Annotated in this window: 202 protein-coding genes, 16 tRNA genes, 3 rRNA genes and 1 pseudogene (1 of these 222 only partly in view); 100 read left to right on the top strand and 122 right to left on the bottom strand. The window is 33.7% G+C overall.

Going from position 1 to position 226,037, the window contains the following annotated elements; translation table 11 throughout:
* Positions 1-324: 324 nt before the first annotated feature.
* The gene (gene metG, locus ACM39_RS13035) at positions 325-2,361 is read right to left on the bottom strand and encodes a methionine--tRNA ligase (RefSeq protein ID WP_048511466.1); all 2,037 of its coding nucleotides are present in this window, start codon (positions 2,359-2,361) and stop codon (positions 325-327) included.
* Between the two features lie 334 nt (positions 2,362-2,695).
* Here metG and ACM39_RS13030 point away from each other — a divergent pair, with 334 nt between their 5' ends.
* The 17 genes from ACM39_RS13030 (at position 2,696) to ACM39_RS12950 (ending at position 27,074) form a co-directional block, all read left to right on the top strand.
* Positions 2,696-5,494: a SusC/RagA family TonB-linked outer membrane protein gene (locus ACM39_RS13030; protein ID WP_053073328.1), complete on the top strand. Its 2,799-nt coding sequence runs from the start codon at positions 2,696-2,698 to the stop codon at positions 5,492-5,494.
* A 10-nt stretch (positions 5,495-5,504) separates the two neighbouring features.
* Positions 5,505-7,097 (top strand): RagB/SusD family nutrient uptake outer membrane protein, encoded by a 1,593-nt coding sequence (locus ACM39_RS13025; protein ID WP_048511488.1) that lies wholly within the window; start codon positions 5,505-5,507, stop codon positions 7,095-7,097.
* 10 nt (positions 7,098-7,107) lie between these two features.
* The gene (locus tag ACM39_RS13020) at positions 7,108-8,217 is read left to right on the top strand and encodes a SusE domain-containing protein (RefSeq protein ID WP_048511465.1); all 1,110 of its coding nucleotides are present in this window, start codon (positions 7,108-7,110) and stop codon (positions 8,215-8,217) included.
* A gap of 77 nt (positions 8,218-8,294) precedes the next feature.
* Positions 8,295-10,454: a glycoside hydrolase family 97 protein gene (locus ACM39_RS13015; protein ID WP_048511464.1), complete on the top strand. Its 2,160-nt coding sequence runs from the start codon at positions 8,295-8,297 to the stop codon at positions 10,452-10,454.
* A gap of 247 nt (positions 10,455-10,701) precedes the next feature.
* Positions 10,702-12,561 (top strand): glycoside hydrolase family 13 protein, encoded by a 1,860-nt coding sequence (locus ACM39_RS13010; protein WP_048511463.1) that lies wholly within the window; start codon positions 10,702-10,704, stop codon positions 12,559-12,561.
* Positions 12,562-12,577: 16 nt separating this feature from the next.
* Positions 12,578-13,093, top strand: a complete 516-nt coding sequence (locus tag ACM39_RS13005) for a nuclear transport factor 2 family protein (RefSeq protein ID WP_048511487.1) — start codon at positions 12,578-12,580, stop codon at positions 13,091-13,093.
* Positions 13,094-13,097: 4 nt separating this feature from the next.
* Entirely contained in the window at positions 13,098-14,480 is a 1,383-nt protein-coding gene (locus ACM39_RS13000; protein ID WP_048511462.1) for an MFS transporter, read from the top strand.
* A gap of 134 nt (positions 14,481-14,614) precedes the next feature.
* Positions 14,615-16,147 (top strand): GMC oxidoreductase, encoded by a 1,533-nt coding sequence (locus ACM39_RS12995; RefSeq protein ID WP_048511461.1) that lies wholly within the window; start codon positions 14,615-14,617, stop codon positions 16,145-16,147.
* Positions 16,144-17,310 carry an MFS transporter gene (locus ACM39_RS12990; protein WP_048511460.1) on the top strand — a complete coding sequence of 389 codons (1,167 nt, stop codon included), beginning with the start codon at positions 16,144-16,146 and terminating at the stop codon, positions 17,308-17,310. The genes ACM39_RS12995 and ACM39_RS12990 overlap by 4 nt, the downstream gene beginning before the upstream one ends.
* A gap of 329 nt (positions 17,311-17,639) precedes the next feature.
* On the top strand, positions 17,640-18,368 hold the full coding sequence (locus tag ACM39_RS12985; RefSeq protein WP_048511459.1) for a pirin family protein: 729 nt from the start codon (positions 17,640-17,642) through the stop codon (positions 18,366-18,368).
* A gap of 40 nt (positions 18,369-18,408) precedes the next feature.
* Positions 18,409-18,960: an NADPH-dependent FMN reductase gene (locus tag ACM39_RS12980; protein WP_048511458.1), complete on the top strand. Its 552-nt coding sequence runs from the start codon at positions 18,409-18,411 to the stop codon at positions 18,958-18,960.
* A 208-nt stretch (positions 18,961-19,168) separates the two neighbouring features.
* Complete coding sequence (gene purM / locus ACM39_RS12975; protein ID WP_048511457.1) at positions 19,169-20,161, top strand: phosphoribosylformylglycinamidine cyclo-ligase; 993 nt, start codon at positions 19,169-19,171, stop codon at positions 20,159-20,161.
* A 77-nt stretch (positions 20,162-20,238) separates the two neighbouring features.
* Entirely contained in the window at positions 20,239-20,802 is a 564-nt protein-coding gene (gene purN, locus ACM39_RS12970; RefSeq protein WP_048511456.1) for a phosphoribosylglycinamide formyltransferase, read from the top strand.
* Between the two features lie 136 nt (positions 20,803-20,938).
* Entirely contained in the window at positions 20,939-22,456 is a 1,518-nt protein-coding gene (purH, locus tag ACM39_RS12965; RefSeq protein WP_048511455.1) for a bifunctional phosphoribosylaminoimidazolecarboxamide formyltransferase/IMP cyclohydrolase, read from the top strand.
* 90 nt (positions 22,457-22,546) lie between these two features.
* On the top strand, positions 22,547-23,785 hold the full coding sequence (purD, locus tag ACM39_RS12960) for a phosphoribosylamine--glycine ligase (RefSeq protein WP_048511454.1): 1,239 nt from the start codon (positions 22,547-22,549) through the stop codon (positions 23,783-23,785).
* A 96-nt stretch (positions 23,786-23,881) separates the two neighbouring features.
* On the top strand, positions 23,882-25,411 hold the full coding sequence (gene guaA, locus ACM39_RS12955) for a glutamine-hydrolyzing GMP synthase (protein WP_048511453.1): 1,530 nt from the start codon (positions 23,882-23,884) through the stop codon (positions 25,409-25,411).
* Positions 25,412-25,571: 160 nt separating this feature from the next.
* Positions 25,572-27,074, top strand: coding sequence for a carbon-nitrogen hydrolase family protein (locus ACM39_RS12950; protein WP_048511452.1), 1,503 nt, complete (start codon positions 25,572-25,574; stop codon positions 27,072-27,074).
* 52 nt (positions 27,075-27,126) lie between these two features.
* Here the strand turns inward: ACM39_RS12950 and ACM39_RS12945 are convergent, their stop codons facing one another.
* The 17 genes and pseudogenes from ACM39_RS12945 to ACM39_RS12870 all read right to left on the bottom strand — a co-directional run bounded on the left by ACM39_RS12945 (position 27,127) and on the right by ACM39_RS12870 (position 43,846).
* On the bottom strand, positions 27,127-27,330 hold the full coding sequence (locus ACM39_RS12945) for a hypothetical protein (protein WP_048511451.1): 204 nt from the start codon (positions 27,328-27,330) through the stop codon (positions 27,127-27,129).
* A 110-nt stretch (positions 27,331-27,440) separates the two neighbouring features.
* On the bottom strand, positions 27,441-28,004 hold the full coding sequence (locus ACM39_RS12940; RefSeq protein ID WP_048511450.1) for a hypothetical protein: 564 nt from the start codon (positions 28,002-28,004) through the stop codon (positions 27,441-27,443).
* Between the two features lie 5 nt (positions 28,005-28,009).
* Complete coding sequence (locus tag ACM39_RS12935) at positions 28,010-28,669, bottom strand: hypothetical protein (protein ID WP_048511449.1); 660 nt, start codon at positions 28,667-28,669, stop codon at positions 28,010-28,012.
* A 32-nt stretch (positions 28,670-28,701) separates the two neighbouring features.
* Positions 28,702-29,175 (bottom strand): RHS repeat-associated core domain-containing protein, encoded by a 474-nt coding sequence (locus ACM39_RS12930; protein ID WP_048511448.1) that lies wholly within the window; start codon positions 29,173-29,175, stop codon positions 28,702-28,704.
* 64 nt (positions 29,176-29,239) lie between these two features.
* Positions 29,240-29,500, bottom strand: a complete 261-nt coding sequence (locus ACM39_RS12925) for a hypothetical protein (protein ID WP_048511447.1) — start codon at positions 29,498-29,500, stop codon at positions 29,240-29,242.
* A 33-nt stretch (positions 29,501-29,533) separates the two neighbouring features.
* Positions 29,534-29,596 (bottom strand): annotated as a pseudogene (locus ACM39_RS19630) (hypothetical protein); the annotation flags it as partial.
* A gap of 56 nt (positions 29,597-29,652) precedes the next feature.
* Positions 29,653-30,072, bottom strand: coding sequence for a hypothetical protein (locus ACM39_RS12920; protein WP_048511446.1), 420 nt, complete (start codon positions 30,070-30,072; stop codon positions 29,653-29,655).
* Positions 30,073-30,076: 4 nt separating this feature from the next.
* A complete protein-coding gene (locus ACM39_RS12915) occupies positions 30,077-30,463 on the bottom strand; it encodes a hypothetical protein (RefSeq protein ID WP_228377112.1) in 387 nt (128 codons plus the stop codon).
* A gap of 41 nt (positions 30,464-30,504) precedes the next feature.
* The gene (locus ACM39_RS12910) at positions 30,505-31,056 is read right to left on the bottom strand and encodes a hypothetical protein (protein WP_048511444.1); all 552 of its coding nucleotides are present in this window, start codon (positions 31,054-31,056) and stop codon (positions 30,505-30,507) included.
* A gap of 18 nt (positions 31,057-31,074) precedes the next feature.
* Positions 31,075-31,509, bottom strand: a complete 435-nt coding sequence (locus tag ACM39_RS19365; protein ID WP_082140592.1) for a hypothetical protein — start codon at positions 31,507-31,509, stop codon at positions 31,075-31,077.
* A gap of 40 nt (positions 31,510-31,549) precedes the next feature.
* A complete protein-coding gene (locus ACM39_RS12900) occupies positions 31,550-31,849 on the bottom strand; it encodes a hypothetical protein (RefSeq protein ID WP_048511442.1) in 300 nt (99 codons plus the stop codon).
* Positions 31,839-32,159, bottom strand: a complete 321-nt coding sequence (locus tag ACM39_RS12895) for a hypothetical protein (RefSeq protein WP_048511441.1) — start codon at positions 32,157-32,159, stop codon at positions 31,839-31,841. The genes ACM39_RS12900 and ACM39_RS12895 overlap by 11 nt, the downstream gene beginning before the upstream one ends.
* 2 nt (positions 32,160-32,161) lie before the next feature.
* Positions 32,162-36,385: an RHS repeat/hint domain-containing protein gene (locus tag ACM39_RS12890; protein WP_053073327.1), complete on the bottom strand. Its 4,224-nt coding sequence runs from the start codon at positions 36,383-36,385 to the stop codon at positions 32,162-32,164.
* Between the two features lie 24 nt (positions 36,386-36,409).
* Positions 36,410-39,280, bottom strand: a complete 2,871-nt coding sequence (locus ACM39_RS12885) for a hypothetical protein (RefSeq protein WP_048511440.1) — start codon at positions 39,278-39,280, stop codon at positions 36,410-36,412.
* Between the two features lie 12 nt (positions 39,281-39,292).
* Positions 39,293-40,834, bottom strand: coding sequence for a T9SS type A sorting domain-containing protein (locus tag ACM39_RS12880; RefSeq protein ID WP_048511439.1), 1,542 nt, complete (start codon positions 40,832-40,834; stop codon positions 39,293-39,295).
* A gap of 240 nt (positions 40,835-41,074) precedes the next feature.
* Entirely contained in the window at positions 41,075-42,580 is a 1,506-nt protein-coding gene (gene mqo, locus ACM39_RS12875; RefSeq protein WP_048511438.1) for a malate dehydrogenase (quinone), read from the bottom strand.
* Positions 42,581-42,805: 225 nt separating this feature from the next.
* Positions 42,806-43,846: an NAD(P)H-dependent glycerol-3-phosphate dehydrogenase gene (locus ACM39_RS12870; RefSeq protein WP_048511437.1), complete on the bottom strand. Its 1,041-nt coding sequence runs from the start codon at positions 43,844-43,846 to the stop codon at positions 42,806-42,808.
* A gap of 225 nt (positions 43,847-44,071) precedes the next feature.
* On the opposite strand from ACM39_RS12870, the gene ACM39_RS12865 reads away from it, so the two are divergent.
* The 5 genes from ACM39_RS12865 (at position 44,072) to ACM39_RS12845 (ending at position 48,512) form a co-directional block, all read left to right on the top strand.
* Complete coding sequence (locus tag ACM39_RS12865; RefSeq protein WP_048511436.1) at positions 44,072-45,106, top strand: M23 family metallopeptidase; 1,035 nt, start codon at positions 44,072-44,074, stop codon at positions 45,104-45,106.
* A 573-nt stretch (positions 45,107-45,679) separates the two neighbouring features.
* Positions 45,680-47,002 (top strand): hypothetical protein, encoded by a 1,323-nt coding sequence (locus ACM39_RS19240; RefSeq protein WP_048511435.1) that lies wholly within the window; start codon positions 45,680-45,682, stop codon positions 47,000-47,002.
* 39 nt (positions 47,003-47,041) lie between these two features.
* Positions 47,042-47,329 (top strand): hypothetical protein, encoded by a 288-nt coding sequence (locus ACM39_RS12855; protein WP_048511434.1) that lies wholly within the window; start codon positions 47,042-47,044, stop codon positions 47,327-47,329.
* A gap of 17 nt (positions 47,330-47,346) precedes the next feature.
* Entirely contained in the window at positions 47,347-47,928 is a 582-nt protein-coding gene (locus tag ACM39_RS12850) for a DUF6705 family protein (RefSeq protein ID WP_131701455.1), read from the top strand.
* Positions 47,928-48,512: a DUF6705 family protein gene (locus ACM39_RS12845; protein WP_048511432.1), complete on the top strand. Its 585-nt coding sequence runs from the start codon at positions 47,928-47,930 to the stop codon at positions 48,510-48,512. Before ACM39_RS12850 ends, ACM39_RS12845 begins: the two co-directional genes overlap by 1 nt.
* Before the next feature lie 627 nt (positions 48,513-49,139).
* Here the strand turns inward: ACM39_RS12845 and ACM39_RS12840 are convergent.
* From ACM39_RS12840 to ACM39_RS12820, 5 genes are all read right to left on the bottom strand, one after another.
* Positions 49,140-50,318, bottom strand: a complete 1,179-nt coding sequence (locus ACM39_RS12840; protein WP_048511431.1) for an MBL fold metallo-hydrolase — start codon at positions 50,316-50,318, stop codon at positions 49,140-49,142.
* A 14-nt stretch (positions 50,319-50,332) separates the two neighbouring features.
* Positions 50,333-50,983, bottom strand: coding sequence for an NAD(P)-dependent oxidoreductase (locus ACM39_RS12835; RefSeq protein ID WP_048511430.1), 651 nt, complete (start codon positions 50,981-50,983; stop codon positions 50,333-50,335).
* Positions 50,984-51,041: 58 nt separating this feature from the next.
* Positions 51,042-51,452, bottom strand: a complete 411-nt coding sequence (locus ACM39_RS12830; protein ID WP_048511429.1) for an Rrf2 family transcriptional regulator — start codon at positions 51,450-51,452, stop codon at positions 51,042-51,044.
* A 66-nt stretch (positions 51,453-51,518) separates the two neighbouring features.
* Entirely contained in the window at positions 51,519-52,469 is a 951-nt protein-coding gene (locus ACM39_RS12825) for a hypothetical protein (protein WP_048511428.1), read from the bottom strand.
* A gap of 126 nt (positions 52,470-52,595) precedes the next feature.
* Positions 52,596-53,030 (bottom strand): FKBP-type peptidyl-prolyl cis-trans isomerase, encoded by a 435-nt coding sequence (locus ACM39_RS12820; RefSeq protein WP_082140597.1) that lies wholly within the window; start codon positions 53,028-53,030, stop codon positions 52,596-52,598.
* Between the two features lie 209 nt (positions 53,031-53,239).
* Between ACM39_RS12820 and ACM39_RS12815 the strand changes: the two genes are divergently transcribed.
* A complete protein-coding gene (locus tag ACM39_RS12815) occupies positions 53,240-54,238 on the top strand; it encodes a catalase (RefSeq protein WP_048511427.1) in 999 nt (332 codons plus the stop codon).
* Between the two features lie 39 nt (positions 54,239-54,277).
* Here ACM39_RS12815 and ACM39_RS12810 read toward each other — a convergent pair whose 3' ends face one another.
* Positions 54,278-55,312, bottom strand: a complete 1,035-nt coding sequence (locus ACM39_RS12810; protein WP_048511426.1) for a TerC/Alx family metal homeostasis membrane protein — start codon at positions 55,310-55,312, stop codon at positions 54,278-54,280.
* A gap of 519 nt (positions 55,313-55,831) precedes the next feature.
* Between ACM39_RS12810 and ACM39_RS19470 the strand changes: the two genes are divergently transcribed.
* Complete coding sequence (locus tag ACM39_RS19470; protein WP_262483801.1) at positions 55,832-57,418, top strand: elongation factor G; 1,587 nt, start codon at positions 55,832-55,834, stop codon at positions 57,416-57,418.
* Positions 57,378-57,908: a hypothetical protein gene (locus tag ACM39_RS19560; protein ID WP_262483800.1), complete on the top strand. Its 531-nt coding sequence runs from the start codon at positions 57,378-57,380 to the stop codon at positions 57,906-57,908. Before ACM39_RS19470 ends, ACM39_RS19560 begins: the two co-directional genes overlap by 41 nt.
* A 160-nt stretch (positions 57,909-58,068) precedes the next feature.
* On the opposite strand, the gene ACM39_RS12800 is transcribed toward ACM39_RS19560, so the two are convergent.
* A complete protein-coding gene (locus ACM39_RS12800; RefSeq protein ID WP_048511425.1) occupies positions 58,069-59,595 on the bottom strand; it encodes a SulP family inorganic anion transporter in 1,527 nt (508 codons plus the stop codon).
* A 569-nt stretch (positions 59,596-60,164) separates the two neighbouring features.
* On the opposite strand from ACM39_RS12800, the gene ACM39_RS12795 reads away from it, so the two are divergent.
* From ACM39_RS12795 to ACM39_RS12785, 3 genes are all read left to right on the top strand, one after another.
* Complete coding sequence (locus tag ACM39_RS12795; RefSeq protein ID WP_048511424.1) at positions 60,165-60,590, top strand: helix-turn-helix domain-containing protein; 426 nt, start codon at positions 60,165-60,167, stop codon at positions 60,588-60,590.
* 10 nt (positions 60,591-60,600) lie between these two features.
* A complete protein-coding gene (locus ACM39_RS12790) occupies positions 60,601-60,948 on the top strand; it encodes a hypothetical protein (protein WP_048511484.1) in 348 nt (115 codons plus the stop codon).
* 164 nt (positions 60,949-61,112) lie between these two features.
* Positions 61,113-61,559 carry a VOC family protein gene (locus ACM39_RS12785; protein ID WP_048511423.1) on the top strand — a complete coding sequence of 149 codons (447 nt, stop codon included), beginning with the start codon at positions 61,113-61,115 and terminating at the stop codon, positions 61,557-61,559.
* Between the two features lie 49 nt (positions 61,560-61,608).
* Here ACM39_RS12785 and ACM39_RS12780 read toward each other — a convergent pair whose 3' ends face one another.
* From ACM39_RS12780 to ACM39_RS12695, 21 genes are all read right to left on the bottom strand, one after another.
* On the bottom strand, positions 61,609-62,160 hold the full coding sequence (locus ACM39_RS12780) for a 3'-5' exonuclease (RefSeq protein ID WP_048511422.1): 552 nt from the start codon (positions 62,158-62,160) through the stop codon (positions 61,609-61,611).
* 18 nt (positions 62,161-62,178) lie between these two features.
* A complete protein-coding gene (locus ACM39_RS12775) occupies positions 62,179-62,664 on the bottom strand; it encodes a ribonuclease H-like YkuK family protein (protein ID WP_048511421.1) in 486 nt (161 codons plus the stop codon).
* Between the two features lie 133 nt (positions 62,665-62,797).
* Positions 62,798-62,870 (bottom strand) — tRNA-Phe (locus ACM39_RS12770).
* A gap of 76 nt (positions 62,871-62,946) precedes the next feature.
* Positions 62,947-63,020: transfer RNA gene (locus ACM39_RS12765), tRNA-Leu, on the bottom strand.
* Between the two features lie 204 nt (positions 63,021-63,224).
* A tRNA-Glu gene (locus tag ACM39_RS12760) sits at positions 63,225-63,297 on the bottom strand.
* Positions 63,298-63,379: 82 nt separating this feature from the next.
* Positions 63,380-63,463, bottom strand: a tRNA-Tyr gene (locus ACM39_RS12755).
* Positions 63,464-63,626: 163 nt separating this feature from the next.
* Positions 63,627-63,708, bottom strand: a tRNA-Cys gene (locus tag ACM39_RS19235).
* Between the two features lie 311 nt (positions 63,709-64,019).
* Positions 64,020-64,091, bottom strand: a tRNA-Asn gene (locus ACM39_RS12750).
* 86 nt (positions 64,092-64,177) lie between these two features.
* A tRNA-Glu gene (locus ACM39_RS12745) sits at positions 64,178-64,249 on the bottom strand.
* Positions 64,250-64,252: 3 nt separating this feature from the next.
* Positions 64,253-64,327 (bottom strand) — tRNA-Pro (locus ACM39_RS12740).
* 71 nt (positions 64,328-64,398) lie between these two features.
* A tRNA-Asp gene (locus ACM39_RS19230) sits at positions 64,399-64,470 on the bottom strand.
* A gap of 97 nt (positions 64,471-64,567) precedes the next feature.
* Positions 64,568-64,633 (bottom strand) — tRNA-Arg (locus tag ACM39_RS19225).
* 5 nt (positions 64,634-64,638) lie between these two features.
* Positions 64,639-64,712 (bottom strand) — tRNA-Lys (locus ACM39_RS12735).
* Positions 64,713-64,719: 7 nt separating this feature from the next.
* Positions 64,720-64,793: transfer RNA gene (locus ACM39_RS12730), tRNA-Ile, on the bottom strand.
* Between the two features lie 9 nt (positions 64,794-64,802).
* Positions 64,803-64,870: transfer RNA gene (locus ACM39_RS12725), tRNA-His, on the bottom strand.
* A 750-nt stretch (positions 64,871-65,620) separates the two neighbouring features.
* Positions 65,621-66,649, bottom strand: coding sequence for a tetratricopeptide repeat protein (locus tag ACM39_RS12720; RefSeq protein WP_048511420.1), 1,029 nt, complete (start codon positions 66,647-66,649; stop codon positions 65,621-65,623).
* Positions 66,642-68,381, bottom strand: a complete 1,740-nt coding sequence (locus ACM39_RS12715) for a hypothetical protein (RefSeq protein WP_048511419.1) — start codon at positions 68,379-68,381, stop codon at positions 66,642-66,644. Before ACM39_RS12715 ends, ACM39_RS12720 begins: the two co-directional genes overlap by 8 nt.
* On the bottom strand, positions 68,365-70,758 hold the full coding sequence (locus ACM39_RS12710) for a hypothetical protein (protein WP_048511418.1): 2,394 nt from the start codon (positions 70,756-70,758) through the stop codon (positions 68,365-68,367). Before ACM39_RS12710 ends, ACM39_RS12715 begins: the two co-directional genes overlap by 17 nt.
* The gene (locus ACM39_RS12705; RefSeq protein WP_048511417.1) at positions 70,749-71,492 is read right to left on the bottom strand and encodes a hypothetical protein; all 744 of its coding nucleotides are present in this window, start codon (positions 71,490-71,492) and stop codon (positions 70,749-70,751) included. The genes ACM39_RS12710 and ACM39_RS12705 overlap by 10 nt, the downstream gene beginning before the upstream one ends.
* Positions 71,465-72,598 carry an AAA family ATPase gene (locus tag ACM39_RS12700; RefSeq protein ID WP_048511416.1) on the bottom strand — a complete coding sequence of 378 codons (1,134 nt, stop codon included), beginning with the start codon at positions 72,596-72,598 and terminating at the stop codon, positions 71,465-71,467. The genes ACM39_RS12705 and ACM39_RS12700 overlap by 28 nt, the downstream gene beginning before the upstream one ends.
* On the bottom strand, positions 72,582-73,241 hold the full coding sequence (locus tag ACM39_RS12695; RefSeq protein WP_048511483.1) for a hypothetical protein: 660 nt from the start codon (positions 73,239-73,241) through the stop codon (positions 72,582-72,584). The genes ACM39_RS12700 and ACM39_RS12695 overlap by 17 nt, the downstream gene beginning before the upstream one ends.
* 373 nt (positions 73,242-73,614) lie before the next feature.
* On the opposite strand from ACM39_RS12695, the gene deoD reads away from it, so the two are divergent.
* Complete coding sequence (gene deoD, locus ACM39_RS12690) at positions 73,615-74,325, top strand: purine-nucleoside phosphorylase (RefSeq protein ID WP_048511415.1); 711 nt, start codon at positions 73,615-73,617, stop codon at positions 74,323-74,325.
* 249 nt (positions 74,326-74,574) lie between these two features.
* Here the strand turns inward: deoD and ACM39_RS12685 are convergent, their stop codons facing one another.
* Positions 74,575-75,225, bottom strand: coding sequence for a hypothetical protein (locus ACM39_RS12685; RefSeq protein WP_048511414.1), 651 nt, complete (start codon positions 75,223-75,225; stop codon positions 74,575-74,577).
* Between the two features lie 455 nt (positions 75,226-75,680).
* Here ACM39_RS12685 and ACM39_RS12680 point away from each other — a divergent pair, with 455 nt between their 5' ends.
* From ACM39_RS12680 to ACM39_RS12625, 12 genes are all read left to right on the top strand, one after another.
* Positions 75,681-76,838, top strand: a complete 1,158-nt coding sequence (locus ACM39_RS12680) for a hypothetical protein (protein WP_048511413.1) — start codon at positions 75,681-75,683, stop codon at positions 76,836-76,838.
* 6 nt (positions 76,839-76,844) lie between these two features.
* On the top strand, positions 76,845-77,666 hold the full coding sequence (locus ACM39_RS12675) for a GLPGLI family protein (RefSeq protein WP_048511412.1): 822 nt from the start codon (positions 76,845-76,847) through the stop codon (positions 77,664-77,666).
* A 46-nt stretch (positions 77,667-77,712) separates the two neighbouring features.
* Positions 77,713-77,937, top strand: a complete 225-nt coding sequence (locus tag ACM39_RS12670; protein WP_048511411.1) for a hypothetical protein — start codon at positions 77,713-77,715, stop codon at positions 77,935-77,937.
* A 66-nt stretch (positions 77,938-78,003) separates the two neighbouring features.
* Complete coding sequence (locus tag ACM39_RS12665; RefSeq protein ID WP_048511410.1) at positions 78,004-78,225, top strand: class I lanthipeptide; 222 nt, start codon at positions 78,004-78,006, stop codon at positions 78,223-78,225.
* 52 nt (positions 78,226-78,277) lie between these two features.
* Positions 78,278-78,499, top strand: a complete 222-nt coding sequence (locus ACM39_RS12660) for a class I lanthipeptide (protein WP_048511409.1) — start codon at positions 78,278-78,280, stop codon at positions 78,497-78,499.
* A gap of 29 nt (positions 78,500-78,528) precedes the next feature.
* A complete protein-coding gene (locus ACM39_RS12655) occupies positions 78,529-78,711 on the top strand; it encodes a class I lanthipeptide (RefSeq protein WP_048511408.1) in 183 nt (60 codons plus the stop codon).
* A gap of 21 nt (positions 78,712-78,732) precedes the next feature.
* Entirely contained in the window at positions 78,733-78,960 is a 228-nt protein-coding gene (locus ACM39_RS12650; protein WP_048511407.1) for a class I lanthipeptide, read from the top strand.
* Between the two features lie 32 nt (positions 78,961-78,992).
* Positions 78,993-79,223, top strand: coding sequence for a class I lanthipeptide (locus ACM39_RS12645; RefSeq protein WP_048511406.1), 231 nt, complete (start codon positions 78,993-78,995; stop codon positions 79,221-79,223).
* Positions 79,211-79,438: a class I lanthipeptide gene (locus tag ACM39_RS12640; protein ID WP_048511405.1), complete on the top strand. Its 228-nt coding sequence runs from the start codon at positions 79,211-79,213 to the stop codon at positions 79,436-79,438. Before ACM39_RS12645 ends, ACM39_RS12640 begins: the two co-directional genes overlap by 13 nt.
* Positions 79,439-79,512: 74 nt before the next feature.
* A complete protein-coding gene (locus ACM39_RS12635; RefSeq protein ID WP_048511404.1) occupies positions 79,513-80,757 on the top strand; it encodes a lanthionine synthetase LanC family protein in 1,245 nt (414 codons plus the stop codon).
* Positions 80,758-80,776: 19 nt separating this feature from the next.
* Entirely contained in the window at positions 80,777-83,011 is a 2,235-nt protein-coding gene (locus tag ACM39_RS12630) for a lantibiotic dehydratase family protein (protein WP_048511403.1), read from the top strand.
* Between the two features lie 2 nt (positions 83,012-83,013).
* The gene (locus ACM39_RS12625; protein ID WP_048511402.1) at positions 83,014-83,898 is read left to right on the top strand and encodes a thiopeptide-type bacteriocin biosynthesis protein; all 885 of its coding nucleotides are present in this window, start codon (positions 83,014-83,016) and stop codon (positions 83,896-83,898) included.
* Positions 83,899-84,139: 241 nt separating this feature from the next.
* Here the strand turns inward: ACM39_RS12625 and ACM39_RS12620 are convergent, their stop codons facing one another.
* The 16 genes from ACM39_RS12620 to ACM39_RS12545 form a co-directional block, all read right to left on the bottom strand.
* Complete coding sequence (locus ACM39_RS12620; protein ID WP_053073329.1) at positions 84,140-85,330, bottom strand: DUF4861 family protein; 1,191 nt, start codon at positions 85,328-85,330, stop codon at positions 84,140-84,142.
* A 689-nt stretch (positions 85,331-86,019) separates the two neighbouring features.
* Positions 86,020-88,389, bottom strand: a complete 2,370-nt coding sequence (locus ACM39_RS12615) for a restriction endonuclease (protein WP_048511401.1) — start codon at positions 88,387-88,389, stop codon at positions 86,020-86,022.
* 709 nt (positions 88,390-89,098) lie between these two features.
* On the bottom strand, positions 89,099-90,964 hold the full coding sequence (locus ACM39_RS12610) for an Eco57I restriction-modification methylase domain-containing protein (RefSeq protein ID WP_165585118.1): 1,866 nt from the start codon (positions 90,962-90,964) through the stop codon (positions 89,099-89,101).
* A complete protein-coding gene (locus ACM39_RS12605; RefSeq protein ID WP_048511400.1) occupies positions 90,964-91,755 on the bottom strand; it encodes a hypothetical protein in 792 nt (263 codons plus the stop codon). Before ACM39_RS12605 ends, ACM39_RS12610 begins: the two co-directional genes overlap by 1 nt.
* Positions 91,745-92,869, bottom strand: coding sequence for a hypothetical protein (locus tag ACM39_RS12600; protein WP_048511399.1), 1,125 nt, complete (start codon positions 92,867-92,869; stop codon positions 91,745-91,747). The genes ACM39_RS12605 and ACM39_RS12600 overlap by 11 nt, the downstream gene beginning before the upstream one ends.
* On the bottom strand, positions 92,856-95,168 hold the full coding sequence (locus tag ACM39_RS12595; RefSeq protein ID WP_048511398.1) for an ATP-binding protein: 2,313 nt from the start codon (positions 95,166-95,168) through the stop codon (positions 92,856-92,858). The genes ACM39_RS12600 and ACM39_RS12595 overlap by 14 nt, the downstream gene beginning before the upstream one ends.
* Before the next feature lie 193 nt (positions 95,169-95,361).
* On the bottom strand, positions 95,362-96,009 hold the full coding sequence (locus ACM39_RS12590; RefSeq protein ID WP_131701454.1) for a hypothetical protein: 648 nt from the start codon (positions 96,007-96,009) through the stop codon (positions 95,362-95,364).
* A 552-nt stretch (positions 96,010-96,561) separates the two neighbouring features.
* Positions 96,562-97,182, bottom strand: coding sequence for a helix-turn-helix domain-containing protein (locus tag ACM39_RS12585; protein WP_048511396.1), 621 nt, complete (start codon positions 97,180-97,182; stop codon positions 96,562-96,564).
* A gap of 881 nt (positions 97,183-98,063) precedes the next feature.
* On the bottom strand, positions 98,064-98,360 hold the full coding sequence (locus ACM39_RS12580) for a hypothetical protein (RefSeq protein WP_048511395.1): 297 nt from the start codon (positions 98,358-98,360) through the stop codon (positions 98,064-98,066).
* 101 nt (positions 98,361-98,461) lie between these two features.
* The gene (locus tag ACM39_RS12575; protein WP_048511394.1) at positions 98,462-99,709 is read right to left on the bottom strand and encodes a site-specific integrase; all 1,248 of its coding nucleotides are present in this window, start codon (positions 99,707-99,709) and stop codon (positions 98,462-98,464) included.
* A 124-nt stretch (positions 99,710-99,833) separates the two neighbouring features.
* Positions 99,834-100,844: a hypothetical protein gene (locus ACM39_RS12570; RefSeq protein ID WP_048511393.1), complete on the bottom strand. Its 1,011-nt coding sequence runs from the start codon at positions 100,842-100,844 to the stop codon at positions 99,834-99,836.
* A gap of 31 nt (positions 100,845-100,875) precedes the next feature.
* The gene (locus ACM39_RS12565; RefSeq protein WP_048511392.1) at positions 100,876-102,147 is read right to left on the bottom strand and encodes a DNA polymerase; all 1,272 of its coding nucleotides are present in this window, start codon (positions 102,145-102,147) and stop codon (positions 100,876-100,878) included.
* The gene (locus ACM39_RS12560) at positions 102,131-102,658 is read right to left on the bottom strand and encodes a ribonuclease H-like domain-containing protein (RefSeq protein ID WP_048511391.1); all 528 of its coding nucleotides are present in this window, start codon (positions 102,656-102,658) and stop codon (positions 102,131-102,133) included. Before ACM39_RS12560 ends, ACM39_RS12565 begins: the two co-directional genes overlap by 17 nt.
* 16 nt (positions 102,659-102,674) lie before the next feature.
* Entirely contained in the window at positions 102,675-104,234 is a 1,560-nt protein-coding gene (locus ACM39_RS12555; RefSeq protein WP_048511390.1) for a hypothetical protein, read from the bottom strand.
* 1 nt (position 104,235) lies between these two features.
* Complete coding sequence (locus ACM39_RS12550; RefSeq protein ID WP_048511389.1) at positions 104,236-104,544, bottom strand: helix-turn-helix domain-containing protein; 309 nt, start codon at positions 104,542-104,544, stop codon at positions 104,236-104,238.
* A 109-nt stretch (positions 104,545-104,653) separates the two neighbouring features.
* On the bottom strand, positions 104,654-105,709 hold the full coding sequence (locus tag ACM39_RS12545) for a hypothetical protein (RefSeq protein ID WP_048511388.1): 1,056 nt from the start codon (positions 105,707-105,709) through the stop codon (positions 104,654-104,656).
* A gap of 542 nt (positions 105,710-106,251) precedes the next feature.
* Here ACM39_RS12545 and ACM39_RS12540 point away from each other — a divergent pair.
* The 4 genes from ACM39_RS12540 to ACM39_RS12525 are packed head-to-tail and all read left to right on the top strand — an operon-like array spanning position 106,252 to position 111,173.
* Positions 106,252-107,316: a nucleoid-associated protein gene (locus ACM39_RS12540; RefSeq protein WP_048511387.1), complete on the top strand. Its 1,065-nt coding sequence runs from the start codon at positions 106,252-106,254 to the stop codon at positions 107,314-107,316.
* Entirely contained in the window at positions 107,309-108,505 is a 1,197-nt protein-coding gene (locus tag ACM39_RS12535; RefSeq protein WP_048511386.1) for a hypothetical protein, read from the top strand. The genes ACM39_RS12540 and ACM39_RS12535 overlap by 8 nt, the downstream gene beginning before the upstream one ends.
* A 4-nt stretch (positions 108,506-108,509) precedes the next feature.
* A complete protein-coding gene (locus ACM39_RS12530; RefSeq protein WP_048511385.1) occupies positions 108,510-110,213 on the top strand; it encodes a hypothetical protein in 1,704 nt (567 codons plus the stop codon).
* 51 nt (positions 110,214-110,264) lie between these two features.
* Entirely contained in the window at positions 110,265-111,173 is a 909-nt protein-coding gene (locus tag ACM39_RS12525; protein ID WP_048511384.1) for a phage exclusion protein Lit family protein, read from the top strand.
* A 456-nt stretch (positions 111,174-111,629) separates the two neighbouring features.
* Here the strand turns inward: ACM39_RS12525 and ACM39_RS12520 are convergent, their stop codons facing one another.
* From ACM39_RS12520 to mce, 8 genes are all read right to left on the bottom strand, one after another.
* On the bottom strand, positions 111,630-112,712 hold the full coding sequence (locus ACM39_RS12520; protein ID WP_048511383.1) for a hypothetical protein: 1,083 nt from the start codon (positions 112,710-112,712) through the stop codon (positions 111,630-111,632).
* A gap of 2 nt (positions 112,713-112,714) precedes the next feature.
* Complete coding sequence (locus ACM39_RS12515) at positions 112,715-112,972, bottom strand: helix-turn-helix domain-containing protein (RefSeq protein WP_048511382.1); 258 nt, start codon at positions 112,970-112,972, stop codon at positions 112,715-112,717.
* 232 nt (positions 112,973-113,204) lie between these two features.
* Positions 113,205-116,186: a TrlF family AAA-like ATPase gene (locus tag ACM39_RS12510; protein ID WP_131701453.1), complete on the bottom strand. Its 2,982-nt coding sequence runs from the start codon at positions 116,184-116,186 to the stop codon at positions 113,205-113,207.
* 199 nt (positions 116,187-116,385) lie between these two features.
* The gene (locus tag ACM39_RS12505) at positions 116,386-116,994 is read right to left on the bottom strand and encodes a hypothetical protein (protein ID WP_048511380.1); all 609 of its coding nucleotides are present in this window, start codon (positions 116,992-116,994) and stop codon (positions 116,386-116,388) included.
* A 2-nt stretch (positions 116,995-116,996) separates the two neighbouring features.
* Positions 116,997-117,965 carry a TM2 domain-containing protein gene (locus ACM39_RS19360; RefSeq protein WP_185097460.1) on the bottom strand — a complete coding sequence of 323 codons (969 nt, stop codon included), beginning with the start codon at positions 117,963-117,965 and terminating at the stop codon, positions 116,997-116,999.
* Between the two features lie 241 nt (positions 117,966-118,206).
* Entirely contained in the window at positions 118,207-119,364 is a 1,158-nt protein-coding gene (locus ACM39_RS12495; protein WP_048511379.1) for a site-specific integrase, read from the bottom strand.
* 359 nt (positions 119,365-119,723) lie between these two features.
* Positions 119,724-119,797: transfer RNA gene (locus ACM39_RS12490), tRNA-Ile, on the bottom strand.
* 62 nt (positions 119,798-119,859) lie between these two features.
* The gene (mce, locus tag ACM39_RS12485; RefSeq protein WP_048511378.1) at positions 119,860-120,258 is read right to left on the bottom strand and encodes a methylmalonyl-CoA epimerase; all 399 of its coding nucleotides are present in this window, start codon (positions 120,256-120,258) and stop codon (positions 119,860-119,862) included.
* A gap of 90 nt (positions 120,259-120,348) precedes the next feature.
* Between mce and rbfA the strand changes: the two genes are divergently transcribed.
* The 8 genes from rbfA to ACM39_RS12450 all read left to right on the top strand — a co-directional run bounded on the left by rbfA (position 120,349) and on the right by ACM39_RS12450 (position 128,553).
* Complete coding sequence (gene rbfA, locus ACM39_RS12480; protein WP_048511377.1) at positions 120,349-120,708, top strand: 30S ribosome-binding factor RbfA; 360 nt, start codon at positions 120,349-120,351, stop codon at positions 120,706-120,708.
* Between the two features lie 3 nt (positions 120,709-120,711).
* Positions 120,712-121,926: an ABC transporter permease gene (locus ACM39_RS12475; RefSeq protein ID WP_048511376.1), complete on the top strand. Its 1,215-nt coding sequence runs from the start codon at positions 120,712-120,714 to the stop codon at positions 121,924-121,926.
* Positions 121,927-121,975: 49 nt separating this feature from the next.
* Positions 121,976-123,802, top strand: a complete 1,827-nt coding sequence (locus ACM39_RS12470; protein ID WP_053073326.1) for an endonuclease — start codon at positions 121,976-121,978, stop codon at positions 123,800-123,802.
* Between the two features lie 63 nt (positions 123,803-123,865).
* Positions 123,866-124,603, top strand: a complete 738-nt coding sequence (locus ACM39_RS12465; RefSeq protein WP_048511374.1) for a shikimate dehydrogenase family protein — start codon at positions 123,866-123,868, stop codon at positions 124,601-124,603.
* A gap of 75 nt (positions 124,604-124,678) precedes the next feature.
* Entirely contained in the window at positions 124,679-126,487 is a 1,809-nt protein-coding gene (locus tag ACM39_RS12460) for a DUF349 domain-containing protein (protein WP_048511373.1), read from the top strand.
* Between the two features lie 64 nt (positions 126,488-126,551).
* Positions 126,552-127,580, top strand: a complete 1,029-nt coding sequence (gene ribD / locus ACM39_RS12455; protein WP_048511372.1) for a bifunctional diaminohydroxyphosphoribosylaminopyrimidine deaminase/5-amino-6-(5-phosphoribosylamino)uracil reductase RibD — start codon at positions 126,552-126,554, stop codon at positions 127,578-127,580.
* Between the two features lie 101 nt (positions 127,581-127,681).
* On the top strand, positions 127,682-127,807 hold the full coding sequence (locus tag ACM39_RS19625) for a bacteriocin-like protein (protein ID WP_410470249.1): 126 nt from the start codon (positions 127,682-127,684) through the stop codon (positions 127,805-127,807).
* Between the two features lie 143 nt (positions 127,808-127,950).
* Entirely contained in the window at positions 127,951-128,553 is a 603-nt protein-coding gene (locus tag ACM39_RS12450; protein ID WP_048511371.1) for an IMPACT family protein, read from the top strand.
* Here ACM39_RS12450 and ACM39_RS12445 read toward each other — a convergent pair.
* Complete coding sequence (locus ACM39_RS12445; RefSeq protein ID WP_185097459.1) at positions 128,550-129,260, bottom strand: zinc metallopeptidase; 711 nt, start codon at positions 129,258-129,260, stop codon at positions 128,550-128,552. The genes ACM39_RS12450 and ACM39_RS12445 overlap by 4 nt on opposite strands.
* A gap of 106 nt (positions 129,261-129,366) precedes the next feature.
* On the opposite strand from ACM39_RS12445, the gene ACM39_RS12440 reads away from it, so the two are divergent.
* The 17 genes from ACM39_RS12440 to ACM39_RS12360 all read left to right on the top strand — a co-directional run bounded on the left by ACM39_RS12440 (position 129,367) and on the right by ACM39_RS12360 (position 147,471).
* Positions 129,367-130,494, top strand: coding sequence for a GNAT family N-acetyltransferase (locus ACM39_RS12440; RefSeq protein ID WP_048511370.1), 1,128 nt, complete (start codon positions 129,367-129,369; stop codon positions 130,492-130,494).
* A gap of 398 nt (positions 130,495-130,892) precedes the next feature.
* Positions 130,893-131,264 carry an NADH-quinone oxidoreductase subunit A gene (locus ACM39_RS12435; RefSeq protein WP_048511369.1) on the top strand — a complete coding sequence of 124 codons (372 nt, stop codon included), beginning with the start codon at positions 130,893-130,895 and terminating at the stop codon, positions 131,262-131,264.
* A 101-nt stretch (positions 131,265-131,365) separates the two neighbouring features.
* The gene (locus tag ACM39_RS12430; protein ID WP_047397471.1) at positions 131,366-131,926 is read left to right on the top strand and encodes an NADH-quinone oxidoreductase subunit B; all 561 of its coding nucleotides are present in this window, start codon (positions 131,366-131,368) and stop codon (positions 131,924-131,926) included.
* A gap of 5 nt (positions 131,927-131,931) precedes the next feature.
* Positions 131,932-132,426 carry an NADH-quinone oxidoreductase subunit C gene (locus ACM39_RS12425; RefSeq protein ID WP_048511368.1) on the top strand — a complete coding sequence of 165 codons (495 nt, stop codon included), beginning with the start codon at positions 131,932-131,934 and terminating at the stop codon, positions 132,424-132,426.
* Between the two features lie 74 nt (positions 132,427-132,500).
* Complete coding sequence (nuoD, locus tag ACM39_RS12420; RefSeq protein ID WP_048511367.1) at positions 132,501-133,724, top strand: NADH dehydrogenase (quinone) subunit D; 1,224 nt, start codon at positions 132,501-132,503, stop codon at positions 133,722-133,724.
* 112 nt (positions 133,725-133,836) lie between these two features.
* Complete coding sequence (nuoE, locus tag ACM39_RS12415) at positions 133,837-134,346, top strand: complex I 24 kDa subunit family protein (RefSeq protein WP_048511366.1); 510 nt, start codon at positions 133,837-133,839, stop codon at positions 134,344-134,346.
* 12 nt (positions 134,347-134,358) lie between these two features.
* Positions 134,359-135,717: an NADH-quinone oxidoreductase subunit NuoF gene (nuoF, locus tag ACM39_RS12410; protein WP_048511365.1), complete on the top strand. Its 1,359-nt coding sequence runs from the start codon at positions 134,359-134,361 to the stop codon at positions 135,715-135,717.
* Between the two features lies 1 nt (position 135,718).
* Positions 135,719-136,645: a hypothetical protein gene (locus tag ACM39_RS12405; protein ID WP_053073325.1), complete on the top strand. Its 927-nt coding sequence runs from the start codon at positions 135,719-135,721 to the stop codon at positions 136,643-136,645.
* Positions 136,646-136,690: 45 nt separating this feature from the next.
* Positions 136,691-137,692, top strand: coding sequence for a 2Fe-2S iron-sulfur cluster-binding protein (locus ACM39_RS12400; RefSeq protein WP_048511364.1), 1,002 nt, complete (start codon positions 136,691-136,693; stop codon positions 137,690-137,692).
* Positions 137,693-137,769: 77 nt separating this feature from the next.
* Positions 137,770-138,834 carry an NADH-quinone oxidoreductase subunit NuoH gene (gene nuoH / locus ACM39_RS12395; RefSeq protein WP_048511363.1) on the top strand — a complete coding sequence of 355 codons (1,065 nt, stop codon included), beginning with the start codon at positions 137,770-137,772 and terminating at the stop codon, positions 138,832-138,834.
* A 57-nt stretch (positions 138,835-138,891) separates the two neighbouring features.
* Positions 138,892-139,449, top strand: coding sequence for a NuoI/complex I 23 kDa subunit family protein (locus ACM39_RS12390; protein WP_048511362.1), 558 nt, complete (start codon positions 138,892-138,894; stop codon positions 139,447-139,449).
* On the top strand, positions 139,449-139,946 hold the full coding sequence (locus ACM39_RS12385) for an NADH-quinone oxidoreductase subunit J (RefSeq protein WP_048511361.1): 498 nt from the start codon (positions 139,449-139,451) through the stop codon (positions 139,944-139,946). The genes ACM39_RS12390 and ACM39_RS12385 overlap by 1 nt, the downstream gene beginning before the upstream one ends.
* A 4-nt stretch (positions 139,947-139,950) precedes the next feature.
* A complete protein-coding gene (nuoK, locus tag ACM39_RS12380; RefSeq protein ID WP_034686496.1) occupies positions 139,951-140,280 on the top strand; it encodes an NADH-quinone oxidoreductase subunit NuoK in 330 nt (109 codons plus the stop codon).
* Between the two features lie 2 nt (positions 140,281-140,282).
* Positions 140,283-142,196 carry an NADH-quinone oxidoreductase subunit L gene (gene nuoL, locus ACM39_RS12375; protein WP_048511360.1) on the top strand — a complete coding sequence of 638 codons (1,914 nt, stop codon included), beginning with the start codon at positions 140,283-140,285 and terminating at the stop codon, positions 142,194-142,196.
* Positions 142,196-143,689, top strand: coding sequence for a NuoM family protein (locus ACM39_RS12370; protein ID WP_048511359.1), 1,494 nt, complete (start codon positions 142,196-142,198; stop codon positions 143,687-143,689). The genes nuoL and ACM39_RS12370 overlap by 1 nt, the downstream gene beginning before the upstream one ends.
* A gap of 16 nt (positions 143,690-143,705) precedes the next feature.
* Positions 143,706-145,091, top strand: coding sequence for an NADH-quinone oxidoreductase subunit N (locus tag ACM39_RS12365; protein WP_048511358.1), 1,386 nt, complete (start codon positions 143,706-143,708; stop codon positions 145,089-145,091).
* 79 nt (positions 145,092-145,170) lie between these two features.
* Entirely contained in the window at positions 145,171-147,471 is a 2,301-nt protein-coding gene (locus ACM39_RS12360) for a GAF domain-containing protein (RefSeq protein WP_048511357.1), read from the top strand.
* Between the two features lie 2 nt (positions 147,472-147,473).
* On the opposite strand, the gene ACM39_RS12355 is transcribed toward ACM39_RS12360, so the two are convergent.
* Positions 147,474-148,388 carry a bestrophin family protein gene (locus ACM39_RS12355; RefSeq protein ID WP_048511356.1) on the bottom strand — a complete coding sequence of 305 codons (915 nt, stop codon included), beginning with the start codon at positions 148,386-148,388 and terminating at the stop codon, positions 147,474-147,476.
* A gap of 31 nt (positions 148,389-148,419) precedes the next feature.
* The gene (locus tag ACM39_RS12350) at positions 148,420-149,586 is read right to left on the bottom strand and encodes a Pycsar system effector family protein (protein WP_048511355.1); all 1,167 of its coding nucleotides are present in this window, start codon (positions 149,584-149,586) and stop codon (positions 148,420-148,422) included.
* Positions 149,587-149,612: 26 nt separating this feature from the next.
* On the opposite strand from ACM39_RS12350, the gene ACM39_RS12345 reads away from it, so the two are divergent.
* Positions 149,613-153,329: a metallophosphoesterase gene (locus tag ACM39_RS12345; RefSeq protein ID WP_048511354.1), complete on the top strand. Its 3,717-nt coding sequence runs from the start codon at positions 149,613-149,615 to the stop codon at positions 153,327-153,329.
* Positions 153,330-153,385: 56 nt separating this feature from the next.
* Here the strand turns inward: ACM39_RS12345 and ACM39_RS12340 are convergent, their stop codons facing one another.
* The 5 genes from ACM39_RS12340 to ruvX all read right to left on the bottom strand — a co-directional run bounded on the left by ACM39_RS12340 (position 153,386) and on the right by ruvX (position 157,093).
* The gene (locus tag ACM39_RS12340) at positions 153,386-154,258 is read right to left on the bottom strand and encodes a hypothetical protein (RefSeq protein ID WP_048511353.1); all 873 of its coding nucleotides are present in this window, start codon (positions 154,256-154,258) and stop codon (positions 153,386-153,388) included.
* A gap of 142 nt (positions 154,259-154,400) precedes the next feature.
* On the bottom strand, positions 154,401-155,180 hold the full coding sequence (gene mazG, locus ACM39_RS12335; RefSeq protein WP_048511352.1) for a nucleoside triphosphate pyrophosphohydrolase: 780 nt from the start codon (positions 155,178-155,180) through the stop codon (positions 154,401-154,403).
* A gap of 285 nt (positions 155,181-155,465) precedes the next feature.
* Positions 155,466-156,029, bottom strand: a complete 564-nt coding sequence (locus ACM39_RS12330) for a DUF5606 domain-containing protein (protein ID WP_048511351.1) — start codon at positions 156,027-156,029, stop codon at positions 155,466-155,468.
* A gap of 78 nt (positions 156,030-156,107) precedes the next feature.
* The gene (def, locus tag ACM39_RS12325; RefSeq protein WP_048511350.1) at positions 156,108-156,680 is read right to left on the bottom strand and encodes a peptide deformylase; all 573 of its coding nucleotides are present in this window, start codon (positions 156,678-156,680) and stop codon (positions 156,108-156,110) included.
* Entirely contained in the window at positions 156,677-157,093 is a 417-nt protein-coding gene (gene ruvX, locus ACM39_RS12320) for a Holliday junction resolvase RuvX (protein WP_048511349.1), read from the bottom strand. Before ruvX ends, def begins: the two co-directional genes overlap by 4 nt.
* A gap of 114 nt (positions 157,094-157,207) precedes the next feature.
* On the opposite strand from ruvX, the gene ACM39_RS12315 reads away from it, so the two are divergent.
* Complete coding sequence (locus tag ACM39_RS12315) at positions 157,208-157,684, top strand: SixA phosphatase family protein (protein ID WP_048511348.1); 477 nt, start codon at positions 157,208-157,210, stop codon at positions 157,682-157,684.
* 60 nt (positions 157,685-157,744) lie between these two features.
* Here ACM39_RS12315 and ACM39_RS12310 read toward each other — a convergent pair whose 3' ends face one another.
* Entirely contained in the window at positions 157,745-159,286 is a 1,542-nt protein-coding gene (locus tag ACM39_RS12310) for a serine hydrolase (RefSeq protein ID WP_048511347.1), read from the bottom strand.
* 80 nt (positions 159,287-159,366) lie between these two features.
* On the opposite strand from ACM39_RS12310, the gene ACM39_RS12305 reads away from it, so the two are divergent.
* The 5 genes from ACM39_RS12305 (at position 159,367) to ACM39_RS12285 (ending at position 162,200) form a co-directional block, all read left to right on the top strand.
* Positions 159,367-159,819, top strand: a complete 453-nt coding sequence (locus ACM39_RS12305) for a hypothetical protein (RefSeq protein ID WP_048511346.1) — start codon at positions 159,367-159,369, stop codon at positions 159,817-159,819.
* Positions 159,816-160,313, top strand: coding sequence for a metallophosphoesterase family protein (locus ACM39_RS12300; protein WP_048511345.1), 498 nt, complete (start codon positions 159,816-159,818; stop codon positions 160,311-160,313). Before ACM39_RS12305 ends, ACM39_RS12300 begins: the two co-directional genes overlap by 4 nt.
* 2 nt (positions 160,314-160,315) lie before the next feature.
* Positions 160,316-160,810 (top strand): Smr/MutS family protein, encoded by a 495-nt coding sequence (locus ACM39_RS12295; RefSeq protein WP_048511344.1) that lies wholly within the window; start codon positions 160,316-160,318, stop codon positions 160,808-160,810.
* Positions 160,811-160,828: 18 nt separating this feature from the next.
* Complete coding sequence (locus ACM39_RS12290; RefSeq protein ID WP_048511343.1) at positions 160,829-161,545, top strand: DUF3822 family protein; 717 nt, start codon at positions 160,829-160,831, stop codon at positions 161,543-161,545.
* A gap of 76 nt (positions 161,546-161,621) precedes the next feature.
* Positions 161,622-162,200, top strand: a complete 579-nt coding sequence (locus ACM39_RS12285; protein WP_048511342.1) for an RsmD family RNA methyltransferase — start codon at positions 161,622-161,624, stop codon at positions 162,198-162,200.
* On the opposite strand, the gene ACM39_RS12280 is transcribed toward ACM39_RS12285, so the two are convergent.
* Positions 162,201-162,557 (bottom strand): winged helix-turn-helix transcriptional regulator, encoded by a 357-nt coding sequence (locus ACM39_RS12280; RefSeq protein WP_048511341.1) that lies wholly within the window; start codon positions 162,555-162,557, stop codon positions 162,201-162,203.
* Positions 162,558-162,641: 84 nt separating this feature from the next.
* Here ACM39_RS12280 and ACM39_RS12275 point away from each other — a divergent pair, with 84 nt between their 5' ends.
* A complete protein-coding gene (locus ACM39_RS12275) occupies positions 162,642-163,241 on the top strand; it encodes a nitroreductase family protein (protein WP_048511340.1) in 600 nt (199 codons plus the stop codon).
* A 34-nt stretch (positions 163,242-163,275) separates the two neighbouring features.
* Here the strand turns inward: ACM39_RS12275 and murI are convergent, their stop codons facing one another.
* The 5 genes from murI to ACM39_RS12250 all read right to left on the bottom strand — a co-directional run bounded on the left by murI (position 163,276) and on the right by ACM39_RS12250 (position 168,551).
* Complete coding sequence (gene murI, locus ACM39_RS12270; RefSeq protein ID WP_048511339.1) at positions 163,276-164,106, bottom strand: glutamate racemase; 831 nt, start codon at positions 164,104-164,106, stop codon at positions 163,276-163,278.
* A gap of 63 nt (positions 164,107-164,169) precedes the next feature.
* Entirely contained in the window at positions 164,170-165,294 is a 1,125-nt protein-coding gene (hemW, locus tag ACM39_RS12265) for a radical SAM family heme chaperone HemW (protein ID WP_082140587.1), read from the bottom strand.
* A 50-nt stretch (positions 165,295-165,344) separates the two neighbouring features.
* Positions 165,345-166,295: a PorP/SprF family type IX secretion system membrane protein gene (locus tag ACM39_RS12260; protein WP_048511337.1), complete on the bottom strand. Its 951-nt coding sequence runs from the start codon at positions 166,293-166,295 to the stop codon at positions 165,345-165,347.
* Positions 166,296-166,346: 51 nt separating this feature from the next.
* Positions 166,347-167,420, bottom strand: coding sequence for an RluA family pseudouridine synthase (locus tag ACM39_RS12255; RefSeq protein WP_185097458.1), 1,074 nt, complete (start codon positions 167,418-167,420; stop codon positions 166,347-166,349).
* Between the two features lie 72 nt (positions 167,421-167,492).
* Positions 167,493-168,551: a PASTA domain-containing protein gene (locus ACM39_RS12250; RefSeq protein WP_048511336.1), complete on the bottom strand. Its 1,059-nt coding sequence runs from the start codon at positions 168,549-168,551 to the stop codon at positions 167,493-167,495.
* Between the two features lie 156 nt (positions 168,552-168,707).
* On the opposite strand from ACM39_RS12250, the gene ACM39_RS12245 reads away from it, so the two are divergent.
* The 4 genes from ACM39_RS12245 (at position 168,708) to ACM39_RS12230 (ending at position 171,891) form a co-directional block, all read left to right on the top strand.
* Positions 168,708-169,694 (top strand): D-alanine--D-alanine ligase, encoded by a 987-nt coding sequence (locus ACM39_RS12245; protein WP_048511335.1) that lies wholly within the window; start codon positions 168,708-168,710, stop codon positions 169,692-169,694.
* Positions 169,695-169,781: 87 nt separating this feature from the next.
* Positions 169,782-170,255, top strand: a complete 474-nt coding sequence (gene coaD, locus ACM39_RS12240; RefSeq protein WP_048511334.1) for a pantetheine-phosphate adenylyltransferase — start codon at positions 169,782-169,784, stop codon at positions 170,253-170,255.
* Positions 170,256-170,346: 91 nt separating this feature from the next.
* Positions 170,347-170,979, top strand: coding sequence for a trimeric intracellular cation channel family protein (locus tag ACM39_RS12235; protein ID WP_048511333.1), 633 nt, complete (start codon positions 170,347-170,349; stop codon positions 170,977-170,979).
* Between the two features lie 66 nt (positions 170,980-171,045).
* Complete coding sequence (locus ACM39_RS12230; RefSeq protein WP_082140586.1) at positions 171,046-171,891, top strand: T9SS type A sorting domain-containing protein; 846 nt, start codon at positions 171,046-171,048, stop codon at positions 171,889-171,891.
* A 61-nt stretch (positions 171,892-171,952) separates the two neighbouring features.
* Here the strand turns inward: ACM39_RS12230 and ACM39_RS12225 are convergent, their stop codons facing one another.
* Together ACM39_RS12225 and ACM39_RS12220 are read right to left on the bottom strand one after the other, a co-directional pair.
* Positions 171,953-172,519, bottom strand: a complete 567-nt coding sequence (locus ACM39_RS12225; RefSeq protein ID WP_048511331.1) for a tetratricopeptide repeat protein — start codon at positions 172,517-172,519, stop codon at positions 171,953-171,955.
* Positions 172,520-172,622: 103 nt separating this feature from the next.
* Positions 172,623-173,117: a dihydrofolate reductase gene (locus ACM39_RS12220; RefSeq protein WP_048511330.1), complete on the bottom strand. Its 495-nt coding sequence runs from the start codon at positions 173,115-173,117 to the stop codon at positions 172,623-172,625.
* A gap of 76 nt (positions 173,118-173,193) precedes the next feature.
* Here ACM39_RS12220 and ACM39_RS12215 point away from each other — a divergent pair, with 76 nt between their 5' ends.
* From ACM39_RS12215 to ACM39_RS12195, 5 genes are all read left to right on the top strand, one after another.
* Entirely contained in the window at positions 173,194-173,802 is a 609-nt protein-coding gene (locus ACM39_RS12215) for a LemA family protein (protein ID WP_048511329.1), read from the top strand.
* Positions 173,802-174,233, top strand: coding sequence for a TPM domain-containing protein (locus tag ACM39_RS12210; RefSeq protein WP_048511328.1), 432 nt, complete (start codon positions 173,802-173,804; stop codon positions 174,231-174,233). Before ACM39_RS12215 ends, ACM39_RS12210 begins: the two co-directional genes overlap by 1 nt.
* On the top strand, positions 174,214-175,020 hold the full coding sequence (locus ACM39_RS12205) for a TPM domain-containing protein (protein ID WP_048511327.1): 807 nt from the start codon (positions 174,214-174,216) through the stop codon (positions 175,018-175,020). Before ACM39_RS12210 ends, ACM39_RS12205 begins: the two co-directional genes overlap by 20 nt.
* A 193-nt stretch (positions 175,021-175,213) precedes the next feature.
* On the top strand, positions 175,214-175,735 hold the full coding sequence (locus ACM39_RS12200) for an NAD(P)H-dependent oxidoreductase (protein ID WP_048511326.1): 522 nt from the start codon (positions 175,214-175,216) through the stop codon (positions 175,733-175,735).
* A 3-nt stretch (positions 175,736-175,738) separates the two neighbouring features.
* A complete protein-coding gene (locus ACM39_RS12195; protein WP_048511325.1) occupies positions 175,739-177,622 on the top strand; it encodes a monovalent cation:proton antiporter-2 (CPA2) family protein in 1,884 nt (627 codons plus the stop codon).
* 2 nt (positions 177,623-177,624) lie between these two features.
* Here ACM39_RS12195 and ACM39_RS12190 read toward each other — a convergent pair whose 3' ends face one another.
* The gene (locus tag ACM39_RS12190) at positions 177,625-178,446 is read right to left on the bottom strand and encodes a head GIN domain-containing protein (RefSeq protein WP_048511324.1); all 822 of its coding nucleotides are present in this window, start codon (positions 178,444-178,446) and stop codon (positions 177,625-177,627) included.
* 47 nt (positions 178,447-178,493) lie between these two features.
* On the opposite strand from ACM39_RS12190, the gene ACM39_RS12185 reads away from it, so the two are divergent.
* Both ACM39_RS12185 and ACM39_RS12180 read left to right on the top strand, forming a co-directional pair.
* A complete protein-coding gene (locus ACM39_RS12185) occupies positions 178,494-180,635 on the top strand; it encodes a M3 family metallopeptidase (protein ID WP_048511323.1) in 2,142 nt (713 codons plus the stop codon).
* Positions 180,636-180,731: 96 nt separating this feature from the next.
* Complete coding sequence (locus tag ACM39_RS12180; RefSeq protein WP_048511322.1) at positions 180,732-181,109, top strand: YchJ family protein; 378 nt, start codon at positions 180,732-180,734, stop codon at positions 181,107-181,109.
* A gap of 52 nt (positions 181,110-181,161) precedes the next feature.
* Here the strand turns inward: ACM39_RS12180 and ACM39_RS12175 are convergent, their stop codons facing one another.
* The 5 genes from ACM39_RS12175 to ACM39_RS12155 form a co-directional block, all read right to left on the bottom strand.
* Positions 181,162-181,704: a peptidylprolyl isomerase gene (locus tag ACM39_RS12175; RefSeq protein ID WP_228377110.1), complete on the bottom strand. Its 543-nt coding sequence runs from the start codon at positions 181,702-181,704 to the stop codon at positions 181,162-181,164.
* Between the two features lie 74 nt (positions 181,705-181,778).
* A complete protein-coding gene (locus ACM39_RS12170) occupies positions 181,779-182,030 on the bottom strand; it encodes a VF530 family DNA-binding protein (protein ID WP_048511321.1) in 252 nt (83 codons plus the stop codon).
* Between the two features lie 286 nt (positions 182,031-182,316).
* Positions 182,317-183,342, bottom strand: a complete 1,026-nt coding sequence (locus ACM39_RS12165) for an LLM class flavin-dependent oxidoreductase (protein ID WP_048511320.1) — start codon at positions 183,340-183,342, stop codon at positions 182,317-182,319.
* Positions 183,343-183,432: 90 nt separating this feature from the next.
* The gene (locus tag ACM39_RS12160; protein ID WP_048511319.1) at positions 183,433-184,503 is read right to left on the bottom strand and encodes an acyltransferase family protein; all 1,071 of its coding nucleotides are present in this window, start codon (positions 184,501-184,503) and stop codon (positions 183,433-183,435) included.
* A 9-nt stretch (positions 184,504-184,512) separates the two neighbouring features.
* Complete coding sequence (locus ACM39_RS12155) at positions 184,513-186,660, bottom strand: S9 family peptidase (RefSeq protein WP_048511318.1); 2,148 nt, start codon at positions 186,658-186,660, stop codon at positions 184,513-184,515.
* A 253-nt stretch (positions 186,661-186,913) separates the two neighbouring features.
* Here ACM39_RS12155 and ACM39_RS12150 point away from each other — a divergent pair, with 253 nt between their 5' ends.
* Positions 186,914-187,426, top strand: coding sequence for a YceI family protein (locus ACM39_RS12150; protein WP_048511317.1), 513 nt, complete (start codon positions 186,914-186,916; stop codon positions 187,424-187,426).
* A 76-nt stretch (positions 187,427-187,502) separates the two neighbouring features.
* Positions 187,503-188,330, top strand: a complete 828-nt coding sequence (gene ygiD / locus ACM39_RS12145; RefSeq protein WP_048511316.1) for a 4,5-DOPA dioxygenase extradiol — start codon at positions 187,503-187,505, stop codon at positions 188,328-188,330.
* A 51-nt stretch (positions 188,331-188,381) separates the two neighbouring features.
* Here ygiD and ACM39_RS12140 read toward each other — a convergent pair whose 3' ends face one another.
* From ACM39_RS12140 to hutH, 4 genes are all read right to left on the bottom strand, one after another.
* Positions 188,382-188,651: a hypothetical protein gene (locus ACM39_RS12140; protein WP_048511315.1), complete on the bottom strand. Its 270-nt coding sequence runs from the start codon at positions 188,649-188,651 to the stop codon at positions 188,382-188,384.
* A 271-nt stretch (positions 188,652-188,922) separates the two neighbouring features.
* Positions 188,923-190,419, bottom strand: coding sequence for a S8 family peptidase (locus ACM39_RS12135; protein WP_048511314.1), 1,497 nt, complete (start codon positions 190,417-190,419; stop codon positions 188,923-188,925).
* Positions 190,420-190,544: 125 nt separating this feature from the next.
* Positions 190,545-190,991 (bottom strand): GNAT family N-acetyltransferase, encoded by a 447-nt coding sequence (locus tag ACM39_RS12130; RefSeq protein WP_048511313.1) that lies wholly within the window; start codon positions 190,989-190,991, stop codon positions 190,545-190,547.
* A 67-nt stretch (positions 190,992-191,058) separates the two neighbouring features.
* A complete protein-coding gene (gene hutH / locus ACM39_RS12125; RefSeq protein WP_048511312.1) occupies positions 191,059-192,546 on the bottom strand; it encodes a histidine ammonia-lyase in 1,488 nt (495 codons plus the stop codon).
* A gap of 132 nt (positions 192,547-192,678) precedes the next feature.
* On the opposite strand from hutH, the gene ACM39_RS12120 reads away from it, so the two are divergent.
* Both ACM39_RS12120 and uvrC read left to right on the top strand, forming a co-directional pair.
* Positions 192,679-193,443 carry a hypothetical protein gene (locus ACM39_RS12120; RefSeq protein ID WP_117590746.1) on the top strand — a complete coding sequence of 255 codons (765 nt, stop codon included), beginning with the start codon at positions 192,679-192,681 and terminating at the stop codon, positions 193,441-193,443.
* 80 nt (positions 193,444-193,523) lie between these two features.
* Positions 193,524-195,317: an excinuclease ABC subunit UvrC gene (gene uvrC / locus ACM39_RS12115; RefSeq protein WP_048511311.1), complete on the top strand. Its 1,794-nt coding sequence runs from the start codon at positions 193,524-193,526 to the stop codon at positions 195,315-195,317.
* A gap of 77 nt (positions 195,318-195,394) precedes the next feature.
* Here uvrC and ACM39_RS12110 read toward each other — a convergent pair whose 3' ends face one another.
* From ACM39_RS12110 to ACM39_RS12095, 4 genes are all read right to left on the bottom strand, one after another.
* On the bottom strand, positions 195,395-196,201 hold the full coding sequence (locus tag ACM39_RS12110; protein ID WP_048511310.1) for a GLPGLI family protein: 807 nt from the start codon (positions 196,199-196,201) through the stop codon (positions 195,395-195,397).
* 47 nt (positions 196,202-196,248) lie between these two features.
* On the bottom strand, positions 196,249-196,473 hold the full coding sequence (locus ACM39_RS12105; protein ID WP_048511309.1) for a hypothetical protein: 225 nt from the start codon (positions 196,471-196,473) through the stop codon (positions 196,249-196,251).
* 464 nt (positions 196,474-196,937) lie between these two features.
* On the bottom strand, positions 196,938-197,744 hold the full coding sequence (locus ACM39_RS12100) for a GLPGLI family protein (RefSeq protein WP_048511308.1): 807 nt from the start codon (positions 197,742-197,744) through the stop codon (positions 196,938-196,940).
* Positions 197,745-197,756: 12 nt separating this feature from the next.
* Positions 197,757-198,014: a hypothetical protein gene (locus ACM39_RS12095; protein ID WP_048511307.1), complete on the bottom strand. Its 258-nt coding sequence runs from the start codon at positions 198,012-198,014 to the stop codon at positions 197,757-197,759.
* A 153-nt stretch (positions 198,015-198,167) separates the two neighbouring features.
* On the opposite strand from ACM39_RS12095, the gene ACM39_RS12090 reads away from it, so the two are divergent.
* Complete coding sequence (locus ACM39_RS12090; RefSeq protein WP_228377109.1) at positions 198,168-198,581, top strand: helix-turn-helix domain-containing protein; 414 nt, start codon at positions 198,168-198,170, stop codon at positions 198,579-198,581.
* Between the two features lie 46 nt (positions 198,582-198,627).
* Here ACM39_RS12090 and ACM39_RS12085 read toward each other — a convergent pair whose 3' ends face one another.
* From ACM39_RS12085 to ACM39_RS12075, 3 genes are read right to left on the bottom strand one after another with little or no spacing between them, the layout of a single operon-like run.
* Positions 198,628-199,386 (bottom strand): hypothetical protein, encoded by a 759-nt coding sequence (locus ACM39_RS12085; RefSeq protein ID WP_048511305.1) that lies wholly within the window; start codon positions 199,384-199,386, stop codon positions 198,628-198,630.
* A 27-nt stretch (positions 199,387-199,413) separates the two neighbouring features.
* Positions 199,414-200,496, bottom strand: coding sequence for a PorV/PorQ family protein (locus ACM39_RS12080; protein ID WP_048511304.1), 1,083 nt, complete (start codon positions 200,494-200,496; stop codon positions 199,414-199,416).
* Positions 200,497-200,508: 12 nt separating this feature from the next.
* Positions 200,509-201,387, bottom strand: coding sequence for a DMT family transporter (locus tag ACM39_RS12075; RefSeq protein WP_048511303.1), 879 nt, complete (start codon positions 201,385-201,387; stop codon positions 200,509-200,511).
* A gap of 94 nt (positions 201,388-201,481) precedes the next feature.
* Between ACM39_RS12075 and ACM39_RS12070 the strand changes: the two genes are divergently transcribed.
* The 3 genes from ACM39_RS12070 to ACM39_RS12060 all read left to right on the top strand — a co-directional run bounded on the left by ACM39_RS12070 (position 201,482) and on the right by ACM39_RS12060 (position 204,831).
* Positions 201,482-202,276, top strand: coding sequence for a TerC family protein (locus tag ACM39_RS12070; RefSeq protein ID WP_048511302.1), 795 nt, complete (start codon positions 201,482-201,484; stop codon positions 202,274-202,276).
* A gap of 280 nt (positions 202,277-202,556) precedes the next feature.
* Positions 202,557-204,185 carry an acyl-CoA carboxylase subunit beta gene (locus tag ACM39_RS12065; RefSeq protein ID WP_048511301.1) on the top strand — a complete coding sequence of 543 codons (1,629 nt, stop codon included), beginning with the start codon at positions 202,557-202,559 and terminating at the stop codon, positions 204,183-204,185.
* Positions 204,186-204,363: 178 nt separating this feature from the next.
* Positions 204,364-204,831 carry a VanZ family protein gene (locus tag ACM39_RS12060; RefSeq protein ID WP_082140585.1) on the top strand — a complete coding sequence of 156 codons (468 nt, stop codon included), beginning with the start codon at positions 204,364-204,366 and terminating at the stop codon, positions 204,829-204,831.
* Positions 204,832-205,267: 436 nt separating this feature from the next.
* Here the strand turns inward: ACM39_RS12060 and rrf are convergent.
* From rrf to ACM39_RS19220, 6 genes are all read right to left on the bottom strand, one after another.
* A 5S ribosomal RNA gene (rrf, locus tag ACM39_RS12055) occupies positions 205,268-205,375 on the bottom strand.
* Positions 205,376-205,531: 156 nt separating this feature from the next.
* A 23S ribosomal RNA gene (locus ACM39_RS12050) occupies positions 205,532-208,284 on the bottom strand.
* 158 nt (positions 208,285-208,442) lie between these two features.
* Positions 208,443-208,516: transfer RNA gene (locus ACM39_RS12045), tRNA-Ala, on the bottom strand.
* A 100-nt stretch (positions 208,517-208,616) separates the two neighbouring features.
* Positions 208,617-208,690: transfer RNA gene (locus ACM39_RS12040), tRNA-Ile, on the bottom strand.
* Positions 208,691-208,911: 221 nt separating this feature from the next.
* Positions 208,912-210,428 (bottom strand): 16S ribosomal RNA (locus ACM39_RS12035).
* The 16S, 23S and 5S rRNA genes sit together here with 2 tRNA genes alongside, the layout of an rRNA operon.
* Positions 210,429-211,309: 881 nt before the next feature.
* Positions 211,310-211,459, bottom strand: coding sequence for a hypothetical protein (locus ACM39_RS19220; protein ID WP_165585117.1), 150 nt, complete (start codon positions 211,457-211,459; stop codon positions 211,310-211,312).
* 117 nt (positions 211,460-211,576) lie between these two features.
* Between ACM39_RS19220 and ACM39_RS12030 the strand changes: the two genes are divergently transcribed.
* On the top strand, positions 211,577-212,560 hold the full coding sequence (locus ACM39_RS12030) for a PLP-dependent cysteine synthase family protein (RefSeq protein WP_048511474.1): 984 nt from the start codon (positions 211,577-211,579) through the stop codon (positions 212,558-212,560).
* Positions 212,561-212,610: 50 nt separating this feature from the next.
* Here the strand turns inward: ACM39_RS12030 and ACM39_RS12025 are convergent, their stop codons facing one another.
* From ACM39_RS12025 to ACM39_RS12015, 3 genes are read right to left on the bottom strand one after another with little or no spacing between them, the layout of a single operon-like run.
* Positions 212,611-213,138 carry a YcxB family protein gene (locus tag ACM39_RS12025; protein WP_048511299.1) on the bottom strand — a complete coding sequence of 176 codons (528 nt, stop codon included), beginning with the start codon at positions 213,136-213,138 and terminating at the stop codon, positions 212,611-212,613.
* A 33-nt stretch (positions 213,139-213,171) separates the two neighbouring features.
* Positions 213,172-213,474, bottom strand: a complete 303-nt coding sequence (locus ACM39_RS12020; protein ID WP_048511298.1) for a chaperone modulator CbpM — start codon at positions 213,472-213,474, stop codon at positions 213,172-213,174.
* A 3-nt stretch (positions 213,475-213,477) separates the two neighbouring features.
* Entirely contained in the window at positions 213,478-214,395 is a 918-nt protein-coding gene (locus tag ACM39_RS12015) for a DnaJ C-terminal domain-containing protein (RefSeq protein WP_048511297.1), read from the bottom strand.
* Positions 214,396-214,490: 95 nt separating this feature from the next.
* Between ACM39_RS12015 and ACM39_RS12010 the strand changes: the two genes are divergently transcribed.
* Positions 214,491-215,690, top strand: coding sequence for a dicarboxylate/amino acid:cation symporter (locus ACM39_RS12010; RefSeq protein WP_048511296.1), 1,200 nt, complete (start codon positions 214,491-214,493; stop codon positions 215,688-215,690).
* An 80-nt stretch (positions 215,691-215,770) separates the two neighbouring features.
* On the opposite strand, the gene ACM39_RS12005 is transcribed toward ACM39_RS12010, so the two are convergent.
* From ACM39_RS12005 to ACM39_RS11995, 3 genes are all read right to left on the bottom strand, one after another.
* Positions 215,771-216,154, bottom strand: a complete 384-nt coding sequence (locus tag ACM39_RS12005; protein ID WP_048511295.1) for a DUF779 domain-containing protein — start codon at positions 216,152-216,154, stop codon at positions 215,771-215,773.
* A 142-nt stretch (positions 216,155-216,296) separates the two neighbouring features.
* Positions 216,297-217,334 (bottom strand): alcohol dehydrogenase AdhP, encoded by a 1,038-nt coding sequence (gene adhP, locus ACM39_RS12000; RefSeq protein WP_048511294.1) that lies wholly within the window; start codon positions 217,332-217,334, stop codon positions 216,297-216,299.
* A gap of 214 nt (positions 217,335-217,548) precedes the next feature.
* Complete coding sequence (locus ACM39_RS11995) at positions 217,549-219,078, bottom strand: aldehyde dehydrogenase family protein (protein WP_048511293.1); 1,530 nt, start codon at positions 219,076-219,078, stop codon at positions 217,549-217,551.
* A gap of 181 nt (positions 219,079-219,259) precedes the next feature.
* Between ACM39_RS11995 and ACM39_RS11990 the strand changes: the two genes are divergently transcribed.
* Complete coding sequence (locus tag ACM39_RS11990; RefSeq protein WP_048511292.1) at positions 219,260-220,183, top strand: AraC family transcriptional regulator; 924 nt, start codon at positions 219,260-219,262, stop codon at positions 220,181-220,183.
* 45 nt (positions 220,184-220,228) lie between these two features.
* Here ACM39_RS11990 and ACM39_RS11985 read toward each other — a convergent pair whose 3' ends face one another.
* The 5 genes from ACM39_RS11985 to ACM39_RS11965 form a co-directional block, all read right to left on the bottom strand.
* A complete protein-coding gene (locus ACM39_RS11985; RefSeq protein WP_048511291.1) occupies positions 220,229-221,557 on the bottom strand; it encodes a hydroxymethylglutaryl-CoA synthase family protein in 1,329 nt (442 codons plus the stop codon).
* A gap of 135 nt (positions 221,558-221,692) precedes the next feature.
* Positions 221,693-224,206 carry a M1 family metallopeptidase gene (locus ACM39_RS11980; protein ID WP_048511290.1) on the bottom strand — a complete coding sequence of 838 codons (2,514 nt, stop codon included), beginning with the start codon at positions 224,204-224,206 and terminating at the stop codon, positions 221,693-221,695.
* On the bottom strand, positions 224,206-224,436 hold the full coding sequence (locus ACM39_RS11975) for a hypothetical protein (protein WP_048511289.1): 231 nt from the start codon (positions 224,434-224,436) through the stop codon (positions 224,206-224,208). Before ACM39_RS11975 ends, ACM39_RS11980 begins: the two co-directional genes overlap by 1 nt.
* A gap of 95 nt (positions 224,437-224,531) precedes the next feature.
* On the bottom strand, positions 224,532-225,326 hold the full coding sequence (locus ACM39_RS11970) for a thymidylate synthase (RefSeq protein WP_048511288.1): 795 nt from the start codon (positions 225,324-225,326) through the stop codon (positions 224,532-224,534).
* Between the two features lie 281 nt (positions 225,327-225,607).
* Positions 225,608-226,037 carry the 3' portion of a GreA/GreB family elongation factor gene (locus ACM39_RS11965; RefSeq protein ID WP_048511287.1) on the bottom strand. Its footprint extends 11 nt past the window's final position, so 430 of the gene's 441 nt are visible here — the last part of the coding sequence; the start codon falls outside the window, past its right edge; the stop codon is at positions 225,608-225,610.

Genomic DNA, 226,037 nt, shown 5'->3' with positions numbered 1-226,037 from the left:
GGTTAATGCACTAAAGTAGAGCTTTTTCATCTATTTTGTGTATTTAAAGGTTAATATTAGTTTTTATTATCACAATGCTGCAAATTTAACGAATTTTAATAATTACTCCCTCACCTGAATGAGATTTAATGTCAAATTTGTTATAGGTTAATGGTTTATTGCAACCTTAGCAAAAATAAAACGGCACAGCGACAGAACTTGACGTGTGTTTTTTTATGTAATAAATTAAGATACTTAAATATTAAGCATTCTTATTCTTCTGTTTGAAAAAATGAAAAGACGCATAAATTTATGCGTCTTTTTCTTATTTAGAACATTGAAATATTATCCAATCTCAACACCATTTTCTACATTGCTGTCATCAGGAGTGACAAAAGATAATTTTCCGTCTGGTTTTGTCGTCAATAATAACATTCCCTGAGATTCAATTCCTCTGATTTTTCTTGGAGCAAGATTTAATAAAATCATCACCTGCTTTCCAACCACTTCTTCCGGAGTGAAACTTTCTGCAATTCCTGAAACAACGGTTCTTACATCGACACCCGTATCAACAGTAAGTTTCAATAGTTTGTCAGCTTTTTCTACTTTTTCAGCTTCTGTAATGGTTGCTGTTCTCAAGTCGATTTTAGTAAAATCATCAAAAGTGATTTCGTCTTTCATAGGGTTTGCGTTAGGGTTTGTCTTTTTATTGTTTTGTTTGGTATTTTCCAGCTTTTGGATTTGAGTTTCGATGACATCGTCTTCAATTTTTGAGAAAAGAAGAGAAGGTTCATTGATTGTATGGCCCGTTTCAATTAAAACAGATTTTGTTTCAACATCATTCCAGTCTGCTTTTTCAATATTAAACATATTCAATAATTTTTCAGAACTGAAAGGCAGAAATGGCTCACACAATTGAGCTAATGCAACAGCAATCTGAGCTCCGGCAAATAATGAATGTGCAGCTTTTTCCGGATTATCTTTAATTGTTTTCCAAGGCTCTTCTGTCTGAAGGTACTGGTTTCCGAAACGGGCTAAATTCATTAAAGCTGTTAAAGAATTTCTGAATTCATAATTTTCTAAGAAACCTGAGATTTCTTTTGCTGCTTTATTAATTTCGGCTAATTCAGGAGCATTTACATCACCTTGAGGAACAATTCCATCATAATATTTATGAATTAAAACAGCAACTCTATTGATGAAGTTTCCAAAAATTCCAACCAATTCAGAATTATTTTTAGTCTGAAAATCCTTCCATGTAAAATTATTATCCTTTGTTTCAGGAGCAGATGAAAGAAGCGCATATCTCAAAACATCTTGTTGGCCAGGGAAATCTTCAACATATTCATGTGCCCAAACTGCCCAGTTTCTTGAAGTCGAAATTTTATCGTTTTCAAGATTAAGGAATTCAAATGCAGGAACATTTTTCGGCATGATATAATTTCCGTGAGCCTTCATCATCGCAGGGAAAATAATACAGTGAAATACAATATTATCTTTTCCGATAAAATGAACTAAATCACTTTCTTCACTTTGCCAGTAATCTTTCCAGTTTTTTCCGTTTTTCTCTGCCCATTCTTTCGTGAAAGAAATATAGCCAATCGGTGCATCAAACCATACATAAAGTACCTTTCCTTCTGCATTTGGAAGCGGAACGGGAACTCCCCAATTCAAATCTCTGGTCATTGCGCGAGGTTTTAAACCATCATTTAACCAAGATTTCACTTGTCCGTAAACGTTTGGTTTCCAGTCATCTTTGTGACCTTCGATAATCCATTCATTGAGAAAGCCTTCGTATTCATTTAATGGTAAATACCAGTTTTTTGTTTCCTTTAAAATAGGAACATTTCCGCTTAGCATTGATTTTGGATTAATCAATTCAGAGGGTGAAAGGGTAGAACCACACTTTTCACACTGATCTCCGTAAGCGTTTTCATTTCCACAATTCGGGCAAGTTCCAACGATGTATCGGTCGGCTAAAAATTCATTAGCCTGCTCATCAAAATATTGTTCTGAAACTTCTTCTGTAAATTTTCCTTTTTCATAAAGAACTTTAAAGAAATCCTGGCTTGTTTCATAATGATTTTTAGAAGTTGTTCTGGAATATTCATCAAACGAAATTCCTAAATCTGAAAAAGATTTTTTGATAATTTCGTGGTATTTATCAACAATATCCTGAGGGGTAACTCCCTCTTTCTTTGCTCTTATGGTAATAGGAATTCCGTGCTCATCTGACCCACAGATAAAAGCTACGTCTTTTCCTAATCTTCTCTGAAATCTTGCATAAACATCCGCAGGAATATAAACACCTGCTAAATGCCCTATATGAACCGGTCCGTTTGCATAAGGCAAAGCTGCCGTAATCATCTTTCTGTTTGACATTTATAGTTAAATTTTATCTACAAAGATAAGGATTATCCTTGAAAAGTAATGGAATTGCTGTTTTTTAAAGGTTTTAGAAGTTAGAGAGAGTTGAAATATTATATTTAGTTAAACAAATGTTTAACTTATTGTTAAGGATTACATCCTGTTATGTATAGCATAATTTATTATAAAAGTATGAAAAACAAATGTTTAATTTAAAATCATCAGGTAATTTACATAAAATTATCTAAATTTTAAATAATTTTATGATAATTCTAATTTTTTTATAAATTGCAAAGCTGGCTCTTTGCCAAATTATTATAAAAATAAAACTATATAAAAAAACGATATTGTGAAAAATTTTACAACGGTATTAAAAATTGCGCCTGCATTTTTATTGGCTAGTACAATAATTCATGCGCAAACGAAAGACTCTATAACAAAAGAGAAAAAGATAGAGGAGGTTGTACTGATTGGGTATGGTAGTAAAAAGAAATCTGATTTAACAGGTTCTGTCACTGCTGTTTCGGAAAAAGACTTCAATAAAGGTGCAATCGTTTCTGCTGATCAGCTTATTAATGGTAAAGCACCTGGTGTGAGAATTACAAACAACGGAGGACAACCCGATTCTGCGCCTAATATTCGGATTAGAGGGGGAGCTTCATTAAGTGCAAATAATAATCCTTTGATTGTTATAGATGGTGTTCCTATCGATAATACAAACCCGGCTGGACTATCAAATCCTTTATCATTAATTAATCCTAACGATATTGAATCTTTTTCAATATTAAAGGATGCTTCAGCAGCGGCTATTTATGGTTCTAGAGCATCAAATGGAGTCATTATTATTACAACAAAAAAAGGAGTTTCTGGAAAACTCAGGTTAAATTATTCCGGAAATGTTTCTTTTGGAAATGTCACAAAGAAAGTCAACGTGATGGATGGTTCTCAATTTGAGACATTTATGAAGGAATATAATCCACTATACTTAAATTTATTAGGTGTTACAGAAAATGGTTCACAAACAATTTACAATACAGATTGGCAGAATGAAATTTATAGAAAAACTGTTTCAACTGATCAAAATGTAAGTTTAAGAGCTAATCTTTTTAAAACTATCCCATCAAGATTCTCGTTTGGATATAATAATACTGAAGGTCTTGTTAAAACAAGTGATTATGAAAGATATACGGCATCAGTAAAATTAACTCCGACTTTATTTGATAAACATTTGAAGATTGATATTAATGCAAAAGGTTTGATGTCAGATAAAAATGCTATTGATGAAGGAGGTGCAATTGGAGGCGCAATAGCAGCAGATCCGACAAAACCAGTGTATGGTTCGGATGGAGCTTTGTATCAGTCATTTAATAATTATGTTTTAACGGGTAGTACTAATCCTTTAGCAATACTTATGCAAAGGGATAGACCTGAAAAAATTAAAAAATTACTTGGTAATGTTGAATTTGATTACAAAATGCATTTTCTTCCTGAATTAAGAGCTGTTCTAAATTTAGGTTTAGAAACATCAAAATCTACTATTCGAGAAGTTTATGGCGATAATGCTTTTGCCACATATCGAACAATATATGAAAATAATTTACCTGTAAGTGGAATATACAATCCTGGTTTGAATTATGCTGAAGATCAAAAAATTAATAATAAATTATTGGATGCATATCTGGTATATTCAAAAGAAAGAAAAGGTAAAATAATTTCTAATTTTGATATTCAAGGTGGTTATTCATATCAGGATTTTGTAAATGATGGTACCAAAGACTTATATGATTACAATCAAACTACAGGCATAAGATTTCAAAAACCGTTAGGTATTGACAATTTTTATTATAATCATTTAAACCTTCAGTCATTTTTTGGGAGATCTAACTTTAGCATTATGGATAAATACTTATTTACTTTGTCGTATCGTGCTGATGGATCATCTTTATTTAGAAAAGATAAGAGATGGGGGCATTTTCCTTCAGTGGCTTTTGCATGGAAAGCAATAGAAGAAGATTGGCTTAAAGACTCCAAGGCATTCTCTGATTTAAAGGTGAGACTAGGATGGGGGAGAACAGGACAACAAGACATCACTCCTGTTGCTGGTTTTTATCCTTATACCCCATTGTTCAAGCCAGGCTCTATCCAGTATTTTTATTTCCCTAATACTGGACTTTATACAGCTCTTCCTTATAATGATAATTTAACTTGGGAAAAAACTACGACTTATAATGCCGGAATTGACTTTTCATCAAAAAGCAGACGAATCAACGGAAGTGTAGAATATTATCATAGGTATACAACAGATTTATTAGCAAAAGTTGATTTGCCTCCAGGTCAATCCTTAACAAATGAATTTGTTGATAATGTGGGTACTTTAACAAATAATGGTTTTGAATTTACATTAAACTTAGTTCCTGTCAAAACAAACTCTATTATATGGGAAATAAATGGAAACATCGGTTATAATAAAGGAAAGGTTAATGATCTTGAAGGTGTAGAAAGAGTTAGAGCTGATGAATCTGGTTTACCTGGGACTGGACAAAAATTAGCTTATCATGCTGTAGGACAACAGCCGTATTCAGCTTGGGTTTTTCAACAAGTCTATGATAATAATGGCAGAGTGTTACCAAATGTTTTTGTTGATAGAAATGGAGATGGGCTAATTACTGATGCTGATAAATATTACGTTCCGCTACGCCCGAATTGGACATATGGATTTAGTACAACTATAAATATTTATAAATTCGATATATCTGCAAGTTTCAGAGGGCAAATAGGAGGAAAGGTTTATAATGCAATATTACCACAAAGAGGATATACAGAAGCTTCTAATCCAGCTAATACACCTGCTGTTTATAATGTACTTAACTTTTATGATGGAAGTGCAGATCCTCGATTTACTGGTAAAACAGAATTACTTTCTGACTATTATTTGTCAGATGCTACATTCTTAAGATGTGATAATATTACAGTAGGATATACTTTTGATAAATTATTAAAAGCTAGAATTAAAGTTTATGGAGCAGTTAATAATGCCTTTTTAGTGACAAATTATAAGGGGCAAGACCCAGAAAACTTTAATGCAATTGATAATAATTTTTATCCAAGACCAAGAATATATTCAGTAGGAGTAAATGTTGATTTTTAAAAATACTAAAATGAAATTAAATAAATTTAAAATAATTGTTTTATCTGCCGCAGTTCTATCATTTACATCATGTATTAATGACTTAGATACGGCTCCTAAATATGAGCAATCTCTTGAAAATATTTTAAGAGATGACCCGAATGCTGTGGAAGGGTTGGTGGCAAAAATTTACGCATCTCTTTCAATGTCTAGTGCTAATGGAGCCGGAGAGGCGGATATTTCAGGACCGGATAAAGGAGAAACTGTTTTTTTAAGAGGTATTTGGAATCTTGAAGATTTTACTGCTGATGGTATGAAAAATAGATGGGGAGATGACGGTTTAGATCAGTTGACTACTACTTCAAACTGGACAAGTAATAATAAATTCTTTGCATATTTATATAATAGAGTATATTATACGGTTCCGCAGGCAAATAATTTGATTGCCGCTTTGAGAAATGTTAACCACCCTCAAAAAGATCAATTCATTAGTGAACTAAGATTTATCCGTGCATTATCATATTATTATATGATAGATTGCTTTGGAAAAGGAGTTTTAGTTACAGAAAATGATTTAGGTACCACTACTCCTAAACCACAAGCTTCAAGACAAGAGTTATTCAACTATGTTGAAAATGAATTGAAAGAAATAGAATCGACGATATCCTCAAATGCAGGATATGGACATGCTAATCAAGCAACAGTTCAAATGTTGCTTGCAAAACTTTATTTAAATGCACAAGTTTATACGGGTACTGCAAGATATAATGATGCAGTAACCTATATTAATAAAGTTCTTGCAGGAGGATATAGTTTGGATTCTAATTTTGTTAGACTTTTCTCTGCAGATAATAATGCATCTCCGGAGATTATTTTTCCATTAATTGCAGATCCTGTTGGTACTGAAAGTTATGGAAATTCTACCTATATAATAAATGGAGGCACAGGAGGCACCCCGCCTACGATTAAAGCATCAGATCTTGGTTTGACAGGAGATGGTTGGGGAGGTCATAGAGCTTCAAAAGCTTGGTATGGGTTATTCGGGAATAGTTTAACGGATTATAATGCTGGAACATCTACCAGCCTGGCGGCGTCTACTGATGACAGAGCAAAGTTGTTTTATTCTAATGGTCACAATTATGAGATGAATGACTATAAAAATTGGTTAGATGGATATCCTTCAATTAAATTTAGAAATTTAAATTCCAATGGATCCGGTAACACAACTTCAAATTTTTCTGGTGCTGATTTTCCAATGTTTAGATTAGCGGATGTTTATCTAATGTATGCAGAATGTGCTGTTAGAGGAGCTTCTGGTGCGACTTTAAGCCAAGCTCTCACGTATGTTAACCAAATAAGAATGAGATCGCATGCAATGTCTGTTTCTTTAAACGATTTGACATTAGATTTTATCTTAGCAGAAAGAGCTAGAGAACTAAATTTAGAAGGACATAGAAGAACGGATCTTATTAGATTTGGTAAGTTTACAGGAGCGACTTACATTTGGCCTTGGAAAGGGGGAGTTAAAAATGGAATCTCTATTCCTTCTACATATAACTTATTCCCTATTCCGTCATCTGCATTAAATGCTAATCCTAATTTAACACAAAACCCAGGATATTAATCTTACTAAAATGAAAAAACTATTTAATATTTTATATATAACATTATTTGGCTTTGTATTATTATCTTGCTCTGATGATGACAAAGTATTGTTAAATAATGTATCGAATGCAAAACTTAGTTCGGATAAAACATCGGTTGTTTTAGATGAATTGATTGCAGATCAAAATGCCATTTCTTTTACATTTACAAATCCGGTATTTTCTCCAAATGTTGGTTTTACAAATGCTTTGGAATTTGGTGTTGAAGGAACTAACTTTTCTCCATCTGTAGTTCAGGGGTTAGAAGTTGGTCAAACCTCTTACTCTTTGACTCATTTGCAGTTGAATAATATTTTAGCAATGTTGAATGTTGCACCAAATGTTGCAAAACCTATTCAAATTAGGCTAAAATCAACTTTAAATATGGCAACAGTTTATTATTCGGATGTTGTAAGTGTAAATATGACTGCATATACCCCAAATCCAGACTTAATCTATCCAAAAATAAATGTTCCTGGTGGATATGCTGGGGCAGCAGGATATGCGGATTGGGAACCTACTAATTCTCCAAATTTATTTTCCCCTGGTAAAAATGATCAATACAGAGGATTTATATATGTAACTAATCCTAATAGTGAATATAAATTTACAATAAATCAGGATTGGAATGGTGATAAAGGTGATGATGGAACATTTACTGGAAAATTACTAGAAACTGGTGAAGTTAATATTAAAGCAGTAGCTGCAGGAACATATTATATAAATGTAGATTGGGCCGGAAATACTTATTCATCTATACTTGCTAACTTTGGAGTTATAGGGGACGCTACGCCTACAGGGTGGAATTCTGATACAGATTTTGTTTATAATCCTACTACAAAAACTTTTATAATTAATTCAATTGCTTTAAATAATACAGGAGTATTCAAATTTAGAGCAAATGATGATTGGGCAATAAAATTCCAGCCTGAAAGTGCAGATCAAACACTTATATCAGGCACAGGCGTGCAATCATATCTAAGTGCGGAGGGTACGGTAACTGGCGATCCTGGTTATAAAGTTACTGAAGCAGGTAATTATAAAATAGAATTAGATTTACATAATTCTGCGTACTACAAATTAACTGTTACAAAATTGTAGATGTAACGAATTTACATAGCAAAGTGTTGCTTTTGGGCAACACTTTCTTTATTTTTAAAGTTTTATAAATAGTCATTATGAAGAAAATTACAGTTGGAGCTCTTTTGCTCTCAATGATGTTTGTGGGTGTTAATGCACAATCTTTAAAATCGCCGGATGGGAAATTTGAAATGGATTTTCAGTTAAAAGGTGGTGTTCCTTATTACAACCTTAAATACAATGGTAAAACGGTAGTTGAAGATTCCAAATTGGGATTGAGGCTATTTAAAGATACTTCTATAAAATTTGCGTCAGAAATTGCAAAGCCGGAAGATGCTAAGTTTGATTTAAACAGTGGTTTTACAAAAACAGAGGAAAAAAGAGATTCCAAAAATGAAACCTGGCAACCTGTTTTAGGTGAAAAGAAGAATTATATCAACAATTACAATGAATTGGCTGTTACGCTTAACCAGGCAACGACAGACAGAAGCATTGTAGTAAAATTCAGATTGTTTAATGATGGATTGGGATTCAGATATGAATTTCCTCAACAGAAAAATCTGAACTATTTTGTAATCAGGGAAGAAGACTCTGAAATCGACTTTCCTACAGACATGAAATCCTGGTGGATTGTTGCAGATTACGACTCTCAGGAATATCAATATCAGGAAACAAAACTTTCCGAAATTCCGACAAGGTGGGATAAAGCTTTCGACGCGAACGCTTCTCAGACTTTGATCAAAAATGCAGTTCAATCGCCTTTAATGCTTAAAAAAGAAGGGAAAGAACCATTATATATCAACGTTGCTGAGGCGGCAGTTTTAGATTATCCAGCTTCCCATCTTGAAGTTGATGCCCAAAATTTTAAGCTTAAAACTCACCTTACAGCAGACAGACAGGGTGCAAAAGGATATATTCAAACACCTTCTGTAACACCTTGGAGAACAATTATTGTTGCCCCAAAAGCAGAGGAAGTGATGGATTCAAAAATGATTTTTAATCTTAATGAACCTACTAAATATACCGATACTTCTTATATCCATCCGACAAAATATATGGGAGTTTGGTGGGAAATGATTATTGGAAAATCTCAATGGGCTTACGGGCAACCGGAATCAAATGTACGTATCGGAGTGACAGATTTTTCAAAGCTGACTCCAACAGGAAAGCATGCTGCAAATAATACAAAAGTTAAAGAATATATAGATTTTGCAGCTGAAAACGGTTTTCAAGGTTTGTTAATTGAAGGTTGGAATGTAGGTTGGGAAGACTGGTTCGGTCACTCAAAAGAATTCGTTTTCGATTTTATTACACCCTATCCTGATTTTGATATTAAAATGTTAAATGAATATGCTCATTCAAAAGGAATTAAGCTTATCATGCACCACGAAACTTCAGGTTCTGCGACAAACTACGAAAGATGGGCAGATAAAGCTTTCCAGTTGATGAACAAATATGGCTATGATGCCGTAAAAACAGGATATGTCGGAGATATTATTCCAAGAGGGGAGCATCATTATTCTCAATGGACAATCAACCATTTTTACAGAATCGCAGAGAAAGCAAATGAGTATAAAATCATGGTAAACTCTCACGAATCTGTACGCCCTACGGGAGAAAGCCGTACCTACCCAAACTACATTTCCGCAGAAGCAGCCCGTGGAACAGAATATGAAGCTTTTGGAGGAAATAATCCTGACCACCAGACAATTCTTCCATTTACAAGATGGATGGGAGGTTCTATGGATTATACACCGGGAATTTTCCAGACAAAATTAGATTATTATTTTCCCGGAGATACTCGTTTTGTGAAAACTACGCTGGCTAAACAATTAGCATTGTATGTTACAATGTATATGCCTCTTCAGATGGCTGCAGATTTACCTGAAAATTACAAAAAGCATATGGATGCTTTTCAGTTTATCAAAGATGTGGCAGCAGATTGGGATGATACAAAAATTTTATCGGCAGAACCGGGAGATTATGTAATTACAGCAAGAAAAGCAAAGGGGACAAACAACTGGTTTGTTGGAGGTATTACCGATGAAAACAAACGCGATTATACCGTAGATTTTTCTTTCTTGGATAAAGGCCAAAAATATGAAGCAACAATCTATGAAGATGGAAAAGATGCGGATTACATCAATAATCCTCAAAGCTATAACATCTATAAGAAAGAAATTACAAATAAATCAAAAATCAATTTTAAAATGGTAAGAAGCGGAGGTTTTGCTATCTCTATCAAGCCGGTAAAATAAATATTTCCTAACTTCATAATCCTTAAAGGTTTTTTGCCTTTAAGGATTTTTTATTTACAAATAATTTATCTTTTTTAACGACGTTGATGACAAAATTTAACAAACAGAATTTTCTCTTATTAAAATTGATCTTTTTTCATAAATGTCATGTATTTCAATCTCCAGTTTTCTAGATTGAAAAATTGCAGTGAACTAGGCATATAATACAGAAGATTATGTTATATTCAATAAAACATTAAATAAAAAAATGAAGAAATTATATACAATTATTGCGCTCTCAACAGTGGTGATAGCTTTTTCCCAAAAGCCCTTAGATAAGGTAGAACCTGCTTTCTGGTGGAAAGGAATGAAAAATCCTGAGCTCCAGATTTTGGTGTATGGAAAGAATGTTGCCAACAATGAAATCGAGCTTTCAGATGGTGTTCAAATTAAAAATATTCAGAAAGTTGAAAACCCGAACTATGTTTTTGTAACAGTTAACACAAACGAAATTAACGTTCCGAAATTTAAGATAAATATTAAAAACGGTAAAAAAAGTATTGGTTCTTACACCTATGAATTAAAACAAAGGGAACCGAATTCTGCAAACAGGGAATCCTTTACGTCGAAAGATGTGATGTATCTGATCATGCCTGACCGTTTTGCTAATGGCGACGAAAAAAATGATTCAAATCCGAATTTAACGGAAAAAGCAAACCGAAACTTACCAAATGGTCGACACGGCGGAGATTTACGAGGAATCATCAACAATCTTGATTATATCCAAAATCTTGGTGCAACATCAGTTTGGTTAACACCAGTGAATGAAGACAACGAAAAAGTATATTCCTATCACGGGTATGCTCAGACCGATTTATATAAAATTGATGCCCGTTACGGAACGAACGAAGAATACAGAGAACTTTCCCAAAAGCTGAACAAAAGAAACATGAAGCTGGTGATGGATTATGTGACTAATCATTGGGGAATTTCACACTGGATGATCAAAGATTTACCTACAAAAGACTGGATTCATTTGTTTAGTGATGGCGAAAATGGTTTTAAACGTTCCAATTACAAAACAACAACTCAATTTGATACAAACGCTTCCGAAATTGACAAAAAAGTTGCGCTTGACGGATGGTTTGATACAACAATGCCAGACATCAATCAAAAAAATCCATTGGTTTTAAAATATTTAACACAAAACGCAATCTGGTGGATAGAATATGCTGAATTAGGAGGTTTTCGTGTAGATACATATCCTTATAATGATAAAGAAGCCATGTCAAAATGGGCAAAAGCCATTACTGATGAATATCCGAAATTTAATATTGTTGGAGAAACCTGGCTGAATACAGCCGGACATATTTCAGCATGGCAAAAAGATTCAAAAACGGGTGAAGCGGCAAATTATAATTCAAATCTTCCTTCTGTTATGGATTTTATGCTCTATGGAGATATGCCGAAAGCTTTAAAAGAAAAGGAGGGCTGGGATAGCGGAATGAACCGTATTTATAATAGTCTGTCAAGCGATTTTCTATATCCTGATATTAATAATGTGATGGTTTTCTTTGAAAATCATGACACGGAACGATGGAATGAGATTTTTAATGATGATCCGAAAGCGTATAAATTAGGCCTGACTTTAATATCAACGGTTCGTGGAATTCCACAAATTTACTATGGTTCCGAAGTAGGAATGCGGGGTGATAAAAATAAAGGTGGTGATGCAGACATCCGAAGAGATTTTCCGGGTGGCTGGAAATCGGATCAGCAAAACGCATTAAATCCTTCCACTCAAACGCCCGAACAAAAGGAATTTTATCAGTTTACTCAAAAATTACTGAACTGGAGAAAAGGAAAAGAAGTCATTCATACCGGGAAAACTAAAAATTTCGTTCCTCAGAATAATGTTTTTGTGTATTTTAGATATAATGAAAAGGAAAGTGTGATGGTAGTTCTGAATAATAATGAAAAGGAAGAAACATTGGATTTAAAACATTTTGCAGAATCTTTAGACGGAGTTTCAAAAGGTAGAGAAGTGATTTCTGATAAAGAAATTCCTTTGCAAAGCAGTTTAGCTGTGCCCGCAAAAACTTCGATGGTTATTGAATTACAGAAATAAAAAGTTAACTATAAATATGAAAAAAATATCAATTGTTTTTACATTAATTCTTTTTCTCATTAGCTCTAAGGATATTTCTGCTCAGGCTAAATTTGAAAAGGAAAAAACTGAAATCGGGATAATGCTTGATGGTTTTAATGCAGCTGCAGCAAAAGCTGATTTCAATACTTATTTTAGTTACTTTGCTGATGAATCCACTTTTATAGGTACGGATGCAACCGAAGTTTGGGATAAAAAAGCATTTATGACTTGGGCAAAACCTTATTTTGACAAAAATAAAACCTGGAATTTTACTTCATTAAAAAGAAACATCTTTTTCAGCAAAGACGGAAAATTTGCATGGTTTGACGAATTATTGGATACCCAAATGAAAATCTGTCGTGGATCCGGTGTGGTCGAAAATATTAGCGGACAATGGAAAGTCAGACAATATGTACTTTCTGTAACAGTCCCAAATGATATCGTAGATAAAGTGGTTGTAGAAAAAGCCCCGATTGAAGATATATTAATCCAACAATTAAAAACAAAATAATACGATGTCAAAAAAAATAAAACCCAATTTATCCATGCTTCAAATCATCAATATGAGCATGGGATTTTTGGGAATCCAGATGGCGTTTGGTTTGCAAAACGGGAATGCAAGCAGGATTTTGGCCAACTTCGGTGCAGATGTGCACGAATTGTCGTGGTTTTGGCTGGTTGCGCCTATTACAGGGCTTATTGTTCAGCCCATCATAGGACATATGGGAGATAATACATGGAGTCCGCTTGGTAGGAGAAAACCATATTTCTTAATCGGGGCGGTTTTATGTGCGATCGGTTTGGTTATGCTTCCAAATGCAGCGTCTGCAACCCAAATGATGGCTGCAAATGTTTTATTAATGGCAGTAATTTTCCTCGCCATGATGGACGCTTCAATTAATGTGGCAATGGAGCCTTTCCGGGCATTGGTAGGGGATATGCTTCCCAAACATCAGGCAACAATCGGGTTTTCTGTTCAGACCATTTTAATTGGAGTCGGGGCGGTTATCGGCTCTGATTTGCCTGGCTGGTTGACAAAATTGGGTATATCTAACGAAGCTCCAAAAGGTTTTGTGGCAGATAATGTTATTTATGCTTTTTATATTGGTGCAGCAGTTTTGATTTTATCAATTTTGTATACAATTATTACCACCAAAGAATATTCCCCAGAAGAATTTGCATCATTTGAAGGCGGAAAGCCAATTGTAAAAAATGAATCGAAATTTTCAGATATTTTTAAAGATTTTAAAAATGCACCTTCTCAAATGAAAAAATTGGGAATCGTCCAGTTTTTCTCTTGGTTTGCATTATTTACCATGTGGGTTTTTACAACGAGTGCACTGGCTACACATCATTTCGGGCTTTCTCCCGATGATACACATTCTGCAGAGTTTAATAAAGCTGGAGATTTGACGGGGAGCTTATTCGGAAGTTATAATTTCTACGCGATTTTCTTTGCATTTGCTCTGACTCCTATTGCCAAATTTATTGGTAAAAAACAAACTCATGCTTTGGCTTTGGCCTGCGGCGGAGCAGGTTTGATTTCAATGTATTTTATTAAAGATATTCATAGTCTTTGGATTTCAATGATTGGGTTAGGTTTTGCCTGGGCAAGTATTTTGGCAATGCCTTACGCCATGTTGATTGATTCTATTCCGCAAAAGAAGATGGGAGTTTATATGGGAATTTTCAATTTCTTTATTGTAATTCCTCAAATTATCAATGGTGTTTTCGGAGGACCGATTGTAAGCAGTGTCTTTGGAAAACAGGCTATTGATTATATCGTTGTAGGTGGAGTTTGTATGTTGTTGGGAGCTGTTTTGACATTATTTTTTGTCAAGTCGGAAGATGAAACACCGAAGGAGATTGAAGAGGAAATTCAGCAGGTACATTTTTGATCATCTTATTATAGTTATATCAAAACCATCCGTTATCGGGTGGTTTTTTATTTATATAATCAATTGAAATTTAATTTTTTATTAAGCTAGCCGTGGCTTTTAATTTTTAAATTAGATAAATAAAGTTTTAAAAAATGTACGATATTATTATCATAGGAAGCGGAGCAGGAGGAGCAACCATGGCTTACCGATTGGCAGACAGCGGAAAAAAAATTCTTATTATTGAAAGAGGTGACTATGTACCTGTAGAAAAAGAAAATTGGGATTCTGTAGAAGTTTTCCAAAAAAACAGATATACAACCACAGAATTGTGGCTTGATAAACATGATAAGCCGTTCCGTCCAGGGATGCATTATAATGTTGGCGGAAATACCAAGTTTTACGGTGCTGCTTTATTCCGTTTAAGAGAAGAGGATTTTAAAGAAATACAACATTATGGAGGGATTTCACCGGCTTGGCCTATTCAATATCAAGATTTAAAGGGTTATTATCTCGAAGCTGAAAAGCTTTTTCATGTTCATGGCAAAAGAGGTTCAGATCCGACGGAGCCTTTTGATGAAGAGCCATATCCTCATCCGCCTTTACAGCATGAACCAAGAATTCAGGAAGTGGTTGATGAATTGATTAATTATGGATGGTACCCGTTTGAACTGCCCATCGGAGTGAATTTTAAACCTCATGAAACAGCAAATGCACCCTACACATTAGACCGGTTTGATGGTTTTCCTGATGCTGCGGAAAGAAAAGGAGATGCTCACCTTTGTGCGCTCGCAAAAGCATTGGAATATTCAAATGTAGAACTAATGACCAATACAAAAGTTTTACGGCTTAATACAAATGAGCAGGGAAACAGAATCTCCGAAATTGTTGTAGAACAAAACGGGGAAAACAAAACGCTGACTTCTGATCTGGTTATTCTTTCTGCAGGTGCCATCAATTCTGCTGCAATTCTTTTGGAAAGTAAAAGTAAAAAATTTCCAGAGGGTCTTGCCAATTCATCCGATCAGGTCGGCAGGAATTATATGTTTCATCAAAATTCTGCATTAGTGGCGCTGTATACAGAACCCAACCATACAAAATTTGGAAAAACATTCGGGATTAATGATTTTTACCATGCTAATAAGGGATACGAATTTCCGCTAGGCCATATTCAAATGTTAGGAAAATCAGACGAACATCAGATTAAAGCCGACAGCCCGATTGCTGCACCAGGTTTCACTTTTGAATTAATGGCTGAACATGCAGTAGATTTTTGGCTGACTTCAGAAGATTTACCAGACCCGAAAAATAGAGTCACTGTAGAAAAAGGACAGATTAAAATTAGTTATACTTCTAATAACCAAAAAGGGCATGAATTTCTAAAATCAGAACTTATTAAGGCATTAAAAGCTTCCGGAAAATTCAAGTCATTTTTATTTAAAGGAATTTATTTCAGCAAAGGAATGGATATCGCATCACCGGCTCATCAAAACGGAACTACAAAAATGGGTATTGATCCTAAAACATCGGTAGTTGATACCAATTGCAAAGCCCATGATTTAGAAAATTTATATATTGTTGATGGCGGATTTTTTGTATCCAGCGGAGCCGTAAATCCTGCGTTGACAATTATCGCAATGGCTTTGAGAGTGGGAGATTATCTTAAAAAACATGTTTTAACATCATGAATTCCAGAATAGCCCAGATCATTATCATCTTTTTATTGGCTTTTTTTACAGGAGTTAATTTTGTTGTGTTTCCTGCTTTGGGAACGGCTTTTACAGATTCTTCACTCTTTGGGCTTTCATCATCGCAGTTTGGGAATTTATTTATTCCCCAGGTGCTATGTATCATTATTGCATGTTTAGGAGCTCCGTTTTTAGTCAATAAATCAGGTCCCAAAATAGTTTTAATTGTCGGATTATTATTAATGATTGTATCTACGGGAATTTTATGGATGCTTCAATATGTTATGAATGATAAATCTTTATTATTTCCTGTGTTATTGGTTTTGGTGGCGTTTACAGGTTCAGGTTTTGGGTTTTCTATCACCACTTTAAACCCCTTAGCAGCCAGTCTATTTGAAAATAATAAATCTTCCGCGATTTTGATATTACAGTTTTTGGTAGGATTAGGAACCTCAACTTCTCCGATGATGATGAATTTAATAGGGAACGTTAACAACTGGATGTGTGTTCCAGGGTGTATATTTATCTTGGTGACAATAATTTTTGTATTGTTTTTATTTTTAAAGCTAGAAAAGGGGACATTTTTTGAGCTTCCTGATCATTTTAAAATTCCTTCAAAATTGTGGATATTTTTTATTGCTATTGTTTTGTATGGGTTTATTGAAGGAACTTTTGGCAGTTTTGGAGCAATAATTCTCAAAAATCAAGGGCTTGACAATAATAAAGCCAGTTTAGGGCTGTCATTATTTTGGGGTGGGATTGCCCTAAACCGTTTACTTTTCGGAATTTTCTCAAAAAATAATGACTTGTCTTACCTTTTTCTTTTTTCTCCTTTGCTTGTTGCCGGATTACTTTTATTATTATTAATATTCCCAAATGTCAATATCATCGTATTGATGATGTTTTTAATAGGTTTTTTTATGGGAAGTATATTTCCGGGATCTATTGGTTGGGGAACGGTGGAATTTCCTACGCTGTCAGTCCTGGTTTCCGGATTTCTGATGGCGGCCAACCAAATCGGGACAGGGATTATTACTAATGTTCTGGGAAGCTTTTCGAATCAGACTAATATCATTTTGCGGTTTTTAATGATTTGTATGATTGTTATCTGCGTTTTACTTTTTTACTTGAAGAGAAATTCGAAAATAAAAGAGGCCTTCTAATTAATTCGCTTTTGAATAGAAAACCTGATAGTTTTAATGGCTAAATTTCTTAATTTGGAAAGATAAAGCTATGTATGCAAATACCATTTCAATCTCTACGTTGTTTTGGATAAATTTTCTTCTTTAAGCTGAGAAATCGTTGTTCACTGAAATGCAAAAAATTCGATACATAAATCACCGTATACATATTTCGGAGCCCGAAAAAAATAAATAAAATTTAAAGTAAATAAAACTTTATCAGCCCTGCCTTAGATGAAAATCCTTTCTTACCTTACATCAATATTTCTGAATAATCCACTCCGTACATTTGTATCATAAATAATCACAATATGAAAACAGTATATCATAAAGCAGATACAAGAGGCCATGCCAATCACGGCTGGCTAAACAGTTATCATACATTTAGTTTTGCGAATTACCAAAACTCTGAGAGAACCCATTTTGGAGCATTGAGAGTATTAAACGATGATACTGTTTCCCAGGGAATGGGGTTTGGTACACATCCTCACAAAAATATGGAAATCATTTCCATTCCTTTGGAAGGTGATTTGGAACACAAAGACTCAATGGGAACGACAGCTGTTATCAAAAAAGGAGAGATTCAGGTGATGAGCGCAGGAACAGGCGTGATGCACAGCGAATACAACAAAAATAAAGATGAAGCTGTAAAATTCCTGCAGATCTGGATTTTCCCGAGAGAAGTGGATGTTGAACCACGATACGATCAGAAAAGCATTAAAGAAGGCAAAAAAATCAATGGTTTTCAGCAGATTTTATCTCCAAATAAAAATGACGAAGGAGTTTGGATTTACCAGGATGCATGGTTTAACTTAGCCAATTTTACGAAAGGAAACGGCAAAAACTATATGCTCAACAAAAAAGGAAACGGAGTTTATGCTTTTGTTTTAAAAGGAAGTGCAAAAATAGGCGACAGAGTTTTAAACGAAAGAGACGGTTTGGGAATTTGGGACACCCAAAGTTTTAATATCGAAGCGGTTGATGATACAGAAATTCTTTTAATGGAAGTTCCTATGGAATTACCTTCTTACCTTAAATAATAATTAAATTTGTACAATTTTAAAATCAAGATAATATATAATGAAAATTTTAGCAATAGCAGGAACGAATTCCGAGAATTCAATGAATAAGCAATTGGTAGCTTATGCATCAGCAATCTTTGAAAATGCAGAAGTAGAAGTAGTAGATCTAAACCCTTTTGAAATGCCGATTTACAAACACGAAAGAGAGTTAGCGAATGGAGTTCCGCAGGAAGCAAAAGATTTTGCTGCAAAAATTGACGGGGCAAACTTATTACTGGTTTCGTTGCCGGAACACAATGGAACGTACTCAACAGCATTCAAAAACGTGTTTGACTGGGTGTCAAGAATCAAAGACAGAACGGTTTGGAATGAGGTTCCAATGTTACTCATGTCTGCTGCTCCGGGAGCAAGAGGCGGGGCTGGAGTTTTGGAAGCCGCCACAAAGCGTTTTCCTTTTCACGGCGGAAATATTGTAGAAACTTTTTCGCTTCCTTTCTTTAATGATAATTTTGATAAAACAGCTCAGAAGATTTCCAATGAAGAGAAAGACAGCGAATTAAGAGAAAAAATCCAGAAGATTTCGGCTATAGAATCTATCCTTGAAAAATAGGTTTGAATATTAATTTAAAATTAATATCTTTGCAAAAAGAAAGAAGATGAAAATTCAGACCTCCCATAAAGAATGCTTTTCCAAGAAAGGGAAAATTGTGGGCTCTGAAATTCTGAGATAAAATACTGGCCGATAATCTACTAAGATTGTCGGCTTTTTTGTTTTCTAAATTTGAATAAAAGTTTGAAATAAATTTCTAAAAGTAGACATGAGCAACACATACAAATCAGCAGGAGTAGACAAAGAAGAAGGATACAAAACCGTTGACAAAATCAAGAAAGCGGTTGGAGAAACTCACAATTCCAATGTATTGAATCATTTGGGGAGTTTTGGGGCTTTCTACGAGATCGGAGGGTATAAAAATCCTGTTTTGGTTTCAGGAACCGATGGAGTGGGAACGAAGCTGAAAGTAGCTTTAGATTCTAAAAAATACGATTCTATCGGAGTAGATTGTTTTGCGATGTGTGCCAATGATATTCTTTGTCATGGTGCAAAGCCTTTGTTCTTTTTAGATTATCTGGCTTGCGGAAAATTAGATTCTGAAATTGCGGCCGAAATCGTTTTAGGTATGGTTGAGGCATGCAAAGATAATCACTGTGCACTGATTGGCGGTGAAACTGCTGAAATGCCGGGGATGTACCAGCCTGGGGATTATGATGTTGCAGGATTCTGTGTAGGAATTGTAGAAAAAGACCAGATTATTGACGGTTCTAATATCAAACCAGGAAATAAAATTATTGCTCTTCCAAGTTCGGGTTTTCATTCAAACGGATTCTCTTTGGTAAGAAAAGTGTTTCCTGATTTTGAAGAAGAATTTGAAGGAAAACCTTTGTATGAGACACTTTTAGTTCCGACAAGATTATATTATAAAGATATTCATAAAATTCTTGAAGAAGTTAAAGTTTCAGGAATCGCTCATATCACAGGAGGCGGATTATATGAAAACATTCCAAGAATTATCGGTGACGGATTATGTGCTTCGATTGATGCTTCAAAAATCAAAATTCCAAGCATCATGCTCGAATTGGAAAAAAGAGGTGGCGTAGCTCGTGAAGAAATGTTCGGAACATTCAATATGGGTGTGGGAATGATTGTGGTAGTTGATGCTGAACATGCTGAAAAAGTATTACATCTTCTGGATGATGCTTACGAAATCGGAGAAATCACAGAAGGAAGCGAAAAGATAAATCTTTCAATATAATAATTTATCAATGTACCGGTGTGCCAATTAAAATTATTGTTACATTGATAGACTGATACATTGTTACATTCATAAACATGAAAAATATCGTTGTACTCGTTTCAGGTTCAGGAACTAACCTTCAAAGGATTATCGATACCATTGATAACGGAGAAATCCGCAATGCAAAAATATCTTTGGTGGTTGCAGACAGAGAATGTTTCGGACTTGAAAGAGCAAGAAATCATAGCATAGAAAATATTCTGATTCCGAGAGGGAAAAACTTCAGCAGCGAATTGAGTAAAATTATCCCTGAGAATACAGATTTGATTGTATTAGCCGGATTTTTATCAATTTTAAAACCCGAGTTTTGCGAAAACTGGATCGGAAAAATAATCAATATACATCCTGCTTTGCTTCCAAAATACGGAGGAAAGGGAATGTGGGGACATCATGTTCATAATGCTGTGATTGAAGCTAAAGAAAAAGAAAGCGGAGCTACAGTACATTTTGTAACTTCAGGAATTGACGAAGGGGAAGCAATTCTTCAAAAATCATTCGAAGTCACAGAAAATGATACTCCCGAAACCTTAGCGGAAAAAGTTCATTTAATTGAATATGAAATTTTCCCAAAAGCCATCAATAAAATTCTTGGTAATTAAGAAGAAAACACATTAGATTTTGGATGAGAAAATATTTCGAAAAATTTGAAAAATCTAAGTAAAATAATAAAACCGGAGGTGAAAGAACCGGTTTACAGTTTGAAATAGCTGTAAAAAGTAAAAAATCGAAAGTAAAATGAGCAAAAAAAGAGTTTTAATCAGTGTTTCTGACAAGAGCGGATTAATAGAATTTGCGCAGTTTTTGGAAGCCCAAAACTATGAATTGATTTCTACGGGAGGGACATTCAAACACTTGAAAGATGCTGGTTTAAATCCAATTCAGATTGATGAGGTTACCAATTTCCCTGAAATGTTAGACGGAAGAGTAAAAACATTGCACCCGAAAGTTCACGGTGGATTGTTGGCAGTCCGTTCAAATGAAGAGCACATGAAAACGGTTCAGGAGCACGGAATTGGTCTGATTGACATGGTTATCGTGAACCTTTATCCCTTTTTCGAAAATGTAAACAAAGATATTTCTTTACATGAGAAGGTAGAGTTCATCGATATCGGCGGCCCTTCAATGCTTCGTTCTGCGGCTAAAAACTTTGATTCTGTTACGGTCATTACTGATGTTGAAGATTATACAACAGTAAAAATAGAAATGGAACAAAACGGCGATACATATATTGAAACACGTAAAAAGCTGGCAGGAAAAGTATTCAATCTTACCTCTGCTTATGATGCAGCTATTTCAAGAATGCTTTTAGATGAAGAATATCCTAAGTATCTCAATGCATCTTACAAAAAAGTTTCTGATCTTCGATACGGTGAAAACCCACATCAGACGGCAGCTTATTATGTTTCTACTTTCGAAAACGGTGCCATGAAAGATTTTGAACAATTGGGGGGTAAAGAATTGTCTTTCAATAACCTTCGTGATATGGACCTTTGCTGGAAAGTAGTTACTGAATTTAAGGAAGAAATGGCCTGTTGTGCAGTAAAACACTCTACACCCTGCGGAGTTGCTATCGGAACTTCGGCTTTGGAAACATATCAAAAAACTTTCGAATGTGATCCGGTTTCTATCTTTGGCGGAATTGTTGCAATGAACTACAAAATTGACGCTGCAACAGCTGAAGAATTAAATAAAACATTTCTTGAAATCGTAATGGCTCCTGGATTTGACGACGAAGCTTTAGAAATTCTAAGAAAAAAGAAAAATTTAAGAATTATAAAAATTGTTAATCCGGTTTCTGACAAACAGGCTTGGGTGAAAATCGACGGAGGAATTTTAGTTCAGGACAACGACAGTATCTTCTCTGATGATATTAAAGTGGTAACTGAAACTCAACCGACAGAAGAGCAGAAAAAAGCATTGCTTTTCTCTCAGAGAGTAGTAAAATATGTAAAATCTAATGCCATTGTTGTTTCAAACGGAATTCAGGCTTTCGGAATCGGAGGGGGCCAGGTAAACAGAATCTGGGCAACTCAGCAGGCCATTGAAAGGGCTAAAGAAAAATTTTCAGGAGATCTAGTATTGGCTTCTGATGCGTTTTTCCCTTTCCGTGATGTGGTAGATTTCTGCGCTCAGGAAGGAATTACAGCGATTATTCAGCCGGGAGGAAGTGTAAAAGATCAGGACAGCATCGAAGCGGCAAATGAGCATAAAATTCCGATGATGTTCACTGGGATTAGACATTTTTTACATTAATTAAAATAGAATTAAAAAATAATTTTGAGATTGTATTTATAGCATTCAAAATTATATATTTGTAAAATTAGACTAGATAATAAATAAAGTATGAGAATATTAATCATAGGTGAAGGTGGAAGGGAATCTGCTTTGGCAGCGAAACTTCAGAATGACTCCAGAGTTACTAAAATGTTTTTTGCCAACGGAAACGCAACTACCGATGTAATAGGAAAAAATGTGCATTTATCAGAGATTAAAGAACTTAGAGATTTTGCTATCAAAGAAAAGGTAGATTTAACTATCGTGGGTCCTGAAGCACCGCTTGTAGCTGGTTTGAGGGATGAATTCAAGAAGCATGACCTTAAAGTTTTTGGTCCGAATCAAAAAGTAGCCAGCTTAGAAGGAAGCAAGGCTTTCTCTAAGAAATTTATGCAGACCTATGATATCAAAACAGCAAAAGCTGTGGTATTTGATTCATATAACGAAGCTAAGGAATATGTTCAGACGCAGGAATTTCCTTTAGTAATTAAAGCTAGTGGTTTGGCTGGCGGAAAAGGTGTTGTCATTTGCGATACTTTGGAAGAAGCGGAAGCTACCATCCATGATTTTATGATTAGAAGAATTTATGGAGATGCGGGAATTCGTTTAGTTATCGAAGAATTTTTACAAGGTTTTGAGGCTTCAATCATTGCTTTCTCAAACGGTGAAAAGATTTTCCCTTGTATTGCTGCTAAAGATTATAAAAAAGCAGGAAACGGTGATACGGGACCAAATACAGGAGGTATGGGTTCAGTAGCTCCAAGCCCTGAGTTTACCCCTGAACATTATGCGGATTTCGAGAAAAATATTTTAGAACCAACCGTAGCAGGACTTAAAGGTGAGGGTTTCAGCTTTAAAGGAATTATTTTCTTCGGATTAATGGTTACAAAAAACGGAACTTACCTTTTGGAATACAATATGAGATTCGGAGATCCTGAAACTCAGGTATTGATGGCTTTAATGGAAAACAACCTGTTAGATGTTATCAATGACTGTATGGAAGGAAGAGACATCGAGCTTAAGTTTAAAGACGAAAAAGCAGTTTGCCTTGTTATGTGTTCAGGAGGTTACCCGAGAAATATTGAGACAGGTTTTGAAATCGTGGGCGAAGATAAATTAAAGCACAGCAAACTTTTATACGCAGGAGCTGTCAGAAAAGGCGATAAAGTAGTTTCAAACGGGGGTAGAGTTCTAAACATCGTAGCTACGGGAGCGACTTATGAAGATGCCCGCAAGAAAGTTTACGAAGATGCAAGCCATGTACATTTCGACTACGGCTTCTATAGAGAAGACATCGGAAAGTTTTAATAAAAATCATGAAAAAAGATTTGGAGCAGTTCCAAGTCTTTTTTTGTAAAACGTTTAAATGAGCAGTAAGCTTAAGTATTAATAATAATTCAAAAAATGAACAACGGTATCATCATATTAGACTTCGGATCACAATACAATCAGCTTATCGGAAGAAGAATCCGTGAGATGGGTGTATATTCTGAAATTTTACCATTCAATACACCATTAAAAACTATTTTAGAAAAACAGCCAAGAGGAATTATCCTTTCAGGCGGACCAAGTTCTGTAAATGCAGAAAATGCTCACTTAGTTGAGAGAGAGTTATATGAGCAGGGAGTTCCTGTGTTGGGAATTTGCTATGGAATGCAGCTGACAGCGCACCTTTTGGGCGGAAAAGTTCACAAAGGAGTAAAAGGGGAGTATGGAAAAGCCCATTTAGATATTATTAAAGAAAGTTCTTTATTACGAGGAGTTACTCAGAATTCTATTGTTTGGATGAGCCATTTTGATGAGGTTGGAGAATTACCTGCAGGTTTTGAATTAAATGCAAAATCCGGTGTAATAGCTTCAATTTCAAATGAAGATAAAAAAATCTATTGTGTACAGTTTCATCCGGAAGTTTCCCATACGGAAGAAGGAGGAAAAATGCTGGAAAATTTCGTTTTCGGAATCTGTAATGCAGAGAAAAACTGGAAACTGGCTAATTATATAGACAAAACAATCGCAGAAATCCGTGAAAGGGTAGGAGATCAAAAAGTCATCCTTGGACTTTCAGGAGGGGTTGATTCTTCTGTAGCAGCAGTTTTAATCCACAGAGCAATTGGTGATCAATTGACTTGTATCTTTGTAGACACAGGTTTATTAAGAAAAAATGAAGGTCAGAAAGTAATGGATAATTATGGAGAACATTTCCATATGAACATTAAATTGGTTGATGCTTCTGAAAGATTTTTATCAAAATTAGCAGGCGTTGATGATCCTGAACAAAAAAGAAAAATCATCGGAAACGAATTTATTCATGTTTTTGATGAAGAATCTCATAAAATTGAAGGAGCTAAATTTTTAGCCCAGGGAACAATTTATCCTGATGTAATTGAAAGCCAGTCTGTAAACGGACCTTCTGCGGTTATCAAATCTCATCACAACGTTGGTGGGCTTCCGGAAGAAATGGAGTTTGAATTGCTTGAGCCTTTGAGAGAATTGTTCAAAGACGAAGTAAGAAAAGTAGGGGAAGAATTGGGGATTCCTCATCATTTGGTACACAGGCATCCTTTCCCCGGCCCGGGATTAGGAATCAGAGTATTGGGAGCTGTTGATGCTGAAAAAGTGAGAATTTTACAGGAAGCTGATGACATTTTCATTGAAGAATTATATAAAAATGATTTATACGAAAAAGTTTCCCAAGCTTTTGTAGTGCTTCTTCCTGTAAAATCTGTCGGAGTAATGGGAGATGAAAGGACTTATGAATACACGGCTGTAGTTCGTTCCGCCAATACCATCGACTTTATGACGGCAACCTGGAGCAGACTTCCTTACGAATTTTTAGATACCGTTTCCAGCAGAATCATTAATGAGGTAAGAGGTATCAACAGAGTAGCTTACGATATTTCAAGTAAACCGCCGGCAACTATTGAATGGGAGTAATTTATTTTTATGATTATACTCATAGCATATTATTGTATTTGCATGTATATTTGTAATTCGAAATAATTTTTTTTTCATCATTTGTGTTTTTAGCCTCCCGAAAGGGAGGTTTTGTTTTTTTTCTGCATTTTTTTATTACATTTAAGTAAAATTACATTAAATGCAAATAGAAACCAGAACCCTGACAGTTCAGGATTATGAAGAATTGGTAGTGACGATGAAGCGTGCTTATCCCCAAATGTCTGAATCAATATGGTCTAGGAAAAGTATTGAAAAACTGACAAGAATATTTCCGAAAGGCCAGATTTGTATCACTGTAGACGGAAAATTGGCGGCTGTTGCGCTTTCAATTATTGTTAATTATAATGAATTTGGAGATGATCATACCTACAGCGATATTACCGGGAATTATACATTTAATACGCATCTCTCAACCGGGGATGTCCTGTATGGGATCGAGATTTTTGTAGACCCGGAATACCGAGAATTACGGCTTGGAAGAAGATTATATGATGCAAGGAAAGAATTGTGCGAATTATTAAATTTAAAATCAATCGTTTTAGGAGGTAGAATTCCGAATTATCATAAATACAGCCACGAACTTTCACCCAGGGAATATATCAGAAGGGTAAGGGATAAGGAAATTTATGATCCTGTGTTATCTTTTCAACTATCCAATAACTTTCTACCAATAAGAGTTCTTAAAAAGTATCTTCCTGAAGATGAATCTTCAAGAGAAAACGCGGTTTTGCTACAATGGAATAACATCTATTACAGCAAAAAGCCAAATACCATGCAGGACAGTATCATCCGGCTGGGATTGGTACAATGGCAAATGAGGCATTTTAAAGATATTAATGCCTTCTATGAGCAGGTAGAGTTTTTTGTAGATGTAATGGGGGATTATAAATCAGATTTTGTATTATTTCCGGAATTATTCAATACACCTTTACTGGCACCATATAACAAACTTTCTGAAAGGGACAGTATGATAGAGCTCGCCAAATTGTCTGAAGAGATTAAAAATAAAATTTCCGAATTGGCTATCAGCTACAATGTGAATATTATTTCGGGAAGCATGCCTGTTTTTGAGAATAATGACCTTTATAATGTAAGCTATCTTCTTCACCGAGACGGTAGGATAGATGAATATAGGAAAATTCATATTACACCCAACGAAAGAAAGTATTATGGAATGAAGGGAGGAAATGAAATCAAGGTTTTTGATACAGATTGCGGAAAAATAGGACTTGTTATCTGCTATGATGTTGAGTTTCCTGAGTTACCTAGAATTTTAGCAGATCAGGGAATGAAAATTTTATTTGTTCCTTACCTCACAGACACACAAAATGCATACATGAGAGTGAGACACTGCGCGGCAGCCAGAGCGATTGAAAATGAATGTTATGTTGCGATTGCAGGGTGTGTGGGAAATCTTCCGGGTGTTAACAATATGGATATCCAGTTTGGCCAGGCGGCCGTTTTTACGCCTTCTGATTTTGCCTTTCCATCCAACGCGGTAAAAGGAGAGGCAACTCCAAATACCGAAATGACATTAATTGTGGATGTAGATTTGAATCTGCTTAAAGATTTACATTATAATGGTTCAGTTCAGGTGATGAAAGACAGACGGAAAGATTTGTATGAAACCTATCTTAAGTAAAAAAAAGGCCCGGAATGTTTTACATTCCGGGCCTTTTTAATTTATCATAATACTATTTATGATGAATAACCTTATTAAATTCCATAAAATCTTTTTCATTCAAATGGTATTTGTCTTTGTACAAATTTATATATTCAAATATTGAAATCAAGAAATCTCCGTATTGTTCAAGAGTCAACTGATATAAATTTTCCGGATTAAATTCAATATACAATTTTTCTAAAATTTTTCTTATAATAACATCTTTTTCTTCCATATAATTATTATTTTACAGGTTGCCAAGCTGGACCAATACTGTAAATTAATGTTCTAAATGTTCCCACATTCATAGGAACTGCAGGGCGTATTTGTCCATAATTTGGAACATTACCAAATCAATGGAAATTTGGTTTTAAGATAATTTAGTTTGTTAAAACTATACTTACTTTCAATAAAATCACTAATATCATAAATTAAAGTTTTATCTTCAAAAGAGTTATTCTTATTATATATGTATAGTAATTTCTCTATAAAAGCGAATGTACTTTCATCAGTGATTGAATTAGTAATCATTATAAATAATATATGTAAAACTTTATAAAGCTTTCCATTTTCAGACGATTTTTCCACAACTAAATTTAAATCAGAAGTTATATCAAATTCTAAGTTTTTATTTTTTAAATATTCATTTATTAAGTCAAATCTTAAAAAACTATTTAAATATATATTTTTAAATTCTAAATTAAAATTCAATGGAATATAAATTTTATTATCTATTAAACTCAAAATTTCTGATTTCAACCACTTATCTTTATCTTGAACAGTATCATAAATTGATATAGCTTCTTTTTTTAATATATCATAGATTGAATGACTATTCATTATTAAATTAATATCTGTACATTCTCCAGATAATATTTTTTGATATTGTATATAATTAGATTCAAACATAATTTTTATTTTATATTCTTATAAATTCTTGGAGGAGTAATTAGAGCACTATTAAATAATATCGTTGAATTTCCGGGAAAACCAATTGATACACCTTTTTCATACTTTAAATAATTTAATCCTGTAGCTCGCGCAACATTAAAAATTGTCCCTCCAGATCCAGTTCCTGGAACATATTGATAGGGGGTTAAATAAAAACTTCTTGTGCTCGATTGCAACATTCTGTATTCAACAATTACATTATATGGAGAATTTGCTTTATTTATAAATGATGCTGAAAGCAAATATCCTATATCTGCACGCACATGCGGTCCTTCACCAGAGCTATTTCTATCTTGTAAGTATCCTAAAGTAGAAGAATATTCTGCATTAGACATTGCTCTATAAAAATGGGTAATCTGTTCTCCATTTGTGTCAGTCGTTGTAGCAGGTACATCTACAGATGTTGTAAGAGGTATATTATAAGCAGGAGCATGAGCACTATCTCCGTTTAACATTAGTGGCAAAGACCATAAACCGGCTCTTAGTCCTCCTGCTAATTCTCCTAATATACCTCTAATTGCAGTCCAGGTTCCTGCTGAAGCTCCGCCACCCGTAGGTAAAGACATCACTCCGGTAACTCCCATTGCGACATTTGCTCCCCAATTATTATTGAGATTATTCATGTAAGAGTTAAAATAATTCTGTACCGGCTGTCCTATCTGGAACTACTTCCCGAAAGCACCAGCGGCGGTAATGTATAAACTCCATCTCCCATTGTAAAGATACCGCTGTAACTTACTGTAGAGCCATACGCCAAACTTCCGCCCCCGGCATGGCCTCCTTTGTCACCACCATCGTAGCTCGTAAATCCTCCATTTCCATTATTGTACCAGTAAGAGTTACTTCCATCAGGAGTAACTTCTGTCATGGTTGCGGAAATAGCCGCCATTGTCACTCTGCCATCCGGATCAAAAAAGCTTATTGGATTATTCACTACATAGGCATACGGGCTTGCGGATAAATAATTTTCCGCCAATTGGTCTATCCCGTTCCATCTTCCAATATCCGGCATATATTCTCTCCAGCCGTAGCTGTACATTCCCGTTTCCTGCAATTCTTTTCCGTTGTACTTATAGCTTTTATAGCTTCCCTGGGCAAAATAAGCGGTTCCTGTTTTCAGATGATTCATCCCGAAGGGGTAGTAATCATTATTATCGGTGATTTCAAGAGCGCCTGCGCTGTTTTTGCAAAACTTATTTAAAATCAGGTATTGAAATCAACACCTGAATATTATAACATTCTCCCGGCTCAGAGAGTATAAAAAGGATAAACTTTTGTCTCAAAAAAAATAGAAACTCTAAAATATCTCTGGCAACATTTTTAGTACTAATACCTGGATTCATATTTCCTCTTTCTAAATTCATTATTAAATTTTCTGCTTCTTTTGCAATAGCCTTATTGCTTTTAAATGTTTCACGAGCTAATTTAACAATTCTTGAATCTTGACTTATCATTCTGCTAATTAACTCTTCTGTACAATTATTATGCACCAAAATCCCTTTCTCAGAAACATAATAATTATGGTCACCTTCTACTTCAAAGTTATAGATTTTTGAATAAGGCTATAGATATTCCTTCACTTTTTTGTGAAAGAATAATTTACAGTTTAATATTTATCAAAGTTCTTATCAATAGAAATATTTAGATGCGTTAAGTGTTTTAATATTTCTATTATTATTATCCAAGATTTTTCCTCAAGTTTTAATGGTAATATTTTTTCATTGTAGTAAATGTTTATACAACTTTCATTAAGAGTTTTAATGTCTTTGAATATTTCAATTTTTGAAATGTTACTTAAAAGTATTTTATCTAAGTAATTATTATAATTATAAATTGTTTGATCTGTTATTAACCACCATTCAACATTATTTATAAAAGATGTGACAATAGGCGTTTCATTTATGGATAAATTAATAGTTTGCAAAATAATATTTTGTTTAGAAATATTTAAAGTCTTCCATAATTCAGTATAATTCAGTTCAAGTTTGCTTCTTCTGAATTTCGCTTCTAAAATTGATATTTTCATTTTGTTAAGGAATTGGGGCTGTAAGTCTTATTGATGATTCACTTAATTTCTCAAAAGTGAAACCTAATCTTCGAGCAACGGCTTCATTAAATAATTTATTATTCATTATATCTGTTCCTCTTAATTCAAGCATTGTTGCTCCATGACTTTTTGCTTCATTAAACATTGTTTTTAGTAATAAATTAAGGTCTGTCGATTCTTGTGCTTTAGCTAATAATGAAATGGACTTTGTATATGTATTTCCAGAAATATAGTTTTTTGAATATACAAAATATTGTCCTTCCGCATACAAGTCATCTGTTAAGCCTAAAAATCTTTCACAATTGTTATGTACCAAAATCCCTTTCTCAGAAACATAATAATTATGGTTGCCTTCTACTTCAAAGTCAATAAATGAAAGAGTTATTCTAAATGTAAATAACTCTTTCCTAATTATTTATAAAATCCAGAAATTATATTTTCTTCTGTTTTTAGAGATTGAAGCTTATCTATTATATCATTTTTGGTAATATTTTTCAAAAGTAAAAATCTGTTTAAAACGAAAGCAATTTCATGAGGATAATAATCAAAATATATATCTTCAGATCTTTTATTTGTTGTTGCAATTAAATAATCCATTGTTGAATATGTCCAGTAATATTTATTATTGCTCTCTTTCGCAATAGCTTCGATCATTATAATATCCAGATCTTCTTTATCAATTTGAAAGTTGGTAAAGAACTGGAACTTCTCATTTTCTGTTAATAAAAATTTATTTTTTATTTCAAAAAAAAATATCCCATTTTCATTAATTTCTGTAGGGCTATAGAAATTAATATTTTCGTCTTCATAGTCATAATAATTTCCTTCCTCCTTGTATAACATTATATCACATATGAATTTATCCATATATTTATATCCACGTATTAAAGAAATCCCACCCAAAAAGCTATCAAATTCATAGGGTTGAAATCCAAAAAGTTCTCTATTTGTTTCTATTTTCATTATAAGATTATTAAATTGTTACTGTAGAAGATAAGGATGCAAACTTCCAATGTTTGTTCCAGTTTTATCCATCCATATCCGTACTTGAGTTGTGGTTCCCGATTCGTTTATCATTCTTCCAAAATCCAATATTATTTCCTTTGCTCCTTTTGTAGAAGTCCCAAATGTGCCTTCACCTCTTCCAATACGTATGGTTGCCTCTTCTAATACATCTTTATATGACAATCCTTTTTGAAACATTTGCGATAAAGGTCTGCCTCCTATATTAAATTCACCAGCAAAGAAATGTTCAGAAAGATGACTTGTAAAACGTGATGACTGGTTTTCTAATGTCTTTGCTATCGCACTTGTCCATTCACAGTTATTATGCACCAAAATCCCTTTCTCGGAAACATAATAATTATGGTTGCCTTCTACTTCAAAGTTATAGACTTTTACTTTCTTGAAGAAAATATTCCCTTACTGAAATCGTAAAGGAATATTTATTAATATTTTATTTTTCTTTATTAAATAAATGATATTCTCTAAAAAATACATCTACAGCATCTAAATTTTCTTTATAGCTTATTTCATTTATAATAGTTAGCCAACCAAATTCTAATTTATAATTGAACTTATTTTTTAACCATTCTCCAAAATCATATCTGAAATCATATTTAGCTCTTTCTCCTAATCGTATTGCGTCATTACATAAATAACCATCCAAAAATGCGGAAATTAAAGGAAGATTTTTCTCTCCAACATAAACTTGTGGTCTTTTTTCTATGTGTAACATTAATTCATTAAATTCCATAATAATTATTTGTTTCTTTTTGAAATATATGAAACTCTCTAAAAAACAAGTCAACAGCATTTAAGCTTTCATATTTGCTCAGGCTATTAAGATATTCCGCCCAAGAAAGTTCTTGCTCAAAATTGTATTTTTCTTTTAGCCATTCACTGAAACTTGATCTAAAATCATAATTCGGTCTTTTATTATTTCTGAAAATATCGTTTAATAAATATCCAGTAATAAAGGCATTTAATAAGCTTATGTCTTTTTTGTTTATAAATAACAAAGGTTGTTTTTCTAAATCTGATAATAGTTTTATAAAATCATTCATAATTAAAAAGGTGTTACTGTTGGAGGTGGAAGCAAATGTGAACCTACTTCTAAATCTTGCAACCATTTAGAATATTGAATCCCTTTTGGAAATAGATTATCATAAACCATATTTCCAACCTTCACAGCTACATGGTCCCCATTTCTAGTAATTGATTGATTAAATGTATTTGACCAAATATATGGTGTTTCCGATTTTAGCACTAATAATTCACCATTAATGCCCTCTCCCATCATTTTTTTCATAAGATAATTCGCAAATTCCTTACACTGAAACATTTCAGTATATTTGTTTGGAATTGCCTCGATTATTTTGCTAAGTCCGCAATCATTATGTACCAAAATCCCTTTCTCGGAAACATAATAATTATGGTTGCCTTCTACTTCAAAGTTATAGACTTTTACTTTCTCATCCAAGAAATTAATAGATTCTACGGGAGAAGTTTTTCCGTCTAAAGTGGTTAGAAGTGTACCTTTTGTCAGGTTTTTGGCTTCTACCCAGTTTCCGTTTACAAAGAATGGGTGTTCCGGGGTGCAGGTAATTTCCGTACCGTTTACAGAGATTTTTACTAATGAAGAAGACGTATTGCGGGATAGCTCTACTACTTTTTTCAGTTCTTTTTTGCCTGTTTCTTCGTTGTAGCTCCATACCAAGTCACCTTCCTTAATGTCTTCAATCTTTTTGCTGCCTTCTTCTGTAGCTACTAAAGTTCCTTCTGTGAAGCAGATTTTTAATAGTCCGTTGCTTAATCTTCCCAAAGGCTGACATACATATCTTGTAAGACCTGCCGCTCTCCATCCTACACTTACGAGTTCTCCACCTGCAAATGATGCAGGAAGTTCAAGGAAAAGAAAATTTTCAAATTCTGCTACTTCTCTCGATGCTTTAGAGTGGGCGATCCCCCAACCCAAATTAGTACTATTGACATCGTAGTTCCAGCTATTTAATGCTCCGGTAATTTTGCTCATCATCAGATAGCTGTTGTAGCCAAAGTTTGCAGAATTGTCCCAGGTAGAAATGTTTCCTTTACCATTGATGATTACCGGCGGTAAAGTATAAACTCCATCACCCATGGTAAAGATACCGCTGTAACTTACTGTAGAGCCATACGCCAAACTTCCGCCTCCTGCATGGCCTCCTTTGTCACCACCATCGTAGCTCGTAAATCCTCCATTTCCATTATTGTACCAGTAAGAGTTGCTTCCATCAGGAGTAACTTCTGTCATGGTTGCGGAAATAGCCGCCATTGTCACTCTGCCATCCGGATCAAAAAAGCTTATTGGATTATTCACTACATAGGCATACGGGCTTGCGGATAAATAATTTTCCGCCAATTGGTCTATCCCGTTCCATCTTCCGATATCGGGCATGTATTCTCTCCAGCCGTAGCTGTACATTCCGGTTTCCTGCAATTCTTTTCCGCTGTACTTATAGCTTTTATAGCTTCCCTGGGCAAAATAAGCGGTTCCTGTTTTCAGATGATTCATCCCGAAAGGGTAGTAATCATTATTATCGGTGATTTCAAGAGCGCCTGCGCTGTTTCTGGCATAAGAAATCCTTACATTTCCCAACTGGTCTACGTATTGGTAAATATACTGATCTTTTGTATAATCATAAAAACCTTCTGCGGTAGGGAAGAATTGCAGGTCGGGGGTTTTGGCGTCAGCCACCATTCTTGCTTCATCAGGGGAGAAAGCCTGTGGCTGCATGGCCCGTGTTGAAAGCATTTCAAACCCTCCGCCTGGAGGGAGCAGATTGCCTGAATGCAGATACTGGAAACCATCGAGATAGTCTGTCACATTTACCATAGTTGTGCTTCCGTTAAACCCTGTTGTAGTAACGCTACTTTCTTTTCTCAGCTTTGCTCCGTCTGCACTGTATTGATTTTTAACAGAAACATATTCGTTACCGTTTCTGCTCAGCTCCAAATCACTGGGAAGATTCAGATAATTATATTTGATTGTACTGATACCTTTATCGGGCATGCTTATCATGTTTCCGTTGGCATCATATCCTATTGTGCCACCGCCTCCTTCGTAGCCTGCAAAGTTTTGGGAAATATCGGTAATGCCTGTCACCCGGTTTCCTGCATAGGTATAATTCAGGTTATCGATTACCGTAGCGGTGTTGGTTCCACCTTCCATAACAGAAGTCCTGTAGAGGTTGCTGATATTTCCGTTCAGGTCATATTCCATCGATTCCGTATTCTCCTTGCTGTAAGGGTTATTCGGGTTTTGATAATATCCAGCCAAAAGGCGGTTGGTCCCGTCATATGAATATCCGTATCTTTTGGGAGTCAGGGAAGGGTTTACCCCCAGTGTTTCCACCGCTCTCCAGTCTGTCTCTGTAATGCTGCCGTCATATCTCGGCGTTACGTTTTTTCCGGGGAACAGTGCCGGATCGGGATTATCGATACCTTCTTTTTGGAAGTATTTGATTTTATAGGAGAATAATTTTCCTCCCAAATCTTGCAAATTCATCTGGTTTTTATTGATATCCGTTAGCCAGCCTCTGATGTTATAGGTATAATCAATGCTCTGAAGATTGTTTCCTACTTTTTTATTAATGAGCTGAGAAAGCTCGTCATAGGTATTTTCTGTCAATAATTCCTCGGGTCTGCTGTCTACCTGATGGTAATGCTGTTTTAACCTTTTTTGTGAATCATATATAAAACGTTCTTTGATGGTGATTCCCGGCTCATCGGCTTTTCTGGCATGATAGGTAAAGGTTTTTTGTGGCACACCTGAAAAGTCAAGCTCAGTTTCCGTTTTGGTATATCCTCCCAAATGATTTCTGCTGTCGGTTCCAATTATCCTTCCTAAAGTATCATACCAGATAAATGCAGATGACCAGCTGTCATTTTCAATATTCTTGATATAGCTTGCTGTGGGAAGTGTCTTGGTACTTCTCACAGAAGTCAGTCCGTTAGAAACAATCGTTGCAGGAACAGCCGTTAATGTTTTCTGACTTCGTATTTGTGTTGGCTGAGAGGGAGAGCCTGTGGGATATTCATCATAATAATTAACACTCAAAATAGTCATGCTTCCTGTCGGGAAAGCTGTTTTTGTATAGTAGACGTCAATTCCGTTCAGAGTAAATGGGGTTGTACTCGGAGTTTCGTTATTGTCGGCATTGGCAGACATATTATTAAGTGCGGTCTGCATTGTTTGTCTTTCTGCGGTATTGGCAAAGAATCCTGTATAAACAACTCTTCCGAATTTGTCATATTTATTGAACATCCAGCCTCTTTTTGCAAAGTTGTTGGCCGTCGTTCTCAGATTAGCGTCCTGTGAAAGTACCGCACGCCCTTGTTTATCATAGACTATATATTCCCAACCTTTTCCGGGAATTTTCTTTTCTGCGATTCTGTTGTATTTATCATATTTATACTGATAGCATAAATTGTTTATTATTTCTGTGGTCAGAGCAGAAACAGAAGCTTTAGGCGGAATGACATGAGTGAGGTTTCCAAATTCATCATATACATAATAGGTATCCAGATTTTCTATAGCTCCGTTTGATTTTTTATTGATTTTTCTTACCAGTAATGTCTGTTTTTTAGAATTAATAAATGTTTGGGTTTCGTTGTCGTTTTCATCCTTAGTGACCATTTTATACAGGGTATTGGCGTTGTAGTAGCCATTCGTTGTATAAGAATCGTCGGATGAAACAGAAACAGACACATCATTAATCTGTGTAGAAGTATTCCAGCTTATTGTAGGTTTGTATTTTTTAACTTCCCCTGCATCATTGGACAGGTATTCCATTTTTTGGGTGTGAGCACCGGTCATTTGCCATTCCGTTCCCGGAGCAGCCGATTTTACCACTCTTGCCAATGGTGATTTTTCATATAAAATCTCCGAATAGGCATTGGAAACTCCATAATAGGAATTTACTGAACTTTCTCCGATACCCGGAATATAGGCTCCGTTCTGTGTATCTATCGGCTGAGGTAAAAAGTCTTTTGTTTTTCTTCCTGATTGGTCATACAGGGAAGGAACTACGATGTCTTTACCATTGGGAGATGCTTTAATGGCAATTGTCTGCGTTGTTTTTCCCAATCCGTCAAGATATTGAACTCCTTGAATCTGTGCAGCATTCGGCTGCTCTGATGTTACAGATTCTAAATAGGTCCTGCTGTATATATAATTTTCTGTATTGGTCAGGCTTTGTGCATGAAATAAAGCCACCATAAGAAAAGATATGATAAATATATTTTTTTTCATAACTGTCTGATTTAGTATAAACTACTAGGGTTGTGGTTTTATGTTGTACTTATAATCCTTAATAATATTTCCGTTAACGTCAGCTACTGAAGTCAGCTTTCCGTTGTTATCATATTTGTATATTTCTCTTATCCCGTCCGCAGGAGTCACGGTGGTAACACCAACCAGGGGATCATAAGTGTATGTTGTGACAACGAAGTTCTTCAATGCAGATAAATTTCTGAAATTATCCAACGCATTGATAAGTGTAGTTTCTGACGAAATATCCACATCCGCATTGGATTTTAGAATAATATCATCCGCCAGACTTCCAATGTCTGAAAGTTTTGCGCCTTCTATTTTTGCTATCGGAAAGCTTTGATTATATCCCCAAATAATTACCGTTGAAATTCCGGCATCCGTTGTTGTATCCTGATTTGAAGTAAATTGTCTTACATTTCCTTTAGAATCATAATCGTCATATTTAATGGTAACTTTACTGGTATTATCGTTAGCATTAATATTGACTACCGATGAAGGATATAGATTGCCTTGATTTTCATATTTCACCATGCTGCTTGAAATCAGTTTCCCATTGTTTTTAATTTCAGTCTTTACAGGAAGTCCGTTCATGTAAGCATTTTCTAAATTCTGATATTCTGTGGAACCTGCGGAATAAGTAACAGCTCTTTCCATAACATTTCCGTCTGATGAAGTTTCTTTTACTGATGCTGCTTTAAAATTAACAGGATTAAACTCTGTTTCTACCTTACTTTCAACAAACCTGTTGGCTCCGGTATAATCTCTTGTGATAACCTTTGTGTTTTTTATAAAGGCTTTCTTCGTAACTCCGCCATCAACAGAAACTTCTGGCATCTGATCTAAAGTTTCAAAAGTAAAATCATAATTAACGGCAGCTACCAATTGATTCTGATTATTAAAAACTTCCTTTTTCTCCATTACTCCCGACTTGGTAATATTATAATATGGCCAAAACTTTGTTTCATTTCCATTGTAAGTGTAGGGGGTTTTTGGATAGTCATTAGGATTTTTGAAATAGTAATTGACATATCCGTTATCACTATCATTAGTTACTTTTACATTTCGATAAAGAATCACCGGAGCATAATCTGACGATGTACTTTCCATTTCCGGGTAAAATCCGTAGCCACTGGAGCTGTTTGGATCATTGAAAACACTGTAATCATAAGAAACCGTTTTCTTAGCAACAAAATCCAAAGCAGAATTATAGTATTTAATATCTTTAATTCTGATTCCTGCTTTTTTATCATTGCTCACTGCATTTTTATAGGGAGTTGGTATACTTGCAATATGTGAAAATCCGGCAGTACCATGTCCTCCGGTACCATATATTTTGATCGAGTGAATTCCTGGTGTCAGATACAAAGTTTTAAATGACCAAGCGCTGCCTTCTAATGCTTCATCATTAAAGCTATAACAAATATTGGTAAGGTTGGGATCATTATCTATTACATAATCAACATTAGAATAAGGTTCACTAAGTCCATAACTAGGGTAATATTTAGTGGCCTGAAAATCTACATATATTGGCTTAAATTTATTCGGCTCTCCCGGTACTTGAAAAGTATATGTTTTTGTTTGGCCATTTGGAACATCGAAATCTACATTCACAAAAGACTGAATAAACTGAACTTCCGGATCTGAAAAACTTTCTGGGGTCACATAATCAGGAACGTTTTTATTTTTATAATATTGGTTCGCTTCAAAATTATATTCAACCATTCCTCCTGTCGGCAGAATGACTTTGTATAATGTCCCGACAGGAGTGGTATTGGGGTTTGTAGGATTGGCCGAACAAGCTCTGTCTTCCCCTAAATTACTGTTAAAATAATACTCTGTATATAACAACTTTGTGGTTTCTAGTGGAGTTCCGGTAGGATTGGATAAATTAATCTTGTTAATTCTGGTCAGTGTCCGCTTATTTTCTACCTGCATAGAATATTCAAAACCGTACTGTGAAATGATTCCCATATTATTATTTTTAAGGGAGACCTTTGTAATGCTATAAGGGTCATTCATTGTACCTTCCAAAGGCGTATCATAATTGTAATCGATAACAATAGAGCCTATTCCCGGAGAGGTAATGGTCTTTAGTTTACAAAACTGATAAAGTAATTCACCGGTACCGGGCTTGTTTTTATTGTCTTTTTGATAGGTAAAATTTAAAAGCTCTACATTATTTGCATTTTTAATTTGTGTCAGATAAAAAGCAGATTTAAACAATGTCCCGGATAAAAGCGGATGGTTATAGCTCCTGTTTTGGCTAAAATCATCAAAGATATATTTATACCCATTATCATCAGTTATGGTAAACGAAGTGGTAATCAGAGTAGCAGTATTATTGTCTCTTGTATATTCTATTTTAATATGATTAGGTGTAAGATTTACTACCTGGAAAGTATTGGTATCTGTATTTCTTTCAAACTTAAATTTCCCTGATATACCAGGCAGGTTATAATAGTATATATCATTAAATTTATTTTTTTTGTATCCACTGAAACCTGTGTCGTCATATCTTTCATCTAATTCATCTACAATTTCTCTTGATATAACGCCTCCTGCAAACATTGACCAGCCAATCCCAACTTCACTTCCTGCTTCTGTCGTGTCCATGTTTAGAGGGTGATACTGTAAAGATAAATTAGCGGCAATATTTTTATCATTGGAAGATAGTCCCAATAAAGGAAAATTAACATCCGGAACACCTGTGGCAAGTGATACCGGAGCATCTGTATAAGTAGCCAACGATGAAACTGAAGGCACAGGTTTGGATAAGTCTCCAAAATTAATATCTGAAATTGGTTGCTGCTGTGAAAAAATATGTACCGGTGCAACCGCTGCTATTATGCTTAATAGCTTAAGGATTTTTTTCATTATTTGTAATTTTTATTTCTTAATCACTTTGGCATTTGCTGTTTTATTCTCCTCCGTTTTAATGGTCACCAGGTAAGCCCCCTGAATCAAAGCCTGCGTATTAATCTTGGTCACCTTGTTTCTGGTTTTCAGGCTCTGCAACTGTCTTCCGCTCATGTCAAACACATTAATCTCCGCTTCCTTGAAATCAAAACCTATCTCCACATAGGCATAGTCCGAAACAGGATTCGGGTAAATCTTAATATTTTGCTTTTCAATCAACTGGTCGATTTGCTTGTCGCCCAGCTTTACAATCTTCCAGTTTTCTTTTCCAAGCTCCTGTGCACTGGTTCCGGCCAAAATTATAGAACCGTCCCGGTTCAGTTTTATATCAGAAAGCCTTTCCTCACGTTTTCTCGATTCGCCTTTTACATATTTTCTCCATTCTTCATTGCCGTCCTGGTTCAGATACAGCATCCAGAACGTTTCATCATCACTCTCCATTCTGCCTTCTGCCTGGGTATATCCACCCAGTAAAATCCCTTTAGACTTACCTTCGGAAGAATTCAACACACTCATTCCCATCAAAACATCCCTGTTTTTGAAATTGTAGGACTTTTGCCAGATTTCTTCACCTTTTTCATCCAGGGAAATCAGCCATACATCCGTTCCTTCTTCGATTCCCATCGATTTGTTCCCGGACCTTGCAGAACGGCTTTCTCCCCCGATAATATATCCGTTTGAAGTCATTGAAAGGGTCCTCAAATGGTCGTCTCCTTTACCTCCGAAGTTCTTTTCCCATTCCACTTTCCCGTCTTTATTCAGCTTTACAATCCAATAATCGCCTTCACCAAAGTTTTCCGTCTTTTTGGAACCGCTTGCACTGCTTCTCGAATATATTCCTAATAAAGCGCCGCCGTCTTTCGTTGGAATCATCTTTTCAACCTCATCCAGCCCTTTTCCGCCCAGTATAATTTGAGAGGCTATGCCTCCGTTTTTATCTAATTTAATGATTAAAACATCCTTAGAACCGTATCCTTTAGCCGAATTTTGAACATTTCCCGCCACCACAAATCCTAAATCCGTTGTCTGAATCACTGCCCTGGATTCTTCATCTGAAGCGCCGCCGATGGTTTTTTGCCACATTTCATCCCCAAATTCATTGATTCTGACAAGCCAGATGTCTGAACCGCCCTTAGCATCCTCTTTTTTGTCTAAACTTTTTCCAGAATAAGAGGTTCCTGCCAGTAGAAATCCACCTTCCTGAGTGGCAACGGTGGCCGAAAGAAAATCATGGTTCGAACCTGAAAAATACTTCTCCCAGACCTGTTCTCCCTGCTGATTGAGTTTGACCAGGTGAAAATCGTAGCCATTGTTCTGCTTGTTTTCGGTAGATTGCTGTTTTGAAGCCCGGATAGAGCTTCCTGAGATTAAGTACTGACCGTCAATGGTGGTGGTTACCTGGCTCAGAAAATCCTGTGTCGAGGATTTAATATCCTTTTGCCAGACTACTTCCTGAGAATACAGTACGGAAACTGTGCATAAGGTTAATGCACTAAAGTAGAGCTTTTTCATCTATTTTGTGTATTTAAAGGTTAATATTAGTTTTTATTATCACAATGATGCAAATTTAACGAATTTTAATAATTACTCTCTCACCTGAATGAGATTTAATGTCAAATTATAGGTTAATGGTTTATTGCAACCTTAGGCAAAAATAGAACGGTAAAGCGACAGAAATTGACGTGTTTCAGTTAAATAAAAATGGCTTCACTTAATCAGTGAAGCCATTCATTTTTTACAATAAAGTTTATTTTAGTATTCTAATTCTAACTTTTCTTTTGAGTAATTTCTTACTTTTTGTGTAAGCTCAGGATTATCTGCCAATTTCTGTCCGTAAGAAGGAACCATTTCAAGCAATTTATCTTTCCACTCTCCCTGAATTTTTTCCGGGAAACATTTTTCAAGTACATTCAGCATTGCATACACTGCAGTAGACGCTCCAGGTGAGGCTCCCAGCAATGAAGCAATTGTTCCGGCTTTATTGACTACAACCTCAGTTCCAAACTCTAATTTTCCTCCGTCCTTTTCATCTTTTTTAATGACCTGTACTCTCTGTCCGGCAACTTTCAGTTCCCAATCCTCTTCTTTCGCATCTTTTATAAACTCTCTCAAATGCTGCATTCTTTGTGCCTTGGTCATCGCAACCTGCTGAATCAGGTACTTTGTCAAAGGAATATTATGCCACCAAGCTCCGAATAAAGATCGTAAGTTCTTGGTATTAACACTTTCAGGCAAATCAAGATAACTTCCTTCTTTTAAAAATTTAGTTGAAAATCCGGCAAAAGGCCCAAAAAGAAGTGCTTTTTTACCATCAATAATTCTTAAATCCAAGTGCGGAACAGACATTGGCGGCGCATCTACAGTTGCCTGAGTATATACTTTAGCCTGATGTTTTTCTACCAATTCCTGATTATGACTTACTAACCACTGGCCGGAAACCGGGAACCCTCCATATCCTTCGCTCTCTTTGATATCTGAACTATCCAATAATGGCAACGCATAACCTCCGGCTCCGATAAAGACAAAATCTGCAACTACTTCCTGCTTATGATTATGAATTCGGTCTTTTATCTTCATTTCCCATGCTCCGTCTTCTCTTGGATCAATATCTTTTACTTCATGATACAAGAAAACCTCAACATTAGAATCCTCAAGCAAATGTCTGCCCATTTTTCTCGTCAAACTTCCGAAGTTGACATCTGTCCCCAAATCCATTTTGGTAGCGGCCATCACCTCAGATTTATTTCTCTTGCTCATTATCAAAGGAAGCCATTCTCTCAGTTGTTCATGTTCAGAGGAAAATTCCATTCCTTTAAACAAAACAGATTCAGACATTTTTTCATAACGTTTTCTCAGGTATTCAGCATCTTTTTCACCGAATACCAAACTCATATGAGAACATGAATTAATGAAATCTTTAGGTTCACTAACATATCCTTTCGTTATAAGATAAGACCAAAACTGTTTTGAAATCTCAAATTGTTCTGCAATAGTCTCAGCTTTTGAAATATCTATTGTTCCATCTGGTTTTTCAGGAGTATAATTGAGTTCACAAAAAGCGGAATGCCCTGTTCCTGCATTATTCCAGGCTGCTGTACTCTCTTTTGCAAACCTGCCCAATCTTTCAAAAATTGCGATCTCCAGATTGGGATCAAACTCGTGAAGTAAGGTTGCTAAAGTGGCACTCATGATTCCGCCACCTATCAGTACAACATCATATTTTGGTTTTGGTGTTCTGCTTATAAGCGAATGTGACATAATTCTAAATTTTACATCAAATTTCGGGAAAACTTCTTAAAATCGGTTATCGTTTTATAATTTTTAACACGACAATTTTCAGCCTGAATGGAAATTTTAATTAAGTTAAAAAAATATGATGGAAATTATCAATTTGTTTGAATTAAAATGATTAATCAAACCTATAAAAAACTCTGGTTAATTCATTACATTAAACAGAGTCAGTTTTTTATATTTAAATATAATTTAGTTCAGTTTCGCAGTTAGTTTCCTGAATTGTTTTTCAGCATTTTTTCCTTCGTATAAAATAGCATAAATAGTATCTACAATCGGCAATGCAAGACCTTTTTGCTTTGAAGTTTTATAAATAGAATCGGCAGCGTAATAGCCTTCCGCTACCATGTTCATTGACTGAATTGCAGATTTTACAGTATATCCTTTCCCGATAAGATTTCCTAAGTTCCTGTTTCTTGAGAACAAAGAATATGCTGTAACCAATAAATCTCCTAAATAAGCACTTTCATTGACATCTCTTGGCGCTTCATAAATAGCTTCAAGGAATGTTTCCATTTCCCGGATGGCATTGGAAACAAAAACGGCAGTAAAGTTATCTCCATAGCCTAAACCACTCGCAATTCCTGCTCCGATGGCAAAAATATTTTTAAGAATTGCACTGTATTCGTTTCCTAGAATATCTTTACTTGAATTTACTTTAATGAAATCAGAATTAAAAATATCAAACAATTTATCAGAAACCTCATCTTCTACCGTAGCGATTGTAAGATAGGAAAGTCTTTCCATCGCTACTTCTTCTGCATGACAAGGGCCTGCAATCACGGCCTGGTTTCTGAACCCTATTTTAAATTCGTCTCGTAAATAATGAGCAACCACATCATTCACTTTAGGAATAATCCCTTTTATCGCCGAAACAAAAATTTTGTCTTTATACTCACAATTCATCTTCTCCAATGTATCAGAAAGGTAGATGGAAGGCGTTGCTAAAACCACAATATCGCATGCAGAAACCAGTTCGTTAATATCTGTTGTCAGCTTTAGGTTTTTCAAATTAAAATTAACTGCTGTAAGGTAAGTCGGGTTATGCCCCCGAAGCTCAATCGCTCCTTTCACAAACTCGTTTCTTACACACCAGTGCACCACTTTGCAATTTTCCACAAGCATTTTTACAATTGCTGTAGCAAAACTTCCGCTTCCTACTACTCCTACGGAAATATCCTTTTTATTTTTTTTTGAACTTGAAGATTCCGAAATTGTTTTCTTTTTCGCCATAATTGAAATGTGAATTGCAAATATATTAAATCGTAGTCTTAACAGTGCTTTTCAATATATGATAAAAGCCATTTTTAGATAAAATTAACACTTCAACACAATTAAATATGTAAATCACCGTTATTCACAGATAAAAATAAAAGTATGCTAAGAATAACATCAAAATATTATTTTTAATTAAATTTGCAGGCTTAAAACCGTTTTTTTAATCTAAGAGCAAGAAATATGAAGAAATTTCTAAGCAGCAAGAAGAATGTCAATATCCTAATTGGTGGGCTTTTATTGATAGTTTTTGCGCAAGGCATTTTTATTGCTAAATTATTTTCTGAGAGAGATGACAAAACTTATGAAGTGAATCTCGTAAAAATAAATACACAAAAAGATAGTGTAGATTACTTGAAGATGAAAACAGATTTGAGCCTCGTAGATCAATCTGTTGCTCAACTTAATTCGTTTTTAAAATCAAAAGACGTTCCCAACGAAAAAATAATGATGCTGAGCAAAGACAGTATTTCAAATTCTGTTTATTTGGCAAAACAGGCGAACAGATACAGCCAATATCTAATTGATTTACAAAAAAAATTATTACAGGTTCCTTTAGGAATGCCAACTGACGGATATATTTCATCAAATTTCGGAATCCGAAAAAATCCTATTCCTTTTAAAACCGTATATGCTTCGGTAAAAACAAACCCTGCTACAGAATCAAAGCCTGCTGCCCTTACTGCCGCTCCAAAACCGGAAGTAAAAGCAGAGCCTGTGGAAAAAACAATCGAGCTTACAGACAGCTACGGAAATAAAAGAGAGGTAAAAGTAATGGTAACACCAAAAGCTACCCCTCCTGCCCCTTCACCAACAGCAGCAGCTTCCACTACAAAAGCTATTGCGACAACTTCAAACTCCAAAGCGATGACCGAAAAAAACAATCCACCTGCGGAAGCTGATCAAATGCAGTTTCATAAAGGACTGGATATCGCCGTTGCTTACGGTTCTAATGTCATTGCCACTGCTGCAGGAACGGTAATTTTTTCAGGTCAAAAAGGAGGTTACGGAAATTGCGTTATTGTTTCTCACGGAAATGGCCTGGCAACACTTTATGGTCACTTATCACAACTTATTGCAAAAGCAAATGATAAAGTAAAAGTAGGTCAGGTAATCGCAAAATCAGGGAACTCTGGCCGCTCTACGGGCCCTCACCTACATTATGAAGTACACAAAAATAATACTCCGGTAAACCCGAAATTATTTTTGAATTTATAAAGATTTTGATATCAAACAGTATTGGTGGCACCAAAGGTGCCGCCATTAAGAATCGTAATCAGCCTATTAATGGTAGATTGCGATTTTTTTGTTTGGAAAAATTCCAACATTTTACCGACATTCAAATTTCAAACCCTTCTCAAAGAACTCTGCCACAAAGATACAAATGCTATGCCCGAAACTACAAAAATATTCATATAGATTAATTATAGCGCAAAGAATTTACCCGCTCAAAAGACCTCTTTTTCCTTTCCTTTTTCATACATAAAGTACCATTTTAAACATATAGAGTTTTAAAGGAACTATGTTTCTAATCTTACTTAAAATGGTAACTTTTCAGCTACTTTTAGATGTGTCGATAGTGAGAATTATATTTTCTTTGAGTGGTCTACACTTCTATTGAGAGACATTTTAAAAAGATTTCCAACCAATAGAAATATTTAAGCATCATAAATATAATACGACGCGTTTTGTCGTGTCGCAATTTTATCTTTGAAAAACAACTTTTTTTAAGAAAATTTCAATAATTAATAAAAAGAATTATTTTTACAACATTCAAATAAAAACAATTAAATGAGAAACAAATTTATTTTGTGGTTATCATTATTGATAGCCTTTAGCGTCACTTTTCACTCCTGTAGAACTGATTTAGAAGCAACAGGAAGACACAATGAAGAAAAATTAGGAGAACACATTCATCAAAAAATCAGTACAGGTACTTTTCAGAAAGAAACTTTTTTGAGCGGAGTTAATGAGTTTAAAAGGTCGGCTAGTTCTTTATCTGGTAAAAGCAGCACAAATTCTGATTATCTGAAGAGATTTTTTATTGACGAAACTTCCATTTACAAAATGGATGTCAACAATATTCAAACTTATGCTTTAAGAGCATACAATATTTTTGAAAGTCCTGAAATAGTTTACAATCTTGTTTACAGAAAAAAAGGGAATGATGTAGCATTTTCAATTATTAAGATTCTAGATAACGAAATTATTCCTGTGTATGACTCTCAAAAAGGTATCGTAACAAAAATTGACAATCCATCAACTGCAAGGATATGTACAGATTTTTATTCCGTAGAAATATGGCATTGTAAAGAAGGTGTATCTTGGTCACAATGTGACAAATGCTCCAACTGTCTTTTCACAAGCTCTGGCTACACTTCTTACGAATGTGGGGGCGGAGGCGGTGGAAGTACTGGCGGAGGCGGAAGTTTTCCAGGCGGTGGAGACGGTGGTGGCGGTGGCGGTTCAGGATTATATGACCCAAGTGGTTACATCGTTGACCCTAACATCCCTCCTTCAATAGACCCGTCTTATGTGAGAGCTGCAAGAGCGAGTAGCTTTTTCTACTCACAAACCGACCAAACAAAATCTTGGGCTGTAGAACACGCAGATATTTATTGTAATATTTTAGAGTATTATCTTGACCATATCCCGCCTTCATCTCCACCACCAAACAGTTATTATCAGGATTTTGCAAATTTTGCAATACAGCTTTTTATGGAAAATCCTAATTTAACTTGGGAACAATTTTATAATCAATATATTAATACTCCTTGTGAAAAAGTAAAAACTATTACTTCTGATAGTAAATTTAAAAATAAAAAAAACTATCTTGTTACAAAAACTCACGAAGACCATGAATTTGGTTTTAGCTATGAACTACCTTACAATGGAACAGGAGGAGACTACAGAACCTTAGAATTATATCCTAATAGTGCTTTTATTAATTTTAATGCTATACCAACTTCCGTAACATTTATGCATTCACACATTGACAAAATGTATCCTATTTTTTCTCCAGAAGACGTTAAGAGATTTAACGAATGGGTACAGTTTGTGAAGAATAATAAAAGCATGTCAAACCCTAATAACATCCCACTTCCTGATGACTGAGAAATTTCCTACACAGTGGTAACTTCAAATGGAAGTTATATGCTTACATTTGATGGGGCTTTAAGTTTTAATAACTTTCCAAGCCTTACTGACCAGCAGATAGATGATTTAAATAATGAATATATTAAAGCAATAAACAATGGGATAACAGGAACAGATTCAAATGGTAATTATACTTATAATATGATAGATGTAGAAGAACAATTCTTGAAATTCCTTGATAAAAAACTCAAAATGAACGGTCTCAGAGTTTTCAGAATAAACAATAATGAACGTACTGAATTAAAACTTGAAAATAACGAAAGAAAAGAATCTCCTTGTCCATAATCAACAAAATCTATCTTATGAAAAATATAATATTATTAATACTTTTTATGACGACAATATCTTGCAAAGCACAAATTTATCCATTAAACACCTCAACTTTAGATGTTCCTAACGGTTCCTACATTAAGGACATCAATAATGAGCTTGACCAATATATTGGTTTGTGGAAAGCCAATTGGCAAGGGAAAACAATTTATTTAGATTTAAAAAAAGTCAAAAAAAAATATTCTCATTTAGACGGTGCAAATATTTATATGGATGAAATATTTGGAGAAAGAAAAATTATTAACGCCAATGGAATTGTAGAAATAGACCGTATCTCCAATTTTGACAATGAAAATGCCGAATTCAGAGGAGTTACAAAAAGTCTTTTATCATCTCAATATGTAACGATCACATTTTTTCCAAAAAATATGTGTAATAAAATGGCAAGTTTGGATATAAAATTTCTTAATCCAGAGAAGACACAGATGCAAATGAAATTTCGATATGTGCCAAGCCTTTTGAATGAAAATTGCCAATACGCAAATTTGATTAAAAGCGGTGGAGATTTACCAATCAATTTTCCTAAAGAAGACATTATATTTATTAAACAATAATGAAAAATATAATATTATTAATGTTTTTAATAACTACAATATCTTGCAAAGCACAGATTTATCCTTTAAGCACATCGGCAGGTGATGTACCCAGTGGGGCATATATAAAAGATATTAATAATGAACTTGACCAATATGTCGGTTTATGGAAAGCCAATTGGCAAGGGAAAACAATTTACTTAGATTTAAGGAAAATAAAATTGAAATCTGAGTCCTTAATGAGCTCATTTTACTATTATAGTGATCAAATTTTAGGAGAACGCAAAATAATTGATGCTAATGGAACTGTAGAAATAGACCGTATCTCCAATTTTGATAATGAAAATGCTGAATTTTGGGGAGTTACAAAAAGTCTATTATCATCTCAATATGTAACTATCACATTTTTCCCTAAAAATATGTGCAATAAAATGGCAAGTTTGGATATAAAATTTCTTAATCCTGAAAAAACACAGATGCAGATGAAATTTCGATATGTGCCAAGTCTTTTGGATGAAAATTGCCAGTATGCAAATTTGATTAAAAGTGGTGGAGATTTGCCAATCAATTTTCCTAAAGAAGATATTATATTTATTAAACAATAACAAAATATAGCTACAAGTTCAATCTAATTGTAAATAAATCTGAGAAGAAATCAAATGAATTAGATTTTGAAAATAGATAAAAACAGGCTCAAAACGAGCCTGTTTTTTAATGTTATTAACAAGGTCTGGCGCATTTATTAATTTCGAGGAAAACTCGTTAAATCAGCCTTGTATGGGCTTAATTCAGCTACATTGTAAGCATAGTAATTCTATTATTTAATTCAAATAAATATACTCCATTAAGTCAAACGCTCTTCCGTTTGTTACTCTTATATAAATAGGTGTTACGCCTTCGCCAGACGTTTTTCTGACAAAAAATTTTGTCTTTAGCATAATTTATATGGTTTTTAGGTTAGTGTTAACCCGTGTTTTGAGGGGTGCAAAGATACGAATAACATACGAGCCAATGTTTAAATTAAGGTGTTGGATTTTGTATCGACAATGTTCCAACATTTAAGAAATTCAGTGAGAAATTTGAAATTTCGAGCTGTAAATATGATATCCTACAAAACAGAAAACCCCTGAAAGAGCCGTTGTTACACAAAACTCCTTTCAAGGTTTTCATTTAATTTCAAGCGTAACAGTACCTTTGGTGCCGCCAATACTGTTTCTTAATCGTAAAACTAATTATTTTAAAATAGTAAGTCTACCTTTAACATGGGTAAAAGAACCGTCTTTAGTTGCTATATTTGAGTAAACTATATTTTTATTATAATCCTGAACATGAGTAACATTATCCCCATGTTTGGATTCGTACCAATATACCATAAAAACATTTTTTGCAACTTCCACAGCGGTGTATTGAACTGTATCTGTAATTCCTTTGACAGAACCTTCAGTTCCAATCAATGACATGGTTTTATTATCCTTAAAGTTTAAAACAAACTTAGTCCCGTTAAAATTAACCTCAACTTTTCTTCCGATTGCGGGATAAGGTGATTTTAAATCCCAAACCATTTCACCCAGAAAAATTTTTACGCCCATTTCCAGCTCCTCTTTTCCTGAAAGATTAGGATATTGTGTTACCATAAAATTTACAATCGCTTCGGAAGTTTTATTTTCGTTCACCGCTTTTTTGTAATTTTTAAGGTAGCTTTTAACAAAATCTAATGAGCCTGGCGAAAGATCTTGTTTTGCATAATGTGAAGGAACCACCCATTGCGGGTTCAGAGCCTTCATCACATCGATCTGGAAAATCCATCGATCAATCGCATCTTTATTTGGGGTATCCGCCATCCAGATGTGAGAATCGACTGTTACAGAAATTCCACCCACAATGGTTTTTATCGACGGAATCCAAAGAAAGCTATGCGCAGAATCGTCCAGGTTTTGTTTAATCTCAATTTTATTCCCTTCCAAATCAGGAATTGAATCAACAGCTTCCGGAACAATAATTTCTGAAGGTACATCACTTTTTAATTTTGCCTCCCAAACAGCTAACTTATCATCTTTTGAAGCTGAAATAAGATAAGCAGTCTGAGCTGTCGAAATGATTTTGGCATCAGGGAAATTCTTTTTAATAACATCTAAACCAAAATAAAAATCAGGATCGCTGTGGGAAATAAAAACAATTTTCAGATCTTTACCTGTTGATTTTATCTCTTTTACAAGCTCCTCTGCATATTGCTTTTGAAATTGGGCATCAATCAGCATTGCATCTTTGTCACCATACACAATCGTTGACGTAATGGGAAAAATTGCTTTAGAACCGGGATTATAGACTTTAATTTTTAAACCTCCGGCAAATACAGAGCTTATAAAACCGAATATAAGAAGTAATGAAAATAATTTCTCTTTAATCATCATTTCAATAATTTTGATTAATAAGCAGCCGTAAAACGTTCACGGATATGGTTATTTTGCTCCAATTCATCTACCAATGCTACCGCAACATCCTCCACAGAAAGTATACTTCTTCCGTTTTCATCAAATACCGGGTTTTCCAAAGCTGTTCGGTATTTTCCAACTCTCACACCGGCAGTTCCCTGATGCATTTCAATTGCGGGACTAAAAAATGTCCAATCCAACGTTGTATTTTCCTTGATTTTATTTAAATAATCTCTTGCCGCAGTTGCTCCGGCCTTATAATCTTCAGGAAAATCCGGCCCGTCAACCAATTGATTACCATCAATGTAAAGGCTCCCTGCTCCGCCAACTGTAATAAATCTTTTTACCCCGGAATTTTCAACTGCTTTTTCAATATTCATCGAACCATTCAGAAAATCGTTATATAAATCAGGATTCGTCCAACCTGCATTGAAAGCGCTGATGACTGCGTCGTTTCCTTTCAAAGCATCTGCCAATTCATCAATATTGTTTACATCAACGCTTTTTGCTGTTACCTTTTCATTCTGCTGAACTTTTGAAGCATCTCTCACTACTGCTTCTACTTCATATCCTCTGTTTACTAATTCTTTTACTACTTGTGTTCCCACAAATCCTGTCGCACCGATTACCGCTACTTTTTTCATAATATTTTATTTTAATTAAACTGTAATAAAATCTGTTACATTTATAGATAAAAAAAATTTATCCGAACTGATCAGTGAATTCTTTCAATGATTTATCTCCTAAAAAATTGACAACCAATTTATCTGTCTCTACAAATAAATCGTTCAAATGATTATTAATTTCCCTCCCGACACTGCAAGCCGGATTGGGATTTTGATTTTTCTTTCCCAAAACTTCAGTATTTTTCACTGCTGAATAGATTTGAGAGATTGTAATAGAATCTGAATGTCTTGCAAGCTGACTGCCACCATCTTTTCCCTGCCTGCTAATAATCAAACCCGCTCCTCTCAAAACACTGATTTCTTTACGTACAACTGCAGGATTTATATTAATGCTGCCCGCCATCCACTCAGAAGTTAGCCAATCCTGAGGGCTTTTTGCCAAAAGTGTCATGATGTGTATCGCCGTAGCAAATCTTGTATTGTTCATCGTAATTACATGGCAAAGATAAGCAAATTTATAAATGTAACAAATTTTATTACACTTAAATTATCCTTACAATATCAATTTATCCAAATCTAACAATAAATAATTGATATTCTGATTGATAGTTCTTGTCGCTGATTGCATTTGATTGAGCATTGCTGCTCTGTTATGTAGATCATCCGCTCTGTAATACCCTCCGTCACTGAAAATAACTGACCGATTTGCCGCATCTTTGTCATCATCAAACTGATAATGCAGCCATCTTTCCTTCATATTTCCAATAATAGAATGCTTTTCTTTATTTGAAAATTTTTTTTCAGTATACATATACCAAATGAATGGTGGAAAATTTGGCGATTCTAATTTTTCATTCCAAATATCTCTTAAAAGGTTTCTCTGATGAATAAATTCTACCTTTTTCCCCTTTGGATTTAAGGTGGCTAAACCGAAACCTGCACCTAAAGCTCCTCCGCTGATATCAACTGCATTACTCCAGGCATCATCTTTTATAATTCCGCCGGCAATAGAAGCAGCTGCCCCTGTAACAATCGAATATAAAATCAATTTATTGTTTCTGGAATCATTCAGATTGTCAACATAATTTCCAATTTGAGCCACTCTTTCACCTTCACAGTCAAATTCAGCGGCTACAGCATCTAACTCCGTCAATGCAATGGTGATTTTACTGTTAATTTTAGTTTTGAGCTGCAGAACTTTTACCTGTGATGCCAAAGATGAATCTTTCTTTAAACCAATAATTTGATGCACTTCATCAAGGTTATCTAATGCATTCAAAATCAAAATACTTTGATCTGAAAACGTTCCCTTTAAGTCTTTATTTGCATTTAAAATAGAATCAGAGTTATATGACGGAATTCTGTTTGTATAATTATATTGAAAGGGTGCCTTGCAATAGCTGTCACGAAGCGTAAGGATATTCTGCTTTATTGCCTGATTTTTTTTGGAAACACAGGAAGTTATTAAGCTAAAAATAGCAAAGAGGTAAAACAGTTTTTTCATATCAATGTATTTTTTGTGTAAAAACTACAAAGAGGTAAAATTTGAAATTAAAATAAGCACGAATATAATACAAATAAAAAATTTACCCGAATCCGGGTAAATTTTTAAGCTATTTTTAAAGTAAAATTATTTTATCCCCAACAATTCCACTTCAAAAACAAGCGTACTGTTTGGGCCTATCTCTTTACTGATTTGTTGTTCTCCATAAGCCAAATGCGGAGGAATAATCAGTCTCCACTTGCTTCCAACAGGCATTAATTGTAAAGCCTCTGTCCATCCTGCAATTACTTTGTTTAGTGGAAAAGATGCCGGTGTGCCTCTTTTTACAGAGCTGTCAAAGATTTTACCTGCAATCGTAGTTCCGTGGTAGTGGCATTTTACCATAGATTTAGGACCCGGTTTTTCCCCGTCGCCTTCAGTAATGACTTCATATTGCAAACCGCTTGGTAACTGTACCACACTTTCTCTTTTGCCGTACTCTTCCATGTAAGCTTTACCTTCATTAAGGTTTTTTTCGGCCTGTTCTTTCTTACGTTTAAATAACAAATCTGCTACTCCCATTGTTAATTTTTTTACAAAGATAAGACTTTGGAAACGTAAGTCAGAAATTGTAACCATTCATAATTAAAAATAAAACAATTAATAAATACGATTTATATTTGTCACATTTACAAACATTTAGCCCGTACACTGAGATAAATTCAAAAACACTTAATATTATGTTAACTCATATTCCAAAACTTGGCGTTATAATTGAATTTAAAAACTAAATGCCAGTTCCATTAAAATATAATAAGAAATACGATCAGCTGACTGACGAGGAAAATGAACTCCTTGAAATCAATAAAAAAAGTATCGCTGATTTTGTTGAACAATCATCAAGGGTAAGTGACGTAAACTACGCTACAAGAAATGCGCATGCAAAAACATATGCTCTTGCTACAGGTAAATTTTTAATTGAAAAGAAAATCCCGATCGAGTTACAACAATTTTTTGATAAAGAAAAATATGATTTAATCATAAGATTTTCGAATGCCAATTTGAAAATTCAGAAGAGTAAAAAGGATATTCCGGCCTATGGCTTTGCCGTAAAAATAAAAGATGAAAATGGTGATCTAATAGCCAATTATCCTTTGGTAAATTTCCCGTTGTTCCCGATAAATTCTGTAAGTATATTTTTAAAATTATTTACCTCAGTTAATCGTTTTTATCTAAAAAAATGGAGTTTACTCTCATTAATACTTCAAATATTGAAAGTTACTCCATCAATTTTCACAGTCTCTTTTTTTAAAAATATTTTAAAGCTCATCAGTAAAAAAAATGATTTTCTTTTGTCATTTGATTATTATTCTGTCGGGGCTTACAGATTAGGTGAAAATATGATTAAAATAAAACTTAGCCCCCGAAATATCAATAAAAACTTTGGAAAAAAGCTGACTACAAAAGACGCTCTTGAAAATTATCTTAAAACAAATGATTTTACCGCCGATGTTTTGATTCAAATTTGTTATGATTCAAAAGACCAGCCTATCAACAAGCTCAATGTAGAATGGAAAAATTCACCTTTCATTAAAATAGGAGAAGTAAAAATTGAGAAAGATTCTCTTTTAAATTCCGCTGCTTGTGAAAATGAGCTTCTTTCATTTAATCCTTTTGAAAGTAAACTATTCTTTCAACCTGTCGGAAAAATACAGAAACTAAGGAATGAAGCTTATAAGGTTTCATTACAAACCCGTCAGAAAATCAATAAACTTTTGAAATACAAATAAAAAGGCTTTACAAAATTGCAAAGCCCTTATATTCTGGTTTTATTCTAATTTCTTTTTTATTTTCTTATCGGGAAACAGTAATGACACTAAAACAGAAACTACAAGAACACCTCCAACAATTCCTAAAGAAACGGGTGATGGAATATGTATCCAAGGAGCAATCAACATCTTTACTCCAATGAAAGATAAAATTATGGCCAGACCGTATGAAAGTTTGCTGAACATATAAATAAAATTTGCCAGTAAAAAATACAATGATCTTAATCCCAAAATTGCGAAAATATTTGAAGTATAAAGAATAAACGGGTCGTTTGAAATTGCAAAAATTGCAGGAATAGAGTCTACTGCAAAAAGTACGTCTGTAAACTCAATGACAGCAACCACCACCAAAAGTGGAGTCGCCATTTTGATACCGTTTTGTACTGTGAAAAACTTATCTCCATCATAGGTCGAAGAAACTTTCCAAAAGCTTTTTACCAATTTTGCACCTGCAGAATCATTATAGTCTTCATCATCACCATCATCATGACCTCCCCAGGACTTAATTCCGGCATACACCAAAAATAAGCCGAAAAGCGTCATTACAACATTGATCTTAACAGGATTTCCGAAAATTTCCATCTCAGGTAAATAGGTCAGATTGATAATTCCTATCCCTGCAAAAATAAATATGGCTCTGAAAATCAGCGCTCCTATTATTCCCCAAAACAAAACTTTATGATGAAGATATTTCGGTACTTTAAAGAATCCGAAAACAAGGATAAAAACAAAAAGATTATCTACAGAAAGTGCCTTTTCAATCCAATATGCAGCCTGATATTGTGTAAATTTCTCTATCGCAAGCGAGTGGCTTTCCGGGCTTCCGTCTGTATTAAAAGCCCAATATACAACACCTGAAAAAATCATAGACAGTGAGATCCATACTACCGACCAGATTGTAGCTTCTTTCGAAGAAACCTCATGACTTTTCTTATTAAAAATCCCTAAATCCAGCAATAACATGATAACAACCGTTATCCCGAATCCCCACACCAAACCAGGGTGTAAGTCTAAAATACTTTGATGTTTTTCCACTTTAACTTTGTATTAATTTGCTATAAACACAATAGCATCAAAGATAATATATAAAAACAAGCGAACCTACTCCATTATTATTTTTAGAGGAAATTTCAGAAGGTCAAACTTCTCTTTAAAATTATTCAATCAAATGATCTTATTAAAAAATTATTTTCAAAAATTTTTGAGATTTGAAAAATTTTTCTAATTTCGCAACCGATTAAAAACCAACAATGTCAACAAAAATGATAAATATTATGACTTTAAACAATCCTATCAGAGCTGTGTACTTTGGTAGCACTAAATATTTATCTGAATAACGATCGACCTTTATAAAACAAAACATATTGAAGGCCTATCTATTCAGATAGGCCTTTTTTGCTACCCAAATTTCAGCTTTTTACACATTCGAAAAGGTTGTCCAGTTTTTTAAATGAAGAGAAAATATTCTTGCCGTACAAATAGCAAGATTATAAGTCTTTATGCTTAAAAATATAAAAACACAGCCTTAAAAATCAACAATTTAAATTAAACAAAATGAAATACAACACACGAAATATTGGGATAATAGCACACGTAGATGCCGGAAAAACGACTCTCACCGAGAGACTGCTTTATTACACGGGAATGATTCATAAAATAGGGAACGTAGATGAAGGAAATACTATGATGGATAAAGATATTCAGGAGAAAAAAAGAGGAATTACCATTTCTTCTGCTGCCATTTCTACCCAGTGGAAAAAAGATAATACTATTTTTAATATAAATATTATTGATACTCCCGGGCACATTGATTTTGCGGTAGAAGTTGAGCGTTCTTTAAGAGTTTTAGACAGTGTTGTTGCAGTTTTTTGTGCTGCTTCGGGAGTTCAGCCTCAAACAGAAAACGTTTGGTTTCAAGCTGAAAAGCATGGGATTTCAAAAATCTGTTTTATCAATAAAATGGATAGAACCGGAGCTGATTTCTTTGCTGTTTTAAATGAAATTAAAACCAAGCTAAATGCAATTCCATTGGCTTTGCAAATTCCAATCGGCTCTGAAGATAATTTTGTAGGAATCATTGATTTAATTAAACAGAAAGCTTTGTATTGGATCGATGAAAATGGCGAAATGTTTATTGAAAAAGAAATTCCTGAGAATTATAAAACCGAAGCAAGTGAATTCAGATTAAAATTAATGGAAAATTTAGCTGAATATGACGAAATTTTCTTTGAAACGTTCATAAACTATGAAAATAAAATTTCTGAAGAAATGATTCTTGAAGCGATACAAAGGACTTGTCAATCAAGAGCAATTGTTCCGGTTTTATGCGGTTCTGCTTTTAAAAACAAAGGAGTCCAGCCATTGCTTGATGCGATTGTAAGCTATCTTCCGGCTCCCGATCAACTGTCTTCTGTTCAAGGCAAAAATCCTAAAACTGAAGAAACGATTGTACTGCAAAGAAATGAAAAAGAAACTTTTTCAGGGCTTATTTTCAAAGTGATGATTGATAAGCATATGGGTAAATTAGCAATGCTTAGAATGTATTCCGGAATGATAAAATCCGGAGATACTGTTCTGAATGTGAGAACTGGCGAAAGCTTTAGAATTTCGAGAATTTTACAGATGCAGTCGGATAAAACACTAACAATTGAAGAAGGAAAAGCGGGGGATATCGTTGCTTTAACAGGTATAAAAGATGCGAAAACAGGAGATTCACTATCAAGTTTGAAAAGGCCTGTATTATTAGAATCAATAACGATCCCTGCTCCGGTTATCAGAGTTTCGATTGAACCAAAAACGAATGCTGATGAAAAATCTTTCGGATTGGTTTTATCTAAAATTCAGGAAGAAGATCCCTCTTTGGTTGTTGAAAGAGACAGACAAACAGGTGAAACTTTGCTGAGCGGTCTTGGTGAATTGCATTTGGAAGTTACTTTAGAAAAAATCCGATTGAATCACGGAATCGAAATCAATCAGGGTAAACCTAAGGTTTCTTACAAGGAAATTCTAACCGAAACAAAAATTCATAGAGAAAAACTCGTGAAACAAAATGGTGGAAATGGGCAATTTGCGGATATAACTTTTGAAATAGGGCCTAGAAATGATAATGAAATTGGGTTGGAATTTATTGGAATTTATTAATCAAATTAAAGGCGGGGCGATTCCTAGTGAATTTATTCCTTCCGTTGAAAAAGGTTTCAGAGAAGCAATGGAAAACGGAGTATTAAGCGGATACCCATTGGAAGGCATGAAAATTACGCTTCTTGATGGTGCCGCTCATTCTGAAGATTCTGGGGCTTACGATTTTGAAATTGCGGCAAGAGATGGCTTCAGAGCCATCGCAAAAAGTTGTAAACCAAAATTTTTGGAACCCATCATGCGAGTTGAGATTCAAAGCATTGATGAATATACAGGCATCGTAACTGCAGATATTAACAAACGAAGAGGAATTATCACTTCAATTGATGAAAAATCGGGAAGAAAGACCTTCACAGCAGAAGTACCTTTGGCTTCTACTTTTGGATATATTTCTGATTTGAGAACATTGACGAGCGGTAGAGCTTCTATCAGCATGAAATTATTACATTATGCTTTAGTACCCGATTTCATCGCAAATACATTAGTAACCTAAAAAATGAGGGCTGTAAATATTATTTTGCAGTCCTTGTTTGGGTTAACAGGTAAAGTTTCTTTCTGTACTTTTTCGTCAATCTTCGAGATTGATTCGTCGCTTCACTTCTCGCAATGGCAAACATAATACTCTCTAAAAACGCTCAAACACTACAACTCAATTACTTTTCCGGCATTACTTTGTACGTCGGATCTTCCTGGACATTTACTTCGATTACCGCTTCAGCGTTCCTAAGCATTTTTATACAATCTTCACTTAAATGACGTAAATGCAGTTGTTTATTCAGCTGGCTGTATTTTTTTGATAGTTTATCTAAAGCATTGATAGCACTCATATCTACAATCCGGCTTTCTTTGAAATCAATGACAACTTCGTCAGGATCATTGATGGGATCAAATTTATCTGTAAACGTTGTCACAGAACCAAAAAACAATGGCCCGAAAATTTCGTAATATTTAATACCATTTTCATCAATGTGCTTCCTGGCACGAATTCTTTTTGCATTATCCCAAGCAAAAACTAAGGCTGAAATTACAACTCCAATTAAAACTGCTAAAGCCAGGTTGTGAAGAATAATTGTAATTAAAGCAACAGTGATCCCTACAAAAATATCAGATTTTGGCATTTTATTAACAATTCTAATCGAAACCCACTGAAAAGTACTGACTGAAACCATCATCATAACACCAACCAACGCAGCCATCGGAATTTTTTCAATAAATGGAGCACCAACTAAAATGATAATTAAAATGGTAACAGATGCAATAATTCCCGAAAGCCGGGCTCTGGATCCGGCATTAATATTAACCAAAGTCTGTGCAACCATCGCACAGCCTCCCATTCCACCGAAAAACCCGTTGGTAACATTAGCTAATCCCTGTGCTACGGATTCTTTATTGGTATTTCCTTTAGAATTGGTAATTTCATCAACCATTGATAAAGTTAAAAGAGATTCTATTAAACCAACTCCTGCCATTATCAGGGCATAAGGAAAAATAATCTGCAATGTTTCCAAAGAAAAAGGAATATTCGGAATATGAAAATTTGGAAGACTTCCGCTGACGTGGGCAATATCTGAAACTGTTTTAGTGTTGATGTTACATCCTAAAACTAAGGCAAAAATAGTGATAATAGCAACCAAAGAAGCAGGGATAGCTTTAGTGATTTTTGGAAAAAAATAAACAATTGCAACAGTCAATACCGTCAAACCCGTCATTATATATAAAGGAGTACCTTGAAGCCAACTTACAGCGCCATTTGCATCTGTAATTTTAAACTGTTTAACTTGCGCCATAAAAATGATGACAGCCAAACCGTTCAAAAAACCGTACATTACAGGTTGAGGAATGAGACGAACAAATTTTCCCAATTTAAAAAAACCAACCAACATTTGAAAAATTCCTGCAAGAATTACCGTGGCAAGCAGATATTCAATTCCATGAGACTGTATCAAGGCTATTAAAACTACAATTGTAGCTCCTGCTCCGCCAGAAACCATTCCCGGACGCCCTCCAAAAACAGCAGTTACCAAACCCATCATAAAAGCTGCATACAAACCTGTAAGTGGCGAAAGTCCCGCCAAAATTGCAAAAGAAAGAGATTCCGGAATCATAGTCATCGCAACGGTAAGGCCGGCTAATAACTCATTTTTATAATTTATTTCCTGAGAAAAATTGAATAATCGCATGTATTAAACTAAGGTCGCAAAGGTATAGACTTTAAAATAATTTCAAAGAATGAAACTTCGTTTTTCATCACAACAACTGTATTTTATTTTACACAAATAGTTATTTATTGTATATTTTTTAGTATAAATTAATTTTTAACGATAATTTTTAAGTTATTTTTCGTTTGGATTAATTTCTATTTTTTATATTTGAAAAAGAAAATATTGATTTTTTCATTTGATTCTATAAAGAAAATTCCGTCTTTAAAGGCGAATAAGAAAATCAACTATTAAAAATTATATAAGAGAATACATGAAAGAACTTAATAGGTAAGATATTATTCAGGCTTAACCGGAAAAGGTTTGGAAATATGAATTTTTATAAAATTACAATGAAAGGATGATCGCTCACAATACGGACAGGATCTAATGATATTATGTAAGGGGAAGTTCTTTGGATATAATTATATAATAGGATATAAATCATAATTCTGATTTTTTTTAAGACAGTAACATCCTGTCTGCTGAATAAAACAATCGCCTATTTTTCTTTGAATGTATAAGTTTAATCATTAAAGATTATTTGATCAATGTTATACAAAGATATACATATAGGACATTTTATAAAAGAAAGAGTCAATGAAAAAGAAATTACAATGGATAGAATTTGTAATTTTTTGGGTAAAAACGAAGAATTCGTTGAAAATACTTACACAAGTAAATCTATAGATACAGATATTCTTCTCAGATGGTGTAAGCTTTTGGAATATGATTTCTTCAGGCTTTACAGTTCTCACCTTATTTTATATTCACCTCCTTCTGCCGTCAATAAAAACACTCAAAAATCTGAAAAAATCCCTTATTTCAGAAAAAATATTTATACTCAGGAAATTAAAGAATTTATCATGAACAGAATTATTTCCGGGGAAATGAGCCAAAGTGATGTTGTCAGAGAATACTCTATTCCTAAAAGTACACTTCACAGATGGCTGCAAAAGAGAGATGACGTTGAATAAAAAAACAGCTATGAAACCAAATTATCGTAAAATTTATCAGGATATGCTAAAATTGGAACATCCTGAGAAATTAAAAGATCCAAAAATCAAAGAACTGCTCAAAAAATTAAATACAACAGAAGATGTATTAAATTTTAATGAAAAAATTTTCAAGCAGTCTAAAGAAAGTGAAAAGAACAATCAAAAGCTAAAGACATACGATAAAAAAACAATGCTTAAGCTTTTAGAATATCAGCAAAAACACGGTTTCTCAACAAGTTATATGTCTAAAAAATACAAAATAAGCAGAACTACAATCGCCAAGTGGAAAAAAACATTTGAAGAAGAATTTGAAAAAATAAAAGCCGATAAAAATTAATTATCGGCTGTTATATTAATACAAGGTAACTGCTAAACCAGCTACAAACGACACCAATCAAAATATATAAAATCTATCTATCATTCATTTCATATAAAGGAAATCAAGAGTTTAAAGTTTTTGAAAATCTCTTTTCTAGCTTTGTTTTATTTAAGATCAAAACTATGATTAAAGGATTATATGAAACTCATGTTCAGGTAGGCAATCTGGAAAATGCAATAGAATTTTATACTAAAGTTTTAGGATTGAAATTCGCTCACAAAGACGAAAACCGCCCGATTGCATTTTTATGGATCGGAAAAAATAAAGAATCAATGTTGGGTTTGTGGGAACAGAAAGAAAATTTACAAACGAGACATTTTGCTTTTACGGCTGATAAAGAAGATATTTTAAATTATTCCGTTGCTTTTTTAAAAAATAAAAATTTAAAACCTTATAATTTCCTGAGAGACGGAATTGACAAACCCATGGTTTTTGCCTGGATGCCCGCTTTAGCAATATATTTTAATGACCCGGATGGAAATCAACTTGAGTTTATCTCGATTTTAGAAGGAGATGGGAAGCCCAAATTGGGGGTACTTTCTTATGAGGAATGGTTAATGAAAAAATAAATAAACTCCCTTTTTGAAAGGGAGCCATCATTGTGCTTTTAAATTACTATTAATATTGTTGCAGACACCAATACAGAATTTTCGCAATATTCTTTGCGTCATCCACACCCCTATGATGAGTGCCTTCAAGTCTAAGATTTAATTCTTCTAAAGCCCTTGCCATCCCTACACTTTTCCTAACTGCGGGATGCAGTTCTCCAAATAAAGTTTTTACATTAATATGGTCATGACTCAATGGATAATCTATATTGAATCTTTTTGCCTGATTCTGAAGCATGTTCAGGTCATAATTTCCATAACTTGCCCAAGTCAAATCTTCAGAATCATATTCTGCTCTCAGAATATCTAAAGCGTCTTCAAGAAAAACACCCTCATCATCAAGCATCTGTTGGGTAATAGAAGTCAATTCCGTACAAAACGGGCTTACTTTTGAATATTGAGGTTTCACTAAAATCCCTTCATTTTGTGAAATCTTACCGGTTTCTGGATCCATGATGCAAACTCCGATTTCTATGATTTCACTCTCCTGACCTCTCGGCGGGCGATCATTCCAACATGTGGCTTCGAGGTCTATAATTAATATTTTATCTGTTGTTTTCATTTTTTTTATTTTTTAAGATTAAACCATCATATCAGCACAATTAGAACTGGCAAACGCATAAGGCTTTGCTTTAAACACATATCCCATTCCCAGAATATATCCCATCGCGTCTTTCAAAGCGACATTGGATTTGAAATCCGGATCGGTGTTAATGTCTGCGTGCACCTCCATTTCCACATCATAAGTTTCCAGAATAGAGCAAATTGCATAGGCGATTTCTACAGATTTGTTGACTTCGTTTAACATTCGCTCTTTGATACTGATACTCTGTATTTCTCTCTCTTTTCTGATAAAGGCAAACGCTCCTTTTCCCTCACGAATAAAGACAACTGCTGTAGCATAATTGATGGCATGACCATACACGTGGGAATCTGAACCCACACAAACTTTCAGTCGGTGTCCATTTGCCTGTTCGCGGATGATGGCTTCTTCTACCAGCTCTGTGATAGAGTGTTGGAAAATTTTTCCCGTCATATTCTGCCATTTTTGTTGTTGCGTTTCCATTGTTTCTACATGTTTTAAATTTGCTTTGTTTAACTATTAATTTGTTTATTTTTGTTAATTCATCAGAACTTGAACCCGAAGAACAAGAGTCAAAGTCTTGCGTGCTGGCCAATTACACTATGAATCAATTTTGCGGAACAGACAGGAATCGAACCTGTACCTTTAGTTTTTCAGACTAACGTGCAGACCTGCTACACCACTCTTCCATTTTTTTATATGGGAATTAAAAAATTCGTACTTAATAATTTATACTCACAATAATTACTCGCCACATAGATTTTGTACGGAAAGAGGGATTCGAACCCTCAAAACCTTGAGCCTAAATCAAGTGTGTCTACCATTTCCACCATTCCCGCAAGTTGATGAGCAATAAGTATAGTTAATAATCTCTTTAAATTTTACTATTCACAATTTCAGCATTGGCAGGATTACTCATTATCCATTATTTATTACTCATCTTCAAGGTCTGAGAAAAGCTTGTCGATATTTATAAACTATGCCTGTAATATTTGTAAAGAACTTCTGCGCCTGACAAACTTTTCTCTTTCCATTTAACCTAGTACTCTATAAGGGAATCGAACCCATATTTTCTGCTCGAAAGGCAGGCGTCCTGAACCGTTAGACGAATAGAGCAATTAACCAACTGACTAGGAATCGAACCTAAACAACAAGAGTACATTTCCTGCATGCTGCCATTACATTACCAGCGGTTTTGTGGAAATAGCAGGATTCGAACCTGCTCAGCAATAAAGCAACAGATTTACAGTCTGTCCCGACTCTCCAACTTCGGCGTATTTCCTTTTTTCAGGATAGAGACTAAAAATATTTTAAACTAAATTCTAACCTCTAATTACTTTTTGAAGAAAACAAAGCCTGTCATTATTTATTTGTTTGATATAAGAACTTCTACGCTCGACAAACTTTTATTTTTTCTTCGAAACTAATCTCATTTTAGTTATTTGAGATGGTTATGGGATTCAAACCCACTCAGTTTTCACAACGGTTTTGCAGACCGCCCCGACTCTTCCACTTCGGCGAACCATCATTTTTATGTGTAATCATCAAATTAATAATGAGTAATTTTAACTATATTCTAAAAAATAAAGCCTGTCTTAATTTTTTTGTTTGATATAAGAACTTCTGCGCTTCGACAAACTTTATTTACCTAAAATTTATATGATATTTAATTTCCTTTCATCCCCTCCTCTTCATCCAACTTCCAACCTTTAAATATCAATTCTTTTTTTGAGTTAAGAAAAAGCCTGTCTATATTATATCGTGTTTTTGGCGTAAGACCTTCTACTCTCGACAGACCTCTTCTTTTTCTCCTTAAACAATTAACATTTAATTATTTGCGATTCCGGAAAGACTCGAACTTTCAACTTCTGGTTTAACAGACCAGCGCTCTACCATTGAGCTACGGAATCTCTTTTTGTACTTTCGGAAGTATCCGAACCTTCAACCTTCGTGTATCAGATCGATGCTCCAATCAAGTGAACTACGAAACCTGTTGTACTCCATAAGGGAATCGAACCCTTGTCGTCCGGTAGAAAACCGAATGCACTAACCTCTATGCTAATGGAGCAAATGGTCTGGAAAGCAAGATTCGAACTTGCGACCTCCCGCGTCCAAGGCGGGTAAACAACCACCGTTATCTTTACAGTTTTGCAGATTCACTTTAAAAACCGTCTCCGAGAGACAGTCGGATTTGAAGTTTTTTTCAGTGAATCTTTGCGGTCTATGCGAGAATCGAACTCGCAGTGCCCGAGAGACAGTCGGGCAGGTTAGCCATTACCTCAATAGACCTTTTTTGCGGAGAGCAAAGGAATCGAACCTTCACTACTGTCGTAGAACTCATTAGCAGTAAGCCGCAACAAACCAATATTTGCCTGCTCTCCTTTTGTGGCCTCGACAGGAGTTGAACCTGTAACCCTGGGTTTAGAAAACCCATCCAATTGAGCTACGAGACTGGTGTAATCCCAGAAAGACTTGAACTTTCAACCCCTAGTTTAAAAGACTAGTGCTCTAACCAATTGAGCTATGAGATTATTTTTGTAATCGCAGAAGGACTCGAACCTTCAACCTTCGACGTATCAGGTCGATGCTCCAACCAATTGAGCTATGCGATTTTATAGCTTTGGGTATCTCCGGGAATCGAACCCTGTTCTCCGGTGCCACAAACCGGCGCTTTACCAAATAAGCTAAAGAAACCATAAAAAAAGCGCCTCTTTTGGGGAGGCGCTTTATATTTGATGTATCAGTTCATTAGCTGATCCCTATATATGGGCACCTCTTATCCACAAATTTACTGTCAAGAATACATGTATATCCTTTCGGCTCCTGTCCGTATACTCTTGAAAACTGATTAGATATGTTATGTAATTGTTTCATTATATTCTTGTTATTTAAAAATTATTTTTTGTTGATAGGTTGCAAACTTGTTGCTTTTAATTTTCGGTTGCAAAGTAAATATGATTTTTTTTAACTCGCAAATTTATTTTTCAATTAAACATTTGAAAATCAAATAATTATGATTTAAATTTAGAATAGAGAATTTCTGTCCGTAATACTTTACAGATAGTTTAATTACCTAAATGACTGTCTCTCATCGGTTTACTTATCACTCTTTATTTACTTATTAATTGTCCATTATTAATTAAATAATTTTCACTTTTATGGTTATTTTTTTTCATTCTAAATAATTTCTACGCTAAAAACACAAAAAACGCCCCGACAATCGAAGCGTTTTTGCAGTATTTTGATTAAATTTTTACGAGTTTACAGTAAATAATTTCCAAAGCAAGCACATTTCGCCTCATTCCATATTATCCATTCATATCCAAACGATCCCTTTAGTACAGGGTGATCGCATAGATTTAAACTGATATGTGCTCTTTGTATTGTCATAATTATATTGCCGCAAAGATAAATCTTTTTCTATATTACTTGACCAATTTTAATATCCAAACATTTTATTTCTGCCCATTTTATATCTCGATATATCTTTTAAAATCACCTCATCTTCGGGGTTGAAGTGTTTTAATTCATTTACAATTTCAGAATGAGCTTTCATATTTTCTGAAATAATTTCGTAGGCAATATTTCTGGTTGTAGACTGAAGTTCCGGAGTTTTTTTAAATTCATATTTCATTGCTTCCAGGTAGATTAATTTTTTATCGGAAGGAGCCTTTGCATATAAATCCAGAATTTCGTCATCCAGTTTTTTTACATCAAAAATATTATTGAAGTAATTATTAAGGCAATTGAATGCATCTTTATTTTCATTCCAGCCTTTTAATAAAATCTTTTGAGCTTCTTCAGGTTTTTCCATTTTTTTACGGTAAATTAAAGATGCTTTTACCATTTGATTATATTTCACATACTCATCTGCAACTATCTGATAATAAGAATCTGAATTTTTAATGTCATTAATCTCTCTATATAAATCCCCTACTTTTTCATTATATCTAAGTTCTTTGCAAAGATCAATTGCTTTTTTGTACTGTTTGGCTTTTTCATAGCAAGACGCAGCTTCCGATTTATTGTGTAATTTTTTTAAATAAATTACAGCCGCTTCATTATATAATTCCCCTTGTTCCAGAGTTTTCGCACCACGATAATTATCCCTTAAAAGATTTATATAAACTTTGGCTGCATTTCTGTAATCTTTTTCATCAATATATTTCTGAGCCCTATCTTCATACATATTATGAATCCTATCAAAAACTGAGGTTTCGATATAGAAGCTATTTCCGCCCATCAACCTTCCTGCTCTTCCTGAATGATTATCTCCATTTTTCTCTTTATCTGACTGAAAAATAACAACAATAAGGATGATAACTGCCACTACAGCGAAAACGATGAGCGTACCGACAACTTCCCAAAAACTTTTGTGAAAAAGCTCAGCCAAAATGCCTAATATTTTAATAAATATCAGAATACAAAGCGCTGCAATGAATTTATCTGTAAACTTTTGCTTATCCATTTTTATCAGATTTTAGGATGGTTTTATCTTTACTGAATAAACGGTAAAGTACAACTACCACACACACAATGAGCAACCACACAAACCAGTTGTATCCAAACATGTTGATTAACGGATAGAAAATATAAATCAGCATTCCCAAGAGAATTACTACTAATAAAACTTTCACTCCTACCGGAAGATCACCGCCCCCGAGATCAAAATAATTTCTTCTTACCAAATAGTTATAAATTCCCACTGCACCTATCATAAAAGCAATCAGCCAAATGATTTCCATAAAGGAAGTGTTATTTTTAGGCGAAGAATTTTCCAATGCCTTCAAATTGTCTTTTCCGTCATGAATTACGGGCAAATCCGGCTCTTCTTTCGTTCCGTAATAATGTCCAAGAGAGTCAATCATTAAGATTTGCTTTTTATTCCAGACACTTCTTACAATCCCTTTATCTGCAGGTCTTCCGTTATTGGCCTTTTTGATGGAATCTGCAATTTTCCGTTGATAATTTTCAGCATTACTTTCTACCTGCTTCGCTATCTTTTTTTTATAAATCCTTTTCAGAGAGTCTTTAGATCTCCTCATTTTATTTTTCGTGATTGCGATATCGTTTTCCACTGTTTCCAGACTTCTTCCGCCTTTTGCTTTATGATCCTCAATGATCGACTCATCATTGGCAGAATAGACATGCTGTGCTCTCGATAATTCTCTTGAAAGATCATCCCGTTTCTCTCTATATATAGAATCAATTTTTATATCAATTTCAGTTACACCGGATTCGAACATCAAAGGATCTGAAGGTATTTTTGAAATTTTACCTGAATTATTTCCTGTTGAATTTGTAACAGCTTCACTTTCCTGTGGAGAAGAATTCATTTTGTCCCACTTTAAAGCAAATCGAATGATCGAAGCAATAATCAAAATAACCCAGAAAATCCAGAAATAACTTCTTTTTTCTGAACCGTTTTGTCCATTCGAAAAACCTCCTGTATCTCTTCCATTTTGACCTCCACCGAAAAGATCTTTAAGCCAACCATTATCAAAGGTAAATTTTCCAAAACCATCGCCTCTGGAAGTTCCCATTACGTCTAAGGGAACGCCCAAATCAACAATTCTGTCAGGATGCTGTTCAATATATTTTAAATATTTCTCAATTTCTTTTTTATTTCCCGCCATCACTTTTTTCATGTCAAAGGGCAGGTCTTTCATCCATTCTTCGTCAGTTTTTGGTTTTTGAAGTGCTTCTAAAACCCTTTCATCATCCATCTCTACCGTGTAATTCTCAATTTTCTGAGGAATTTTCACGCCATTTGAAGGTTTTCTTACGGTAGAATTATCTTCAACAGGATTTTCAATCACATCAAGCCAGTCAATTTCTGCGGATAATTTTACCAGGCCAAAATCAGGATGCATGATAAGATATTCAGCATCCATTTCTCTCCATTCTTCGGGAATGATCTGAGGGTAAAAAATAGTATTTTCCGGAATGAACAGTTTATCCTGTACACTTTGGAAATAAGCGTTTTTTCCAATTTCGTCTGGAGCAAGATGATTAAAAATCAAAAAACATCCGTATAAAACATTCGGTTCGTTTGAAGGAATGGCAAATGATTTTATCTGATTCAGATTAATGCCCAAAAATTCCATTTCCCGAAGCCATACTAAAGGTGAAGAGCTTTTGATTAAAAGTCCTTTCTTAGGATAAATATTTTTCGGAAAAGGTTTAATTCTTAGTTCCATAATCCAAAATATGTTTAATAAAAACTTTCATATAATCAGAATACATTTCATCCATTTCTTTTACTTTCAGCCTGCTATTTTTTGGCAAATAATATTCTGAACCTCCAAAATCTTTTTCTGTAGCCAAAGCCAGATAACCATAGTGTGTAGAAGGCATATAAAATGTAGGAATATGCTTATTGCTGCTCATGAATGTAAGCATTCCGCGAGGGTCTGTTATGATTTCGCTTCCATCTTCAAAAGTGAATTTATTTTTGTCCTGGCTGGCCAAAACTTCAATATCTATATAATTTTTATGAAAATTATATACATTATCAAATTGTCGTATTAATGCCAGTTTTGAAACAACCAATTCCTGAGCTTCATTAATTCCTATTTTACCAAAATTGCTTAAAATATTTGTCCCGCCATTTGATAATCTCGCCAATTCCGTTATATTTCTCACATCACGTCTATCTATATCTTCATTCATTTCCATCTGCTCTATTGAAATGTGTCCTTCAATATTTATTTTAAAAATTGTTGGAAAACCATCCTGATAGAGATAAAAACTTCTGTTAAAATAAATCAGCCTGAAATTCAGTGGTATATTTTGCCCTGTTACATTCAGTTCAGAATATTCTTTTGTGTTTAAATTTAGCTTTGAAAGCAACTTTTTATCCGGTTGGTATTGGCAAAGCACATATCTTCCGGCTTTATCTTTAGCTAAAGCAAATTGTCCTTTCGGTTTTACGGAAATATTTTCAACTAAAACTTCAGAACCACGATGAATACTTGAGTTTAAATAAATATTTTTGTTATAATAATTATCCGACAGATAGGTCTTTAGCAGCTGTTTTTTATTGGTTAAAATATAAAATTCCCCTTCATACAAAAATGTTGCAATTCTTTGTTTCGGAGTTGGAAACAATAACGGATAATTCAGCGGAACCGGAGTTTTGCTTCCATTTACAGAAACATTATTTTTAATTTTTCTCTTTGGAGGATTTGCCCACAATTCCTGCAGCGGAAGTAAAATTTTCTGTATATGCTTTTTCGTTCCCTTATGATGTTTATAAAAATTCAGTTCACCATCAGAAGAGGTTGTCACCACAAATTTCAGTCGGTTTCTGTTTTCATGGATAACTTTTTGAAGATTTTCATTGTCTAAATTTTCTTCATTGGTAATAAAAAACACTTCTAAATCCTTTTCCGTTCTTTCTTTCTGGAAAAATTCCTCCAATACAGGAGAGACATCCAGTATCCCGCTAACTTGGTTCAGGTTTTCTACAACGTCTTCGATATTATCCAGTGAAATAGGGATAATCCTTTTGCCCAAAGCAAAAACTTTGCATTCAGAATGAGCTTTCGGATGTTTTATAATCGCAATCGTAGAAGCAAAAGCTAATACTTTTGGTGTCCCCCAGTTTTTAAGTGAAGTATCAATTAAAATTATTCTTTCAAAAATATTTTCTTCAGGCGGAATTTCGCGCTGGATAAAAAGCGCTTCATTATTGGCAATTCTACTGATAAAAATCTCATCTTCGTTGGCAAATTCAGACAAAAGCATTCTGTGAAGTTCACCTTTATTGGTCATATCCGAAATCCCTCCAATTGGCTGTTCACCAGGAGAAAGATGCTTCATCGGAATTTTCAGACCGCTCCAGATTCTTTTGATCAGACTTCCAACCTGAAAAGTTTTCGGTTCTTCGATAAGCTCCTGGATGAAGTCTCTATTTCCACTCTCGACGGTTGCATCATCTTCTACAATTTCTTCTTCTAAATTAAGATCTTCAATTTCATCTTTTAAAATATCAATAACAGATTCAGCCGTTGGAAATCTTCTGTTTAAATAGATAAATATTCCTAAATCATTAACAACAAATGATGGTGTTGCATATTTTTTAACTGCACATTCTGAAATTTTATGCGGTCTTTTTCTGTATCTTCCTAGAATAAGCTCAGAATTTCCTGAAGATATCCTTATTCCAGAAGTATTAAGAAACAAAGAATGTAAAAGAATAATTCTATTTTGTCCTTGTTTATAAGCCTTTGGTAAAACTTTTATTTTTTCAAGAAATTCAGTGGTTTCATCAATAACTTTACGAACATCTTCTCCAGAGCCGTAAAAATTCTTGACGGGAGCCAAAATCTCATTAAAATCTATACAGCCATCTTGTGTTGCATATAAGGTCAAAAGTAATGAGCTGAAACTTGGAAAACCTATTTTCAACGCTTTCAAAACCTCAATAACATATGCTCTGTACGCTATTGCTCCTACCTTCGGAATTGAAATAAGATTATTTTCATTATAACCCGAAGCATCCGGAACGTCTTCATCAGTCGTCCATTCCCAGAAATAATTTTCATACGATTGGAAATATTGGTTTAAATCCATTCTTGTGATTTTTCAGTGAGACGAAATGAGCTTACCGATAATTTTCGGAAATCATTTTTATCGATAGCCAAATAACTTCCGTTTTCGTCCCATAAAAGCCATTTGTTCTGTCCTTCATTATATTTTTTTTGTAATAATAAGCTTAGATTTTTAAACTCAAAATCTAAGCCTGCCGGTAAAAAATGATTGTCTTTCATCCAAAAAGTTTTCCCGGGAAGACCCAGCAAAGGTGTTCCCAAAAACAAAGCTTTATCATTAATAACGACCCAGTCTATTTTTTCGAGTTTAAACTTTGGTAAAGCAATGATATTATCTTTAATTTCATGCATTGAGCTTAACAAAGCGATTGCGGGTTGCTCTTCCTCACTGAATATTAATTTGGCCCGGACTTTTCCATCAATTCCAAAAAAATTCTGATTTGAAACTGGAAAAGTAAGCGGTAAAGCCTTGTGAATCGACATCCAAAGTAAAGCAGTTCTCATTTTTTTACTCGGAACCAATGCATCTTTCCTGAATAAAAGCCCGTCACGCAATTCATAAAGCAAGAAATTCGGCAACTGCTGAATTTCCGAAGAAACAGCCTGTTCTTCGGTAAAGCCTCTGAGCCAGATTACATCATCATCCACCGCAATCTGCAGATTTTTCCAATCACGGATTGAGCCTAAAAAATCTTCATCAGCACGAGGAAATTCTGCCCAAAATTCTATCATACGCTTTGAAGAATCTTCTGCCATAGACTTTCGATTTCTTTTTGAATATATTGTTTCTGTTCAGGATTTTTTATCCAGTCACAACGGGTTTGCAGGTATCTCAGTTTATCTTTAATCACATTTTGCTCTTCAAAATTCAATGTTTCCCCTTCCCATTTTTCGATTAAAATTTTCACATCTTTCATTACCTCTTCCGGATTAGGTGTTTTATTTTGTAAAGCTTGTGGATGAGACTGCGGATTTTCATCTTTTTCAATCGTTCTGTTGATAATTCCTTCCAGTATTTCAATCTGTTCTTCTGTATCCCAGATATGTTTCAACACCCACAAATCAGAAAGAACAGCTTCATTTCTTCCACAAATCAAAGCACTTGCCGCGATAAGATTCTGCAGCTTCACCGCTCTACGGTCGGAAATTGCAATTCCAGTGTTTCGAAGGCTTATGATTGTATTCAGATACACTTCATAAATCGGTTTCAAATCAATTGTTTTACAAAGGTTTTGAAGTTCTTTTATTTCATGCGAAAGAATTTCCGGCGTCTCCGTTTCAATGTCATTTTCCAGCTTTCTTCCTGCTAAAAGTACCTGCTGAAGAAGATCCGGATTTACATAATCAACATTGATTCTAATTAAAAAACGGTCGAACAAAGCATTTAGTGCTTCATCTTCCGGAAGAACGTTACTCGCTCCCACAAACATCAGAGCCGGGAGATGCTTAGTTTCTTTCCCTCGTTTGAAAATCTTTTCGTTCAAAGCCATCAAAAGCGAGTTCAAAATTGCAGAATTTGCATTGAAAATTTCATCCAGAAAAACCATTGAAGCCTCCGGCATCATTCCTTCCGTATTGGTTAATAATTCACCTTCCTTTAATTTTCTGATATCAAAAGGGCCAAAAATTTCATTCGGTTCTGTAAAACGTGTTAAAAGATATTCGAAATTTTTACCGTCTTTTACTGTTTTTGCCAAAGTTCTTACAATGGCGGATTTTGCTGTTCCCGGAGGTCCGTACAAAAAGGCATTTTCTCTGGCTAACAGACAGATTCCCAATAAATCAACCACATCATTTTTTCCTACGAAAGTTTGTTTGACGTAATTGAGAACTGTGTTTAACTTTTCAATATTTTGAGTCATTATCTTCGTTATTAATTGTTTTTAATTCTCTCCAAAAAATATCTTTGTATAAGCCAAATTCTGCTATCAACAACTGATTGATATAAGGAATTTCAGCCAGCTTATAAGCTTTCTTTTCCACAATTCTTTCAAGATATAATTTTCGGTATGTTTTATCTTTTAATTCTTCTTCCCAATTGATTTTTTCCAAATCTAAATCATAGCCAATTCCTGAATAATGAAATGGCAGCAAAATTTCTTCCAACATTTTTACTAAAACATCTTCAGGATCTGCAATGGTAAGCACTTCAATTATTTGCGGTAAAAACCTCAGTGATAAATCCGCAGATAATATTGAAGAAATATCTCTTATTCCTTTAAAAGCGGGAATTAATTTGTTCAGATCTTTTCCCGTTCCTTTTCTTATCAGGTGCATCTGCACACTGTGATACAAAACTTTTGCCGCCCAAACTGCCGTTTCGCGGTTACAACCTGTTGTATCCGATAAAAATTCCAGTTTTTCTTTTTCAAACTCGGATTCTAAATAATCACCGGCATCCTGCTCTTCTTTTTTTGTAATTTCCTGGATATCTGTGAAAATTGTAATGCATTCATCCTTTCGAAGCAGAAATAAAGTATCTAAAAATGGGGATTTGGTTTCCATCATCTAACAAAAATAAAAATATTATTTGTGAATTGTAATCTTTAAATGAATGATTGATAATTAAATAATATTTTTTCTTTTGTTTTAAAATATAATCAAAAACAATTTTATATAATGCTACTCCAGATTCCTACGGAATGACAAGCTTGATTACTATTGTCAGGTTTCTAAAATAATGACAGAAACTCTAGCCCCGATTGTAGTGGAAATCCTTTTTTGAAAAAAAAGATTGCAACGGAAAGCGGGATATAGCTCCTGAAAATAAGTAATCAATGACAAGGCGATGAGTAATTGAACTCGCTTCATAGCTCTGCTTTCCACAGTGACGTTATGAGTCAAAAAGTTATTATCTTTGCACATTCAAATAAAAATTATGAGTATTCACATCAGTGCAAAAAAAGGAGAAATTGCTAAAGTTTTGTTGCAACCGGGAGATCCGCTTCGTGCACAATATATTGCCGAAAACTTTTTGGAAAATATAAAATTGGTAAGCAAAACAAGAGGAATTTTCTATTATACAGGTCTTTATAAAGGAAAAGAAATTTCTGTAGGAGCGAGTGGAATGGGTTTTCCAAGTATCGGAATTTATTCTTTCGAACTGTTTACAGAATATGAAGTGGAAACGATTATCAGAATCGGAACTTGTGGTGCTTATAATACGGATTTACAGCTTTTCGATATTTTAAATGTTGAAAATGCTGCAAGTGAAAGTACTTATGCAAAATATGCATGGGAAATTGAGGATGAAATTCTTTCTCATCAAGGAAATATCTTCAATACCATCAGCCAAACTGCAGCCGAATTATCTTTAAAAACTAAAGCAATCAACGTTCACAGCAGTGATATTTTCTACAGAAAAGATCCGGCAGTTCCTGCCATTGCTACAAAATATAACTGTCCGGCTGTAGAAATGGAGGCGTTTGGATTATTTGCCAATGCTCAATATTTAGGAAAAAATGCCGCGACAATTCTTACTGTAACAGATATTATTCCCACTCACGAAAAAATTTCAGCTGACGAAAGAGAAAAAGCATTGAAACCAATGATGGAACTGGCTTTGGAATCAGCCTTGAAAAGTCTATAAGCCGAGAAGCGAATAAACTAATCAAAAAAAATAAATTTTGCAGATTTGCATAAAAAAAGAGCTTTATATTATTTGTAAAGCTCTTTTTTATATTCCGAAAAAACTCCATAGCTCGATTGATTATTTCATCGTGTTCATCGTTAAATTGTTTATTGGCCAAATTGATCCCAATATCAATAAATGTATTCATTTTAAAATATTAATCCACAAAAATGAAAAACAAGTACGCAATCTTTTTACGTTACTATTTTATCCATTAATAAAATCCTCAAGAAAGCCTATCAATTGCTTTCCCCCGTGATTCCAGCGAATCCCGTGGCCATTTTTTTCCCGAACTTCAAAAACAAGCTCATGTTTATAGTGAAAGAAAACATTCCACCATGTTTTATTTTCCAAAATGTAACTGATTTTCTTCATTACCTCCTGCTGTTTCTGTTTATTATTTCCTTTTAGTTCACCCCAAAATTGATCATCTATTCTTCCAACATGCTTTTCCCAAGCTCTTTGCGCGACGGTTATTTCTTCATTAAAAGATTTCTCACAAGCCTCAATTAAAATATGTTGCAAAGGCGGGATTGCCCTTTCATCACGAATACTTGCTGCCGTTAATCTTTGTCCTAAAATATCCAGCCAATGCTCAAACGGAATTTCTTCTAATCTCTGAGCTTTAATTATTTCTGATTCTTCACTTTGAAAAACAGAAATGAACCCATTAAAACTTTTAATTCTGTCGATTTTTATCTCTTCATTAAAATAAGGCAACTCCCAATCTGAAATTTTATTCCGGAAATTTTGAAGATTTTCACTAATATGTTCTAAATGTTCTTTCGTCAACGCTGCATGATATTTCTCTTTCCAGGCGTCAGAAAATAATGGGATATATCTTTCTAACAAATTCATTTTTAAAATATTTTACAAGATTAATAGAAAACTTTTCGTCAACAATTAAATTACCAAATAAGATTAAGAAGCTTCTTCTGCATTCAATATTCTATATACTGAACTTTTAGTTTTAATTTTTCGGCCTGTTTTTACTCCAAACAAAGAATCATCTCTTGTATTTTCTATGATTACTATTCAAAAATAAAGAATTTAAAAATTATTTCCTGCTGAAATATTTCTTTTTATTAGAACTCCAAACAAATATTTTCTCATTTTAAAGTGATTAAAAATCAAAAGCAAAAAACAAACATAACAATTTATAATTCAGATAATTAAATAATATAAATTTATAAATTTATAGATTATTTTTATATATCTATACTTCTTTTGCTTTTTTCTAACGAAGCACTCTTGTAAGTTTGTTTCAGGAAACTAATTCTTTCTCCTAAAGCATATTTATAAAATGTAAAAAAATGAAGTTGTATACAGTTTTGTTCTTTCTTTTCTTTCAAATTTTATCATCTCAATCACTACAAAAAATAAAGATTGTAGACGCTCAAGATAAATCACCTATCCCAAATGCAAGATTAATATTAGCTAATGAAGTTTTATATACTAATGAAGACGGAATGGTATTGATTCCCAACCAGATATCTGCTATTGAAATTTTCAATTCCGGATATGAAAGTAAAAAAATAACTCATATTGATCCTGTAATAGAATTAAAACCATTATATAAAGAGATTGAAGAAGTGAAAATTATTAATGTCAATATAAAAAATATAGTCATTGATGTTTTTAAAAATTACAGGAAAAGATACTTTGACAAACCATCTCTTTATAATATCATTTACAGGCAAAAAAATACTAGTGATGGAAATCTTTCATTATTGATGTTGGCAGAAGCAAAACTTTGGTCAAAATCAAATATGTACAACTACAAAAACACTCTGCAGGAAAATTATGATGAATTTGTACAGATTGAGCTTAATAATATTAGATATTTTAAATCAAAAGAAGCAGAAAATAATATAATACAAGGTTCTTCATTAGACCAATCAAAAGATTTTGTAGGTAATATTTTTTTCAATTATGAATTGAGAAGGTTTACAAGCTATCTTGAAAGCAAAGACATCAAGTATTCTGCAAATGTGATTAGTGAAAATGGAGATGAGCAAACAATACAATTTAAAGCATCATCACCCAGTGGAATCAATGTCTCGGGAATAATAATCTACAATACCTTAGACAAAGTCATCCTTCATTATGAGCTTAATTATGAACAAAGTAAATGGCCTTCTTATAAAAAACAGACAAAAGATGGCCTTGAATATGATTTCAAGCCCGGAGATGGTGTTGTCGTTTTTGATTTTTACAAAAAAAATAAAAAATATATTCCTTCACAGGCTAATATGAAGGGAGATTGCTATATCACCTATGACAATATAAAAAGCGTTAAAACATTTGAACGAGAAATTATTTTTCAAACATTCGACGAAACAGATAGCAAAGGTTTTGAAAACAAAATAGATTTCAAAAAAAGCTTATGGGAAAACATCCCCAACCAAGAGCAAAAAGACAGCAAAATACTTTTATCAAAAGAAGAACAGGATTTTATCGATCAAAAATAATTTATAATGAAATATATAATCATAGCTTTTGTTTTTTTTAGTACATATATTAATTCTCAGGTTCATAGATTCATTTATGATGTAGAATATAAGAAGGACTCTTTATCTGATGTTTTAACTAAAGAAAATTATCATCTGGATATCTCACCAAATGAAGTTGAATATTATACCCGAGATTTCTTTGTTGCAGATTCCCTTATCATCAATGATATTCCTTTTCCAAAGAATACAAAGCTGAATACCTCCACTATTGTTTCTCATAAAACAGGAAGCAATGATTATAGCGAATATGATTTAATTGAAAATACCGTACTCAAATTACAAACTACAGATTCCCAGATATGGAAGCTTACAGATGAGAAGAAAAAAATTAAAGATTTAACCTTACAGAAAGCAACAACCCATTGGGGAGGACGAAATTGGACAGTTTGGTTTACTACTGAAATTCCTTTTCAGGAAGGTCCTTATAAATTTCATGGGCTACCTGGGTTAATAATTGAGGTTTTTGATGATAAAGGAAATTATAAAATCCAGCTTGTAAAATCTGAAAAGAAAGAAAAAAAAGTACAGAATCAATTTATTCAAATGTCTAAACAAATGTCTGCTTCTGTTACTTGGGAAAAATATAAAAATACAAAACTCAAATACTATGATTCCCCTGTAAGTTTTATAAAAAATAGTGTTGGGTCTTCAAATAATGATCAATTTTTTCTTAATGACGGTACAAAAGTAAACCCATCAAATATGCGAGAAATAAATGAGCGATTACGAAACAATATAAAGAAATATAACAATCCTATTGATCTTACTAAAGCTATTCAGTATTAAAAATAACTTATAACCCACAAAATTTAAAAACTCTAAAATTTATACTATGAAAAAGAAAAAACTATCATTAAACAAAGAGAAGATTGTAAGTCTGTCCGGTAAAAAGGCATTAGAGATACAAGGCGGTAAAATACTTCCCGGTGTTGGTTCTCAAGGAAGCACTAATCATGACTTTACATGTTGCTTTTGTACCGCACCTAATTCCAAGGAAGAAAGATGCTTTGATCCTAGCCCTTCAGTAGATACAATTTGTACTTCAATCTGGTGCTAATTTTTCATTAAAAAGATTTTACAACTGACTTACGGTATATAAATATTAATCTCAAAAATTAATCTCATGAAAAAGAAAAAATTATCATTAAACAAACAGAAGATTACAAAACTATCGGCTGAGCAATCTGGTTCGATTCAAGGTGGTTTGGCTGCAGCAGGAACTGGAGCGAGCACCAACAATGGTTTTACTTGCTGCTGGTGTACTGGCGGAAACTCGAACTCAGATAAATGCTTAGATCCAGAACCTGTATCAATCGCTAGTAATTGCACTTTAACACAACGCTAGTAATCAGTTAATAATCAAATATTATAAACAAACATAACCTCAAATTAAACTTATGAAAAAGAAAAAATTAACATTAAACAAACAGAAAATTGTAAATCTTTCTAACGAACAAGCATCACAAATCCAAGGTGGTAAGCTAGAACTTGCTGGTTCTGTTAACAGTTCAAATAATGATTTTACTTGCTGCTGGTGTACAGGTGGAGGCGGCGGAACTAAAGATTCTTGGAATACTTGTAGACAATCCGAATGTTTTAGATGTGACGGTCTAGAATAAAAACATTTTTTTACCACAAATAAATCATTATGACAAAGAAAAAGTTATCATTAAACAAAGAGAAAATTACAAAATTGACAAAAGAGCAATCTGCCGGAATACAAGGTGCGGGTTCTCAAAATAGCAGTAATCATGATTTTACATGTTGCCTGTGTACCGCTGGACAATCAAAAACAAAAGTTTGCATGGAGCCTTGGGAAGGGCTTGATTAATAATAAATATTTATTACAACTATGAAAAAGAAAAAATTAACATTAAACAAACAAAAAATCACAAAACTTACTTCAGATCAATCAGCTTCTATCCAAGGAGGTTTAGCTGGTGGCTCTGCCAGTAGTTCTTGGAATAACTTTACATGTTGCGTATGTACTAATGGTGGTGACGGACCTTCCAAAAGTGCAAATAAATGTGAAGATACTATGCCGGCTTCAGCACCATCTGAGGTTTTATGGAACTGCTAAAATAATATAAATAAAAAATAAAACTGTTTACTATGAAAAAGAAAAAACTAACACTAAACAAGCAAAAAATCACAAAATTAACAGCAGATCAATCAGCTTCTGTACAAGGAGGTTTAATAGCCGGAGGTTCAGGTAGCAGCTCATGGAATGACTTTACATGTTGCTTGTGTACAAACGGAGGGGATGGACCTTCAAAAAGTACAAACAAATGCCCAGATCCTATGCCAGGTTCTGCACCTTCTGAAGTACTATGGAACTGCTAATAAAAAATATTATGAAGAAGAAAAAATTATCATTAAACAAACAAAAAATCACTCAGCTAACAAAAGAACAATCCGCAGGTATCCAGGGAGGAGGCTCTGACAGTAGCTCATGGAATGATTTCACTTGTTGCTGGTGTACTAACGGAGGCGATGGACCTTCGAAAACAAATAATAAATGTGTTGATCCCCTAGAAGGATTATACCCTAATCCTTAAAAGTTTTCACACTTTATTTTTTAAATTATAAGCTCTATGTAATATAGAGCTTATATACTTAAATAATTTTATATATGACCATAGAAAAGAAAATACTAGATATTGAAAATACAATAAATGAAATATGGGATAAAAAACCTTTTGTTTCAGATCTATCCTTGTTTACAGGAATAGGTGGCATACCTATATTTTATTATATGCTTTATAAATATAAAAATCAGCCGGAATATTTACAAAAAATAGAAGAGGTAATCAATTTTATATTTGAACGGCTAAATGATGATGATGTAAATATAGGACCTACTTACTGTCTTGGAATTGCTGGAATAGGTTTCATGCTGAATTATCTAGAAAATACAAACGAAATTCAAAATATTGACTTTTCTGAAGGTCTTGAAGTTATAGATGATATACTTATTGATTCTGTTGACCATTTTCTTTCCTATATTGATGAGATAAATGATTCCCATAAACTTGATCAAATTGATTTTTTACATGGCATAACCGGGATTTCATATTATCTTTTAGAAAGAATAAACAAAGGAATTGACATTGAAAAATTAACAACAGTCTTTGAAAAAGTATCTGAAATAGCACAGTGGGATTATTCGGAGGCATTAAAAGTAAAAGATATTGATACCATCCAGGAAGGACTTCACAAAACAAATGTTGGTCTGGCTCATGGTCATACTTCTTTTATAATTTTATTTTCAAAGTTTCTTGAAATCTATCCTTCGAATAATAAAATTAAGCAAGGTTTAGAAGCAAGTGTTAAAACTGTTTTATTATTCAAAAATGATGATAAAGATGGCTTTTGTATGTTTCCTAGTATAGCTATTAGTAAGAAAACAGCTTTTTACAATATACATTTAGGATGGTGTTATGGAGACCAGTCAGTTGCTTATGGTCTTTATAAGGCAGGAAAAACTTTAAATAATGAAGATTTGATTGAAGAATCAAAAAATATAGCATATTCCACTTTAAAAAGAGAAACCATGCACTCAGCTTTGTTAAATGGTGAAGATTGTGATGCCGGATTCTGTCATGGAACTATTAGTGTCGCTTATTATCATAAAAAATGGTATTCAGTAACTAATGATGAGAGGTTTTTACACCTATACAATAAATTTTCAAATGATACCCTTTTACTTGCTAACAAACCTGAAGGATTAGCTGGTTACATAAAACATTTGGGGGATAATGAGACTTCAAATGCTATCGGTTTATTAGATGGTATTGCAGGCATTGGAACTTTTTTAATTGATAAACAGCTTAACGACCCTTCTCTTACATGGGATTCTATTTTCCTATTAAACTAAGATAATATTATAATCAATTATGAAGAAAGTAAAATATAGCCCGTTTGAAAAATTTGTTTTAAGAACCCCTATTCTTCCATTAGATTTTTTTAAAGAATTAACAACCTCTTCAGAAATAATTTCTGATGAAAGAATAATGGAAATATGTCAGGATTCTACAGTACGTGAGGCAATATTTTTAGCATCTCCTTCCCTATCTACACAAATTGACAGATGGATAAATAATGAAATTACTGATGTTCAAAAGAAATCAAAATTAAAATACAGCATTCTAAAATATCTTTCCCGAATGAGTTCCAGATGTACGCCTTATGGCTTATTTGCAGGATGTGCAGTGGGTGAATTTGCAGATGAGACAGACATTTTATTGGATAATATTAGCAATTATAATCGTCATACGAGATTAGATATGAATTATGTTGTTTCCTTATCTTATGAGCTGTTGAAAGATGAGGAAATAAAAAATAAATTAAAATTTTATCCAAATTCAAGCATCTACAAAATTCGAGACAAAGTAAGATATATAGAATATCATTACAAAAACAACAATAGATTCCATGATATTGTAGCAGTAGATGCTTCAGAATATCTTGATGATATAATTTCAATGTCTAAAAATGGAGTATATATCCATGAAATTGTAGATATGCTCGTTGCAGACGAAATTGATAAAGAAGATGCTGAAGAATTTGTAAATGAATTAATAGAAAACCAGATATTAATCAGTGAACTGGAACCTTCTGTTTCTGGTCCTGAGTTTTCAAATCAAATTACTAAAGTTTTAAAATCAAAATTTGGTGCTGATAATGAAAATATTGCTTTTATTGAATTATTAGATAAAAAATTGAAAATATTGGACTCTAATATCGGCAACAAAATTGAAAAGTATATCGATATTAGTGATATTGTAAGCAAAAAAAATATTCCTTTTGATTTAAAATTTTTATTTCAATGTGATTTAGTGATTACTACTAAGTCCAACAAAATTGACAGGAAATTTGTAAAAGAAATTGAAGCTGTAATCAACCTACTCAATAAAATAAGAAAACTAAAACCAAAAACTTACTTAGACCAATTCAGAGAAGCATTTTATGAAAGATATGAAGAACATGAAATGCCTATTTCCAAAGTTTTAGATCCTGAAATTGGAATTGGATACGGAAGAAATATGGAATCTAATGATGAAAACCCATTATTAGATGGCTTATTTATCACCCAACCTAACAGGGATATAAAAGAAGCAAGGGAAATCAAGTGGACAATCGTAGATGATATCATTCAACAAAAAATAATCAAGGCTAAAGAAAAAAATCTCTCTGTAATAAAAATAGAAGATAAAGACTTCTCCTTTTTACCGGAAACTACATTGGAAAGTTTACCGGATACATTATCTTTTTTTGTAGAAATGGTAAAGGAAAACGGGCAGACAAAATTAAAATTCAATGGCGGCGGCGGTGGAAGTGGTGCTAATTTATTAGCTAGATTTAGTCATAGTGATCATAATATTGATAATCTTGTAAATGAAATAATTGATTTTGAATATAAAAGCAATCCTAATAAAATAATTGCAGAAATTATTCACCTCCCTGAAGCCAGAGTCGGAAATATCCTGTCAAGACCTGATTTTAGAAAATATGAAATTCCTTATTTAGCTCGCTCAATAAAATCATCGGAACACCAAATAAATATCGAAGATATTATGATTTCGGTAAGAGGTAACAAAATATTTTTACGCTCGAAAAAGCATAATAAAGAAATTATTCCAAGGCTTACCAATGCTCATAATTATTCTAACAACAATGCCCTGCCAATCTATCACTTCTTAAGTGACATGCAGAGTAACAATGTAATTCCCGGAGTTTATTTAGATGTAAGCAATTTCGATAACCTATACAAAGCAATTCCAAGAATTGAATATAAAAACATCATTTTATCCTACGCAACCTGGAATCTTAACGCGAATGATGTAAAGCCGTTAATTGACGGAAAAGACAAAAACAATTTACAAGAAGGAATAAATACTTTTAGACAAAATCACTCTTTGCCGGATCTATTTCTTTTAAGTGATGGAGATAATGAGTTATTAATAAATTTACAAAACCTTACCTCGGTTGAAATGTTTGTTGAGACTATCAGAAAAAGACAAAATATGAAGTTAACTGAATTTATTTTTACTGATGACAATCAGCTTGTAAAAGATGAATCCGGTAAAAATTATTCTAACGAAGCTATCATTTCATTTTATAAGAATTAAAGATGACAAAAAATATTAAAACATATAATATAATTGGAGGTGAGTGGATTTATTATAAAATATATCTGGGGACAAAATCTGCAGATGAAGTGCTTACTGAATATATAAAACCTTTTACTGAGAAATTAATTCTGAATAATATAATATCTGAATGGTTTTTTATTCGCTACAATGATCCTAAATTCCATATTAGAGTCAGATTCAAATGCACAGATATTTCTATGATAGGAGCTGTAATTGTTGGAATGCACGAAATTCTAGAACCATTAGCGGAAGATGCTATTGTCTGGAAAGTCCAATTAGACACTTACAATAGAGAAGTTGAAAGATATGGTTATAATACCATGGAAATTTCCGAGAAAATTTTCTTCCAGGATAGTATTATGATAACTAATTATCTTACCTATTTTAAAGATGAAAATTTAAGATGGCTTTTTGGTTTAAAAGCAATGGATTCTTTTTTAGATTTGTTTAATTATAATTTATCTGAAAAAAAATCATTCATGGAAAATCTAAGCAATGGTTTTAAAAATGAATTTGGCAAGTCAAAAACATTTAACAATAGTTTAAGTGATAAATTCAGATTCCACAGGCAAGAAATTTCTGATATCTTTGAAGAAAAAAATCCAGATAATATATATAGTCTGATTGAGAAAAAAAGCGATTCTATAACTGATTTAGCAAAAGAGATTATAGACTTATATCAATCTGATTCTTTGACTGTTGATATCAATAGTTTTTTAGCCAGCCATATCCATATGCTTATGAATAGGTTATTTAAATCTAAAAACCGTGCCCACGAAATGGTATGTTATGATTTTTTATTTAGATACTATAAATCTAGGATAGCAATTGAAAATCAAGCTAGAATACCAGCCAACTCTTAGTTTAATCTTTTTTATAAAAATCTTTGAAAGATTGATCTTTATGATCAAAACAACAACAATACCATTGAAAATAGAGTAGAGAATATATCTGCTTTTCAATGGTATTGTTGTTGTTTTCCATAAACGCAATCGATCGTCCGGAATTTTCCACTTTGCTTACATTTTCATTTAAGCAAATTTTAATCTAAATTTTAAAATTGTTACATGATTAACGTTGCATGATTTTTAAACCCATCATTGTTTATTTAACAATAGTAAGAACCAATGGATTGGCTATAATTTGCGACTGCTTTTCCAACATCTTTTCCCAATCATCCTGAGTCTGAATCTGCCCGCTTTTTTGCCATGCAAATCCTGCATAATAAGTCAGTTTAGTTTGTGGTTTCGTAATAATTAATAAATTACTCTGGTCAGGAGTTTCCGTTCTGTGGGAAATAGATTTTTCAACAACATTCGGATTTATAACCACACCTTCCCCTACAAAAGCATCATCGATCTTTTCCCAATGAAGATAATAGCCCTTTCTGTCATTAAGTTTTGTCAATCCTTCATTTTTATGCAAACTGATTCCGATGGTAAAATTGGGAGCCGGGCTGTGTGATGTGAAATTAGATTCAAATTTCGAGAAATTGGAACCAATATCCAGAGAGACTCTTTTTATTTCCTGTACCTTAAAATCACTCCAGGGAAAATACGTTAATTCAAAAATCGTTCTCAAAGGACCTTCTGCAATAGTTTTAGAACTAATAAAATTCTTTGAAACCTGGAGTTTCTCATTTACCCAAATTCCAGTTCCTCCAGTTCCACGGCTATCTCCGACGTGATAAGGATCATAGCCTTCTCCTCTCGTATCTTTGTGGTAAAACATCGGATCCGTAAGATAACCTTTATACCATTTATTAATAACAGGCTGATCGGTTCTTTTCAGCCAAATATCAACTCCGCTGGAGAGTGTACTGCTTTTAATACCTTCCTGAGCTTCCTTCTGACCTTTCGGACCATAAACACGGAATGCAACTTTATCATTTTCCCAAGCATAATCATCTACTCTTTCAGGAACTAACCTTGAATAGGTTGAAACTTTAGCCTCAGGGATCGGCGTTTTTCCGTCTGCAATTATTTTGTAAGTATTTGTTTTTTTTGCCTCAATATTTACCTGAAAAAGCAATTCATCTCCTTTTCCGTCACCATCATAATCTATCCATTGAATGGTAATGAATTTATTATTTTCATCTTTTATTCGAAAATCTGATTCTTTATTTTTCTTTAGAAATAATTTTAAATCCGAAACGGGAACAGAAACTATTTCACTTCTTGAAAAATCCAATTTATTTTGAACCTGAATTGAGTTCTGTGCTTTTAAAGAATTAATACCGATAATGCATTCGACTGTACCCATCAATCCTAATAGTAAATTTTTATTATTAAACATAGCAGTGCTGTTTTTCCAAATTAAAAAAGTAATTAAGGTATTAACTATTTGTTTTCGTTTATTAAATATAATCATTTTCATTATCCAAATCATAGCAATATTATCTTTTACTTATATTTCTTATAGTAAAGGGGACCTTCGTATAATTTTTCGGGACTCGTTTGAATATGTTGTCTATATCAAATATGATGAATTATGTACTTTTATGAGATAAAAATATCATTCATTGTTCAAAAAATAATAAAATGTTGCAGTATTGCTGTAGTCAACAATAAAAAAACACTTACATTACTGTAAGTGCTTGATAGTAAAGGTGGTCCCACCTATAATGTCCCCCCGTGTATTTGTGTAGCATCAGATAGAGTTATATTTACTTTATATCAGCTCTTTAAAAAATATTGGAATTGCATGGAGTGCTATGGATGTAGATGGTTTTAAGCGTGTTAAGGCAAATTGTGCTTCTTAATCACAACATGTAAAATTTTGCATATTGAGGTTATATCAAACCACAAGTAGTTTATATAACTTTATTAAAAATACTTTAAATTATAATAAATAAGATATAAAAGAATATCTTTTGTTGGATTTTTATTCTATCTGTTAATTTTACCACCACAGCAGAAATCAAAATTACAGGCTGATTATTATGTATTTACTAACGAAGAATGTTAAATAAATAGTATTTAAAATTATTCTCGTAAGCTGTTGAACAGGTCGGTTATCATCATTTCGTCTTTAATTTCTTGTTTTATTTTTATTTCTTCTTCTTGAATTCTTTCTATTTCTTCCTCAATATCAACATCATCTTCATTGTAATGTATTTCTGAAGAATAAATATTATCAAGCGTGCTATTTACTTTTTCTAGGTATTCTTCTAAATTTATTGAAAACTTTTTTGTAATATATTCTAACTTAATCTTATAATCCCGAACTTTATTAACAAATATCACGCCACCAACATAAATTCTCAACGCTTCTGTTACTTTTTTATTAATTACATTTGAAAAACGGTTTGATTTAATAAATTGCTGATATTTATATGGAAAGATTAATTCAAATTTTTCAAACGAACTTAAATTTAGATCAGTAACGTCAAAGCTGTGATTTAGAAAATTGTCAAATATTTTATCTTCATTGACTTTAAAACGTGTCAAATCAAGTTTTCCTAATAAATCTATATAAGCAGAACTATAAACACCTTCTCCCACCCTTAATTCAGTCCTAAAATTTCTATAGATAAATCCTTCTATATCTTTATTATGACTAGAAAAATGATTATATAAATAATTCAGAAATATATAAAAAGGCTTATTATTCTGGTATGTATGCTGTATGTGATCAATATTTATCATATTTACCTTACAGGAGTTTAAATTGATTTCTATTTGCAATAGTCTCGCTGCTATCTTATTAATAAGTATTTGGTTCAAACCAATTTTTCCATTGGTCTTTTGGCCTGAAAATGAAGTATAAAATTGTTCAATAAAAATTAAAGAATTTACTAAATACCCTATGAGTTTTTCTTTGTTGAATAAATAATTAAAGAGAAAATCATAAATAGAGGGATTTTGATATTTAATAAAAATTTTTCCTTCTATATCTATATTGGGATCTCTTGTATCCCATCCCTCTATTCCATTTTGTTCTCTTAGCACATTAGGCCTTGATTCTAAACCCATTACCACATTTATAAATGTATTTTCTAATTCCCTGATGGATTTTAAAAATTGAATAGGGTCATAATTTATTCCTAATATTAGATTATTCAAGAAAAAAGATTCTGTTGCTGTCTCAAGATCATCAATTAATACAGGGCTTGGGAGAGTAAATAATATCAAAAGTGTGTATTGAGAAAACCTGTTTATAGTATTTTCAAAGCTGTGTAACCAAACACTTTGAGGATTGTCGAAAAAGCTTTTGGTAACTTTAAAAAAATTACTAGGTGGACAACTATTCCATATTTTTTGCTTGATAATTGTTTCTATGATTCTGGGATTATAATTAACATGATTAATCAATACCTCATAATTTTCATTTTCAATAAGGTTATTAAGGTACTCCTGATGTACCCCTCCATGAAATAGATGGTTATATAAAATTTTTGCCCTAATTAATCTTGTGTAAATGGATATATCAATTATACTCTTCGCTGCTTCAATATTTTCTATCTTGAATATTTCATGAATTTCCTTAGCTTGGTTTAGTACATTTTCTCTCGTTGTTAAAATTAAAAGCTTATTTGGAGCCTTTCTGATTTCTTTGATAAATTTGATGATGATTTCAACATCTCTCACTCCGTTTTTATTATCAAAAAAATTTTTCCCTAAAAAATCATCGAACCAAAATATTTGTTTTTTGTTATCATTTAGATAAAGATATTCGTCACTTATACCACCATTTAGATAGACTGGTTCATAGTCAAAAGAAAGATAATGGTAAATCAAAACTTCTGCTAATGTTGTTTTCCCAATTCCAGGTATCCCAGAAATAATAATGTACTGATGTTCTCTTAGTATCTTTAAAGATATAAAGAAACTCTCATTTTGAACATATAGTTTTATTTTACTATGTAAATCTTTTAACTCAAAAGATGAATAATAAGGTTTACTCTGTAGTACTTTTTTTAATATTCTCGTACTTCCAATCCACAGTTTATAATATTTTTCTTCAATCTTCTCATTTTGCGCAAGAATATTTAACAAATCATCCTTACCATATATATCTTCTGTAGATTTAATATATGGAGTAAAGAGGTCTTTTATTACTTTTTTATTTTTAGGGGTTAATCCAACGCTTGTTGTTATTATATAGGATTGAGGAGCTAACTTTTCAATCTTAGGCACTTCTTTTTTTAGATTTCTCAACAACAAACTAAAATTTTTATTTCGTTTTGACTGAATGATAACGTCTCCTTTTTCCGCCGAAAATTTAAAATCAATCCCTTCATCTTTGCCTGCTGTAAAAGACTCGATAAATACTCCCAACTTTGCCTGCAAAAGATCTCTACTGAATTCTTCGAATTCTTTTGGAGAAAAAATATTTAAATCATATTGCAACATTGCCTATTTATTTAGAGTATGTTAATTTACAAATAATTATTTCATTCAATTATAGTATATGTATACCAATGATTTCAATAAGAGATTCGGCGTAAAAATATCTAATGCAAAATTTAAAATAGATCATAATATATCAGTTAAAGGGACAATGTCTTGTTGTAAATATTTTAGCTACAAATGCAATTAATCCTGATGTTGCTGCTCATCATTACTTTTCGATACAGAAAGTATACTACTTCTTGTTTTATGCAGGTTTACAGAAAAGTAGTATCACAACCAGTGAACTCTTAATTATAAATAAATCTCTATTTAAGTCTACTCAAATTAGCAAAACATTTTCTACATAATCTGTCCCTCCTTTTTATTATACAAAGCTTTTCTAAAATTCCATAATAACCACTTACACCAATACTTAACTACTTAAAATCATCAATTTTTTATAATTAAGACAATATTACAATATCCTGAAATAGAGAATAAAGCACAAAAAAAGCACCAACATTTCTGTAAGTGCTTGATTTAAAAAGTGGTCCCACCTGTAATGTCCCCCGTGTATTTATGTGGTATTAGATGGAGTTATATTTACTTTATATCAACTATCAATAAAAATATTGGAGTTGTATGGAGCGCTGTGGATGTAGATGGGTTTAAGCGTTATTAGCAATTTGATAAAATTAAAACTTATAGCTTTTTCATTTTTTCACATCAGTTAAAGGTAAAAATCATATTTCTTTTCTAAGAAGGAATTTATTGCTTTTTTAGATTTTAACTTTATTAGTTTCTTTCTTTCCTTCTCATTAAAAAAAGGAATTCCAAAATTTTTAACATAATTCTTAGCTAAAGAGAAATAATCATTTGAATACGGCTTACTAGTATTTTTAATATAATACCAAAATATATCTGAAGACAATATTTTTTTTAGAAACATTAAGTCCTCAAATGAATCTGAAATAATTGCATAACCATTATAAAACATTAAGTCTTCGTCATCTGTATAAACAAAGTATGGCATATTAGAAATATAAGGAAACAATAATTTCTTACCTCTTATATTTAAAGCTTGTGTTCTTCCAAATGAAAACCATTCTGGATAATTTCTTTGCCCTTTATCTCTTAAATCTAATTCTAATTTGTAATTAGACAAATAGAAATATGTGTTGGGATATTTTTCTTCGAATTCAGATTTTGGGATAACACTAACAGTATTAAATTCAGAATCAATTTTATACGGAAAAATAATCTTCTCTCTTAAAATAGGTATTTCTTCTTCTTTTTTTAACACATTCGGTTTTATTGCATCTCTACACACAGCCTTTTCAACAACATACTCAACTTCATCTTTAACAAAGCTATAATGCGTTTCGTTTTCGCCTATTGGTTTAAATAAAAATACATCATTTTTTAAAGTAGCGAAGCCATTCCTGATATTAAATAAATTCCCTAAACTATCACCAATATTTTCAATCTTTCGAATGTTTGCCTGAGTAACATAGTTGTCCAATAACCAACCATCTTTATCATTTAATTGTTCATAATTAATTGAATAAAAACTGTTATCAGACAGTTTAGATAAATTATCTAATTTAGACTTAGTATATAAAATCTCTCCTTTTTTTTTCTCGATTAAACAAATACAAGTATATGTTAATCTGTTATTAAATATTTGCTCTGAGCCAAAATCTATAATCTTAAAAGAATATTTCTTTGCAGAAAAATAGTTTCTCAAAGCTCTTCCATTTAAGCTTTTATAAAATGTATTTACTGTAATATATCCTAAAGAACCGTTTTCATTCAACCATTTCAATCCTAATTCAAAAAAAGGTATATATAAATCTGCTTTGCCAGTAGATGCAACGGACCAGTTCTTCAATAATGCTTTAGAATCCTCATCAATATTTACTGAACCTACATATGGTGGATTACTAAAGATATAATCAAATCCCCCTATTCTTCTAAAAACATCTGAGGATTCTTGCCAATTAAACGATAAAGAGTTCCCAACATAAAAGTTAAAACTAAACTCATCTTCATCTTCTCCATTTGCTATTGCTAATAAACAAAGTAAGATTTTAGTCCTATAGATACTATACTTCTCCACATCTATACCAAACAAATTCTTTTCGTAGATACTTTTGAATTTTATACCTGAGCTATACAGTATTTTAGCAACATCAAATAAAAAACCTCCACAGCCACAAGCTACATCACAAAAAGTTTTTTTTGATAAATCCTCATTCTTTAACGATGAGTTTATTATAAATTGTCTAATATTTGATGGAGTGTATATAGCTCCATTAACAATTTTATCTGATGGAGATATTACAAATTCAAATAATGTTATTAATAGTTCGAAATCACAGTGTTGATCTTCACCATTAAATAAGTCTATTAAATCTAAAAGTTTCTGATATTCTTCAGCATCTCTCTCATCGATTAGTAAACTTTTAATTAAAATATTATTCTTAACAGAGATTAAGTTTAATTGACAAAAAGTTGATACTATTAATCTATTAACCAATGACTCATTGAATGAATATTTACCTATAAAATTTAGAATTTCTTTATAAAGTTTCACTATGAATTAATTATTAATTGAGGACATAAAAAAGATGGAGTCCAATGATTCCCAATATTTAAAGAATTATGATCATAGTTCCAAGTACTTGATATTGTATGATAATATGGTTTAAGGATTCGAGCTTGATATTTTTCTATAAGATTTACATACTCTTGTTCGCTTTTCAAAATGGCAATTCTCTTATCTGGGAAGAAATGAGATAGAATATAATCAATGCCTAATATAAGTTCCATAGGGTAATGAGCAATTCTAGGGGACTCAAAAATTATTAATTTGCCAGAGTCTACAGTTTTATTATCATCTAAAATATGTTTTCCTCCATATTGAAAATGATAAAAAGGATGTGGCTCTACTGGCATCATATCTCCAGCTTTATATAAATGTCTATCTAAGTGATAAGAAGTGAAGAAATCTTTTTTATCATAAATCCCTTTAATTTTTATGTCAAAAATTAACCACAAAAATGGATCTTTTAAAGAGTCAATATCATCACAATTCCCAACTAATTCAAAATCTAGAATCAATTCTAAGTTTTCAATATCCTTTGGATGCCTTTTTTCTGGGAATTTATCTAACTTAAAGCAAACTTCTTTGACATTATATCCCCAATATTCAGCACGAGCAACTTTATCAAGCACAACAGCTCTATTTGAAGATAAAAAGGTTATTGCTGCTTCTAAATTTCCTAATGACGCTGTAGGGAAATAGCTATATAAAACGTTTGATAGTGTCCTTATATCCTTAGCCAATTCTTTTCGTATTTTAATATGCTTCTCATCAATTTCCATATGACTCAGACTGATATTTTTTTTTCAACTCATTAAATCTATCTTTTTCTATCGGATGTAACTTTAATCCTAGTTTCGGAAAGTCACTTTCCAAAATTCCTTTAATTGAAGCATAAGATTTATCTTGCCAATTTTGTAAATTATTCAAAATCAACAAACCATCTCTTGTATCCATTGGCTTTTTCAAAATTTGACATATAGTCCAAAACTTACTACTCATCCAATCATCTATTGGTTTGGCAACTGCAGCATCTTTAAGATCAAATTTTTCTTTAATTATACTTAACCGTTCTTCAGCATTTAAGATAATTAAACTCTTAGCTTCTGGAAATGTATCCTCCCACCAATAAATAACTTTTTGAGCCCACCATCTTTCATTACTATCACTGAAAATACCATCATACTTACAAGATTCATCTATACTTTTAAATAATACATCTAAGCCTCCTGAATCATTAATATCAATTCCTAATCGAGCAAAAAGAGTTTCTTTGCAAATTAAAATTCCATCTTTTCCTATAATTTCATTGTAGATATATTGAGATATAATTGAAATCAAATTATCATCAAAATTATGGTAAAAATTAAGTGTTTTGAATTCCTCTTTTTCAATATTTAGAAGTTCATAGACTTTTTTAGATTTTTCAATTTCTTTATAAGCAGAAGTAATTGAAAAGATCATTTTCTCATAATACTTCCCCTTATAGGCTAAATCGTTTTTAGAAATAAAAAAATCAAATAAATCATGAGATGAAATATCCGTATCATAGAAATCTTTCTTTTTTTCATCAGAAGAAATCAAAATTATTGGAAATTCTTTGAATTTTGCATCTTTTCCACTTTGATAAGTTCTTATTGCAGCAGCTAAAACTTGTGCCGGATATGAAGCATAATTATCTCTTCCTTTTAAATTTTCATTTAGTCTTAAATCAATAAGACAAGCATCTATATCTGGAAAATCTGTTTTTATTTTTTCAACGTACCCCTCTAATACTTCGGGATAACTTAATTCAATCTCAATAAGAGCTTGAGAAGTTAAAGACTCAACAATAGGATCTATCTTAAGTTTTTCATCTTTATCGTCATCTATATATAAAATTTTAAAAGTAGTCATTTGGTATATCTTCTTTTTTTGCTGTTGGTATTTCTATTCTTATATTAGTAGAGTAATCTTCTTCTGGGTTTTCAACTATTATTTCTCCTTGATAGCTTTCAATAATATCTTTAACGATTTTTAGTCCTAATCCCGTACCGCTTAGTTCATTTGCCATATTTGATTTACTTCTAGGACTCGATGTTGTGAAAAAAGCGTCAAAAATTTTCTCTCTATTTTCGACTGGAATTCCATCACCATTATCTAAAAATTCAATAAAAAGCTTATTTTCTTCTAATTTACCAGCATTTATTTTAATTTTCTTATTAATAACTCTACCCCTGCTCATTGCTTTTTTTGAATTACTATAAAGATTAAATAGAATTGATGCCCACTCAGAAGCATGCATTTTACATGTATACAATTCTATATCTAAATAATTTATATCTACTATGATATTATTACGCAATAAATCATTTTCTAAAGTTTTAAAAAACGGATTGATAACACTTCTTAATTCTATAACTTTAAGCTCCCGATTAACATTTTGTGAAATTGTTTCATCAAAATAAGATGCATAGACTCTAAATGATTGAAATCTTTCTTTTAAGTTTTTTGCCTTTTGATACTCTATACTGTCGATGGGTAAATTATTAAGTAAAAACTGAGTATCTATCTCAAAAGGTGTCAAATATTGAAATATTTCATGAGTAAATTCACCAATTACCACTCCTAAACCAGCAAGAACCCTTAACATATTTATTTCATCGATAAACTCTAGAGCATGACGTAACTCTTCAGCTTTTTCCCTTGCTTTATTAGCTTTTTCTCTATTCTTCTCTTTTGTCTCGTCATCATTGAATGTAAAACCATCAGAATTTTCTTTTTCAAATTCATTAGCAAAATCCTCAAGTATTTCAACTGCTTCTTCAACTGCTTGTTTTGCAGTCCTAGAATATTTTCTATCCCAATCTTTTTGATCAGTAGTTTCTTTAATCCCTCTTTCTGATGCTATTCTTCTAACTGCTGAAGTAAGACATTTATATGTAAAATCTACTAATTCTTGATATGCTTCATTATTCAAAAATCCTTCACGACTTGATAACTCAATAAAATTTGGGTTATCTCCTTTAATTTCAACAAATCCAAAAAAATTATGGTTACCATGTACAAATAAATATCTTCTAGTTCTTACGGATTCATCCAGTGTTACCCAATCATTATCCTCTTCACCGTACGGCAAAACTCTAAAGCCATTTCTGTAAATCTTTATCCCTCCTTTTTTACTATCAATATATGTCTCAACTTGTTTTGGAATTAAGCCAACATTGTATATATAATAGTAAGCTTTCAGGTTTACTCCTTTTAAAAATTTATATGGAACATTATCAATATTATCATCCTTACTAATAAATTGATTTGAAGATGTAGTAACTTCTGATATTTTACTATCAATAATCTTCCAATATCCCATATTGTATTCATCCACTCCTCCTATGATTTCTGCTGTAGCATGGTCATAGAACATGGATTGTGTATCAGCAATTACATTTGAGTCTTTAAAACAACTAATAGTAAAACCTGGATCCTTAACTGTTTCATTATCACTTTCAGAATTTAAACTTTCAATATTTGAAATCGGAAAGGGTTGAATAATATCAAGAGTGTATCTATATACTCTTTTAATCATCGCTTCTGACCACCAATCTCTTAAATCATCAATTATTAAAGTGGTTCCTTTTGTTTTTGTTTTTTCAATAAATTCCAAAGAATTTGAGATAGACATAAGATCTTTATCTATACTATAATTATCCCATTCAATTTTTAATTTTATTGCTCTAGGAGAATCAACTGTTTGAGTAATTATAGTTAAAGTACTTCCAAGTCGCTGTGTAGCAAATCTTCCGATTCCCTTTCTACCAGCACGACTCCTGTTATAAATTGGAGATAAAGGCTCATGAATCTTCTCAGTAGATGAAATTCTCATAAAACCATTTAATAGTTGTTCTCTGGACATACCATTACCGTCATCGTCTATGATTAATTGCCCTCCATAATCATCAACATCATTAAAATATATTCTAGAAAATGTAGAATCAGCATCAAATGAGTTTTTTACAAGCTCAGAAACTGCGGTTTCGTGTCTAGCTACTAATTCTTTTCCTAATCTATCTATAACACCCGCATCTACCAAAAAACGAGCATTATTTTCATCTAATAACGCTAAGTCTCTTGATAGACTGAGAATTAAATCTATATTATCAGGATCATTAATAATTACATCTTGTAATTTTTTTTGAATTTCTATTTTTTCAGACATTACATATCTTTGTACACAAATGTAAGTTAAAAAAAGTATTTTTAATTACAAAAGTAAGTTCCAAGTTAGAGAACATAATGTGAAAAAATCTCTTTTTTATTAGTAATAATTGAAATCCTATTTCAGAAACTAATATTTAAGTAAATATCAATCTCACTGAATATATAATTATTTACTATGTTGTACTAAAAGATTATTTATTTTCCATATATTTTGAAATATCAAATGAATAATTAGTACAGTCCGAAACATCTTTCTTAACTTTTTCCTTTGCTTTTAACCATCGGTCTGTTACATCTCTTTGAGACACTAATATTTTTTCGGAGGTATTATTGATTTGATCTTCTGTATTGATATAGTATTGAGTAAATACCTGTTTCACTGGATAACTGAAATATTCCACAGGAATAGTACATGATTTCAACTCATCTATTATCCAATTTTCATTCGGTTTCCAGTTATACTTAGTTTTGGAGTTTGCAATCGAACTCAAAACTGGATCAAAAGAATCAGATGTACTTCTGCAATTAAGTTCACTCCCATTATTAAGAACAAGAATAACTTCTCCTTCAATAGTAGCAGTTTTGTAAATATTTTTGGTATTATTTTTTAGAATGCCTTTGAATGCATAAAGTGTAGATACCGGATTGTTATTTCTTCCTATTGAACTGCTTAACACAATGAAATTACTGAACTTATTATTTTTGACTAAAAATTTTTCTGTTCCATCTTCATTGAGGTATGAAGTATCTAATTCATTATTAGTTGACTGTTTATTGCAACTGATTAGTGCTAATGAAGTAAACAGGATAAGTAGTAATGTAGAAAATTTCGTTTTCATTTTATTATTTATTAGGTTTTCAATCTTATAGACTTTTATCTGATATTCCTTACTGAAACCCGTAATGATATATGAAAACAAAAAACAGGCTTGAGACATTATCTCTACCTGTCTTTGAGGGGGTCGAAGCCCTGTACAACAAAGTAAAGCAATGCCCAAGCCCAAGCCTGAACATTTTGCTAAACTTATCCTGTTGTACTTTTGAATTTTCGACCTTTCAAAGACAGACGTCAGTTTGCTAAATGTAATATCTTATTATTTAATTTTTAAATATTTCTATTCTTATATATTTTTTTATTTGTTCATTTACTGCTGTAAAGCTATTAATTTTAATAATTTCAAACAACATTTTCACTTTTAGACTTAAATATTAACGTAACATTCTTTATTTAAATTAAGATAAAACTTAATTTGAACTGTATTCTCCATTCAAAAATCGTTTATCATTTCAATTTGGATTTAGATATCTAAAAGTGATTTAAAAACTATCTACTTTGTTTAAAACTGTATTATACAAAAGTATACCTCAAAGCACCAGTTTTGGACTTCAATTTATTTTTTATCAAAATGACAGGTGATGATCTTTCTTTGATGAGTGTAATATCCTGTAACAACTTCATATTTTTTAAACAGTCCTTTTTCGTTGAGAGATTTCGTCCAATTGGTGACGCTTTCAACACTTACATTCAGGCGGTTTGCTGTATATTCCCTCGATGCAAAATACTCCTTCACTCCTTTACTGATTGAGTTGTACTCTCCCCAAAGTAGCTTTTCTCCTGTTTTTAGCGCTTTATTCGAGTAAAGCTCAAAAGGAATTTTGATATTTCTTCGGTCCTTATTTTCCTGAATTTCTTCAGATTTTTCAGCTGTTTTATAGTGGTCGGTCAGAAAATATTTTCGCCCTTCTTTGGTTAAATACCTCTTTTTCAAAAGGCTCTTCCTGTAATCTCCAACAATATTGGGGTGTAAGTTAAAAAGTACTCCTACATCTTTACTCGTTATCTGGTTAAATCCGAGCTTACTTTTCAGGGAAAAATCCAATCCAAATATTAATTTTTCGTTGAGAGATAGCTCCGAACTGGATAAGATTTCAAAGGGAATTTCTACAGTTAATTTATTTAAAACTCCTTCGATTAAAGGGTTTGTTGAATTATTATTGGTATATTTTTTCATTGTACTGCTTTCTAATTTTTCACTACTACTTTTTCGGACCACTCCTTAGTTCTTCTCCCCATGTTTCCTGCCTTTACCTCTACCACGGACTACGGAAAAGTAGTCGACTACTTTTTGTCCTCTTTACACTTTCGTACTACTAGATTCCTCTGTTGAAATCTGGAGGTATCCTCTACCACCTTCCAAGAAAACTACTACCACGACTACGTTTTTCAGGGAGTAACAGTACTTTTTTATCACCAAAAGTGCATTTCAATTCACCTAATTTTGCATTTCAATCTAACCATTTTTGCACTTCTATCTCACCAATTTTGCACTTATATTTAAAGACATAATTAAAGACTTCAATTAAAAAACCTTAATTAAAGAGATAACCAGAAGCGGTAAACCGCTTCGCTTTCAAAAAAAATTATATTTTATTAAATACTCTGAGTACTATAAATTTTCCTTTGAAGCCAAAATAATAATTCTCATTTATCCCTTTGGATTAATGAAAATTAAAGTAAATAAATATTGTGAACGATTTTCAGCAATGATCTCCACTTGAAAATTTTCAATTGGGATTCTGTGTCAGTTTTTATAATTGAATTTGTTAAACATCTTTGAAAATATGTAGTACAAAGAATTTATTCACTTTTTATCTACTTACATTTTATTCATTTGCAAAAATTATAATCAATCTATGTTGCATAATCGAAAAATATGCGTGGACTTCACCGTGTTAAATAACCCAATGTTTGCAAACCTATATTTAACAGGAGGTTATGTCGTATTTCTTTTTAAGTTTATATCTTTTGTGCTTTTAGCCAAACAGATGAACCCATGTTTCTTTGAGTGCCTTCCTCTCTAATAAAAAGACACTGAAAGAAACTTTAATTTTATTATTCCACAGGGATGTAAGATTTCAAAATGCCAATTAATTCATCATAAGCACTCAAAATTAACCTTTTCACTTCTTCATCTCTTAACTCTCCGCTTTGTCCATCATATGGTTCTCTAAGTGATTTTATCATTGTTTTAAGTTGATCGAATCGGTGCCAGTTATCAGTGTCCTTTATAACTATTAATTGCTCTAAAATATTCAAAATTTTACTTTGTAAATATCTATTTGGCAAATTGTTTTTAGTAGCTTCGAGTTGTGAAATAAAACTTTCAATTTGGGTGATTTTTAGATTCATAATAATACCGTTAATATTTTAAACAAGAAATATACTAATGTTTGGGAAAATTAGAAAATAAACCTGCTAAAAGGCAGGTTTATAATTTTTAGCTTTAAAAATTAAGCCGATTTACTAAAATATTCTTTCAATAGTTCCGCATTCTCATCCTGTGATATTTTGATATAGCTGTTAAATGCTTTTTCAGTTCTGTGTCCTGTGATATTCATAATTACCCTTGTAGGAACACCTCTCTTGAACATATTAGTAGCAAACGATCTTCTTGCAGTATGGGTACAAATCATTTCATATTTTAAAAGATTTTCTTCAATCCTTTCTTTACCTTTATTTCTAATTTTAAGAATCTTGTCACTAATTTTTGCCAAGTCACCTAACACTTTCAAATTTCTATTCATTGTTTGATTAGATACGGACTTCGGAAGATTGTTCGGATTATCTTTGTACTTATCCATGATTTCCCTCACTGCTGGAAGAATCGGAATATTTACCCATTCACTCGTCTTTATAGTTTTGATTCTAAGAATATCACCAACAATATGTTCCTGCTTTACTTGGCTAAAATCACTAAACCTCAACCCCGTATAACAACCGAAGACAAATAAATCCCTCGTTCTTTCCATTGTTTTATCACTACTTAAATCCAATTTTAAAAGCTTAGAAATCTCTTCTTCGCTTAGATAAATATTATTGACATCTTCTCTTACAGTCTTAAAATTTTTATGCTGGTAGCCTGTGAAAGTGTTATAACCGTCCTCAGTTGCTGAGTTTAAAATCGCTTTAAGATTTTTAATGATTTTACCAAAACCGTTATTAGTCAGCCCTTCAATTCCTGTATAAAAATCCATGAAGTCATAATAAAAATCAATATCAAAGCTCATCCAGTCTAATTTGTTTCTGCTATAGTCCTGATAATCTTCAAGCTTATGTAAAGCAGTACGATAGCTTTTAATCGTACTTGCTGTAAGACGGTTCTTACTATTTTCTAAATATTTTTCAGCATATTCAAAGAACGTATATTGCTTCTTTTTCTCCGTTCCATTCTTATCAGCATTGTAAACAGACTTTACATAATCTATGGTAGGATCATTGCCCTCGATTAGCATACCATTAACAATATCTTCCACTTTCTGACGGATTCCCTTAATGTAGATGTTAAACCTATCAGAACCAGGATAACTTCTCTTTACCATTTGTGTTCTTTCATCCCAGTATTTTTCGTCAATATTCTTATGAGTTGAAAAATGCGTTGTCTTCTTTTTATGAGTATACCTCAGCATTAGAAGGGATTCAGGACTTTTCTTTTTCTTCTGATAATCAAGCTTACTCAGGATAAATTTAAATGTTGCCATTATTTTAATTTTTTAGATTGCTAACTGTAAATTTTGCGACATAGTTTTGTTGTAGCAACTTTAGCCCTAAATCCTAATGTGCTACAACGGTTAGGGCTAAAGTTTTAAAATTTTCAATCAAATGCTAAAACCTTTGATTGTACTGATCTTCTAAGAGATTGATGGCTTTTCGGCGTTTACTCTTTTGTGACGGAGTTAGCCCAGAATTTTCAATCAAATTAAACAGTGATTTGACAACATTTTTAGAAGCAACACCGCTCTCATATTGTTTAAGCCCTGCGTAGAGGATATGAGTCAAGTCTGTATCATAGAGTAATACAGGATTTTCATTCTTTAGAATTAATGATTTTCGGGAACTGATTAATTCTTTCTCTAATATCCCTCGATATTCAGATAATGGTTCAGATAAGTCATTATAATAAAGACTATCAAAATAAGGCTGAGTACTAGTTAGCTTTATTTCATGTTTGACCAGGCCCATTTCAGGATAATTCCCAAGCGTAAATGTCTTTTTGGCTTTAGCATTGGCGACAGCATCATATACTTTGTAATGGAAATTTCTTTTTCTATCTCCGAACATTTTAAACCCGTCTGTCGATTTTTCCAGTTCATAGTTTTTGATTCCTACAATAGAGCTGATATAATCCTTACTATCACTATCAATATTCTCATACGCTCCGAATTCAAGTTCCTTTATTTTAGCAAATTTAATTTCTAAGCCCAATTCTTTAGACATAAAATCCCTAACCGCCAAAAGATCCTGTGTATCAAGCTCACAAAAATTATGTCCATAAATGAAATAAGGAAGGCTAAATTTTATTATTGCTTTCTTTTCAGTGAAATACACACTGAAATTTTTGTGATGTTCCCAAATTTCAGGCTTTAGAATATATTGATTTTTAATAGTGGGATGCTCAACCAGGTTTTCAAAATTAATATCATAATAATTGTATAGAATCTCCAGTTTTACAAAGTCAATATGAAAATTAAATAATCTTGGGGGCTTCATATTCCCCACTATGTTTTGGAAAGTTAAAATTCGTTTTCTCATTGTTCTGAAATTTTTGTGATTAATAACTGTTTTGCTGTCTTTCAAGTCACCTATATTGCCTACTAATTCTGCTTTTGTTGTCATGTTATATATTTTAAAAAATTATTTTTCCCGTTTAGTGGGCTTCTGCCCAATTAGCACCTTTGCCGAGTTCTACTATAAGAGGTATAGAAAGTCTTACAACGTTCTCCATTTCATGTTTTATAAGCTCTTCCATGATCTCCACTTCACTTTCAGGAACCTCAAAAAGCAATTCATCGTGGATTTGGAGTATGATTTTTGACTGCAAACCCTTCTCTGTAATAGCTTTATCACAATTTACCATTGCCATTTTGATAATATCGGCTGCACTTCCCTGTACAGGAGAATTCATTGCAAGACGTTTCCCTTTTTCACGAATTGCCATGTCGTTAGAAGCAAGTTCAGGAATTGGTCTGGTTCTTCCGAACAATGTTTTTGAATATCCGTGATGATCGGCATAATTTATTAAACCCTCCAAGCAAGATTTTACACCATTGAATTCAGCAAAATAATCTGACATCATTTTTTCGGCATCTTCCTTAGAATGATGTTTCTTTGTAATTATTGTAAGGGATTCCGCTAATCCTACTGCTGACATTCCGTAAATCAAACCGAAATTGATCGTCTTAGCAATATTTCTTTGCTCTTTCGTTACTTCTGAAATCCTGCAATTGAACACTTTAGAAGCTGTTAGTTCGTGAATATCTATACCCTTATTATACGCATCGAGTAAAAAACTGTCCTGACTCATTTCAGCCATAACCCTAAGCTCAATCTGCGAATAATCTGCACCAATCAACAAATAGCCTTTTTCAGCAATAAAAACCTCTCTGAACTTGGAAGCTATAATTTTAAGTTCATCACTATCTTCTTCGTTTAATTTCACATTGGGAATATTCTGTAAATTCGGCTTACTACAACTAAATCGTCCTGTCGCTGTTCCTATCTGATTTAAATTGCAATGAAGCCTTTTTGTTTTCGGGTGAACTTCTTTCAATTGATTACAGAAACTTAACAAGGTGTTGGTTTTCCTGTAATCCAAGAGGAGCGGAACAATTTTGTGGTCGTCTTTAAGTTTCTCCAAATGCGATTTATTAACCGAAATCAATCCCGATTTACCTTTGGAAGTAACTTTCGGTTGAAGTCCCAACGTTTCAAAAAGCAGAGTACTCAGCTGTTCATTACTGTTAAGGTTGATTTCTGTTCCTGCAATCTCCATTATTTTTTCGGTGGTCGTTTGTAGTCGATTCAATAACTGATATTCTACACTTTCTAATTTCTTCGTGTCTATTTTCGCACCATTGAGTTCTATTTTAAGGAGAACACGGATTAAATTATGTTCTAACGTATTAATTGCTTTGTCCATAATCCTGATTTAATTTATGAGTTAAAAAATGATACAATTGTAGGGTTAGGTCTGCATCTTCACAGGCATATTTTGTAAGCTCTTCTTTCGGAACTTCGGTAATATCCCTGCCTTTTCTCATTTCTTCAAAGGAAATCTGGTGATAATGAAGATGGAGTTTTGAAATTTCTTTCAATCCGTGAGTTTTACGGTTGGGATCAGACAGATAGTCCATAATCATAGTGTCTTTAATTTCACCTTTAATCTCAATCCCATATTGATGAAAGAATTTTAAATCAAACTTCGCATTATGAAAGACTTTGATAATCGTTTCATCTTCGAGTATCGGTAAAATTGGCTGTAAGAATTCTTTCACTTTGGCTTTATTTTTATAAAAAGGGAGAACAATGTTAAATCCCTTTCCTTTTTCAACAGATATAGCAACACTCACTATATGGTCTGTAAATGGGTCTAACCCCGCAGTCTCCAAGTCTATGACGAGGATCTTTTCTTTTATTATTACTTCTGTCATTATTTAATTTTAATTGTTAATTTTCTGTGTTATTTTCAGGATTGAAAAATTTCTGTAACTGATTGACTAATCGTGTCATTTTATTAGCAGTATCTACGGTTTTGTAGTCGGTCTTAACATCATTGATTGTTAAAATCAAGTGTTCATCAGGCTTTGCGGTAATGACTTCAATAAAAACCTTAGTATTACTCGGAGTTTCTACATAGCCTATACCTTTATATTCCAGATATTTTTTAAGTCTTATTGTGAATCCTCTCAAACTCAGCTGATACCGTGATCCTATTGATTCTTTTCTGAATTCAGCAAACAACTCTTTTTTATGAAGCTTGGTTTTGGTCAGTAATATTTGATCTAAGAATTCCATCAGTTCCAATCCTACCTCACTAATGAGTTTTCTTAACTCTAAGTTGATAGGAGGGGCTTTTACCAATCCTTTTTCAAGATATAACTTAACACAGTGTAGCATGTAGTGGTCAAACCCTAACCATTGATCTTCTTTCCAATCATCAAAGAAGTGATGTCCAAAATCATCATAAACCGTTAAATCTTTACCGTAGTGGGTTGATAATTCAATTTCATGTTTCCTTCTTTCTGTACTGTTTCCTGACGGAGATTTTACATAATAGTTGCTTGTGATAATCATTTTCGGACCATAAGCAAATGCGATGAAAATATCATGTTTGTACTTCCTGCTTATTGTAAACCCGTCTGTTATTCTGCCAAAGAAACCTTCGAAGTTCTGATTTTCTTTAATATCATTAATAGCGACAATACTAGTGAAAGGTGTTACTCTTTGGAATGCAAAACCGGAACTACTGGAAAAATCTTTTCCGGAAATATTACACAGGAATCTCATATAGCTCAATCCTCTCACTAGGAGTGATTTTCCTGTTCCTCCTTCTATCAGTCCAATTTCATTAACAATACTATCAAGTAAGATGATTGCTTTTGCCAAGGCAGGATTCTGAAATGTATGAAGCATATAGCCAATCATTACCTCAAATGGTAAGATCCTCTCCTCAATATTTCCTGCAACATTGTGTATGAATTGTCTGAATGGAATGAATTCGCCTAAACAAGATTCATCATAGCTAAAACCTCTCTGGATGATCTGATCGTAAAAAACATGATGTTCTAAATCCCGATAATCTACAGTTTCGATAGTCTTTGCCTGTACTTTTACCACTGTGTTTTGATAACAGAAATAGCTTATTTCCTGCGTATCCCTAAGCGGGTTAAGTTCTTCATATCGCAAAAATGATAATGTCGCATCTTCTGAAATCTGCCGTGCTTTATTGATCCATGCATTTTTAATTTCATATTTGGTAGCTCCATACTCAAGTTCTGATTTCTGATCGAAATTTTCATCAAGATATTCCAAAGCTACATGTATGATATCCGACTTATTAACAATTTTTACAATATTATTCTGTATTCTAACAAGATGCTCAACTCCAAATATTTTGGTTCTTCTGAATCCCAAATCTTCGGTATATCCTATATAACCGTACGTATCAAACCGTACTTTACCCTTATCAGTAACCTCAAATGGAATATCTATTTTTTTGTTCTCCATTTTATTTCTTTACTTTTTTTTGGTTAAACTTTAGAAATTCTTCCACCTCAGAGAGCTTAAACCGCACATTCTTGCCGATCGGAAGAGAAGGAAAATCGGGATTAGCTTTTCTAAAGTTGGAGAGATGTGAAGTTGAGATTTGGAGGAGTTCGCATAACTGTTTATCAGTCAAAAGCTTTTCCTGACCCACAGGCGTCCCTGCCAGTCCAAAGCCTTGCTCTTTCAGCTGAGAAATCACTTCATCAGCTATTCCAGCCTTCAGCTCTGAAAAAACTTTTGATAAATGATATGTTAGTGCGTTGTTATCCATGACCTTGTCTCAATTTGACAGGTCAAAAGTAGAATAGCGAAGATTTTTTTGTAGTACGATGTGCAGAATCAGAACGATATTTGCACGTTTTACATACGATGTATGTCTTTTAGTTTCTTATTGATTCAGTAGAAACCTTTTTAAGATATTGTTCCAGAGATAATTCAGGGTTTTCAATAGTATCTTCAACATATCCCTCACGGATATGAACAAATGAATTGTATAAGATTTTTGCGAAATCTTCTTTGGTAATTTCAGGAAGACGAAATAACTTGAGTTCCTTTATAAACCTCTGCTTATCCTCTTTGTCTTTGATTTTTGGATAGAAATGACTTCGTGGTTCTGTCAGTTCAATAAATTCCCCTGTATCAACCAATAAACCTTCAGAATTCAATACAGTTTTCTTGATTTTTTTATTCTTTATCTGCTCCGCTAAGTCCGAATGATACTCAATATAATAGTTCTCATACTGGCTTTTCCCACGTAGATAATAATTGGAATAGCTTGTATAAAGTTGTAGCATCTTTTTCTTAAATTCTGTTTTCTTATTAATAGTGAGATACAATAGTATTATTGGATACGGATTGGTCGAATAGGCAAAAGAATTATCAAAGAACAATTGAATATCCTCTTCCTGTAAAATATCTCCAAGAATTGTATATACCTCTTGTTTGAAATCTGATTTTGTTTTTAATTTGTTTCCTAACCTTTTTTCAAAATCTCGAGCATCTTCAACAGCAAAATACAGCGGTAGTCTAAAATCAATCGGCTCCTCTATGAATCCATCAGGAAGTTTGAAAGTGGTAAAATCTCCGTATTTCCGTTTATGATTCTTTGCTAATTTTTTTAAGGATTCTCTCATCCCTTCAACCCCTTTAATAAAGTTATCAGCATTTTCTTCTATGAATCTTATCTGAAAGTCTTCATAACCATTAAAAGATCGAGATTTCAAAAGAGAGTTAATTTTCTGTTTTGAATAATAGATTGAACCGTATTCACAGATAAAATACTGCTCTAAGAGTGAGTATTTCTGCAATTCTGTTTCAAAAGTATCTATTTCTAAAAGATAATCTTTAAGAACATTTTCTAAAAAATTAAAAACTTTGGCTACTGATTCCAAAGATAATTCTGTTAATTCTAATATAGTTCTATCATTTCTACTCATAAAAAAGACTTTTGGAAGGACTAAGGTAAAAATATTTGATGGGTTCTGAAGAAATACTGGAGATTGACGAAAATGGAAATTTTCTCAATCTCTTTAGGCAAAGGTAATACAGATATAAAATAGGAGAATAACTTCTGTAATTTTATAATCACAAAATCATTTTAATTTTTATTTTAAAATAGAACCACATCTATGCGAAGTCAATCCAGCAAAGCTTTTCCGAGGAAGTTTAAGCGTATATTTCAGCGTTGTGGTTTTGGGAAATAAAAAAGCCCCATAAATAGGGGCTTGTCGAGTTTTTGTAGTGGTCCCACCTGGGCTCGAATATTTTTTATTTTTCCCTTTATTTATGGGACTTTCAGACAATTGTATTTACAAAGGGGAAAATATAGGGGAAACTTTTCTTTAAATAATGTAAAATACATTTAGAGTTTTTATAATTATTTTCTAAGACTAAAGACTAAATTATGGTAAACCGTAAATGCTACATTGACTAATGTTTGTATATTTGAAAAAACTAATCGAATGTAAACAATTTAAATATGGCGAAAAAATTCGAAAAAATTGGAGAAAATTTAGAAGTCAAAAACATAGTAATCCATCAGCTATTAAAAGATGCTGGAAATAGACTTGTTAATCCTAAGGCTGCTGATAACTTATTAACAATTGGAGAAAAGGAAAAAACATTTCTTGGAAATCTTGATAAGTCTTATCATAAAAAATCTAGTCCAATTTATGGGATTTTTGCTGAAGAAAACCCCAAGTTTAGAGATTGTTTAATTGATTACATTAATGGTGACTGCCAATTTTATGATTTTTCCATTAATGTGATGAATCATTATAAAATTGTATTAGAAAATACCGTAGCTGCAACTGGCGGTTATATGATTATATGCGAATATAGAAATATAATAACATCCAATGATCTACTTTTAATTTTAATGATTAACAACAAGGAAGGATTTGTTATTGATGAAAAAAGCTTAACATTAGATAATATTAAAAACTTAGATTTAAGTAAAGTTGATGTTGCTTGCTTAATCAATCTAACAGAATGGGTAAATATTGAAAATAATCTTCCTTCAGAGAGAAAGACATATCTATCCTTCGTTAAAGGAATGAAAGAAGTCAGTTATTATTTTATGTCATTTATTGATGTTGATAATAAAAATACAAGTACAGAATCTACAAAACGGTTAATTACTGCCATTGAAGCATACGCTGATATCGAACAGTGGGATAGAAATACAAAAATTAATAAAAAAAATAAAGTATTTACTTATTGCCACGATTGTATAGATAATAAAAAAGAAATTCTTTTATCGACAATTTCAAGTATTCTAAATCCTGATAATCCTGAGCATTTTCAAGATTTTGCTACTGAAGAAGCTTATAGAGTTAGTGAAATCATAAGTGGAGATAAAGTACGTATGAAGTTCCTGAAGACAATTACTTATTCTGATAAGGAATTTAAAATTGAGTTTGATACCAAACTAATTTTAGATAATACAATTGTCTTAGATGGTAGTGGGAACAAATTAACTATCAAAAATATTTCTCCTATATTAAGAGATAAAATTAAAGAATTGAGCAACAAAAATGCTTAATCAAATAGTTGATATAATTAATACTTCATCCTCAAAAAGCGTTGAGGATAATGTTTTATTTTGCCAAAATGTAATTGACGATAAATCATTTTTAGATACACTATACAATTCAGAATTAATTGAAAATTCTGATATTGATGATTATTCAGTAGGAGATTCGATAACTTTAGAATTTTCTCTCCCAAGACTTTCTAGTATTGGTTTTTTTGAAACTAGAGAATCATTTTTAAGAAAAAATTATTACAATATTCCTGGGAATGAAATTTATATTTTTGAAAGAAGCTCATATTTATCGGATGATTTACCTTTTCAGCAAAACTATTCACTAATTGTTAATTTAATATCCGAAATATCCAATTTTTCAAAACATACTTATGAAGATGCAGAAGTTTTGAACGCAATTATTTTAAGAGAGGAAATTTCTTTATATCTACCATTAAAATATTCCTATGAAGATTTAGAATCCTTGAATGTTGATGTAACAAACAGAATAGAACAGTTTGTTTCACTTCTCCAAACTAATGCTTTTGCAGATAAGAAAAATGTTTATTTGAACTTTTTAGTTGAGTATCTAATTCCAATAGAAGAAAATACCCGTTTTTCATATTTAATCCAGAATTATTATGATTACGACGATAAAGCGGAATCTAGTTATAACTATTATTTACGAAATTTCTCATATAACAAACTGAAGGTTGAACTTGATTCAAAAGCTTTGGAATTTAATCAAAAATTACAGTCTGTTATAAATGATTCGCAAACAAAACTAATTGCGATTCCAACCGCCTTAGTATTCACTTTATCTACTTTGGACTATGAAAATATAAATGCTTTTAAAAATTATTTGCTAATAATAGGATTGATAATATTTTGTGTATTCATTCAAATCTTTATTAATAACCAAAAATCCTCTATTGGCTTCATTAGTGACAATATTCTTCAATATAAATCAACTTTTGAACAGAATAAAATTATAGAACTAGAAAAATCGTTTAGTAAAGTTGAAAAGGAAAAAATAAAACAAAGCAATAGAATATTATTGATGCAGCTTTTCTTATGGTTATCCCCAATATTAGCTATGGGAACAGTTTTATTTCTAAACACTTTTAAATTAATGGGAATAATTATGGTATTTCTCTATATTATATTCTCCTTAATCATTTACATTATTTTCACGTTAAAAACATAAAACTATGACTCAAATGATATTAAGATTAAACTATCAAACTTTTTTTGATGGTAAGGAAACTCTAATAGAGCTTTTAAAGCCTTTAGATAAAGATGACCTATTAAGAGCAGTTAGCTACTTCGTTAATCGTTCTAAAACTGAAAAAAATGCTATTACAACAATAAATAATTGGTTTTCAGATAACGATGTTAAATCAGAATTAATTTCTCGAATACGAAGTAATGGATCTATTTTAAATATTTTTAGTAGTTTAAAACTTCTAAACTATATTTTAGAGAGAGATGAAAATACTACTGAAGCAATAGATAAAAATGAATTTGAATTACGGTTATTTAAAGCCTATCTCTTATTAAATTCCGAACAAGATACTACTGAAGAATCAGGTCAAAAAAAACTTCCTAAAGATGATGATGAAAGGATTATTGCTTCTCTTTTAACGTTATCATACCATGATTATGATATTCAAAATTATATTTTACATGAGGTTTTTCTTAGCCAATTAATAAAATCTATAGAATATTTTCAATTTATTGAGCAACATTCCATTTTAAAAAATCACCTCATTCTATTTTTAGATAAATATAAATGTTCGAATTGGCAGGAATGGATCTATAAGTTACTCAATATAATAATTCCTGTATTAGGACATAACAATGATACATACTCAGAAATTCGCTTAGAAGCAGATGATAGTCTTGAAACAAATACATTATTTTTAAGCCTTTTTTCAGTTCCAATTGAATATACTGAATTACCCGATTTCACTACAATAAGAAGTAACCCTCTACAAAAAGTTAACGATCATACTTTTTTAGTTATTAATAAATTATTTTTAATTGAAAGGATTTTTAAAAGTGTAATCTTTGAATTCAGTTTAAAAATTAATAAAGAGGTTAGTGAAGAATTTAGAATTAGGGATTTCCGATCAATATATTGTGATTTTTTTTCAGAACAAGTTTTATTATATCAAACAATTTGGAAGTGTTTTCCTAGCAATTCAAAATATCAAAAGTTTAAAGGAGAGGATTTCAAATCACAAGGATATTCTTCTGAACCTGATTTTTATATTCGATTTAAAAATAAAATTTTACTTTTTGAAAGTAAAGATGTAATATTAAAAGGTGAAGAAAAAATTTCACGAGATTATTCCATTTTGTCAAAGGGTTTAAAAGACAAATTTTTAAAGGTAGAAAAGGATGGTAAAACAAGCAAAAAAGCTATTCTTCAAATAATTGAAAATATTAAGCGAGTATTCGATGAATACTATAAAAAAATCGATGTAAGTTACAATACTGATTACGTCAAAGTGTATCCTGTTTTAGTTATACATGATAGACAGTTTGATACTCCTGAATTGAATAGATTATTAAATAAATGGTTTAGAGAGGAATTGGATTCTACGTTTGATACGAATCAAAAAAAGCAAATAAAAAACCTTACAATAATTAATATTGATACACTAATCATATATCAAGAACATTTTTTTAAAAGGGGGGAATATGGGCTGGAAATATTAATTGACAAATATCAAGCATTTGCTAAGCCAACGTTTAGTACCAATTATGAAAAGAATATAGAAAATTACATGAACACTTCTATCTCATTTTCTGCTTTTGTAGGGAATATTTTTGATAAAACGGATTTTAAAGAAACACCTAGCTTTATTGAATCATACATAAAAAAATTAAATATTCCAACAGTGGATTAATCACAAAATGACATATATAAATATTACAAAATAGTGAAGACAAGTAAATTAATGTCTACACACGTAGGAGACCAACCAATTAGGGTATTAAAACATAACTTGATAGCAAGACTTGAAGAACGAAACAAAAAACTCATCACAACCCTTCAATTAGATCTTAGGTTAGATAAAAAAATAGCTTATCACGCTAGAAATGCGTCTTTGAATGAAAATCAACTACCCTTTATATCTGCTTATGGTACAATTAACATACATGAAACGTTTTTATCATATATTTGGATCATTTGCTACTACTTTTTTGTAGTTCATGAAGAAGGAGTTGTAATTCCTGAGCATGAAAAAAGACAAATACTTATCTTTATACCACAAAACGTAAAAATACTAAATGATGCAGAAGATCTTTTCCAATATGCTAAAAGAATAACAAGAGCATTTGAATCTTGGGATATAACAAATCTTCCTAACCCAGAATACTATGACAGTTTTGCGCTAGAAGGTTATTATATTGAAAAAACTAATGACATTTTTGTAGAAAGCGTTAATTTCATTCTTTATCATGAAATCGCTCATGCTGAATTTGAGCATATAAAAAAAATTTCAACAGAAAATCTCTCACAAGTAGAAATTAAAGCGTTGGAAATTGATGCTGATACTAGAGCTATGGAATTAATTTTAAAAGATTGTCGTAATATAACTGCTACAAGCATATCCATAATTTTCGGTATCGCTGCAATACTTTTTCGTAAAAACAACCTTAATGGAGGGAGCAAACATCCTGACATCAATGACAGGTTAGAAAATGCCCTAAGAATTATTAATCCTACAGAGGACAGTCCAGTTTGGGCTATGCTTGCATTATTTATAAAAGCATGGGACAAACAATTTAACTTAGGTTTAAAAGAAAAACCATTTTATAGTACTTACAAAGAGCTATTTTATGACTTGATAAATCAAGTTTAAAAATACTTTCATTTTGTTATCAATAACTCTGAATTACAATCGAATATTATGATTCAGAATTAATTAAATTACTAATAAATAAAAAATGTCATAATCAGGAAAACTAATTATGACACATATATTTATTAGCACCATTTTAAAGGGCGAAAATTCTTTTTTAAGTACCTTCATAGGAAAATTAAAAGAACATCGAAATTTGCCTTATTAATAGTTTTCCTACTTGCTATCGGAAGTAAGTATAGTTCAAAAGGTGATTTAATCACTGAAGCTCGGCAGTACCAATCTACTTATTTCCTTACTCGTTTCTATTTATATTATTTACTTGATTATACTTGACAGCTTACTTGCTTCCCTATATGCTTTTACTTGTATTATATTAGCCTAATAATAGTAGTATATTACTCTTTATATTACTACTCAGTTAATCTACCAGATTTTGGTTGTAAATGACCACAACTAGATTTTGTTTTTAAGTTTATCAATTTTTTTTAATAAAATTTTATCTAAAATTTGGCCATAACCCTTTTTACTTTTTTCTACATAACCTTCGTAAAAATTTTTATAATGACCTCTAAAAAAGCTCTGTTTATTTTTATTTAGCATAGGTATAAACTGAGTAAAAAATTCTTTCTCTCCAACAGTTTTAATTCCTGTAAAAATCATGAGTTTGTCTAATTCTCCATAAGATTTCCCTTTTATATCTACTTCTATTTGGGGAGATAAAAAATCTACAAATTCAACATTTCCGTACATTTTGTAAAGCATGTCGCCTAAAGCGTTCCAATTATCTAGAATTTTCTTCAATGTACTCATAGAGTCTTTATAGTTTCCGAAATTAAATCCACTTACCTTTTCTATTTTAATTTCGTAACGTAACCAAAAATTATTTTTACGCACCATAGGTTCATGAATAGCTCTTCGTTTTTGATTTTTCATCATAGCCCTACTATCTAATATTCTTTTAAGTTTATCATAAAAACTAACAGAATAATTCCCTCCGATAAATGTAACGCCCGTATTTCCGTACATAACCTTTTCTGGTAAATTCTCACAACTTACAAAGCATGGAATAATTGCTTCCATATCTGATTTAAGTCTTAATGTAACTCCAAACTCTACTTTTGTTACTCTAGCTTTCAACATTCTACTTTCATCAATTTGAAACTTTGCTGCATATCTACAGATTACTTCCTTAAATTTTTTATAATCCAAATCTTCAATTCGAGCTTCTCCATAAAATTCTTTTCGGAAATTACGATGAACTATTAATTGATTTCCAATCTTGGCACTTTGGTTGCTTGCAAGCCCTCTAGGTTTATCGTAAACATAATATTTTATATAAAAATTTTTCTTGTACTTAGAATCATAATCATTGTATGTGATTAGTTTATTTTCGTCATCTTCCTCATCAACATTTTGGTTATTTTTATAATAATATATTTTTACTCCTTTACTATTTATTGGTCCAAAAAAATGTTCATTAAGAACTATGTGCGAGAGATTAGCATTGTCAACAATAAATTTTATTCTATCAACCATCTTTATTTATTTAAGAATTTTTCAATATCAATTTTTTTAACAAAAACTTTTGTATTACGACCTTTCTGAATTACCTTCAATCCCATATCCTTATATCGATAAAAGGTTTTTTCGCTAAACCCATAATAATCACAAGCTTCTTTGACGGTCAATAATTCTTTAAAATTACAATTTTCGTTGAATAGTTTTTTGAGTTCTTTAATTTCTCTTTTAAATTTTCGATTTTGTTTTAATACATACAATGTTAATTTTTTATCCATTACTTTAATTTTATTTGTTACACAATATTTATTTTAAGTAACTATAGTAACAATAAAAACGTTGGTATTTTATTGAGTCATTTGACACCAAAAACAGAAAACATTGATTTTCAGCAACAAAAATTCCATATAAAAAAAGCAACCTAATGATTGCTTTGTCATATTATACCTAAATTAGGTTTATTGGTTTCTATAAAGTTATTTATCACAAATATTCAAAATAACTATTTCATCAAAATCCATATTTTTCCTCTCTTTTTTTGAATGCTTCCATACCTCCCTCTACTATTTCCGCAATGTGTTGTCTAACACCCATACTTTTTAGTAAATCTTTACAACCCTCATTGTTAAATGAATCTTCTAAAGCTCCGTTTATATAATCAAATTTATATGGGCTCTCACTATCAGTATCATTTTGCCCATTTTGATTAGCCACAATAACATTTTCTGCATCTGCATTTACTACAATATTAGGGTTGTGGGTAACTAAAATAATTTGTCTCTCTCTTTTTCTTAATTTTAAATATTCTACTAATTCTTTAGAAACGGAACGATTATCCAAATTATCTTCTGGTTGGTCAATCAATATCGGTCCATCATCTTTACTAAGTTTAATAATTAATTTTAATAATACAAAACTAGCTTTACCAGTGGACATTTTATGAATATCATCATCATCAGACTTTACATCCCAATGATCAAAAAAATAATCTGTTAACACTTTTTTACAAGCATCTCTTTCAGTATTATTTCCCTTCAATATAGTAGGACTATTTTCAATTTTTTCAAATAAATTTTTTAAGTCATTTTTTATAGAATTAAAATCAATTTCTGAAAGCGCAGACTTTACATTATTGTCCTTTTCATATTGATATAAATATTTACAATCTTCATTATTAAATTTCTTTTGATTAATGATAGATTCAATCATTTCTCTGAATTTTGGGAAATTATATTTAATAGAGCCTATAATATCAATTTTATCATCCTCATTTTCGATAGAAGATATTCTTGGCTCTAATTCTTCTAAAATCTTTGTATAAAGCTCAAAGTTTTTTTCAAACTCATCAAAAATTTTTTGTTTTTGTACTTTGAGGTTAGCTAAGCTATCATCAATTTCTTTTCTGAATTGCTGGATTTCACTTAGTTTTTTTTGGTCTTCAGAAATATTTTTTTGGATAGACTCTATTTGCTTTTGATTAGCAAACTTTTCGATAAAAGGTTTTAACTTATTCTCTATATCAATTTGTTCTTGTTTAATTCTCAACAAGTTTATTTTAAATATATTTTCTTGAATAAAGTTTCCTTCTTCACTTTTCCTTATTTCATTTTCTATATCATTAACATCTCTGAGAGCATCTTCTATAAAATTATATTTAGGTAAGAAAGTAGTTTTAATAGCATCAACTTCTAGTGAATCACTTAAAATGCGTTTACGATTTACAAATTCGCCAAGGAATCTTTTTACTTCATCATTGAAATTTTTAATCTTATCAAAATCAGAATTTATTTTGCTTTCTTCAATCTTTAACAAGTTCATTCTTTCATTTAATCTATTATATTCTTGAGATTCCTCAGAGGTAAAACTAGCACTCAACTGCTTTAATTTATCTCTATTAGAAGTTATTCCCTCTTCGAGAGCTTTAATCGCTCCTCTCGTTAGTAATTCTTCCTCTTTCTTTTTAATAGTTTCTTTTAACGAAAAATAGTAGTCTACATCTTGCTCTCTTTGACGGTCATTTCTAATTGCGTTGTCAACAAAATCATTATACTTCTTTCTAAAATCCGGTTCTTCCAGTATTAAATCTCTTATCAACTTTTTTAAAGTATTTCCACTCTTTCTACTTTTATCCACCAGATTAGATAGGTGATTCTGAGGAATATATTTTATGCTAGGTAAAATACTAGATTGTGAAGGTCTATCGATGATAAATTGTTCGCTACCCGAGAATAATTTTACTTTGAAATTAAAAGTACTATCTTCCTCAGATAGATCATACAAGTCCTTAAATTTATTATCATCTGTATCTTTATATTTTAGAATATTATTTTTCAATAAATTTTCGTCAGCATTATTTAATAAAACTTCGGCATTTAAGGTTTTAGCGATTTTATATAGTAGTATTGATTTCCCTGATGATTTCCCTCCAATAATCACATTTAAATTTTTATTAAATCTTATAATTTCTGGGGTAAATTTATTATCGGCTGATTGAAAACTCACTTCCCTAATCATTAGATTATCTAGTTTTTCAGATTCAGGTTCAGCTATTTGAATTCTTACTCTTTCGTGGGGTTCATATATTATTTGTTTTAAACCCTCAAATGTGGGTTCTGCCTTTATCCAAGTGAAGCAATGCCCTAACTCTTTCGGTTTTGTGTTATTTTCATCCGCAGGAAAACCATGAGAATCGCTACAATGCAATAATCTATCATTTACTCCTTGCGTTTTAAGAGATTCTTTGCCTTTATTAGCTTTTTCAACAGATGGAGAAGCAGAAAAAATAAAATGTGCTCTATTAGCAACCGTTTTCTTTTCTAATGGAGAACTATCCCATCTAAAATCTTCCCATTCAGCTTTACCTATTGCTTTAAAGTATTTTCCTTTTAAAAAAGTATTTGGTTCTGCTCCTTCACCTAATAAATCCTCAATTTTTGTTAATTCAAAATTGAGATTATTAAAACCCACATCTAAAGGGCTCATAGCCCCTCTTTTATCTTCAGGAGTATTATCAATTATATGTTTCCCAAGATCAATTAGACTATCTCTTGTTATAACTCCTCCCCAACTTCGATAATCAGGAGTAGTAGCATCCAAATTAGCTTTTGCCCTTAACCCACTTAAAAAATGTGATTCAATCAAATCAACTTTTAAAACGCTTTCATCTGCAAATAAAATATGATAATTTAGTCGTCCAAGCTCCCTGCTTCCAACAAACTCTTTTAGTCTGAATTCTATGACGGGTAAAATTAAATCTACACTTTTAAGACCACCACTATTTTTATATTCAAGAACCTTTTTATATCCATCAATGAATAAATAATCATTGATCCCAAAAACTTTGATGTTTTTATCTTTAGCAAGTCTTTCCAAATCAGTAAAATATCTTTCCCAGACTTCTTCTGTATCTCCGCCATAATCTGAACATAAAGTTTTAGGAGTATGAACATGTAAATCCCATTTTCTCCATTCTGAACCTCTTGTAATTCCCATAGTTAAAGTTTTAGTTTTAAAAAAGTAAAAATTAAAAAAAAGTATTGAAATATTAATACGGTTTTCCATAAAATATTTCAATACTTTCTAAATTTCTTGTTTATTGATTTAAATATACCTTCTTAAATGACATCATTTTTTAGAAGGTGGGGGTGGTCGTAGCATTGGAGGATCGACTTGTTTTATTTTTCCTAGAATTTTATTTGTAGTATTTGATTTTCTCAGCCTTCATAAATCCTTCCAAATTTCTGAAGGTAATTTTATCAGTTCTTTCAGCATTTTCTAATGCCTCCTTTTTACTTTTTTTACAATTGGGAGAATCTAAATCGATCTCTTTATCGTTTTCGTTGTAAAATTTATCAACCCTATATAATTTCAACTTTCCATAATTTTTATAAATGCCACGGTATCTGATCTGCCATGCGCATTTGTTATCTAAAAACCAGTCCTCCTTTTTTACAGCTCCGAGCAAAACTCCTTTTTCATCAAAATAAAAATCCTGCGAACTATTCCAGTCTCCCATTCCCCAGAAGCTATCAGATTTGCTGATGTATATTATCTTATTATTTTTTTTTATGATTCTGTATGACATCATGATCTCACTATCATCGTCCTCATAATCACTATCAGGGTTTATCTTTTTGATAGTACCATTATTCAGCTTATAATAATGTAAAATCTTATCGGGATTATTTTCTATTATTTTATTTGCAAACTTTTCAACTTCTGCGAGTTCCTTATCGATATTTTTCTGACTAAAAGTCAGAACATAATTAAAGAATAAAATGAATGTTATTAATTTTTTCATGATTAATTTATTTGTATTGAATCTCCCTGCTTATTAGGAACATTAGTTTCAGCTTCAGAATTCTGGAATACTTTATTTTCTTCTCTAGTTTTAGATTGTTCTTCATAATAATTATATCCAGTGCCAGGTTTATAGATTTCATCCTTTGTAATATTAACTTTTTGGGTATTGTGATCTTTAATATTTCCACCTTGATTATTGTCAGTATCATCTTCTTTTAAGTCTTCATCATTGAAAAAGACTTTTGTAAAACCTAAAAATCCGTAGGCTGTAATAAGATTTTCTTTGGACTCTTCATTGCGATAATCCAGTTTTCTTACCAATACAAAATCTTCCTCATAAATACCTAGATTGGAATAACCTTTTTTAGAAAGAGTATTAGCAATGAGATTTTGAGCGTACTCTTCGGTAATTTCTTCTCCTAAGAAAAGGTTTTTTATTGTTTTAAAAATCTGAGGTTTCTGTAGTAAGATTTTATCAACAATTGCATTCTGCATTTTAGCCCGATCAGGCTTTAAGAAAAAAGCAGAAACACTAAACACGATGATTATACCAACTATGATATAAAATGAATAACTTTCTCCTGATTGCATTTTTTGAGTGATGTAAAGGTCGTTTACAGCCTTTTTATTAACATCTTTATCACCTGAATCCTGAACCTCATCAGGAAACATGATTGAAATATCCCGTAATATCTCTAAAGCAAGATCATTATTGTATTGTTCAACTATTTTAGGAATTCTGAAGAGATCAATGATTGCCCACATAAAAAATCCTCCCACGGTAAGAATATACAATATCAGCCAACCCCATTTTTTAAGATAGGCGTAATGCCATCCTAAAAGAAACCAGAGAAGGTAAGATATTCCTACAGATTTCTTTCGTCTTTCAAATTCGTTGATAAAGATTCGTTGTTGTTCTGAGTTCAGGTCTCGAAATTTTTTCTGAATCAGATAAGAAAAGTTTCCCATGATTAATAGTCAACCGCCCAGTTCCAAAACGGCAATTTAATGCATAGAAAAAGCGTGGAACTAAACCTTTGTCTATTAAGGGGAGGCTCTGGTAAGCCTATACACTATAAACAAGGATAGCCCACGCCGTAGCGTGAGCATCAACTCATTTATTCTGTAGTGTATTGAATTTACCAGATTCCCCCTAACAGAATAAAAGCGACGCTTTTATCTTAAAATTATATTTTTATCTTCCGCTAAATTACGATTTTTTACCGTAACTAAAGTTTTTCATAGCATCTCTAAGGATGGAAAAATTAGAATTAGTATATATTAAAGTATTGGAAATATTTTTATGACCTAATAATTTACTAACTAGAGGTAAAGGAATATTGTACGAATTCACTAAGCTACTCCCAAACGTATGTCTGGCGAGATGAAAATGAACTCTTTTATTAATCTTAGCTAAATCAGCCAAATCCTTTAATTTATTATTAATAGTCTGATTAGTAATACTGGGGAAAATCTTCTCATCTTTCTTTTTACCGATTATATATTTGCATAAGACCTTTTTGGCTTGTGCGCTAAAAGGAACTTTTAAAATATCATCCGTTTTCTTTTGAACAATTGAGATTATTGAATTATTTAAATCAACGTTTTTAACTAATAATTGATCACAATCACTAAATCTCAATCCAGTATAACAAGAGAATAGAAACATATCTTTTGTTAATTTATATTTTTTAATTTGTTCTTCATCCAATTCTAGATTTCTTAAACGCACTACCTCTTCCTCGTGTAAAAACTCATCATTCACTTTTGGACCTTTAAACTTAAAGTTATTATACGGAGAAAAACTAATTTTCTCCATTAAGTAAATTTGATGAATAATAGATTTCAGGCATTTGTGCATATTGTAAACAGCACCTCCCTCTTTTAATTCCAGTTTTTTCAAATATGAGTCAAAGCCTTTCACAAAATTATAGTCAATATCTGAAGTATAAATATTCGACTTATAACTTTTAAGTCTTTTTCTTAACAACGAATACTTATAAGCCGTAGCTTCTTTAAGCCCTTTAGCTTCAACAATTTCATCAAAAAGTTGATAGAAATCATTGTCACTTTTTCCTTTCAAATACCGATCAATTAAATCAAAAGTAATAGATACTCCTCCAGCTTCTTTTAAGCTACAATGCGCTTCTAAGTCTGATTTTATTTTATTCAACTTAACATTTAAACTTTTAAAGCCTTTACCTATAGCTTTAGAGTTTTTATCGTCCCAAAACTTAGGATCAATAGATTCTTTTAGACTTATCTTCTTTGAACGAGAATTAATGATGATTTGTAAAATCAGTGGATTTTCTCCTTTAGCATTTTGTTTATCAGTTCTTCTGACAATTTTGATTGAATAGTTATTCATAACGAAAATATTTGTTTGTTTATATTCTCAATAACTATAGTAGAGAATTTGAAGAGAAAAAAATCAGCTAATTTAGGTATAATATTTTAAATATAAAAATACAAATAGCTGACAACCAATATTTTATATTATATCATTAATTTCTCATGCTAAATTTACCCTAGGTCATATCGTACCAGAATTAGGTAATAAAGTTTTTTTTGAAAAAACTGCTGTTTAATCTACGGGGGAAACAAGAGGGGAAAGTTATTTTGGGAACGATGACTATTTTTGTCTATAAATAGCAACTATAAAACATAAAAAAACCCCTATTTTAGGGGTTTTTAAAATTTTCGAAGAATTGTCTATCTTCAAAACCGTGGTCCCACCTGGGCTCGAACCAGGGACCACCTGATTATGAGTCAGGTGCTCTAACCAACTGAGCTATAGGACCTCAAAACTTGGTTAAATTTTGTGATTGCAAAAATAGCAAAAAATATTTCATTACAAAATTTTTTATTGCTTTTCTTGACAAAGTTCAACCAGTACTCCATTGGTGGATTTCGGGTGAAGAAAGACAACTAATTTATTATCAGCACCTTCTTTCGGTTCTTCAGAAATAAATTGAAATCCCTCTTTTTTTAATCTTTCTACCTCTTTAATGATATTTTCTACTCCAAAAGCCAGATGATGAATACCCTCTCCCTTTTTATCAATGAATTTTGAAATCGGACTTTCATCTTTATTTGCTTCCAAAAGCTCTATTTTACTATCACCCGTTTCATAAAAAGAAGTTACTACTCCCTCTCTTTCCACTGTTTCTTTTTTATAAGATTCTTTCCCTAAAAGTTTTGTAAAAAGCTCATCTGAAACACCTAAAGATTTTACAGCAATGCCGATATGTTCTAATTTCATAAATAATTAAATAGATTAAGTCGTAAATTTGATACTGAGACTAAATTTCAAAGTATCAATTCAAACAAAAGTACTAAATTTGCACAAATTATGGAAAGTAACAGACAAAGAAAAGTAGCACAGATTATACAGGAAGATTTCGCAGAACTTTTCCGAAAGCAGGCTGCAGATAGCAAACAAAGCTTTTTAGTATCAGTTTCAGATGTAAAAGTAACTGCCGATCTAGGTATTGCAAAAATTTATTTAAGTATATTTCCTCAGGAGTTGCGTAGTTCTATTATGAAAGAAATTGAGGAGAATAAAACCCAGTACAGAAACTTTATCGGTCAGAAAATGGCTAAACAAGTCCGTATCATTCCTCAACTTAATTTTTATCTTGATACAACTCTTGATGATGTGGAAAAATTGGAAAGAGAATTACGAGGTGAAGGCGACAATCCTGTTTTATAAAAAATGCCGAGGAACATTGCATTTTATATAGCTTCAAGATACCTTTTAGCAAAAAAAGGTAGTACTGCTGTTACGTTTATTACGTGGCTGGCTGTGGGAGCTATGACTGTCGCTGTCGCTGCAATGTTCGTAATTATTTCTGTTTTTTCAGGATTGGAAGATTTAAATAAAGATTTAATTTCTAACCTTCATGCAGATTTAACAATCAAAAGCACTTCAGGAAAAACAATCAAAGATTTAAGCAATATAACTAATGTTTTAAAGAATAATAAAGAAATAAGCAGCTTTTCCAGAGTTATAGAAGAGAAAGTTTATATCAACTATAATGGTAAAGGTGACATTGCTTATTTGAGGGGTGTAGATTCTGCCTATATTAAGGTTAATCCTATTGATAAAAACGTTTTCTATGGAGTATACCCTAGTTTCAATTACTCTAATGAGGTATTGATGGAAAACTCCTTAGACAATAGATTATCGATCCCGGTTGCTTCTTCGACTGATTATGCAACGGTTTTTATGCCAAAACCGGGAACCGGAATCATTAATAAGGAGGAAGATATTTATAACAAAAAAGACATCCTCGTAACGGGAGTTTTCCCGGGAAATGATCAATTAGATAATTATATCATCGCTCCTATTGAGCTTACTGAAGAATTACTTAATCTTACAAAAGGTTCTGCTTATCAAATTGTTATTAAACTAAAAAACCCTGAACATACAGATACAGATTCCTTAAAAGAAAAACTGCTATCTTCTTTGGGTAAAAATATTGAGATCAAAACAAAAGAAGAGGAAAATGCAGCTTTCTGGAAAATGATTAATACTGAAAAACTCTTTATTTATCTAATTTTTGCATTGGTAATCTTCATCACAACCTTCAATTTAGCCGGAGCAATTATTATTTTGCAACTTGATAAAAAAGAACAGGCTAAATCCCTTATATCATTAGGCTTTCCATTAAGTCATTTAAGAAAAACATACTTCTATACGGGTGTTTTAATTGTAATTTCGGGAATCATTACAGGCCTAATTGTCGGAACCGCGCTTTGCTATTTCCAACTCTATACTGAATTCTTTAGAGCCAATGAAACTTTACCATTCCCTGTAAAAATAGTTGGGAAAAATTATTTTATCGTTGCGATTACCGCATCAATATTTGGCTTCGCTATTTCTTGGTTCTTTTCAAAAATAAGTAAAGAGTATATTATTAAAAATTAATATACGAATTTTTTATTTTTTAGGTACCTTTACCGCCCAATTTTTAATAATGAAACGAAATCTACTCCCCTTTCTAATGATTTTTGCATTTATTAATGCATTTTCACAAACTGCTCCTGCGACTTATTATGATGGTACAGCCGGTTTATCTGGTATTGCTTTAAAAAATAAGTTAAACGAAATTATCACTAATGGTCACCAAGCTAAAACATACAATGGCTTATGGACTGCTTATCAGACAACTGACCGTGATTATTTTTACGAGAATGACGGAACCATTTTAGATATTTATTCTGAAAAACCAAATGGTCCTGATCCCTACAATTATACTATTGTCGTTAATCAATGTGGTAACTATACCACTGAAGGAAACTGTTATAATAGAGAACATATCGTTCCCCAAAGTCTATTTGCGGAAGCTTCGCCTATGGTTGCTGATGTAAACTTTATCAGAGCAACTGACGGAAAAGTAAACGGAATGAGATCCAACTATCCTTTTGGAAAAGTAGGAACCACTTCATTTACATCTCTAAATGGTTCAAAATTAGGAACATCTATTTCTCCGGGATATTCAGGGATAGTATTTGAACCTATCGATGAATTCAAAGGGGATGTTGCCAGAATGATATTGTATTTTGTAACAAGATATCAAAACCAACTTGGAAATTTCACATCAGCAAACGGAACCGGAGATATGCTTGGAACATCAGCATTTCCCGGATTACAAACTTGGGAGCTTAACCAGTTGCTTACCTGGCATGCACAAGATCCTGTTTCAGCAGCTGAAATATCAAGAAACGCCGCTACTTATGCATATCAGCAAAATAAAAATCCTTTTATTGACCACCCTGAATTTGTTGAGCTAATTTGGGGAGCACCAGTTGTAGATAATCAGGCTCCAACAGCTGCAACAAACTTAGCAGCAAATAATCCAACTTCAAATTCAATTGCTTTAAGCTGGAGTGCCGCTACAGATAACATTGGGGTAGCATCTTATGATATTTATGCAAACGGGACTTTAAAAACCACTGTTGCAGGAACTTTAACCTCTACAATCGTTACAAATTTATCTTCTTCTACAACGTATAATTTCTATATTATTGCTAAAGATGCTGCAGGTAACTCTTCTCCAATAAGCAATACTGCTACGGAAACTACTCTTGCGGGACAACCTGGAGGAAATACAAGTTGTGGAACAGAAGATTTTAGCGGAATTTCAACAGCTTCAGGAACAGGTTACGCAACTCAAACCTGGACAAATAATAATATTACCTGGACTGCAACTGACGCAAGAACAGATGAAACAATTAATGGAAAAGCAATTACCCTTAGGATTGGTAATTTAACGAGCTCAACTATATCTGGAGGAATTCAAAGTTTAACATTAAAAACTCAATTAAAGTATGGTTCGGCAGCCGGTGTTCTGAATGTTCAGATTAACGGAGTCCAAGTAGGAACAATTCCCTACACGTCTGATAAAAATACATCTACCACAACCACCATCGATAATATTAATGTGAGTGGTGATATAGTTATTAAAATCATAAACCCGATAACTTCTACTAGTGGAAGCAGAGTGGCAATTGACGATCTTTCCTGGACCTGTTTTAATAACACTTTAGGAGCAATTGAAACATCAAAAGATAAACCTAATTTTACAATTTATCCAAACCCTGTAAAGAACAATGAGCTATTTATAAAGGGCGAAAACGTAAGTAAGATTTCTAAGGCTCAGATTTACGATATGTCAGGAAAATTGATTGAAACTATTACCAATCCTTTCAAAATTTCTAATAAGATTAACTTAAAAGGATTAGCAAAAGGAAATTACATCTTAAAAACCGACAACTTTTCTACAAAATTCATCGTAGACTAATTGTTAAAAATATTTCATATTAAAGGAGACCGATTTTTTCGGTCTTTTTTTTTATTTTTGAATATGGATTCCAATAAAAAATTAGGCTTAATCGGGAGAAATATTTCATATTCTTTTTCCAAAAAATTCTTTGAAGACAAATTTCAAAAACTGATGTTAAAAGGTTATTCTTATAACATTTTTGATTTAAACGAAATTCACGAAGTTGAAAATTTATTCTCCACACCTGAGCTTTTAGGTTTCAATGTCACCATACCCTATAAAGAAAAAATTATCAGCTATTTGGATGAATTAAGTGATGAAGCTGAAAAAATAGGCGCTGTCAACTGTGTTCTGATTCAAAACGGCAAGAAAACCGGTTACAATACAGATGCCTTCGGATTTGAAAAAACATTATTTCTTCATAAAAAACCACATCAAAATTCGGCTATAATTTTAGGAAGCGGAGGCGCTGCAAAAGCAGTAAAATATGTTTTAGACAAACATGGAATTTCCTCAGTAACGATATCAAGAAACTCCGAAATCAATTTTGAAAATTTAGATAAAAAAACGGTTGAAGATCACAAAATCATCATTCAATGCACGCCTGTCGGCACTTTCCCAAATGTAGAAGATTGTTTGCATTTTCCCTTTGAAGGTTTGTCTAAAGATCATTTAATTATCGATTTAATTTACAACCCAAATTATACAAAATTTATTATCAATGCTTCTGAAAAAGGAGCAAAAACAGTGAACGGCTATTACATGCTGGAGCAGCAAGCAGAAAAAGCTTGGGAAATTTGGAATTTTCAAAAAAAATAACATAAATTAGTGCTTTATTTGGCTTTTAGCTATTAGATAAGAGTATATTAACGCCACTCACATAAAAGATTTGCTATGACTACAGAAAACAACCTTTCTGAAAACGAAGAAAAGAAAAATTCTACCGAAGAAGTATCTCAAGAAGAAACATCTGAAAATACTACATCTCAGTCTGATAACACTCCAGAAGATGAAGCTGAGCACCATGAAGAACATGTAGATACAGATATCACTTTAGCTGATGCTTTGAAAGAAATGGAAAAAATCATCAACTCACCTAATGCTGGAGAAGATTTCAGGAAATTTAATCAATTAAAAGAAAAAGCAAGTCATTTTATCCACGATGAAGTGGAAGATAAAAAGCATGAATATGTAGATGGGGGAAATGCTCCTGAAAACTTCAGTTACGAGCATCCTTCCCAGGCTAAGTTTTCGGCTTTGGTAAATATTTTCAGAGAAAAGCACGATACTTACCAAAAATCTCAGGAAGAAGAGCAAAAGAAAAATCTCGAGCATCGCCAAAGCATTATCGAAAGACTCAAAAATCTTTATACAAATTCTGAACCGGGAACTAATCTTTTTAAATCTATTCGCGAGATAAAAGAAGATTGGTCAAATGCAGGACAGGTTGCTAAGTCTGAATTCAAAATTCTTAATAATAACTATTTCCATCACTTGAATCAGTTTTATCAAATGCTGGATTTAAACAAAGAATTCTTGGAGCAGGAATACAGCCACAACCTTGAAAAAAGACAGCATATCATTGAGCGTGCAAAAGAATTGGAAAACGAACCCGTAATTCAAAAAGCATTAAATGAATTACAATATCTTCATAAACTTTGGAAAGAAGAAGCTGAGCCTGTAGCAGAAGAATTCCGTGAAAAAACATGGGAAGAGTTTAAAGAAATTTCAAACAAAATCCACGAAAGAAAATCTGAACTTTCAGCAGCAATTGAAACTGAACAAAACGCTAATCTTGAGAAGAAAAACCAGATTATCGCTGAAATCAAAAAACTTTCTGAGCCTGCCGAAACTCCAAGTCATAGTTATTGGCAGAATTCTATCAGAAGAGTTGAAGATCTACGTTCTGAATTCTTGAAAACAGGAAGTGTTCCCAGAAAACTTTCTAACCAAAATTGGAATGAGTTTAAAACAATATTAAGAAGTTTTAATACAACTAAAAATACATACTACAAATCATTAAAAGGTTCTCAGCAGGCTAATTTGGACGAAAAATTAAAGCTGATCCAAACTGCAAAAGATAATATGAACAATGAGGAGTGGGATATTGCTGTTCCATTGTTCAAAAAACTTCAGGATGATTGGAAAAAAATCGGGCATGTTCCGAAAAGCATGACGAATAAAATCTGGGACGAATTTCGTGATGCCTGTAATAGTTTCTTCAACAATTACAGGGAAAAAAGCAATGCTTCTACTGATAACTGGAAAGAAAACTACAAGAATAAAAAAGCTCTTCTTGATGATCTGAAAACCGTTACTAACGAAGAAGGTAGCATCGAAAGAATTGAATCCATAAAAACTGCTTGGAATAATATCGGAAAGGTTCCAAGAGATAAAATTTCAATCAACTCTGAATTCAACAAAACATTAAGAGAAAAATTGAAATTAAACAAAATCAATGAGCTGGATCTTAAAGAAGAAGGCTTATCTGAAAATCAACTGACAGATAAAGCAAGAAAAATTAAGAGCCAAATCTCTGATTTGGAAGCTGAAATCGTAAAACTGGAGAACAATTTAGCATTTTTCAAAAACCCATCGAGAGAAAATCTTCTATTGAAAGAAACTTTTGATTCGATTGATGAGAAAAAAGCTCATTTGGAAACGTTAAAGCAAAATCTTCACAACATTATTGCTGGAGAATAAATAAAAGTAAAAAACTAAAAAAGGCGAAGCAAAGAAATTTGTCTTCGCCTTTTTCTTTCATATTATGCAGAACGAATTATACATAAAAAGATGTATTGAATTAGCTCAAAAGGCACTGGGTAAAACATATCCGAATCCTTTGGTCGGAAGTGTAATTGTTCACCATAATAAAATTATTGGTGAAGGCTATCATCATAAAGCCGGAGAAAATCATGCTGAAATCAATGCTATTAATTCTGTTAAAGATAAAAACCTTATTTCTGAATCCACCATTTATGTTTCTCTGGAACCATGTGCTCATTATGGAAAAACTCCGCCTTGTGCATTAAAAATCAAAGAGGTTGGCTTTAAAAAAGTTGTAATTGGCGCCATGGATTCTCATGATAAAGTGAGCGGAAAAGGCAAAAAAATCATTCAAGATGCAGGAATTGAAGTAGTTTCAGGTATTCTGGAAAAAGAATGTATTGAATTAAACAAGCGATTCTTCACTTATCACGAAAAGAAAAGACCTTATATTATTTTAAAATGGGCAGAATCCGGAAATGGATTCCTAGATAAAGAGTTTAAACCCTACTCCATATCAAATTCTTTGGTAAATCAATTTGTTCATCAGCTGAGAGCTGATGAACATGCTATTTTAGTAGGAACACAAACAGCATTAAATGACAACCCGAGTTTGACAGTAAGAAATGTTGAAGGAGAAAATCCCGTAAGAATTTTAATTGATTTTGATTTAAAAGTTCCGGGTGATTTTAAAATATACAATAAAGAAGCTAAAACTCTAGTTTTTAATTCAATTAAAGATGGAGCCGAAAATAATATTCAATTTATTAAGATTGAAAAAGAAAATTTTCTGTCAGATTTAATGGATACATTATACAAAGAACAAATACAATCGATAATTATTGAAGGTGGAAGTTTTACCTTACAACAATTTATTGATGCTAATCTTTGGGATGAAGCAATTATTATTAGAAATGAAAGTTTGGAGCTGGAGAATGGAACAAAAGCTCCGAAGTTTGATTTCACGCCTAATAAAATCGAAAAATTCAGAGATAATTCCGTCTCTTTCTTTGAGTTAAAAAATTCATAAATATTATTTTTTATCACTTTTATTTGAAATAATTCATTAATTTGGTTATTACTAAACTAAGCCGAAAAAGTTCGGATTAAAGCTCAAATACCAAAACAATTATGAAAAATCTAAGAAAAATTTCTAGAGAAAGCCTAAAAAAATTATCCGGGGAATCAGACCACAGTGTTGTACTTATTACCCGCCAACTTTACAGGCTCAATGTTGTCCCAACCCATCAAGTATGAGTTGCCCTCCTGCTTGGGTAGAAGGAAGTTTCCCTATATCTTGTTAATAATTTTATACAGTATTTCAATTATAAGAGCGGAAACGCTCTTTTTTCTTTATTATTAAATGTAATTTTGTAGAGTCTTAAAACTGTAGCAGGTAAATGTTCGAATACAAAACCATAGAAAAACCCATAGAAAATACTTTATTAAAAGAAAAAGGCAGCAAGTTCATCGGATTTGCTTTTCCTGTGAATAATGAAGATGAACTCAAGAGTGCTCTAGAAAAAATCCGGACAGAACATCCTAAAGCAACACATCATTGTTATGCATTCAGGATAGGTTTGAATGGAGAAAACTATCGAGCAAATGATGATGGTGAACCGTCAGGAAGCGCAGGACTTCCAATTTACAATCAACTTTTAGCTAATGAAGTTACAAACATTTTGGTTATTGTAGTTCGATATTATGGAGGAACAAAGCTAGGCGTTTCCGGCTTGGTAAAAACATATAAAGAATCTGCAAAAATCACTTTAGAAGAAGCCAATATTATAACCAGAGAATTAGAAACGGAAATTGAAATTCAATTCAATTTTAATCAACAAAACATAATATTCACGCTGCTCTCGAAATTTGATGCAAAAGTTTTAAATTTTGATGCAAATGAAAACTGCACATTAACAGCATCATTAAAATTGGCACAAAAAGAAAGCATCTCAGACAAATTGTCCGAGACGCAATATATTTCCTTTGAATTTAAAAACTAATTTCTCCTTCCCCCCATCAATAGAGATGCCCAGTAAAGAAGCTGAGCAAGCGAGCCGATAGCAGCCACAACATAAGTTCTCGCCGCCCATTTTAAACTGTCCTGTACTCCTACATATTCTTCAGGAGTTACAGTACCTGTATCCTTCAGCCATTTCATAGCTCTGTTACTTGCATCATATTCTACCGGAAGCGTTACAAAAGCAAAAACAGTAGTGAACGCAAACATAATAACACCAATTGCTAAAACTAATGTATTTCCGTTTGGATTATCAATAGTTCTTGTAGCTGCCATGATACCGATACCCGCAATAAGAACAAACTGCATCAGATTTGAGCTGATATTGACAATCGGGACTAATTTAGAACGTAATTGTAACATCGAATACCCTACTGCATGCTGCACGGCATGTCCACACTCATGGGCTGCAACAGCTGCTGCCGCCGCGTTTCTCTGCATATAAACCCCCTCTGAAAGATTTACTGTTTTATCTGCCGGATTATAGTGATCAGTTAACTGTCCAGGAACGGAGATTACCTGAACATCATTAATACCGTTATCCCTCAACATCTTTTCAGCCACTTCCTTACCAGACAACCCGTTTCGAAGATGCACCTTAGAATAATATTCAAATTTAGATTTCAATCTTGACGAGACAAACCAGCTCACCAGCATTGAAATACCGATAATAATGTAATAACCAATCATTTTAATAAACTTTAATATATATTTTCAACCTGTATGATGTAAAAATTGTGCCAAAGTATTACAATTTTATTATTTATATTTGTCCCATAATTACCCTTTTAAAGTTATGTCTAAAGTCTCAGTTATTGAAGTAAGAACGCCTGGCGAACTAAAACAATTTGTAAAATTTCCTATGGATTTATACAAAAATAATCCCTATTATGTTCCTTCTTTCATTAAAGATGAGTTTAAAATCTGGAATACTAAAGAAAACCCTGCGTTAAATTATTCAAAATCCAAACAGTTTTTAGCACTGAAAGACAATAAAGTAGTTGGAAGAATTGCGGTAATCATTAATCACAAAGAAGAAAAGGAATTAGGGATAAAAAAGGTTCGTTTTGGATGGATTGATTTTATTGACGATAAAGAAGTTTCTAAAGCATTGATCCAAAAAGCAATTGATTATGCTAAAGAAAACAATATAGACAAAATTGAAGGCCCAATGGGTTTCACTAATCTTGACAAAGCAGGAATGCTTACAATGGGGTTTGACAAATTGGCAACAATGATAGGAATTTACAATCACGCATATTATCCTAAACACCTCGAAGAGCTTGGCTTAACCAAAGAAAAAGAATGGGTAGAGTTTGAAATGAATTTCCCTAAAGTTTTGCCGGAAAAAGTTGAAAAATTCAGTGGGTTGATTGCCCAGAAATACAAACTTAAAGTCTTACATTTTAAATCAAAAGAGGAGATTTTACCTTTCGTAGAACCAATGTTTAAATTACTGGATGAAACTTATAAACACCTTTCAACGTATACTCCTATTTCAGACGAGCAAATAAAGACTTATAAAGAAAAATATTTCCCGTTTATTGATAAAAATTATGTCATTTGTGTAGTTGATGAGAACAATGAATTAATTTCCTTTGCAATCACAATGCCTTCGTATTCAAAAGCTTTACAAAAATCTAAAGGAAAACTATTTCCTTTCGGATGGTGGCATTTTTTACAGGCAAGCAAGAAAAATGACCGGGCTAATTTCTACCTTATCGGAATTCATCCCGAATACCAAAGACGTGGAGTAACAGCAATCATCTTTAAAGAAATTTTTGTACGATTTACAAGTATGGGAATAGATTTTGCCGAAACCAATCCTGAGTTGGAAGAAAATAAAAGCGTGCAGGTTCTTTGGCAGGATTACAACCCCGTAAATCATAAACGAAGAAGAACGTACTCTTTAACTATAAAATGATAATCAAGTTATGAATATATGTTTTGAACCATGAATGAAATCATTTGCAAATCAAAATATTCACAACTTAATTCATAACGAACACCTATAATTTTTTCTTATGAAGCCACACCTGATTATTTTTGCAATTTTAATTGCAGGATATATTGTTTATAATCTTTTTTTCCAAACTGAAGATGATAAAACGAACACTGCATTTAATATAATTTATGCCAGTATTATTTTTGCTTACATTTCATTTATGGGATACTCTCTCCTTAAAAAAATGCGAAAATAAGTGTTATTTTTATTAATTCTAAATTACCGGTTTTCCTCATTTTAATCCCACTTTTAAGCTTATTAATTTCATGCTTTCTTGTTTATTCGCTAAATTTGCAAATTGAGATAATAATGCAAAAATGAATTTACCTGAAAGTTATATTCCAATCCTAATACAAGCAGGTGTTGCGATAGCATTCGTAGCGGTTTCTTTGCTTGGAGCGCATTTTTTAGGTCCAAAACAGAAAAAAGGAAATTCTGTGAAAAACCAAAGCTGGGAATGTGGAGTCCCGGTAGAAGGAAATGCAAGAACACCGTTTTCCATTAAGTACTTTTTGACTGCGGTATTATTCGTATTATTCGATATCGAAATCGTATTTTTTTATCCTTATGCTGTAAACTTCAGAGAATTTGGAATGGAAGGATTCTTGGCAGTACTTATGTTCGTGGCGATTTTCTTCATGGCATTTTTTTATGTATGGAAGCGCGGTGCGTTAGATTGGGATAAATAAAAATTTTAAATTAAAAATTATAAATTTTAGATGATGATTTTAAAGGGAAGTTAACATTAACAACAATTTAGAATCTAATTTAAAATCTAAAATCTACTAAAATGTCAGATAACAAACCAGTAATAAGAACAGATGCACCTGCTCCGGAAGGATTTGAAGGAGAAGGGTTTTTCGCAACGAAACTGAGCAGTGTAATCGGGATGGCTAGAAAGTTCTCACTTTGGCCATTGCCTTTTGCAACCTCTTGTTGTGGTATCGAGTTTATGGCTACCCTGAACCCGACGTATGATGCTTCGAGATTTGGTATGGAAAGAAACTCTTTCTCACCAAGACAGGCAGATATGTTGATGGTTTGCGGAACTATATCTAAAAAATTAGGACCAGTCCTGAAAGAAGTTTACACCCAGATGGCTGAGCCGAAATGGGTGGTTGCTGTTGGAGCTTGTGCTTCCAGCGGTGGTATTTTTGATACCTATTCCGTATTACAGGGAATCGATAAAATTATCCCTGTTGACGTTTACGTTCCGGGATGCCCTCCAAGACCGGAGCAGATTATCGAAGGCGTAATGCAGGTTCAGGCTTTAGCAGAAAGCGAAAGCATCCGAAGAAGGGATATGCCTGAATATCAAAAATTATTAGATTCTTACAACATAAGCAACTAACGGAAATGACAAACGAATTTGTATTAGAAGCAATCACAAGAGAATTTCCGGAGTCTGTAATCGCAAGTTCAGAGCCTTATGGAATGTTGACGATCGAAGTGAAGAAAGAAGATATCAAAAAGATTATTCATTATCTTAAAGATTCATCACTGGAAATCAATTTCCTTACAGACGTTTGTGGAATCCATTACCCGGAATTTCCCGATAAAGAAATTGGAGTAGTTTATCACTTACATAATATGATGACAAACTTCAGGTTACGTCTGAAAATCTTTATGTCCAGAGAAAATATTGAAGTTGATTCTCTTGTGGATTTATACGCAGGAGCCAACTGGATGGAAAGAGAAACTTATGATTTCTTCGGAATTAAATTTAAAGGACATCCTGACTTGAGGCCTATTTTAAATATGGAAGATTTAGGATACCACCCAATGTTGAAGGAATACCGTTTGGAAGATGGCACTAGAACAGACAAGAACGACAGCATGTTCGGAAGATAAAAATAATGCAATAAGCAATAAGTGATAAGCAATGAGCTTAAAGCCTAAAGCCTAGAGCCTAAAGCATTTAAATTATGAAAGATAACTCATTATCTAATATACTTAACCAGTACGAAAGTAAGGAGCAAATTGACGGTCAGCTTTATACCCTCAATCTAGGACCCACTCACCCTGCTACCCACGGGATTTTCCAGAATATCTTGACGATGGATGGAGAAAGAATCCTTCACGCTGAGCAAACAGTGGGATATATCCACAGAGCATTTGAAAAGATTTCCGAAAGAAGGAATTACTCTCAAATCACTACCCTTACAGACCGTATGAATTATTGTTCTGCACCCATCAATAATTTAGGCTGGCACATGACAGTTGAGAAGCTAATTGGAGTTGAAGTTCCCAAGCGTGTAGATTATATGCGTGTAATTTTGATGGAATTAGCAAGAATCGGGGACCACCTTATTTGCAATGGTGTAACCGGAATGGACTCCGGAGCGATTACTGGCCTTACCTATATGTTCATCGAAAGAGAGCGCATTTATGATATGTATGAACAGATTTGTGGAGCGAGAATGACTACAAATATGGGAAGAATCGGAGGTTTTGAAAGAGATTTCACTCCAAAATTCCATGAGCTGATTAAGGATTTTCTAAAAACCTTCCCACCAAGATTTAAAGAATTCTGTACTTTATTGGAGAGAAACAGAATTTTCATGGACAGAACCATCGGAGCAGGAGCAATTTCTGCAGAGAGAGCTTTAAGCTATGGCTTCACAGGTCCAAACTTACGTGCAGCAGGTGTAGATTATGACGTGAGAGTTGCACAGCCTTATTCTTCTTACCAAGATTTCGACTTTATCATTCCTGTAGGAACTGCAGGTGATACTTACGACCGTTTCATGGTTCGCCAGCAGGAAATCTGGGAATCAATCAAAATCATCAAACAAGCATACGAAAATCTTCCTGAAGGGCCATTTCATGCAGATGTTCCTGATTTTTATCTTCCTGAAAAGGCTGATGTTTATCAAAAAATGGAAGCGTTGATTTACCATTTCAAAATTGTAATGGGAGAAACTGATGTGCCAAAAGGTGAAGTTTATCACGCTGTAGAAGGTGGAAACGGAGAATTAGGCTTCTATTTGGTGAGTGATGGCGGAAGAAGCCCTTACCGACTACACTTTAGAAGACCATGTTTTATCTATTATCAAGCATATCCTGAGATGATTACAGGTTCTGTAATTTCTGATGCGATTGTAACGATGTGTAGTATGAATATTATTGCGGGAGAACTAGACGCATAAAAGAAATTATAGATTTTGGATTATAAATTTTAGATTAATCCAGACTACATAAATAAAAATTGAAATTTTTTAGAATTTAAAATCTAAAATTCAAAATTTAAAATTTAAAAAAGTGAGCGAAACAATAGCTTTTAAACCGGAAAGTTTAGCACAGGTACACAAAATTATCGCAAGATATCCTGAAGGAAGACAAAAATCGGCTCTTCTTCCTGTACTTCATTTGGCACAGAAAGAATTCGGAGGATGGTTAGATGTTCCAGTGATGGATTATGTTGCGGAATTATTGAGTATTAAGCCAATTGAAGTATATGAAGTGGCAACTTTCTATACCATGTTCAATATGAAACCGGTGGGTAAATATGTTTTGGAAGTTTGCAGAACGGGGCCTTGTATGGTTTGCGGAAGCGAAAAAATCCTTGATCATATCAGGACTAAGCTGAACATTAAGGATGGAGAAACTACTGAAGATGGTATGTTCACATTAAAGCCGGCTGAATGCCTTGGTGCTTGTGGATATGCGCCGATGATGCAATTAGGGAAATTCTTTCATGAAAATTTAACGATAGAAAAAGTAGACGAAATCCTAGATCTTTGCAGAGAAGGACAAGTTGCTTTGGATTAATTAAAATATACGATGAGTAAAAAACTTTTACTTAAAGATGCACATATAGAAGGTATACGTTACTTCGAAACCTACCGTAAGCAAGGTGGTTACGGAGCTGCTGAAAAAGCCTTAAAAATGACACCTGACGAAATTCTTGAAGAAGTAAAAGCTTCTGGACTTCGTGGACGTGGTGGAGCAGGATTCCCGACCGGGATGAAATGGAGCTTTTTGGCAAAACCGGAAGGTGTTCCAAGACACTTGGTAGTCAATGCTGATGAATCTGAACCTGGGACTTTCAAAGACAGGTATTTGATGGAGTTTCTTCCTCATTTATTGATTGAAGGAATGTTAATTTCATCTTACTGTTTGGGCTCAAATACTTCTTATATCTATATCCGTGGAGAATATTCCTGGATTCCTGATATTTTGGAAGAAGCGATTGAAGAAGCTAAAGCGGCAGGATTTTTAGGTAAAAACATCTTAGGAACCGGTTTCGATTTGGAAATTTATGTTCAGAGAGGCGGCGGAGCCTATATCTGCGGTGAAGAAACAGCATTGCTTGAATCTCTTGAAGGTAAAAGAGGAAATCCAAGATTAAAACCGCCATTCCCTGCTGTAAAAGGGCTTTGGGAAAGACCAACGGTTGTAAATAACGTTGAGTCTATCGCAGCAATAGTTCCAATTATTGATATTACAGGTACTGAATATGCTAAAATCGGAGTTGGGAGATCTACCGGTACAAAATTAATTTCTGCTTGTGGAAACATCAATAAACCGGGAGTATATGAAATTGACATGACAATTACCGTTGAAGAATTCATTTATTCTGACGAATATTGTGGCGGTATTAAAGACGGGAAAAAACTAAAGGCCTGTATTCCTGGAGGTAGCTCTGTTCCGATTGTCCCTGCAAATTTATTATTGAGAACAGTCAACGGAGAACCAAGATATATGAATTACGAATCATTAGCTGATGGTGGTTTTGCTACCGGAACCATGATGGGTTCAGGAGGTTTCATTGTTTTGGATGAAGACCAATGTATTGTAGAACACACCATGACTTTGGCAAGATTTTATAATCACGAAAGTTGTGGACAATGTACTCCTTGCCGTGAAGGAACGGGATGGATGTACAAAATTTTGAAAAAAATTGAGAAAGGAGAAGGTAAAATGGAAGACATTGATCTACTTTGGGATATCCAGAGAAAAATTGAAGGAAATACCATTTGTCCATTGGGTGATGCAGCGGCTTGGCCAGTTGCAGCGGCTATTCGTCACTTCAGAGATGAATTCGAGTGGCACATTAAAAACCCAGAATTGTCTCAGACACAAAATTACGGATTGGCACATTACGCAGATCCAATTCCTGCAGTTGAAAATAATGCTTAGAATGAAAAAGTTATTGGTAATCGGCTTAGTGATGTCGAATTTCGTATTTGCACAAAAAGCTAAAAATGATACCGTACATACTGTATCTATTGAGGAAATTGCAACTCCTGAATACGGACAGAAAAAGATTAAGATAGAGACAACTCCTTCTGGGGAAACCTATCAAAAAGAAGTTAATCCTTTTAAAAAAGGGTCAGTGATGGCGTTTTGGGGATGGAATTTTTCAACATATTCAAACTCGGATATTCACTTTAAAGGTGATGGGTATGATTTTCAGTTGAATAATGTAGTGGCTCACGACAGGCAATCGGCATTTAGATGGAACTTATATTTTAATCCTTCAAAGGTGACGATTCCTCAGGTAAATTATAGAATTACTTATTTCATTAAAGATAATTTAGGAATCACTTTGGGAATGGATCACATGAAATATGTGATGGATCAAAACCAGACAGTAGATTTCCAGGGATATATCAACAATCCTGAATATGCATCTTTAGTGAATAATGGAAAAGTAGACCTAAGTGATTCAAAATTATTGACATTTGAACATACAGACGGGCTTAATTATGTAAATATTGGTGCCCAGAAGTATATAAATATTTATGACAAGAAAAATTTAGATATTTTTTGGAGCTATGGAGGCGGTATCGGAGCATTAATCCCAAAATCTAATGTACAACTGATGGGAAATGAAAGGAGTGACAGATTCCATTTGGCAGGTTTCGGAGCAGATGTGAGAACAGCATTAAGTATAGTAGCATTAAAACATATTGTAGTACAGGTAGAAGGAAAATTCGGGTACATCAATATGCCTGATATCAAAACAACTCTTAACAATAAACCTGATAAAGCTTCACAGGACTTTGTTTATGGAGAAGTAGATTTCGGAATAGGATATACATTTAATACAAGGAAGTATAATTAAAATATAGCTTAAAAGCTTTTAACAGCATAAGCGAAAGCATAGAATATGAGCGAAGAGGTTAAAAAATTCAAAATAACTATAGACGGACAGACTACTGAAGTTTTGCCTGGAACTTCTATTTTGGAAGCTGCCAGACAAATCGGTGGAAAATCTGTACCTCCTGCAATGTGCTATTACAGCAAATTGGAAACCAGTGGAGGTAGATGTAGAACTTGCCTAGTGGAAGTTTCTAAAGGGTCTGAAGCAGATCCTCGTCCTATGCCAAAATTGGTTGCTAGCTGCAGAACAAATGTGATGGATGGTATGGAAGTAAAAAATCTTACTTCTGAAAAAGCTCAGGAAGGTAGAAAAGCTGTCACTGAGTTTTTATTGGTAAATCACCCGCTGGATTGTCCTGTTTGTGATCAGGCCGGAGAATGTCATCTTCAGGATTTGGGTTATGAGCACGGAAATCTTCAGACAAGAACAGAATTCGAAAGAAATACTTACGAAGCAGACGATCTTGGCCCGCATATTAAATTGAATATGAACCGTTGTATTCTGTGTGCAAGATGTGTATTGACAGCAAATCAGTTGACTGAATCCAGAGAACATGGAATTCTTTTCAGAGGAGATCACGCTGAAATTTCTACATATTTAAATAAAGCTTTGGATAATGACTTTATCGGAAATGTAATTGATGTTTGTCCCGTTGGAGCATTAACAGACAGAACAGCTCGTTTTGCAAGCAGAGTTTGGTTTACAAAACCAATGAACGCTACTTGCAAATGTGATAAATGTTCTGGAAAAGCTACGGTTTGGATGAAAGGTGACGAAATCGTAAGAGTTACCGCAAGAAAAGATCAGTGGGGTGAAGTCGAAGAATTCATCTGTGATACTTGTCGTTTCGAAAGAAAAGAACTTTCTAACTGGAATATCGAAGGTCCTAGACATATCGACAGACATTCAGTTATTTCATTGAATCACTATGAAAAGCCTAAAGATGAGCTAAGAGTGTTAGACAATCCGATGGCTAAAGAAATCAGTGAAAAAGACGAAAAATTATAATAAATTATAAATTTTAAATTATAGATTTTAAATGAATTCACAATCTATAATTTAAAATCTAAAATCTAAAATTCAGAATGGATTTACTTACATTTAAACTTATACTTGTACTAGCACTTTTCCTGCTTTCGTTGACGATTGCAGCCTACTCTACCTGGGCAGAAAGAAAAGTTGCCTCTATTATGCAGGATAGAATTGGACCCAACAGAGCCGGGCCTTTCGGATTGCTGCAACCTCTTGCTGACGGTGGAAAGTTCTTCTTTAAAGAAGATTTTACGCCTGCCAATGCAGAAAAATTCCTTTTCGTATTGGGACCGGCTTTGGTAATGTTTATTTCCTTAATCACAGGAGCGGTTATTCCTTGGGGTAAAAGTTTAAATATTGCAGGTACTTCTTTTGATTTACAGGTTGCCAACATTGATGTTGGGGTACTTTTCATCATCGGAATGGCTTCAATTGGTGTTTATGGAATCATGATCGGAGGTTGGGCTTCGAACAACAAATATTCATTATTAGGTGCCATTCGTGCTTCTTCTCAGATGATTTCTTATGAATTGGCAATGGGATTGGCATTACTTTCCATCATTATGATGACGGGAAGTTTAGACTTAAAAGAAATCACTGAAAGTCAAACAGGTGGAAAATTATGGGGAGTTATTCCTTGGGTTTCTGGTATGAACTGGAACATTTTCTATCAACCAATCGCTTTCCTTGTTTTCATTGTAGCTGCTTTAGCAGAAACAAACAGACACCCTTTCGATTTACCTGAGTGTGAGTCTGAACTGGTAACAGGATATTCTACAGAATATTCATCAATGAAGTTAGGTTTGTATATGTTTGGTGAATACGTAAATATGTTTATTTCAAATGCTTTCATGGTTGTTCTTTTCTTCGGTGGTTACAACTACCCTGGAATCGAATGGGTGACTCAACACTGGGGTGAAAATACCGCAGGAATTTTGAGTATTGTAGCATTCTTAACTAAAACGGTAATCGGAATTTTAATCTTCATGTGGATCAGATGGACACTGCCAAGATTTAGATATGATCAATTAATGCACCTGGGATGGAAAACCTTAATCCCGATGGCATTAGTAAACTTATTAATTACAGGAGCTGTAATTTTAGCGTTTGCAAACTAAGAGATAGGAATATTTTTAAATGCTGAATAAAATTTCAGCCTAAAAAAATTAAAATAAATGAAACTTACGAACAGATCAAAAGTTGTTTCTAATAAAGAAATGACCCTTGCTGAAAAAATCTACTTACCTGCGATTTTTACAGGAATGGGGATTACATTTAAGCATGCTGTAAGAACCGTGATGAAAGGTGCTCCCGCAGTATATTCGTATCCGGAGGTACAGAAACCAAGAGCTACAATATGGAGAGGTCAGCACGTTCTGAAAAGAGATGAAGAAGGTAGAGAAAGATGTACAGCTTGCGGACTTTGTGCGGTTGCATGCCCTGCAGAAGCAATTACCATGACTGCTGCTGAAAGAACTAAAGAGGAAAAAGACCTTTACAGAGAAGAAAAATACGCTTCAGTATATGAAATCAATATGCTAAGATGTATTTTCTGCGGCATGTGTGAAGAAGCCTGTCCGAAATCTGCCATTTATCTTACAGACAGATTGGTGGATGTGGAAACTAACAGAGGTTCTTTCATCTATGGAAAAGATAAGTTGGTTGAAAAAATAAATGAAAGGATTGATATCACGACAAGACAATCCGAGAAACAAAAAAATGCGGTAAAATAATGGATCAGTTTTTATTTTTCTTGGTGGCGTTTTTAGCAGTGGCTAGTGCAGTTTATTTTGTATTTGCAAGAAATCCTTTATATGCTATTTTGTCATTAATTGTTACAATGTTTTCAATTGCGGGCATGTACATTCTTCTGAATGCACAATTCCTTGCGATTATCCAGATTATAGTTTACGCCGGCGCTATCATGGTGTTATTCCTTTATATCCTGATGATGCTTAACCTTAATAAACAAGACGAAAGTAAGAAGAACAATACTTTAAAATTTGTCGGAGTTTTTACGGCAGGTCTTTTATTAATTGGAGTTTTAGGCGTATTCAGAGGTGTTCAGCAAAACCAAATCGTTGTTGAAAATGTAGACAAAGGAGTTGGTCTTACGAAAAATCTGGGTAGACTTTTGTTTAATGAATATGTTTTACCGTTTGAGCTTGCATCCATCCTTATTTTGGCAGGTATTGTAGGTGCGGTATTAATCGGTAAAAAAGATTTATAAAATTATGGGAGAAGTAAATACATTTATACAAAGCGTCCCTCTGAATTATTTCATTATTCTTTCTTCAGTATTGTTCTGTTTGGGAGTGTTGGGAGTATTGCTGAGAAAAAACGCTATTGTTATTTTGGGTTGTGTAGAGCTTATGCTAAATTCTGTAAACCTTTTATTGGCTGCTTTTTCAGCGTACAAAGGTAACAGCGACGGACAACTTTTAGTTTTCTTCATTATGGTGGTTGCTGCTGCGGAAGTAGCGGTAGGTTTAGCAATTATTGCTATGCTGTATAGAAATACCCGTTCTGTTGATGTAAGTATATTTAATAAATTAAGAGGATAAGAATGGAAAATTTAATATATGCAATAGTACTTTTACCACTTTTAGGTTTTCTTATTAACGGTTTATTCGGGAAAAATCTTCCAAAAATTGTTGTAGGTAGTTTGGCTACTGCAATGGTTTTTGCGTCATTCTGCATAGCTGTAGGCATTTTCATGAATTTCGACTCTGAAAGCCAACCCATAGTTGTAAGAGCTTTCGAATGGTTTAGGATAAATGGAGTTCAGATTAATTTTGGGTTTCAGATTGATCAGTTATCATTAATGATGGTAATGATTATCACAGGAATCGGTTCTTTGATCCATCTATACTCAATCGGATATATGAGCCATGATAAAGGTTTCTATAAGTTTTTTACTTATTTAAATTTATTTATCTTCTCAATGTTATTATTAGTAATGGGAAGCAATTACCTTATCTTATTCATAGGATGGGAAGGTGTAGGTCTTTGTTCCTATCTACTAATCGGATTCTGGTATACAAACGAAGAATACGGTAAAGCAGCAAGAAAAGCTTTTATTATGAACAGAATCGGTGACCTTGCGTTGCTAATCGGTATCTTCATGATTGCAGCTCAGACCAATGCTTTAGATTATATTTCTGTAGCACAAAATGCTTCAAAATTTGAATTAGACGGGACAGTAATTATATTTATTACAGCGAGTTTATTTATCGGGGCAACTGGTAAATCTGCTCAGGTTCCTTTATATACCTGGTTACCGGATGCAATGGCCGGTCCGACTCCTGTTTCTGCGTTAATTCACGCAGCAACGATGGTAACTGCAGGTATTTATCTGGTAGTAAGATCGAACTTCTTATTTACTTTGGCACCTACAGTTCAGGGGGGAATTTTATTAATAGGATTCCTGACTGCTGCTTTGGCAGGATTCTACGCACTACGCCAGAACGACATCAAAAAAGTATTGGCATATTCTACAGTTTCACAACTTGGATTTATGTTCATCGCTTTAGGATTGGGAGCATATACAACGGCTATGTTCCACGTAATGACACATGCATTCTTTAAAGCTTTATTATTCTTGGGTGCAGGTTCTGTAATCCACGCGATGAGTAATGAGCAGGATATGCGTTTTATGGGAGGTTTGAAAAAATACATCCCTGTTACACATGCTACTTTCCTAATCGGGACATTAGCAATCTCAGGATTCCCTTTACTTTCAGGGATGATTTCTAAAGATGAAATTTTAGTAGCAGCTTTCGCTAAAAATCCAATGTACTGGGTAATGTTATTCATTTTAGCTGCTATTACTGCAACATATATGTTCAGGTTGTATTATTTGACTTTCCATGGAGAGTTCAGAGGTACGGAAGAACAGAAACACCACTTACACGAAAGCCCTTCTAATATGACATTACCATTGATCGTATTGGCTATTCTTTCTGTATTAGGTGGATTGATTAACCTTCCTCACTTCATCGGTCATGGCCATTACGCAAAATTAATGGAGTGGTTGAAACCTGTTCTTACTGAGGAAAGCTTTAAACAAATGGAAGCTACTCTTTCGGGAGTTCCGTTTGGTACTGAAATGATACTTTTAGGAGCAACTGTTGTGATGTTCTTCTGTGTTTGGTTTATTGTTAAAAACACTTATGTTAATAAGAAAAAGCAGGCACTTCCAGAAGAGCAATATACAGGATGGGAAAAACTGTCTGCTAAAAAATTATATGTTGACGAACTTTACAATGCATTAATTGTAAAAACTGTTGAAGGATTAGGACGTGGAGGAAAGATGTTTGATAAAGGTATTCTTGATCGTTTCGTGGACTTTGTGGGTGAAGGAGCTGAAGATAGCGGAAAAGCTATGAAACGCATCCAGAACGGAAATGTTGAGAATTACATTCTTATCATGTCTTTAGCTGTGGGAATTATACTGATTGTTAACTTTATATTACAATAATGTCTGGTTTATTATTAACATTATTACTATTACCTCTAGTAGGTTCGGGATTAGTTTTTGCTTGGAAAAACAATTCCAGCAAATATTTGGCACTAGGAATTGCATTGATTCAAATGCTTGTAACCTTTTATGTTGCATCGGATTTTAATTTTAATCCCACTGTGGATAGCGTGTTGCAACATGAAATCAATTACCCTTGGTCACAATTTATAAAGAGCTCTCTTCACTTCGGTATCGATGGGATGAGTTTACTTCTTTTATTATTGACTAATATTTTAGCACCAATTATTATTTTATCTTCTTTTAATGAAAATGTAAGCTACAGAAATACATTCTATGGTTTGATTTTGCTGATGCAGTTCGGGCTTATAGGAGTATTCACTTCGCTTGACGGGCTATTATTCTACATTTTCTGGGAAGTAACTTTGATTCCGATCTGGTTTATTGCCGGACTTTGGGGTCAGGAAAATAAAAGATTGGAATTTACTACGAAATTCTTTGTCTATACATTCGTTGGGTCTTTATTCATGTTAGCAGGATTGATTTATGTTTACAATCACTCTGCATCATTTGCATTGACTGATTTATATAATGCTCAACTAAACGAAACACAGCAGACAGTGGTATTCTGGTTTATTTTCTTTGCTTTTGCAGTGAAATTACCGGTTTTTCCTTTCCATACCTGGCAACCCGATACGTATACTTATTCACCAACTCAGGGCTCGATGCTTCTATCAGGTATCATGCTTAAAATGGCAGTGTATGGAGTTTTACGTTATTTATTACCAATCACTCCGATTCCGATTGCAGGAATTTCAGGACAGATTGTAATCATCCTTGCAATTGTTGGGATTGTTCACGGTGCGTTAATCGCTATTATTCAAACTGATATGAAGAGAATCATTGCGTATTCTTCCTTCTCGCACGTTGGATTAATGGTTGCGGGTATCTTCGCTTCAGCAGTGATTACCTTAAGAGGGACTTTCAATATTGAAGGTGCTGAAGGTGCTTTGGTACAAACTTTTGCTCACGGTATCAATGTAGTAGGTCTATTCTACTGTTGTGATATTTTATACAAGAGATTTAAATCAAGAGACATCAGACAAATGGGAGGTCTGGCGAAAGTAGCTCCTAAATTTGCGGTATTGTTTCTGATTATTATACTGGGTTCAATGGGAGTTCCTTTGACTAATGGATTTATCGGAGAATTTATCCTGTTAAAATCAGTCTATGATTTCAACGGATTGGCAGCGGTAATCGCTGGTCTTACGGTAATACTTTGTGCTGTATACTTATTGAGATTTTACGGAAAAGCGATGTTTGGCCAGGGCGATGAAGCGGTTTTGAGTACGGCAAAAGATTTATCTGCAGTAGAATTCTCTGTATTGGCAAGTTTAGCGGTTTTTGTGATTGTACTTGGTATTTTCCCACAACCGATAATCGAAATGGTGAATAGTTCGTTAAAGTTTATCTACCAATCAATGGTAAGCTAATTTGATATTTTAAAAAATGAGTGTTTTAATTATTGTTTTCCTAACGGCAGTTGTTGCGTTATTTTCAGGAGTTTTTGAACAAGGGAAATTCGCAAGATACATTGGGATTTTGGGATTAATCATCGCATTATATGTAAGTTTCATGCCGGAATGTGCTTTCTTCGAAAAGTACAGACACATGTATGATTATACTGCAAATACTGCTTTATTTACTAAAATATCAATCGTAACGACATTATTATTATTCTTTTTGGGAGGCTTTGCATTCAGCAACCATAGAAGCCACCAGTCAGAATTATACGCATTGATGCTTTTTGCATTGTGCGGTGGAATTATTCTTTTTGGATACCAAAACTTAGTAACGCTATTTTTAGGAGTTGAAATCCTTTCTATTCCTTTATATGTAATGGCGGGAGCTAATAAAACGGATTTAAGGTCGAACGAAGCTTCAATTAAATATTTCTTAATGGGTGCATTTGCGACAGGTTTTTTGCTTTTCGGTATTGCATTTATCTACGGAAGTGTTGGAAGTTTCGATTTATATAAAATCCAGGATTTTGGAATTTCAAATCCTAAAGACGGAATGTTCATTTTAGGAGTTTTATTAATCTTTTGTGCATTGGCATTCAAAGTGGCATTGGCACCTTTCCATATGTGGAGTCCTGATGTTTATTATGGAGCCCCTTCATTAATCACTGCTTTCATGGCAAGTGTTGTAAAAATTTCAGGATTTTTCGCATTATTCAGATTAATGACAATTGGCTTCGGAGGAGTTACGGCAGAATGGATTAATGTTTTAGGGGTATTCTTAATCATTACATTACTTTTGGCAAACGTTATGGGTCTTGCGCAGACAAACGCAAAAAGAATGCTGGCATACTCTTCTGTTTCTCATGCAGGATACATCGGGCTGGTTTTCTACGGAATGACAATTCTTTCTACATATAATTTAGCATTTTATTTATTTGCCTATGCTTTATCAACTGTAGGAGTTTTCATGTGCTTGATTTATGTAGAAAAACTGAAAAGAGAAACTTCTTTTGGAGCTTTCAAAGGATTGGCAAAGTCAGAACCTTTATTGGCGACAGTAGCAGCCATTTCCATGCTTTCAATGGCGGGAGTTCCGTTAACAGCTGGCTTCATGGGGAAATTTGCTTTATTCTCTCAGGCAATGAATTCAAAACACGGAGTATTTCTGGTTTTAGTTGCTGTTTTAGGTTCTGCAGTTTCAATTGCATATTACCTGAGATTGATTATTGCAATGTTCTTCTTCAAAGAAAGTACTTTCAAATCTTCAGAGAAAGTAACACTGACTTATAATATTGTTGCAGTATTTGTCATTGTTTCCATCATTGCTTTAGGTGTTTTTCCTGATTTATTTGCAAGACAATTCGGGTTGTAAAACCAATCTTAAAAGATAAAAATCAAAAGCACAGCAGCAATGTTGTGCTTTTTTTATAACTTTACTTTAAATTTCAGCTTTGGCAAATCTTTACAAGAAAGACGCTCCATTTCAGGTTTACATTTCGTTCAAAAAATATTTGGATGTGTTGGAACATATCCGTTACAATGACAGGCTTGAATATCGTGTCAATTACGCTGAATCGTTGATTGAAAAAACAAAAAATTTTCAGGAACTGAGAGATGGATTTCAGGATTTAAGCTTACTTGAAAAAAATGAAGATCTCATCAAACTCCTTTTGGCAGACCTCTTTCCGACCGGTCTCACCAATAATGAAATAAAAGCGGCAAGCATTCCTCTTTCCAATATTACCTTCAATTACACTGAAAGATTCAAAAATATTTTAAAAGATGCCGGAAAAGATTTCGAAATAGAATTGAGGAATATCAATGACGACGAATTTTATGTTTTTTGCTGCTGTCTGATTTTACAGGTTTATTTCAAACGTGATATAAAATCTACCCTACCCTTTTACTATGACATCCCGAATAAGCAAGGGATTATGAAACATTATAAAATCACGGTAAATTCAGATTTTAGCGAAATTTATCCTACGGAATATGCAAAAGTACCAAGTGAAAGTGTGATTGATATGCTGCTTGAGAATTTGGACGACATCAAGCTGTGGAAAAAATATTTCCCTTCAAAGTCATGGATTTTAAGTGGCTTTACTATTATTTCTCTCGTTGACTGCACTTCAGAAGTAGCTTTATCAGATTTGAAATCAAGTATGATAAAAATTGATCCGGAAAACCTGATTCCCGATGAGAATTTGACCGAGATTTTCAAATCCTATTTTGATATTTCCGAACTGAATTTTGGATTAATGCTTTTCAATAAAAAGGAAAAAAGGCTTGAAAAAGTTCCGATTTATGAAAACGTTTTTACCAATCATATTCTTGATTTCTGGATTAATACTTTTGACGAAGAAATAAGAAAAACAGCTTTTGAGAATTTTAATTATAATTCAAAACCGATCGTTGTTTCCAATGTTGACAATCTAGATCATCAAATCAAGAAAATGCCTTCCTTCAGTATTTTAAAGGAAAATAATATCAATAGTTTTATGGTAATTCCGATAATGAAAGACAACGAACTGTTAGCTATCATGGAATTTACATCACCTCAACCCAACAGCTTAAATGGTTTAAAGCTTAAAAAACTGGAATTTTTCGTTGATATGATTTTGTTTTCACTGACAAGATTCAGTTTTGAAAGAAACAATCAGATTGAAGCAATTATCCAAAGAGAATATACGACCATCCACGACAGTGTGGTCTGGAAGTTCAGAAACGAAGCTGAAAAATATTTCAATGCCTCTTTAGCAAAGAAAATGTACACTTTAAAACAGATTTCTTTTAAAAATCTTACGCCGCTTTTTGGTTTTTCAGATATTCGTTCGTCTTCGGAAAAGAGGTTTAATTTGATGCTTGAAGATTTAAATGACCAGATAGAATGTCTTCATGAAATTTTTGCACTGGTTAATTCAGATTCAGAGAAATATTTACTCGCTTTAGATATTTTTGAAAATGAATTAAATAACGAAATAAAAGCAGATACAGAGCAACGCCTCCAAAGGTTATTGAGAGATGAGATTCACCCTTATTTACAGGGAAAACTTGAAGTAAAAAGCACAAAAGAGGTTAAAACAAAAATTAAAGATTATTTTGCTAAAGTTTTTCCTCAAAACCACTTATTCTACAGTCACAGAAGAAGTTTAGACGAATCAATAACATTGGTTAACAGAAAATTAGCGGATATACTGGATGAAAGCCAGGTAAATGCTCAGCAGATTTTCCCGCATTATTATGAAAGATTTAAATCTGATGGCATAGAGCATAATTTGTACATTGGGCATAATATCGCGCCGGATTTACATTATACCTCTAAAATTGTTCATAAACTGAGATATTGGCAGTTAAAAACTATTTGCAATATAGAACAGGAGTTTCAGAGCTTCAAAAAAGATTTACCTATTTCTTTAGATATTGCTTCACTGATTTTTGTTTATAATGAGAAAATAGATATCCGTTTTCGAATGGATGAAAAGCGCTTTGACATCGACGGAGCCTTCAATTCTTATTATGAAATCATTAAAAAGCGCCTTGATAAAGCACATGTAAAAGATTCCCAGGAAAGAATTACCTGCCCCGGAAAAATTACGATTGTTTACTTTGGTATGGAAAATCAGAAAGAATACTTAGACTACATCAGCAAACTTCAGAAAAAAGGGATTCTTCAGAATGATGTGGAGTTTTTACGAGTCGAGGATTTACAGGGAATTACGGGATTGCTGGCATTGAGGGTTTCTTTGGTATAAAATTAATCCACAAAATAAGAATCCGGTTTTTTCAATTCACCCTGTGGGATTTCCGCCTGTTCAAAAATGGAAAACTCTATTGTTCTGCAAATACTGTTCAGTGCCAAATCATTTTCCTCTTCACCAAAAGGCTCACCAATCTCCTGAATAATGGCATCCAAAGCAATAAAAGTATAGCTTATCAAAAGGACAATCAAAGGCATCATCCAGCCCAGAGTATCAACCAATCCAAAAGGCAGCCAAAAGCAATACAAATATACTGTCCGATGAAGCAAAACACTGTAAGCAAACGGTAAAGGTGTATTATAAATTCTCTCGCAGCCTCCAGAAATATTAGAAAATTGATTTAATTGATGATCCATTTGAGTTAAGATAATCGTATCAATATTACCTTTTTTATGTTGCTCATTCAGCCAGTCTGCAATGAATCCTAAAATGATACTTGGAATAAACTTTTTACCTTTCAATTGTTCTGCCTGTTCCGGCGAAAGCAATCCTGAAAGATGCTCTGTTCCGGGTTTATCCCTTAGCTGATAATTTAAAGACCAGCAGAAAGCGGAAATTAATTTAACTATTTCCTGTTTTTCCACTTTCGACGTATTCGGTACAAAAGATAAAATCTGTCGTGTCAACGAACGGGTTTCGATTACCAGTAATCCCCAAAGTTTACGCCCTTCCCAAAATCTGTCATAGCTCGCAGAATTACAGAATCCCATAAAAATAGCCAATGCAAGACCTAGCAAAGTAAAAATAGTCGGGTTAAGATGAACTTTATAATCAAAAATCCTTCCTTTGAAAAAATAGATTGCCAAAGAAAACAACAGAATCACAGAAAGCTGAACAATGATTTTTTTCAACACAGATCCTTTCCATATAAACAGCATTTTCAGCCAATTCGTGCGCTGTCTGATAATCATTTTTTATGTAAGTTTAAATTAAATTTCAACATTAAAGACTAAGAAAAGCATATCCGAAAGACAATACGGAAATAATAATTCCGGCCATGAAAATTTTATATGTTGTAGACAAAAGCTTGTATTTTCTATCCAGCACTTTTCCCAGATAGTACAAATCTTTCACCATAGAATCATAAATATAATCTCTGTCTTTGATTAAGTCCTTCATTGCATTATGATAATCATCAAAAAGCATTCTGTTAAAATTACCAAAGAATAAAAGATTTACTTTCCTGTCTATAACATCCTGATTGGTGAATTTTGCCTTTGTGACGTTCGGTTTTGTAGATAAAATTGCGAAAATTATAGTCAAAACACTGGATAACAGCAAAATGAAACTAGGAATTACCAAATGAGAATTTTTCGGAGCGTCTAATTTTGGCACCAAAACAGAAAGACAGACTGAGATGATAATTGCATTTACAGAAAGTAAAATATTTGCTTTGCTGTCTGCAATATCACTTAATCTCGTATGATTATTCAAAGTCACCCTGAATAACGTGTCTACGCTTCTGTCAGATTTCGTTTCTTTTTCTTTTTTGTTATCAGGGCTATCCTTTTTTTCATCTTCTTTTTCCAGTTTCTTCTCGATTTTCTTAATATTTTTCTTTTTTAGAGGATCCCAATTTTCTTTTGCATAATCTGTATAATAATGATGCTTATTTTTCAGCATATCCAGGTTTCCGGCATTCCATTCATCATTTGAAAAACATCTTACATTGGTAAGCTCCCATTCTTTTCTTAAAGCATCAGAAATATCGTTATAATCATGACTTGCAAAATGGCTGCAGTCTGCATCTTTTACAATTTTTTCTAAAAGATTCTGTGGTTCGTAGGTTATTTTTGTTGCCAAAATAAGTTTTGCAACATCCTCAATATAATTTTCAGGATAATTTTCTTTTTGTAGAAAATCTTTCACAATCTTCACACCTTCCTCTTCATGATTTTGGGCACATTCTATATAACCCGTGTCATGAAACCAAAGAGCCAATAATACTTTCTCCTGATCCTCGCCGGAAACAGGCGTATTTTTCATAATTTCTTCAGCCTTATTGACCGTATAGGTGGTATGAATAAAATTATGATAAAAATATACAGAAGATAACTTATCTTTGAATAAGATTTCAACATAATCTCTAGCTTTGCGTAAAATGCTCATTCCTGAATTTTTGTTAATGTAAATTTATGAATTTATCCTTGAAAACTCATCTAAAAAAAACTTCTATTATCGTTAGGGTTCTATTGTCTGCCGGAGTCATGTATTCCTGCGCAACATATAACGTGAAAAAGGGTAAAAACTTATTTGAAGTAAAAAATTCTGATATAAAATCTGAAAATGACTTTAAAATTTTCTTAGTCGGTGACGTCGGAAATGCAGACGAAATACAGGCTCAGAATACCTTGAATTTATTGAAAAGTAAGCTAGATTCTGCTGATAAAAATTCTATGCTGATTTTTTTGGGCGATAATATTTATCCGGGCGGAATGCCGAAAGAAAGTGACAGAGGCTATCCTTTAGCCAAACAAAAACTTGAAAACCAGCTTGCCATTTCGAAAAATTTCAGGGGAAAAACAATTGTAATCCCCGGAAATCATGATTGGTATAATGGTCTTGACGGGCTGAAAGCTCAGGAAGAATTTGTAAAAACCTATTTAAATGACAAAAAAGCATTTTTACCAAAAAATTCTTGTCCCATTGACGATATTAATCTTACAAATGACATAAAATTAATTGTTATTGATACAGAATGGGCTTTAGTAAATTGGGACAACTATCCGGGAATTAATAAAAACTGCACCATAAAAACCCGTGAAGATCTTTTCACTGAATTTAAAGATTTGATTAACAAAAATCAGGACAAAAGGATCATCGTTGCGCTTCACCACCCTATTATCAGCACCGGCGTGCATGCAGGTTTTAATTCTGCAAAAGCTCACCTTTACCCGTTAAAAAGCAGGATTCCGGTTCCGGGTATTGCAAGTTTGATTAATATTGTAAGAAGCTCCTCCGGAGCGAATCTGGAGGATATTAATAATCAACACTATGCTGACTTATCCAACCGTTTAAAAAGCATGGTCCAGGACAAAGACAATATTATTTTTGTTTCCGGACATGATCATAATTTACAATATCACGAAGAAAGAAATATCCGGCAAATCATCAGCGGAGCGGGTTCTAAAGTTGATCCTTCCACTATTGCCGAAAAAAGTGATTTTTCCTACGGTGGAAATGGTTTTGCAATTTTAAATCTTAGAAAAGATCAAAGCAGCGATGTTGAATATTTTTCTACAAAAGATAATCAATTAGAAAAACTGACTCATATTTCGGTATTTTCAAAACCGGATGCATTTATAAATAATTTTTCGGAGACCCTTCCCAACACATTTACATCAAGTGTGTATCCTGAAGAGTTTACCCAAAAAGGGAAATTTTACAGATGGCTTTGGGGAGAACATTACAGAAAATATTACGGAATACCCGTAGAAGCTCCTACAGCAAACATCTCTGAATTAGATGGAGGATATACTCCATTCAGGGAAGGTGGCGGAAATCAGTCCAACAGTTTAAGGCTAAAGTCTAATAACGGCCAGGAATTTGTAATGCGTGGCGTAAAGAAAAGTGCGGTTCGTTTCCTGAATAATATGGCTTTCAAAAAAAGCACTTTCGGGAATGAACTGAACAATACATTCCCGGACAAATTTCTATTGGATTTTTATACAACCAACCATCCTTTTACTCCTTTTTCTGTCGGAAATTTAGCTGATAAAGTAAATATTTTCCACAGTAATCCAAGATTATATTATATCCCGAAACAAAAGGCTTTAGGAAGATATAATGAAAATTATGGAGATGAAATGTATATGATTGAAGAACGTTTTTCTGCAGATCCAAAAACTTTAGAATCATTAGATAACGCAAAAGATATTGTTTCTACGGATGATGTATTGAAAAATTTAACTAAAAACTATAAATATTCTGTTGATAAAGAATCTTACATCAGAGCGAGAATTTTTGATATGCTTATCGGTGACTGGGACAGACATTCGGACCAATGGAAATGGGCAGAATATAAAGATGGAGACAATATAATTTACAAACCTATTCCCAGAGACAGAGATCAGGCTTTCAGTAAATATGATGGCGTCGCGTTTAAAATTATCATGAATATCCCTGCAATTCGTCACATGAAAACATTTAAAGACGATATCAAAAATGTAAAATGGATGAATATGGAACCTTATCCTTTGGATTTGATTTTCCTGAAAAGTTCTACTCAGGACGAGTGGATTGCCCAGGCAAAATATATCCAGGAACATTTATCGGATAAAGACATTGAAGAAGCCTTTGATAATTTACCAGAAGAAGTAAAAGATGAAACGATTACTGATATTCAAAGAAAATTAAAATCAAGGAAACTAAAATTACAGAATTATGCCTCTCAATATTATGATGTTTTACAGGAAAAAGTTCCATTGGCAGGAACAGTAAATCCTGATAAATTCGTCATTACCAAAACAGGAAATTCTGTCAATGTAAAGCAATATAAATTAGGCAAAAAACAGGAAAGTCCGGAATTAGTATTTGAAAAAACATACGATGATTCCAAAACAAAAGAACTTTGGATTTATGGTTTGGAAGACGATGATATCTATGAGGTAACGGGAGATGGAAAGCCCAGAATGACCATCAGATTAATCGGAGGATACAATCATGATGTTTACAATGTTGAGAATGGAAGCAGAGTGAAAATTTATGATTTTAAATCCCAAAAAAACACATATAATGCAAAGACGGCAACAAAAAATATTACGGATGACTACGATATCAATACGTACAATTATAAACATCCGAAATATAATTTCTTTGCAGGGTATCCAAACCTTGATTACAACCCGGATGACGGAGTAATCATCGGCGTTTTGGCAAATTATACGGTGAATAATTTCATTCGTGATCCATATACTCAAAAACACAGTTTAAGAGCGAATTTTTATACCGCAACAGGCGGATTCAACCTGGCTTATAAAGGAATTTTCAAAAAAGCTATTTCCGGATGGGATCTTAATCTTGATGCATTTTACTCTACTCCGCGTTTTGCTGAAAATTTCTTCGGATTGTCAAATGAAAGCCCTTATGATAAAGAAAATACAGAACGCGAATACAACAGGGCCAGAATTTCAAAGATTTATTTTGCACCATCAATTTCTAAAAAAAGCTGGATGAATCTTGAGCATCAGTTTCAGCTTAGCTTTGAAAACAATAAAATAGAGAGAAAAGGTGACCGTTTTGTAGATGTTTCACCTGATGTAAAACCTGAAGTTTTCAATGATCAGCAATTTGGAGGTGCCAATTATACTTTCAGCTTCAAAAATTCTGACAACAGTGCTTTCCCGACTTTGGGTATGGAATTTTTATTAAATGCAGCATGGAAAACCAATCTTTCAGATTTTAATAAAAACTTCGTAACATTAAAAGGAACTTTAACCATCGACCATAAAATCGATAAGAGAGGAATTTTCGTTTTTGCCAATTCAAGCAATGGAATGTGGATTAATAATAATCATTTTGAATTTTATCAGGCAGCCTCAATCGGTGGAAATAATGGGTTGAGAGCTTTCAGAAACGACAGATTTTCAGGCAAAGCTTATTTTACCAACAATTCCGAGGTTCGTTGGGATTTCGGAAGAGTGAGAAATAATATTATCCCTGCAAACATGGGAATTCTGCTTGGTTATGACGTTGGCAGAGTTTGGAATGATAACGAAAAATCAAACAAATGGCATCAATCTGTAGGTACCGGATTCTGGATGAGCGTTGTAGAAATGTTCTCTGCAAGATTGAATTACTTTTACGGCTCAGATGGAGGAAGAATTTCCGCCACTTTGGGAATGACTTTTTAATAGTGAAGAAAATAAATAAAAAAACTCCGCAGAAAATTTCTGCGGAGTTTTTTTATTTATTGTAATAGAAATTTATATACATTCCCACCCGTCTGCTTATTTTTTTCATCAGCAATCAACAATGTTTTATCATCAAGATAAACAACTGCTTCTTTTTGCGAATTATGGTTTAATGATATTTTCTGAATGTTAGCAGCACTAAAATCATTTGCTTCAAATCCTGAAAGTATATGAATATTTTTATGATTTAATAATACAATTTTATTATTTGTACTGTTTATCGCGGCAGATGTAATCGCAGCATCGTTATATTTCCCGTTTAACTTTAATTTACCTATCAATTTCGCCTGAAAATCTCCTTCTTTATTGGGAACCTGAAAAACAAGGAAAGTACCGTCAAAACCTTTACTTCTGTTCTTTGTAAAAAGGTAAAAGTTTCCGTTAATTTCTACAAAAGCTTCACAATCATATAACCAGTTTGATTTCTTTGGCGGAAATTCTGTTTGGCCTTCATAATGAAACTTTGTAGTCTGAACTACTTTCGCTGTCTTTTGTGAAGAATTTTTTAAGTCTATCTTTAGAATAGAAAGATTTTGCCTGCGATTATCATTATTTCCAAAATCCCCAAGGTAAATATTCCCTTGGGCATCTTTTGTAATATCTTCCCAGTCGTTGTTTTCCGCATTTTCAACTAGAACGTCAGAAACGAGTTTTCCCTGCATATCCAAACCATATACAACATTTTTATTGCCCTGATCTTCGATAGCCCAAATTGTCTTTTTATCCTGAGACAAGGCAATACCGGAAACCTCTTTTAGTTTTTTGGGCAAAGAAAATTCTACTTTCAACTCATTATTTCTAGATGAGTCCTGAGCTTTGGGATTGCAACTTAACAAAAAGAATGCTGATAAAACAAAAAATCGCAACATATCTGTTTTTTTATTTTTTACTGAAACAAGAGAAGGTATTATATTTCTCTAAATTATGGATAATCTTAATGATGAAGGAAAAATAATACTATTCCTTTTCTGTTTTAAATCTCATAAACATTGAAAATCTATATTCGTTGGATTATTTATTTTCATGTAAAGACTTTTTAGCTTCTTCCCATAAAACATCCATTTCTTCCAAAGTCATATCTGCAAGATTTATATTTTTGTCTAAAGCTAAATTTTCCATTTTCTGAAACCTTGAAATAAACTTCAGGTTGGTTCTTTCCAGAGCCGAATCAGGATTGATTCCTGAGATTCTTGCATAATTTATTAACGAAAAAAATACGTCACCCAATTCCTGCTCTTTTTTATCTAAATCAGTTTCCGCATGAAACTCCTGAATTTCTTCATCTACTTTTTTCCAGGCATCTTCTGCATCATGAAATTCAAAACCGATTCCTTTTACCTTATCCTGAATTCTATATGCTTTTACCAAACTCGGCAAACTTTTTGGAACGCCTCCTAAAATAGATTTATTTCCTTCCTTCAGTTTTAATTTTTCCCAATTCTGCTTTACCTCTTCCTCATCTTTTACTTCTGTATTGCCATAAATATGAGGGTGACGGAAAATCAGTTTTTCATTCAAGGAATTAATCACATCAGCAATATCGAAACTTTCTTTTTCAGAACCTATTTTAGCATAAAAAACCAAGTGCAGCAAAACATCACCTAATTCTTTCTTAATTTCCTGCAAATCACCCTGCAAAATAGCATCGGAAAGTTCATATGTTTCTTCCAGAGTCAAATGGCGAAGCGATTCCAGCGTTTGTTTCTGATCCCACGGGCATTTCTCCCGCAAATCATCCATAATATCTAATAATCTTCCGAAAGCTTCTAATTTTTCCTGTTTGGTATTCATAGTTTGAGAATTCAAAGTGGTACAAATTTAAGGTAAATCTTCCGGAATGTTCTTTGGTGTTGAAACAAAAGAATTTTAATATAGCTTAATAGCTGACTTTAACTGGCTATTCGCAAAAGTGCAAAGCTTTTTTAACGTTATATTCTTTTAAGGCGTAAAAATGATCACTAAATATTAACGGCAAAAATGTTCTTGGAATAACTTTTCGCCTTTGCAAAACCAACTTAAAACAAAAAACCTCATCATAAATGATAAGGTTTTGTATTTTAAATTCAAATAAATGAATTATCCTTTTTTAGTATGAGTACTTTTTGGAGCTGATTTCGCTGCAGAAGTCGCTTTTACTTTTGGAATTGCGGGTTTTTCAGCTTTTGGAGCAGCTTTTTTAGGAGCTTCTTTCTCGATGCTTACTTCTTCACCTTCCTGAGCAGGTTCTAAAGTTTCAGGTTCTGCTTTTACAAAGCTTTCAGGAGTGATATATCCTGCTTTTTGAAGAATATTATACCATTGAGCCAATTTTTTGATATCAGAAGCATACACTCTTTCTGTATCATAATTTGGAAGAGAAGCCGTCATGAATTCTTTCAGCTCTGCATCAGAAGATTTGTGAGGAATGGCTTCTTTGTAATTATAATTTTTAGCAATATTTTCAAAAACTTCGAATAAAGGAACTTCTTTATCAAACGTAAACATTGCGATGTTGTCTAGTAAACTTACCTGGCTAGAATTACCAATGCTTACTTTTTTCTTTGTTGTAACATCTTCAATAATAAATCCGTTTCTTAATTGAGAAACTAATTTAAAAAGTCCTGGCTTTCCAGAAATTGAAATTATTTTTTCTAACAGCATAATTTTATTTTTTGTAAATGTAGCAGTCGGCACGAGGCTTTCTGTTGTTTATTATTTTCTTTTTTATTTAATTCAAACTTATTTTGGAAATCGCATTTTGTAATTGATGTTTACATCACCCTGAGTGATTTTCGTCAATTTACCCTTTACCAATTTCTTTTTTAAAGCACTTAAATGATCCGTAAACAGTGTTCCTTCTATATGATCATATTCATGCTGAATTACGCGGGCTCTAATATCGGAAAAAGTTTCTGTATGCTTAACGAAATTTTCATCATAATATTCGATAAGAATAGTGCTTTTCCTTTTCACATCTTCTCTCACATCAGGAATCGAGAGACAGCCTTCATTAAACTTCCACTCTTCACCGGATTCTTCAAGAATTTTAGCGTTAATGAAAACCTTTTTGAAATCTCTCAACTCATCTTTAATATCTTCATAATCTTCATCTTCTGCAAGAGGAGAAACGTCAATTACAAACAGCCGGATATCCAAACCGATTTGTGGTGCTGCCAATCCTATGCCATTTGCACTGTTCATCGTTTCGAACATATTTTCTATCAATTCCTGTAACTCGGGATAATCTTTATCTATATCCTTTCCTACTTTTCTCAAAACAGGATCCCCAAAGGCTCTTATTGGTAAAATCATCTTGTTCTTTGTTCTAAAAAATTTTGCAATATGATGGTTGCACTTACTTTATCTATTAATCCTTTTTCCTGCCTTTGTTTTTTATTCTTCCCACTTTGAGAAATAAAAAACGAAGCCATTTTAGATGTAAATCTTTCATCGAAGCGATTAACTTTAATATTCGGAAATTCTTTTTGAAAAATTTCAATAAATTTTAAAATATCAGTTTCCACTTCAGAAATATTTCCTCTCAAATCTACAGGAAGCCCGATTACCACTTCATCTACTTTATTTTGAATGAAATATTTTTTTAAAAATTCAATCAAAACGGGAGTAAGAACGGTATCCAGGCCGCTTGCAATGATTTGCATGTCGTCCGTCGCAGCAATGCCACAACGCGCCTTTCCATAGTCTATTGCAAGGATTTGTCCCATAAGTTTGCAAATTTAGTAAATTTTAATGATTTTATTCCATACACAGTTTTTTTTATAAATCATGTTTTATTCCATTATTTTTTTTATAATTTTAATTTTCCAAAAAACGAAAATATGAAGAAACTCATCCTCGTAAGACATGCAAAAAGCGATTGGCCGGAAGAAACAGAGGACTTCGACAGACCATTGGCAGACAAAGGTTTAGAAGAAGCTATGCATATGTCTCGATTTATGAAAAATAATAATGTTTCGATAGATTATTTTGTATCGAGCCCTGCGGTTCGTGCCTTGAATACATGTAAAATTTTCAATCAGACCTATAATTTAAATATCATAACGGATGAGAAGCTTTATAATCCCTCGGAAAGCAATTTTGAATCTGTAATCTACGACTTGGACGACAGCCACGATGTAGTAGCGTTTTTCTCACACAACAACGGAATTTCAAATTTTGCAAATTCTATTTCTAATGATATTTTCCACTTTCCGACTTGTGGTGTTGCCGGCTTTGAAATTGACTGCAATTCTTGGTCAGAATTTGATGGAGCTGATAAGAAACTATTGTTTTTTTATGAACCCGGGAAGATTTAGATAATTTTCCAATAGGTTTTAAATAAAAAGCTCCAATAAATATTGAAGCTTTTATTTTATTTATTTTCTTTTCAAATCCAAATCATCAAAATCAAAACTGAAATCAGTAACATCAGAAATAGGTTTTAATCTTGCAGATTGTGCCTTTCCTGTTTCATCATAATCAAAAATAATGTAAGCATCAGCATCGTAACTTCTGTCATCCCATTTTACAATGAAAGAATTATTTGAATAAGGAAGCAGTTCACCTTTTAATCTTGGAGAATCTTTACATGCAATTCTGTACGTATTTCCTTGTTGCGAAATTTCAGCATCTCCAAACCAAATATCATTGTAAACACCTACAAACTGGTCTGCTTTTGGCTGAAAACTTTTTTCTTTTTTGAAAGCATCAGATTTTGCAAAAGCCTCTTTCTTTTGTTTATTGTAAATTTCTTCTGCTTTTTTCATTCTTTCGTCGTAAGTTTTTAACCAATTTCTGTCTGCAACTCCCAAATAAAAATCTTTTACCGTATTCGTAATCGTATTGAAAGCTGCTCCGGACTGTTGATTTGTTAAAACTACAATTCCTAATCCCATATCAGGAATCAAAGTAAACTGAGTTACCGTCCCAATTAAACCTCCCGTGTGCTGGACTTGTTTATGTCCCTTAACATCACTTAAAAACCAACCCATTCCATATCCATAAAAGCTTGTATCGTAAGGATTTTTAGCTGCTACTTTATCCGGAATCTGCAAACTCCAAAGCTGTTGTACATTTTTATCGGAAACCAATTTTTTCCCGTCTTTTGTTGTAAAGTTATTTAATAAAAATTCAGCCCAAATCGTCATATCTTTGATATTACTCATAATTCCTCCCGCCGCATTTGCTGTCTCATTCCAATCGTGAGGGACAGTAATCGCTTTTCCGTTTACAGGAGCATGTGCATCAACTTTATTGGGAACGGATTTTGCTCTGTTGTAGCTTCCAAAACTTGAAGTCATCCCGACAGGTTTCATAATCCTTTGTTCAATAAATTCCGCCCAGCTCAACCCCGAAACTCTGTGAATTACTTCTCCGGCAACAATAAACATAATATTATTATAATCCAAAGTCGTTCTGAAAGGGTTTTCAGGTTTTAAATATCTTACGTTATGAACAATATCATTCACCGTAAGGCTGCCACCTTCAGGAAAGAACATTAGGTCGCCCTGTCCCAAACCTAATCCTGCCCTGTGAGTCACCAAATCTTTGATCGTAATATTTTGGGAAACATAGGGATCGTACATTTGAAACTCAGGAATGTATTTTGAAACATTATCATCCCAGTTTAATTTTCCTTCATCTGCCAAAATTGCCAGTGCAGTACAGGTAAAACCTTTCGAATTTGATGCAATTCCGACTAAAGTATTATCATCCATCGGTTGTTTTGAAGTTAAAGAACGGACTCCAAAGCCTTTAGAATAAATAATTTTTCCGTTTTTTACAATTCCTACAGATATTCCCGGAACATCAAAAGTTTTTAATGTATTTTGGATTAGTTCATCTAGTTTTCTGTCTTCAACCTGCGCGAAAGTGACCATCGACAAAAGAATAAAGAACAAAGAGAAATTATATTTCATTTTTTAAATTTTCCCAAAGTTAATAAATAAACATTTTTGATAAAGCTTCTTTATATTTGCAGTCTAATTAAAGATTAAAAATGGCAGTAAAAAAACTAGTACCGTTCTTTTTATTTATACTAAGTTTCAATTTATATTTCTCTCAGGAAATTATCATTAAAGATGATAAAGTTTTACTTGACGGAAAACAGATTTTGAAAGTTGAAAAAATCAATGCTGCTCAATATTCTTTCTTTTCTATGCAAGATGATGAGGAGATTCTTCTATACAAATACATGGATAATGAAACGCCAAAATATGTAAATGATGATTACTTTATTCTAAATTTTCTGACTGAAAAAGTAAAAATAGAATCAACAGATATTTCAAAAATCGCCAATTTTATGAATTCCAGAAAAGGAATGGAAAAGCTTGTAAGATGGCTGATAAAAGAAAGAGTACTTAGTCATGATGGAGAATTGAATCCGGACAGAGTACAGGTTTTCAAAGAGAAATATGACGAAAATATTACTGAAAGAACTCTTAGATCATGACAAAAATCCTACTTCTTTCCGACTCTCATTCCTATATTGATGAACGAATTTTAGAATATGCCAGACAAGCAGATGAAATCTGGCATTGCGGAGATTTTGGAAACTTTGAAATCATAGAACAGCTTGAAAAGATTAACCCGTTAAAAGGGGTTTATGGAAATATTGATAATGCAAAAATCCGTTCTGAATTTCCGGAGGTGAACCGTTTTTTCTGTGAAAATGTGGAAGTTCTGATGATTCATATTGGTGGCTATCCCGGAAAATACACCCCTTTAGCAAAAAAAGAAATTTCTGAGAAGGCTCCAAAGCTATTTATTTCAGGGCATTCTCATATTTTGAAAGCCATGTTTGACAAGAAAAACAATCTGCTTCACCTGAATCCCGGAGCCTGTGGAAAACAAGGCTGGCATAAAGTGAGAACAATGATGCGTTTTGTGATTGACGATACCGAAATAAAGGATTTGGAAATTATTGAATTGGGACCGAAAGTTTAGTTATGAAAATTGGTGATAAAGTTTCTGTTGTAGATGAAGATTTAAGCGGAGTTGTTACTTCCGTGAAAGGAAATATTGTAGTCTTTAAAGATGAATTTGGGTTTACCTATCAATATCAGAAAGAGAAACTTGTTCCCAAAGATCCTGATTTTTATGGAAACATTAAGGTTGTAAAAAAGGCGGAACCGAAAAAAGTAACTTCGAAAAAACATAATAAAAATATTTTGGTTTTAGACTTACATTTTCATAATTTAGTTAAAAATCCACATGACTACGATAGTTTTGAAAGGCTGTTTCTTCAAAAAGAAAAATTACTGGAAGTCATTGCGTTTTGCAGAAAAAATAATCTAAAAAGGCTGGAAATTGTCCACGGAATTGGTGACGGGGTTTTACAAAAAATGGTTTTTGATGTGCTGGAAAGCCAGACCAACCTAGATTTTTATAATAAGGAAATACTTCATCATCAATCGGGTGCGGTAATGGTAGAATTTCACTAAATTTGCAGGAATTGAAATATGAACGTACTTAATTTACTTTTTACCAAAGACGGATTAATCTACCAAATCGTGAAAAACAAAAGCGTTTTGGAGGAAAAATCGTATTTTGTAGACGAGGAAACTCCTGAAAATTTTATAACAGGAAAGTTAGAAGAAGTTTTGATCAAACAAAGATTTGATGAAGTTTTTGTGATTTCGGCTTTTAATCATTTTACATTGATGCCCGAAGGGTTTTCAGAGCATGATGCAGGTTTTGATCTGATAGCTTTCAATGCTCCTGTAAATGAGGAAAAAGAGGAATTAATGCTTTCTGTGAACAAAAAATTCAAAATTCAGTTTTACTATACTTTTCCTAAGGAATTTTACCAGAAAATAAAAGAGTTGGCAATTCCTGTCCATTTTAATTTTTCCGGAGAAAAATTTTTAAACTCAATCAATAATAAAAATAACAAAGAAATTCACATTAATCTGTATCACAATCAATGTGAATTTTTCGCTATAGATAATAAAAAAATTATTTTATACAATAATCTGGATGTAAATTCAGAAGTGGATTTTCTTTATTTCGTTATGTTTACGCTAAGTAAAATCGGTTTTGGAATCAATGAAACCAATTTCTATGCTTATGGCGAAACCACTGAAAATGAAACATTTATTTCAGAATTGCAAAAGTTTGTAAAGAATCTGAAAATTGTATTTGATAATATTCCAAACAAAAATTTTATATTAAATTAAGGTTGTAGATATCAGATGGTCAGGACTTAACTGCTCACCTGCTTACCCACTACCTACAATCTAACAACCCAACAATATGTACAGAATAATTTCAGGCAAATGGAAAGCCAAGAAAATAGCCGCTCCGAAAAACTTTGATGTAAGGCCCACTACGGATTTTGCAAAAGAAGCTTTGTTCAGTATTTTGGAGAACACCTATGATATGCAGTCGATTTCCGTGCTGGATTTATTCGCTGGAATAGGCTCGATAAGCTTTGAATTCGCATCGAGAGGCTGCCAAGATATCACGTCTGTGGAAATGAACCCGAAACACACTTCTTTCTTGAATTCTACTGCTTCTGAACTTGGCTTCAGCCTGCAGGTAAATGTTCAGCGGGGTGATGTTTTTGATTGGTTAAAAAAATTCAGAAATAAAAAGCCCTTTGAGATCGTATTCTCTGATGCTCCTTTCGAAATGGAAGAAAAAAAATACCACGAATTGATTTCTTTGGTTTTAAATAATAAATATCTGAAACCCAACGGGATATTTGTCGTGGAACATCAAAGCCGAATGAAATTTGATCACCCGAATTTGATTGATACAAGAAAATATGGAAATGTAAGCTTCAGTTTTTTTGAACCTAATAAAGAAGAAAATACAGAAATACCAGAATAATCAGGAAACTTTTTTCTTGATTATTTTTTTTGATGTTTCAGAAGCCTCAACTCCCCATTTTGTAATTTCTTTCAAAACCGGCAATAAAGTTTTACCAAAATCTGTAAGAGAATATTCTACCACCAAAGGGGGCTTTTCCGTGAAAACTTTTCTATCTATAATATTATCTCCTTCCAATTGTTTTAATTGAAGACTCAGCGTTCTTTCTGTGATTGTAGGGATTAATTTTCTCAATTCATTGTATCTTTTTGCTCCATCAATGAGATAGAACAAAATCACAGCTTTCCATTTTCCGCCTATAAATTTCATGGTTACACTTGTGCAGCAAGGGTAATCTTTGTTATCTATTGTATACATTTTTATACTATCATTTTTTACCGTTATTGCAAATGTATCAAACTTAAATTAGTTTTGCAACTATAAAAAATATAGTATAAAATTATGAGCTTTTTAGAAAAAATGAAATCGAGATATACTGTAAAAAAGTATAATCCACAAGGTACAATCAGTGAAGATAAAACCCGGCAGCTTAAAGACATATTACATTTGAGCCCATCGTCTATCAATAGTCAACCCTGGAATTTTGTCTTTGTAAGCAATACTGAAATCAAAGAAAAATTGGGGGAAGCATCTTATTGGAATAAAGAAAAAGTGGTAGAAAGCAATCAGTTAATTGTTTTCCAAGTATTGAAAAATCCTGAAGACTTTGAAAAACAGATTGAAGGGAATTTACCGGAAGGTTCTGTAGCTTTCTACAAGAATTTCGTAAAGCCAAAAGGTGAAACGGCTATAAAATCCTGGTTGGCGCATCAGGTTTATCTTTCATTAGGTGTTTTTCTTTCCGCGTGTGCAGAATTGGAAATCGATTCTACTCCAATGGAAGGCATTGAACCTGAGAAATACGATACAATTTTAAACAATGAAAAATATGAAACTCTATTTGCCGTCACAATTGGTGAAAAAGCGCCAGAAGACAGCAATCAACCGACAATAACTCCTAAAACAAGACATAGTAAAGAACTCGTAATTTTGGAGCGATAAAAGAAAAAAGACTCATTTCTGAGTCTTTTTTCTTTTATAATACTTTTAATTCCAAATCAATACTTTTTCCGAAGAATTTTTTAGATATTTTCTCAAAATTTTTGGTCAAATCTGAAAGATAGAAATGGTAATTCGGTTTTGGATTATTTTCATTTAAAAGACAATATTTATCCAAAATGATTTTTAAATGATTGGCTACAATATTAGGAGAGTCAATCACACGAACACGATTTCCATAATATTGCTTGATTTCGTCAATCAATAAAGGATAATGTGTACAACCTAAAATCAAGGTTTCAATATTCTTCAGTTTACTATTACTCAAATAGTTATAAATAATTGCATGTGTAATCGGATGATTTTTAAAACCTTCTTCAATGGCAGGAACCAATAAAGGTGTTGCCAATTCATCAACTTTAATCCATTTATTATGCTTTCGGATGCTCTTTTTATACAATCCTGAATTCACGGTTGCTTTTGTCGCAATCACACCTACGTTATTGTGAATTTCATAAGATACTTTCTCAGCAACAGGATTGATAACGTCAATCACAGGCACCTTTCCTGCAACAGATGTCATGACTTCATCTAATGCATTTGCCGTCGCCGTATTACAGGCAATTACAATTGCTTTACAGTTTTGTTCCAATAAAAAGTTGGTAATTTTGGTAGAATATTCTATAATCGCTTCTTTAGATTTTTCACCATACGGAAGGTGTTTTGTATCCCCGAAATAAATCAGATCTTCATTGGGAAGAAGTCTTTTTATTTCTTTGGCAACCGTCAGCCCGCCTACACCGCTATCAAAAATCCCGATAGGCTGTTTTGGTGAAAGATGCGAATAGTCTTGCTTTTTAGTTTTCAAAATTGAGTTGAAATTTTATACAAAAATAGTGAATTTTGTGTTCGCTGTTGCAAATATGCAATATTAAACAATAAACAAATCCGAGGCAATTCCATCTGCCATAAACCAATGTTTTTCAGGGATTTTTAAATGGTTGTTTTCAATAATTAAAATACCATCATTAATATTAGGTTTAATTTCATTTTGAAAATGAACCAAAATTTTGTCTGAAAATTTATTGTTTAAGCTATCTAAATCCACACCCCAAATTGTTCTTAACCCAATCATAATCATTTCATTAAACTGATCTTTTTGAGAAAGGATTTCTTCTTCTTTTGCCAAAAGATTCGAATTTAATTTCTTAATATATTGTTGATTATTAGCAACATTCCAGCTTCTTATATCAAAACCGTTGTAAGAATGTGCTGAAGGACCAATTCCCAGATATTCTTTATATTTCCAATAAGATGAATTGTGTTTTGAATAAAAATCGGGCTTTGCAAAGTTGGAAACTTCATAATGTTCAAAGCCGTTATCTTTCAGAAAATCTGATAAATAATAAAACTCTCTGTTTTGCTCTTCTTCTTTTGGGCTTTTCACTTTTCCTTTTGAAATCCAGTTTTCCAAAGCAGTTTTAGGTTCAACGGTTAAAGCATAAGAAGAAATATGAGGAACCTGAAGGCCTATTGCTTTATTCAAATTTTTTTTCCAGATTTCTAAGTTGGAAGTCGGCGAACCGTAAATCAAATCAATACTTAAATTTTCAAAACCAAAATCCTGCGCTCTTTTGATAGAGTCTTCTGCTTCGGACGCTGTATGAGCGCGATTCATTAATTTTAAATCTTCCTCAAAAAAACTTTGAGTCCCGATTGACAGACGATTAATGGGTGAAGTTGATAATCCTTTTAGAAAATTTTTATCCAAATCATCAGGATTTGCCTCAAGCGTTATTTCAATATTATTATTAAAGCTGAAACATTTTAAAACCTCATCAATTAAAGAATTGATTTCGTCAGGAGAAAGAATGGATGGTGTTCCGCCTCCAAAGTAAAGTGACTGTAAATTTTTGTTTTGTAATTCCTCTTTTCGAAGAAAAATTTCCTTCTTCATGGCAGCCAGTATTTCATCTTTAAAGTTTAAAGACGTTGAAAAGTGAAAATTGCAATAGCTGCACTTTTGCTTACAAAACGGGATGTGAATATAAATCATAAAAAAAGCTCTGAAAAAATCAGAGCTCAAATTTATTTAAATTAAATTGATTAATATCTATATCCTCTACGATTAATAAAGTTATCGAAATTGTATCCAAGACCAATCATGAAAGAGTTTCCTCCATATTCCTGAATATCAGACATTCCGATGTTGTAAGTAGCTCCAATCATAAATTTGTTGAATCTTACTTTTACAACAGGTGCAATTTGAAGTTTCTGACTGTCAAATCTGTTTTGTACAGTTCTGTAGCTTAAACCAGCTGAGAATGAATTAATATCATTAAAGAACGTTGCCATTAAGTTATAGTCAATTGTTCTTGTAGAGTTCGTGTTCAAATTAATCAATGCTGATGGAGTGAAATAAATATTATCTCCTACATGCCAATCATACCCTAGGTTTAAGAAAAATTTAATTGGAGAAGGCTCACGACCATTAACGATAGATTCGTCATTTGTCAAAGCGATATCATTTACAGAAACGTTTGCAAAGATATTTTTATAAGTAGCTGCTAAACCGAAGTTTGCATACGCCATGAAAATATTTCCTTCATTACCTGGTAATAACGGGTCATAACCGTCTTCAGTATTGATTTTTGTATAATCAATATTCATGTTATAGAAACTAACACTTGTACCAAAAGAGAACTGATCTTTTCTGTCTCCTTCACTACTAAGAGGAATAAAATAAGAAGCACCAGCTGTAATACCACCTGCAGAAATAGGACCTCCAGCATCTCTAAATACTGAAATACCCGCACCTACTCTGTCAAAGATGTTTGCATTAATCCCGATAGACTGTACGTTTGGAGACTCACTGAATTCTATAAATTGTTTTTGATAATTGACGTTGAGCTGAACATTGTCCGTTTTACCGTATTGTGCAGGGTTGAACAGGAACTCACCATCCAGAAGATATTGCTGATAATATGGTAGTGTTTCTTGTGCTTTGTATGCATTTGACAAAAGAGCCAAACACACTATAGCATATAGTTTTCTCATAACAAATCTTGATTTCAATTCAACAAATATAAAAAAATTCTCAATATATTTTTAGTTTTCTAAATAATTTCTCCATTTTTTTACGGCATCCGCCATATCTTTCGGCATTGGGCTCTCAAAATACAATTCCTTTTTGGTAGTTGGGTGTATAAATCCTAAAGTATGAGCATGCAAAGCATGTCTGGGCAGAATTTCAAATACATTTTTTATAAACTGCTTATACTTAGGAAGATTCACCCCTCGGAGAGGTGTATGGCCCTCATATCTTTCATCATTAAATAAAGTATGACCAATATGTTTGAAATGCGCTCTGATCTGATGGGTTCTACCCGTTTCCAGTTTACATTCCACCCAAGTCATATATTTAAATCTTTCAAGAACTTTATAATGCGTCACCGCGTGCTTTCCCTGACTACCGTCCTCATAAGTATGCATCTGCATTCTGTTTTTCGGGTGACGGCCTATATGCCCCCTAATCGTTCCTTCATCATCCTGAACATTCCCCCAAACAAAAGCCCAATACAATCTTTTCGTTTTTCTGTCAAAAAACTGTTTTGCTAAAAAGCTTAACGCATATTCATTTTTAGCAATGACCAATAATCCCGACGTATCCTTATCAATTCTATGTACCAATCCTACTCTGTCCAAGTCTGATTTCTCACCATTTTGTTCGAAATGATAAGCTAATGCATTTACCAATGTCCCGTCCCAATTTCCGAATCCGGGATGAACTACCATTCCGGGTTCTTTATCTACAACGACTAAATCATCATCTTCGTATACAATATTAATAGGAATATTTTGCGGGATGATAACATTTTCTCTTGGCGGATGTGTCAATAAAACCGAAATCTGATCTCCCGGCTTCACTCTATAGTTCTGTTTTACGGCAATTCCGTTTACAACAACGTTTCCTGCTCTACAGGTTTGCGAAATTTTATTCCGTGAAGAATTCTGACGATAAATCAATAAAAATTTATCTATCCTTAAAGGCTCTTGCTTCTTATCAACAGTGATATTAAGATGTTCGTACAATCCTTTATTCTCCTCATCAATATCGATATTATCAATACTGTTGGAGTCTAATAATTCTTCATCTAAAAAATCTTCGTTATCTTCTGTCATTATTTCATTTTTTATACAAAAGGCTTCAACATAATTAAAGTTGAAGCCTGTATTTTTTATAATAAGTAGTTACTATTCTACTACTACCTTTTTAGCTTTTGGCTTTTCTGCAGGCTGAGTTGCAGCAGGTTTATTATTACTTCCTGAATTAGTATTATTACCTGACGTAGAAACTGCCGGTTTCGAAGCCGGAGCCGTTGTTTTAGGAACTTCAGTTTTTGCCGGTTCAGGTTTCGGAATTTCTCTTCTTGGTACTGGCGGTGGATTGTCATAAACAGGCTCCTGATGAATAGGAACTTCTTCATATTGCACGGGAGGCAATGAAGTATCTATTTTCATACGATACATAGAGTTCAATTGATTGATTTTTGCCTGTAATTCAGCCGGAGTTTTCTTACTCGCCCACAGATCCATCTGCATTCCCTGATCCCGAACATCTCCAGAGGCAGGATCTTGATAATAAACAATATCAGACTCATCTTTGCTTCCGTCTTCGTGATCTACCAGCCCTACTTCAAACAAGCTTCTGGCAATTACTGCTCTCGCTTCTTTTACCGTTAAACCTACAACATTCGGAATTGAAATATTTCTCATTGGCCCTGAACCCACCACAACATCTACTGTAGAAAATCTAGGAATCAAAGTTCCCGGCTTTATAGCGTTACCCTTGAAAAGCATTCTGATGATAGCATCTTTCTGGATACTTGGCTCATAGATAGTATCTCCTACTTTCAGACCTACCTGATCCAAGCGTTGGAAAGCTAATCCTGCATATTTATTAATAACATCAGGAACAGCAACTTTTGCCCAGGTTCTTGGGTTTACTTTCAAAACAATTGTTCTTCCGTCTTTCACTCTTGAACCGGGTGAAGGATACACCTGAAGAACCTGAAATGGTCTGTATTTAGGATCATATTTAAAACTATCAACCTCATATTCCAGCCCGGAATCATCTAATATTTTGATAGCTTCATGCACAGATTTATTAACAACATTTGGAACGGGTGTTTCCTGACCATGTTTCGTATGATACTCTAACCAACGAAATGTAAGCCAAACCAACCCCACAAAAACCCCTATGGCTACTACTAAGTTCAGTAAAACTTTCCAATTGAAAAGTGATTTAAGCATACTTAAAAATACTTTAATTATAACGGCAAATATAGCTAATAATTTTAGAATGTGCTTTTTATTTAACACATTTCATTTCCTATTTTAAAATTTCTGAATTTCCCTTATTGCATTATATAAAATGTTTAAATTTGCCTTAATTGATACTATATGATTATGAGCAAAAAAAGTGTTGCCGTAGTAATGGGAGGCTATTCTGATGAATACGTTGTGTCATTAAAAAGCGGTCAATTAATTTACGATTCTTTAGACAGAAATCTATATAATGTATATAAAGTAGTTGTCCTTAAAGACGAATGGTATTTTTTAGGTGAAAATGATAAAAAACAAGCCATCAATAAAGGAGATTTTTCGGTGACTTTAGACAACAATGAAATATTAAAATTTGATGTCTGCTTCAACATTATTCACGGAACTCCGGGTGAAAACGGTATTCTCCAGGCATATTGGGATGCTATAGGACAAAAATATACGGGTTGTGATTTTTATCAAAGCGCTTTAACATTTAATAAAAAAGATACATTAGCAGTATTGTCAAAATACGGAATTCCTTCAGCAAAAAGCATATATTTAAGAAAAGGGGAAAACATCAATGTAGACGAAATTATAGAAAAACTTGGGTTACCTGTTTTTGTTAAGCCCAATCAATCGGGCTCTTCTTTAGGAATTTCAAAAGTAAAAGAAAAATCAGAATTGATTGCTGCCACTGAAGTTGCTTTTAAAGAAGACGATGAAATTTTAATTGAGAGTTTCCTTGACGGAATGGAAGTTTCTGTAGGAGTTATCGATTATAAAGGCGAAACTATTGTTTTAGGAATTACAGAAATTGTTCCTCAAAACGAATTTTTCGATTATGAAGCTAAATACGAAGGTGCTTCAGAGGAGATTACCCCTGCAAGAATCGACGATGAGACACGAATCAGAGTTGAAGAAATTTCGAAAAGAGCTTACAATTCCCTGGGAATGAGTGGTTTTTCAAGAAGTGAGTTTATCTTAATGAACGGGATTCCATACATGTTGGAAATGAATACAAATCCGGGATTCTCTCCTGCAAGCATTCTTCCCCAGCAGGCTAAAATTTACGGAATTTCTATCACAGACCTTTGTGGAAACGAGGTTGAAAAAGCTTTACATAAAAAATAATTTTTAGACGTTAGAAATTAAAGGTTAGAAGTTTGCGTTTGGATAAAACCGAAACTCAAAAACCGAAACTCAAAACTCTTTTAAGACATGAAAATTGCTGTTTTCCCGGGTTCATTTGACCCTATTACTTTAGGACACTACGATATTATAGAAAGAGCGGCGCCGCTTTTTGATAAACTAATTATTGCTATAGGACAAAATTCTCAGAAAAAATATATGTTTCCTTTGGAAAAAAGAATGGAATTTATCCAAAATTCTGTTGCAGAATTTCCAAACGTGGAAGTCGATTTTTTTGAAGGCTTAACAGTTGATTACTGCTTTGAAAAAAACGCACAGTACATCATCCGAGGGTTAAGAAATCCTGCCGATTTTGAATTTGAAAAAGCCATAGCTCACACAAACAGAACTTTAGCTCACAAGAAATTAGAAACTGTGTTTTTGTTGACCTCATCCGGAAAATCTTTCATCAGCAGCAGTATTGTAAGGGAAATTATTAATCATGGCGGAGAATACGAATTATTAGTTCCTGATTCTGTAAGAGTTGAAAAAAAAATAAAATAGCTGATACACAATAAATGATAATTGATAGAATGGTAGAAAATTTGCTTAGGAAGATACCACTTCGTTAATTATCATTTATTATTTATAAAACATGCACGAACAGTTCAATTTTGCCATAGAAGTACTCGGAACGATTTCCTTTTCAATGTCAGGGAGTTTTGCAGCTATGCAAAAACGTCTTGATCCCTTTGGAGTACTTATCATTGCTTTTGTAACCTCTGTGGGAGGAGGAACCGTAAGAGATTTATTATTGGATATTCCGGTGTTCTGGATGCATGATCTACTGACTTGTGCCGTAATTATTATTACAAGCATTTTTTCAATGATTTTCAAGTCTTTGGAAAAAAACTTTAAAGTAACATTATTTATTTTTGACAGTTTCGGACTCGGCCTTTTCACCATAATCGGCATACAAAAAGGGTTAAATGCTGATATTCATCCCCTTATATGTATTGGCTTGGGAACGATCACCGGTTGTTTCGGAGGTATTATCCGGGATATTTTATTGAACCGCATCCCTTTGATTTTCAGAAAAGAAATCTACGCAACCGCCTGTATTATAGGAGGTTCAGTATTTTTATTATTAACAAATTTCAGCCATCTTTCTTATACAATCATTCAGATTTTCACCATTTTATTGATTGTGGGGATAAGGACATTTGCCGTAAAATACCATTGGCAAATTCCAAAATTCTATGGTCATGAACAAAATTCAGAAATGTAGTAAAAACAACTAAAACGATTTTATATTAAAAATTTACTACATTTATGCTAATTAAATTTAAAGATCATGAAAAAATTTACTCTTTTTTACATCTTATTAATTAGCATGCTGGGAACTATGAAAATTAATGCCCAGCAGGAAGTAATTATAGGAACAGGGACAAATGACTGGTACTATTCTCCTATTACAAGATTATTTGAAAACGGAGCCAGTGAAACGATCTATGACAGTTCAGATATAGGAATTACCGGAAATATTTCGGCTGTTGGATGGAATATTACTGCTAATGCCTATGCAACAACAACCGGTAATGTATCCATTTATATGAAAATGACGGATCAAAGTACTATTGCAAATACTGCGAGTTTAGCCGGGTATTCTTTAGTTTATTCGGGAAATGTTGATAATAATGTTCTAGGTTGGCAAAATATACAGCTTACAACTCCTTTTAATTATAATGATTCCACGAAAAATTTAATGGTTTTAGTAGTACATACATCAGGCAATTACACCCTTTCTCCACCACGTTATTCTTATACAACAGCGACAAACAAAGCATCTTATTACAGCAGTATTTCCAATGTATGGAATGAAACCAGAACGATGACTTTAACACCCAATAGAACCAATATCAAATTATACTTTACTCAAAATCTGAGCACCGTTGAAATTGAAGGAAATACATCTTTAAAGTATTATCCAAATCCTGTAAAAGACATCTTGACGATTTCCGCGAACCAAAATATTACTTCTGTTGAGGTTTATAATATGATGGGACAACAAATTTTGACTAAAAAATCTGACAGTAAAGAAATTTCTCTCGATCTTATAAATATTTCTTCCGGAAATTATTTAGTAAAACTGACCTATAAAAATGGTTCATCAAAAACCATAAAGATTATTAAACAATAAAATCTTCACAAAAAAAAGGCAGAAAGTAATTTTTCTGCCTTTTTTATTAAAAAATTTCTTTCTAGAATTTTCCTCTGTTTCTCATATTCGGATTATGCATATGCTTTTGCATCGTAGGCATTTTCAGCTGATCCTTCATCATTTTGATTTGGTCAGTCATCATTCCTGCGCTGTCTAGTCTCTTAGCTTCTTCCAACAATTTTTGACCTTCTTGTTTTCTGCCTTTAGAAATTGCTGCTGCTGCAAGATTCAACGTTGCCATTGCCCTGTCATGTTTCATATTCAAACCATAATCAAGTGCTTTTCTCATTAGAGGCTCTACTTTTGTGGGGTGATCCTGAGCTTGGGTTAATCCCAATAAATAATGGAAATATCCATATTGAGATTTGTGAAGCTGAGCCTTATAATTTGTGATATTATTCAGCCAAGCCGCTGCTTTCTCCATATTTTGTTTTCTCAATTGCCAAAAAGCCAAAAGAATATATTCATTTTTAAAGAAAGTCAAGATAGGAAGTGAGGCTAAAAGGAAAATTACAATTCCCCACCCTAAATTTCTTGTAAAAATCATCATAGAAAGTCCGCCAATGATAAGAAGTGCGGCAACTACAATTTTTATGTACTTATTCATTATTAAATTTTAGAAGTGCAAAGATAAAGAATTTAGAAGATAGAAACTAGAAGTTAGAAATGAGAATTTTTCCACAGCTCCAACTATTGTTCGTAAGTATTGACTAATCTGCATTAATTTTTTCAAATGTCTGAAAACAGAAATCATACCCATTTTTTTCATCTTTTTCATGACAAACTTCAGCAGTTTTCTTCCAAATTTCAGGATTAATTTTCGGGAAATATGTATCAGCTTCCAAATCAGCTTTTACTAAAGTAACTTCTAGTTTATCAACAATTTCGATCGTTTGTTCATAAATATTTCCTCCACCGATAATGAAAATATTTTCATCAATCTTTTTTGCAAACTTTACAGCTTCTTTGATGCTTCCAACAATTAAAATCCCTTCTTCAAACCAGTCTTTCTTTCTTGAAACAACGATATTGGTACGGTTAGGAAGAGGCTTTCCTATACTTTCATATGTTTTTCTACCCATAATGATCGGATGCCCCGAAGTCAAATCTTTAAAATGTTTTAGATCTTTCGGAAGATGCCAAAGTAACTGATTATTACAACCAATCTCATTTTTCTCTCCCATTGCCACCACTATTGTTGTCATTAAAATAATTTTCTGCAAAATTAGCACATAATTTGTATATTTGGTTAGCACAAAAAAATTTAAAAAAAAATAAACTATGAAAAACAAGGGTTGTTTGAGCGCCGGAACTATTGGTATTGCTCTCCTTATTATTGTTGCTGTGATATTCTTCTGGGGTAAAAGCGGCTACAACAGCTTTGTAACAAAAGAACAAACTGTAAATACAAAATGGTCAAACGTAGAAACTGTTTATCAAAAAAGAGCCAATTTGATCCCTAATCTGGAAAGAACAGTAAAATCTTATTCAAAATTTGAGCAGGAAACGCTTACAAAAGTAATCGAAGCTCGTTCTAAAGCGACTTCTATCAATGTAGATCCTACCAACATGACAGAACAGGATATTGCAAAATTCCAGGCTGCGCAGGGTGAACTGACAGGTGCTTTAAGCAGATTGATGGCTGTTGTAGAACAGTATCCCAACTTAAAAGCCGATCAGCAGTACATTAACTTCCAAAGAGAATATATCGCTATCGAAAACAGCATCAGAACTGAAACAGTTTATTATAATTCTGCCGTTCAGGATTATAATACATCGATAAAGCAATTCCCGAATAATATTTTGGCGAATTTTACAAACTTTAAAGAAAAGCCTTTATTCAAAGCTGAAGCAGGCGCAAACAAAGCCCCTGAAGTATTTTCAGAATAATGGATAATAAATTCTTAACAAATCAGCAAATAGCTTCCCTTGTGGAAGCTATTCAATCAGCAGAAGAACATTCTACCGGAGAAATTAGAGTGCATATAGATTCTAATACTGAAAATGAGAATGCAGAAATTGCGTTTCAGGTATTCAAAGATCTTTGTATGAATAAAACTACAGAAAGAAATGCTGTGCTTTTTCATGTCAATTTTGAACAGAAATATCTTACTATCATCGGTGATATTGGGATTCATGAAAAAGTACATCAGTCTTACTGGGATTATCTGCATGATTATATTACCTCTGAGTTTGCAAAAGGAAATTATCATAAAGCCTTAAAAAGTGCTATTCTGGAAACAGGCCTTGAACTAAAAAAACATTTTCCTGTTACAGGAGAAAATCATAATGAACTTCCTAATGAAATTACGTTCTCTTAAACTAGTATTTTCATTCTTATTAATATGCTTTTACACATTTGTATCAGCACAATATACCATTCCTGCGAAACCTAATATCCTTTATCCTGTTTACGATGAAGCAGGGATTCTTTCTCAACAGGAAAAAAAGGAACTGAACAATAAACTTATCAAGTTTGCAGATTCTACCTCAACAGAGATCGAGGTTGTTATTATTCCTTCTACAAAAGGCGAAGACGTAAATTTTTTAGCCACAATGTTTGGAGAAAAATGGGGAATCGGGAAGAAGAATGTTGACAATGGTGTTGTTTTTCTAATCGCAACTGAAGACCATACCATGTCTATTCAGCAAGGAAGAGCGGTTGAGCAATACTTGACAGCGTCAGTCGCAGGACAGATTTTAGATTACATCGTTACTCCCCATTTTAAACAAGGCGAATGGTATGAAGGTATCAATGGTGGCACTTCTGCCATTATGGAAGCAGTACAGGGAAAGTTCAAACCTTTGGCTAACCCTGATACCGGTGGTGATGCAGGTGTTTTTAAAATTTTAGTTATTGCTTTTATTATCTTCATTATTATTGTTATTCTTTTCGGCAATAAAGGAGGAGGAAGAGGCGGAAATAATGACGATGATGACGTTATCATCTCAAGAAGAGGTCGTAGAAACTATCCCGGAGGATTTTTTCCTTTTCCCGGCAGTTTCGGCGGTGGTGGATTTGGTGGCGGAAGTTCCGGCGGCGGCGGATTTGGTGGCTTCGGAGGAGGAGGTAGTTTCGGAGGAGGAGGCGCTTCCGGAGGTTGGTAATTCAGAAAGGATGATATAAAATATAAATCGGGCAAAAATTGTCCGGTTTTTTTTATTCAAAACATAAAATATTGTCATTAAATTGATTTATTTTAACATAATATTCAAATTTTAATATTAAAAAATTAATAAACCCACATAAAACCATCCTTTTATTCAATTTTTTTTCGCTAAATTTACTGAAAACAGGCTTATGAAGAAGACGTTGGTAGTTTTTGCGCATCCCTATCTAGAGCACTCAAACTCGAATGTAGAACTTATCAATTTCTACGTTCGTCATCAGCATTTTACCCTTCGGGATCTTTACGAAGAATATCCTGATTTTCATATTGCAGCTTTCAGAGAAAGAAAAAGGATAAAAAATTATGATCGTTTTATTTTTCAGTTTCCTTTAATCTGGTTCGGAATGCCTCCTTTGTTACGACTTTGGATAGACGAAGTTTTTGATAGAGACTGGTTGAAAGAAGATCAGTACAACCCGTTGGAAGGTAAAGAAATTCATATTCTGATTACCACAGGCGGGAAAGAAAGATCCTTCAGTAAAGAAGGCACTTATAAATATACTGTGGAAGAACTCATCAGCGGACTTATTGTTTCTTTAAATGTCTTTAATGCCAATATTAAAAATATAAAAATAGTTTACGAGGCCAATAAATTATCCAAAAAAGAAATTATTTTTCATAAAAAAGAATTTATGGAATTCCTTAACCAGTAAAATATGGAATCTACTTTAGCAATGAACACCCTTATTTTCTTAGGCGTAGCCATCATTATGGTTCCGCTGGCGAGAAAACTTGGCTTAAGTTCTGTGATTGGATATATTGCAGGAGGTATAATTATAGGGCCATACGTTTTACGATTAACAGGAAAAGATGTAAATGACATCATGCACGCCAGTGAATTCGGAGTTATTATGCTTTTGTTTTTAGTCGGACTAGAACTGGAACCCCGAAAATTCTGGGAGATGCGGAAAAAAATCGTAGGGCTGGGGCTGACCCAAATGATTCTGACGATTTCGCTGCTCTTTTTACTCTTCATCTGGGCAGGCTGGCGTATTGACAAAGCAATAGCCATTGCAATATGTTTCGCATTATCCTCTACAGCTATTGTTTTACAGACATTACAGGAAAAAAATAATTTGAAAACCCTTGCAGGAGAAGCTTCATTTTCGACACTTTTATTTCAGGATATTGCCGTGATTCCTATTTTGGCTATACTTCCGATTATTGCGAATTATAAAGCCAGGCACAACGATAATAATATTCAGGTTCTTATTCAGACTCTTCCGGAGTGGTTACAGGCTGCAACCGTAATTTTGGGCGTTGTTATCTTGATACTATTGGGAAGATATGTCTTCGTCCCATTTTTAAGATATGTTTCAAAATCGGGAATGACTGAACTTTTAACTGCCTCTTCCCTATTTTTAGTGATTGGGGTTTCTGAGCTGATGGTTGTCATAGGCCTATCTCCGGCTTTGGGTGCCTTTCTTGCAGGTGTAATGCTTGCCAACAGTGAATTTCGTCATGAATTGGAAGCACAGATTGATCCGTTTAAAGGATTATTATTGGCCGTATTCTTTGTGAGCGTGGGTTCAACAATGAATTTTAATATTATTCAAAAAGATCCGTTGTTTATTTTCAGTACGGTTTTTGCCGTATTGACTGTAAAATTTATAGTTTTATACACTATCGGAAAATTTTTCAGAATCGATACTCCTCAAAGTTTATTTTATGCTTTTGCACTTTCACAAGTTGGAGAATTTGCGTTTGTTTTAATTAATTATGCATCGAGCCTTTATCTCTTAAGTCCTGAACTAAATGCTCAAATGATGGCTGTTACTGCAATTACAATGTGCATTACTCCTTTTCTTCTAATTATTAATGATAAAATTATCACTCCGAAGTTTATTAAAGAAATCCCTGAAGAAGAAAATGATTTTAATATTTTTGACAGCGACGTTTCTCAAAAGAAGATTATTATTGTTGGTTTCGGACATTTTGGAAGTACAGTAGGACGTTTATTGAAGGCCAATAAAATTTCAGCGACAATTTTGGACAGAGATTCTGATCGCGTAAAGCTGTTGAGAAGTTATGGTTTTAAAGTTTATTATGGAGACGCCACAAAAATTCCCACTTTACGTGCTGCCGGGATCGAAGATGCCGAAATTTTGGTTCTTTGTCTTGATGATCCTGCTGATAACAAATTTATTACTGATTTAGTTCGTGAACATTATCCAAGTGTGAAAATTTTTGTCAGAGCCAAAAATAGAATTGACGCTTATAATTATTTAAATAACGGGATTAATAATATTTATCGTGAAACATTAGGAACAGCTGTCGATATGGCAGTAGATGTACTTCATGAAACCGGAATGCGAAAATATGCAGCAAGGCGCCTGGGACAAAGATTTATGGCAATTGACAGAGCATCCATCAGGAGATTAGCCAGAGCCAAGGATAATGATGATGAAATTCTTTTATTTACCACAAAAGAAATCCTCCAAAGAGAGGAGGAATTATTAGCCTATGATAATCTCAATTTTGAAAACAGAGAATGGGAAGATCCCTCATCCGATGACGACGATGAGGAAACCCTTGTATAATTTTATTCTACAGATACACTTCCTCCGCTGCTTTCTCTTTTATTGATGGTCGTTACAGGTCCTTTTTTATAGATATTTACACTACCTCCAGAAGATGCGCTGGCATCTGCTTTTGCCGTAGCACTGATTTCAACACTAGCTCCGCTTGAAGCTTCTGCCTTCACATTCTCAGCAATCACATTTTTAGCCGAAACACTACTTCCTGATGAAGAACTTATTTCAGCATTTTTAGCCTTCCCGGAAATATCTATACTCGCCGCAGAAGAGGCTTCAATATCCAAGTCTACAGCCCAGATTTTACCACTAAAACTACTGCTGCTTCCTATAGAAATTTCAAAATCATTTGCTTCTAAATCTCCTGATATATTTGCTGCGCTTGAAGCTTCAATTTCAGTCTTTTCCTGAACAAACTTTTCTTTTACCGTAATACTTGCTGCAGAATTGGCTTTAAGTTTTGTAAAATCTTTTGTATAAATCTTAGCAGTAACCCTATTCATATTGGTGACTCTGATTCCCGTTTTATAATGGATGTGAAGCTTTCCTCTGTCGATTTCAGCTAAAACCTCGTCAATAATACTTTCAGGAGCAGAAATTACCACCCTTTCCGTTTCAGATTTTATAATTTCAGCGTCAATGGCTTGAGAAACTTCTATTTCATCAAAACTGCCGCTTATTTCTTTTTGTTTTAATGGTCCATTGCCTTTGTTTACGACCTTTTCTACCCAGCTGCTTTTGTCGTTATCCTTATAGCTTCTCTCATGTTTCTCATTACATGAGGTCAATAACAAGAAGGCTGAAAAAATAAAAAATGGTGTTGTTTTCATGCTTACTACGTTTTTAATATCTTTATACTTTTAATAACAACTAATTTATGAAAAATATTACATCGGTATTATTAATTTCAGCATTAGCATTTAATTACTCTTGTACTACAATGAAAAAAGCCGATAATCAACAGGAAGTTCCTTCACCGGATGCTTCCCTTTCGTCAAACCCTTTCATGAAGAAAAGTAAACTTCAATATGAAGCTCCGGAGTTTGACAAAATCAAAAATGAACATTTTAAACCTGCTTTTGATTTTGGATTAAAACAGCACGATGCCGAAATCATTAAAATTGCCAACAACACAGAAGCTCCAACTTTTGAAAATACAATTGTGGCATTGGAAAAAAGTGGTGAAGTCCTGAAAAGAGCAACAATTGTCTTCTCAAACCTAACAAGCGCCAACACAAATCCTACTTTACAGGCTTTAGATGAAGAATATGCTCCGGTTTTCGCTGCACATTCTGATAAAATGTATCTTAATGACAATCTTTATAAAAGAATTAAAGCAATCCAGGAAGATGGTCTAGATTCTGAAAGTAAAAAACTGTTACAGTATTATAAACAAAACTTTGAAATCGCAGGAGCGAACCTCTCCTCGGCAGACAAAGAAAAATTAAAGCAAATCAACCAAGAATTAGCATCACTTTCTACACAATATTCAAACAAATTATTAGAGGCGAGAAAAGTGGGCGGTGTTTTCTTTTCTGAAGAAAAAGAACTTGACGGACTTTCTGCTGACGAAATTGCCGCTGCAGCTATCGATGCTAAAAATGCAGGAAAAGAAGGTCAATATCTTTTAGCTTTACAAAATACAACTCAACAGCCTCTTTTACAAAACCTTAAAAACAGAGCAACCCGAGAAAAACTGTTTAAAGCATCCTGGTTAAGAGCTGAAAAAGGTGATGGTAATGATACGAGGGAAACAATAGAAAAATTAGCTAAATTAAGACTAAAAAAAGGCCAGATTTTAGGTAAGAAAAGCTATGCAGAATGGAAGTTACAAGATCAAATGGCTAAAACTCCGGAAGCTGCAACAAAATTGATGAATCAGATTGCAACACCTGCAGTAGAAACGGCAAGGCGCGAGGCAAAAGATATTCAAGATTTGATTGATCAGCAAAAAGGAGGTTTCAAAGTTGAACCTTGGGACTGGAATTTTTATGCCGAACAGGTGAGAAAAGCTAAATTTGATTTAGATGAAAACCAAATCAAGCCCTATTTCGAAGTAACAACAGTTCTGGAAAAAGGAGTTTTCTACGCTGCTGAAAAATTTTACGGACTGACTTTCAAGAAGAGAACAGATCTTCCCACTTATCATCCGGATGTAGTAACATATGAAGTTTTTGACCACGACGGAAAATCTATCGCAATTTATTACCTAGATTTCTACACAAGAGATTCTAAAAACGGAGGAGCCTGGATGAGTAATTTCGTTGAGCAATCTTATTTATTGGGAACAAAACCTGTGATTGTAAACTGCTACAATTATCAAAAACCGGCTCCGGGGAAACCTTCATTAATTAGCTATGATGATGTTTCTACAATGTTTCACGAGTTTGGCCACTCTATACACGGAATGTTTGCCAGTCAGAAATATCCTTCACTTTCAGGGACAAATGTACCGAGAGATTTTGTGGAATTTCCTTCGCAAATCAACGAGCACTGGGCTTTAGACCCAATTGTTTTGAAAAATTATGCCTTACATTATGAAACAAAACAACCTATTCCTCAGACTTTGGTTGATAAAATAAAAAAGGCAGCAACATTCAACCAAGGTTATATGACTACAGAATTAGTTTCTGCAGCAGCTCTTGATATGGATTGGCATACTGTGACAAATGAAAGTCAACTAGTTCCGGTTTTAGATTTTGAAAAACAATCTCTAGCAAATCACGGGTTTACTTTAGCAACAGTTCCTCCAAGATATCACACTCCATATTTTGCACATATTTGGGGAGGCGGTTATTCTGCAGGATATTATGCATATTTATGGTCTGAGACTTTAGATAACGATGCTTGGGAATGGATTAAAAACAACGGTGGACTGACAAGAGAAAACGGAGATCGCTTCAGAAAGTATATTCTGTCTGTTGGAAATTCTGTTGATTTGAATCAGGCATTCAGGGATTTTACAGGACACGATCCGGATATCAAACCTTTATTGAGAAACAGAGGTTTTATTAGATAAATTTTTAAAAAGCATTCATTTTTTGGATGCTTTTTTTATGCTAAATTTTAATTAAAGAAAAACTTTTAAGACTTTTGCAATCTAAAATAATAGAAAATGAACTGTCCTTGTTGTTCCGAAAAATCATACGAAGAATGTTGCAAACCTTATCATACAGGAGAAAAAAATGCTCCGACTGCAGAAGCCTTAATGCGTTCTAGGTTTTCGGCGTTTGCAATTCCGAATGGGGAATATTTAATGAAAACAACTTCTCCAAGCAAAAGGCAGTTTCACAATACAAAAGATTTGCAGGAATGGGGAGAAATTAATGAATGGACACATCTGGAAATTGTAGATAAGCCATCAATGAATAAAGTAGAATTTAAAGCTCATTACATTGATGAAAATGGACAAAAACACGTTCATCATGAGTTATCACAATTCAAAATGATTCAAAACCGCTGGTTTTATGTAAGCGGAGAGTTTTTAGATTAAACAATCAACAATATTGCAAAAAATGTCCGATAAAAATCGGACATTTTTATTTTTAGTGAGCTTCGTTTCCGTCAATCCCATGAGCATGACCGTGAAACAACTCTTCTTCTGTCGCAGGACGTGTGTTTAAAATCTCTACTTGGAAATCTAAAACCTTCCCAGCCATTGGGTGATTAAGATCCGCAACTACAGCTTCTGGAGTAACTTCTACTACAAATGCCTGAAAATTATTTCCCTGATTATCAGATAAAGGTAAAATAGCTCCTACGGGAGGAACTCCAGATTCTTTAAACATATCAATTGGTAATTGAGCGATAGCATCTGCTTGTCTCTCACCGTAAGCTTCTTCCGGCTGAATCACAAAGTCTGCCTTATCACCAGCTTTCAAACCAAGGATGTTTTGTTCAAATTTTGGAATCATCATTCCTACACCATACAAAAATGTAAGTGGGTTTTCTGCTGTTGTTTCTTCTACGAGAACTTTATTACCATCCTCTCCGATTGTGTGAAGTATATACTTTACAGCTACAACGTGGTTGTTTTCAATTGTCATATTTTTCTTTTTTTCGTGATTTTCTTTCACGATTAACGCCACAAATATACTGTTTTTGAAATGATTGATTAAGGGAAAAATACTAAAAGAAGGATTTTAAATCAATATCATATTTTTCACTTCCTCCTTCCTGCTTCGTCACGTTTTTTCTGTCTCAAAACATACAAATACAAGCTTTCGACTTTTGTTCTTGCCCAATCTGTTTTACGTAAAAATTTCAAAGAAGAACTGATACTGGGATTATCTGTAAAACACTTAATATTAATCTGTTCACCCAATTTTTCAAAACCATTGTAATATTCTACCAATTCCTCCAAAATAGAATCAAGCCTTTTACCGTGAAGAGGATCTTTTGATTGTTCCTGCATATTTCGCTATTCTTATTTTACTTAATACTTTTTTAATATCCGTTTACAGTCAAAATTAACATTAATATCCTTATCTCTTCAATTTTTTTATTTTAACTTTAATCACAACCTTCTGAGTTCCTTATTTTAATTATTCCGAAGTTTGGTGTAGGATTTTAATGATACTTTATTAAATCCGATTCTTATCCACACATTAAAGATATGATTTAGAGTTTGCCTTTTAGGAACTTCATATAATTATTTAAATAATTAAAAAACCTCCACTGAATTCCAGTGGAGGTTTTAATTATAAATTTTTGACTGCAGGTTTCACTTCTTTTCCAAACAATTCGATAGATTTCATCATAATATCGTTCGAAGGATCTCCGACATCCATATGCCCAATAAATCTTGTGATTCCGAAGATTTCTTTCATATAGGCAATCTTGTCGGCAACTTCTTTTGAGCTTCCGATGAATAAAGCTCCATCTTTACTTCTTCCACCATCATACTGCATTTTTGTGTAGGGAGCCCAGCCTCTCGAAGAACCGATTCTATCCATCTGAGATTTATAATTATGAAAATATCCCTCAATTACATTTTGGTTATCGCTCACAAAAGTATGTGAATGCACGGCAATCTGCATTTTTGAAACATCATGACCTGCTTTTTGATATTCCTGTTTATAAAATTCAATTAAATTTTTAAACTGAATTGGCATTCCGCCGATAATTGCCACAACCAAAGGCATTCCCAATTGTGCAGCACTTAAAACTGATTGCGGAGTTCCACCAACCGCTCTCCAGATGGATAATCTTCCGTCATTTTTCGCTCTCGGATAAACTGTTTGATTTTGCATCGGAGCACGAAGATTTCCGGACCAGGAAACATTTTCTTCTGAATTTATTTTTAATAATAGTTCTAATTTTTCATCAAAAAGTTCTTCATAATCATTTAAAGAATAGCCGTAAAGAGGGAAAGATTCTATGAAACTTCCCCGTCCGACGAAAATCTCTGCGCGACCATCAGAAATTAAATCCAATGTTGAAAAATCTTCATATACCTTTACTGGCTCGGATGAGCTTAAAACCGTTACTCCGCTTGCTAATTTTATATTTTTCGTAATACTTGCAGCTGCAGCCAAAACCATTTCAGGTGACGAAACTGCATAATCAGGACGGTGATGCTCTCCCATTGCAAAAACATCAATACCCACCTCATCCATGAATTTTACCTGCTCAAGAATTTCACGGATTTTAATTCCTGCATCTTTATATTTTCCGGTTGCCTGGTCTATTGATAAATCGCCAAACATTCCTATTCCTAATTCCATATTGTTGATTTTAGATAGGACAAAATTAGGTTAATGAAAAATCAGATGCATTGATGAATGATAAGAAAGAAATGATATGATTAATCAGGCTCAATGTTTAATCTTGAGCTTTAAAAATTGTTTTTCAAAAAGATGATAGGACAAAAATGCGAGTATTACTGTAAAAATAAATGCCATTAAAGTTTCCATATACCAATCCAGATGATATTTTTCTCCTATTTTTCTGCATAACATAATGCTAATCATATGAATAAGGTATAATCCATAAGTATATTTTCCCAACCAGGCAAAAACAGTCCGGTCCGAAATTTTGAAAACATTTCGATTACCCAAAGTAAACAGAATCAATACAGAAAATAATAATCCGAAAAAATCAGGTCTACAATTAACATAATCAAATTTGAGCATATTAAGCGGAGCTGCTATCATTAAAATTACAATGAAAAAATAAAAGTATTTATATATTCTCGATATCCGGGTTAATTTATTAATAATCTTTTTATGAAAAACAAATATATAAGCCGGAATTGCTCCCCAAGCAAAATAGCCGATATTAGCAAAAATATCTACAGGAAAAATATTAAAAGAATTGTAAATCATCCTAAATATGAATGAGACAACTAAACAGATTAAAATCAACTTTGGTACATACTTTAGGTTGATAACATACATAATCAGACCCCAAATAATATAAAAATGTTCTTCAACACAAAGAGACCAAATTACAGGCAATGGAGAAACGTTTGCATGTCCCCCTGTATACATTACTCTATAATTTTCGAGGAAAGTCAGGGTAAGAAACCAATTGGGCGTATAACCTTCATTAGAATACTTTATATGGAATATATCCAACAGGTAAGGTGTAATAAAAGCAAATAGAACCATTGCATAATACAATGGCCAAATTCTAAGTATCCTCCTTTTAAAAAACTGTTTCAGGGAAATATTTTGATTATTTATTTTATCCAATAATAAAATATAAGTGATCAAAAAACCACTTAAAACAAAGAAAAAAGAAACTCCTATCTCTCCTCTCGAAAAATAGTTTAGAAAACTATTTTCAGGAACTCCGGCATGATGCAAGAATACTAAAAGGAAAGACAGGAATCTTAAAGAATCAAAGGTATGAAAGTGTATCCTATCTACTTTTACAACGGTCATCCCGAATTTTTAATGATTATTTTTTAAATACTGATCAAAATAATCTGTTACTTTTTGCATTAGATGAACTCTGTCTTTCCCGATAACGTTGTGTGGATGTCCCGGATAAACGAAGTAATCTAACTGTATTCCGTTATCAACGGCCGATTTGATAAACTTAATTGAATGTTGCCAAACAACTACATCATCCTGCGCACCGTGGATCATTAATAATTTTCCTTTCAGATTCTGAACTTTATCTAAAAGATTCGCTGCTGCATATCCTTGTGGATTTTCCTTCGGTGTATCCATATATCTTTCGCCATACATGATTTCGTACATACTCCAGTCGATAACAGGGCCTCCCGCAACTCCTACCTTGAAAACTTCTGGATGACGAAGCATAAAACTTGTCGTCATAAATCCGCCAAAGCTCCATCCATGAATTCCCATCTTTTCTGAATCTACATACGGAAGAGATTTTAAATAATCTACTCCTTTCATTTGGTCGTTCATTTCGGTTGTTCCTAAGTTTCTGAAAACTGCCTGCTCAAACTTTAAGCCACGGTTTGAAGAACCTCTCCCATCCATTGTAAAAATAATATATCCGTTTTGAGCCATATATTCGTACCAAAGATTTCCGGAAGCCGGGAAAGTATTGGTGACTAATTGCAAGTGTGGCCCGTTGTACAAATAAACGATTACCGGATATTTTTTATTCGGATCAAAATTCGTCGGAAGAATGATTTTTCCGTACAAAGGAGTTCCGTCATCTGCTTTAAGGCTTATGTTTTTAATTTCAGGTCTCTGATAATTTTTTAATGTATTTTCAGAAGTTAGAAGATTGTTTGATTTTAAAGTGTTTGTGTTGATGACATTTACAACTCTCGGTGCATTTGCATTACTATAAGAATCATACAGATAATTCCCGTCATTACTTAAAACTCCTGTATGAACCCCCTCTGCATCATCTAATCTTTGCATTTTAAAGTTTGTCCAATTAATTCTATATAAATGTTTTTCTAAAGGAGTTTCTTTTGTAGAAGTGAAATAAATTTCCTTTTTCTTTTCATTAAAGCCTAAAATTTCAGTAACCAACCAGTCCCCTTTCGTGATTTGAGAAATTAATCCTTTTTCCAAACTATAATGGAATAAATGGTTGTATCCTGTTCTCTGGCTTTGCCAGATAAAATCTGTATTTGAATTTGGGAAGAAAGTCAAAGGATGTTGTGGCTCAACATATTTGTCACTTGTTTCTTCGAATAAAGTTTTTATTAAATTTCCCGTTGCAGCATCATACTGATTCATTTTCATATGGTTCTGACCTCTGTTCAGAACGGCTACAAAAATATATTTTGAGTCCGGGCTCCATGTAACTGCCGTTAAATATTGGTCTTTTTCACCTTCAATATTTAAAAAAGTGGTTGATTGATCTTTAATATTGAAAACACCCAACGTAACCTGGTGAGATACTTGTCCCGCCATCGGATATTTAATATTATGGTTTACAGCCGGAGTTATTGACCAGTCAATCACGGGATAATCTGCCACCATTGTCTGATCCATTCTGTAGAATGCTACACTTTCAGAATTTGGGGCAGGAAAAATTCCTGTATCAATCCCGAATTCATTTCTGTGCACATTGGCTGCTCCGTTCAGAATATTTTCATCAGAATCATTAGTTACAGCGATTGTTTTTCCATTTTTATTAATAAATAAATTATTCTTTACTGTAAAAGCGAAAGTCTGATTATCTCCGAACACCTTTACATTAGAGGCATCTTCGTCTATAGCAACAGAATTTTTCGTTTTCCAGTCGCTTCCAGATTTCTCAACCCATATCATCTTTCCATTTGAATTGAAATACCCTTGAGAATTACTGATAAATTTAATTTGAGGAACTGCTTTTAATTTGTTGTCAGCCAAATTTCTGTTCAACTGTGTCAAAGATACCAAAGTGTCTTGTTTGTTCGTCTTCAAATCTGTAATTAAATATCCGCCATTTACAGCCTGGATGTAAGATTTGCCATCTGCAGACCATGAAAATTGCGAGATATTTTTAACGGCTAAATTCGTTCTCAACCCGTTAACAGCCTCCGCCATTGTGAATTTCTGAGTCTGAGCAAATATGCTGCCACCCAAGACCAGCATCAATAAAGAAAATTTATATAATTTCATTGCATAAAATTGAATCCATCAAAAATAAGAAATAAAAATCATTCGTTAAGAAATGTTAAATTAAAAGAATTGTAAAGTGAGGTTAATATTTTGTCATAAATTAATTCTTAACTTAATAGTGAGATTTAGTTACGATTTTAACAATAAATATGAAAAACCATAACATAAATCATTTCTTATCCTACGTCAATGACTGCTATCTATATCTTGACCTACATTTGCATCATACAATAACAATAAAAAATAAAATACAATGGCTACAAAATGGAACCTAGACCCAGCTCACAGTGAAATTACTTTCAAAGTAAAACACATGATGATTTCTAATATTAAAGGAAACTTCACAAACTTCAATGCTGAAATTGAAGCTGATGATGATTCTTTTGCAAATGCTAAAACAACAGCTACCATTCAAACCGATTCTATCTCAACGCACAATGCTGACAGGGATAATCATCTGAAATCTGCTGAGTTCTTCAATGTTGAAGCTAACCCGACAATTACTTTTGATGCTCAAGCATTAAATGGTACTGTAACCGGGAATTTAACAATCAACGGAATTACAAAACCTGTAACTCTTGACGTTGACTTCAACGGAATCAATGTTGACCCATGGGGAAATACAAAAGCGGGATTTTCTTTTGAAGGAAAAATCAACAGAAAAGATTTCGGATTAAACTGGAATGCAGCTCTTGAAGCAGGAGGTGTAATGGTAAGCGAAGAAGTAAAATTGGCAGGAGAATTACAATTCGTAAAACAGGCATAATTTTTAACAAATATTTTTAAAGGTTCAGGGATTTTCTAAAACCTTGAACCTTTTATTTTTTTATAATCTTCAGTAAATGAACCTCAACGACTTACAAAACATAAGCGAAAATTTTGAAAACACTCAAAGGATGCCTGTCTTATTTCTGGGACACGGTTCGCCTATGAATGCCATTGAAGAAAATCAATTCGTTCAGGGATTCCGAAAAGCAGCAAGCCAAATTCTAAAGCCAAATGCTATTTTATGTATTTCTGCACACTGGTATACACAGGGAACATACGTTACAGCGATGGATATGCCAAGAACTATTCATGACTTCGGAGGTTTTCCAAAAGCTTTGTTCGATGTAGCATATCCTGCTCCGGGAAATCCCGATTTGGCAAGAGAAACAGTGGAACTCTTAGCTCCGGTTGAAGTAGGTGAAGATCACAATTGGGGTTTGGATCACGGTGCATGGTCAGTTATCAAACATATGTACCCAAATGCGGATATTCCTGTGATTCAACTGAGTATTGATTATACAAAACCTCCGCAATATCATTTTGATTTAGCTAAAAGATTAAATAAACTTCGTGAAAAAGGAATTTTAATAATCGGAAGCGGAAATATTATCCATAACCTGAGATTGATTGACTGGCGAAACATCAATACCGTTGGAACCGGCTGGGATTGGGCAATAGAAGCCCGTGATAAAACCAATAATTGGCTTCTTGACGGAAATTTCCAGAATATAATTGATTATCAAAGACAGGGAATTTCTCTGCAATATGCGATTCCTACACCAGATCATTATTTACCATTGATTTATACTTTAGGTTTAAAAGATCAATCCGAAAATTTAGCTTTATTTAATGATGAATTAATTGGTGGTTCACTAAGTATGACAAGTGTGAGAATCGGGTAAACAAAAAACCGGAAGAGCAGCTCCTCCGATTTTTTATGAGTCAAAATATTCTTAAATTTTATGAATAGAAACAATATGCGGCTTACCTTCAATAGGCTTATAAATTTCCACAATTGCTTCCCAAACTACTTGTGAAGGCGGCATAGAAGCTGCACATCTGTAACGGTAGTTGGTGCCGTTTACCAATTGTGTAGATACTTCCTGAGGTGTATATTTTACTCCTACGAATCCGTACATTGCTTCATCAAATACTTTTTGATCTTCTGGCGTAAGGGCGTGGTACTTTGTCCATCCTCCTACTACTAATTCTTGTGTTGACATGATTAATATTTTGTTTGGCTCCTACTCTTTTGGCTTTTCGGATTACGCCCCGTTTAAATGGTTTCCGGTCTCCATAGTTATAAGTTTTATATTGTGATCACATATCAAAGGTATTACAATCAAAGTGAATCGGTTAGAGTATATTTACTTATTTTTCACCCTAGGTAGAAATACTTAATAAAATTAAATTAGAACTATGAATAAAAAAAGGGATGTTATTTACAAGCAACATCCCTTTTTTTATTTTAAAATATTTTTAAGCTAAATCATCTTACTGAACAGCCTGTAAAACGTTAATATTACCATACCCATAGTCAGAATTCGGATTTGGATAATACGTAGAAGATTGCCTCATTTTATTCAGCACCTGATCTCTCGACCATGATGGATTTTTAGACCAAACTAAAGCTGCAATTCCCGCTGTAGAAGCAGTTGCCACAGAAGAACCTCCAACATAGTCTGTTTGCCCGTTATAATAACTCAATACCGGAATATTATTTCCTGAAGCTCTTTCCATCTGATAGGTAAAATCGATTTCAGCTCCTGAATGACATACGTCACATTTTTGGTTAGATGTGTTTTCTTTCACACCTGTGATAGCCTGTGTTTCAGGCATCCAAGCCGGGAAAATCACTCCTACGAAATTCGTAAAGCTTGTGGAAGTTCCTCCGGCACAGAAAATCAATTTTCCTTTGGAGTAGGCATATTTTACACCATCTTCAATTTTTCCGACAGAGAAAATATGTCCCATTGACATTGAAATGATTTTTACACTTGTGTTATTCCCTAATTCTGTAAAGGCGATTTTCACACCGTTTTGTTCGTGATAACCATCTAAAACAACATTAGAAGCTGCCCGGTAGGTTACCAAATTTGCATTATAAGCTACCCCAACAGGTTGTCCCTGATTATTTCGGGGAGCCGCTATCGCAGAAGCCATACTTGTTCCGTGACCACATTGATCAGCAGAACCATCATAACCTGTGCTCCACGGCCAAACAGAATCTACATACACGCCGTTTTTAGCAATTGTTCTTCCTGATGAAAGCCCGTTATTAAAACTGCTTCCTAATAAAGTTTGCTCCGGTGAAACGCCACTGTCAATCACGCCAATAGTAATTCCGGCTCCGGTACTGTAAGTCCAAGCGCTTGTGATATTATGTTGGGCAAAAGACCAGGGTGCTTTGGCATTTGGTGTTACAGTAGTATAATCTGTTGCACTTAAAGCTGTTGATTCAAATCCGCAACCTGAAGAACTACCACTTGATTTAGCAGTTCCGTTGAATTTATTTTCATTTTCAAAATAATGATAATCTGCGGGTTCCAGGTAACGGATATTTTTCATTTTCCGAAGTGCAATTACAGTTTCCTGTTTTTCTATGGCAACATCAATTTGATTTAAAAATTTATCCGAAGACAACAAAATTCTATCGGTTTTTCCTTCGTATTTTTTAATTAAATCTAAAATTTCGTTTTCAATCGCGGCATTGTCAGGGTTTAAACTTCTGTCAAAAGAAGAGCCGAAACCAATAGATGCAATTTTATTTCCCTGAAAAATAGCACTCCAGACAAAATGATCAGAAGACCCACTCCAGGAAAATTTTCCTTTGGTTTTAATCGTCTCGTTAATTTTTTCGTTGATCTGTTTTGAGCTCAAAGGATCTTTTTGAGCAATTTCCATTTCAACAGGACTGTTTTGAAGATCTTCCCTGCTACACGCAGTAAAAACGAAAAACAGCATCAATAGGTAAAATACATTTTTATTCATATAATATAATTTTGATTAGTTAATACAAGATATCACTTTCTATTGAATTACAGATAATGGAACTTTAAATTTATATTATCTGCATATCAATTTTTTATTAACCATATCAAAATTGAATATGAATACTAAAGCATCTTTTCGTAACAAACGCTTTTTTCTATCCCGATATATTGTCCGTAGTTTGGGATTCTTTGATAGCCACTTTTTTCGTACACAGAAAGTGCTTCATTTTGTTCTAAAGAGCTTTCCAAAACAGCTTTTTTGTAACCAATTTCTTTAGCCCAGGTTTCCAATTGTTTTACAATTGCCGTTGCCAAACCTCTCTTTCTAAAATTCGGATTGGTATACATTCTCTTGATTTCAACAGTATTTTCTCCAAACTTTTTGAAAGCTCCGCAAGCTGCAGGAGCTTCATCGATATAAATAATAACACAGTTTTTAATCATATCAATTTTATTGAACTGATCATAAAATGCATGATCGTCACCATTACGTATTGCCAAATCGGTATCAAGAAATTTAACTAAATTTTGAAAATCCGTGTTTGAAGAATCTGTTCTTTTGATTACCATTTTTCATTTAACTATTTAAATTTTCATTAAAAATAAAAGCTCCCTTTTAAGGAGCTTCCGTTTTATATTAGTTTACAATAAACTTTCTTTCGTTAATCAATTCTGCGATTGCCAGCATATCTTCGCCAATCAATCGGTCTTCTTCAAGTTTTGCAACTTTTGAACGAAGAATTGAATAATTTTCTTCAATGATTTTTGAACATTTTGCAGGTCTTCTGAATTCTAAACCCTGTGCAGCAAACATTAATTCAACCGATAAAATATTAACCAAATTTCCAAGAACCTGATTAAATTTTCTTCCGGAAATACTTCCCATCGAAACATGATCTTCCTGTCCTAAACTCGTGGGAATTGAATCCGCCGAAGCCGGGAAACATAATGTTTTATTTTCCGTTACCAACGCTGCAGAAGTATATTGAGGAATCATAAATCCTGAATTCAGCCCTGAGCTTTCCGTTAATAACCTTGGCAACCCGTATTTTCCTTCCAATAACAAATAACTTCTTCTGTCCGAAATATTTCCTAATTCAGCAGCAGCTAATGTTGCATAATCTAAAGGCAGCGCCATCAATTGTCCATGAAAATTTCCTCCGGAAATTGATTCTTCAGCACTTAAAACAATTGGATTATCCGTCACCGAGTTCAATTCCGTTTCCGCCATCATTTTAAGATGTTCAAAAGCGTTTCTGCTCGCTCCGTGAACCTGCGGAACACATCTCATCGAATAAGGATCCTGCACTCTCTCACAATCTTCATGAGCTTTCATATTTTCAGAACCTTTCAGGAATTTCAGCATCCTGGCTGCCACTTTTTTGCTCCCTTCAAATGGCCTGATATCGTGAAGTTCTTTTTTAAACGGACTTTCCGAACCTCTGTATGCTTCAAGGCTCATTGCAGCCGCCATATCTGCTAAATCCAACAAATATTCAAATTTTTCTAATCCTTTAATAGCATGCGAAAGGATAAACTGAGTCCCATTAATCAATCCTAAACCTTCCTTCGGGCCTAAAGTCAGGGGATCAAGGTTATTTTTCTCTAAAATTTCAGCCGTTTCAAAGATTTCATTTCCAACCCAAACTTTACCTAATCCCAAAAGTGGTAAAACCAAATGAGCCAACGGAGCCAGGTCTCCCGAAGCCCCCACAGATCCTTGTTCCGGAACTACAGGAATAATGTCTTTTTCCAACATTACAATCATTCTCTCAATCACCTCAAGAGAAACTCCCGAAAATCCTTTTGACAAGGCATGAACTTTCGCAATCATCATGATTTTTGAAAATTCTTTATCAATAGGTTTCCCCACACCTACGGCATGAGAAATAATCAAATTATATTGTAACTGGGCTGTTTCGTCAGCAGAAATTTTAGTATCACAAAGCGGGCCGAAACCAGTATTGATACCATAAACACATCTGTCTGACGCTACAATTTGCTGGACATTTTTTTGTGATTTTAAAATTTGCTCCTTCGCAGCCTTGTTTAGCTTAGCTTTATTTGGAGTTTTGCAGATTTCCAACACATCATGGAAACTGAAAACGTCTACACCGTATATCATTCTCAAAATTTTGTCTTAAAATTACGCATTTAACAATAATTGGAAAAACTAATTTTCAAGCTTCATAATTTTTTACAAATAAGCAATTTAAATCACTACTTTTACAACCTTAAAATAAAAAAACTAAACCTTATGAAACTTAAATCTTTACTACTTGCATTATGTCTTGCAAGCACTGCAGTTTTTGCACAGGACAAAGTAAAATATTCTAAAGAAGATATCAAAAAGATGGAAATGTACCTTTTCAATGAAGGATTCAATACACCGTCTCCAAAGAAAACTTCCACAATTATTTTAAAAGACGGAAATACTTACAAAGGTTTCTGCAGCAAAATCGATACGAAAAAAGGGCAAATTTTTGAAGTTTTGCTAAAAGACAGCGCCACGAAAAAAGCAATGACTTTTGATGCCGAACAAATCAGTGAAATGTATGTTTTCCCAAGCAACGCAGAAAAATATGCAAAAGTTGCAAAATATATGGGAAATATCCGAAATTTTGGAACTAAAAGCTTAAACAAAAGCGCTACAAATGGCCGTATTTATTTTGTAAATCAAACAGTTTCGCTAAAGAACAAAAAAGACGACAAAGAGTTTCTGATGCAGGTGATCAATCCTGGATTTGATGATATTATCGCCGTTTATCATGACCCTAGAGCAAAGGAAACAAGTGGTGTATCGTTTGGTTATGGGCCTCAGTTAGGCGGTGGCGTTATCAAATCTTACTATGTGAAAAAAGGAAATAAAGTAATGTGGCTCCACAAAGATGATTTTGAAGACAATTATGATTTCCTTTTTGGAGACAATGCTGCTTTCATGAAAAAATATCCTAAAAAATCTGTAGAATGGGATTATTTCAGCTTTTTAGTAAATGAATATACTCAAATGACTAACGGGTAATTTTAATTTTAGTATAAATCTTAAAGCTATAGAATTTTCTATGGCTTTTTTTGTGACGTTAAATTCTGTAATTTTGTTATATGAATCCTTCGTTAGAATTACAGCTTAAAACTTTACCATCCGAACCCGGCGTTTATCGTTATTATGATAAAAACGAACAGCTTTTGTATGTCGGAAAGGCTAAAAATCTTAAAAAAAGGGTTCTCTCCTATTTCAATAAAAATCTTTCAGGATATCGCATCAAAATAATGGTCGGAAAAATCCAACGGCTGGAAACAACGATTGTAAACAGTGAATACGATGCCCTTTTGTTGGAAAACAACCTTATAAAAGAGCATCAGCCATTTTACAATGTGATGTTAAAGGATGACAAGACCTATCCTTGGATTTGCATTAAAAATGAGGATTTTCCGAGAATTTTCCTCACAAGAACAAAAATCAGGGATGGATCAGAATATTATGGTCCCTATGCAAAAGTGCGTCCTGCTAAGATTTTACTGGATACCATTAAACATATTTATAAGCTTCGGACCTGTAATTTAAACTTAGCTCCATCCAAAATTGATGACGGAAAATATAAAGTCTGTCTGGAATATCATATTAAAAATTGCGAAGGGCCTTGTGAAGGCTTAGAAAGCAAGGAAGAATATGATGAGAAAATAGATGCCATCCGTGGTATTATTAAGGGGGATTTCCGGAAGGCAAAAGAATATTTAGTGAATCTGATGATGAAGCATGCTTCCAATCTACAGTTTGAACAGGCACAGTTTATCAAGGAAAGACTGGATATTTTAGAAGATTATCAGGCTAAAAACACGGTTGTAAATCCAAGTATTGATGATGTGGATGTCTTCGGAATGACAAGTGATGAAACGGCAGCTTATGTGAATTTCTTTAAAATCAGAAACGGAAATATTATTCAGAGTTTCACTACAGAAATCAAAAAAATTCTTGAGGAAAGTGATGAAGATATTATGGAAGAGGCTTTAATTGAAATTCGTCAAAAATTTTCGTCGGATTCAAAAGAAGTTCTGCTTCCTTTCCATTTGTCTGTTGAAATTCCGAATGTGAAATTAATCGTCCCAAAAGTCGGAGATAAAAAACGAATCGTTGAGCTTTCAGAAAAAAATGCTAAAGAATATCGTTTAGAAAAATTAAAACAGGTTCAGATTGTGGATCCGGAAAGACATACCAAAAGAATCATGGCAGAAATGCAGAAGCTTTTGAGAATGCCTGTAGAACCGAGACATATCGAAGGTTTTGATAACTCAAATATACAGGGAACAAATCCCGTTTCGGCCTGTGTAGTTTTCAAAGACGGGAAACCAAGCAAAGCAGATTACAGAATTTTCCATCCGAAAACAGTAGAAGGCCCCAATGACTTTGCAACGATGGAAGAGGTGATTTATCGCCGTTACAAAAGAATGCTGGATGAGGGAGAAAATCTTCCTCAGCTAATTCTGATTGATGGTGGGAAAGGGCAATTATCATCTGCGGTGAAGAGTTTAAGGTTGCTCGGGCTTTATGGAAAGATTACCATTGTAGGAATTGCGAAACGGCTAGAAGAAATTTTCTTTCCGGAAGATCCAATCCCGTTATATTTAGATAAAAAATCTGAAACCTTAAAAATCCTGCAAAGAGTAAGGGATGAAGCACACCGTTTCGGGGTGAGGCATCACAGGACAAGAAGAAAAAATTCAACCATAAAATCTGAACTGGAAGAAATTCCCGGAGTTGGCGGGAAAACAATTGAATTGCTTTTATCTAAATTAAAATCTGTAAAACGTGTAAAAGAATCCAATTTAGAAACTTTAGAGGAAATTTTAGGAAAGAGCAAGGCAAAAATTGTTTGGAAGTTTTTTAACCAGTCTTAATAAACTTTTATCCTTCTTACATAAAGAAACTTCCACAATATTGTATTGTGGAAGTTTTTAATTTCAATCTAAAAAGACTAATCCAGATAATTGTTTCTTCTTTTTGCATTTCTTTTCATATCTTCTTCCATCTTTTTGTCAACGGCTATAGGATTATTCATTATTTCATTGAGATATTGTACCGGATTATCCCTCACATCTCTCCTTTTTTCATTAAACTTTTCAAAAGAAGTATCAATAAAAAAGTTAATTGGTAAAATAGGAGTTTTTACTTTTCTCAAATACTGTAAAGTGAAATGATAAAAATCTTTTTCATCATAAATTTCCACAATCAATCCCGGTAAACCTTTAAAATTATACGGACCTTCGGAAATCGTAATTTCATCAGTATACCAAGCTACCCATTTTCTGTTTCCGTATACTCCAATAGCTTTCTTACAATTATAATTGCTTATAACCTTTCTTTCATTAAGAAGAGTCCACTGCATTTTATTGACAGGTTCAAACGCGTAGACATACTTTAATACTTGATCAAAAATTTTGATTTTATTATTTTTAGAATACACTTCCTGAAAAAAATTAGATTTGGGTATCTTACCAAAATTGACAACAATATGTCCATTTACAGCATTCCGTATACTTTCATCTAAAGATTTCTCCTGTAAAGAATCTGTAATATGTTTTTGATCACTTTTAAATAAAGAAACATTATTACCGATTTGTAAAGTCATGATTTCCTCTTTCTTTGTAGTCATATCCGTTGTATCCTTTAAAAATACAGTATGATATTTACATGTAATATAAGAGCTGTCGACGCTTATCTTATTTTGTCCAAAATAAAACCCATAAAGCAACAGAAAATATAAAAAAATATTTTTCTTCATTTATCCTAATCAATTAATATCATGTAGCTTTTTCTATATGAATAAAACTAATCAATATAGTTGTTTTTTCTATTCATATTAACTTTTATTAATTCCTGATCTTCTTTTGGAATCTCTCTGTGCACTATTCTTTTTGTAGCATTCACAGCATTATCTTCCTGTCTGGCTTTACTAAACTTTTCTTTCGTTGTATTTACAACATTATTTATGGACACAATCGGCATTTTCTTTTTTTCAAGTCCTATCAAAAATATAATATTTTTTTTCATCATATAATTTTATAATTAATCCTTTAAACGTATAAGGGCCTTCAGGAATTGGAATTTCTTCAAAAAACCATGCTGTATAAGTTTTTTTCCCATATTTACCTATGCTTTGCTACATCTGTAATGATTCACGTCTTCATATTCATTAGTTATCTGCCAGATTATTTTATCAGCTATTTCAAATGAAAAATAATTATTATTAGCTATAATTTATCATACACCCTTAATTTGTCATAATCATAATCTCAGAATACTTTTGGGTATTCTGAGACTGAATTATAATTCCTTTTATCAATAATATTAAAAATATTATTCTTACCATATTAACAATAATAAGCATTCATTGATTCCAATCTTCCATTAAATATCTTTTTCATCCATTTTTGAATTTTAAAATTAAAATAAAAAATGATATTTTACACAGAGAAACTTCCACAATATTGTGGAAGTTTCAAATTTTAATCTAAAGACTAATCCAGATAATTGTTTCTTCTTCTTATATTTCTTTTTATATTTTCTTGTTGATTTTTGTCAATAGAAATAGGATTGTGCATGATCTGGTTCACATATGGTAGTGGGTTTTCTCTGAAATCCTTTCTCTTTTCATCAAACTTTGCAAATGTAGTCTGAATAGAAAAATCGGGAATATTAATAGGAGTCTTAGATTTTTTAAGATAATTAAGTGTAAAATGATAAAAATCTTTTTCATCATAAATTTCCACAATCAATCCCGGTAAACCTTTAAAATTATACGGACCTTCGGAAATCGTAATTTCATCAGTATACCAAGCTACCCATTTTCTGTTTCCGTATATTCCAGTAGCTTTCTTACAATTATAATTGCTTATAACCTTTGTTTCATTAAGAAGAGCCCACTGCATTTTATTGACAGGTTCAAATTCATAGACAAAATCAAAAACCTTGTCATAAATTCTGACTTTGCCATCTTTAATATATACCTCTTGAAAGAAATTAGCTTTAGGTATTTTTCTACCATCTATAATGATATTGTTACCAACTACATTCTTTAGCCCTTCGTCAACAGCTTTTTCTCGTAAGGAGTCAGCGATATATTTTTGATCACTCTTGAACAATGAGGTATTTTTCCCAATTTGTAAAGTCATAATTTCCTCTTTCTTTGTAGTTATATCTGCCGTATCCGTTAAAAATACAGTATGATACTTACAAATAATGTAAGAGCTGTCAACATTGATCTTATTTTGTCCAAAATAAAATCCATAAATTAACAGAAAATATAAAAAAATATTTTTCTTCATTTATCTGATCGATTAGTGGCATATAACTTCTTCCAATAAAGCATGCTGTTTCGGGATACAGCTTTTTGGCCAACTTGTGCAGTAGCTGTCTCCTATATCTCCACAAGATAATACATAAGTAATTGTATAACAATTGTCCACTAATTTTTTTGTCTCTTCTTCGGATTTGTTTTCTCTTTTTTCTTCTTTGTTTTTTAAAGTTTCAACAGAGTTTTTTGCACTTACTAAACCTGCAATTCCTAATGCTGTCATTAAAATAAATTTTTTCATACGTTTTTGAATTTTAAAGTTAAAATAAATTTTTGTTCACCAAAGTATTTCGCGAAAACTTTCCTCAAAAATAAAACACAACAATATGAAGTTTTGATAAGTTTTCTTATAAAATCAATAAATGATCTTATAATCTTAAAAAGTTTATTAATTTTGAAGAAAAGAAAACAGATGACTTTAGGAGTAAAGCTTAGAAATTTAAGACACACCAGAAACTGGTCACAAGCAGAAATTGCTGACCGTTTGAAGGTTTCCCAACCTGCTTACCATCTTTGGGAGACAGATCAGGCTAAACCTACTACCGAAAATCTTTTGAGAATTTCAGAAGCTTATGATTTAGATTTATACTCTTTACTGGATTCTAAGGATCATAATATTGTTACTAACAATCCTATTTTTAATGATAATAGCTCTCAACAATATTATTCTACTATCAACAATATGGCTCCTCCTGAATTATTAGAAAGTGTAATAAAAAATCAAAATCAGATTTCCCAACAGCAGGATCAAATAGCCAGGCTAATGGAAAACCAGAATATACTAATAGAAAAACTGTTAAAAAATTAAAGGTCAGAAAAACTCTGACCTTTTACTTTATATTTCTATCTAAATTCTATTTTCCTAAAAAAACCTCTTTAGAATATTCTCCGTTTGCCTGAGGAATTTCAATGATAATGTTGCCATTCTCAAAATAACCGATTGTAGATTCTCCATTTGCCAGTCTCACTCTGAAAACATCTTTTTTAGTTGTACTTCTGAACGTTGCATATGGAACAGAACTATTTCCATCAGCCAAAATAAATTGATTATTATCTAACTGTATTTTCTGTAATGTTATTTTACCATTACTGTATTTTGTTGCAGTAGCTTCAGCATTTGAAATATTTACATTTTCGGCTGTTTTAGTATCAACTGTAGTTGTTATAGTTTCTCTATTTTCTGCTTGGATAGCCAGATTATTTGTTGTGGGGTTAGAAGAAGGAACCGTAATCAGGGCTTGCTTTAAAGCATCCGGATATCCTGTTTCAAATTCTTTAATGCTTGAGCTTCCTTTTGTTTCAGATATTATTTTATCATTACAGTCTTTAAACTGCACAGAAACTTTGTTTTTTAAAAAACTGCTGCTATTTAAAACCTCTGCTTTAGCAACACTACAAGGATTATTAACTTCTGATGGCCATTTATCCTTATTTTCAGATATGACAACGTATTTCTTTCCTATTAAAGCTTTTGATAGAAAATTTTCCAACCCGTAATCTTCATTAAATCCTTTAAATTTTTCCGGTACAGAAATATATTTATAATCAGAAACCTTTTGCCCAAAGACTACCGTCAGACAAAACGTAAATAGCAAAACTGAAATCTTTTTCATGAAAATATTATTTTGAATATTTTAAAATTAATCATTTCTAAATTCTCCCATATCCAATTTTAGAGAAAAGAAATTTGAATAGAAATTAGAACCTCCAATTCCTGAATTTGTAATGGCATAATCTAATGTTAAGCCTCTGTACCTAATCCCGATACCCGCACTTGGCTGAAAAGAAACTTTTCTTTTAAGATCTTCAATATCTGTAATCGACTGAAATCTGTTGACCCCTAATCTCACAAAAATCATTTTTTGATACCCCAATTCTGCTCCTGCATAAGGAGTAATACTTGCAATATCTGAAGATATAAGAGCTGCTGTTTTAGCAAAATCTATATTAAGCCCAGCTTCAGGCAAAACATATACACTGCTGTTTATCTCAAAAATTTTACTGGCTCCCACATTCAGTTTAGGCATTGTAAGTTCCATTTTATCTTTTGGAGCAGGGTTAAATTCTTCTCCGTTTACAATCGTAGAAAGTTCCTTTTGATTTACACTCCAAAAGTTGACCGTCGTTGTTGCATCTCTCAGCATACCGCCCAGTTTCCAACCGTTGTCCATTTTATAAATAGCTCCGATATCAAAACCAAATCCGTACCCGTTCGCAAATTTCCCCACATTTCTGTAAACCAACTTTGCATTAATCCCTACATCCAGCCTTTGATTTCCACCGGGATTAAATGCATAAGAAAGAATAGCAGCATAGTCAGATTGAGAAAATTTTGTAATTTTATCATAATCAATATTTCCTTCCGGATCGATCATCTGAGTTGTATTCAAAATGTTATCTACCCCAAGCCTTACCACAGAAACTCCGAAAACTCCCGTTTCCAAGACTTTCGCATAAGCCAGATAATCATATTTTGCGATTGATTCAAAATATTCTGCATGCATTGCCGCTCCCTGCCAATCTTTTTGAATAGCCATCAGGCCAGCCGGGTTCCACATCGGGGAGTACACATCATCCTGATTGGAGATTACCGCACCTCCCATTGCAAGACCTCTTGCTCCGGCTCCAATATTTAAAAATTCATTGGAATATTTTCTGATAATTTGAGCCTGCGATATTCCGAATAGAACCGAAAACACAAGCAAAAGATATTTTTTCATCATATAACTCGATGCTTAATTTAATTTTTTTTGTTTCTTAGCTTTTATTAATGCATTGGCAATGATTGCCAATATCATCACCCCTGATGCTACATAAAAAATATAGCTCATGTGTTCTGATTCCCCAAAGATAAAAAAAGCTAGTATAATTCCGTAAACTGGTTCTAAATTAACTGTTAAAATTAATGTAAAGGGCGAAATATATTTCATCAAATTGACCGATTCCAGCATCGGGAAAGCGGTGAAAACACTTGCCAACAAGCATATTAACGCAATATCTCTATAACTTATTTCATTCATCTGAAAAATTTGTCCCGAAAACACATAAAATACCAACAAAATAGACCATCCACAGAAAATTTCATAAAAAATAATGTTTCCAGAGCTCGTTTTGCCAAACATCTTACCATTAAAAACAGAAAATACAGTTCCGAAAATTGCACACAAGACCCCGTAAAAAATTCCTTCCTTATATTGGAATTCAGTTTTAAAGATTAATAAAATACATGCGACAATTACCACGCCCATTATTACTTCAGAAATATCAATTTTCCGTTTAAAAATAATAGGCTCTAAAACTGAAGCAAATAGTGTGGATAATGACAAACAGCTTAATGCTATGGAAACATTGGAAACTTTAATTGAATAAAAGAAACAATACCAATGGAGCGCCATTGCAAAACCGATTGCTGTCAATTGGAAAAAAATTTTCTTTGAAACTTTTATGCTTTCTTTTTTATAGATTCTTATAAAAGCAAAAAGAAAAATTGCGGCAAAAAGCATTCTGTAAAAAACCAGAATCTGAGCATTTGCATGAATCAGTTTTCCCAGAATTGCAGTAAACCCCCACAAAAAAACAATCAAATGCAACCTGAAAAGCGCTAATTTATGCATATCCTACTTCTTTTAAATTTTTAACATGCAAATTTACAAATAGCTTTCACAAATCTTATAAAAAACATAAATTTACTATAAATAAAATGCACTTATGGAATTTTTAGAAGTATTTTCTTCCGCAAATGCCTGGTTCGCACTACTTACCCTGACTTTTTTGGAAATTGTTTTGGGAATTGACAATATTGTTTTCATTTCCATTGTTTCTAATAAAATTCCTCAACAAAATCAAAGAAAAGCACGTAATACGGGGCTTTTCCTGGCAATGCTGTTTAGAATTGCATTACTCTTCGGAATCCAGTGGGTTGTAAGTCTCAATCAACCTTTATTTTATATTAACCAGACTTGGTTTCACGGCTATGTTACAGGTCAGTCAATTATCATTTTTCTCGGAGGACTCTTTCTTTTATATAAATCTGTTTCAGAAATCCATCACAAAATTGAAGGAGAAGAGCAAACCGATATCTCCGCCGGTAAAACCTCTATTTGGGGAGCCGTTTTTCAAATTGCCATTTTAAATTTAGTTTTTTCTTTCGACAGTATTTTGACAGCTGTAGGTTTGGTAAGTTTTAAAGAATTTGGAGATGAAGGAGCTTTAGCCATTATGATGTTGGCAGTAGTTTTCTCAATTATTATCATGATGCTTTTTGCCGGACCTGTGAGTAAATTCGTTAACGAACATCCTACGATTCAGATTTTAGGACTTTCTTTTTTAATTTTAATTGGTGTAATGCTGTTGGCAGAATCTTCTCATTTGGGACATTTCAGTTTATTTGGTCAGGAAGTCGGAGTTATCCCAAAAGGCTATCTTTATTTTGCCATTTTTTTCTCCTTGATGGTAGAATTTATTAACATGAAAATGCGGAAAAGACCCAAATCATCTTCTTAAATTAATAAATTAAAATAAAAAACCCTGAAAATTTGTTCAACTTTCAGGGCCTTCAAATAATAAACTATTAAAAAAATAAACTAGGAACTTAGAGTATAATTATAGAGATTATTATCTCTACTACTCTTGTGTAAAGTTAGAAAAAATATCAAACATTTAAAAATATTTTTTTGTTAAATATTTCACAAATTTCTGAAAACCAACAAATTAAACACTCGTTTTAATTCAATCTAAAATCCTTTTAAAAATAGTATCTTTAGCCATAAAAAGTGAAAGTTTTATGGACATTGAATTCAACAAACGAGAAGATCAAAACAGATTAAAATTATCAGAAATAAATCGCCTTCTTTCCGAAATAAAAAAAGGGGGTGGCGAAAAAAGACTTCAAAAGCTTCGTGACGAAGGAAAAATGACTGCAAGAGAAAGAATTGAATACCTTCTCGATAAAAATTCAGATTCCATAGAAATAGGTGCATTTGCAGGTTATGAAATGTATCCTGAACACGGTGGCTGCCCAAGTGGTGGCGTGGTTGTCGTTATGGGATACGTTTCCGGCAGACAATGCTTAGTTGTTGCCAATGATGCCTCTGTAAAGGCTGGAGCTTGGTTTCCTATTACTGGAAAGAAAAATTTGAGAGCTCAGGAAATCGCCATGGAAAATAAACTCCCGATTATTTATTTGGTTGATTCTGCAGGTGTATATTTACCTATGCAGGACGAAATTTTCCCTGATAAAGAACATTTTGGACGTATTTTCAGAAATAATGCTAAAATGAGCTCAATGGGAATCATCCAGATTTCTGCTGTTATGGGCAGTTGTGTTGCTGGAGGAGCTTATCTGCCGATTATGAGCGATGAAGCCATGATTGTTGATAAAACAGGCTCTATTTTCCTGGCAGGAAGCTATTTGGTGAAAGCAGCCATTGGAGAAAGTATTGATAATGAAACTTTGGGCGGGGCAACTACACACTGCTCTATTTCAGGTGTAACAGATTATAAAGCTAAGGATGATAAAGATGCTTTGGATAGAATTAAAAATATTATGAAATCTATCGGAAGTACTGAAAAAGCAGGATTTGACAGAATCGAAAGTTTTCCTCCAAAAGAAAAACCTGAAAATATTTTCGGAATCATGCCGGTTTCAAGAACCGAACAATATGATACCTATGAAATTATTAAATGTTTAGTTGACAATTCTGAATATGAAGAATATAAATCTGATTATGGCAAAAGTATCGTTTGTGCAACCGCAAGAATTGACGGCTGGTCCGTAGGAATCGTTGCAAACCAGAGAAAACTGGTAAAAAGCGGTAAAGGTGAAATGCAGTTTGGAGGGGTAATTTATTCTGATTCAGCAGATAAAGCAACAAGGTTTATTGCTAATTGTAATCAGCGAAAAATTCCTCTAATTTTCTTACAAGATGTAACAGGATTTATGGTCGGCTCAAAATCTGAACACGGCGGCATTATAAAAGACGGCGCAAAAATGGTAAATGCAGTTGCTAATTCTGTAGTTCCTAAGTTCACAATTATTACAGGAAATTCTTATGGAGCCGGAAATTATGCAATGTGTGGAAAAGCTTATGACCCAAGATTAATTGTAGCCTGGCCATGGGCAGATTTAGCAGTAATGGGGGGATCTCAAGCGGCAAAAGTTTTAGCGCAGATTCAGGAATCTACCTTGAAAAAACAGGGAAAAGAAATTACAGAAGAAGAACATAACGAAATTTTAGATACAATCTCAAAAAGATATCAAAAACAAACAGAATCTACCTATGCTGCTGCAAGACTTTGGACAGATGCTATTATAAATCCTACTGATACCCGAAAGTGGATTTCTATGGGAATTGAAGCAGCAAATCATTCTCCGATAACAGAAAAATTTAATTTGGGTGTTATTCAAGTTTGATAATTAAATAAAAAATATCTTGCCTTACTTTAAGTAAGGCTTTTTTATGTTAAAAAATATTAAAGAAACATAAACTTTCTAAACGACATACTATTAAGGTAAGATTTTTGTTGTTAATCTAAACTTAAAAACTAATAGCACTACAAACTTTTTTATTACTAATCCCAAAAGGAAACCTATGAAAAAATACTTTGCAGTACTAATCTCTGTATACGCTATATTTTTATTGTACATGATGTTCTTTGGCTCTGGAAGAGAAGCTTCAGATTGTTCTTATTTACAATTAACACCCTTTAATACTATCCGCATCTTTTTTACTGATAGCCATGTGGGGGAAAAAGACTTCATTGTCAATATAATCGGAAATGTTTTTGTTTTTAGCCCATTTGGTTGGTTAGGATTATGTATCAGAAAGTTGAATAATTTCTTTTTTATTACTTTACTATTTATAATTACCATTACATTAATCGAACTTACCCAGTCCTATACAGGTCGTGGAGTTGCAGATGTAGATGATGTTTTTCTTAATACTATAGGAATGATAATCGGCTTTGTAACCTTCAAATACGCCACTTGGAAGAATTTGGCAAATATCAGATTCCATTTTGGGCTTTATGACAAAAAATATAAAATACAAACATCTTAAATTATAATTAATAATAAAAAAACTCATTCTGATTTCAGAATGAGTTTTTTTATTATTAGGTTTATTTAAGGATAAAAGTATTAATTCCTACTCAATCATTAAAGATATCAATTGATATTCTTTTCCGTCTACCGAAACTCAATTACTATATTAGAATTAAAACTAAGTCTTCCATTATTTTAATTAACAATCATCCCATACTTGTCAAAGTAACCTCTAGCAAATTACTCGCAGCTTATATAGTTACTTATTCTTTTGAAGTGAATAGGATGAAGGATAAGGTATAGATATACAGGGATTGTACAGTTTAGCTCAAAAAAAAGTCTCATCCGGTATATGGATGAGACTTTATGTATTTTCTGTGTTTTTCGTCATTTCCGTTATTTTGTGGAAAAAAAAAACTCCTTTATCTTTCGATAAAGGAGTTGTAAATAAAAACTGGCGGCGACCTACTCTCCCGCTTTCGCAGTACCATCGGCGCTGGTGGGCTTAACTTCTGTGTTCGGAATGGGAACAGGTGAGCCCCACCGCTAAAACCACCCTAAAGGCTGTATATATTGTATCATGTCGGGTGTAATACGTACCATGTATTTGCATTATACGTTGTACATCCTACATTGTACAAGTTTAATCGATAAAAACTTTCACAAAGACAAAACCTTTCATGCACTTATAAGGCTTGTTTTAAAAATAACCAATAGGCTATAAATCTACGGGTAATTAGTACTACTCGGCTATGACATTACTGCCTTTACACCTGTAGCCTATCAACGTTGTCATCTCCAACGACCCTTAAAAGATGTCTCATCTTGAGGCGAGTTTCGCACTTATATGCTTTCAGTGCTTATCTCTTCCAAACGTAGCTACTCAGCGGTGCACCTGGCGGTACAACTGATACACCAGAGGTTTGTTCAATTCGGTCCTCTCGTACTAGAATCAAGCCCTCTCAAACATCTAACGCCCGCAATAGATAGAGACCGAACTGTCTCACGACGTTCTGAACCCAGCTCGCGTGCCACTTTAATGGGCGAACAGCCCAACCCTTGGGACCTTCTCCAGCCCCAGGATGTGACGAGCCGACATCGAGGTGCCGAACCTCCCCGTCGATGTGAGCTCTTGGGGGAGACTAGCCTGTTATCCCCGGAGTACCTTTTATCCTATGAGCGATGGCCCTTCCATACGGAACCACCGGATCACTATGTCCTGCTTTCGCACCTGATCGACTTGTAGGTCTCACAGTCAAGCACCCTTATGCCATTACACTCTACGCACGGTTACCAAGCGTGCTGAGGGTACCTTTGAAAGCCTCCGTTACTCTTTTGGAGGCGACCACCCCAGTCAAACTACCCACCACGCAATGTCCTTCTAAAAGAAGTTAGGCTCCAAGTAAGTAAAGGGTGGTATTTCAACGTTGACTCCACCAACACTAGCGTGCCGGCTTCAAAGTCTCCCACCTATCCTACACATTACTTACTCAAAGTCAATACGAAGTTATAGTAAAGGTTCACAGGGTCTTTTCGTCCCATTGCGGGTAATCGGCATCTTCACCGATACTACAATTTCACCGAGCTCGTGGCTGAGACAGTGCCCAGATCGTTACACCATTCGTGCAGGTCGGAACTTACCCGACAAGGAATTTCGCTACCTTAGGACCGTTATAGTTACGGCCGCCGTTTACTGGGGCTTCAGTCAATGCCTTCGCTTGCGCTAAGCACCTTCCTTAACCTTCCAGCACCGGGCAGGTGTCAGACCCTATACAGCATCTTTCGATTTAGCAGAGTCCTGTGTTTTTGATAAACAGTCGCCTGGGCCTCTTCACTGCGGCCAGCATTGCTGCTGGCGTCTCTTCTTCCGAAGTTACGAGACTATTTTGCCTAGTTCCTTAGCCACGACTCACTCGAGCACCTTAGGATTCTCTCCTCGACCACCTGTGTCGGTTTTGGTACGGGTTGCTTCACTTCGGCTTTTCTTGGAAGCGAGTTCACTACAACAACTTCGCCCGAAGGCTAGGTCTTGACTATTCCGTCAGTCTCCAGTAGCTACGTCACTCCGTCCCCTTTTTAGTGTGAGCAAGTATGGGAATATTAACCCATTGTCCATCCACTACCCCTTTCGGGTTCGCGTTAGGTCCCGACTAACCCTCAGCTGATTAGCATGGCTGAGGAAACCTTAGTCTTTCGGTGAGGGGGTTTCTCGCCCCCTTTATCGTTACTTATGCCTACATTTTCTTTTCTGTCCGCTCCACAATACCTCACGATACTGCTTCGGCGCAGACAGAATGCTCTCCTACCAGATGTATTAATACAAATCCATAGCTTCGGTAATATGTTTATGCCCGATTATTATCCATGCCGGACCGCTCGACTAGTGAGCTGTTACGCACTCTTTAAATGAATGGCTGCTTCCAAGCCAACATCCTAGCTGTCAATGCAGTCCAACCGCGTTGCTTCAACTTAACATATATTTGGGGACCTTAGCTGTTGGTCTGGGTTCTTTCCCTCTCGGACATGGACCTTAGCACCCATGCCCTCACTGCCGCAGAACATTTATTAGCATTCGGAGTTTGTCAGGAATTGGTAGGTGGTGAAACCCCCGCATCCAATCAGTAGCTCTACCTCTAATAAACTTTTTTGCGACGCTGCACCTAAATGCATTTCGGAGAGTACGAGCTATCTCCCAGTTTGATTGGCCTTTCACCCCTACCCACAGGTCATCCGAAGACTTTTCAACGTCAACCGGTTCGGTCCTCCACTCTGTGTTACCAGAGCTTCAACCTGCCCATGGGTAGATCACAAGGTTTCGCGTCTAATCCTACTAACTATGCGCCCTATTCAGACTCGCTTTCGCTCCGGCTCCGTAACTTAATTACTTAACCTCGCTAGTAAAATTAACTCGTAGGCTCATTATGCAAAAGGCACGCCGTCACCCAACTTGTGGGCTCCGACCGCTTGTAGGCGTACGGTTTCAGGTTCTATTTCACCCTTCTATTCGAAGTGCTTTTCACCTTTCCTTCACAGTACTTGTTCACTATCGGTCTTTCAGGAGTATTTAGCCTTGGAGGATGGTCCCCCCATATTCAGACAGGATTTCACGTGTCCCGCCCTACTCATTTATCATCTTAATATACCTTTCGAATACCGGGCTATCACCGTCTTTGGCTGTTCTTTCCAGAACATTCTTCTAAATATATAAAGACTTTTGGGCTAATCCGCTTTCGCTCGCCACTACTTACGGAATCTCTTCGATTTCTTTTCCTCCGGGTACTTAGATGTTTCAGTTCTCCGGGTTTGCTTCCCCTAAGGGATGTCATGTCTTCAACATGACGGGTTGCCCCATTCGGACATCTGCGGATCTATTCGTGTGTGCCAATCCCCGCAGCTTTTCGCAGCTTACCACGTCCTTCTTCGCCTCTGAAAGCCTAGGCATCCGCCATACGCCCTTAACGATTTCTTTCCTATTTTTAGGTTACTCAAGCACTTATAAGTGCTCGGTTTTCTCTTTGTGATGTCTTTACCGTTAATGTCAATGATCTTAATGTCTTCTTTTCCAACTGATGAACAGATGTTGTTTTTGGCTCCATCCGTAACTTTTAAATCAGTCTTCCAAAACTGTGGAGAATAAGGGAGTCGAACCCTTGACCTCCTGCGTGCAAGGCAGGCGCTCTAGCCAGCTGAGCTAATTCCCCCTCTAGCAGAAATTTTAAATCTTAAATGATACATTTTAAATGAACAATCTGTTTATAATTTAAAATCTATAATTATTAATCTATAATTCCCTGTAATTAGTAGTCTCGGGCAGGCTCGAACTGCCGACCTCTACATTATCAGTGTAGCGCTCTAACCAGCTGAGCTACGAGACTGTCTGTTAGACGTAAAGACGATAGAGTGATAGATAATAGACTTCTATATCCGTCTTTTCTCTAATTCCTTTCTTCTTTGTCTCTCTCAATCCCTTTACTAATTTCTAGTGGGTTTTGTATTTTTTTATATATCAACCAAATAAAAAACTAAAGCTATACTTTAAGCAAGTACATGGATACATAGTATCCGTTTGTTTTGTTTAACGTCTAAGGACGCTCTAAAATGAGATGTTCCAGCCGCACCTTCCGGTACGGCTACCTTGTTACGACTTAGCCCTAGTTACCTGTTTTACCCTAGGCAGCTCCTGTTACGGTCACCGACTTCAGGTACCCCAGACTTCCATGGCTTGACGGGCGGTGTGTACAAGGCCCGGGAACGTATTCACCGCGCCATGGCTGATGCGCGATTACTAGCGATTCCAGCTTCATAGAGTCGAGTTGCAGACTCCAATCCGAACTGAGACCGGCTTTCGAGATTTGCATCCTATCGCTAGGTAGCTGCCCTCTGTACCGGCCATTGTATTACGTGTGTGGCCCAAGGCGTAAGGGCCGTGATGATTTGACGTCATCCCCACCTTCCTCTCTACTTGCGTAGGCAGTCTCACTAGAGTCCCCAACTTAATGATGGCAACTAGTGACAGGGGTTGCGCTCGTTGCAGGACTTAACCTAACACCTCACGGCACGAGCTGACGACAACCATGCAGCACCTTGAAAATTGTCCGAAGAAAAGCCTATTTCTAAGCCTGTCAATTCCCATTTAAGCCTTGGTAAGGTTCCTCGCGTATCATCGAATTAAACCACATAATCCACCGCTTGTGCGGGCCCCCGTCAATTCCTTTGAGTTTCATTCTTGCGAACGTACTCCCCAGGTGGCTAACTTATCACTTTCGCTTAGTCTCTGAATCCGAAAACCCAAAAACGAGTTAGCATCGTTTACGGCGTGGACTACCAGGGTATCTAATCCTGTTCGCTCCCCACGCTTTCGTCCATCAGCGTCAGTTAAGACATAGTAACCTGCCTTCGCAATTGGTGTTCTAAGTAATATCTATGCATTTCACCGCTACACTACTTATTCCAGCTACTTCTACCTTACTCAAGACCTGCAGTATCAATGGCAGTTTCATAGTTAAGCTATGAGATTTCACCACTGACTTACAGGCCCGCCTACGGACCCTTTAAACCCAATAAATCCGGATAACGCTTGCACCCTCCGTATTACCGCGGCTGCTGGCACGGAGTTAGCCGGTGCTTATTCGTACAGTACCTTCAGCTACTCTCACGAGAGTAGGTTTATCCCTGTACAAAAGAAGTTTACAACCCATAGGGCCGTCGTCCTTCACGCGGGATGGCTGGATCAGGCGCTAACCCATTGTCCAATATTCCTCACTGCTGCCTCCCGTAGGAGTCTGGTCCGTGTCTCAGTACCAGTGTGGGGGATCACCCTCTCAGGCCCCCTAAAGATCACTGACTTGGTGAGCCGTTACCTCACCAACTATCTAATCTTGCGCGTGCCCATCTTTATCCACCGGAGTTTTCAATTTAAAATGATGCCATTCTAAATATTATGGGGTATTAATCTTCCTTTCGAAAGGCTATCCCCCTGATAAAGGCAGGTTGCACACGTGTTCCGCACCCGTACGCCGCTCTCTCTGTCCCGAAGAACAAATACCGCTCGGCTTGCATGTGTTAGGCCTCCCGCTAGCGTTCATCCTGAGCCAGGATCAAACTCTCCATTGTATGTTTGTCTGACTCACTCAAAGTTTTTTTTACGCTTTAGTTTTTCCTTACTTGGTTGTTATATTGTATGTCAATGAACTTCGTTCTTCCGCTTCCTCAGCTGCTTATTTCTGTCGTTTAGCTTATGCTGATTTGCGTGTGCAAAAGTAAGTATTTATTTCATTCCGGCCAAATGTTTTTTAAAGAAATTTTAAAGTTTTTTTTAATAACCCTGAAACCTTTATCCAAATCAATGCCTTTCTACTCCTGCCCCCCTTTTATTGGGACTGCAAAGATACAAAAAAATTAAACCCCCGCAACTTTTATTTATTAAAAAATATAGGAAAGTTTACTCAATTAGTATCCCGTAAATAGAAAATAATACTCCGCTTTATTGAAAACTCTTCTGCGCTTACTCAAAAGTATTCCGTTTTAAGTGGGGCAAAAGTATGACATCTTTACCTTTACTTCCAAATTCACTTAACATAAAATTTAAAATTGTGGGAAAATAAAACCCTAAAATACTGATAGACCAAAACTTAAAATATAAACAATACTTATCCACAATGAGCAGATTTTTATTCGGACCGTTTTTAATCGAGCCCGGAAAGGAGTTTTGCTCCTCATGATATCCTTTGCTCCCGATGCAATAGAACAGTTGGAAGGCTCGCAATTTAATATAATGTATCATAAGCGTATTAATATGTTCTCCTTTGCTCCCTTTAAAAATTCTTTGAATTTTTAAAGGGAGCAAAGGACTTTACGTTGAAGGAATTAATGTTTCAATCACGTCGGATTTCTGTCGAAAATAGGAAATTTGATGAAGTCAATAATAAACGCTGGAAAATTTTATACTCAGGAACTGTTATTTATATTATATACACTAGACCCGATAGAAACGCTTACCCCGCAAAAGGATGCTGGAGAAAAAGGGGTGCAGAGTGGGAAGCCATAGCCTGAGGAATAAGTCGTGCGGGAAACACATGCTTATCAAATGCCGTGTGAAGATGAGTAATATAATGATATCTTCCTGAATATGATAGTAAATTCATGATTTGTAACTCACTATTCACCAATGGCGTTGTATAGCTAATCTTAACTGAATTTATCTCAACTCAATCAGATAACTCATTTGAAAAATGTATCTTTGCGGGGCTTATAAAACATTTATGAAATACGCAAAAAATATTCTTGAAACTATCGGAAATACGCCTCTCGTAAAGCTTAACAAAGTTTTGGGTGAAGATTTCCCTGCATTAGTTTTAGCAAAAGTGGAGACTTTCAACCCTGGAAACTCCGTAAAAGACAGAATGGCTCTTAAAATGATAGAAGACGCCGAAAAAGATGGCAGACTAAAGCCGGGAGGTACTATTATTGAAGGTACTTCAGGAAACACAGGAATGGGTTTGGCTCTTGCAGCAATTATCAAAGGTTATAAATGTATTTTCGTAACCAATTCTAAACAGTCAAAAGAAAAATGTGATATTCTTCGTGCCGTAGGTGCAGAAGTAATTGTTTGTCCTACAGATGTAAAACCAACTGATCCACGTTCCTATTATTCAGTTTCTAAAAGGCTGGCGACTGAAACAGAAAACGGATGGTATGTAAATCAATACGATAATTTATCAAACAGGGCAGCTCATTACGAATCTACAGCTCCTGAAATCTGGGAACAAACGGAAGGGCAACTTACTCATTTTGTAGTTGGAGCCGGAACAGGAGGTACAATTACAGGTTGCGGAATGTTTTTCAAGGAGAAAAATCCTAATATAAAAGTAATTGGAGTTGATACATACGGTTCTATTTTGAAGGAATTCCATGAGACAGGTGAACTTCATTACGATCATGCTTATACGTATATTACAGAAGGAATTGGTGAAGATATCATCCCTGAAAATTATGATATGTCAATCATTGATCACTTTGAAAAAGTAACTGATAAAGACGGTGCTATTTATGCTAGGAAACTGGCAAAGGAAGAAGGAATTTTCTGTGGATATTCTGCGGGAAGCGCGATTGCTTCTTTAGTTCAGATGAAAGCTCAGTTTACAGAAGATGATGTGATTGTAGTTCTTCTTCACGATCATGGCTCAAGGTATGTAGGGAAAATTTACAATGATGACTGGATGAAAGAAATGGGTTGGCTGGATTAAAGTTTATCCTTACTTTATAAAAAACTCAGAGCGCTATGCTCTGAGTTTTTTTATTGTTCGATATTTTTCTTTAATACTTGTTTAAGTGTGCTATAATCTTTTTCACTCATCGATTTCTTGGGAAACATATAATTATATTTTCCTTCAAGAGTAATATACTTTTCATTACTGTCGAAATATTGAAAATCTTTCCATTCGCTGGTCTCTTTTTCATTGTCAATGTTTACAGTAAAAAAGTTATTATCAAATGTAATTTCATAAATGTTACAGTTTTCAAGTTTAGTTAGATATTGCCTGACCTGTTTTTTCCATTTTGAAACTTTATTAATACCCAAAGAAAGATAAACAGCACAAAGTAAAAACAAAAAACTTACAAAATATAAAATCCCAAATTTTTCTTTGCTTAAATCACTTTTAAAACAAAATAAAATTCCCAGAATCAATCCTACGACAATAGTAGTAACAGTTTTCCCTCTTGTATTTGATGAAAAAAATAAACTTCCTTGATTTCCGCTAAAATATATTGCCTCGAAGTCCTCTCTTTTAGGTTTTAAAACAATAACCTTTTGTTCACTCATAAATTTAATTTGTTTTAACCATACAAAACTAAATTAAATATCTTCATATTTATTACTAATTGCAGAAAGTTTGCTCATCAGCTCTCTGTTTTTCTGTTTTAAACCCTCCATTTTCTTCAACATATTATGAATAACCTCCAAACCAGGAAGATTGATTTCCAAGTCATAATGCCAGTTTGTAAACCTTTCAAAAGACGGCAAATCCTCATACATCAGGTAGCAGGTTTCATTTTCTGTCTGAATATCCAGCAATCCGGAATCCACCAATTCATCAAAAAAAGTGACTTCAATATTATATATTTTTACGAGTTCTTCTCGTGATATTCTTTCACTCATAGCTTAGGAATTTTTAAGTTGTTGAAAAAGTTCTTTCTGTTTCTCGGTAAGATTTGTTGGTAATTTCACTTCAAATGTCACAAATAAATCACCAAATTGCCCCTCTTTTTTGTAGACAGGAAAACCTTTTCCTTTTAATCTTACCGTCATTCCGTTTTGAGTTTCGGGTTTTACTTTGAGGTTTACACTTCCATCCAACGTATTCACTTTTACATCACCTCCTAAAACTGCAGTGTACAGATCAATAGTAACTTTTGTTTTTAGATCATCACCAATTCTTTCAAAATTTGGATCCGCCGGAATATTAAACGTAATATATAAATCTCCATTCGGTCCATTATTAAAACCCGGATTACCATGACCTTTCAATTTAATCTGCTGACCATCATAAACTCCCGCAGGAATCGTAATTCTGACTTTTTTACCGTTAATTTCAAAAGTCTGCGGATGCGTTGTGGCAGCATCTTTCAAATTTAAATTTAATTCTGCATGAACATCTTGCCCTTTAAATTTCCCAGAAGCACTTCCTCTCGAACTTCTTCCGAAACCACTTCCTGCCCCACCAAACATACTTTGGAAAAAATCTGAAAAATCCTCGCCTTCCCCAAAATCAGCACCAGAAAATCCGTCCCCAAAATTTCCACCCTGACTCTGATATTGTCTCTGCTGCTGTTGAGCTTTTTCATATTCCTCACCATGTTTCCAGTTTTCACCGTATTTGTCATATTTCCCACGGTTTTCAGGGTTACTGAGAACTTCATTCGCTTCGTTCAGCTCTTTGAATTTTCGTTCAGCTTCTTTATCACCGGGATTCAGATCGGGATGCAGTTTTCTTGCTAATTTTCGGTAAGCTTTTTTAATATCATCCTGCGTTGCGTTTTTATCTACACCTAAAATTTTATAGTAATCTATATAAGCCATAGAAACGATTGTTTACCCAAATTTAAGAATTTTATCCATGAAATTAATATAACGGAATGTTAAAAATAAGCCTATCTTTGAGTAAAAAGCACCACATGAAAGAGGTTTTAAAAAACTACTCGGGAATCATATTTTTACTATTAGGAATCACTGTTGGAAGCATCATCGGAATTGTCGCACCAGATATCGTCGATTATCTAAAACCTTTAGGAGATATTTTCCTGAACTTGCTTTTCGTGAGTGTAGTTCCGCTGGTATTTTTTGCCGTTTCCAATTCGATTGCATCATTAGAGCAGCAATCAAAGTTTGGGAAAATTATGATAACGATGGCTTTTACCTTTCTGTTTTTTATTCTGACAGCTGCCATTTTTACGATTTGTGCAGTTTATTTTTTCCCGGTTTCAGGAGTTTCAGGAAGTAAGGAAATTGTAGAAGAAGCAGCGAATAATGACAGCTGGGGAAACAGGATTGTAGGATTTTTCACGGTGGGAGAATTTACCCAGCTTTTCTCAAGACAGAATATGCTGGCTCTTTTGATTTTTGCTTTTATGACAGGATTTTCTGCCAGAAAATCGGGGGAAAAAGGGCAATCTTTCAGAATGTTTATAGCTTCGGGATATGAAGTGATGAAGGAATTGCTTTTGTTAATCATGAAAGTTGCTCCTATTGGTTTAGGAGCATATTTTGCCTATCAGGTGGCGACCTTAGGACCTCAACTTTTTGGATTTTATGCTAAACCTTTAGGATTATATTATATTGCGGGAATTGTTTACTTTTTCGTATTTTTTTCACTGTATGCTTTTATGGCAAAAGGACAGAATGGAGTAAAAAGTTTTTGGACGAATGCTATTTATCCCACATTGACAGCTTTGAGTACCTGTAGCAGTTTTGCAACCATGCCTGCAAATTTGCAGGCTGCATCAAAAATCGGTATTCCAAGTCAGATTTCGAATATTGTGATTCCGATTGGGACAACTCTACATAAAAATGGTTCTTCCATGTCTTCAATTATTAAAATTTATGTAGCTTTTTTAATTATCGGAAGGGATTTTTTTGAACCAACCAATCTTTTATTGGCTTTAGGCATCACAGTTTTTGTGAGTATCGTTGCAGGTGGAATTCCTAATGGTGGATATATTGGTGAAATGTTGATGATTTCGGTTTATAAATTACCTCAGGAAGCAATTCCCGCGGTGATGATTATCGGGACGTTGGTTGATCCATTGGCAACAGTTTTAAATGCAGTTGGGCAATTAGTGGCTTCGATGTTTGTAAATCGTTTTGTGAAAGTCTGATTTTTATTTGAATAATTATCAGATTCTCACAAATTTATGTAAATTGCTTTTATCTCGCAGACTTGGCTGTTTGAGCAGATTTATTCACTCCGTTTTACAGGTTCTAAATTTTCGAGTTCTTCAGGAGTGAAAAGCTTATAATTTACCTTAAATGTCTTTCCTAAAGGTGTTTCCAAGGAAAATCCACCCGGTCCGAACCCGTTGACAACATCTAATGTAAAATGTGAATATTTCCAGTATTCAAACAAATCACGATCAATCCAGAATTCGTGGCCGTTGATGGTTCCAATCATGGCATCATTCATTCTTGGGAAAAAACCTCCTTTTTCGAAACATTGCGGCTGGGTTCCCTCACAGCAACCTCCGGCTTGGTAAAACATAAGCTCACCATATTTTTTTTCTAACTCCCAAATTACTTCCAAAGCTTTTTCTGTTGCTGAGAGTCTTGATATTTTAGTTTGCATAATTTTTTTATTTTTTTATTTAAATCGGCGAACCTCTTCGGGGTTCTTAACGCTTCCGTATCCTAAATCGTTTTTTCTTTTATAAAGTTAAAAAAAGTTCGGCGAAATAAATTTCGCCGAATCTTATAAAACTCATCATAATTTAGCTTGCACTTCCGGCAATATCGAGAACGATTCTGCCATCAATCTGCCCTTTTTTCATTTTATCAAAAACATCATTGATATCTTCCAGTTTTGCAGCGGTTACAGTTGCTTTTACCAAGCCTTCATTAGCAAAATCCAGTGCTTCCTGAAGGTCTTTTCTTGTTCCCACAATGGAACCTCTTACCGTGATTCTTTTTAAAACCGTTTCAAAAATCGGTAATTCAAAAGAACCGGGAGGGAGTCCGTTTAAGGCAATAGTTCCTTTTCTTCTTAAGACATCAATTCCCTGTTTGAAAGCAATTGGAGAAACAGCCGTAATCAATGCGCCATGCATTCCGCCTACTTCTTTATGTAAATATTCTCCAGGATCTGTGTTTTTTGCATTGACTACCAAATCTGCTCCCAGTTTTTTCGCTAATTCTAATTTATCATCCGCAACATCAATCGCTGCAACATGCATTCCCATTGCTTTTGCATACTGCACCGCCACATGTCCTAATCCTCCTATTCCTGAGATAGCAACCCATTCTCCCGGTTTTGTTTCGGTTTCTTTTAAACCTTTATAAACTGTTACTCCGGCACAAAGAATAGGAGCAATTTCTAGAAAGTTGACATCCGATTTCAAATGCCCGACATATCTTGAATCTGCAATCACATACTCTGCGAAACCTCCATCTACACTATATCCTCCATTTTTCTGTGCCTCACAAAGCGTTTCCCAGCCTGTAATACAATAATCACAGCATCCACACGCGGAATACAGCCATGGAACTCCGACTGCATCACCTTCTTTTACATAAGCTTCGGGACCGCAGGCAACTACAATTCCTACACCTTCGTGACCGGGAATTAATGGCATTTTAGGTTTCGCCGGCCAGTCTCCATCAACAGCATGTAAATCCGTATGGCAAACTCCGCAGGCAATGACTTTTACCAATACTTCGTACCTTCCGGGAACTTTTACCGGAACTTCTTCTATTTTTAACGGTTGTCCATAACCTTGGACAACTGCGGCTTTCATTGTTTTTGGAATCATATTTTGATTTTTTTGAATTAGTTTTAGTTTGAATTTCAGATATAAATTTCCTGCTCATCTGACTAGTTCAGATAAGGACGGAGCTGTTTCACGTGAGAGGTAGGTAAGAAGGGCGGTGAAGAACGCACCGAAACGAAGTGGAGAGCTCTGAAATAGCCCGACCGTTTTGCCTCAGCCTAAGCTGAGGCAAACGGGCACGCCCTAATATTTAAAATTAAAAGAAACCTAGTTTGTTTTTGTTGTAAGAAATCAACATATTTTTGGTCTGACGGTAGTGGTCAAGCATCATTTTGTGGTTTTCCCTACCGATTCCCGATTGTTTATAGCCTCCGAAAGGTGCCCCTGCAGGATAAGAATGGTACTGATTTACCCAAACCCTACCCGCCTGAATATGGCGCGGAATGTTATATAACTGGTGTGCATCTCTCGTCCAGACACCTGCTCCTAATCCGTAAATCGTATCGTTTGCAATTTTAACAGCCTCTTCTTCGTCCTTGAATGTTGTGAACGCCAAAACAGGTCCGAAAATTTCTTCCTGGAAGATTCTCATCCTGTTGTTTCCTTTGAAAATCGTCGGCTGAATATAATAGCCATTTTCAAGTCCTTCTCCTAGATTGTTTACATCTCCTCCCACAAGCACTTCTGCTCCTTCTTCTTTTCCCAGTTTAATATAAGAGAGAATTTTATCTTTTTGGATCTTCGATGCCTGAGCTCCCATCATTACTGTTTTATCCAATGGATTTCCTACTTTGATGGCTTTTACTCTTTCAATAACTTTTTCGATGAAAGCGTCTGCAATATCTTCCTGAACCAGTAATCTCGACGGACAAGTACAAATTTCCCCCTGGTTTAGAGCGAAAAGAACGGCACCTTCAATGGCTTTATCTAAAAATTCATCATCTGCATCCATTACTGAACTGAAGAAAACATTTGGAGATTTCCCACCCAGTTCCAATGTCACAGGAATGATATTTTCTGTTGCGTACTGCATAACCAAACGCCCTGTTGCTGTAGAACCGGTGAATGCTGCTTTTGCAACTTTTGGATTCGTAACCAACGCTCTGCCCAATTCTGCCCCGAAACCGTTAACAATATTCACTACTCCGTCAGGAAGCAAATCCCCGATAGTTTCCATTAAAACCATAATAGAAATAGGTGTGCTCTCTGCCGGTTTCAAAACCACACAGTTCCCCGCAGCTAAAGCCGGAGCTAATTTCCAGATTGCCATTAATAAAGGAAAATTCCATGGTATAATTTGTGCAATGACTCCAAGCGGCTCATGAACAATTAAAGAAACCGTATCTTTATCTAATTCATTATGAGAGCCTTCATCAGCACGGATTACTGAAGCAAAATACCTGAAATGATCAATTGCCAAAGGTAAATCTGCTGCTAATGTTTCTCTTACTGCTTTACCATTGTCAATGGTTTCAACCGTTGCTAAATATTCTAAATTCTGCTCAATCCTGTCAGCAATTTTATTTAAAATGATACTCCTTTCCGTCGATGAAGTATTCTTCCAGGTCTGGAATGCTTTGTCTGCAGCATTAACAGCCAATTCCAGATCTTCTTTGGATGAATGTGCCGCCTGCGTGAAATTTTTTCCATCAATCGGAGAAACAACGTCAAAATACTGTCCGTTTACCGGTGCTGTAAACTTCCCGTCAATATAATTATCATATTTGCTTTTAAATTCAGGCCACTGTAAAGTTGTTCCTGATTTTTGTTCTGTAATAGTGCTCATATTAGTATAATTTTAATTTTTATTTCCTACCAAATTACACTTACCTATAATATTCATATAGCACAATCGTACAAAAAAACTTCAAAATCGTGCAGACTGCAAATTTTATTATTTTATTAACAGTTACGTAAGTTTATAATTTTCTATATTTGAGTAAACAGGCAACAAAAAATGTTTAGAAATGAATGATAATATTTTTTTATTAAAAACTCCTGAATTAAAGAAGGAAAATCAGCTTTTGAGCCTAATTGAAAACCAGACAAAATTCAGTCTAAACAATTGTGAATTCAGTATCTATGAAACCCATCAGGCTGCTTTTGGGGTAAAATTACATTTTGAAACTATTGCATTTACGGCAATGCTTCGTGGAAAAAAACATATGAAGCTGGAAAATAAAACCCCGTATTTCGATTATTTTCCCGGGGAAAGTGTTTTGGTATCACCAGGAGAAACAATGGTTATTGATTTTCCGGAAGCTGACGAAACTCCTTCACAATGTATTTCTTTGAGCCTGAACCCTGAATTTATAGAAAATTCTTTAAATCATTTAAATTATCATCTCCCAAAAGTTGACGAAACTTCTCAATGGAATATTCAACTCGATGAATATTTTCTTTTTAACAATAAATCACTGGCTTCTGCCACCAACAATATTATGAGAATCGCCATGGATGACAATTCCCAAAAGGATATTATGGCGGATTTTGCCTTGAAAGAACTTTTAATCCGACTGATGCAGACCCAGGCAAGAAGTATGGTGGAAAAAAATATCGCTAAAAATAAGTCAAGAATAGGATTTGCAGTCGATTATATCAAAAAAAATCTCCATCAGAAACTATCTATTGACAGTATTGCAAAACTGGCTTATGTAAGCAAGTCAAATTTCTTTAAAATGTTTAGGGACGAATTGGGAACTTCCCCAAATGAATTTATTTTACAGGAAAGAATCAATCGGGCAAAAGAACTATTGGCAAATCAGAACAGCATTAAGGAAACGGCTTATCAGACCGGTTTTTCAGATGCTAATTATTTTACTCGAGTGTTTAAGCAGCTGGTCGGGGTAACACCGAAAAGTTACCAGGATAAAGTTTTGTTTTTAGAATAAAAAAAAACACCTCAAATCGAGATGTTTTTACAATTTATTATTGATTTATCCCTGATAAACATAATATCTTGCTCCTTTCAAAACCTGATTTTCCAGTTCTACAGAATGTAACCCAAAGCCTTTATAATTTTTATTAACCGAATTTTCCAGTTGTCTTCTGTGAAGTTTTTCATAAGTTTCAAAATCAATTGCAGTTCTGTTTTTTAAACCTTCAAACAAATCCCATTTTGCTGCAACATTTTTCCAGTTTTCTGAAATTTTTCCGGCAAAAACTTTTGATTTCGAGCCGCTTCCGTAGCCAAAAAATCCAATTTCCTGCCCTGCCAGCTCTTCATTTTCATTAAAGGAAGTCTGTAATGCAGAAAGTAAAGCCATGAAAATTGAAGCTGTGTACATATTTCCGATTTCTGAAGATGCTCTTTGCGACTTTTCGATTTTATTATTGATGAATTGAGTATAATCTTCAGATTTTGCGACCGATTTCTGCTCTTCAGGAGTCTTGTAAGAAAGCCCATTTTCCATGCTGTAAATTTCAGTAAAAACTCTTTTCCCGTGAAAGGCATAAGGAAGATGGAAAATAAGATATTTCCAAGTTTCAGAAGGTTTATTTTTTCCTGTAATTTCTTTGTAATGATTATAAGCCTCCCGGATTCTGTCCTGATAGCACTGATTTGAATATTGCCCGTCAAAAACAGGTTCATCCGTAAAAACTTCAATTTTTTCAGGAAAATTTTCAGGGGCATTTGTCAAATTTTCTTTTTTGAAATAGCGTCTTGGCTTAAAAAAATCAAAAACACTCTCTGTGGCGATACCCCAGTTATTTTCAATTTCCATTAAGTCAGGTTTTGAAGAAATCAAAACAGCAACGGCACCACCACCTTGTGTATATTCTCCTGAAGAAGCCAGTTCGTATTTTGCGTAATCACTTGCAATGACAACCGCTTTTTTATCAGGATTTACCCTTACAAAATCCAGGGAATTATGAAGCGCATCCACCGCTCCGATACAGGCAAAAGTCATATCTACAACATCGCAGTTTTTGAAACATCTGTCTCCGAATTCAGCCTCCAATAATTTTTCAACCATCTGCACAGCGTAAGAAGCCGTAGGTTTTGCCGCATCCAGCGCACTTTCTGTTCCCAGATAAATTCTTGATATTTCTTTTGGATTGAGATTATAATCAGTAACCAGCTTTAATAAAGCTTCTGCTGCAAAAGTCGCTGCATCCTCATGTACATCAGGAAAGCCCATTTTATGTAAACCCAAGCCTTTTTCCAGTTTTGCAGGTTCAATTCCTCTTTTTTCTGCTAAATCCCTAATTTCCAAATATAATGAAGGTACATAATAGCTTGCCGCTTCAATTCCAAAAGTCATACTGTTTTAATTTTTATACGAATTTAAAAAATGTAAACGTTTAATCAGTGAGGAATATTATCTAATTTTTAAAAATATTTAACTTTAATTCTCTAAAATAAAAAAGCACCTCATATTGAAGTGCTTTTTTGAAATTTATTTAAAATCTTCGATTGCTTTGTTGATAGCATCAATTTGTTTATTGATACTTGCTGCATTTTGCGGGTTCTGTTTCAACAGTTCCATTTTCTTGCTCAGCCCATCTTTCAACATTTGGGAAATCATCATTTTTACCTGAGGATTATCGCCCATTTGCCCTTTTGAATGTACTAAAACTTTTGTAATATTTTCCGTTGCTTTCAGATTATCTGAAGACATAATCCAGTTATATCCTTCCTCAGAAGTTTTCCCCAGTTCCGGATTTTGGAATTTAATAAAAGGGTAAAATGCCGCAAACTGAGCAATATTTGCCATTTGTGAGGTCACTTTATTCTTTACAACAATTGGTAACATCTGCTCGATTAAAGTATCTGAAGCTCCATCCAAATCCATTTTATCTCCTAAAGTATTAGCTTTTGAGGGATCAATGGCAAGAATTGCACCTACTGAATTTCCTTTCACTGAATTTGAAACCGCATTGACTCCTTTTTCAAAAATCGGAAGGTATTTTTTGTCTTTTGTTTTTGCTAAAGCTGAAATCGCAGCAGCCTGAACCAATGTTTTAGGATCATTTGAAGCTAGTTTTTCAACTTCTGTACCTAAAGCTTTAAACTGCTCAGCATTCGTCAAATCCATTAAATTTAATGCTTTCGTTCTAACCCTGAAATAAGGATCTTTCAAAGCTGCAGCCAATAATTTTGTAGCAGCAGGGCTCTTTCCAACCTGATCTTTTATTCCGTTTAATGCGTTGTATCTGCTTTTAAATTCTTTTGAACCTATAAACTGCATCAGATATTGCTCGGGAGTTTTTGTATCCGTAATATCAGCGACCAACACTCCATCTGCATTGATGTTTACCAAATCTGCATTTTTAGAAACATCAAAATTGAAAGTATTTGTACTTTCAGCTTTTACCCAGACATTATATCTTTTCGGTTTTCCGTTATCATAAACATCGATTGCCAAAGGAAACTCGAAGGGTTGTTCCTGAGTTTGGCTAATGGTGACTGCAATCTGTTTTTTTACAGGCTCAAAAGTATATGAATAATTGATTTTTGGGTTTCCGCTTCCGAAATACCATTGATTAAAGAACCAGTTTAAATCTTTTCCTGAAACTTTTTCAAATGATAATCTCAATTGATGAGCTTCAGCATTTTGATATTCATTTGTTTTCAAATAATCATTCATTCCTGCAAAGAAAGCATCATCACCCAAATAATTTCTCAACATATGAAGAATTCCTCCACCCTTTTGATAGGTTACCAAATCAAAAACATCTTCACGTGAATCATATCCAAACCTCACCAGATTTTTCTTAAAATCAGAAGGATTATGAAGATACATATTTACATCTTCCATCTGATGATAATCTGCCTGATCTTTACCGTATTTATATTCGTTCCAAAGATATTCCGAATAGTTGGCAAAAGATTCATTTACTGTAAGATTGCTCCAGCTTTCTGCCGTTACCAAGTCTCCAAACCAATGATGGAATAATTCGTGAGCAATGGTATCTTCCCACTTATTTTCGTCGATTAATTGTCCCGGCTTTTGCAAAATATCGCTTCCGTGTAGTGTTGCAGTCGTGTTTTCCATAGCACCACTTACATATTCCCTTCCTGAAATCTGTGCATATTTTGCCCAAGGATAATCGTAACCCATTTTTTTAGAGAAAAACTCGATCATTTCAGGAGTATTTCCATAAATCTGCTTTGCATACGGTTCGTATTCCTTTTCAATATAATAATCTACGGGAATATTTTTCCATTTGTCTTTTACAATAGCATATTCACCTACTCCCATGAAGAAAAGATAGGTAGAATGTCTCTTATCCATTATCCAATGATCTGTTCTCAAACCATTTGATTCCTTTTGAGAATCTTTTAGAATACCATTTGAAAGTGTCACATATTTATCAGGAACTGTCATATAAATTTCCTGAGTAGATTTTTGGTTTGGCTTATCAATTGTCGGAAACCAGGCAGACGAAGATTCTGTTTCGCCCTGAGTCCAGATTTGAGTCGGCATATCAGGATCTTTCCCTTGAGCATTAATGAAATATAAACCTTTTGCATCATTAATCGCCGCACTTCCTTGTTGTTTTACTTCATTCGGACGGGATGTATATTTAATATAGACTGTATAATCTTGGTTTTTCTGATATGTTTTATCTAAAGCTATTTTTAGAATATCATCTTTATAATCATACTTTAAAGGAGATTTTTTACCATTATTTTCTAAAGCAACCTCATGAATAAGCATTCCCTTTGCATCAAGCATCAATTCGTTGGTAGGATAAAAGTAAGGTGAGGCAGTCAACCATTCTTCCCCGTTCATCTGTTCCTTCTGATAGTCAAAGTTTACTTTCAGCTTTGTGTGTTTCAGTTCCGTCACTTTTGTATGAGTAGCTCTGTAAACTTTTTCTCTTCCAGATGTTTCTGTCTGTGCAGAAAGATTTACAGAAAAGAAAATTCCGCCTAATAAAGCAATTGATAAAATGGCCTTTTTCATTATTTTTTAGGATTATTTTTTGTTAATATATCGAAAATATCATTGACTACCGTTTCGTAATCCCCTTTTTTAAACTGTTCTTTAGTTTTGTTAAAAGCTTTTTTCAGTTCGCTTTCGGGATTTTCATCGTCAATAATTTCTATGGAGCTGATACCTTTTACCTGAAGTAATAATTCTTTTATTTTTTCGATATCAGCGTTTTCTTCTATATTAATTTTAAGTGATTTCATAATTATATAGCAAATAGGTAGGAAGTTTAATGTAAAAGTTACAAAAAAAGTGAAGAGTTTTCCTGCTTCACTTCCTATATTTCAAACTATTATTTTTAAATCGCTACAGGCGCTTTAATTCCCGGATGCGGATCATAGTTTTCTAATGTAAAATCTTCAAAATTAAAATCAAAAATGTTTTTAATCTCAGGATTCAGCTTCATTGCCGGAAGAGGCCTTGTCTGTCTTGAAAGTTGTTTATTCACCTGCTCAAAATGATTATTATAAATATGAACATCACCAAAACTGTGGACATAATCACCAACTTCCAAATCACATACCTGTGCAACCATCATCAATAATAACGCGTAGCTTGCAATATTAAACGGAACTCCCAGGAAAACATCTGCACTCCTCTGGTATAACTGAAGTGACAACTTTCCGTCTGCTACATAAAACTGGAACAAAGCATGACAAGGCGCCAAGGCCATATTTGGTATTTCAGCAACATTCCACGCAGAAACAATCAATCTTCTGGAATCCGGATTTTTTTTGATTTGCTCAATTACTTCTGAAATTTGGTCTACTACTTTTCCGTCTTTACCGTTCCAGCTTCTCCACTGTGCTCCGTAAACAGGGCCTAAATCACCATTTTCATCTGCCCATTCGTCCCAGATTGAAACTCCGTTATCTTTTAAATATGTAATATTTGTATCTCCTTTTAAAAACCAAAGCAATTCATAAATAATTGATTTCAAATGCACTTTTTTAGTTGTAACCAAAGGAAAACCTTTCGACAAATCATATCTCAGCTGATACCCGAAAACACTTCTTGTCCCTGTTCCTGTTCTATCTGTTTTGTCTGTTCCGTTATCTAAAATATATTGTAAAAGATCTAAGTAATTTTGCATTTTGAAAAGCGATTTTTATGGTCCAAATTTAAAGAATCTAATTCGAAAACGTATCAAAAAAAGCATCCATTTTACGCATGCTTTTTTTATCTGAAGATATAATTTCTATTACATAGCCTTACAACCTTTTATAACTACTTGTCATAAATGAAGATTTTTCAAAAATTAATATTCAAATGAATTAAATATCGTAACACAACTATCATACCTTTTGAATATCTTTATCTAACAGAAAAACAACCGGAAGCATATTTTTAATTTTCATTTTAATAAAGGGTTAATTACCAAATATTTTCAATTGTTTGCTGAATATTATTAATCATAAATGTTTCTTCTTTTTTCTTGCCAAACATAGCTTTCGCCAAAGGCGATTCTACAGAAATAGTCATGATTTTCTGATGATCAAAAATTATTTCTCCTACCGGCGCCGAAATGTAAAATAATCCTTTATTAGTTTTTACCAATGTTCCGTTTTGAACTTTCGATAATGGCTCGACCGTAATTTTCTGAATAATACTTTGCTGATTTAAAGTTTCATTAAGCTGTCGCTGCAAATTGTTGATCTCCTGCTGGAGCATCTCACGTCCGGTTTCATATTTATCACCCATCGAACTTTTGGTATCATTATTTGATGCTCTGGTTTCAGCTATTAAATTTTCAAAGTTTTGAATTTTTTCTGCAAGTTTACTTTTAATAATTTCTAAAATACCT

The sequence above is a fragment of the Chryseobacterium sp. FH2 genome, assembly GCF_001045455.1.
In the GTDB taxonomy this organism is placed as follows: Bacteria; Bacteroidota; Bacteroidia; order Flavobacteriales; family Weeksellaceae; genus Chryseobacterium.
This window is presented reverse-complemented; position numbering and strand designations above follow the sequence as displayed.

Excerpts from the sequence above, each read along its gene's own strand:
- metG (WP_048511466.1), bottom strand. The coding sequence starts at position 2,361 with ATGTCAAACAGAAAGATGATTACGGCAGCTTTGCCTTATGCAAACGGA.
- ACM39_RS13025 (WP_048511488.1), top strand. The coding sequence starts at position 5,505 with ATGAAATTAAATAAATTTAAAATAATTGTTTTATCTGCCGCAGTTCTA.
- ACM39_RS13020 (WP_048511465.1), top strand. The coding sequence starts at position 7,108 with ATGAAAAAACTATTTAATATTTTATATATAACATTATTTGGCTTTGTA.
- ACM39_RS13015 (WP_048511464.1), top strand. The coding sequence starts at position 8,295 with ATGAAGAAAATTACAGTTGGAGCTCTTTTGCTCTCAATGATGTTTGTG.
- ACM39_RS13010 (WP_048511463.1), top strand. The coding sequence starts at position 10,702 with ATGAAGAAATTATATACAATTATTGCGCTCTCAACAGTGGTGATAGCT.
- ACM39_RS13005 (WP_048511487.1), top strand. The coding sequence starts at position 12,578 with ATGAAAAAAATATCAATTGTTTTTACATTAATTCTTTTTCTCATTAGC.
- ACM39_RS13000 (WP_048511462.1), top strand. The coding sequence starts at position 13,098 with ATGTCAAAAAAAATAAAACCCAATTTATCCATGCTTCAAATCATCAAT.
- ACM39_RS12995 (WP_048511461.1), top strand. The coding sequence starts at position 14,615 with ATGTACGATATTATTATCATAGGAAGCGGAGCAGGAGGAGCAACCATG.
- ACM39_RS12990 (WP_048511460.1), top strand. The coding sequence starts at position 16,144 with ATGAATTCCAGAATAGCCCAGATCATTATCATCTTTTTATTGGCTTTT.
- ACM39_RS12985 (WP_048511459.1), top strand. The coding sequence starts at position 17,640 with ATGAAAACAGTATATCATAAAGCAGATACAAGAGGCCATGCCAATCAC.
- ACM39_RS12980 (WP_048511458.1), top strand. The coding sequence starts at position 18,409 with ATGAAAATTTTAGCAATAGCAGGAACGAATTCCGAGAATTCAATGAAT.
- purM (WP_048511457.1), top strand. The coding sequence starts at position 19,169 with ATGAGCAACACATACAAATCAGCAGGAGTAGACAAAGAAGAAGGATAC.
- purN (WP_048511456.1), top strand. The coding sequence starts at position 20,239 with ATGAAAAATATCGTTGTACTCGTTTCAGGTTCAGGAACTAACCTTCAA.
- purH (WP_048511455.1), top strand. The coding sequence starts at position 20,939 with ATGAGCAAAAAAAGAGTTTTAATCAGTGTTTCTGACAAGAGCGGATTA.
- purD (WP_048511454.1), top strand. The coding sequence starts at position 22,547 with ATGAGAATATTAATCATAGGTGAAGGTGGAAGGGAATCTGCTTTGGCA.
- guaA (WP_048511453.1), top strand. The coding sequence starts at position 23,882 with ATGAACAACGGTATCATCATATTAGACTTCGGATCACAATACAATCAG.
- ACM39_RS12950 (WP_048511452.1), top strand. The coding sequence starts at position 25,572 with ATGCAAATAGAAACCAGAACCCTGACAGTTCAGGATTATGAAGAATTG.
- ACM39_RS12945 (WP_048511451.1), bottom strand. The coding sequence starts at position 27,330 with ATGGAAGAAAAAGATGTTATTATAAGAAAAATTTTAGAAAAATTGTAT.
- ACM39_RS12940 (WP_048511450.1), bottom strand. The coding sequence starts at position 28,004 with ATGTTTGAATCTAATTATATACAATATCAAAAAATATTATCTGGAGAA.
- ACM39_RS12935 (WP_048511449.1), bottom strand. The coding sequence starts at position 28,669 with ATGAATAATCTCAATAATAATTGGGGAGCAAATGTCGCAATGGGAGTT.
- ACM39_RS12930 (WP_048511448.1), bottom strand. The coding sequence starts at position 29,175 with ATGAATCATCTGAAAACAGGAACCGCTTATTTTGCCCAGGGAAGCTAT.
- ACM39_RS12925 (WP_048511447.1), bottom strand. The coding sequence starts at position 29,500 with ATGATAAGTCAAGATTCAAGAATTGTTAAATTAGCTCGTGAAACATTT.
- ACM39_RS12920 (WP_048511446.1), bottom strand. The coding sequence starts at position 30,072 with ATGAAAATATCAATTTTAGAAGCGAAATTCAGAAGAAGCAAACTTGAA.
- ACM39_RS12910 (WP_048511444.1), bottom strand. The coding sequence starts at position 31,056 with ATGAAAATAGAAACAAATAGAGAACTTTTTGGATTTCAACCCTATGAA.
- ACM39_RS12900 (WP_048511442.1), bottom strand. The coding sequence starts at position 31,849 with ATGGAATTTAATGAATTAATGTTACACATAGAAAAAAGACCACAAGTT.
- ACM39_RS12895 (WP_048511441.1), bottom strand. The coding sequence starts at position 32,159 with ATGAATGATTTTATAAAACTATTATCAGATTTAGAAAAACAACCTTTG.
- ACM39_RS12890 (WP_053073327.1), bottom strand. The coding sequence starts at position 36,385 with ATGAAAAAAAATATATTTATCATATCTTTTCTTATGGTGGCTTTATTT.
- ACM39_RS12885 (WP_048511440.1), bottom strand. The coding sequence starts at position 39,280 with ATGAAAAAAATCCTTAAGCTATTAAGCATAATAGCAGCGGTTGCACCG.
- ACM39_RS12880 (WP_048511439.1), bottom strand. The coding sequence starts at position 40,834 with ATGAAAAAGCTCTACTTTAGTGCATTAACCTTATGCACAGTTTCCGTA.
- mqo (WP_048511438.1), bottom strand. The coding sequence starts at position 42,580 with ATGTCACATTCGCTTATAAGCAGAACACCAAAACCAAAATATGATGTT.
- ACM39_RS12870 (WP_048511437.1), bottom strand. The coding sequence starts at position 43,846 with ATGGCGAAAAAGAAAACAATTTCGGAATCTTCAAGTTCAAAAAAAAAT.
- ACM39_RS12865 (WP_048511436.1), top strand. The coding sequence starts at position 44,072 with ATGAAGAAATTTCTAAGCAGCAAGAAGAATGTCAATATCCTAATTGGT.
- ACM39_RS19240 (WP_048511435.1), top strand. The coding sequence starts at position 45,680 with ATGAGAAACAAATTTATTTTGTGGTTATCATTATTGATAGCCTTTAGC.
- ACM39_RS12855 (WP_048511434.1), top strand. The coding sequence starts at position 47,042 with ATGCTTACATTTGATGGGGCTTTAAGTTTTAATAACTTTCCAAGCCTT.
- ACM39_RS12850 (WP_131701455.1), top strand. The coding sequence starts at position 47,347 with ATGAAAAATATAATATTATTAATACTTTTTATGACGACAATATCTTGC.
- ACM39_RS12845 (WP_048511432.1), top strand. The coding sequence starts at position 47,928 with ATGAAAAATATAATATTATTAATGTTTTTAATAACTACAATATCTTGC.
- ACM39_RS12840 (WP_048511431.1), bottom strand. The coding sequence starts at position 50,318 with ATGATGATTAAAGAGAAATTATTTTCATTACTTCTTATATTCGGTTTT.
- ACM39_RS12835 (WP_048511430.1), bottom strand. The coding sequence starts at position 50,983 with ATGAAAAAAGTAGCGGTAATCGGTGCGACAGGATTTGTGGGAACACAA.
- ACM39_RS12830 (WP_048511429.1), bottom strand. The coding sequence starts at position 51,452 with ATGAACAATACAAGATTTGCTACGGCGATACACATCATGACACTTTTG.
- ACM39_RS12825 (WP_048511428.1), bottom strand. The coding sequence starts at position 52,469 with ATGAAAAAACTGTTTTACCTCTTTGCTATTTTTAGCTTAATAACTTCC.
- ACM39_RS12820 (WP_082140597.1), bottom strand. The coding sequence starts at position 53,030 with ATGGGAGTAGCAGATTTGTTATTTAAACGTAAGAAAGAACAGGCCGAA.
- ACM39_RS12815 (WP_048511427.1), top strand. The coding sequence starts at position 53,240 with ATGCCAGTTCCATTAAAATATAATAAGAAATACGATCAGCTGACTGAC.
- ACM39_RS19470 (WP_262483801.1), top strand. The coding sequence starts at position 55,832 with ATGAAATACAACACACGAAATATTGGGATAATAGCACACGTAGATGCC.
- ACM39_RS19560 (WP_262483800.1), top strand. The coding sequence starts at position 57,378 with ATGATAATGAAATTGGGTTGGAATTTATTGGAATTTATTAATCAAATT.
- ACM39_RS12800 (WP_048511425.1), bottom strand. The coding sequence starts at position 59,595 with ATGCGATTATTCAATTTTTCTCAGGAAATAAATTATAAAAATGAGTTA.
- ACM39_RS12795 (WP_048511424.1), top strand. The coding sequence starts at position 60,165 with ATGTTATACAAAGATATACATATAGGACATTTTATAAAAGAAAGAGTC.
- ACM39_RS12790 (WP_048511484.1), top strand. The coding sequence starts at position 60,601 with ATGAAACCAAATTATCGTAAAATTTATCAGGATATGCTAAAATTGGAA.
- ACM39_RS12785 (WP_048511423.1), top strand. The coding sequence starts at position 61,113 with ATGATTAAAGGATTATATGAAACTCATGTTCAGGTAGGCAATCTGGAA.
- ACM39_RS12780 (WP_048511422.1), bottom strand. The coding sequence starts at position 62,160 with ATGAAAACAACAGATAAAATATTAATTATAGACCTCGAAGCCACATGT.
- ACM39_RS12775 (WP_048511421.1), bottom strand. The coding sequence starts at position 62,664 with ATGGAAACGCAACAACAAAAATGGCAGAATATGACGGGAAAAATTTTC.
- ACM39_RS12720 (WP_048511420.1), bottom strand. The coding sequence starts at position 66,649 with ATGGATAAGCAAAAGTTTACAGATAAATTCATTGCAGCGCTTTGTATT.
- ACM39_RS12715 (WP_048511419.1), bottom strand. The coding sequence starts at position 68,381 with ATGGAACTAAGAATTAAACCTTTTCCGAAAAATATTTATCCTAAGAAA.
- ACM39_RS12710 (WP_048511418.1), bottom strand. The coding sequence starts at position 70,758 with ATGGATTTAAACCAATATTTCCAATCGTATGAAAATTATTTCTGGGAA.
- ACM39_RS12705 (WP_048511417.1), bottom strand. The coding sequence starts at position 71,492 with ATGGCAGAAGATTCTTCAAAGCGTATGATAGAATTTTGGGCAGAATTT.
- ACM39_RS12700 (WP_048511416.1), bottom strand. The coding sequence starts at position 72,598 with ATGACTCAAAATATTGAAAAGTTAAACACAGTTCTCAATTACGTCAAA.
- ACM39_RS12695 (WP_048511483.1), bottom strand. The coding sequence starts at position 73,241 with ATGGAAACCAAATCCCCATTTTTAGATACTTTATTTCTGCTTCGAAAG.
- deoD (WP_048511415.1), top strand. The coding sequence starts at position 73,615 with ATGAGTATTCACATCAGTGCAAAAAAAGGAGAAATTGCTAAAGTTTTG.
- ACM39_RS12685 (WP_048511414.1), bottom strand. The coding sequence starts at position 75,225 with ATGAATTTGTTAGAAAGATATATCCCATTATTTTCTGACGCCTGGAAA.
- ACM39_RS12680 (WP_048511413.1), top strand. The coding sequence starts at position 75,681 with ATGAAGTTGTATACAGTTTTGTTCTTTCTTTTCTTTCAAATTTTATCA.
- ACM39_RS12675 (WP_048511412.1), top strand. The coding sequence starts at position 76,845 with ATGAAATATATAATCATAGCTTTTGTTTTTTTTAGTACATATATTAAT.
- ACM39_RS12670 (WP_048511411.1), top strand. The coding sequence starts at position 77,713 with ATGAAAAAGAAAAAACTATCATTAAACAAAGAGAAGATTGTAAGTCTG.
- ACM39_RS12665 (WP_048511410.1), top strand. The coding sequence starts at position 78,004 with ATGAAAAAGAAAAAATTATCATTAAACAAACAGAAGATTACAAAACTA.
- ACM39_RS12660 (WP_048511409.1), top strand. The coding sequence starts at position 78,278 with ATGAAAAAGAAAAAATTAACATTAAACAAACAGAAAATTGTAAATCTT.
- ACM39_RS12655 (WP_048511408.1), top strand. The coding sequence starts at position 78,529 with ATGACAAAGAAAAAGTTATCATTAAACAAAGAGAAAATTACAAAATTG.
- ACM39_RS12650 (WP_048511407.1), top strand. The coding sequence starts at position 78,733 with ATGAAAAAGAAAAAATTAACATTAAACAAACAAAAAATCACAAAACTT.
- ACM39_RS12645 (WP_048511406.1), top strand. The coding sequence starts at position 78,993 with ATGAAAAAGAAAAAACTAACACTAAACAAGCAAAAAATCACAAAATTA.
- ACM39_RS12640 (WP_048511405.1), top strand. The coding sequence starts at position 79,211 with ATGGAACTGCTAATAAAAAATATTATGAAGAAGAAAAAATTATCATTA.
- ACM39_RS12635 (WP_048511404.1), top strand. The coding sequence starts at position 79,513 with ATGACCATAGAAAAGAAAATACTAGATATTGAAAATACAATAAATGAA.
- ACM39_RS12630 (WP_048511403.1), top strand. The coding sequence starts at position 80,777 with ATGAAGAAAGTAAAATATAGCCCGTTTGAAAAATTTGTTTTAAGAACC.
- ACM39_RS12625 (WP_048511402.1), top strand. The coding sequence starts at position 83,014 with ATGACAAAAAATATTAAAACATATAATATAATTGGAGGTGAGTGGATT.
- ACM39_RS12620 (WP_053073329.1), bottom strand. The coding sequence starts at position 85,330 with ATGTTTAATAATAAAAATTTACTATTAGGATTGATGGGTACAGTCGAA.
- ACM39_RS12615 (WP_048511401.1), bottom strand. The coding sequence starts at position 88,389 with ATGTTGCAATATGATTTAAATATTTTTTCTCCAAAAGAATTCGAAGAA.
- ACM39_RS12605 (WP_048511400.1), bottom strand. The coding sequence starts at position 91,755 with ATGGAAATTGATGAGAAGCATATTAAAATACGAAAAGAATTGGCTAAG.
- ACM39_RS12600 (WP_048511399.1), bottom strand. The coding sequence starts at position 92,869 with ATGACTACTTTTAAAATTTTATATATAGATGACGATAAAGATGAAAAA.
- ACM39_RS12595 (WP_048511398.1), bottom strand. The coding sequence starts at position 95,168 with ATGTCTGAAAAAATAGAAATTCAAAAAAAATTACAAGATGTAATTATT.
- ACM39_RS12590 (WP_131701454.1), bottom strand. The coding sequence starts at position 96,009 with ATGAAAACGAAATTTTCTACATTACTACTTATCCTGTTTACTTCATTA.
- ACM39_RS12585 (WP_048511396.1), bottom strand. The coding sequence starts at position 97,182 with ATGAAAAAATATACCAATAATAATTCAACAAACCCTTTAATCGAAGGA.
- ACM39_RS12580 (WP_048511395.1), bottom strand. The coding sequence starts at position 98,360 with ATGAATCTAAAAATCACCCAAATTGAAAGTTTTATTTCACAACTCGAA.
- ACM39_RS12575 (WP_048511394.1), bottom strand. The coding sequence starts at position 99,709 with ATGGCAACATTTAAATTTATCCTGAGTAAGCTTGATTATCAGAAGAAA.
- ACM39_RS12570 (WP_048511393.1), bottom strand. The coding sequence starts at position 100,844 with ATGACAACAAAAGCAGAATTAGTAGGCAATATAGGTGACTTGAAAGAC.
- ACM39_RS12565 (WP_048511392.1), bottom strand. The coding sequence starts at position 102,147 with ATGGACAAAGCAATTAATACGTTAGAACATAATTTAATCCGTGTTCTC.
- ACM39_RS12560 (WP_048511391.1), bottom strand. The coding sequence starts at position 102,658 with ATGACAGAAGTAATAATAAAAGAAAAGATCCTCGTCATAGACTTGGAG.
- ACM39_RS12555 (WP_048511390.1), bottom strand. The coding sequence starts at position 104,234 with ATGGAGAACAAAAAAATAGATATTCCATTTGAGGTTACTGATAAGGGT.
- ACM39_RS12550 (WP_048511389.1), bottom strand. The coding sequence starts at position 104,544 with ATGGATAACAACGCACTAACATATCATTTATCAAAAGTTTTTTCAGAG.
- ACM39_RS12545 (WP_048511388.1), bottom strand. The coding sequence starts at position 105,709 with ATGAGTAGAAATGATAGAACTATATTAGAATTAACAGAATTATCTTTG.
- ACM39_RS12540 (WP_048511387.1), top strand. The coding sequence starts at position 106,252 with ATGGCGAAAAAATTCGAAAAAATTGGAGAAAATTTAGAAGTCAAAAAC.
- ACM39_RS12535 (WP_048511386.1), top strand. The coding sequence starts at position 107,309 with ATGCTTAATCAAATAGTTGATATAATTAATACTTCATCCTCAAAAAGC.
- ACM39_RS12530 (WP_048511385.1), top strand. The coding sequence starts at position 108,510 with ATGACTCAAATGATATTAAGATTAAACTATCAAACTTTTTTTGATGGT.
- ACM39_RS12525 (WP_048511384.1), top strand. The coding sequence starts at position 110,265 with ATGTCTACACACGTAGGAGACCAACCAATTAGGGTATTAAAACATAAC.
- ACM39_RS12520 (WP_048511383.1), bottom strand. The coding sequence starts at position 112,712 with ATGGTTGATAGAATAAAATTTATTGTTGACAATGCTAATCTCTCGCAC.
- ACM39_RS12515 (WP_048511382.1), bottom strand. The coding sequence starts at position 112,972 with ATGGATAAAAAATTAACATTGTATGTATTAAAACAAAATCGAAAATTT.
- ACM39_RS12510 (WP_131701453.1), bottom strand. The coding sequence starts at position 116,186 with ATGGGAATTACAAGAGGTTCAGAATGGAGAAAATGGGATTTACATGTT.
- ACM39_RS12505 (WP_048511380.1), bottom strand. The coding sequence starts at position 116,994 with ATGAAAAAATTAATAACATTCATTTTATTCTTTAATTATGTTCTGACT.
- ACM39_RS19360 (WP_185097460.1), bottom strand. The coding sequence starts at position 117,965 with ATGGGAAACTTTTCTTATCTGATTCAGAAAAAATTTCGAGACCTGAAC.
- ACM39_RS12495 (WP_048511379.1), bottom strand. The coding sequence starts at position 119,364 with ATGAATAACTATTCAATCAAAATTGTCAGAAGAACTGATAAACAAAAT.
- mce (WP_048511378.1), bottom strand. The coding sequence starts at position 120,258 with ATGAAATTAGAACATATCGGCATTGCTGTAAAATCTTTAGGTGTTTCA.
- rbfA (WP_048511377.1), top strand. The coding sequence starts at position 120,349 with ATGGAAAGTAACAGACAAAGAAAAGTAGCACAGATTATACAGGAAGAT.
- ACM39_RS12475 (WP_048511376.1), top strand. The coding sequence starts at position 120,712 with ATGCCGAGGAACATTGCATTTTATATAGCTTCAAGATACCTTTTAGCA.
- ACM39_RS12470 (WP_053073326.1), top strand. The coding sequence starts at position 121,976 with ATGAAACGAAATCTACTCCCCTTTCTAATGATTTTTGCATTTATTAAT.
- ACM39_RS12465 (WP_048511374.1), top strand. The coding sequence starts at position 123,866 with ATGGATTCCAATAAAAAATTAGGCTTAATCGGGAGAAATATTTCATAT.
- ACM39_RS12460 (WP_048511373.1), top strand. The coding sequence starts at position 124,679 with ATGACTACAGAAAACAACCTTTCTGAAAACGAAGAAAAGAAAAATTCT.
- ribD (WP_048511372.1), top strand. The coding sequence starts at position 126,552 with ATGCAGAACGAATTATACATAAAAAGATGTATTGAATTAGCTCAAAAG.
- ACM39_RS19625 (WP_410470249.1), top strand. The coding sequence starts at position 127,682 with ATGAAAAATCTAAGAAAAATTTCTAGAGAAAGCCTAAAAAAATTATCC.
- ACM39_RS12450 (WP_048511371.1), top strand. The coding sequence starts at position 127,951 with ATGTTCGAATACAAAACCATAGAAAAACCCATAGAAAATACTTTATTA.
- ACM39_RS12445 (WP_185097459.1), bottom strand. The coding sequence starts at position 129,260 with ATGATTGGTTATTACATTATTATCGGTATTTCAATGCTGGTGAGCTGG.
- ACM39_RS12440 (WP_048511370.1), top strand. The coding sequence starts at position 129,367 with ATGTCTAAAGTCTCAGTTATTGAAGTAAGAACGCCTGGCGAACTAAAA.
- ACM39_RS12435 (WP_048511369.1), top strand. The coding sequence starts at position 130,893 with ATGAATTTACCTGAAAGTTATATTCCAATCCTAATACAAGCAGGTGTT.
- ACM39_RS12430 (WP_047397471.1), top strand. The coding sequence starts at position 131,366 with ATGTCAGATAACAAACCAGTAATAAGAACAGATGCACCTGCTCCGGAA.
- ACM39_RS12425 (WP_048511368.1), top strand. The coding sequence starts at position 131,932 with ATGACAAACGAATTTGTATTAGAAGCAATCACAAGAGAATTTCCGGAG.
- nuoD (WP_048511367.1), top strand. The coding sequence starts at position 132,501 with ATGAAAGATAACTCATTATCTAATATACTTAACCAGTACGAAAGTAAG.
- nuoF (WP_048511365.1), top strand. The coding sequence starts at position 134,359 with ATGAGTAAAAAACTTTTACTTAAAGATGCACATATAGAAGGTATACGT.
- ACM39_RS12405 (WP_053073325.1), top strand. The coding sequence starts at position 135,719 with ATGAAAAAGTTATTGGTAATCGGCTTAGTGATGTCGAATTTCGTATTT.
- ACM39_RS12400 (WP_048511364.1), top strand. The coding sequence starts at position 136,691 with ATGAGCGAAGAGGTTAAAAAATTCAAAATAACTATAGACGGACAGACT.
- nuoH (WP_048511363.1), top strand. The coding sequence starts at position 137,770 with ATGGATTTACTTACATTTAAACTTATACTTGTACTAGCACTTTTCCTG.
- ACM39_RS12390 (WP_048511362.1), top strand. The coding sequence starts at position 138,892 with ATGAAACTTACGAACAGATCAAAAGTTGTTTCTAATAAAGAAATGACC.
- ACM39_RS12385 (WP_048511361.1), top strand. The coding sequence starts at position 139,449 with ATGGATCAGTTTTTATTTTTCTTGGTGGCGTTTTTAGCAGTGGCTAGT.
- nuoK (WP_034686496.1), top strand. The coding sequence starts at position 139,951 with ATGGGAGAAGTAAATACATTTATACAAAGCGTCCCTCTGAATTATTTC.
- nuoL (WP_048511360.1), top strand. The coding sequence starts at position 140,283 with ATGGAAAATTTAATATATGCAATAGTACTTTTACCACTTTTAGGTTTT.
- ACM39_RS12370 (WP_048511359.1), top strand. The coding sequence starts at position 142,196 with ATGTCTGGTTTATTATTAACATTATTACTATTACCTCTAGTAGGTTCG.
- ACM39_RS12365 (WP_048511358.1), top strand. The coding sequence starts at position 143,706 with ATGAGTGTTTTAATTATTGTTTTCCTAACGGCAGTTGTTGCGTTATTT.
- ACM39_RS12355 (WP_048511356.1), bottom strand. The coding sequence starts at position 148,388 with ATGATTATCAGACAGCGCACGAATTGGCTGAAAATGCTGTTTATATGG.
- ACM39_RS12350 (WP_048511355.1), bottom strand. The coding sequence starts at position 149,586 with ATGAGCATTTTACGCAAAGCTAGAGATTATGTTGAAATCTTATTCAAA.
- ACM39_RS12345 (WP_048511354.1), top strand. The coding sequence starts at position 149,613 with ATGAATTTATCCTTGAAAACTCATCTAAAAAAAACTTCTATTATCGTT.
- ACM39_RS12340 (WP_048511353.1), bottom strand. The coding sequence starts at position 154,258 with ATGTTGCGATTTTTTGTTTTATCAGCATTCTTTTTGTTAAGTTGCAAT.
- mazG (WP_048511352.1), bottom strand. The coding sequence starts at position 155,180 with ATGAATACCAAACAGGAAAAATTAGAAGCTTTCGGAAGATTATTAGAT.
- ACM39_RS12330 (WP_048511351.1), bottom strand. The coding sequence starts at position 156,029 with ATGCTGTTAGAAAAAATAATTTCAATTTCTGGAAAGCCAGGACTTTTT.
- def (WP_048511350.1), bottom strand. The coding sequence starts at position 156,680 with ATGATTTTACCAATAAGAGCCTTTGGGGATCCTGTTTTGAGAAAAGTA.
- ruvX (WP_048511349.1), bottom strand. The coding sequence starts at position 157,093 with ATGGGACAAATCCTTGCAATAGACTATGGAAAGGCGCGTTGTGGCATT.
- ACM39_RS12315 (WP_048511348.1), top strand. The coding sequence starts at position 157,208 with ATGAAGAAACTCATCCTCGTAAGACATGCAAAAAGCGATTGGCCGGAA.
- ACM39_RS12310 (WP_048511347.1), bottom strand. The coding sequence starts at position 159,286 with ATGAAATATAATTTCTCTTTGTTCTTTATTCTTTTGTCGATGGTCACT.
- ACM39_RS12305 (WP_048511346.1), top strand. The coding sequence starts at position 159,367 with ATGGCAGTAAAAAAACTAGTACCGTTCTTTTTATTTATACTAAGTTTC.
- ACM39_RS12300 (WP_048511345.1), top strand. The coding sequence starts at position 159,816 with ATGACAAAAATCCTACTTCTTTCCGACTCTCATTCCTATATTGATGAA.
- ACM39_RS12295 (WP_048511344.1), top strand. The coding sequence starts at position 160,316 with ATGAAAATTGGTGATAAAGTTTCTGTTGTAGATGAAGATTTAAGCGGA.
- ACM39_RS12290 (WP_048511343.1), top strand. The coding sequence starts at position 160,829 with ATGAACGTACTTAATTTACTTTTTACCAAAGACGGATTAATCTACCAA.
- ACM39_RS12285 (WP_048511342.1), top strand. The coding sequence starts at position 161,622 with ATGTACAGAATAATTTCAGGCAAATGGAAAGCCAAGAAAATAGCCGCT.
- ACM39_RS12280 (WP_048511341.1), bottom strand. The coding sequence starts at position 162,557 with ATGTATACAATAGATAACAAAGATTACCCTTGCTGCACAAGTGTAACC.
- ACM39_RS12275 (WP_048511340.1), top strand. The coding sequence starts at position 162,642 with ATGAGCTTTTTAGAAAAAATGAAATCGAGATATACTGTAAAAAAGTAT.
- hemW (WP_082140587.1), bottom strand. The coding sequence starts at position 165,294 with ATGATTTATATTCACATCCCGTTTTGTAAGCAAAAGTGCAGCTATTGC.
- ACM39_RS12260 (WP_048511337.1), bottom strand. The coding sequence starts at position 166,295 with ATGAGAAAACTATATGCTATAGTGTGTTTGGCTCTTTTGTCAAATGCA.
- ACM39_RS12255 (WP_185097458.1), bottom strand. The coding sequence starts at position 167,420 with ATGACAGAAGATAACGAAGATTTTTTAGATGAAGAATTATTAGACTCC.
- ACM39_RS12250 (WP_048511336.1), bottom strand. The coding sequence starts at position 168,551 with ATGCTTAAATCACTTTTCAATTGGAAAGTTTTACTGAACTTAGTAGTA.
- ACM39_RS12245 (WP_048511335.1), top strand. The coding sequence starts at position 168,708 with ATGAGCAAAAAAAGTGTTGCCGTAGTAATGGGAGGCTATTCTGATGAA.
- coaD (WP_048511334.1), top strand. The coding sequence starts at position 169,782 with ATGAAAATTGCTGTTTTCCCGGGTTCATTTGACCCTATTACTTTAGGA.
- ACM39_RS12235 (WP_048511333.1), top strand. The coding sequence starts at position 170,347 with ATGCACGAACAGTTCAATTTTGCCATAGAAGTACTCGGAACGATTTCC.
- ACM39_RS12230 (WP_082140586.1), top strand. The coding sequence starts at position 171,046 with ATGAAAAAATTTACTCTTTTTTACATCTTATTAATTAGCATGCTGGGA.
- ACM39_RS12225 (WP_048511331.1), bottom strand. The coding sequence starts at position 172,519 with ATGAATAAGTACATAAAAATTGTAGTTGCCGCACTTCTTATCATTGGC.
- ACM39_RS12220 (WP_048511330.1), bottom strand. The coding sequence starts at position 173,117 with ATGACAACAATAGTGGTGGCAATGGGAGAGAAAAATGAGATTGGTTGT.
- ACM39_RS12215 (WP_048511329.1), top strand. The coding sequence starts at position 173,194 with ATGAAAAACAAGGGTTGTTTGAGCGCCGGAACTATTGGTATTGCTCTC.
- ACM39_RS12210 (WP_048511328.1), top strand. The coding sequence starts at position 173,802 with ATGGATAATAAATTCTTAACAAATCAGCAAATAGCTTCCCTTGTGGAA.
- ACM39_RS12205 (WP_048511327.1), top strand. The coding sequence starts at position 174,214 with ATGAAATTACGTTCTCTTAAACTAGTATTTTCATTCTTATTAATATGC.
- ACM39_RS12200 (WP_048511326.1), top strand. The coding sequence starts at position 175,214 with ATGAAGAAGACGTTGGTAGTTTTTGCGCATCCCTATCTAGAGCACTCA.
- ACM39_RS12195 (WP_048511325.1), top strand. The coding sequence starts at position 175,739 with ATGGAATCTACTTTAGCAATGAACACCCTTATTTTCTTAGGCGTAGCC.
- ACM39_RS12190 (WP_048511324.1), bottom strand. The coding sequence starts at position 178,446 with ATGAAAACAACACCATTTTTTATTTTTTCAGCCTTCTTGTTATTGACC.
- ACM39_RS12185 (WP_048511323.1), top strand. The coding sequence starts at position 178,494 with ATGAAAAATATTACATCGGTATTATTAATTTCAGCATTAGCATTTAAT.
- ACM39_RS12180 (WP_048511322.1), top strand. The coding sequence starts at position 180,732 with ATGAACTGTCCTTGTTGTTCCGAAAAATCATACGAAGAATGTTGCAAA.
- ACM39_RS12170 (WP_048511321.1), bottom strand. The coding sequence starts at position 182,030 with ATGCAGGAACAATCAAAAGATCCTCTTCACGGTAAAAGGCTTGATTCT.
- ACM39_RS12165 (WP_048511320.1), bottom strand. The coding sequence starts at position 183,342 with ATGGAATTAGGAATAGGAATGTTTGGCGATTTATCAATAGACCAGGCA.
- ACM39_RS12160 (WP_048511319.1), bottom strand. The coding sequence starts at position 184,503 with ATGACCGTTGTAAAAGTAGATAGGATACACTTTCATACCTTTGATTCT.
- ACM39_RS12155 (WP_048511318.1), bottom strand. The coding sequence starts at position 186,660 with ATGAAATTATATAAATTTTCTTTATTGATGCTGGTCTTGGGTGGCAGC.
- ACM39_RS12150 (WP_048511317.1), top strand. The coding sequence starts at position 186,914 with ATGGCTACAAAATGGAACCTAGACCCAGCTCACAGTGAAATTACTTTC.
- ygiD (WP_048511316.1), top strand. The coding sequence starts at position 187,503 with ATGAACCTCAACGACTTACAAAACATAAGCGAAAATTTTGAAAACACT.
- ACM39_RS12140 (WP_048511315.1), bottom strand. The coding sequence starts at position 188,651 with ATGTCAACACAAGAATTAGTAGTAGGAGGATGGACAAAGTACCACGCC.
- ACM39_RS12135 (WP_048511314.1), bottom strand. The coding sequence starts at position 190,419 with ATGAATAAAAATGTATTTTACCTATTGATGCTGTTTTTCGTTTTTACT.
- ACM39_RS12130 (WP_048511313.1), bottom strand. The coding sequence starts at position 190,991 with ATGGTAATCAAAAGAACAGATTCTTCAAACACGGATTTTCAAAATTTA.
- hutH (WP_048511312.1), bottom strand. The coding sequence starts at position 192,546 with ATGATATACGGTGTAGACGTTTTCAGTTTCCATGATGTGTTGGAAATC.
- ACM39_RS12120 (WP_117590746.1), top strand. The coding sequence starts at position 192,679 with ATGAAACTTAAATCTTTACTACTTGCATTATGTCTTGCAAGCACTGCA.
- uvrC (WP_048511311.1), top strand. The coding sequence starts at position 193,524 with ATGAATCCTTCGTTAGAATTACAGCTTAAAACTTTACCATCCGAACCC.
- ACM39_RS12110 (WP_048511310.1), bottom strand. The coding sequence starts at position 196,201 with ATGAAGAAAAATATTTTTTTATATTTTCTGTTGCTTTATGGGTTTTAT.
- ACM39_RS12105 (WP_048511309.1), bottom strand. The coding sequence starts at position 196,473 with ATGATGAAAAAAAATATTATATTTTTGATAGGACTTGAAAAAAAGAAA.
- ACM39_RS12100 (WP_048511308.1), bottom strand. The coding sequence starts at position 197,744 with ATGAAGAAAAATATTTTTTTATATTTTCTGTTAATTTATGGATTTTAT.
- ACM39_RS12095 (WP_048511307.1), bottom strand. The coding sequence starts at position 198,014 with ATGAAAAAATTTATTTTAATGACAGCATTAGGAATTGCAGGTTTAGTA.
- ACM39_RS12085 (WP_048511305.1), bottom strand. The coding sequence starts at position 199,386 with ATGAAAAAGATTTCAGTTTTGCTATTTACGTTTTGTCTGACGGTAGTC.
- ACM39_RS12080 (WP_048511304.1), bottom strand. The coding sequence starts at position 200,496 with ATGATGAAAAAATATCTTTTGCTTGTGTTTTCGGTTCTATTCGGAATA.
- ACM39_RS12075 (WP_048511303.1), bottom strand. The coding sequence starts at position 201,387 with ATGCATAAATTAGCGCTTTTCAGGTTGCATTTGATTGTTTTTTTGTGG.
- ACM39_RS12070 (WP_048511302.1), top strand. The coding sequence starts at position 201,482 with ATGGAATTTTTAGAAGTATTTTCTTCCGCAAATGCCTGGTTCGCACTA.
- ACM39_RS12065 (WP_048511301.1), top strand. The coding sequence starts at position 202,557 with ATGGACATTGAATTCAACAAACGAGAAGATCAAAACAGATTAAAATTA.
- ACM39_RS12060 (WP_082140585.1), top strand. The coding sequence starts at position 204,364 with ATGAAAAAATACTTTGCAGTACTAATCTCTGTATACGCTATATTTTTA.
- ACM39_RS19220 (WP_165585117.1), bottom strand. The coding sequence starts at position 211,459 with ATGAATTTACTATCATATTCAGGAAGATATCATTATATTACTCATCTT.
- ACM39_RS12030 (WP_048511474.1), top strand. The coding sequence starts at position 211,577 with ATGAAATACGCAAAAAATATTCTTGAAACTATCGGAAATACGCCTCTC.
- ACM39_RS12025 (WP_048511299.1), bottom strand. The coding sequence starts at position 213,138 with ATGAGTGAACAAAAGGTTATTGTTTTAAAACCTAAAAGAGAGGACTTC.
- ACM39_RS12020 (WP_048511298.1), bottom strand. The coding sequence starts at position 213,474 with ATGAGTGAAAGAATATCACGAGAAGAACTCGTAAAAATATATAATATT.
- ACM39_RS12015 (WP_048511297.1), bottom strand. The coding sequence starts at position 214,395 with ATGGCTTATATAGATTACTATAAAATTTTAGGTGTAGATAAAAACGCA.
- ACM39_RS12010 (WP_048511296.1), top strand. The coding sequence starts at position 214,491 with ATGAAAGAGGTTTTAAAAAACTACTCGGGAATCATATTTTTACTATTA.
- ACM39_RS12005 (WP_048511295.1), bottom strand. The coding sequence starts at position 216,154 with ATGCAAACTAAAATATCAAGACTCTCAGCAACAGAAAAAGCTTTGGAA.
- adhP (WP_048511294.1), bottom strand. The coding sequence starts at position 217,334 with ATGATTCCAAAAACAATGAAAGCCGCAGTTGTCCAAGGTTATGGACAA.
- ACM39_RS11995 (WP_048511293.1), bottom strand. The coding sequence starts at position 219,078 with ATGAGCACTATTACAGAACAAAAATCAGGAACAACTTTACAGTGGCCT.
- ACM39_RS11990 (WP_048511292.1), top strand. The coding sequence starts at position 219,260 with ATGAATGATAATATTTTTTTATTAAAAACTCCTGAATTAAAGAAGGAA.
- ACM39_RS11985 (WP_048511291.1), bottom strand. The coding sequence starts at position 221,557 with ATGACTTTTGGAATTGAAGCGGCAAGCTATTATGTACCTTCATTATAT.
- ACM39_RS11980 (WP_048511290.1), bottom strand. The coding sequence starts at position 224,206 with ATGAAAAAGGCCATTTTATCAATTGCTTTATTAGGCGGAATTTTCTTT.
- ACM39_RS11975 (WP_048511289.1), bottom strand. The coding sequence starts at position 224,436 with ATGAAATCACTTAAAATTAATATAGAAGAAAACGCTGATATCGAAAAA.
- ACM39_RS11970 (WP_048511288.1), bottom strand. The coding sequence starts at position 225,326 with ATGCAAAATTACTTAGATCTTTTACAATATATTTTAGATAACGGAACA.